Genomic DNA, 230,686 nt, shown 5'->3' on the forward strand with positions numbered 1-230,686 from the left:
ATTGGAAGCCTTGGTTGAGCGTTTAGAAGAATGCGAACTGGATGATTACACCGAAATCACCACCTTGATCGGGATTGAGTTCGATGACAATACGGTTTGGGGACAATTAACCCTGCTTGAATTGAAACTGTTGATCTATCTTGCTTTAGAGCAGTTTGAAGAAGCGAAAGAGTTGGTTGAGACTTTCTTGCAATACAATACCAACACGGTAGAACGTGGTTTGTTCTATCAATGCATGAATGTGGTGTTAGAAGTCTTACTCGATGATGAAATGGAGCTTGAAGACTACGAAACCAATTTCCGCCGTATGTTTGGCAATGAACGTATGGATGCTGTAGTTGGTTCTGTTGAAGGCACAGTCCGTTTCTATGGTCTTACACCAACCAATATGAAACTGGAAGGGCTTGATCGTCATTTACGTTTAATTGACAGCTATAAAAAATTGCATAAAGCACGTGCTAAGGCAGTTGGCTTAAATGGCTAAAACACAATAAATATTGTTTTAAAAAGTGCATGTTGATCATGCACTTTTTTTATTTAGAACCCATAAAATTTTGTTTTTGAGTCACTCAAAATTTTAATCAATTGATGGCTTGACCTTGCAATTATTGGAAGGACTACAGTGTCTTTCATAAAGGTCACTGTGCCACATAAGATAGAAACGCTGATCTATTGACGGTGTTACTGCCTTTATTTTCATCCATATAGCATGTCAATCACATTTGAAATGAATGTGGTGCTGCTGAATAGAAAGGAAACAATAATGAGTGAACAACAATCGGCAATAACACCTAACCCAAATGATTCAAGTGATATTTATAGTCTCTCTACGCGTGCTTATATGGAACTAAGGAGCCGTATGCAGGTTGATATGCAAATCAATTACACAGGCAATGCTGATATCGACTTTATGCGTGGAATGATTCCACATCATCAAGTGATCGTAGATATGGCCAAGCTTGCCTTGAAGTATTGCTATGATCCAGAAGTTCGCATGTTGGCAAAAAATATTATTTTGGCTCAGGATATTGAAATTAAAGTAATCAATGCTTGGTTACAACGGCATCTATTATAAAGCCTTCGATCTTATTCTTGATTTGATGGTTCCATCCATAATGGGCTGAATCAAAACAGCCTTTTATGGATTACAGCTTTTTCTAATTAGATAGAAAGGTAGTGATTATGCCGAAGATAACCGTGCTTCCACATGAAAAAATCTGTTCAGAGGGCAGCATTCTAGACATTAAAACGGGTGCAAACCTGTGTAGAACTTTACTCGATCATGGCATTGAAATTGAACATGCCTGTGACCTTTCAGGAGCTTGTACTACCTGTCATGTCATTATTCGAAAAGGCTTTGAAAGTTTGCAGGAAATGGATGATGTTGAAGCAGACCTGCTTGATCGCGCTTGGGGGTTAAGTCCAGAGTCTCGACTGTCTTGTCAGGTGGATATTCATGATCAGCCTTTGGAAATAGAAATCCCCAAATACACGATCAATTATGTTTCCGAAAAGAAGGAATGATCACATAAAATATTGTTGATTTTAATGTGTAAAAGACTTGACCTTACCATTATGGCAACCTTTATAGTGTGTTTATCTTCTTAAATAACTGAATGGAGTTTTACGATGGAATTTCATGTCGAAAATATGACCTGTGGTGGTTGTGCACGTGGCGTAACCCGTGCGATTCAAGCGGTAGATGCCAATGCAAAAGTGATTACTGATCCACCTAACCGCAGTGTTAAAGTTGAAACCACAGCCTCACAGCAACAAGTAGTCGAGGCTTTATCAGAAGCAGGTTTTCCACCACGTTAATCTGTTCATAAATGAAAAGCGGCTTAAATAGCCGCTTTTTTTGTATCAATGGAATGGATAAAAAATAAAAGGCGATCATAAGATCGTCTTTTATGCTGTTTTACTTGCGTCCAGTGAGTGGGGACAGCGAGAGCAAATCATTATGATGATGGATGTCTTTCATTTCATGACTTGGCTCTTTTAAGCCTTCCAGAATCGGACAGTCGGGGCGATTGTCACCGGCACAGCAATCAACTAGGTTTTGGAGTGTTTGCGCCATTTGCTGTAGGTCTTGGATGCGTTGTTCCAGCTTATGGATATGTGCCTGAGCCAATTGTTTGACATCGGCACTTTGTCGATTGCGATTATTCCATAAATCCAGTAAATCGGTGATTTCTAGGACGGAGAAACCCAACTCACGACTACGTTTGATAAATTTCAAACGTTCCACATCATTATCTGAATAAGAGCGGTAACCTGCATTACTGCGTCCTGCCGCAGGAATTAAACCAATTTGCTCGTAATAACGAATCATTTTGGCAGTCACACCTGAAGCTTGAGAAACTTTACCTATATTCATAAGATCCTCCATTAGCCTTTATGCACAGACGGCGGTTGGAAACGACGTAAACGTAGAGCATTACCAAGCACAAACACACTTGAAAGTGCCATCGCACCTGCAGCAAAAATCGGTGACATCAAGATGCCATAAGCAGGGTATAACACACCCGCAGCCACTGGAATCAATAGAGTGTTGTAGGCAAAGGCCCAGAATAAGTTTTGGTGAATATTGCCAATGGTTGCTTTGGATAAGGCAATTGCATTTGCAACGCCTTGTAAGTTCCCAGACATCAACACCACATCCGCAGATTCAATTGCCACATCAGTCCCTGTGCCAATTGCAAGGCCGACATCTGCTTGAGCCAATGCTGGTGCATCATTGATCCCATCACCCACAAAAGCAATATTGCCATATTTTGCTTTCAGCTCTTGCACGGCATTGACTTTACCTTCAGGTAGCACTTCTGCAATCACTTCATCAATCCCAAGTTGTTTGGCAATGGCATGTGCGGTACGGGCATTGTCACCGGTAATCATTGCCACTTTTAAACCCAGTTGATGTAAGGCTTGAATGGCAGCAGGTGTCGTATTTTTGATTGGATCAGCAACCGCAATAATCCCTGCCAAAGCACCATCAATTGCCACATAAAGTGGAGATTTTCCTTCATCGCCCAAACGCTGTGCTGTATGGGAAAATGGAGTGATATCCAGACCAAGTTGAATCATATAGCGATCTGCACCGATATAGATATTCTGGTGTTCATTTACAGTGGCATTGACACCCATGCCTGTGACTGAATCAAATTGATCAACTTTAGGCAGGGTCAGACCTTGATTTTTTGCGGCATCGACAATCGCTTTGGCAATTGGATGTTCAGAAAGCGACTCCACTGCGGCAACGAGGCTGAGTACATCATTAGGTTCAAAGGTGGATGTCACCTCAAAATCAGTCAGTACTGGATGACCTTCGGTCAAGGTCCCGGTTTTATCAACGGCAACCACTTGAGCATCTTTTAACAGCTGTAGTGCTTCACCTTTGCGGAACAGGACACCAAGTTCTGCACCACGCCCAGTACCAACCATAATCGAGGTGGGGGTTGCTAGGCCCATGGCACATGGACAGGCAATAATCAGTACCGCAACTGCATTGACCAATGCAAAAGTTAAAGCAGGTGATGGACCGAAAACTAACCATACGAGGAAAGTGAGCAGTGCTGCAAGCATGACCGCAGGCACAAACCATAGAGTCACTTTATCAACCACCGCTTGAATCGGCATTTTAGAGCCTTGCGCCTGCTCGACCAGACGGATGATCTGCGCCAGCATAGTGTCACCACCCACAGCGACGGCTTTAAAGCTCAACGTACCATTCTGGTTAATGGTTCCACCCACCACTTGGCTACCAATATTTTTCTCAACAGGAATCGGTTCACCCGTGATCATCGATTCATCGACAAAGCTTTGTCCTTCAAGGACTTCACCATCGACAGGGATTCTTTCACCTGGTTTTACAATGACAAAATCACCTGCAAGCACTTGGTCGATAGGAATATCAACGACATGGTTGTCTCGTGAAACATGTGCAACTTTTGCCTGTAAACTGACTAAGCGTTGAATGGCTTCAGAGGTACGGCCTTTGGCTTTCGCCTCAAGAAAACGACCAAGTAAAATCAAGGCCACAATCACAGCGGCTGCTTCGTAATAAACGTTCACTGTGCCAGCAGGCAGTAGCTTTGGTGCAAAGGTTGCAACCAGTGAAAATAGATAAGCCGCCAGTGTACCCACTGCAACCAAAGAGTTCATGTCGGGTGCTAAACGGAATAAAGCGGGAAGACCTTTGAGATAAAAACGACGACCCGGGATAATCAGCACTAGGGTGGTTAAAACAAATTGTAAGTACCAGCTATTTTGCATGCCAATGCTTTGTTCAATCAGATGATGCACGCCCGGAATCAAGTGTGAACCCATTTCCAAGATAAACACAGGTAAGGCTAGAATGGTTGCAATAATCAGGTCACGTTTGAGTTCAGCACGTTCATGATCTTTTTTCTCAAGTTGTTCACTTTGGTCTGGAATGGATGCCTGAATCTCTTTGGCATCGTAACCTGCCTTATCAATCGCTGCGATTAAGCTTTCGGCCTTAGCCGTACCCGTTACCGTGGCACGTTCAGTTGCCAAATTGACGTTGGCCGTTTTTACACCGTTAACCGCATTCAATGCTTTTTCAACACGACTAACACATGAAGCGCAGGTCATGCCTTCAATCGACAATTCGACCTTGCTGGCAGGGACGTCATAGCCTGTTTGTTCTATGGCTTGAATCAGCACTTGTTGGTCTACGGGCTTAGCAAGCGTGATATCTGCACGTTCTGTGGCTAGATTCACTGATGCAGACTGAACGCCGTCAACTTTTTTGAGTGCTGCTTCAACGCGTCCAACACAACTGGCGCAAGTCATGCCTTCGACCTGAAGGCTGACATTCATATTATTAGACGATGTTTTTGTTTGCGTTTCCATAAGTTATACCTATAGAGATAATCCGATTGCTTTCAGCATAGACCTTAACATTATGGGAAGGTCAAGCGGATTTATCAAATTTTAGGATTTTATGCAAACGGAGTTGGGGCAGGCTCATGGATTGTCCTTTATTTCATTCAAGGACAATCCAAATGCAGAATGGATTAATGAGGGAATTTAAACAGCTATTTTTTTGGCTTGATCGTCTATCTGAGCTTGTGACTGTGCCGACTTTTGTACTTGAGTGTAATTTTCCAGATCGAAGCGACGGGTGCGTTGACGATATTCCAATGTGAATCCTGGCCAATTATTGGTATTTTTCCCTGTCGCAGTTTGGTACCAGCTAGTGCAGCCTTGCGACCACATGGTTGACTTCATACGCTCCTGAATTTCTTGATTAAACTGTACTTGGATTTCAGCTTTCAGATCGGTGAAGGATAAATTGTTTTGGATATGGGTTTGAAGCGCATCCAGAATATAGTTCACCTGACTTTCAATCATATACACAATTGAGTTATGCCCAAGATTGGTATTTGGGCCATACAACATGAAGAAATTAGGGAAGCCGCTTACAGTTAAGCCTAAATACGCTTCTGCGCCATCGACCCATTGGTCTTTTAATCTTTTGCTATTGAGTCCTGTAATTTGCATGGGTGCCATAAACTCAGTTGCAGCAAAACCAGTTCCATAAATAATGGCATCGATTTCGCGGTGTTTGCCATCTTTATCGACAATACCATTTTCAGTAACTTCCTGAATTGCGGTATTGATGACCTCAACATTAGGACGAACCAAACTTCGATACCAATAGTTTGAAATCAAAATACGTTTGCAGCCAATCGGGTAGTCGGGCATCAGACGGTGGCGGAAATGAGGATCCTTGATTTCCTCACGAATATGGCGCTGAAAAATATATTCGGCTAAAGGAATTTCATTCAGTGTGGCGGTAAAACTCTTGAGGCGAATTTCGTTATAACTATATTGAAATACACGATCCAGACTTTGCAAAATTGGAAGTTTTTGAAATGCTTTTCGTTCCAATGTTGAATAAATACGATCTGGTTTTGGGATGACATAAGGTGCGGACCGTTGATAGATATCTAAATGGGCCACTTGCTTTGCGATCTCAGGGACAAATTGAATCGCACTGGCACCCGTACCAATCACAGCTACACGTTTATTATTTAAGTCGTAGTCATGCTCCCAACGTGCTGAATGAAAAGCTTTTCCTTTGAAACGATCCAAACCTTTAATTTTCGGGTATGCAGGGCGGTTGAGCTGACCCACCGCAGCAATCAGAAATTCTGCCTCAAATTTTTCCCCAGTTAAACTCTGAATCTGCCAAAGGCCTTTAGTGGCATCAAAATCAGCGCTGGCAATCTCAGTATTAAACTGGATATGCGGATAAAGCTGATGTTTCTCGGTGCAGTGCTTTAAGTACTGATGAATTTCCTGCGATGAACCATAGCGGTTTTTCCAGCCAAGATCTTGTTCAAAAGAAAATGAATATAAGTGAGACGGAACATCACAAGCAGCACCTGGATAGGTATTGTCACGCCAGACACCACCGACATCATTGGCTTTTTCAAATAAAGTAAATTGTTCAAATCCAGCACGTTTGAGCTGAATGGCTAGCCCTAATCCACCAAATCCAGTTCCAATAATGGCGATACGAATATTTTTATTTGAAGATAATTGTTGTTTAAACATAACGGACTCAAGTGAAAAGTATCATGTATTGCTTGCAGAATAATCGTTTCATGCATTGATTTAGAGGATGGATCAGGACAAAATATTGTGATTAGCGGACAGTGAGAAAATAGGTTTGAACTACTTATGGTCATATCAACGTAGTATCCATAGTATTCGTCTCATGGCAGATTTTGCGGCTGAACTGGGCGTGAGTCATACACAGATCCTCAAGGGAACAGGACTGGAGCAGCAACAGTTGCTTGATCCCAATATGCTGGTAACTGGGCAGCAGGAATTACAGCTGATTCGCAATTTAGTCGAGACATTTAGCCATAGACCTTTGCTTGGTTTAGAGGTGGGTCAGCGTTATCACTTTACCACCTTTGGTTCGCTCGGCTTAGGCTTGATCAGTAGTGCCAATATTCGTGAAGCTTTGAACTTTGCTTTGGCCTATTTTCCTTTATCTTTTGCCTTTAGTCAGTTTATGGTATCAGAACCACCCAAGACCAATAATATTCGAATTGATATAGAGGTAGATGAGGGAATCCCTCAAACATTATGGCAATTCATTATTGAGCGAGATATTGCCGCACTGATAAGCGTCCAACACGATTTGATTCCAGAGAATCTCTGCCAAAAAGTAGTATTTGGCTTTCAGTCCTGTGGAGAACAACAGCCTTATCATGAATTGTTTGGGGTGGCGCCTGAATTCGGTGGATCAAAAAATTACATTGTGCTCAATGCAGAAAAAATAGATCAAAAGTTGAGTATGGCAAATGAATTGATGTTACATTCAGCTGAGCAACAATGCCGAGAAATACTAGATAAGCGGCAATCTCAAAAAAAATATGCTGATCAAGTGCAACACATCCTTATGAATAGCAAGGGGAACATTCCAACAATGGAAGAGATTGCGGATCGTTTATATCTAAACTCCCGCACCTTACGTCGTTATTTGGCGCAAGAACAAAGCACATTTATTAAAATCAGGGAGGAAGCCCGAAAAATGATGGCAAACACCTATTTGTCATCAACACAAACTTCAATTGAGCAAATTTCTGAATGGTTAGGCTATGCCGAACCCGCCAGTTTTATTCATGCTTATAAGCGCTGGTATGGCAAAACGCCTCATGCAAGCCGATTAAAAAATAAAGTGTAGAAAATAACGATTCAGTGGCATATAAAAGAGAAACGAAAGGGAATAACTGTTCATCTTAATTCTAGTGTGTGTAGGTATCAGGAAGATAGAAAGGTAGCAGGCGATGCTTTTAGAACACGACTTAAGTCGATCCGAATTTAGTCTTTTGTCAGAAATACTATGGAAATTAGGTTCAGGAAAAGGACAAGAACGTTTACGTGAAACAGTGTTGGTAGATATTGCGACTTTATTAAGAGCTGATTTTGCTGCGTCTTATATTTGGGATGCAAAACAGCATCTATCCAAACAAGGCATTATGTGGCAAATCGATCCTAAAGCAATTCTTGAATATGACCGTATTTGGCAACACGATGATCCAATTACGTCTCGGCTGCGGGAACGGCAACAAGCAACTTTCGTGAATGAAATCATTTCGATATCAGAACTAAAAAAAACGGACTATTACAATGAATTTTTACGACCTTATGGTCTGTATCATGGTTTAAATATTTATTTTGTTCGGGATGGGATAGATATTGGTGATTTGCGTATTTGGCGTGCTCAGGATTCGGTGATGTTTAGTGAAAGAGAAAAAAGGATCTTAAATCTACTCGAACCTTATATGACCCAAGCCTTACCCATAGATTTATCGACCCAATACTTTTTAACCCAGCGGGAGCAAGAAGTGGTCATGTTGGTGAGTAAGGGATTGAGTGATAAATATGTTGCCAATTTACTGGATATCAGCTTCACCACGGTAAGAACGCATTTAAAAAGTGCCATGAAAAAAATGGGTTGCCATAACCGTACCGAAATGGCGGTACTGATCCATGCTTAAATGTATCCTCAATTTTGAGGATATCTAATTAACTAAAAACGGTACAAATTATAAACATTATTACTTAAATGGATTTTAAGTCACAATGTTAAAGATGAAAGAAAAAGTATTTTTAGATCAAGGTATTCATCTTGATAAAGCCACAATCAAGGAAATTACAGCACTAGTTACTGAGCGAAAAGTTTCTTGTGAACAATTGCTAGATCACTATTTCGAAAAGATTGATGCACAGCAGTCCCTGAATACTTTTATCAGTCTTGATTATGCTGCAGCGCTTCGACAGGCACAATTTTGGGATCAATCTATTGCGGATGGGAAACCGTGTCCTGCACTAATCGGGGTATTGCTGGCGGTTAAAGATAATATTCATGTTGCTGGTTTTAGCAATACGGCAGGAACACCTGCTTTAACCGGATTCAGACCCAAAGTAACGGCTCCAGTGATTCAAGCATTGATTGATCAAGGTGCGATTGTTGTGGGGAAAGCCAATATGCATGAGCTGGCATTTGGGGTTACAGGCTACAATACTGCAATGCATATTGAGGGTGTGATTGGCACTCGTAATGCGGTTAATCCCTTACATATTGCAGGCGGTTCTTCTTCGGGAAGTGCAGTCGCAGTTGCTGCCGGCATGGTGCCAATTGCAATGGGGACGGATACAGGTGCATCGGTCCGATTACCCAGTGCATTGAATGGCTGTGTTGGTTTTCGTCCCACGGTTGGACGCTATGCTCAACAGAGTATTACGCCAATCTCGCATACACGGGATACTGCAGGCCCAATGGCACATTCGGTATCCGATATCATATTGATTGATCAATTGATTACTCAACAACAAATCCCAGCTCGTATATCGGCTCAATCCATCAGGCTTGGGCTATGTGCATATTTTTGGGAAAATCTGGATGAAGAGGTGCAGCAGCAGGCTAATCAGGCACTACAACTTTTAAAAAATGCGGGGATTGAAATCATCAGTGTAGAAATGCCTGAGTTAGGGCAGCTGAATCATCGTATTTCATTTCCTGTAGTGATCTACGAAGGCAAATATGACTTGATTGAATATTTAAAGAATCATCAAGTTGGAGTAGATCTAGACGCTATCGTAGAGCAAATTTCAAGCCCAGATGTGCAGCAACTCTTTCAGCAGAATATTTTGCCTGAATTGATTGTAGATAAAACGGGTCAGTCTGTGGCGGTCGAAGCTTTATATCAGGATGCGATCACAACGGCTCGACCACAGTTGCTTTCACTCTATGAGAAAACTTTTAATGAACATCAACTCAATGCTTTAATTTTTCCAACCTCAGCCATTGTTGCGCCACTGGCAAATGAGCAAGTGAGTTCAATTGAAAATTTCCAAAGGCTGATTCGCAATACCGATCCGGGGAGTAATATTGGCTTACCAGGGCTGAGCTTACCGATTGGATGTGGCACAAAATCAAAATTACCTGTCGGATTAGAAATAGATGGTTTACCGAATATGGATCATGACATTCTTGCGATTGGGCAAGTACTAGAACAGATTTTTAGCAGTTTAAATCATCACTAAAATGACTTCAGTCTTAGAACAAAGTCCGGTTCATTGAGAATGGGCTTTGTCTGTCACTTGAAATAAGCACCGATATCTTTCTGATTAGATCGATAAGAACAGAGGATACAAATTGAAATGGCAAATCCGTATGTGCAAATCTAGTATTAGGCTTACTTTATAAAAACGGTTTAAGTTTATTTTATGTTTTTAAAGAAAATTTTAGGTATTTGTATTTTAACTAGCATGTTCGCAATCAGTGGTTGTCAAAAAAATGAGCAACATTCCAAAGAAAAAGTTGAAGATGTGAGTCAATCTGGTTTAAAACTCGATGCAGCACAGATGATGACGCATTTACATGTATTTGAACAAATTGCCAAACAGCATGGTGGCAATCGTGCTGTGGGTACGCAAGGCGGTTTGGCAAGTGCAGATTATATTTTAGATCAAGCCAAGAAAGCAGGTTTTAGTACAGAACTTCAGACTTTTGAAAATCGGGAAAAGACCAAAGGCAAGAATATTATTGTGGAGATTCCCGGAGAATCAACACACAGCATAATTTTGCTGGGAGCACATTATGATTCAGTCAAAATGGGACCTGGCATCAATGATAATGCTTCAGGTGTAGCCTTATTGCTCGATTTGATGACACAATTATCGAGCCAAAAAGTAAAACCGAAACACACCATTCATCTGGCATTTTGGGACTCGGAAGAAGTCGGGATTGCTGGTTCTCAAGCTTATGTGGAGAAACTGACTGCTGAACAGTTAAAAGCCATCAAGGCTTATATCAATGTGGATATGGTTGGCACCAAAGATCCTGAAATCCTGATTGCAGATGGTGATAAATCATCTATAGATGAAATGGAAAAAATGCTAAAAGAGCGTGGCATGCAAGAACAGGACTATAAACCTTTACTAGATGGTTTACGTAGTATTCCAAGCCATAGTGGTGATGTCGCATTAGAGAATATGCTTAAAGCATTTTTTAAAGCAAAAAATCTGGAAATTAAAGAAGATGTTGCAACCTTAACCGCAAGTGATACAGCACCGTTCTTAGGTAAAGTTCCGGTAACTTCTGTGATCTTGTTTAATGAGCAAATGAAAGGGGATGAGCTTGAGTTCGCGCCGTGCTATCACAAAGCCTGTGATACGATTGAGCAGGTCGATCCAAAGTCAATGCAATTGGCAGGTGATGCTGTGATTCATTTATTAACATCTTTAGATTGAGACTAATATCACATTGAGAGATCATCTATATTAGATCAACCGCTGTATTATTAAGCATTGATGGAAATGACAAAATTGTCATTTTCAGGTCATGCTGTTGTTGGGCTACCTGTTCTATCTTATAGAGAGTTAAGAGAGAACAGGTAAATAGAAATGAAAGCATTGGTTAAACTCATCTTCATCCTATCGTTTGCATCAACAGCGAGCTTAAGTTATGCAGATGGTGGTTTAATGTTCTTGGAAAAGAATCAAGAACGTAATGCAGCGGTACAAGGTAATGATGGTCAAACGCCATCAAAATAATTTTACGTTTCAAAAGGATCATATAACTTCTCCCAAGTTGTATGGTCCTTAATCATTCCGCTTTAAAAATTATTCTAAAGACAATATTTTCTCCTTCGATAAATACATCAATTTTTGCAGCGTGAATTTCGATAATTGACTTGGTAATGGCCAGTCCTAGCCCCGTACCATCTTCGGCCTTGTGTCGCGATGAGTCCAGACGATAAAAACGGTCAAAGAAACGAGACAGCTGTAACGGGCTTAAAGTTTGCATTTCAGCAGACACTTTATTTTTAATCTGAATGATCGAATGCTGAGGATCTTGGCTCAGCTTGATTTCTAAAATCGAGTCTGGCTCACCATATTTAATTGCATTCGAGATTAAATTATTAAAGGCTCGACGGATCATTGCTGGTTCGGCCTGAATAGATGCCTGACCTGTTTGCTTGAGTTGTATCTGTTTTTCTGATGCAAAGGCTTCAAAGTACTCAAACAGCACCCGCATTTCTTGCTTTAAATCGATTTCTTTTTTGTTTTTTAAGGCGAGGTTATGATCCGATTTTGCTAGAAACAACATATCTGAAATCATTTTTGCCAGATGTTCATATTCTTCTAAATTTGAAAAGAGTACATCTTGATATTGCTCAATGGTTCTTGGCTTGGTTAAGGAAACTTGGGTTTGCATCATCAAGTTATTGATCGGCGTTCTGATCTCATGGGCCAAATCACTTGAGAACGCAGAAAGTTTATCGACTGAAACCTCCAGTCGATTGAGCATGTCATTAAATGCCGTTGCCAAAGGGGTGAGTTCAATGGGTATATTACTGAGATCAAGGCGATTGGACAGATTATTTGCAGAAATGTTTTCTGACAGTTTTGCCATTTTCCGAATCGGGCCAAGACCTTGCCAAGTGGCCAACCAACCTAAAAACATCAGACCAATTACACCGAGTAGACCAATCATGAGCAACTGCTGTTTAAATGAATGCAGGAAGTAATAATTATCGGTGACTTCAATTGCAGCAATGATTTGCATGTTCTGATTGGTTTCGCCATAGCGAAGAACCTTATTGACCATGATGCCTTGATAACTCTGATCCTTATTTTTCCAATTAATCCATTGCCCATTTTGAGTTTGTATTAATTGGCTGAGATCGGTGTGATTATTCTTTTTGTTATAAATGGTCTGACCATTGGCCAGTTTGATCTGAATCACCAAATTATCATGCCCAATCAAGGCCTCATCTAAACCGTCCTTAAAATTGCTAGGTTTCTGTTGGAAAAGATTTTCAATCAGCTGAATTTTTCCTTCAATTTCTTTTTGATTTTGTTGATAAAAATAATTGACCACATGCTGATTGACGAATATTCCCATAACGATCAAGATCAGAATCGTGAATAGAGTGGAAATAAAACTGATTCGAAAGCCGATTGAACGAAATAATTTAGTTCTCATCTTCGATCTCTAGGACATAGCCCATGCCACGGATGTTTCTAATTAGTTTGGGGCTAAAGTCGGTATCAATTTTATTTCTGAGCCTGCGAATCGCGACCTCGACCACGTTAGTATCACTATCAAAATTAATATCCCAAACCAAAGCAGCGATCAGTGATTTTGGTAAAACTTCACCTTGTCTACGCATAAACAGTTCAAGTAAGGAAAACTCTTTGGCGGTCAGATCAATGCGTTGTCCAGAACGCACCACACGGCGTTTAATTAAGTCGAGATGTAAGTCTGCAACGGCATAGAAGGTTTGCTCTTCTTTAATTTGCCCACGTTTTAATAGGGTTTTAATACGTGCAAGTAGTTCTGCGAAGGCAAAGGGTTTAATCAGGAAATCATCTGCACCGAGTTCTAAGCCTTTGACACGATCTTCGATCTGATCTTTTGCAGTAAGAAACAGCACTGGAAGGAAGGTGTTTACTTTGCGAATTTCCGTGAGGATTTTCCAGCCATCCAGCTTCGGAAGCATGACATCTAAAATAATCAGGTCATATTGTTCTGTCACAGCATGATGCAGACCAGAAATGCCATCTTGACTCCAATCTGTCACATAGCCTGCTTCAGTTAAGCCTTTTTGGAGATAATCACCTGTTTTTTGTTCATCTTCAACAAGAAGTATTCGCATGCTTTCATCGAGCCCAAAGTTTTATCGTGTCATTTTAGCGTCAAAGATAATCAGATATTTATAAATGACAAAATTGTAATATTGCAGTCAGCTTCCTGACTTTATTCACCTTGAAACCATTTTGACAAAGCTACTTCGAAAATTTTCGCTTTATCCAATAATCTAAACTGAAATAGCGACCACCACCCAATACGATTAAAGCCAATAACATGATCAGATAAGTAACCGCAAACTCAATTCCATTATTTAAAATCACAAATGAGCCACTGGATGTTAGCCAGTCATAATGACCATAATTTTCTAGAATTCCCCGAGCTGCTTCCAGTTTTTCAGCAGAGGCGAGTACTTGTGCATTGGCAAAGGGTGCATTGGGATCGGCTATCGCTTGCCAGCCATTTGGCAGATGTACAGTGAAAATGGCGACGAGCATGGTAATGATCAATGGAATACTAATCCACCGTGTCAAAAGACCAAGCGTTAAAAGCACAGCCCCAGCAAGTTCTGTTGATGTTGCTAACGTTGCCATGAGGTAAGGAAAGGGTAAACCCAAGCCCCAATCGCTATTGCCGAACCATTCCACCGTATCTGGAAAATGCATCAGTTTATTTGTGCCCGCCATCCAAAAGATTGGAACGAGATAACAACGTAAGGCAAGTGCCGCGATGCCATCCGCATGTTTGAGTGCTGAGCAGATGTTTTGATAGTACTGAGTCAGCGCATACAAAAAGTTCTTCATGATAATTTCACACCGAATAGGATTGAATGATCATTAGTCGGGTGAGGATTCAATTTCTTACATAAATTTTTTTATTTGCACTGTAATAAATCGAGATTTACGCCGTCTAACTTTATGTACCTTTGTACAAACCGAGCATTTACCTTAAAAGGAATAGAAAAATGAGCAAACTTAATTCGATGACTTCAGTTGCAGCGTTATTAGCACTCTCTGTTGCTGGCGTAACCCAAGTGACTGTTGCAGCAACGACAACGACGACAGAGGCCCATGCCAGCAAAGCTGCTGACGGAAAATGTGGTGAAGCGAAATGTGGCGCCAATAAAGCCAAACAACAGCAAAAATCTGCTGAAGCTAAATGCGGTGCAGCAAAAAAAGCAGCAGACGCGAAGTGTGGCGCAGCCAAGAAAGCTGCTGATGCAAAATGTGGTGCAGATAAAAAAGTGGCTGACGGCAAGTGCGGGGCCAAATAATCCCTTCAATCATGGATGATGTCGGTCTAAAGCTTAGGTCGGCATCATTCTAATCATAGGAGTTTCACCATGGCTGAATTGGCTGGTGTAGGTCTGGGTTTAAGACGTGAGTTTATTGATGCGTTTTTAAATGCAGATACTCATCCAGATTTTATTGAAGTTGCTCCTGAAAACTGGATGGGCTTTGGTGGTCGGCACGCCAAGCTGCTTGGACAATGTGTTGAGAAAGCACCTTTAATTTGTCATGGATTATCTTTATCCATTGGTGGACCGCATCCACTCAATATTGAATTTATCCAGCAGGTTAAAAATTTTCTACAAAGCTATCAGGTGCCGATTTACTCAGAACATTTAAGTTATACCCATGATGGAGGCTATTTATATGATTTATTACCAATCCCGATGACAGAAGCTGCTGCGAATTATGTGGCTGAGCGTATTTTGCGGGTACAGGATATTTTAGGGCAGAGATTGGTGATTGAAAATGTGTCTACCTATTTAATGCCCAATGCAGAAATGCGTGAAGCAGAATTTGTACGTGAAGTGCTGCTCAAAGCAGACTGTGAATTGCTGCTTGATGTAAATAATGTCTATGTAAATAGTATTAATCATGGCAGTGATGCATATGGTTTTATTGATGCGATGCCCAAAGATCGGATTCGTTACTTACATGTTGCTGGCCATGAACAAGTTGAAAAGAATCTATTGATCGATACACATGGCGCAGCAATCAGTGATCCTGTTTGGCAACTCCTTCAATATACCTATCAAGTTTGTGGGGTTAAGCCGACGTTACTGGAACGTGACTTTAATATTCCATCTTGGCAACAGTTACAAAATGAATTGACCAGTATTAAAAAAATGCAACAGGAGGGTCGTGATGAAAGCAAGACAAATATCCTTTCATACCACGCAGCGACAGTTCTGTGACTGGATTCGTGATCCTGAATTAGAGCTACCACAAAACTTTTCAGCGCACCGTATGCAGGTCTATCGTGATTTGTTGTTTAATAATGTCTGTTCATTTATCAACTTGGTCTTTCCTGTAGCGCGTAGCATCTTACCTGAACAGCAGTGGCAGCAATTATTGGCAGAATTTTTTCAAAAATCACAGTGTCAGTCGCCGTTATATAACGATATCTCGCTGCAATTTCGGGAATATCTCACGGAACAACAACATCCGATATTACAACAATATCCTTGGTTGGCAGAGCTATTGCAGTATGAATGGTTAGAACTTTATTTGGACACAGTCGAAATAGAAAGTCCTACTCTGACAAAAGATAAAAATTGGCAATTGATTACCCAAGTTTGGATACTGGCCTATCAATATCCCGTTTATAACTGGACAACGACAATTACGCTTGAACAGGTAGAACCTGCGCCAAGTGCTATTATGGTATGGCGAGATGATCTAGATCAGGTCTGTGTTGAACCTTTGTCACCTTTATTCGCCATGTTGCTTGAACAACTGAACCAAGCGAAGTTAACCGATTCAGATCTTTATCAACTGATCAAGACTGTGCTTCCTGAGTTTTATGAACATGAAATTCAACAACAAATCTATGCGTTAAAAGCCTTATTAATTCGGTTAAGATTAATTCATATTCCTTATAATAATGAAGAGATACAGGGATGAGTTCAGCTTCAGCAAAAAATCATGATGATCTATTCAATCAATTGCACAATCCTGCTTTTTTACAAGATTTAAGACAACAGATGCTGAAATTTGCAATTTTACAACTGTCTTCAATACAGCAAGCTGAAGATGTTGTTCAGGAAGCACTGACCAGCGCGTTTCAACATCTAGACTCATTTAGCGGACGGGCGGCATTTAAAACGTGGGTGTTTGCAATTTTAAAAAATAAGATTATTGATTTGATTCGGCAGAAATCTCGTTTAGTCAGCATGAGTGAGTTGTTTAAGGATGAAGAAAGTGAGCTGAGTATAGATGAGCTATTTGATGCTTCTGGACATTGGCATAAATATGAAGCACCACAAGCATGGCAAAGCCCTGAAGAAATGATGGAGCAGCAAGATTTCTGGATTATTTTTGATGCCTGTCTTAATCACTTACCTGCCAAATATGCACAGGTATTTATGCTACGTGAGGTGATCGAGCTGAGTTCCAATGAAATTTGTGAGAAGCTGGAACTGACGGTTTCACATTTTAATGTACTAATGTATCGCAGCCGCACCCGACTACGTGAATGCTTAGAAAATAAATGGTTATTGCAGGAGGATTGCTCATGTTGACATGCCGCCAAGCCACTCAATTATTATCCGAGAAACAGGATAGAGCATTGCTGTTACGAGAGCAGAGTAATCTGCAATTGCACTTATTTGCTTGTCGTTCTTGCCGTCGTTATGGCAAACACATGAAAACTTTAAGTGTGTTATCAAAACAATTTAAAAATGTTGATCATTAAGCTTTTAAACTACTCAGTTTAGGCTATATTAATATGCTCTAGGGGATATAAGAGATTAATTTCTAAAATAATATTTTTTTAAGTTTTTTGCACAAAGATAAAGAATAAGCGCTAGGCCTGAATGCTATGGGCTTCACATAAATTTCATATCGAATTGACTAAGATTATAAGCATAAGAAGAGATGGGTTAGGAACAATCAATGTTAAAGTTTTTTCTGGGATGGATAGACAGTTGGTCGATTACGGATACTTCTGGATTAGCAGAATTCGAAGCATCTAAAACCAGCAAAGATACTCAGATCCAATGGTTGCGAATTATTCCGTTTATTTTATTGCATATCGCTTGCTTAGCTGTGTTTTGGGTGGGCGTTTCATGGTTCGCTGTCTGGTTTATGGTTCTCTTCTATATGATTAGAATGTTTGCAATTACAGCATTCTTCCATCGGTATTTATCACATAAAACATTTCAAACATCACGCTCAGTACAGTTTATTTTTCTTCTGATTGGGACCATGAGCGCACAACGTGGTCCACTCTGGTGGACGGCACATCATCGTTATCACCATCGTTTCACCGACACTGAACATGACCCACATTCATCTACACATGGGTTTTGGTATAGCCATGTTGGATGGTTCTTGAATCAGCAGAACTTTTCCACTCGCAAAGAAATTATTAAAGATTGGCTAAAATTCCCTGAGATTGTTTGGTTAGACCGTTTTAGTTTTGTCATTGTTTTAATAACCGCTTTTGCGATTTATTTGCTAGGCGATTGGTTAGCCTTTGCTTATCCCAATTTGGGTACTTCAGGACCACAGTTGCTGGTTTGGGGATTTGTGGTTTCAACGCTGTTATTGATTCATGCGACTTTATGTATTAATTCGCTGGCTCATCTGTATGGACGTCGAGATTTTGATACCCGAGACAACAGTCGTAATAATCTGTTTTTATCGATCATCACTCTAGGTGAAGGTTGGCATAACAATCATCATTATTATGCTGGCAGTACACGGCAAGGTTTTTTCTGGTGGCAAATTGATGTCACTTATTATGTTCTGAAAGCGATGTCTTTTTGTGGACTCATATGGGCAATCAAGCCTGTGCCTCAACGGATATATGATGCGCATAAAATCCATCTAGACAGTTTGAAAACTAAGATAGAAAAGAACAGTGACGGGGGTGTTTTATGAAAATTGCAATCGTCGGCTCTGGGATATCTGGATTATATGCGGCTTGGAAGTTATCAAAACAGCATCAAGTTACCATCTTTGAAAAAGAAAACTATTTTGGTGGACATACCGATACACATGAGTTTCGGATTGATCAAAAAAAAGTTGCCATAGACAGTGGTTTTATTGTTTTTAACGCACATAACTATCCATTATTTAGTGCGATGCTTGCCGAGCTTGGAGTCAAAGCACAGAACAGCGACATGAGTTTTTCAGTCAATAATCAGGTGACGGGGCTACAATATAATCCTTCAAAAAAATGGTCGTTATTAACGAGACCACAAAATTTTCTAAATAAAAACTTTCGCTTAATGTTATCGGATTTAGTTCGCTTTTATCGAGAAAATAAAGAGATTGCTGTTGATGAACTTGATACAAATTTAAGCATTGAAGAATATCTCAATAAACATGGTTATTCACAAGTCTTTAGAGATGAGCACTTATATCCAATGTGCGGAGCACTCTGGTCAAGCCCTGTGGAGCAGATTGGCAAGATTCCGTATAAGTTTGTCGTTAGTTTTTTTCAGCATCACCGGATGTTGCAATTAAAAGATCGCCCACAATGGCAAACGGTCAAAGGCGGATCAGCATCTTATATCTACGCGATTCAGCGTGAATGCCCAACGCTCATTTGGAAGAAAACTGAAGTACAACATGTAATAAGAAGTGAAAATCATATTTCAATTATAACTGCGCATGGGCAGGAGCAATTTGATTGGGTGATTTTTGCCAGTCATGCCGATGATACTTTAAAGTTGCTTAAAGAGCCTTCCGAGAAAGAGCATGACATATTAGGGTGCTTTGCTTATCAAGATAACGTGATGGTCGTCCATGCTGATAGATCAATCATGCCAAAATCCCAATCGCAGTGGGCCAGTTGGCACGTACATGTTACAGCTCAAAAAGAAGCTTCGGCGGATAGCGTTCATTACGGGTTTAGCTACTGGATGAACAGTTTGCAGAATCTGGACTGTAAGACGCAGGTTTTTTCTACGCTCAATCCAAATATGCCAATCGCCAAAGATCATATTTATGTTGAACGACATTATCGGCATCCTGTGTTCAATCAAACTGCGATTGCAGCACAATCTCGCTGGCATGAGATAAACGGCTACAAGCGTAGTTCATTTTGCGGTGCTTACTGGGGATGGGGATTTCATGAAGATGGTGCGAGAAGCGCTGACCGCGTCGTGAACCATCTGATGTCAATTGCTGATGAAGATATGGGGGGAGTCGATGTTAGAAGCTCAACTTGCAATTGCGAAAGCTAAAATCAGGCATCGCCGTTTTAGCCCCAAACCTCATCAGTTTGACGCGACATTGAGCTATTTATATTTTGATCCAGATCGAATAGCGGAAAATCTCAAACAATCAAGGTTATGCTCTACAAACCATTGGAATATTCTCAATATATCTGATCAGGATTTCCTTAAAGGCTATAGCGGTAATTTGCGAGAAAAAATAACAAAAATTTTATTGCAGCAAGCAGATACGATTTTGACCACGCAATCAGAAATCCGTGTCTTGGCCTTACCACGAAGCTTGGGTTTTAGTTTTAATTCGGTTGTGTTCTATTTCATTTTAAATCGTCAAAAACAGCCTGTCTTCATACTGAGCGAGATAACCAATACACCTTGGAATGAGCACAAGGTTTATGTACATGATTGCCAGCAGAAGTTGAAAAATCATAGTCCTTATGACAGTTATGAGTTTGATTTCGAGAAAAGTTTTCATGTCTCGCCATTTATGCCAATGGATATTCAATACAAATGGAAATTTAACTTCTCTAATAGTCAAAATGTGATTCATATGCAGCTTTATCAAAACCAGCAATTCATTTTTGATGCAACGATGCGGTTTGGATTAGCGCACATCACACTTCCTTCACAGCTTAGTCGTTATGCTATTCAACATATATTTGAACCTTTCAAAATGTTAGCTTCAATTTATGTACAAGCATTTCAACTATGGCTTAAAAAAGTTCCATTTTATCGACATCCCAAAAAGAATAAGGATTTAGAACGAGATGATAAAAACGCTAATTTTTGGTGAACAAGACACACTTCCATTGGTTTTACGCGGCTTGCTGAAACTTCGACATGGACAAATTCACTTTCGTGGTGAATGGAATGGAACTGTCGGTGAAGTTTCTGATCTGGAAGTAACTGTAGATATTCATCACGAAGATCTAATTGATCTCATTTTTAAAAATGGTGTGCTTGGTGCCGCGGAGGGCTATATTCGTGGCTATTGGAGTAGTGAAAATCTGGTCGAACTCATTCAGATATTGGCAAGAAATCGCGACGTTTTGGATAAGATCAATCAAAACCTTATATCACAAGCCAGCCAATTGTTATTAAAAGCATGGTATAGATCCCGCAAAAATTCGTTGGCAGGCAGCCGTAAAAATATTGCGGAACACTATGATTTAAGTAATGAATTTTTCAAATTATTTCTTGATTCTTCCATGATGTACTCTAGTGCAGTGTACAAGCACAAGGAGATGACGCTAGAGCAAGCTTCTGATTATAAAAAAGAGTTGATCTGTCAGAAGTTACAACTTAAACCCATGGATCATCTGGTTGAAATCGGTAGTGGCTGGGGAGGTTTTGCTGTCTATGCCGCTCAGCATTACGGCTGTAAAGTAACCACGATTACCATCTCACAAGCACAATATAATGAAGCAATCCAAAGAGTTGCCAATGCTGGTCTAAGCCATCGAGTTAATGTCCAACTTAAAGATTATCGGCTACTAGAAGGGAAATTTGATAAGTTAGTTTCGATCGAAATGATAGAAGCTGTTGGTGAGCAATATTTATCTAATTACTTTAATCAATGTAGAACCTTATTAAAACCAAATGGCCTAGGTCTGATTCAAGCCATTACGATCGAAGATGCGCGATATAAAAAAGCACTGCATAGCGTAGATTATATTAAGCGCTATATTTTTCCCGGGAGTTTCATCCCATCTATCAGTGTGTTAACACAAGCGGCTTCAGAGCAGAAGTTACGCTTGAAACATCTGGAGGATATTGGCCAAAGTTATGCTGAAACCATTCATCAATGGCGGGAACGTTTTTTAAATGCCAAAGCACAAGTTCTTGCTTTAGGTTTTGATGAAAACTTTATTCGAATGTGGGACTTTTATTTGTGTTATTGCGAGGGCGGCTTTAAAGAAGCGGTCATTAGCGATGCACAGCTTTTATTTGAAGCAAGCCCTTATTAATTATCCACTGATTTAAGGTATCAAGGAGACAGTGATGTTGTGGCAATTGTTTTTACTTGATGCTGTGTTAATGACAGGTTGTTGGTTATGGGCAACATACAATCACCGTGCTGGCATCGTTGATGTTGCTTGGAGTTTTTGCATTGCGCTGAATATTCTGATAACTGCATGGTTAGTGGATGATGCTTTGATGAATGTTAGATTGTTTATTGGCATATTCAGTTCAATCTGGTTTATACGTTTAAGTTGGCATTTATGGCGTCGGTATCAAGCGGAATCAGTAGAAGATCGCCGATATGCCAATATGCGTCGTGCGATGGGGAAATATCAACATATTGGTTTTTATTCCTTTTTTATGTTTCAGGCGGGTTTGGCAATCTTATTTACCATCCCAATGTGGACTTTACTACATGTACCGAGTGCTGTATGGAGTCCACAGACTCATGTTTACTTGATTATTGCTGGAGTGGTGATGCTGATTGCATTTCTAGGTGAAGTGGTCGCAGATCAGCAATTGTTTCATTTCAAGCAACAAAAACAAAATGATGGCAAAACCATGGATCAAGGTCTGTGGCGTTATTCGCGGCATCCCAATTATTTTTTTGAATGGATACACTGGTTTGCATATCCAATAATAGGACTTGCAGCAGGGTTATACAGTCTATGGATATATCCAGTCTTGATGTGGCTATTTTTGTATTACATCACCGGTATTCCATTTAGTGAACAACAAGCATTAAAAAATCGAGGTCAAAATTATCTCGATTATAAAAAACGAACTTCAATGTTTATTCCGTGGAAACCAAAAGAGTAGGTACGCACATGGACTTTATTATTAATCAATCATTAAAACTTGTTGAAAGTGGTTTAGTACCTGATCAGGCGATTCGTGCAGCAATTCGTGCTCTCAGTAAGAAGCGTTTGATTCAAGAAGGTCGCTATGACCCCGAACAAGGTGCTCAACGTTATATGGATGTGCTGAATATGTTGAAGCATAGCCAGATCGCAATTGAAACCGATAAAGCCAATGAGCAACACTATGAATTGCCCACGGCTTTTTTTGAGGCGGTTTTAGGAAAACGACTTAAATATAGTGCTTGTTTCTTTCCACATGATCGAACTGAATTAGATGAAGCTGAAGAGTTCGCATTGCAGATTTATAGCGATCGTGCCCAGTTAAACGATGGGCAACATATCTTGGAATTAGGGTGTGGCTGGGGTTCGTTTACGCTGTGGATGGCAGAGCGTTATCCAAATGCAAAAATTACGGCTGTTTCCAATTCAGCGACGCAACGTCAGCATATTTTGTCCAAAGCTGAGAAATATGGCTTGATGAATATTGATGTTATTACCTGTGATGTCAATGTCCTGGAATTGCAGCAAAACACATTTGATCGTGTTGTTTCAGTCGAAATGTTTGAACATGTAAGAAATTACCAAAAGCTTTTTGAAAAAATCCAATCGTGGCTCAAAGCGGATGGACTGTTATGGTGTCATATTTTCTGCCATCGTTTCTTACACTATCCTTTCGAAATCAAAAGTGAATATGACTGGATGTCGCGATACTTTTTTACAGGTGGATTGATGCCTGCAAGTTCGACATTTTTACACTTTCAACAGCATCTGGAATTATCGCAACATTGGCAATGGTCTGGAACTCATTATGAAAAAACAGCAAATGCATGGCTGGAAAACATGGATCGTAATGCTGAACAATTAAAACCACTTTTTGAAAAGGTGTATGGGCAAGATGCGGCAGCATGGTGGCAACGTTGGCGTATCTTTTTTATGGCTTGTGCTGAATTGTTTGGATTTGAGCAGGGGCAAGAATGGATCATTGGTCACTTCCTGTTCAAAAAGAAAGCCGTATAATTAAAACAAGCAGTTGTGTAAATAGGCAAGATTATGTTTAAAACCAATAAAAGCGATACCAATAACCGTCCACTGAGTCGGATGTTTAATCGTTATTATTGGTTGCAAATTGGACTGATCGCGCTTTCGATTATTATTGGGATTGCATGCAGTGCCTGGGTGATCAAAGGCTCATTGCTTAAAACCGCACTTGAACAAGAAATGGAGCATTACTGGATGCGTGTTGATCGTAATCCAAATGCTGATTTGCCCGATACTAAAAACTTATATGGCTATCGCTGGAAAAGTGAAAAACCACCTTTAGCATTTCAAAATCAATCGCTAAAACAAGGTGTTCACCGAATCTTTGTAGACGGAAAAGATCGTATGACCGTTTATGGTGAAAAAAACGGGCAGCATGTGCTGCTGGTTTTTGGTGAAAGCAATGTGAATAAAATCGTCTGGATGTTCGGTTTAGCACCCTTAATGTTCAGTTTGATTGTACTGTATAGTATTTTATGGTGGTCAAATCGGCGTGCTAAACGTTATTTCTCGCCAATTACCCGTTTAGCGAATGCCTTAGAACATATTGATTGGGCACATCAGTATAAGGAAGCATCTCCATTCCAAGGAATCAGTACCAATGGCAATCTGGAAGCTGAATATTTAAAACAAGCATTAGAAAAATACCATCAAGTATTGAGTGAGTTTATTAACCGAGAGCGCGAATTTACAGGCGATGTCAGTCATGAGTTACGGACACCATTGACGATTTTAAAAGGCAATGTGCAGCTGTGTCAGGTCAAGTACGGCGAAGATAAATCACTGCATCGTATTTCGAATACCATTGATGATATGCAATTACTGGTTGAAACTTTGCTGGCAATTGCACGTAATACAACCAATACATTGATTGCTGAGCAAGTGAAGTTATCCAAAATCATTGGTGATTTAGTCAGAGATTTGGAACCTGTCAGTCTAGGCAAGGGGGTGCAGATTTTTGTCCATGATGATGCTGATGAGTCAGCACGCTGGATTTATCCTTCGATGACAAAAATGGTGTTGAGCAATATTTTACGTAACGCATTGAATTATTCTCAAGGTTCTAATATTCATATCATTCAACGTAAAAATAGTATTCTAATTGCCGATAATGGGATTGGTATTGCAATGCCGAATGATTGTAAAGTTCAGGAGTTAAATAGTTCACAACTTCAACTTACCGCCAAAGGTCACGGCATTGGTTTACAGTTGGTTAAGAAATTATGTACCCAGTTGGGCTGGCGAGTTGAGTTATTCGACCGACAATATTATTTAAATACGCATCCTCATCTGCAATTAGAAAAGACAACAGGTTTGATTGTTGTGGTCTATATGAATTAATGCGCTGTGATATCTAAAGCAACTTTTATACCTACACCAGAAATGGTATGGATCAATTTTTCCTGAAAAGGTTTATCGATCATCTTTCTCAGATTGTAGATATGACTACGTAATGCATCGCTTTCAGGTTCTTCATCGCCCCATAGCTCGATAATAATTTCTTGTTTGGTAATCACTTTGGGGGAGTTTCGCATCAAAATTTTGAGTAATTTGAATTGAATCCGTGGCAATTCAATCGATTGACCTGCGCGTGTTATGGTTTGAGTCGCACTGTCTAAAATCAGATCATGGATTTGAATTTTACTGCTTGAGACTTCGCCGAGAGAACGTTTAATCAGTGCACGCACACGCATGACCAGTTCATTAAAATCAAAAGGTTTGACAAGATAGTCGTCTGTTCCTGCACTAAAACCTTTTAATTTATCATCCAGTGTATCTCTTGCAGTTAACATTAAAATGGGAATGTCTTTACCTTGATCGGTTCTGAGCCATTCGCATAAGTCATAACCTGAACCATCAGGTAAATTAATATCAAGCAACAGTAAATGGTAAGGATGCGTTTTTAAAAAGTTGCGGGCGGCATCAAGGTTACGTGCATGATCTACAACAAAGCCATGTTCTTCTAGAAACTCACAAACCGTGGCGGCAAGTTCATAATGATCTTCCACCATAAGAATAAATTGATTGTTCATAATAATTAGATCAAGTTATTGATTTAGTAATTGTTGCTTTAATTTAGCATTAAAAGGTGAGCTTCCAAACCATATTTTGAAATATTGATTCGCTTGCGGGTCTGTGATCGAACCTAACAATTTCTGATTAAGAGAGAGCTTTAATTGTTTGTTCATTTGACTATAGGCTAAAGAGTATAAATCCCCTTTTTTTACAGGTTTGTACAGTTCAGTAATTTGGTTTAATACCGAGTCGTTAGCAAAATTGCTAATATTTCTTTTAAGATAATAGTTGGCTGCTTTTTTAAATGCCCATTCTGGAATATTTTGGTCGTACGCAAAATCTAATTGGATATTTTGACTTTCCCAATTCTGATGACAATTGTCAGCATAGTAGCTGACAGTGCCAACTGTTTTTGTAGTAACGACTAAAGGTACTGTTTTGCATTTCTGTATATTTGCATGAGTCAGATTAGAATTTAATATAAGAAATAAAAAACCAAATCCCAATTGCATAAAATAATTATTCATTTTTTTCACCTAGATGCTACTGTTTAGTCAGTCTGTTTTATTTCTATATACTGAGTCATATTTAATAAGTGTAGAAGTTCAGACCACGTTCAATCCTTTGAATTTCATAGCTTGCATAGCCTAAATTGGTTTGAGTACGGTCTAAAATTGCATAGAGGAAAACACTATGGTTGGTTTCTAGTGGCGTAATAATGTGGTATTGATGATCCGTACTCATGAGCACACTTTCCAGAAAATCATGAGGACTAATTTCATCCATTAACTTTTTCTGGTAGTTGAATAGATTCACACCTTCAGACACCGCGAAATCAAAATTAAAAGACTCTTCATCTATAGATTCTAAAATAGAACCATCAAAAGCATCTACCAAGGCCAAGAAAATTAAACCTTCAATTTTATTTAATTGTTCTAATAACGAAATATTGTTCATAGTTTATTCTGCACTTATTTTCGTAAATCTTAGACTATTTCTTAAAGGGGAGAAGCAAAGAATAGCCTGTTCCGATATATGGAACAGAGCGATATAAACCATTCGCTGGGTCCCAATAGTCTTGTTGAAATATGATGAGATGTTCAGCATTCACTTTGATTTGGCTAATGCCATAGGAAGACATTTTTTTTGTTCGGCCAAACATTTTAAAATCATAGATCATTTGCCAGTGAATATAAGCAGAGTCATTTTTATGGGTTGCACTAATTAATTTTACCGATACTTTACTGACATGTTTATTCATTCCCTCAAAATGCTTCATCAGCTCTTTTTTAGTTGAGAATTGAGAGAGCGTGTCATTAATGTACAAATTATCAGCATAGAGTTGGCTTGCATTTTTTACAAAATTTACTGTGCCCATACTATTAAATGCGGAAACAAAATCCTGACCAATCATTTGAGCTTGTGCATCACTTAAGGGGATTCCACTGATTTGTTGATTTGCTTTGTCATAATCAGCGGTATAACTCGATATGCTTTTACAAGCAACTAAGGAGAGTAAGCTCAGTGTTGAGATAGCCAGTGTTTTTATAACATTCATATTGATGATCTCACTCCTTTTAAAATTATAATAAAATTTGGAATGTGAACCCGATGTGAAATCACGCATTGATTTGGTATGAATAGTTTTTTTATTTTTAAAACAATAAGAAAGGAAATCATTAGATTTCCTTTCTTCAGTATCAATTTAAGAGCCTTATAGTTTGGCTTGACGTTGTGCGATGTATTTTTCGTTAAAGAAGCCACCAAATGGAATAAAGGCAAGCACAAATAATCGAAACAATTCTACGCCAGACCAAAGTGAAGCAGTACGGACTAAGTTCCAAAGATAGAATAAAAATGCCAGACCATGAATCGGCCCCATGATCTTTGTCGCTATCGGTAAATCAAATGCGTACTTGAGTGGAATCGCCACGAGGAATAGCAACAATAAAGTGACGGCTTCAAGCACAGAAGCAAACCGCATCTGTTGCAACTTCTTTGTCATTGCGCTCATAAAATAGCTCCAGGAGATTGATAAAAGAATAAAAATTAACGAAGCATACCATCTTTGAGAGCGAGCGCATTAATATTGTTGGTAACGATTCTTATTTAATCATGCTGATAGAAAGGGGAATCGTATGGCAGCGAAGTAAAAGAATTTTCTACTGATTTGAGGCATGACCATGAGAGGCAAGAATCATTACTGATTAAAATCAAGTTCGGTAAATATGTAATATATTGATATTTAATTAAATAATAGATTTTTCATTCAACTGCTTAGTCATTTTACTTACTAAGCAGTCGTGAATGTAAAGTTTATGCAACTTGTTGCATAAAAACTTTTATCTAGATATGATGAAGTGAATTTTAAAAAAGTGAAATGCTTCTTATTTCTAAAAAAGGCTTTATCTATTTGAAATAATGAGTATCTAAAGGATAAAAGTAATGTCAAAAATTCCAGAATTAATGAAAAACCTGAGACTCCCTGTAATTGGTTCACCGTTATTTATTATTAGCACGCCCAAGCTAGTGTTGGCGCAATGTAAAGCTGGGGTGATTGGTTCGATGCCGGCATTGAATGCACGACCTGCCGAAAAGCTAGAAGAATGGCTGAAAGAGATTACTGAAGGAATTGCTGAGCATAATGCCTTACATCCAGACCGACTAGCAGCGCCTTTTGCAATCAACCAGATCGTGCATAAAAGTAATAATCGTCTTGAACATGACATGGAATTGATTGTCAAATACAAAGTACCGATTGTGATTACATCACTTGGTGCAAGAACAGAAATCAATGATGCGACACATAGTTATGGTGGTGTCGTTTTACATGATGTTATTAACAATACCTTTGCCAAAAAAGCAATAGAAAAAGGTGCGGATGGTTTGATTGCAGTGGCTGCAGGTGCTGGTGGTCATGCAGGCGTCAAGAGTCCATTTCCATTAATTCAGGAAATTCGTGAATGGTTTGATGGACCTTTGGCTTTGTCGGGTGCGATTGCTACTGGTGATGCGGTTCTTGCGGCACAGGCAATGGGAGCAGACTTTGCTTATATTGGTTCAGCATTTATTGCCACACATGAAGCCAATGCAGAAGACGCTTATAAGCAGGCGATTGTCGATCATAATTCAGATGAAATTGTCTATTCCAACCTATTCACTGGTGTACATGGCAACTATCTGGCACCAAGTATTCGTGCGGCGGGGCTTGATCCAACCAATTTACCTGAAGGTAATCTGAAAGATATGGATTTCAGTACACCGAATGAAGATGGTACACAGCATAAGGTCAAACCATGGCGTGACATCTGGGGATGTGGTCAAGGCTTAAATGCAATCAAAGCCACTACTTCAGTCGAAGAACTGGTGACTCGACTTGAAAGAGAGTATCTCGCTGCAAGAAAACGTCTCATGCTTTAAGTTTTAAAATCAGGCCTTAATTTCTAAGGCCTGATAAGTTTTATGATGCTGTTTTTAACAATGAGTATTCACTTACTGACACGTTCCCCTATAACAGAGGAGTTAAAAACAGAAGATTTTAAACCTGCTCAAAAGTAAGCCCAGCATGTTTTGTTAAACGTTGAATAAATCGATCATCAAACATGGTCGCAGGTGTCCAAAAGCCACCTTGAGTAGTCGATTTTTCGCCATTTTTGGCATGGTCAATGGCAAGACTCAGCGCTGCTTGTCCCAACATCTTTCCTGTAGAGCCATAACCAGGATCACGGTCACCAGTTACTTTGATTTTTAGGCTTTGTCCTGCATCGGTTTTACCCACAAAACGTAAGTCAAATCGGCCTGCCAATTGTTGCTCCGGCGTAGGGCCTTCTCCTGGCTTTGGTAATAGATAACGTTCCATCACTTGGCTAATCGGTTTACTGACCGCAGCGAGCATAAATGCCCCCAGACCAGAGACCACAGCTAAGGCTTTTAAACGTCCTTTTAGCCCTTCACCTGTCAAAATCGCTTCGTTATAGCGAAAGTTGTTGCCATAGGCATTACCCGATAAAGCATTAGAACGTTGTACCACACGTTCATTTACAGCAGCCATGACAAAAGGCGCAATCCATGCATTAAAATCAGGATCGAATTTGGCACTTTTGATATAAATCTGTCTTTGGGTATTGCCATGATCTGCGGGGCAGAGAATGTATGGATTAAGTAGATCTTTACGCAATGCAGGATCAGCCGCAGCCTCTTGAATCACATTGATCAAACTCGCGACTGTACCGCCAGATGCACCACCTTTTAAGGTTTTAACCCGCATGGAAACTTGAGTGGCAGGCGCATTAAACTGCTGTTGTGCTTGTTGCTGCAGGTAATAAACGCCCATATCCGATGGAACTGAATCAAATCCACAGCAATGCACAATACGCGCACCTGAGAGTTGTGCTTGCGCTTCATACTTGGTGATCATGTGTTTAATCCACTGGGTTTCTCCAGTCAGATCACAATAATCTGTTCCGTTATTCACACAGGCTTGAATTAACGGTTCACCATACAAAGCATATGGGCCAACCGTTGAGACGACCACACGTGTTTGTGCGCAAAGTGCATCAAGCTCGGTTTGACTATTGGCATCAGCAACCAAGATTGGAACAGCCTGTCCAACAGCGCCAAGCCCATCTTTGACCTGTTGTAATTTCTGTTGGGAACGTCCAGCAATTGCCCAACGGATCTGTTCTTTTTGAGTGGCAAAATATTCGGCCAAATACTGGGTTAGAATCTGGCCGACGAAGCTAGTCGCACCAAAGACCACAAGATCATAATTTAATTTTGTCATTACTTGTTTTTCCTTAACGATTTGATGAGTTGAATATTAAAGTGCTTTGGGCAAATGGAGAATAACTTGTGTGTCTTGAACCACGTCTAAACGAAGAATCTTCGACGCACCAAGTTCATTTAATAATTGACTTAAAGGACCACCATGACGGACTAATTTGACTTTTCTAGGCAGAAGTTTTTGTCCAAAAGATAAGAGATTAGATTGAACCAAGGTTTGCTGCCATTTGCCATCAACCAGATGTAACATCGTTGCTTGACTCATACGTGATTCAGATTTTACCTGCTTTAAGTGAGGTGTCGGTGCAATCAGGCTTAAATCGATTTTGCCCGTTGTATCCTTTAGGCTCGCATTCATGTCTTTGGAGCTGATATCGACCTTAATTTCAGTGAGCCATTTAGGAAGTTGGTAAGCATAAACACCACGGACCCGCGCAATTTCTGTATCTACAGGTAGCGCTAAAACATGTGCGTAAAAATGGCGTTGACGAATCGAGCTGATGAGCTCTAAAGCATGAGAACCATGTGCATTAGGCTTACGGACCACAATTGCGACAGAGACTTCATTATATGGATCATTATCACAAACAGAGTATGTAAAGAAGGTAACAGCGACCAGCCCATAGCCGGGGAAGGCCTGTAAAGGCTCTAAAGGTGCGGGTAATTTTTTCTTGAGTTGTTTAAGTGGTGCTAACATCAGCACTTGTACATTGCCACTACGATAATAAAAATTGGGTGCCCAAACCAGACCAACTCTCGATTCAACCCATTGTTTAGGCGTTTTGCGAAAGAAATCAATATTGCCAGCGGCAGGATCCTGTGCAACTTGATCTAAATCGGGATTCATTCTAAACCGGTCATAATATCCACCTTTGGGAACATTGACTTTTTGTTGCCCAAACTCAACTTCAGTAAACTGTTTATTGCTTTGCATATTCGTAAACCTTTGATTGACCAAGTCATTCAAAATGCCTGCCAATGACAAGAACATTTCTTATATCTGAGTTCACTATAAGATTAAAGTGAACTTTAATGTCAAGCAGCAAAATTTGATATTTGATAAGTACAAAGCTGGTTCGTTGAAACAATGTAAAGAAAATAAGTGCTGAAAACATTTAACTTTGTGAAAAAAATCATTGATCTCAATGAGTAAGTCTATTGATCATTCGTTTATTTTTAATCATTAAATTACATTTTTATTATCAGAATAGGACTAAAAGCATTGACCTTAAAGCGAACTTTAATCTTAGTATAGAAACACTATCCACACGGATGGTACTTAAAAAATGTAGTTATAAGTAAATTAATTAGAACATAGATCATGAATCGACAGTGTAAATCTTACACAGGAGAAACAAAGATGGCATTCGTTACGACAAAAGATGGTGTAGATATTTTTTATAAAGATTGGGGACCTCGCGATGCACAGGTCTTATTTTTTCATCATGGTTGGCCACTCAGCTCAGATGATTGGGATGCCCAACTATTATTCTTTTTAAATGAAGGTTTCCGTGTTGTCGCACATGACCGTCGCGGGCATGGTCGTTCCAGTCAAGTCTGGGATGGGCACGATATGGACCATTATGCAGATGATGTTGCAGCTGTAGTGCAGCATCTTGGGATTAAGAATGCGATTCATATTGGCCACTCAACAGGTGGTGGTGAGGTAGCTCATTATATTGCACGTCATGGTGAAGCGAATGTTGCCAAGGCCGTTTTGGTGAGTGCGGTACCACCTATTATGGTCAAAACAGCCAATAATCCTGACGGTCTACCTAAAGAAGTCTTTGATGACTTGCAAAATCAGTTATTTAAAAACCGCTCGCAATTTTACTATGATTTACCAGCGGGGCCTTTCTACGGTTTTAACCGTCCAGATGCAAATCCATCTGAACCTGTGATCTGGAATTGGTGGCGTCAGGGCATGATGGGTGGCGCAAAAGCACATTATGATGGCATTGTGGCCTTTTCCCAGACTGATTTTACTGAGGACCTGAAAAAGATTTCAGTCCCTGTATTGGTAATGCATGGTGATGATGATCAAGTTGTACCTTATGAAAATTCTGGGGCATTGTCTGCCAAATTGGTACAAAACGGAACTTTAAAAACCTACAAAGGTTTTTCTCATGGCATGTTAACCGTGAATGCCGATGTCATTAATCCAGATCTATTGGCATTCATTCGTGCGTAGGCGGCATTGATTTGATTCAAAATCCCATTCAAGAATAGAGGCATATTTGCCTCTATTTTTTATTTTAAGCATTTTTTTGATATTGGTATCACTTGTTAAGTTTATGATTTTATTTCGATGATTTGAAAATATTAATAAAGTGCAATCAAACCTATTGACATTAAAGTTTACTTTAATCTTAAAGTGAAGCCATACTCAATGAGGTAATCAAAATGAAAGTCTTTGAACAATTAGTTTTCCCGAATGGTTCGAACATCCCCAATCGTATTGCAAAAGCAGCAATGGAAGAAAATATGGCAGACTTAAATCATGCGCCATCTGAAGAGCTGATGCGTTTATACCAAGCTTGGGCGGATGGAGGTGTAGGTTTGATTATCACAGGTAATGTCATGGTAGATCGTCGTGCCATGACAGGACCCGGTGGTGTCGTACTTGAAGATGAAAAATATTTGGATACATTCAAACGCTGGGCGCAAATCGGTCGTTCGAAGGGTGCACAAGTGTGGTTGCAAATCAATCATCCTGGCCGTCAAATGCAATCTAATTTAGGTCAAGAGACTTGGGCACCTTCTGCGGTTGCTTTAGATCTAGGCAAAATGTCAGATCGTTTTAATACCCCGATTGAAATGAACCAAGACATGATTAATGAAGTGATCCATCGTTTTGCCAACACCGCACGTCTAGGAGAAAAAGCAGGCTTTACTGGTGTTGAAATCCATGCGGCACATGGTTATTTACTCAGTCAGTTTCTTTCGCCACTCAGTAATAAGCGCCAAGATCAATGGGGTGGCTCTTTGGAAAATCGTGCACGTATTTTGATTGAGATTGTTAAAGCAGTGCGTGCTGTGGTTTCAGACAGATTTACAGTGGCGGTTAAGCTGAACTCGGCTGACTTCCAACGCGGTGGTTTTAGTGCTGAAGATGCACAGCAAGTGGTTATGATGCTCAACGAACTGGCTGTTGATCTGGTTGAGTTATCTGGCGGGAGCTATGAAGCACCTGCAATGCAAGGTCAGGCACGTGATGGTCGTACCTTGGCGCGAGAAGCTTACTTCTTAGAGTTTGCTCAAGAAATTGGTAAAGTGGCCAAGATGCCTGTGATGGTGACGGGAGGAATCCGTCGTAAACAAGTCGCTGAACAAGTCATTGAAAGTGGTGTCGATATGGTGGGGATTGCCACAGCTTTGGCAATCGATCCAAATCTCCCAAATGAGTGGAAGCGAGGGCAAAATACGGCACCAGAGTTGAAAGTAATTACATGGGAAAATAAAACCTTAGCATCGCTTGCCAATATGGCCACAGTGAAGTTTCAGTTGCGTAAACTCAGTCTTGGTAAATCAACCAATCCAAAAGTTTCTCCGCTTTGGGCGTTGATTTTGCAACAATCAGCAATGACATGTCGTACGCGCCAATATAAAAATCGAATGCGTACATATTCACTTCCATCTTAAGCTGAGCAACAACTTGCTAATACTTAGCTAATAGATTGAACAACAGCCAATTGCAGAACAATCTGTAATTGGCTTTTTTATGGGCAAGCGATTAAAAATATTGGAAAGGAAAAAGTGATTTCTGATCATAAAAAATCCGCTTTATTCAGAAAGCGGATTTTTTCTCATATATCTATTTTGTATTTTCTTTAGCTTGATCTAATGCAGGAAAAGGAACGGGCATATTAAGTGCCAATTGAGCATCTTTTACTACATCTAAACGTAATATCTTGTTTGCACCTAAATCATCAAGCAATTTGCTCAACGGACCATCACTGCGAACAAGTTGCACATTTTTAGGAAATAACTTCTGTCCAAATGCAAGCGTATTCGATTCCACAGAAGTGCTGTGCCATTTACCATCAACCAACTGATACATGGTTTTGGTTTCAATCCGTGATTGTGGTTTGACTGTTTTAATTTTAGGTAAAGGCGCTGTTAGACTTAAATCAGATGTGCCATCGGTATTAAAAATATGGGCTTGCAGATCGTGGCTACCAATTTTCATATCAATTGGTGTTAACCATTTAGGCAATTGATAACCATAAACCCCACGAACACGGGCAATCTCAGTATTTACAGGTAATGCCAGTACATAGCCATAATATTGATGCTTTCGCATAGAGCTAAGTAATTCAGTACTATTGAAGCGGTGTACGTTAGGTTGGCGCACCACAATGGCGACAGAAACTTCATCATAGGGATCTACATCACCAACGGCATAAGAGAAAAAGGTCAATGAAACCAAACCATAACCAGGGAGTGGCTGTAAAGGTTGAAGTGGAGTGGGGAGCTTAGCTTTTAATTTTGCAATAGGCGCTAACATCAATACTTGAACATTACTGGTTCGATAATAGAAATTCGGTGACCAGACTTTACCTACTCGGGTATCAACCAGCTTTTTAGGAATACTACGGAAGTAATCAATATTGCCTGCTGCAGGGTCTTTTGCAACGTCATCTAAGTTTGGATTCATGCGAAAGCGATCATAATAGCCACCTTTAGGCACAGCGACTTTATAAGGTCCAAATTCAACGATTGTGGACTGTGCAGTATGGGTGCTGCCACTGATTTGGGGTGAATTGGTTTCAGTTGCATAAGCTGCCGTAGCAAGTATCAAACTGAATGACATTACAGATATGCGATGTAAATGAAGCTTGTTGATCATGATTGTGTTCCTCCTATAGGTCTAACTTAAATGCTAAGATTAAAGTTAACTTCAAGGTCAAGCATTTTTGAATAAATGTAGGGAACAAATCATTTTCAAGTGAAATAAGATAAAGCTAAACTCCCGTAGATGTTAAAAAAAACCAGATAATCAAATCTGGTTTTTTTAGAAAAAAGTCTAATTTAAAGTATTTAAGCGCTTAACGACTGCCTCTGCAATTTCTTTACTTGATTGTGGATTTTGCCCAGTGATAATCCGATCATCAGCGATCACAAAAGAAGTAAATGGAAAGAAAGCATGCTTATATCTTGCTCCTCGTTGTACTAATCCATCTTGCAACGAGAACGGAACTTGGGACTTAATTCCTGATAAAGTCTCTTCAATATAGGCAAAGCCTGTAACAGTACGGCCTGCTATGAGTGGTTGACCCATTGGGGTTTGAAGCGACAATAATCCACCTACACCATGACATACTGCTGATATAACACCACCTTGCTGATAAATCTTTTCGCTGATCTGCTTTAGGCCTTGGTTGTTGGGAAAATCCCACATGGTGCCATGTCCACCCGTGTAATAAATCGCTTTATATCGGGAAGGATCAATGGCATTGGGTGCTAGTGTATTGCTTAGGCGTTGCATGAATTGGGGATCAGCCAAGTGTTTTTTTGCTGACTGATCAACATAAATCGGCTTAAGACTACGTTCATCTAGCGGTACAGCACCACCTTGTGGACTGACAAAATCCATGTCATAGCCAGCCGCTTGCGCTACATCATAAAAATGGGTGAGTTCAGTCAGCCACAATCCTGTCGTATCTGATCGAGTTGGATAAGCTGAGTGGTTGGTCATCACCACCAAAATTTTGCCTTTTGGCTTAGCTTGTACGCGTTGTTGAGCAGCTTCGGTTGCATAGGTCATATTAGTTATGAATATAAGCATAAAAATGCCAATCAACCACTTTGAAAAGTTCCAAACTTTAAACATGACAGGTTCCTCATTTGATCCCTGAGATTGATGCTATGCTTAAAGTGAGGTTTAAGGTCAAGTACTTTTGTGGATTTCTTTATGAGTAGTCGTTGTGATGACGGTGACGTATTAGACTTTGTCGTTGGTATAGTACAGATTGAGCAAACGCTGTGCATTTTCTTCGCAGGTAATTTCATCTGGTTTGCTATTGATCGCCACAATCATCATTTGCAGATTTTGCTTACTCACTGCCAGTTTTTGCTCTAGTTCTTCAATATCTTTGATCTTGCTTTCGAGCAAGCCAATGAGAATGTCATGATTCCATGAAGAGACATTCGATGGTAAAAACGCTTTAATTTCTGTCAGAGAAAAGCCAACTTGCTGTGCTTGTTGGATCAGGAATAGCTGTTTGAGATCATTTTCACTATATTCCCGATAGCCATTTGATTTGCGTTTAGCCTTCGGTAATAGCTTGATTTGCTCATAATAACGAATGGTTGGGGTGCTTAAACCACTTTGTTTAGATAATTCACTAATATTCATTACTGATTTTCTCTTGACATTAAAGCAAACTTTAAGCTTATAGTGATGCAAAAGCAAGATTAAAAATAAATCAAAAAGTAGAGGTGAAAGATGTCAAAACGTATTCTCCATGTGGTAACCAACGTCTCTAAATATGAGGGTATCGATCGTCCAACTGGATTATGGTTAGGGGAACTGACGCATGCCTATGATGAGTTTGAAAAGCAACATTATATTCAAGATATTGTTAGCCCAAACGGAGGTCATTCGCCGATAGAACCTAAATCATTAGAACGTTTTGTTGCCGATGCTTCTGTGCTTAAACGTAAAAATGACCCCGTTTTTATGCAGCTCTTGGAAACCACCAAAAAGCCCTCTGAGATTAACTGGCAAGATTATGACGCAATCTATTACACCGGTGGGCATGGGGTCATGTGGGACTTCCTAGACAATGCTGAATTGCAGAACATCACCAAAAATATTTATGAACATGGTGGCATTGTTGCCAGTGTCTGTCATGGTTATTGTGGATTGCTCAATGTTCAGTTATCAAATGGACAATATTTAATTCAAGGGAAAAAGCTGACAGGTTTTGCATGGTGTGAAGAAGTATTGGCTGGTGTGGCAAAGAAAGTACCTTATAACGCTGAAGAACTGTCAAAACAACGTGGCGCACTTTATCAAAGAAAATTCATTCCATTTCTACCCAATGTCGTGCGTGATGCGAACCTGATTACAGGACAGAATCCATTTTCTGCACGTGTTACCGCATTTGCGATGATTGATGCTTTAGAAGCTAAATCATGAATTTTCATCAGTAAAACAGTTAAACAGAAAATGGATAAAGTGATCTATAAGAATCACGCTATCCATTAATCTTCTACTTATTTTAGATGCCGAAATTATTCATATTCCATATGCAACGCGCTGTTTCGTTGCTGAGAAAGTGCTAATTCTGTTGCGAGTATTTCTGCTTGATTGAATGCCTTGTCTAAAGATTTTTGATGGCGAGTATCTGCAAATTCTTGGTATTCAGATGCAATTTCATCAATATGCTCAACCCCTAAATATTTGCTTAAAGTACGTAAATGCGGCACAAGATGGCTTTGATTGGCACGAATACCATCGGCATTAAAACCAAATTCTCCACTTGACGTGATAATCAACAAGCGTTTACCTGACAGTAAAGGTTGGAGTGGAAAGTCTCCGCGCGCAAGGTCAAAGTCAAAGGTTTTATTGATACGAATGATTTGATCAAACCACGCTTTTAGTTGTGCAGGCATACCATAGTTATACATCGGTGATGAAATCACAATGAGATTGGCTGCTGCAACTTCGGCAATCAATTGATCAGATAAGGCTAAGATTTCCTTTTGCGCGGTTGTTCTTTTTTCTTCAGGGCTAAACACCGCACCAATCCAGTCTTGATTAATAAAAGCGGGTGGATTCATGCCTACATCACGATAAATATACTCATCTATCACTTGTTGCTGTTGTAAGGTCTCAATAAAGCGTTTCGCGATATTTTTGGAAATGGAGTTATGACTTGGATTTGGATTGAAAGCTGCTCGAACACTGGCATCAATATGTAATAGGGTTGTCATGATCGCTCACTTGAGGAATTAAAAGATAAACTCATCTTAAGAGGTCATTAGAGGCTAGACAAACCAGTAAATTACAGCTATGAATGAGTTAAATTCATCTATAAAACTTATTTATGGAGTGTTGAAAATGCAGGTTTCTTTACAAGCATTGAAAGCATTTGAATCTGCTGCTCGTTTAGGCAGTTTTAAATTGGCTGCGGAGGAGTTGTCTTTGACACCAACTGCTATTTCTCATCACGTCAGCAATTTGGAAAGCCGTTTAAATGTGGACTTGTTTTATCGACAGGTTCGAAAAATCAGCTTAACAGAGACTGGCGAAAAATTAGCGATCGCAATATCTAAAGGATTTCGGACTATTGAAGATGCTTTAGAAGAGGTGAGTACCGCCAGCCGAGTGATTAAGATCACCACAACGTCATCCTTGGCAGCAATGATTTTGATCCCAGCCATGCAGACTTTTTCACAACTCCATCCAGAGATCGAGATTGAGATCTCTACAGGTGAAAGTTTGGAAAATCATCTATATGCACTGCCAATTCGCTATGGGGCTGTTGCATCTGTTTCCTCTACAGACATTATTAAACATGAGTCATTTAATGTATTTGCAGCCGCAGGGCTATATACAGAGAATTGGGCTGAACAGTCGATTACGCTGTTTAACACCGAATGGAAAAATAAGAATTTGCCTAAACCGCCATTGCAAACATGGCTTGAGAAAAATATTTTTGAGGAAAAAAATATAACTGTGCAGCACTTTGACCAAGAAATTTTTGGTATTCAAGAAGCGCTGATGGCGAATGGATTGGTATTTTGCTCAAACACATTGGTCAGTCGATTAATACAGGCAAAATTGATGCAATCATTAGCAACTGAAAGTGTGCAATCCGAATTATGTTATTACATTCAGGACAAAGAACAATTAAAGCGTAGAAATCGGCATATGAATGAACTGATTTTGTGGGTAGAAGCACTTTTAAATCAATAGATTATTGCTTATTACTACATTCTTGCAGCGATGCCATATGCAACTTGTGCTTATAAAAATAACAGTCAACTAAAGTTTGTGCGATTCTTTCTTGATTTTATAAATGATAATAATTATCATTTAAGCACACTTTGTTTTGAGTCAAATGATTGTGAACAAAACCCCTATGCTTGTAGATCAGTTATACAGAAACCATAGAGGCTGGCTTCATCAATGGTTGAGACAAAAAATAGGCAACACTGAGCAAGCCGCTGATCTGGTGCAAGACACCTTTATCAAATTACTGCAAACACGCGATGAGCTGCTGGGCATTAAAGAACCTCGCGCTTATCTTACTTCAATAGCAAAAAACTTACTCATCGACCAAGTCCGTCGCAAACGCATAGAACAGGCTTATTTAGATGGCTTGAGCCAGATGGAATACATGCTGGATACAGTTGCTTCGCCAGAAGATCAAATGCAGATTATTCAGGCGCTGGATCAGCTTTGTAAAGCATTAGAAGATGTCTCTGCTAAAGCACAACAAGCATTTATATTGCATTACCTTGAAGGTTATACACATAAGGAAACGGCAGAACGATTGGGTGTTTCAACCAAAATGATTCAGAAATATCTAGCAAACTGTCTGGCTCGCTGCTATCTGATTCGTTTAGAAATGGATGTCAGCATTTAAATGGCAATCGATAAACAAGACCATCATCAACTGGTTGAAGAGGCTGCATTATGGATTGTGCAGTTAAGCTCAGATGATGAGCCAACCCGAAAAAAAGCTCAATTGCAGTTTAATCAATGGAAACAGAACAGCCAGCAACATCAAAAAATTGCAGCTGATATCGAGCAGTGTATTCGCTCAATCCAAAAAGTATCTCAAACAGCACAGCATAAAAAAGTGGTTCAATCAGCACTTAAAGCAGGTTTAGGGTCTGCAAAAGCGTATAAGCATGTTCGTGCGGGGAGCGCATTTGTCATTGCATTCGTTATCCTCAGTGGCAGTTTCCTTTATGTGTCTGATACCTCTATTGCCTATATCGGTGCTGATATTCAAAGCGATTCGGCGCAGTGGACAACACAAACCTTACAAGATGGTTCGCGCTTAATTCTACGGGGCAAGAGTGCAGTCAATATTGATTTCCAAGCAAAGCAAAGAGTGGTCGAATTGGTGCAAGGGCAGGTTTATGTTGATGTTGCCAAAGATCCAAATCGCCCATTTTTAGTCAAAACCAAACATGGGCAGATTCAAGCGCTTGGAACGGCATTTAGTGTGGCATTTACACCTTCAGCAACAGAATTAAAAATGTTGCATTCGCGAGTTCGTGTACAAGCCGCAGCAAATGGTTATTCAGCTCAACAAGTGATTGTAAGTGCGGGACAAGCCGTCAGTATGAATCAGAACGGAGTGCAGCCAATTTCGGCACTCAATATTTATAATGAACAACAAAAGTGGAATAAACATCAATTGATGGTAGAGGATTTACCGCTCGATCAGGTGTTAAAAGAATTAGATCAAAACTACAAAGGCAAAATCTTGTTTAATGCTGAAGCATTACAAGATATCCAAGTAAATGCAGTGTTGCCCTTAGACCAAACTCAAGATGCACTTAAATTATTAGCAACAGTATTTCCTAACTTAAAAGTTTATCAAATAACACCTTATCTCATTGTAATTTCATTAAAAAAATAGTCAGTATATGCATAGTCAAATGAATGCATATTAAAAAGTTTTTAATTTTTTTAAAATTTAGGTTCCACTTTTTTCAAAGCTGCTCGTCATAGTAAGTAGAAGCAATAAATTTGGGATCATTTTATCTCAATAGATTTAATGATTCTTATTTACATTTACTGGGGTGGGCAAGAATGAAGAAAGTCGGAGATGGTCAAATGCGAAGTCGGAACTTATTTCGATTTTCAACACTCGCATTTGCTGTACATACAGTGTGTATTGCGAGTTTAGCTTTACCGATGCAACATGCTTATGCAGAAACCGTTGCGGCAAAATCTTATAATATTCCTGCAGGGACTTTAGCCAATGTATTGAATCAGTTTGCTGAACAATCGGGGACTTCAATTGCCATTGATGCACAGCAATTAAAAGGGCAATACAGTTCAGGATTAAAAGGTAACTTTGCATTAGAGCAAGGTTTTCAGCATATTTTAGCGTCTTCGGCATTCTATGCAGTCAAAGTCGGACAGGGTTATACACTGGCAAAAAAGACAGCTAAAAATAGTAATGCACCTTCAAGTGCCTCAGTAACTGCGATGAATCATACATCTTCGATTCAAGCTCAAGATGACGAAATCTCTGTTCGTTTGACGCCAATGGTAGTCTATGGTCAAGAAGATCGTGATACTCAGGGCAGCAATCGAGTCTATGATGCCAATCGATCTTCTGTTTATGCAGGCAAAGACTATATTGAGCGTTTTAAAGGCACCAATCCTGCCGATGTTTTACAAGGGATGGTTGGGGTTTATAGTGGTGATGCCCGGAATAGTGGCGCTTTAGATCCGAGTGTACGTGGTGTGCAAGGCGTAGGTCGAGTGCCATTAACTATTGACGGTACTGAGCAGTCGATTGCGGTGTGGCGTGGCTACAATGGCGTGAATAACCGAAATTATATCGATCCCAATCTAATTGCAGGCATCGAAGTGATTAAAGGACCATCACTAGAGCGTAACACCTCAACCTCAGTCGGTGGTGGTGTTGTGGTTAAGACCTTAGAAGCGGATGATATTGTTCGTCCGGGTAAAACCTTTGGCGCAGAACTAAAAGTAGAAGGTTCTACCAACGCCATTGATCCCTCATTGCCCGACATGAGTAAAATCGGCAAAAACTATAATGATACGACGCCGTGGGAGGATATTAATGGTCAAAAATACGATCCAGATATTTATAAAAAGAACCGAACTCGCAATGATAATTCTAACTTCTCGGGAGATGATTTAGCGGGCCGACTCGCATTGGCAATGAAACAGGATAAATTTGATTTATTGGCTGTTTATGCCGTTCGTGAACGTGGCAATTATTTTTCAGGTACACATGGCGCTGGCTATTACAAACGTGCTGAGCCAAGTAATAGTCTTGATTTTATTCCTTATTTTGCGCATTCCTATAAACCTGGTAATGAAGTCCCCAATACCTCAAGTCAGATGGAGTCTTGGTTATTTAAGGCAGGTTATCGACCAAGCGATGATCAAGCGCTGAAATTCACTTATCGAGATACCAAAAATAGATTTGGTGAGATCATGCCCTCACGAATTGAATGGGGGTTAACCCCTGAAATTGGTGTACCGCAATGGCCACTCAGTGATATTCGTTCTAAGGCCTATAGCTTAGAATACAAATATAAACCTGAGAATAATCAGTGGATTGATTTCTATACCAATATTTGGCAAACCGACACCGAAAGCCAGACCTATACACGGGGTGGATGGCCAACGATTATTGATTTTAGAGATAATCGTCTGATCAATACGGCAATCAGTCATTCAGACAATCGACGCCAAGGTATTAGTATCAGTAATAAAGCACAATTAACGAATCAGCTCGATTTAACTTTGGGGGGAAGCTTCTTAAAAGAAAAGCTCACTTCTGATGATATTTATGGTGAACACGGTCCAAGTTATTCCTTATATCAAGCTTTACCTCGTGCGGGACGTCGTGAAGAAAAGACCTTTGATTTTAATTTCAACTATCGACCAGCTTCTTGGCTAAGCTTTGATGCGGGTATGCGTTATCGCTCTTATTGGGCCTTTGATGACTTCTTAAATAAATCGATCAGAGATGGTATTGATCCTTCGTTAAATCCGTTATTTACCAAGAAAAGTAAAGTCAAAGAATACAACTTTGAATATCGAACCATGCCTGAGAGTTATGATGCTCAGCAACAACGTATGCTAAACCTTTTAACGCAACGTTATGCAGCCAACAATCCTGATTGGGATGGCCGTTTAGAAACGGTGCCTGCATCAGAAACAGCTTTGTACAGCCGGATTTGGTCACAGAAAAATACACTCACTTGGAAAGCTGATGAAAATGGTCATTTGGCTCTAGCCGATAATATATTAAACCAACTGAATGCCTTAGGGCAGAAATATGTGGTGATCGGTAGTGGTTTCCAGCCTGTTGTAATTGAGCAAACGCCGATTGAATCGGCTCAGAAAGTAAAAGACAGTGGTTGGGCACCTCAACTTGGCGCATCCATTCATTTGACTGAAAATAATCGGCTTTATGTACGCTATGCAGAGGAATATCGCTTACCAAGCTTATTTGAAAGTACGGTTGGCTTCTCTGCGATGATGCCATCTCAAGCAATTAAACCCGAACATGCGTTTAACTATGAAGTGGGTTATGTGTATGACATGCGGAATTGGCTCAGCTCAGCTCACAATGCCGATATTAAGTTGGCCTATTACTACAACAAAACCAAAAACGTAATTGAGCGTAATCAAAATCTGATTTTTACCAATATGGATGAGCAAAAGCTTTCTGGTATTGAGTTGCAAAGCCGTTTTGATAATGGTGCTTTCTTCACTGATTTAAGCATGGCTTATAACCTCAAAAATGAAGTCTGTGACAGTAATAGTGCCATTAATAAAATGATTAATAGCGGTACCGTACAAACAGATCAAGGTATTCAATTCCGCGATGCTTATCAACGTTGCGTCGATGATGGTTTTCCAAACGGTTATCTGGTGACGATGTCGACACCTGAGCTTAGCGCACATGCTTTATTGGGCGCGCGCTTTCTAGATGAAAGATTGGAGCTTGGTGCGCGAGCAACTTTCTACAAAGGCTATGAAAGCCCATTACGTAAAAATAACGATGCAGGTATCAATAAAGGCTATTACCTCAATGTGCCTCTCGCTTGGGATGATACGTGGATTTTTGATGCCTATGCACGCTATCAAGTTGATACCTATAACACAGTTGAATTTGTTGGAAATAACCTTTCGAACCAGTTCTATATTGATCCTTTAACTCGAAGCGCAATGGCTGCACCAGGCCGTACCTTGAAAGTCAGCTGGACCACCAAGTTTTAATACAGAATTTAATTTCGACTTTCTAATGAGTCGAGATTAGATAAAGGTAAATAATGATATTGAATGATTATTATTTACAAAATCAGGGCAGTTATAGATCTTACTGTTCCTATAACTAAATAGATAACGATAGCGTTATCTTCATTGAAACAATAACTTAGCTTTAGAAAAATGGAGTAACAATAAATGAAAATCTCTCAACTGTTTATCGGTCTTGTTGCATGTTCTGCTGTGTTTGCACATGCAGGTATTGATGGTGCTTCAAGTAATGAAAACAATATCATTATTGGCGCTGCTGCAAATGCTAGCCACCCAGGTGGTGCAGCAGCCGTTTCTGTACAAGCGGCTGGTGCACCCTACAATGCATTTACAGGTTTTAGCTCGTTAAAAGGTTTAGCACAAGCGTTCACTGCACGCGGTGCAAGCAATACTGATGTGACTGTCGGTAGCAAAACTTTTAATATCTCCCATATTCCTGTTTCGGCAATGCCACCTTCACATAGTGCCTTAGGTAATTTCAATTTTGGTCAGGTGGGCACACAGGAAGTCTATTTTGGTGAATGGTGGAAAGCGGGTGATACAACAGCAAGTGCAAGTCATACTGTTTATTACGCAGGTGACAATACCAATACTACAGTACCAACCTCTGGTACGGCGACTTATACCGTTGCAGGGATTAATGGTTCAGCAACCAATCTGCTAAGTGGTAATTTAACTGCTAACTTTGGTGCAGGTACTTTAGAAGGATCATTAACTGGAACAGGGACTGCAGTTTCAAGCTTAAGCTTAAATGGTGTGACATTTAATCCACGTACTGCGGCATTCAGTGGCGGCGCTAGTGCAAATGGTACGGCTGGGCTAAATAATTCAGGTATTGTTCAAGGACACTTCTTTGGTGCAAATGCTGCAGCTTTAGCGGGTATTGCCGAGTTTAATAATGCTGCTTATAACACTGCCTTTGGTGGTGCGAAAAACTAATCACGGTGAAAGGAATCTACAGCAGTAGATTCCTTTTTCTTGTTTATGGCTTGATGACTTTTATTTGTGTTTTACGGTTTTTATGAAAAGAACATTGCTGTGCTGTCTGATTTTATTGGCGAGTTCATCACTTTATGCAGATGATGAGACACAACTTCGCCTGAATCAAAACTTGGATCAGAATTTATTACAACAACAGCATCAATTACAACAACAAGGGGTAATTCGGAGCACAGACGAATTACCGAATATTGTGATTAATGGTCAAGTATTTGAGGTTGAGAAGAACCAAGATGATCTGGCAAAAGCTTTATATTTGGCTGTTATGCAAAAGCAATGGGGCAATGCTGTCGTTTATCTAAAGCATTATCAACAATATGATGGCTATGACCAAGCTTTAACTGATTTTGCCGAGGGTGCATTGGCACGTACTCAAGGAAAGCTCAAATTAGCAGAGCAAAAATTCCAAAGCAGTCTCAATAAACAACCCAATAATCTGATTTGTGAACTTGAGTTAGCGCGCGTGCTGTTTGAACAGCAGAAGAACAAACAAGCAGCACGCCTTTTTACATCGATTCAGAACAAATTGGGGCAGAGTGATCGTGGTGTGATTCCACCTGCGGTTGAGCAAACGGTTAATCTGTTTGTTAAGGCCCTTGATCAACGTGACGCATGGCAAGGCAGTGTTGCGATTGGACCAACGTATGCCACGAATCTGAATAGTTCTTCTGAACAAAGCAAAGCATGGACGCTATATGGCTTTGACAAAAATGGTAAGGTCATTCCTGTTCAAATTACCCGTGGAAGTCCTAAAGCCGAGTCGGCAACAGGTATGGACTATGAAGCCAGTTTGATGAAACGCTTTTCTCTTTCTGGAAATCATGGTCTCTCCTTGCGTGGTTTGGCTTATGGACAGTCTTATGATGGCCACGCTGACTTTAATGAGTCAACCTTCAATATCAATGCAGGCTATAGTTTTTTTGATTTAAAAAATCAGATCACAATTGCACCATTATTTGAGCATAAGCGTTATGCCAATGATGGCCTGTACAATGCTTGGGGTGCGCGCGCAGAATGGATGAGATTTATCTCCGCCGATAAAGCACTCAAGCTTGAAGCTGAAATCAAAGATTTAAATTATCAAAAATATAAGACCTTAGATGGTAAAGAAAGTTCAGCCATGCTGACATTTTGGAAAATTCTACCTGAACAATGGACACTGTTTGGTGGCTTGGATGTCTTAGATCATGATACCCAAGAAAAATATATGGCAGCCTACCAACAACAAGGTGTTCGTTTAGGCTTGAGTAAACCGTGGAGTGCTGGATTAACTACCACTATATTGGGTTCATATCGCTGGCGTCAGTTTGATCGATATACGGCAACATTTGGAACTCGTCGTCAAGATTTTGAACAGAACTATACCTTTGTACTGCAAATGCCTCGTTTCCAGTTTTATGGCATGACGCCGAATCTGACCTATCGCTATAACCGGAATAACAGCAATGTAGATTGGTTGTATTCCTATGACAAACACAATGTCAGCTTAAAGCTTGAGCATCGTTTTTAGGAAGATGATGATGAAATCAAAATTCTTCGATCAGCACGATGTTCTTGCTAACAAAGCACCAATGGTTTGGTTTTTCACGCGCGCTCACCAAAAGTGGATCACAGTCATTCTGGTTTTTGTTTTGCATCTATTGGGACTGTGGTCATTGAGCCGTCTTATTGAGCCTTATACTTTGGCAGCTTCACCCCAAGTGAATGCGTTGAAAATTCATTTTATCTCTTTATCAGCATCGGAATATGAATCTCCTCAAGCAACAGCAAAAGTTGAAGTGGCCCAAACATCAACAATCCCCGCATTAGAAAAACAAACAAGCAATCGCGCTGCTCCGACCAATACTGAAAACACAGAACAAAAAGTGATAAGCAGTCAGAGTGCTATGCATGAAGTGCCAAAGCAACAGAGCAGCCACAAAGTTGAAACTTTAGCCGTGAAGTCCACAGCAGAAATAGCGGCTCAACTTTCAGAAAGCAAAGCAACACAAGAGACCCAATCGGATCAATCATCACAAATGTTGACAGACAATCCACTAAATTCGAAACAACAAATAGGACAGGCTCAATCCCAATCCGGTGGTGTAAATATAGCAGCAACGCAACAGGAATTGGCTCGTGCACCTGAAAGCCAAGTTGATCGTGATGAGCCCGTTCAGGTCAGCAGTGTTGATGTGTTGAGCTTTGGCAAGCTTGCTTACGATGATCGGGAACTTAAACAACAAAACCGTGTGGTGGAATTACGGCTACGTATCAATGAAAACGGTCAGCCCATCGAGATTCAATTAAAACAAAGTTCAGGGATTAGCAGTCTAGATCAGCGTGTACTACAAGCTGCTCTTCAGTCCAAATTCAAACCTTACAAGATCAACGGTCGCGCAGTGGCGATTGTTGTGGATTTCCCAGTGCAACTCAAACTCAGTCGGAGTCGTTAACCGATGAGTCCTATTCTTTTTCTAGGAGAATAATCATGAACGCAGCAACAGAGCAAATGATTGCCAATCGCCTTTCTCAGCGTCTAAAGCAAGAAACAGCGGCAGAACATGAACGTATGCACCAGTTAATGGCACAAGCAGATGTATTTTCAAGCAAGGAGAAATACGCCCAATTTACCTTGTCGCAATATTATTTCCAGCAGGAAATTGAGCATCTTTTTGAACAGGAGGGGGTTGCTGGACTGATTCCAGATCTGGGCATTCGTGGCCGCTCACAACAAGCCTTTGATGATTTGCAAGATTTGGGTATTCAGCCCGCAGGTCAGACATTACAAAGTGCTGAAGTCAAATTGCCTGAAGCATTAGGTTGGATCTATGTATCAGAAGGCTCAACTTTAGGTGCCGCATTTCTGTTTAAACAAGCGCAGAAGCAGTTAGGTTTCTCCGAAACATTTGCAGCGCGCAATCTAGCGGCTTATCCAGAAGGTCGAGCAAAGGTGTGGAAACGTTTTGTTGAGGCACTTGATGAGGCTGATTTTGACCAAGTGTTACAAGATCGTGTGGTGCAAGGCGCTTTAGATGCATTTGGCTATTTTGGAAAGGCATTAATCCAGCTCGATGAGTTGAAATAAGTGATCAGGCAGTAACAGCTTTTCAGTATGGGGAACGTTAATCGCATGGATAATCAAATGAAAACAGAGACCTTATCGCCAACACCACAGCCAGCAAGCAAGTTAGCGCGTTCAGTGTGGTGGCGATTATTGTTTATCTGTCTGGCTTGGCTATGCATCGGTTTAGGGATTCTTGGCATTTTTATTCCAGGGCTACCAACGGTTGATTTTATCCTGTTAGCAGTGTTCTTTGCAGCCAGAGGCTCTGAAAAGCTCCATCAATGGTTTCTCAACCATCGTTTTATCGGACCGATTATTCAAGAATGGCAAGAAAACAGACGTATTCCCAAGAAAGCAAAATATATCTCTACTGTGAGTATGAGTATTGCTGCGGGTATTATGATATGGACTATTCCACATCCGTGGGTGGTCTATCCACTGATTGCCTGCATGGCAGCAGTGTTGATCTGGATGTGGGTGCGAGATAAAGACTGAGCGCATAGTCAGACGAGAATATCGAGTATTGAGCAGGCCACATCGGCTTGCTCTTTTATCACTCGGTATAATAAAATTATCTCAATATTTGCTTCGGTTGTAAGATTGCTCTGATGTACAAGGCTATATTCTTTGATATTGATGATACTTTGTTGAATTTTAGCGTTGCTAACCGCGCTGCATTTATTCAATCTTTTGCTGAATTTAATTTAGATCATGATGATGCTACTTATTCAACCTATAAAGCCATTAATCATCATTTATGGGAAAAGCAGAAGTTAGGTCAAATTACGGTACAAGATGTCATTAATAATCGATTTAAACAATTATTTCGGGCATTAAACCTTGAACTTAACCATGACCATTTCCGTGATACCTTTCAAGGCAATTTAGCCAAACAGCATACGCTTGAGGCTGGTGCAGTTGAAGCCATTGATTATTTGAGTCAAAAATATAAGCTATTCGCTGCATCCAATAGCATTCTTATTCAACAAAAAGCTCGTTTAGACTTGGCTGGCTTATTGCCACATTTCTCTGATTTATATATTTCAGATGACATTGGCTATGAAAAACCGGATCAGCGTTTTTTTGAAACCTGTTTGCATAGAAGCCAGATTGCGAAAGAAGAAGTTCTGTTCATTGGGGATAGTCTTGAAGCGGATATGAAAGGTGCTGCTTCTTGTCAGATCTCGACCTGTTGGTATAACCCAAATAATTTACCCAATCAGTTGCAATTAAATATCACACATACCATTCAGCATTTATCTGATTTAGTAAAGATTTTATAAATCGATGCGATCTGGTTGATGGGATTTAAGATGAATCAAAATCAGCCAGTAACAAATCGCTGGAATGAGAGCGATAAACAAGGAAAAAATATCCGCATAGACCAGCCACCATTGCTTTGAGAGTTGGCCTGTATGAGCCCAAGCTAAAAGAGTAAAAAAGGGTGCCGCAACGACGAATGAGCTTAAGCAGATTGTGAAAAAATTCAGATATTGATAACAATTTAAGACAAGCGAGAACAAGAATGAAAATGGAACGGTCAAAAGGCAATAAGCCAAATAAACCAGAAGATGCCCGACAATAACTGCAAATATTGAACCGAATTTAAACGCATTGTTCATGAGAATAAACAGCATAGCCATCAAGCAGAGTAAGGGAACTGGAGCTAATAATAGCGATTTAAAAATGATCTTTTTCTTATATTTCAAATGAGACGCCTCAAGTTATTCGAATTACATATTGCATAATTCTAATACATATTGCGTAACTATATTCGCTCTGCTAGTCTTTTTAGCGGCTTAAAGGATATTTAAATCGATATTTGGAATTTTAGATCGATAAACTGGAAGAATCAAAAAGGGAAGATAACAATGTTAAAAGAGACCAATATAGAGGCAGGCGCTTCAAAACAAGCAATCGTGATTACACTCATCCTCTGTTTCATTTTTGCCATTATTGAAGGATTTGATCTGCAATCTATGGGGGTTGCTGCACCACGGATGAAAGCAGAAATGCTGTTAAACAGTACCGAGATGGGCTGGGTGTTTAGTGCCGCCGTTTTAGGCACATTACCTGGCGCACTGATTGCAGGTCGAATTGCTGACTCGATTGGGCGCAAAAAAGTATTTATCACTTCGATTGCAATTTTTGGCTTGATGTCTTTAATGACGCCCTTTAGCAAGGATTTGAATTCCTTACTTTTAGTTCGATTTTTGACTGGACTCGGCATGGGTGGGGCTTTGCCCATCGTGATTACCATGGTTTCAGAAGCGGTACCTGAAAAGTATAAAGCGACGGCTGTCAGTGCGATGTATTGCGGTATGCCGATTGGAGGTGTTTTGACTTCCGTGGTAGCTTTATCTCTGACAGCAGATCATGAATGGCGACATATCTTTTATATAGGCGGGATTGCCCCTTTAATTTTAGTTCCTATTCTTATTTTATTTTTACCTGAATCAAAAGCATATCTGAACAAAATCCCTCAGGTCACTACACAAAAACCAAGTGTGTTGAATGTCCTTTTTGCCAAACCACGTGTCGTGGTGACGTCTAGTCTATGGCTCAGCTTTTTTGGTACCTTGTTGGTTTTAGCATTGTTTCAGAACTGGTTACCAACGTTAATCTCAGGACTAGGACTCGATAAGCAACAAGCCAGTTATATTCAGATTGGTTTTAATTTAGGTGGTTCGATTGGCGTGTTGATCTTGGGCTTAATGTTAGACCGACTCAACAAATTCTTTATTGTCGCCAGTGTTTATGCCGGTATTCTCGCGTCATTGATTGGTTTGGCATATTCCAATAGCGCATCGAGTTTTATCTTGTTTGCTACAAGCTGCGGGATGTTCGTGATTGGCTGTCAGTCAATTTTATACACCTTGGCTGCCAAGTATTATCCGACTGAAATGAGAGGCACAGGAGTGGGGGCTGCGGTTGCTGTAGGACGCTTAGGTGCTTTTGCAGGGCCTTTAGTTGCAGGTTATCTACTCGGAACCGGGCAAAGTGAGATTGTTGTAATTGCCTCTAGTATTCCTATGATCTTATTGGCCGCAATCTCAGCATTAATTTTACTACGTAAGCCAGAGCATTCAATTACTCGGAAAGAACCTCTAGGCACAGTGACATCTTCACTTTAAGCATAGCGTAAACCTTGACGGTAAGAACGAAACCGTCAAGGAGCAATACCTAAACAACATTAAAATTTTAGTTTTTTCAGACCACGGTTGATACCGTTTTGTAATGCAGCCTTAATAATTGGGCCAATCAAAGGAACACGGCCTTTAAAGCTAATGGTGTAATCCAAGCGAGTGCGATCACCGCCTAAATCGGTAAACCTCATAACGCCACGATGTGCTTTAATTGGACTAATACCACTGGTGATTGCATATTCGATCAATTCATTTTCTTGGTAAACCAAGTTAGTTTCAACAAATGAAGGCGCTAAAGGAATCGAAAGTTTACGTGCAGAACCCACGCCATTTCGCGCTTCTTTGCCATTACTAATACGCGTGATTTTTGCTGGTGCAAAAATCTTGTTGAGATTTTCATGTTCACTGAGAACTGCAAACACCTTGTCTATGGGCGCATTGAATTCTTGTATTATTTTGACCTGTTGTGTTTTTAACATATTGGAACCCTTCCAAATAATTTGACATGATGGATTGTCAGTATATTGATGTTAGCATGCTTTATATACATTCTGAATTTACCTTTATCGGAAATTCACTTGCTTTTTTATACAGCTTAGTCATGCCGATTTTCAGATTGAGCATGGTCGCAAGATTTTATTGGAATTGACTTGGCACGATAGCTGCCCAACGTTTATAACCCTATGAAAAAGTAGATAAATCAGAAAAGCCAAGGTGTTCTGCAACCTGCGTGAGGCTTAAATTCCCTGATACCAATAAAAAGACTATACCTCGGTATAGTCTTTTTATTGGAAGGAATAATGTCAGCTTAATAAGCGAGTTTTAACAATACTCTAAAGAACATTGCAATCGCCAGTAAACCTAGAAACCCAGCGAGCCAAAGTACGATAAACCATTGTGTTTTAGAGAGTTTCATTACACTGCCTCCTAGTGATAACCTGTATCACCAACCCGTACTTTATCTCTAAACACCCAGTAGGATAGGATGGTATAGCCGATAATGATAGGAATCAGTATCACAGCACCAATTAAAGCAAACTTCTGACTGGAATATGGTGCAGCAGCTTGCCAAATGGTGACCGAAGGCGGAATGATATTCGGCCAGAGACTGATCACAAAACCCGTAAACGCCAAGAACACTAAGGCCAAAGTAAAGATAAACGGTTTTAACTCTTGGCGTTGTTTACATGCTTTTAAAATCAGGAATGTAAAGAGTAAGACCAAGATGGGTACTGGGCTAAAATACAGTAGATTTGGTAGGGCAAACCAACGGGCTGCAATTTCAGGATGAGTCAGTGGGGTATATAAACTGACCCCAGCAAAGACCACAAATAGTAAGATGATCAATTTAGGCATCAGCGCATACATCTGGTCTTGTAATTCATGGTCGGTTTTCATAATCAGCCAACCACAACCTAATGCCGCGTACATGGCAACCACGCCCAGTCCGGTAAATAAGGCGAAAGGAGTTAACCAGTCCAGACCTGAACCAGAAAAAATACCATTAGTGGTCTGGATACCCTGAATATAAGCGCCTAAAATCACGCCCTGCAAGAAGCTAGATAGAATTGAACCCCAGATAAAAGCTTGATCCCATAAATGCTTGGTACGATTCGCCTTAAAACGGAATTCAAAGGCAACACCACGGAAAATCAGTGCAATCACCATCAAGGTAATCGGCATATATAAAGCTGATAACACTGTTGAATATACCAATGGAAAGGCGGCAAATAAGCCTGCACCACCGAGTACCATCCAAGTTTCATTGCCATCCCAGACCGGTGCGACAGTATTCATCATCACATCACGTTCTTCGCTATTTTTAATGAAGGGGAACAGAATTCCGATCCCGAGGTCGAAGCCGTCGAGAATGACATAGATCAATACACCCAGCCCGATAATGCCGACCCAAATCAAAGATAAATCAATCATGGTGCTTCTCCTCTTTGGTTGGGTCTTGTTGATCAATGCTTTCATCGACCGCACTTAAAGGACGCATAGGTGTTTTGAAGTGTCCATGACCTGCTGGCTCAAGATCCACAGCCTCAACAAATTGTGGACCTTTATGCATCAGTTTCAGCATGTAATAGATCCCAATACCAAACACAACACAGTACACCACCACAAAAATAATCAGGGTCAGACCAACTTGTTCGGCGGAAACAGGTGAAAGTGCATCTTTGGTACGCATCACGCCATAAACCACCCAAGGCTGGCGACCAACTTCAGTGGTAAACCAACCTGCGAGTACCGCGATAAATCCTGATGGCCCCATGACTAAAGCAAAGCGGTGAAACCATTTACTTTCAAACAACTTTCCAGTTTTTCTGAGCCAAGCACCAGCGACGGCAAGCAAAAGCATGAGCATACCTAAGCCCACCATGACACGGAAACTCCAGAATACAATGGTTGAGTTTGGTCGATCTTCTGGGGCAAAGTCTTTTAAACCTTTGACCGTGCCATCCATAGAGTGAGTTAAGATCAGGCTGCCTAGATTTGGAATTGCAATGGCATATTTGGTGCGTTCTTCTTGCATATCTGGTACACCAAATAGGTAGAGTGGCATCCCTTCATCATAATTGGTCTCCCAATGGCCCTCCATCGCTGCAAGTTTGGCAGGTTGATGTTCTAAAGTATTCAAACCATGTGCATCCCCAACAAAAACTTGCAAGGGTGCTAAGACCAAAATGAGCCACATTGCCATCGAAAACGAGGTTTTGACCAAGGCATCACGGCGACCTTTGAGCAAATGCCAAGCCGCTGTTGCCGCAACGAGTAACGCTGCAACCATGAAGGCCGCAATTGCCATATGCACCAGTCGATAAGGGAAAGAGGGATTGAAGACGATTGCCCACCAATCGGTTGGCACAATAATGCCATTCTCGATCGCAAAACCTTGAGGCGTTTGCATCCAACTGTTGGAGGAGAGAATCCAGAACATGGAGATACAGGTACCAATCGCGACCATTAAGGTGGCAAAGAAATGGGCTTTGGGACTGACACGACCCCAACCGAACAACATGATGCCAAGGAAGCCAGCCTCCAAGAAGAAAGCACTCAAGACTTCATAGGTGAGAAGTGGGCCTGTGACACTTCCAGCAATGCGGGAAAACTCACTCCAGTTAGTACCAAACTGGTAACTCATCACCACACCAGAAACAACCCCCATACCAAAGGCAACCGCAAAGATTTTGACCCAATACTTAAACAGGTCTTTATAAATCGGGTCTTTGGTCCGTAGCCAACGCCATTCTAAAACCGCTAAGAAGCTGGCAAGTCCGATAGAGATTGCAGGGAAAATAATATGAAAAGAAACGGTAAAAGCAAATTGTATTCGCGCCAGTTCGAGTGCAGTAAAACCTAAAGTCATGACAGCACCTCATCTTGTTGCTGATGAGATAAACTTGAGGTTGAATAAAGCTCTACCCAATTATGCGTATGATTAAAAAAAGAAAACATGACAATAATCTCTTGAATAAAAGTTTTTCAAAACTAAAAAGTTTTGAGCTTCAAGTCAGAATGAGATTAAGAGAGGAGGTGCTCGACCTTGAGGAGTGAGAAAGAGTTGTTGAAGCTGAAAGAAAACATGGAAATAGTTTTCAATAAAAGCCAGAAATCGAACCTGAATTCGGACTAGAATTTGCTTTAGATCGACATCTGGTAAAGGCAATACATGGCTATACACCACACAGTATTGACACTGATGGTTTGCATCATGGTGGTGATGGTGACTTGCCGACGTTTTAACTTCAGCTGAAAAAGCTTGATGCTCATGTACAGTATTATGCTGAGCAGCAATATGATGATGGCTATGGAGCGGAGAGGTAGAATGATGGTCTTGTAATAAAATTTGGGTAATAGTCTCGCATACTGGAGAAACTTGATATTTCTCTGGCAGCAATGGCTGTAAGAACACAGCGATTTGTAAAAAGATTGCATAGAACCCAAGCAATCTTCCAAGCATCAACACCCGATTGATCTCTTTATGGAAACCATTGGAGAAATACTATAACAAAGAAATCTTTTTTTAAAAGAGGACACTTAATTATTTTTAATGAATAATGATAAGTTTTTTACATGAATAATTATTAAATTTCATCATTATAGCCATATTTTTGTGCATTTTACCGTTAAATTTTGCTTAATAATTTTAAGGATTTTTTTATATTAGGCCTCAAATGTTTAGCTTAAGCGTTTATTTATTAGCAAAGCAAAAATAGCTAATATGTTATCAATTTAAAAATATAGATGATGAGAATGAAAAAAGGCTTAAAGCTAGATCATGATGCGCTTTTTATGCGGTTATTCTTCAAATCTTCGCCTGAAGTTACGGATGAGGAGGTGGAATATTACCGTGAATATCCTGATCAAATTGATGAAATAACAGCTCCAATCAATATCCATAAATTTTTTCTCTGGGCTGGTGCATTTTTAGGCATTGTGATTGTTGCGATTGCAAAATTTCTTAAATATTCAGGTGCATTGAGCTTTTTATCAGAGGGCATCTTTGAATTTGTCATTGATATCATTTATGAAAGTGGGATCGCACTCATTGGTGCTGCGGTAACCGCTTATATGCTTGGTGTCGTGTTGAATAAGCAACAAGATAATGCTGCAAAGTGGCGTGAAGAAATTCGTCGAAGAATAAAAGGAGATCAGGCTCAGCTCTAAGCATCTAAGAGTTATTTGTTTAATGTTTGAGCTTGCACCATCAATTGTTATGTTATAACATAACAATTGATGGTGCTAAAATTGCCATCTGTACTTTGATGACTGGGTGGTGGTGTATCGACATGAGGAATATTTATCTTTTAGGTTTTATTTTTTGTGTTTCAGCATGTCAATACAATACCCAAAACCCTAAACAAACGGTTCATCCTATTATTAAAAGCTCATCTTTTACGAATAAGATCAATAGTATTTCCAATTTTTCACAACAAAATACGGCTCCATCTTCATATTTAAAATGGTCAGGCCAAATTGAACATCAGCTACAGATAAAGGCCTATAAAACTTTTTTAAAAAATAAGGGGCTGGTTTTTTATATTCCTGACTATGAATTTCTACAGACTGCTAAGGATTGGCAAAAGTGCCATGCCAATGAATATGAAGTTCCTCATCAAGAACTTTGGAACAACATTATTCCAACATTGAATATTTTGAATCAGTTGGTTGAGCAGCAAGTGATTCAAAATTTCACAGTGACCTCCGTTTATCGAAATAATTTATTAAATCAGTGTGCTGGTGGAGCTGGAAGTTCAAGACATGTTTTTAATGCAGCTTTAGATTTCCGAATTGGCGATCAGAACCCAGATGCTAAACAGCAAATATTCATCCAAGAAACGAAACTGAAACTTTGCCAATTTTGGTTAGATCACGGTGAAGCGCTGAATATGGGATTGGGTGTCTATGAATCAGGCCAAATTCATATTGATGCTGCTGGTTATCGTACATGGGGTATGGATCATCGTTATAGATCATCACCGTGTATGAAAGATTTTTCTAATTCTGTTCTCTCACATCTCAACACGATGGGTAAAACCGAATGAAAGCAAAACATGCCAATTCTCAATCCTAATCATTAAAGAATATTAGGTCTAAATCTTCCGTGCTTTTGAGTATGGATTCTAAAAAACTTAAACAGTGAGAACGCCAATGAATCATTCTTTAGCCACTCCATCAAAACTTCCTGTAACAGTATTATCAGGTTTTTTGGGTGCAGGAAAAACGACACTACTAAATCATATTTTAAACAATCGAGAAGGTAGGAAAGTTGCTGTAATTGTTAATGATATGTCTGAAATTAATATTGATGCTGCTTTAGTTCGAGAAGGTGGAGCAGAGCTATCACGAACAGATGAGAAATTGGTTGAGATGAGTAATGGCTGTATTTGCTGTACTTTGAGAGAAGATCTATTACTTGAGGTACGCCGTTTAGCCGAAGATCAACGTTTTGACCAATTGGTGATTGAGTCAACAGGTATTTCTGAGCCTTTACCTGTTGCTGAAACTTTTACTTTTGAAGATGAAAATGGTATCTCATTAAATGAATTTGCCCGACTAGATACAATGGTGACCGTGGTTGATGCTTATAATTTTCTAAAAGACTATAGTTCGCTAGACAGTTTACAATCTCGAGGAGAATCATTAGGTGAAGAAGATCAACGGAATGTCGTCGATCTCTTAATTGATCAAATTGAATTTTGTGATGTAATCGTATTGAATAAAGTCGATTTAGTCGACGAACAAGAAAAAGCCAGACTATTTGGAATTCTCCAATCGCTTAACCCAAGAGCAAAAATCGAAACATCAGAATTCGGACGGGTTGATCTTAATTCTGTATTGAATACGCATTTATTTGATTTTCACGAAGCAGCTCAAGCACCAGGATGGCTAAAAGAGCTTAGAGGGGAACATCAACCAGAAACTGAAGAGTATGGTATAAGCAGCTTTGTCTATAGTGCTCGACGACCATTTCATCCGCAACGCTTCTTTGATTTTGTCCAATCTGAATGGCCAGGGGTGATTCGTTCAAAGGGCTTTTTTTGGCTAGCGTCTCACCCAGAGTTTGCAGGTTCTTGGTCTCAAGCCGGCGCTATGGCGAGACACGGGGTTGCAGGTTATTGGTGGGCAGCTGTACCTGATGAACATTGGCCAGAAGATCAACACAGTCGCGAAGCTATTGAAAAGAAATGGGATGATCTAACAGGAGATGCCAGACAAGAAATTGTTTTGATTGGAATGGAAATGAATCAGTCTGAACTGATTCAAAGTTTCAATGCTTGCTTATTAAATGATGAAGAAATGGCACTAGGGGCAAATGCGTGGAAAAGCTTTGACAATCCATTTCTAGAATGGGATGAAATGACTCAAAACAACTAAATTTAGTACTGATAAGTATCGATAAAAAAACAAGAGAGTTTTAAAACTCTCTTGTTAAATCTCTAACGTTTTTATACAGGCATATCTAAATCATCAAATGTTTCTAGTGTTTTTCCTGCTTCCAAATGCTTTTGATAATATTCCAACCGAACTTCATCTAAAATCGTACTTGAAAGACCAACATTCCAATAACCTGTCACTTGTACATCTTTTTTAGGTAGTGACTTTTCCTCTAAAAAGAATTTGCGAATTGCTCTGGCTTCATTCCGTTCGCATGCAGCCCAAACAACTAGATCATTTGTTTCTTTAAATTGGTAGGCAGTTTTTAGCAACAGCCCCATTTTTCCTGCTTGATCTTGGCGTTCTCTTTGCAGTAAATGTATTTGGACATTTTCTTGATTTGGGAGGTATTCGCAAATATTAGCGTCATGACTTTCAACAAAAATATCTGCAGTTATATTGTTTTGCCAATGTTGCAAGATTGAATAAAGGGCAGGAAGGGCGGTGTCATCAGCAAACATCACGATATGCTTTTCTGCCTCAAAATCTGGAACAAAATGTGGTCTTGGTCCAATCAGCTGCGTTTTTGTTCCTACCTTGGCTTGATGTATCCATTGCATTGCAGGGCTCTCATCTTCATGTTCAATCAGATCAATTTCTACTTCGTGGTGATCACGATTAAATGAGCGAATAGTATAAACACGGGTTAAATTTTCAGAAACTTCAATACGGACAGCTAAATTTGGCTTATCCCACATATCTGGTTGATTTGTATTAATTTTACTATGAACTCTTAAAATGCTTGGGAATGGCCTTGAAATTGCAGTGATTGTCATCTCGGTCTGTTCGAGATTTCTCATATGATCGTTTTGTTTGAGTATATTGTTATCGTTTGAAGTCACTTTTTGCTTAATCATTGTCAATTTACCTATCATAATTAAGTGAAATTTCATTAATTATGCATAGTAATGATAATTATTTGCAATAACTTTAGCATAAAATAAGAGCGAGAGAATGCATTAGACATTTTCTCGCTCAGCTTAAAATAACTTTTTGTTAGAACTTTTCTCTTATCCAACCATATGCAGCTGCAAAGGGTAAAGCCGTTCGCGCCAAGTAAGGTACATGCCACAAGCCACCATGATTGGCATTTTCCATAATCAAATCTAAAGGATGATTTAACTGTTTGGTTGGATTGGTCGCACTTTCTGGATTATTTAAATCATGTACCCAAAGTGCTGCCATGATGGCATTGGTCGTCTCTGGACTGAATGTTTCTACTTTAAATAAATCTGCACCAGCAAAGGCAGCTTTGAGAATTGGATTTTTAACCACGGAGTGTGTTGTTGTAGAGGGTGCAATATTGATGACCGTTTTTTGGCCACGTGCACGGCTGCGTATTGCAAACCATTGTTGTAGGCGTTTAGCAAGGGCGTAGTTCGGCCCTTGTTCAATGACCATACAATCGGAGATACCGTACTGTTGACCATTATCAGATTGGATTAACTGCTTTGCATTTGGTTTAAAGAAGTTAGTCAAGGAAATATTGTGAATAGATCGAGTGAGTAACTTTTCTATCATTGGACGCTGTTGAGTTTTTTCTTGTATGGAGTTCACTACAGCTTTTGGAATCGCATAAATATCAGTTGGCGTCAGCATAAACATGATACTGCTGTCCGCTTTTTGTTTGCTCACTTGCTCCATAATGCTAATCATGGCGATTGAAACACGGACATGTTTTTCACCATCTAAATATGCAATACCTGCAAGGTCTAAGGTTTCTGCAAAGGTATTCAGCCAATTCGCAATTTCTGGAGTTTGGGTTAATAGGTTGGCACCGAGCTGTTTCTCTTTATTGGCTAAGCTGATCTGTGGAGCGATCAATGTCGCGTTACCTTGCTCAACTGTTTGAGTAATTTTTTCCCATATTTGAGGATTTGGTAAATCAATCGCAATAATATTGGCACGCCATTTTGCCAACCAACTGAGAGGACCCGCTTCAGAAGCTGCACCGAACAACACCATCGTCCGTGAAGATAGATCAAACCATTCAGGATGGGCTTGGAGTAGGCGTAGTGCTTTTGCATGACTAGGTTCGATAACTTTTTGATTTTCCCAGCGATCTATTTGTTTGAGTAACGATTGACCCTGTAATTTTTCTCCATTGAAAGGAATATACCAAGGTTCAATCGCAGAATTACCTACGCCCTTTAAAACATAGTTATCAAAAGGTTGGTCTTTAATATCAGACATAGCTTGTTCTAACGTCGATTGTTGACCAGCTCTATTAAATGTGAAGAGATTTTTAGCTGCATCTAGACCATTTTGGGCAATAAGTAATGGATAATGTACTGAGCTAATTCCAGTTTTTACAAGTTCTTGAAAGTAAGTTGGATATTTTTTTCTCCAATTTTTTTCTGCTTTAAGTTGTGATGCAAGTGGAGAATCAACGCTACTCAATGCGGCATATAGAATTTTCTTTGCTGTATTTGTCGTACTGGGAGCCTGTTTGCCGGATTGAATTGGAAATTGTATCCCATCATTTTTAGACTGTAATATATTACTCAACTTACTGCTCCCATCTATTGAATCCAGAAATCCCAGGTCAGGACATCTCTATGCTTTTTCCATTCTATCTTTCAGAATAAAGCCAAATCCTGAAATACAAAATAGCGAAAATAGCGCAATTGATTGACTTTTTTGAATAGAGAAAATGTCGCAATAAATTTGTTGATTGGTTGAAAAATCTTTTTTATACAATTTGTTATGATGAAATATGTGCTTTTATATTGATTACATTGATAGGTAAAATATTACTTTATACATACTTAAGTTCCTTTAATGAATAAGCTATTGCAGTCAGATGAGCATTTTAAATCAAGGGCTAATAGTATGCGGAATTATCGGCGCTCATTTCAAAGAGGATGAGGCTGATACAGCCATTGTATTGGTACAATTATTTTTCGCATACTCAACAAATTCCTCTAATCCCATTGTCTCAGCTTTCACTTTACAGCGATATATTACCCCATACATTGGATGTTTTTGCTCATTGGTCATATAGTAATTTTTAACATGAACAAAAGAATAATAATGGAACAGGGTAGAGTTTTCATCGCCGTCATAGACATATTGCGTACCTGTAAAATGGATCTGTAAGGCTTTGGTTTGGGTCATTAATTCATCTAAACTATCCATAACTTCATGAGTACAGATGTCGAATGCTTTTGTTTCTTTTTTATCAAGATTTTTTAAGTAATCACCTGCGCATTGTCTGATATACGCTTCATAAATCATTCCGTTTTCTTTCTTAACCGAAAAATATTGATAGCTTTTATTGGCAAGTGTCTTTATTTGGTTCTTTTCAATAAATTCTTTTCCATTGATTGTAATTAATGATTCTTGTAAATCTTTATCTAACAAAAGCGATAAGTTTTTTGCTAAACAAATTGATGAACTAAGACCCATACACATCAATAAGGGGAGGATTCGAAAAGACAATTGATACAGGTTCATGGGTACACCATACAAGATATTGCTTAATTTTTAGTAAGCTATTTCTTTCATTCAGTTGCATCTAAATTTTTATGCTAGCGAACTAGCATAAAAATTAGGCTTAAATCTTACTTATTGAAGTTTGTCTTGCGTATAGGTATCAAAGTCACTTGCCTCATGGCGTTCATGCAGTTGGGTTTCCAAGTCCCCGAAAGTACGGTTAACCATTCGTCCTCGTTGTACAGCGGGACGCGCCAGAATGGCATCTGCCCAGCGCTGTACATGTTTATATTGATTTACAGCTAGAAATTCATCTGCATTATAGACCCAACCTTTCACCAGACTACCGTACCAAGGAAAAGCTGCAATATCCGCAATGGTATATTCTGTACCAGCCAAATATTCATTTTTCGCTAAATGTTGATCTAAAACATCCAATAAGCGCTTGGTTTCCATAGCAAAGCGATTAATGGCATATTCAATTTTCACAGGTGCATAAGCATAAAAATGTCCTAAACCACCACCAAGGTAGGGTGCACTTCCCATTTGCCAAAATAACCAATTTAGGCATTCAGTACGTGCAGCGATATCAGTTGGAATAAAGGCTTTAAATTTTTCGGCTAGGTAAAGCAAAATTGAACCTGATTCAAAAATACGTAATGGTGGATTTTGGCTATGATCAACTAATGCTGGGATTTTAGAGTTAGGGTTAATTTCAACGAAGCCACTGCTGAATTGTTGACCTTCTCCAATTTTAATCAACCATGCATCATATTCGGCATCTTGATATCCCAAGGCTAATAGTTCCTCAAGCAGGATCGTCACTTTCTGGCCATTTGGCGTTGCCAATGAATACAATTGAAGCGGATGTTTACCAATAGGTAATATATGTTCATAGCGGCTGCCTGACGTCGGCTGATTTAAATCAGATTTTTCTCCAGTCCATTGCCAAACTTGCGGGGGGATATAGTTTGAATCACTCATTGTTATTTGCCATATGATCAACAGATCATTCTAGTCTAGGCGAGCTGACCCAAGATTGGGTAGCTTTTTTGTGGCAAAGCTTTATCCATTTTTCTGAGAATGTTATTCCTCTTTTTCACTGCTCTAACTTGGGCCTAATTTTTTGAAAATGTTGATGAATCACACTGAGCCATGCTTGTACTGCAGGAGAGACAGGAAGGTTTTTTTTCCATGCCATGGCCAAATGCCATTGAATGTTGGGCTTTTCCAGCGGGATTGCTGCGAATAATTGGGGATCAAGCATATCGGTATAATATTGTGGCAGTAGGGCAATACCCATACGTTGTAGTACCATATCAGCCAATAAATTCCATTGACTGGTACGGCAAGCAATCGTTGGATAAAAGCCGTGCTGTTGGCAGGCATCAAGAATGATGCTGTTGAGCGAAAAATTTTCAGGAAACATCAGAAAGGATTGCTGTTGCAGTTCTTCCAAATTTATTTTCTTCCGGTTTGCCCAAGTTGCATCTCGTCGCAATAGCACCATCAGTGGGTAATCACACAGTTCGATACTGTTGAAAATTTGATGGTCAAAGGGCTGTAATAACACACCGACATCGAGTTCATTATTCAACAAGGCTTGCTCGATCCCTCGAGAACCGACTTCAAGAAAAGCAAGTTCGATATCTGGCCATTGCTGATGATAATCAAACAGGGCGGTGGTGAGTAGTTGCGAACCTAGTGGAGGCACACCGAGTTTTAAGGTGCCTGTTTTTAATTGTTGGTAATTTTCGATTTCCAGAAAGATATTTTGTTCTGCTTGCAATAATCCTACTGCATGTTGATAAACACGCTGTCCAATTTCAGTCAGTTCAACCTGTCTTTTTCGACCATATTCAGGTTTTACAAATAATGCGACCTGAAGCTGTTCTTCTAGCTGTTGCAGTATTTTACTGATGGTCGGCTGTGTCAGGGAAAGCTCTTCAGCAGTACGAGTAAAGCTTTTACTGTTTACCAAACTGACAAAGCATTGTAATGATTTTAGTGAAAGCATAACAAACCTAAAATTATTCCATTTAGGCATAATTTTAACATGAATAATTCATATTATATCGATGTACAGTGGATAAGATCATCCTGTTGTTCACCATCTGATGTCGTTAAATGAGTACCGAAGCTGTTTCTAGATCTCTCCCACAAAATTCGCTCTTGGCCTTAGTGAAACAAATTTTGATTCTTACTGGATTCTGGTTGGCAGGTTATGTCTTAAACCAGAAACTCGGTATCCCAATTTCAGCAGGTATATTGGGTATGTTTCTATTGGTTTTCTGCCTGTTTTTTAAAGTCATCAAGATGGATCAAGTGGCAATGGGCGCGACCTTTGTCTTAGGTGAGCTATTACTGTTTTTTGTACCTGTGGTGGTCGCTGTCGTACAATATAAAAGCCTGTTTATGACCGAAGGCTGGCAAATTGTATTGAGTATTGCCATTGGTACTATTTTGGTCATGTTAAGCACTTGTTTAACCATCCATTATTACAACCGCTTAAAAAGCTACCTACAGACACGTAAACGTTTTCAGCATAAGCACATCTAAGGTCATCAATATGAATATTTGGTCAATTGTTTGCTTGATCTGGACGCTGCTTGCATACATCGTGGCAAAGCGTGTCTATCAAAAGCATCCTCAACTCTGGTTATCTCCTGCGATTAGTGTGCCCGTACTCACGATTCTGTTGATGGCGATCTTTGGAATTTCATATCAAACCTATGCACAAGATACGCAGTGGATCGTAAATTTACTTGGGCCAGCAACTGTTGCTTTCGCCGTACCAATTTATCGTTATCGGGACACGATTCGTAAAAACTTGGGGGTCTTGTCGATTGCGATTGTGGTGGGGATGAGTGTGGGTGTGATGTCTGCCTATGAGATGGCAAAGTTATTTCACTTTAGTCCTGAAGTAACCAATAGTCTGATGGCACGCTCTATCTCAACACCTTTTGCCATGATTTTGGCAGAGGATATTCATGGTTCAGCCGCTTTGGTTTCTTTATTTACAGTGATTACAGGCTTGGTTGGGATGATTTGTGGCGATGCCATTTTAGCCTTTACCAAAATCCGTTCTAATGTGGCAAATGGTGCAGCATTTGGTAATGCAGCACATGGTTTTGGTACGGTAAGAGCACAGCAACGTAATAGTGAAGAAGGTGTGATCGCAAGTTTAACTATGGTGATTGCGGGTATTTTGATGGTATTGGTTGGGCCATTTGCGATTCATTTATGGATTTGATGCAGCCAATTAATTAAGTATTAAAGCTGAAGAAATTCAAAAAGGTAAAGATAGCCGCTTTTGAGCGGCTATAACTTTTTAAATTACCACTTATGGCTATAAGACACTTTGAGTGTTATGCCGTTCGCTAATAAGTGACTGGTATTATTACTATTTCTCATCAGTTGACTATAGAGCGGGTAATACTGATTATTAAATATATTTTCTAAGCCAATAGTCATTGTGTCTTTTTTATTTAGTGCGAAGCTGCTGAGTAAGTCTGCAGTTGTATATGACTTCACATCATAACGACCAAAACTATTCACACCATTTAAGCGGTAATCTTCTGCACCGAAATAAGTGGCTTGTAGACGGTTGGTCCACGTATCGGTCGGACTATAAGAAATATAGCCTGTGACTTTTAGCGGTGGGATACGATAGCCTGTCATATCTTGCTCGGTATTACTATTCTGCGGTGTTTCACGACCTTTCATCCAAGTGATACTACCACCAGTTCCCCATACTTTAGCATCGTCAAGATAGTCAAGCGTTGCTTCAACACCCGTCACTTTTTCTTTGGTTCTGGCCAGCACTAAACCATTGTTAAAAGACTGAACCCCGCCTAGATCTGATTTGGAATGGAACACCGCTAAACTAGAACTAAAATTCTTAAAATGACCATTCCAACCAAGTTCATAACTATCCACTTTTACTGGCTCTAAAAATGAAGAAGCTAAGTTAAAGCCTACGTTAGCATTTCGAATGACAATACCAACATCGGGTAATTGGAAACCTTGGTTAAAGGAGGCGTAAATCGAGTGTTCATCGTTTGGTGCAAAGCTGACATTCGCGTTGTACAGCCAAGCATCTGCTTTAACTTTTCCACCTTGCACCGTATATGGATTGGCTTTGCCAAGTTGGGACAATGGAATAAAGCTGTCAATTTTGGCATAGCTGTCTTCATAGCGTGTACCTACTTCCGCTGACCATTGGTCACTGAAACGGTGCTTTAATTGCGCAAATCCACCGATACTTTGAGTGGTGAGTTCTGGTAAATAAATCAGTTTTCCATTTTTGACAAATTCCAGACCACCAGACTGATCATAAATTTTAGGGTCAAAAGTATCTAATGGCATTTCACTTTTTTCACGGCTAAAGTCACCGCCCCAAGCAATTGAGGTGTCACCTAAGAACTCAAGTGGTGTATTGACCGTTAAACGGCTACCCAGCACATTATTTTCTTGGTATACCTGATCCACTTGTCCACCGCGTGTTGCCACTTTACGGGCATCAAATGGAGCAAAACGAGTAAAGAAATCTCGGTAATAGACTTGAGCATCTACTTTGTTGCCAAAAAAATCTTTATTGGAATAGGTCAAATTGTAGATTTGATTTTCGTTCTTATTCTGGTCGTTTAGTTTAAGCCCCTTGATTGCTTTAGCAGGAACGCTTCCCGCAGGGAGTTGGGCTACGCTCGGATCAGATGCATAGTCTGAGTCTTGTTCAGCATTATAATAATTTGCAGCAAACTGAAGATATTGATTGTCATCGATGTGGTAACCAAGCTTGGTACCGATGCTATAGGCATCTGCATCAAATAGATCCCCTTGGCTTGGTTCAGGCGCAACACGTCTTCCACGTGCATCGTATGGACTGCCAATACGTTGATAACCAAAGTCTAGTGCATAATCGAAGTTATTTAGGCTGCCTGAAAAATATTGATGGATGTCACCACTCAAGGCATCGGAGCGAAGATTAGTTAAGCCACTTTGCAGTCCAATCACTGTTTTTGCTGTAGGTTCACCACCTGCAGCTTTTGTGGTAATGGAAATTGTACCTCCAGCTGCACCGCCACCATATATGGCATTACTGCCACGGATGACTTCTATACTGCTAATACTTTCAGGATCAATTGCAGAAAGGCCTCTGGAGGTATCTCGGGTTAAATTCATGGGTACACCATCGACTAAGATCAGTGCATTACGACCACGTAAAGTTTGCCCATAATCGGTAATGGTACGACTTGAATCAGATAAACCTGGGACTATTTTTGCTAGTACGGTGGCAATATTTCCTGAAGAGGAATTTTTCAGAAGTTCAATTTGTTTTTCATCTAATTTGGTGACTTGCTTGGCCGAGGAAGACAGTTCATCTGCACGTGAAGCTGTAATGGTAATGGTTGGTAGTATTTCTGAGGCTTTCTCAGAATTCGCAGTTTCTGTAGGTTAGGCCGCAAAAGATGAGTTGGATAAAAAGATAAATCCACCGATTGATAAAAGTGGAATGAGGTGTTTGACTTCATTTTTTCGGTTGAACAGTTTATCTTTTATCATCTTATTTCCTTTGATCCTACCCTGAAATTACTTTTAAATTGACGGAATTGTAATTGAGAATTATTCTATATTAAAAATATGAAAGCTTATACTAATCTCAAGCAACACTTATCTCTTTCATTGATTTTGTATCGAAAAATTTTATAAAAAATTAAGATATGTTGCATAACATGCTTGTTCAATTTGGGAAAATTGTGAATACTCAAGCCCGTAAAATTCATGCTGTAAGATTATCTTTTGGGGTTAGACAACGACTGTGAAAACGTATCCATTTTCTCGTTTACAAAAAGCATTATTGGCGGTTGGTTCTTTTTCATGTCTTGGGCTAAGTTCCATATCAGCCTATGCTGAAACTGAAGGTGATACACCGCGATTAGCACCCATTACAGTAAAAGCCCAAACAGCAGGGGCTTCTTATTATCAACCGACTGTTAATTTATCGGGTTTTACGCAACAACAGCTTGCTGAAATTCCAGCATCAATCAGTACAGTAACTGCGGCACGGATTGCAGATCAACATGCTAAAACATTAACGGACATTATCAAGAATGATGCAGCGGCAGGTGATGGCTATGCACCAATTGGTTATTACCCAAATATTGTCATGCGTGGTTTTGCCTTAAATTTGGGCTCTAGTTATTTACTGAATGGTAACTTGCTGCGCGGTGAGCAAAATGTTGCACTTGAGAATAAAGAACAGGTTGAAATTTTAAAAGGTATTAGTGCCATTCAAAGTGGAATGTCAACGCCTGCTGGTGTGGTTAACTATGTGACCAAACGTCCCAAAGAGATTCGTTCTATCACCGTGGAAACAGACAGTCATGGCGGTAATCGTGTAGCCGCAGACTTAGGTGGTTTGCTTGGTGTAGATCAGCAATTTGGCTATCGAGTCAATCTTGCCAAAGAAGAAATTCATCCCTATGTCGAGCATGTTAATGGACAACGTTGGTTTGGTTCCGTTGCTTTGGACTGGAAAATTTCAGATCGTTCAAAACTCGAATTTGATCTCGAGTCACAACGTCAACGCCAGCGATCAGTTCCGGGTTACCAATTACTTGATGGAAAAACAGTACCTACAGATGTTGAGTGGGATCGTTTATTGGGACATCAAAGCTGGGGTAAACCAGTCATTAACGAAAGCATAAATACTGGTTTAAAGTATAGCTACCAAGTAAATGATGACTGGACAGCAAATCTTTCAGCGTCACAAAGTCGAGTGGTGGTTGATGATTATTCGGCATTTGCTTGGGGGTGTTATAGTGAAATATGCCAAACAACGGGTCTAGGAAATAGCTTTGATCAAAATGGTAACTATGATATTTATGAGTTTCGCAGCCCTGATGACAGCTATCTAACCAATCAATTTAAAGCTGGATTAAACGGTAAGTTCGATACAGGGTCATGGCAACACAAACTCAACTTAGAGTTATCACAAAGCTATAAGCGCCATGCACAATATGATGCGATTAATGAGTTAGTGGGTACGGGAAATATCTATACTGATCCTATTCAATATACACCGAGTGATAAGAAGCTAGGCCAACATTACAAATCATTAAACAGTCAGCAAACAGCCTTGAATGTATTAGATCAGATTGATTTGAATAGTAATTGGTCTGTTTTGGCAGGTGGAAAGCTTTTGCATTTAAATGAAGATGCTTATGATGCAGAAGGCAACAAAATCAGAGACACTAATTTTAATCGCTTTTTACCGCAGTTTGCAGTGATGTATCAGCCTTGGCAAAGTACTCATGTATATGCTTCCTATGCCAAAGGTCTGAGTGATGGTGGACAAGCACCATGGTATGCCAACAATGCATTTGCCACATTGGCACCAAAACATTCAACTCAGTATGAATTAGGTGTTAAGCAGCAGTGGCAAGATTTACTCTTTACAGCAGCCTTATTTAATTTAAAACAGGACAATCAGTATACCGATACAGCGAGTAACTATGTTGCCGAAGGTAAACAACACAATCTTGGTTTGGAGTTCGGTGCGCAAGGACGCTTAAGTCAAAATTTAGATATCACCTCTACTTTGGCTTTGACACGTTCACGTTTAAAAGATATTCATTCGGCTGCATATCAAGGGCATCAAACTCAAAACATACCTGCTGTGCGTTTTGCCAGTTATCTATCTTTTCAACTACCACAAGTGGAAGGCTTACGCTTATTGGCTGGTATGCAATACAGCAGCAGTAAATATGCAGAGAAAACAGGTACTGTAAAAGTGTCAGGCTATACAGTGTTTAATGCAGGTACAGCTTATAACTTCCGTGCTTATGGTTATGACAATAACTTGAGATTAAATGTAGATAACCTATTTAATAAAAAATACTGGCGAGATGCAGGGAGTTTCTTCGGGGATGATTACTTATTCCTTGGCGCACCTCGCACGGCACAGTTGTCATGGAGTGTAAATTTCTAACTTATTATAAAAATATAGACATTCTCTTTATCTATAAAAAATAAACCGAATATTTTGAAAAGACCAGTTAAGCTATTAGCTGGTCTTTTTCTTTAATGCTATACAGAAATAATCTTTATCAGTGTTTCAATAAGTAGGGAATATCACGTAAATTCAATATTTTTGTTTTATAAATAGAACAATTCGTCTTAATAATACTGCTGTGTTCTTTTTCTTAATTTGCAATATTAATCCTGTGTTCAGAAAACATCGATAAACAAGGAAATTCAATATGAGCCATTCAAATTTAGAACTATTGACTGCACAAAACTGCCAAATTATTTTTATCGACCATCAGCCACAAATGGCATTCGGCGTACAGTCGATTGATCGTCAAGTATTAAAAAACAATACAGTCGGTTTAGCAAAAGCTGCTAAAGTTTTTAATATTCCAAGCATCATTACGACCGTTGAAACAGAAAGCTTTTCAGGTCATACCTATCCCGAACTCTTAGATGTATTTCCTCAAGCACCATTATTAGAACGTACTTCAATGAACTCTTGGGATGATCAGAAAGTACGTGATGCCTTAGCTCATAATAAACGCAAAAAAGTAATTGTTTCAGGCTTATGGACAGAGGTATGTAATAACTCATTTGCTTTAAGTGCGATGCTCGAAGGCGGTTATGAAATTTATATGGTTGCAGATGCTTCGGGTGGTACCAGCAAAGAAGCACATGACTATGCAATGCAACGAATGATCCAAGCGGGTGTCATTCCAGTGACATGGCAACAAGTTTTACTTGAATGGCAACGTGATTGGGCAAAACGTGATACTTACAATGCAGTAATGGATATTGTTCGGGAACATTCAGGTGCTTATGGCATGGGTGTCGACTATGCATATACCATGGTACATAAAGTAGTAGAACGTACCACTTCACCACACGAAGTATTGGCGCCGATTGCAGCGAAATAATTAAAAATGGTGGAGGCATGATATGCCTCCACGACCTAAAACTGAAAATAATAAGGCTAGGCTCGGAGGAAATGACGGATGTCAGACGTTCAATTGATTTTAAGAAATGCCAAAATAACCACCCTTGATGAACAGAGTTCAGAGGCGCAAGCAATTGCAATTGCTGATGGAAAAGTTGTAAAAACGGGCAGTGATGATGACATCATGCGCTTATCAAACAGTACAACCAAAGTGATTGATTTAAATGGTCGTCGAGTCATTCCAGGTTTAAATGATAGCCACTTGCATATTATTAGAGGTGGTCTGAACTATAATATGGAGTTGCGTTGGGAAGGTGTTCCTTCACTTTCAGATGCATTAAGACTGTTAAAAGAGCAAGCAGAGAATACCCCAGCACCACAATGGGTTAGAGTCGTGGGCGGGTGGACTGAGTTTCAGTTTGTGGAAAAAAGAATGCCCACTTTGGACGAGCTAAATCAAGCCGCACCAGATACCCCCGTATTTGTCTTACATCTTTATGCCAGCGCGATGTTGAATCGCGCAGCACTTGATGTACTGGGCTTTAATAAAGATACACCAGACCCACCAGGTGGAAAGATTGAGAGAAATGAGCGAGGTGAGCCGACTGGGCTACTTCTCGCGACACCATCCGCAATGATTCTCTATTCTACTTTAGGAAAGGCACCAAAACTGCCGCTTGAAGATCAGGTCAATTCTACACGTCATTTTATGCGTGAACTCAATCGTTTAGGCATTACCTCCGCAATTGATGCGGGAGGTGGTGGCCAAAATTATCCTGATGATTATGAGGTGATTCAGTCTCTGCATAATAATGATCAAATGACAGTTCGGATTGCTTATAACCTATTTGCACAAAAAGCAGGAGAAGAACTTGATGATTATAAAAAATGGACAGAGATGACATTCCCTGATGATGGCGATGAATTATTGAAGGTAAATGGTGCAGGGGAAAATCTGACATGGTCAGCAGGAGACTTCGAAAATTTCTATGAACCACGACCAGATTTACCAGAAAATATGGAAGCTGAGCTAGAAAGCATTGTTGAGTTGTTGGCTGAAAAGAAATGGCCATTCCGCATTCACGCCACCTATGATGAAAGTATTAATCGTTTATTGAATGTCTTCGAACGCGTCAACGGTAGACAGCCTTTTGCGACGCGTTTCATTATCGACCATGCTGAAACGGTTTCAGATCGAAATATTGAGCGGATTGGTGCTTTGGGTGGGGGTATTGCGATTCAACATCGCATGGCCTATCAAGGAGAAATCTTTGTTCAGCGTTATGGTTTGGATGCAGCAAAATCGACTCCGCCTGTGAAAAGAATGCTGGAATTAGGCGTACCCGTTGGTGCGGGTACCGATGCGACACGTGTTGCTTCATATAACCCATGGGTCTGCTTAAGTTGGTTAAGTACAGGCAAAACAGTCGGTGGTTTACCACTTTATGATGAACAAAATCTATTAGACAGAAAAACAGCGTTAAAGCTCTGGACCAAAGGTTCTGCTTGGTTCTCAGGAGAACATCAGCACAAAGGTGCATTAAGTTCAGGTGAGCTTGCCGACCTGATTGTGCTTTCAGATGACTACTTTGCTGTGGACGATGATGAAATTCAGTGGATTGAGTCTGTTATGACAGTGATGAATGGCAAAATTGTCTATGCAGGCGCAGAGTTTAAGGATCAAGATCCATCGATTCCACCAGCATCACCAGATTGGTCACCAGTCAAACGTTTTGGTGGGCAATGGCGACGGTCAGAAAATCGCAATGCACCTTCGTTATCACCGTTACAAAGTAGCTCGGCAGCGTGTGCGTGTTCTAGCAGCTGTGGTATGCATGGGCATAGCCATGCATGGATGCTGGATGTGCCCATTAATGACAAAAACAAAAAGTCTTTTTGGGGTGCATTAGGCTGTTCTTGTTTCGCTTTTTAACTTGGATCCGCAGATAGATTTCACTTTATTTTAAGTGAAATCTAGGGAAAAGCACGATGAAAATGTATTTGATCTCTTTAGCTGCTGGGCTTTTGGTCGGTGTCATATATTACTTATTGAATGTTAAATCACCAGCACCACCGTTAGTGTTGTGTGGCCTGTTAGGAATGGTCATCGGTGAACAATTACTTCCTGCGCTAAGAAATTTGATCAGTTGAAATTTAGCCGAATATAGGCTTGTTTTTTAGGAATTAGAAGATGGATGAGATTATAAAAAAACAGCCCTTGAGCTTATGGGACAGTTGTCGAGATCCTGTACTACTCACTGTCGTAGGCGGTGCAATCGATACCATTGGTTTTATCGCACTGTTCGGCTTTTTCACTGCACATGTGACAGGAAACTTGGTACTGGCTGGGGCAGCATGGGTGAGTGGTGGGTCTGGTATCTGGATCAAACTTGCTGCAATTCCATTGTTCATTGTGACAGTGGCGATCACCAAATATTGTATCGATCGTAGTGCTCAAAAAAGTAAGATGCTGAGTTACCTATTTCTTGGTGAAGCCATTTTTTTAACGGGCTTTATGCTCTCTGGGCTTTATTTCGAGCCGTTCAACAATGCAAATAGTCTTACTGTCGCACTTACAGGTGGTTTGGGTTTAATTGCCTTGGCAATTCGAAACACATCAAGTAAAACTCTAATTAAACACATTAGTCCAAGTACAATGATGACAGGAAATACCACCCAGCTAGGGATCGATATTTCGAATTATATGAGACAGACCAATCCTGAAAATAAACGGAAATTATTGCAAAGCGTTAGCATCGTTGTCGGTTTTATTGTGGGTGCGTTTTTGGGGGCGATTCTTTATGTTTACCTCGATTTTTGGAGTGTTGCTTTCTTTATCATTCCTGTGCTTTATTTGGCTTATCTTGCAGCTCATCATCGTTTTGTTCAACCTGAAACATAAACGGACAGAGTTAGTGCTTTGTTGTTGAATCGTGATGAATGAGGTTGTATCGCATGATAATCAATAGAAGAACGCTAATAAAGGGCATTGTTTTACTTTGTCTCTTTTACAGCTTATCTGCCTGTCAGCTCGTCAAACTTCAACAACGAAGTTTGAGTGCATCCTTGACCGATAAAACTCAAAGTATTTTAACGAGACCTCAATTAAGCGATGCTTCACAAAATACCTTGCTTCTGGCTGGTATTCCAGCCAATGAATGTATCAATCAGCCCGATAGATGTATACAGACTTTAGAAAAAAAACTAACTGATAATAATGAACAGCGTTATGCTGCAGCCAGTGAAGTGTATTTGGCTCAGGCTTTACGGTTAAGTGAAGAAAAAAGATGTCATGTATCGTTGTTGGAAAGACAGCATTCAACGAAACAAAATCAGTGTTTAGATCAAGTACTGACTTTACTTGATCGAAGTATCCGTTTTAGCTATGCCTATTTATTCGAAACGCAACACACACCTCAACAGCGTATTTTTGATCAGAGGCAAACGCAGGTTCGGCTTTTTTATAACGTGGCACTTTCACGACTGATCACGACGGCTTATTTACGCTATCAATTCACTCAGTTTCCAAAACAATTACTCATTAATCAGCATCGTTATTCTTTTAATTTCGATGATTATCCAGAATTAGCAACGACAGATATTCAATTACTGCAGTCGAGCTACAATATGCGTTTTTCTGGATTTTACAGTGTCAATCGTCGAGATGGCTTTGGTTCTGAATTTGTGTTGGTTGCAAAGAATAAGCAGCCATTCAACTCAGATTATGTTTATGATCCAGAAACCTTTTATGCCGCTCAGGAAAATCCATATATTCACACAGCAAGATATTTATCTGTTACTGCTGTAGCACAACCATTGAAACAGACCCAAGTTGAAGATTTACTTCGAGATGCCGCATTAGAAATCAAGCTGATTGATCCTTTTCGCCATGATGAGGTTCAGGTCGCGGGTGGGAATTATTTATTAACAGCCAATTATTCAGCACCATATGGTCTTTGGTTAGCAGAAAATAACTTAGGTGGTACAGGCTACAAGAGCTTGATCGATCGTAAAGAACAGTTGAGCATGCCACATTTATTCATGTTGGAGCCTTATCAACCGAATAAAAAAATTATTATCTTTATCCATGGTTTAGCAAGCAGTCCCGAAGCGTGGATTACTCTGACGAATGATATTTTAGGGGATGATAACTTACGTAAGCAATATCAGGTTTGGCAGGTTTTCTACTCTACCAACATGCCGATTTTAGAAAGCCGTGCCCAGATTTATGCTTTGTTGAAACAGGCATTTTCAATGCATGATCCTAAAGATGCTGCAATGTCTGACGCTGTTCTGATTGGACATAGTATGGGTGGTATTATTAGTCGTCTGATCATGGGGCAGGGTGATATCCGTCAGCAGGCTGTTGAAGCCATCAATAATGATAAAGCACATGATTTTATTTTCTCACCTGCCGTCAGTAAGCGCTTTATCTTCCGTCCAATTGATCAAATTAACCGTGTGATTTTTATTGCAACACCGCATAAAGGTACTGCCTATGCAGATCGCTGGTTTACACTCGCGTTACGCAAAGTTATTCATTTACCCAGCAAGTTTTTAACTGCAGCCGAGGTTGCGGTCAAAGAAAAGAAGATTGATTTACATCAGATGAAAAATAATCTTTCCTCAGGCATCATTGAAAATGGACCAAGTGATTTAAGCTATCAGTCCAAATTTATGAAAATGAGTCAGGATGTTCAACCAATAAAGGGTTTAGCGTACCATTCAATCATTGGTAATATCACTCAAAGCCAAGACCCCAAAAAAATGACAGATGGGATTGTGCCATATACCAGCTCACATTTAGAGGGTGCATTATCTGAAAAAATTATCCAAGGTGGACATTCGATTCAGGAAAAACCAGAAGCGATTTTGGAGTTAAGACGAGTTTTAAAATTACATGCGAAACAGCATCCTTTGCCACAATGATGATTTAGAGTCCAACAATTTGATGATGGGAACTGTAGTCTCTAAATTTTAGTTATCTCTTAAGATTGCTTCCCCTGTGCGCGGATTGGTGAGGGTCACATTTTCTAAAGCACGAATCAACCAAGATCCGTTCTGTTTGCATAGGACAGCAAGAATTAAAGTATCTACCTGATGTACACCAGCAGGGTGAGCTAGACCTGCTGTTAATCTGCTCCAAAAATGGATAATCACCACTTCATCGGTGATTGGACTCAACTCTATGATTTCATTCTGAAGCGTTGAATCTCGATAGATAGTTTCATGAATAGGAAGATGTAAGGCAACAATTTCTTTTATACCTTTTACATAGTGCCCAAAGCGATTTACAAAACTTGCATCCTCACAAAATAGCGAGGCAAACCCAGCTATATCATGCTCATTCCACGCAGTTTGGAATAAATATGGGATTTGTTCTGAGACAGTTGCTTTAGCCATGATCTTTTCCTTAGCTCAATCCCTTGATCAACGCACTGATCGTCATTTCTTTTAAGGTATTCGGATTTCCCCAAGGATATTCTGGAATACCAATTAGACTTAAGGTAATCCCTAACATACTACAGAGTAAAACGTTCTTGATTTCGTTCGCATCACCTGCACGTATTTCACCACGGGCTTGTGCTTCCATAACTGCACGCGTGTAAATTTCTAATTGCGGAACTGCTTGTGAAGCATCGACAAAATAATGTTCCTCAGCATTTTGTGGATGATCTTCAATGAGGAAAATTGCTCTGCAATCATTTGGTCGATTTAACCAAAAATCAACTTGAGCAGTACACAGCTTTTCGAGTCGTTCTGATTCAGGACTGTTGTTATAGCATTCTTCCAGCTCAAGCATTAAATCTAAAAAAATCACTTCCCAAATATGGTGCAGTAACTGTCTTTTACTCGGAAATAAGGTGTAGAGCGTTGCAGGTAAACAGTCTGCTTGGGCTGCAATTTTACGCATAGATACACCTTCGTATCCATGTGCTGCAAATAGGTCTCTGGCCGCCTGAATAATTACATTTCGATTGGCTTCGATTTGTTCCTGACTGCGCGGAGGACGTCCACGGCGGGGGGCTTTTGTTTGATTATTTTCCATAGCTATTGATTTTAGTGAACACGTTCCATAAAATCAAATTTAATTTTAATGAACGCGTTCATTAAAATATGGATGATAATTTTAATAGCAGGAAATAATGATGGATACTCAAACAACTGAAAAAACGTGGGATGTAATCGTGGTCGGTGCTGGTTTGGCAGGTTTAAAAGCAGCACTGGAATTGAAGAAAGCGGGTAAAGATGTATTGCTTTTAGAAGCGCGTGATCGTGTCGGTGGGCGCTCAAAAGCAGGTGAAATCTATGGAGAAACCATTGATCTAGGTGGGCAGTGGGTTGGTCCGCAACAAAAACTGTTATTGGCACAGGCTCAAGAACTGGGTGTCAAAACCTATCCACAATTTATCAAAGGCGCGAGCTTGGTTAGTCGTAACGGTTTAGTCAAATCATATCGCTCCAATATCCCCAAGCTTCCAATTGCTTCACTGCTTGAAATCGCACTACTTGAACGCCGTTGGAATAAAGAAGCTCAAACATTACCGAATGGAGAACCTTGGTTAGCAGCACAAGCAAAGCAATGGGATGCGGAATCGGTTGAAAGTTGGCTGTTAAAGCATGTGCGTACAGACGGTGCGCGAGACTTTATGCGAACCATCGTAGGGGCACTCTTCTGTTGTAACACCTCTCAATTGTCCTATCTGTTTTTCCTCGAATATTTTAGACAAGGGCATGGGCTTGAAGTTCTTATTTCAACTGAAGGTGGGGCACAGCAAGATAAATTCATCGGTGGTGCATGGCAAATTTCCAGACTGATTGCAGATCAATTACAAGACCATTTAATCTTAAATTCACCTGTTTTAGCTGTTGAGCAGCATGCCGATCATGTCAAAGTTGTGTGTAAAACCCAAAGCTATAAGGCTAAAAATATCATCATTGCCACACCGCCTGTACTCGCATCCAAAATTCATTACACACCACCGTTACCTACAAAGCGTGAACGCTTATTACAAAGTATGACCATGGGTGCTGTGATTAAAGTTCATTTGGCCTATAGCAACGCTTTTTGGAGGCAACAAAACTTAAATGGTGCTGTGGTTGCGACAGATCGAGCTGTCAGCGTTGTGTTTGATCAATCTCCAGAAGGAGCAAATCATGGTGTCTTACTGGGCTTGATCGAAGGTGATTATGCAATTGAGTTAAGTTCGCTGGATGTTGAAGCACGTCGTCAACGGGTCATTGCAGATTTTGTTTATTACTTTGGTCAACAAGCAGCACATCCTTTGGAGTATATAGAACAAGACTGGCTCACCGAAGAGTGGTCTCAAGGGGGATATGTTGCACATATGCCACCAGGGGTGATGACCACTTATGGCGATTGTATCAGACAGCCTGTCGATCGAATTCATTGGGCGGGTACAGAAACGGCGACCGAATGGAGTGGCTATCTAGATGGTGCTTTACAGTCAGGTATACGCGCTGCCAAAGAAATTATTCACAAACAGACCTTAAGTCTGTGATTATTCAGTAAACACCTTGAATTACATGATCTTCATTCTGATGAGTAAGGAATAAATATGCGGTCTCAACAGTTTCTAAATGGAATTCACTATGAATTGCAAAATCGTGCTTTTGCGCTTAGCGCAATTGTACGTATCGCCAATCGCGTACAGGGAACACAAGAATATATTTTCTGGAGTGCCTATGAAAGTTTAGAACGATTCAATACGCCACATTATTTTGCATATGCAGAGAGGTTAGGCCTCGATGCAACACCATCTTTTTTGACCAAGGCAAAAGCATCAATGATTAGTTCAACGCCATCATTCTTATTAGATGAATTACTTAAGCTGGTTTATGCAAAAACCAAAGTTTATATGGAGGATTTAAAACAAGTCCATGCTTTAGGAGCAGATGCAGATCGTGAGTTTCTAGACTATATGCTTGCACAAGAGCAAGTCCAAATTGAATTGATGGAACTGGCGATCAAGAAGCAATATCCTGAAATTCCGCCTAAAATTGAGCAGTTTATCCAGCATTATCGAGACAAGAAATTGGTTTAGAGCGTGTTTTATTCTTATGAGTTGAAAGTAAATCGTCCTATAGCTGCATCGATATAGGACGATTAAACAAATAAAATGGCTAAGTCATTAAACACACACCATTATTTAGATTCGAACTTTGTCATATATTCCTTTCGCAGCAGATGTGACCGCCAACATATGAATAGCCCCATGAATCATGCCTTCTAACAAATGGAAGTTCACATTAACGCCAGCAGCTTGCAATCTCTCTGCATACTTTTCACCATCATGTCGAAGTGGATCATATTCACAAACAAAAATTGTGGCATCAGGCAAGTCTTGTAATGAATGCGCAAGCAAAGGGCTGACAAGCTCATTTACTTTGTCTGCCTCAGCATTAACATATTGATCCCAACAATAAGCCATCGTCGTCGTCGTTAAGCCATAGCCCTGTGCATATGTTTGATAAGAAGCGTTACTCATGCTGGCATCTAATGCTGGGTAGAACAGCAGTTGATGACTGATTTTAATATCAGGATGTTGTTTTGCCAGTAGGCAGGCCGCTGCTGCAATATTTGCTCCAGCACTGTCTCCACCCACTGCAATACGATTTTTATCAAGACCAAATACCGAAGCATTTTCCTGAATATAAGACAGTGCCGTAAAAAAATCGGTTAATGGTATTGGGAATTTAACTTCTGGCGCTAAACGATAGTCGACGGAGAATATCACTTGCACCATTGATTCAGCCAATAAACGACAAGCACGGTCCCATGCATCTAGGCTGCCAAGACACCATCCACCACCATGAGCAAACACCATCGCTGGGCGTTGTTGCACATGTTCTAAAACATAAGGAACATAAACACGAACTTCAATTTCTGCTTGATCCTCAGTCATCACCCTAAAGCTGTGTTGATAAGATGAGTCTTGTTCAACGCCTTGTTGTAGGATAATCGATTGATTTACCTGTGCTCTCAGTTCATCCAATGTGTTTGCAGCGGGTAATGCAGACTGAGACTTAAGCCAATTTTCGATTTCAATATCTAAAGTCATCTTGCTTTTTCCTGTTGTAAAAAATTAAGAATCAATGAACAAAATACTTCTGGTTGTTCTTCCATAATGAAATGACCACAATCTTTGACAATCGCACTGGATAACTGAGTACTCACTTTTTTCATGGTTTCATAAGGTGCATCATTTGTTGCATGCTCTGCACCGATCGCGAATACGGGCATGTTTAAAGTTTTGGTTTCCCTAATTTTATTCTGACGAATAGTTTCAGGGATGGCGCGATAGTAATTAAAACCTGCTGTTAAACGCCCTGAAACCTTATAAGCCTCTATATAGGTTTCAGCAGCAACTTTATCTCGATGCCATGACCATTTATCAAAAATATAATTGAGATAGGTTTCTTCACGGCCCATCACTAAAGCTTCAGGCAAATCGCTAATCTGATTAAACATAAAATGCCAGAGAAAAATATTCTGTTCAGGTGGAACAAAAATTGGGGGCGGAGGAGCCAACCCCGGAATTACAGCTTCTGTGACAGCAAGACGAGTGACTGATTCAGGAAAATCGCAGGCGAGTGCATAACCAACCCACATTCCGATATCATGCCCAATAACGGCATAGCGATGATGTCCAAGTTTAGACATCAGACTCGATAGAATGGCTGCAATATGTCCAGTATCATAATGACCATCAAGTGGAGCTGAATATCCCGTCCCAGGTGGATCAACCGCAATCGCTTGATAACCATGCTGAGCCAACTCAGCCATGACGTGTCGCCATGCATACCATGTTTGTGGCCACCCCGAAATCAGTAAAACAGCGGGCCCATTGCCTACAGATACGTAATGTAATTTTTTAGCTTCAATATGGATGTAGTGATGATTAAATTGATTTGATAATTTTTCAGTGTGCGTCGTCATCATTATTTCTCAAGGTATGCCTTAAATGCCCAATAATTGGTTGATTTGTGATTGGTTTACGGGTGCAGCTGCAAAGTCATCAAATATTTTATCGGTCACATGGATAATATTTTGTTTAATGAATTCAGCACCTTCACGTGCGCCATCATCTTTATTTTTTAGACAACATTCCCATTCCAAAGTTGCCCAACCCTGATAGTTGTTATGTGCTAATTTTGAGAAAATCGATTTAAAATCAACTTGTCCATCACCTGTAGAACGGAAGCGGCCAGCTCGATCGCCCCAATTTTGATAGCCACCGTACATGCCTTGACGACCTGTCGGTGTGAACTCGGCATCTTTTACATGGAACATACGAATGAAGTCTTTGTAGATATCTAAGTATTCTAAGTAGTTCAGTTGTTGAAGAATAAAATGACTAGGGTCGAACAAGATCTGACAACGCGGGTGATGATTGGTGCGTTCTAAAAACATTTCAAAGCTAATACCATCATGCAGATCTTCACCAGGATGAATTTCATAGCATAGATTGACATCGTATTCATCACAGGCATTTAAGATCGGAGTCCAACGGCGAGCAAGTTCATCAAAAGCTGTTTCGATCAGCCCTTCAGGGCGTTGTGGGAAGGGAAAGATATAAGGCCATGCTAAAGAACCAGAGAAAGTTCCCATATCTTGTAGCCCTAAACGTGCAGACGCTTGAACCGAAGCTAACATCTGTTGTTCAGCCCATCGGGTTCTTTCTGTTGGTTTGCCATGCAAATATGAGGGTGCAAAACCATCACATAAAGCGTCATAAGCAGGATGAACCGCCATTAACTGACCAAATATATGCGTACTTAACTCACTAATTTGTAAACCGTTTTGATCTAAAATACCTTTGATCTCATCACAATAATTCTGACTTTCCGCTGCTAAATTGACATCAAATAATCGTTTATCCCAAGCTGGAAGTTGAACAGCCTTGAAGCCATTGTCCGCAACCCATGCTGCAATACTTGCTAAATTGTTGAATGGAAAAACATTATCACTGAACTGCGCGAGATGAATACTTGGCCCTTTGATTGTTTGCATCTTTGAAACTCAATTAGTTGTCGATCGACAAACAATAGGCTGAATATTATTTAAAAACAACTTATTTTTTCAAATGAATGTCGATAATTGGGTTTTGATACAACAAATCATATTGATTTATTTGCGAAAAATATTTTTCCGATTAATAATAAAAAACACTAAATTTGAAAAAAGAAGCACTATGGCGGGTCGACCAAGAGAGTTTGATAGAGAAAAAGCGTTGGTCAAAGCACGGGATTTTTTCTGGCAGCATGGCTATGAAGGAACATCCATGTCAGATTTAGTTGAGGTTTTGGGTATTGCTTCAGCGCGTATATACAAAGCATTTGGTTCAAAAGAAGCGCTTTTCAGAGAGGCGGTTAAACATTACGAAGAACATGAAGGTGGCTTTGCAGTCAAAGCATTGCAGCAGCAAAATATCAAAGCGGTAATGACCCAATTATTTCAAGAAGCGATCAAGTTATACACTCAAACAAATCACGCTTATGGTTGTATGGTTGTCTCTTCGGCAAGTATATTAAGTGAAGAAAATCAAGACCTTCTCGTCTGGATGAAACAGCAGCGTATTCAGCGTGTTGAAGGTCTGATTCAACGTTTTGAGCAAGCTAAACGGGATGGTCAATTGCGGGAGGATGCCGATCCTGAACAATTAGGGCAATATTATGGGCTGATTTTACATGGCTTATCTGTACAGGCAAGAGATGGTTATTCAGAACAAGTGCTATTATCAAACATCAGCTTTGCGCTTAAAAATCTAGATCAATATCTGGTAAAACCTTAGCAAATCAATAGCAGTCGATACTCGCCGTCTTTCTCAGCAGGCGCTCGGTGCACACATGGTGGGACTTGTTGCGTTGGATGATCAACTGCTAAACGCCAAAGATGTCCTACGCCTAGATTCACTGGGTTTACATCTGGCTTAGGTTGGTAATGCAAATCAAAGAAATACTCTGAGAGGAACGTTTCAAACTCAGCATCTGGACCATTATATAATTTCTTGAGTTGGTCTCTTATTTCTGGGATCAAAATCTTTTGCTCAACTTGATCATGAGCCAGAATATCACTTGCAGGACCATAATACGTACATAAAAAAGTATCAGTTTCGATGGGTGATCGATCCACATGATAGGAATATACATCGGTTGAAATGAAATCGAGGTCGTCGTCACGCTCATAACTTTTAAGTAAATTCAGGCACGGCGATGCGCCTAAATCAGTCAGTAGCTGTATATCAGTTAATATCCTTTCTCTTGCAAAATCGCCTTTTTCTGAAAGTTGTAATGCCAAAAGATTCTCAACAGAAACCTCTGTAATATTCTCTTTTAATTCAAGTTTATTCACAACTTCTTCAAAATCACCAACCAAATTTCTATACCAGCAAAGGGCATTCATATCACCTTGAAAATGGCTATTGATAAGCTCAGAAAAACTAGAAACCGTTTTAATTTGGGTATTGTCAGAAAAGGGATTTTTCATATCAGAATTAAAAATAGATCATAACTCATTATACAAGTAACTTTAGAGAAATGTCGTATGTACATTTATATTCAGTAAGCTTAACTCTTATTTAATGGTTTTGATTTATACTATTGATTTGTTTAACAATTTATTTTGGTAAGTGATTTTATATATATTCTAGATAATTGAATAAACAAATGGGATTTTCATTAATCTGCAATGTAATCGGCACAAAATAAACAATGGAAAAATTTACGTCTAATCGCGTATTAGAAAAATCACTTTTTATAAAATATAGAGTAACTCATGACTTCTATGCATGCACTAACAAATGGTCAGGAACACTGTTTGGAAACTTATATAAATCGAGAGTTATCATTATTAGAGTTTCATAAACGAGTGCTTGCACAGGCAAAAGATGATGGGCATCCACTACTAGAACGCCTTAATTTCTTAATTATTTTTTCTCGCAATCTGGATGAGTTTTTTGAAATCCGTGTTGCAAGCCTAATACAACAAATGAATTTGTCGACTCAGACGGTAGGGCCCGAAGGAACCGCTCTCACGGACGTATTACAACAAATTTCTAAAGTCGTTCATGAGGCAGTTGAACAACAATACAAAATATTGAACCATTCCATTCTCCCTCAATTGCAAGGTCATGGAGTTCATTACATCCAATATGCTGACATCCTAGAAAAGCATAAGGCATGGATTAAAGATTATTTTTTTAATGAAGTACAACCTGTTGTCACACCGATTAGTTTAGATCCTGCACACCCATTCCCTCGATTGGTTAATAAAAGTCTGAATTTTATAGTGACTTTAGAAGGAAAAGATGCATTTGGACGAGAAATTGATTTAGCCATCGTACCGGCACCGAGATCATTACCCAGACTGGTCAAATTACCACATCAAATTTCAGGTAATTCAGAACATTACATCTTACTCTCTGCAATTATTCAGGAACATATAGCAGATTTGTTCCCTGGCATGAAAGCAACGGGATGCTATCAATTTCGTGTGACACGTAATGCCGATTTAACCGTATCAGAAGATGTTGAAGATTTAGCGATTGCGCTCAAAGGAGAATTATCAGCACGACGTTTTGGGCGCGCCGTTCGATTGGAAGTCAATAAAAACTGTCCTGAGCATATCGCTGATTATTTGTTGGAACAATTTGAGCTAGAAAAAGAACATTTATATTTTGTTGATGGTCCTGTCAATTTGGCTCGTTTCATTTCCAATTTTGATTTACCAGAATTACGATTCCAACCTTATCAACAAAAAATCCCAAAAGCACTCTATACCAAAAAGCCAATTTTTGATGTGCTGCAAGCAGGCGATGTGTTGTTACACCATCCATTTGATAGCTTTGCTCCTGTGATCAAGCTGCTCAGAGATGCAGCCTATGATCCCAAAGTACTTGCGATTAAACAAACGTTGTATCGGAGCGGTGCAGACTCTGAGATCGTCAAAATTCTTGCAGAAGCAGCAAGAAATGGCAAAGAAGTAACAGCCGTTATTGAATTAAGAGCGCGTTTTGATGAGGAATCAAATATTGAAGTAGCCAATGTACTTCAAGAAGCTGGGGCCGTTGTTGTGTACGGAATTGTTGGTTATAAAACCCATGCCAAAATGATTCTGGTGGTACGCAGAGAACAAGATAGAATCAAACGATATGTGCATTTAGGTACTGGAAACTATCACGCGACCAATGCAAAAATTTATACCGATTATGGCCTATTAACCAGTGATGATGAAATTTGTGAGGATGTACATAAAGTCTTTCAGGAGTTAACAGGAATGGGGAAAATGGCAAAATTAAAAAAACTTTTCCATGCTCCATTCACTTTACATTCCCAACTTATCGAATTAATACAACAGGAAATTGAAAATAGTAAAGCGGGTAAAAAAGCGCAGATCATAATCAAAGTAAATGCATTGACTGAACCTCAACTGATTAATGCACTTTATAAAGCATCGCAGGCAGGTGTTCAGATTGATTTGATTATCCGTTCAATTTGTTGTTTAAGACCGCAAGTGAAAGGGCTTTCAGAAAATATTAGAGTCCGCTCAATCGTAGGACGTTATTTAGAACATACCCGTGTTTATTATTTTTACAACGATGGTGAAGTTAAGTTGTACTGTGCCAGCGCGGACTGGATGGGGCGGAATCTGTTCTCTCGAATTGAATGTTGTTTCCCAATTGAAGATAAAAAGCTAAAAAAACTCATTATTGAAGATGGCTTAAAGAATTATTTGAAAGACAATTGCAGAGCATGGGAGCTTCAAGCAGATGGAACGTGGTTACAATGCCAGCCGAAACAAGATCAATCGGTGCATATTGCGCAAAGATATTTGATGGATAGAGAGGTTGGGTGAGTATTACTGAGTCACTGAATTGTGATGAAGCTAATTTAAAAACAACTGGCAAGAGCATATAAGCACCTATATCTGATCGATTCAAATTTTAGTCAGATAATGATATATCGATTGGATAATGGCGTTTCTTAGCTCTTGTGGCTTCACATTGACTGGGGGTTCAAGCATTGCTGCATGAATGAGTGACTCTAATAATTGTAAGATCATCCAAACAATGAGCGGTTTATTTTTTTCTACGATCTCCTCTTGATGTAATTCAACTAAACGGAAGATTTCTTGTCGAATCCCAGTTTCATCTTCAACTCTATTGATATCAAAGAAAGGGAGTTTCTTTTCAAGCAATTTGTGCAACTCAGGTTCAAATGAATGGGCAGCAATAACACCATCAACCAAAGACTCGATTCGCTGTTTTAAAGTTTGGGCATTTTGGCTATCAATCACAGTCCGCAGAATATCTCCAATGTGCTGTGTATGCTTTTTATGCAACGCTACAATGAGTGAGTCTTTATTGGGGAAGTATTGATATAACGACCCGATACTAATACCGGCGCGCTCTGCAACTAAATTCGTATTAAATTTTGCATAATCCGTTTCTTTCAAAATTTCTGCCGCACTTTGTAAGATTGCATCGACAGTCACTCTTGATCGACCTTGGCTCGGTGCTTTTCTCGGTTTGAGTGCTGATTTCATGATAATAAGTAGACAGCCTAAATGTGAGCATTAACTCACTTTTATCAGCAACGATCAATATAATTGCTATCTAAAAATATGAGTAATATCTAAATCATCTACAAACACACAATAAAGATAATTTTTAATTAATTGATTTTATTTAACTTATCTTCAGATCTTCGACCATAGCTAAATGCGAGTATCTAATGTGAGCTTTTACTCATATTATGAATTCATCCTATGACTTCTTCAAATTATTGAGAAAACTGAAACAATGAAGATCAAACAATTTCTCACTTTTTCCCTCATTGCATTAAGCGGTTTTAATGCTTATGCAAATAGCAATCAGATTCCAGAGAGTCGTACTCAATACCAGCTCACGGCTGCACCAATTGTCCAAGTAAAAAAGAAACATCAAATTGCCTCTGGGATATGGCTTATCCCAGACCCATATATTAATTATGTGCCTAACATTGGAATCATTGAAGGAAAGGATGCCATCCTCGTCATTGATACAGGTATGGGCCAAAGCAATGGTCAAAATGTTTATCAAGTGGCGAAAGACATTGCTAAAAACCGAAAGATTTATCTTGCAACCACCCATTTTCATCCAGAGCATCAGTTTGGAGCTTCTGAATTCAAAGACGCGACTTATATCATTAACAAGAAACAAAATGATGAGTTAATCGATAAAGGGGAAGACTACCTAAAAATGTTTCGAGCTTTTGGGAAGATCGAAAAAAATGCACTTGAAAATGTAAAGCTCCGTTATGCAGATCAAACTTACACAAATCGGCAAGTCCTAGATTTGGGAGGACGACTGGTTACACTACAAGAGATGCCTGCACACACCCGTGGTGATCAAATCATTTATGATCAGCGTTCTGGTGTCATTTTTATGGGGGATCTATACGAGAGAGAGTTCTATCCGATCATGCCAGATGAGGACTCGAAAGGGAGTCAATGGATTAAGGTGATTCAGCAAACAATTGATATGAAGCCAAAGATTGTTGTACCTGGCCACGGCAAGCTTTCAACAGTTAAAGATTTACAAGAATTTAAGCAACATATGCTTCGAGTAAAGAGCTTGGTCAATCAGCAAATTGATTTAGGGCTTAACCAAAATCAGAATATGCTTCGAGTAAAGAGCTTGGTCAATCAGCAAATTGATTTAGGGCTTAACCAAAATCAGATTATTAAAAAGATATCACCTACGATTTATAGAGAATATCCTCAGTGGAATAATAGGGTGTTTCTCCCATTCCAGATTGCAAATTTTTATGCCGAGCTTACAAAACAATCAATCGTGTTACCTAGCTTAGTTAACGAACTTCAGTCTGATCCTGCTAAATAATTTTGGGAGTATGGCATGGAATTAAATTTAGAAAACTTCCCGATAGTGGAAGTGAGTCATCTTCATCAAGGTAGTTTAGCTGAATTTATACAGCAGTTAGATCAGTTACTGCAGCGCAATCAACCTTTCGTATTAATCCGAGATCTAAAAACCAAATTCAATGAACCATCGCCATCACAAGTGCAATGGAAACAGACCATTCAGTGGATCAAAGCAAATGCACAAGCATTATCCTTAGTAAAAGGGTGGATTGAGATTACGGAAGAAAAAGTTGATCCCATGTTTTTAGATCGGGATCAAAAAATCTGGAAAATATCGTTCTACCAAGTCCAAACGAAAGAAGAATCAATCCTGCTGAGTCAAAAGTTATTGTCTTCATCGTTTTAAAATGATTTCTAGAAAAAGACCAAGAAAGATAACTAAATTCTTCTCTTGGTCTAAATGTCTCATTTAGTTTTCAATAATATTCTTTAACCATTCACGAACGCCACTTTCAATGTCTGGTGGCATTTGGTCTTTAATCTCTACTTCTAGATCTTCAATAATGACATTACATTTATGAAAACATTCGACTCCACTTTCAGTCAGTTCTAATTGCTGAACTTTTTTATTCGTCGGGTGTTTCTTCTTTATTAATAAATTTTGCGACTCTAACTTTGAAATAATTTGATTGACCGTCTGTGGCGTAAGTAAAGATAGACGAGCAATTTCTGCATTTGATAAGCCAGGACAATTATAAATAATTGAAAGTATAGCGAATTGAGCTGAAGTAACTTTCAATTCTAATAAAACACGTTCCATTTTTAAGCGATACGCACCAGCCGCTTTCCGCAATAGATATCCCAAATAGCCATCATCATAGCCAAACATTTCGTTACTTTTAGTTACATTCATAGATAAAGGAATCCTTTGCCGAGAAGAAATATTATCAGTATACTGACAATATTATCAGTGCACTGATAATCCAGATTGGAGCTGCATCTGAGCAGAACAATCATATCTTATTGTATAGAGGAGTTTCAAACGATGAGACGAGGTGGTTGGACAGCGGCTTTTCCCGCAGTTGGGAGTACGAACGATAAAAATATCTTTAATGCTATTGAGATCAAATTCATCCGTTTGAAAATCAGCATTATTCAAATCAACGCATTAATTGTTAATAGAAAATTAAAGGCAATTAATACAAATTTTAATGGCGTTGTTCAGAATTCTGGTCGTTAAAGTTTGTATTAATTGAATATCTCATTCAAATTTCTATCGTGAGTTAAATATGAAATTATCTAAATTTAAATTATCTGTTTGCACGCTGTTTACACTATCAATAACAGCGACCCATGCTTATGAATTATCAGATATCGTTGATACGTCAAATGGGCAGATTCAAGGTGTTGCAGAAAGCAGTTTAATACGATTTCAAGGTATCCCTTATGCTGAAGCCCCAATTGGTGTAAGACGATGGGAAGCACCTGTCGAAAAAAGAAAATTAGACGCTGTTTATTATGCAGGCAATCTTGCAAATACTTGTGCAACAACAACGAATTTGGGTGGATTCAGTAAAATAAGTGATTCTGAAGATTGCTTATACTTAAATGTCTATGTCCCTAAAAATGTAAGTCTGGATAAAAACCAAAAAGCACCTGTATTATTTTGGATTCCTGGAGGTGGATTACAAACGGGTTCTGCCAATGAGTATGATCCTCAGTATTTTATTGATAAGGGGATTATTGTTGTCACAATTAATTATCGTTTAGGGCCATTTGGATTTTTCTACAATCCCAACGTTGCCAACAAAGATGCACCATTTATTAATTTAGGATTAATGGATCAACAAGCCGCACTAAAATGGGTGAATAAAAATATTGAATCCTTTGGTGGTGATGCAAAAAATATTACGATCTTTGGCGAATCCGCAGGTGGACAAAGTGTCCTAGCCAATATCTTCTCGCCATTGTCTAAAAATCTTTTTCAAAAGGCCATCGCTGCCAGTGGTTCTTATCATGCGGATTTAAAGAATGTCGCTGATGCAAAACAAGTGACCCATACCATCGCTCAAAAACTAAATTGTGTAGGTGATGCTGCTGCGGTCAGTGCATGTTTAAAGAGCAAACCAACAGAACAGTTCTTAACGCCAGACATTAGCTCATTATTCAATGATGGTTTTTTCATCGACAATACAACCTTGAACAAATCTTTCTATCAATCGATAGAAAGTAATGAGTTTAATGTTTCAAGCATGATCAATGGCTTTAATACGGATGAAGGTAGTTTCTTTGCTGGCGTGATTGAAAACTCGCTCGGTCGGAAAATGAATTATGACGACTATGTTGGTGCATTAACCGGACTGTACGGTAAGAATACCCAAAAACATATCATCAAGAATAAAAAGCCGAATGCATCAACTGATTATACGCAAGCATTCAGTGAGGATCTCGGTAAATACAAGTTCGTATGTCCTACGATAAAGTTTAATGACGTGTTCTCTAAAAAAGTTGCTTTATACAGCTATGAATTTGCCGACAAATCTGCGCCTCAATATATCAAACCTATTTCTATTGCTTATGGGGCATACCATACAGGGGAGTTGGCTTATCTTTTTAAAAACTTCCGTGGTGCCAATGGAAGCCTGACCAAATTGAATCCATCTCAAGCAGAGCTGTCTAAAACGATGGTGAATTATTGGGCCAACTTTATCAAAACAGGTAATCCAAACGGCGATGCATTGGTGAATTGGGCTCAATATCAAAATAACGCCAATACGCTCTTGTTTAAGACTGATGGAGCCAAGCTGATTCAAGAACACAGTTCAAATAGATCATGCCCGAAATAGTCATTCATTTTAATCATTCTAAAATCTCAATACAGGAGACAGATCAATGTCTGTAACAACTGAAAACCAAGTTAAGAAAATTGATTTATGGATCAATGGTGAACGTGTAGCTCCCGCATCTCAGCAGTATTTTTTTGACCATAACCCTGAAGATGACTCTGTCTTTGCAGAAGTTGCGGATGGCGATGAAAGTGATGTAGATCGTGCAGTGCAAAGTGCCCATATTGCATTTCAAAGCTATCGTAAAACCCTTGCCAAGGAACGAGAAGTTTATTTAATCAAAGCAGCGTCTTTGGTGGAAAAATATGAAGATAAATTCATAGAGTTATTGGTCAAAGAGGTGGGTTCTCCGATTGGTAAAGCACGCTACGAAGTTGCCTATGCAGCCAATTGTTTACGTGCAGCGGCAGGTGTGGCACGTCGTATCTCTGGCCAAACACTTCCATCTGACAGTTTAGGTCGTTTTGCGATGACGACTCGCCAACCTATTGGCGTGGTGGCAGCAATTACTCCATTTAATGTACCGCTATTAAAAAGTGCGAAACTGAGCTCGTCTCCATTAGCGACAGGGAATACCGTTGTATTACTGCCATCGGAACAAGCACCGATGATCAGTAACTTGCTTGCAGATATTTACCATGAAGCTGGATTCCCGCCAGGAACCGTCAATGTTGTTACTGGGAATGGTGCTGTCATTGGTGATGCATTAACAACGCATGATTTGGTCAAGGCAGTCATGTTTACGGGCTCAAGTCGAGTCGGGAAGCACATTGGTGGGCTATGTGGTTCTAGAATGAAACGCGCACTTTTAGAATTAGGCGGCAAAAGTCCTCTGGTTATTCTAGATGATGCAGACCTTGATGCTGCTGTAGAAGCTGCGGCAATGAGTCAGTTCTTCTTTCAGGGTCAAGCCTGTATGGCGTCAAGCCGTATCTATGTTGACCAGAAAGTTGAGCAAGAGTTTCTTCGCCGTTTTGTCAAAAAAGCTGAAAGCTTAGGTTTAGGTGATTTATATGATGAAAGTACTTCTGTTGGGCCAATTATCTCGGCACGTCAACGTGAACGTGTGCGCCATCATATTGAAGATGCACGAGCTAAAGGTGCAAAAGTATTAACAGGCGGAGAGTGGATTGGTCATCGTTGCAAACCGACCATCTTATCCGGAGTAAATGAATCGATGGTGGTGTACCGCGAAGAAACCTTTGGACCTGTAACATCTGTTTATTCATTTTCTGACTTGGATGAAGCGATCGCACAGGCCAATGATAGTAATTATGGTCTCTCTTCTGCGATTTTCACACAAGATATCAATAAAGCCTTCCGCTTTGTTCAAGAGATTGAATCTGGAATGGTTCATGTCAATGCACCAACGATTCTGGATGAACCGCATGTCCCATTTGGCGGCGTAAAAGACAGTGGCTTTGGTCGTGAAGGCACAGATATCGATGTTGAGACCCTAACCGAGTGGAAATGGGTCACCATTAATCTGAATTAAGATTTGATTTTGACCGAGTCTTAATAAAGAAACTCGGTCAACTCCGCTGCACGGTATGAATGTTGATGATCCTATTTCTTAACGCTCATACCATGCCGGCATAGCATATGGTCTGGTAAATAAATATGAACTCTAATCCTCCAATTCTAAATAAAGAGCGCTCCATCTTTCTGCTAATCGCTTTGCTATTGGTTGCATCGAGTTTACGTGCACCAATCACGGGAATTGGGCCAATACTTGAGCAATTACGTTTGGTGTTTGGTCTTTCACCCAGTGCAGCAGGCTTATTAACAACTTTACCGCTGATTGCTTTTGCTGTTATTTCTCCATTTACCGCACGTTTTTCAATTAAATTTGGTTTTGAGCGAATTCTTTTCGCCTCCTTAATTGTTGTGATTGCGGGTGCTGTTGTACGCTCCATTGGCTCAGCCACGATGCTTTTTATTGGAACAAGTATTATTGGTATTGGTATCGCTATTGGAAATGTATTGGTACCCAGTCTGGTCAAACGTGATTTTCCAAATAGCGTACCCGTTGTCACAGGATTATGTTCTATTGCGATGGCTGTAGCTGGTGCTTTTGCATCAAGCAGTGTTGTGCCTCTTGCCCAAATTTTAGGTTGGCAACCAACTTTAATGGTTATTGCCATATTTTCCTTTATTGCTTGTTTGTTTTGGATTCCACTTATTCTCCAAAATAAAACTCAAGAACAAGTACAGATCCCATTAGCAGAAACCCATACTCATAATATTTGGAAATCCAAACTTGCTTGGCAGGTTACATTTTTTATGGGCTGTAATGCGGCTTTATTCTATGCAATGGTAAGCTGGTTGCCTGCAATTTTGACCGAAGCAGGTTATAGCAATAAAGCATCTGGATCTTTACATGGCTTGATGCAGTTAGCAGGTATTGTGCCTGGTTTAATTTTAGGTCCATTGGTAAACCGTCTGAAAGACCAACGCTTTGTTGCCATCAGTATGGGACTATTAATGTGTATCGGAATGCTCGGACTGTTATTTGTCCCACATTGGGCAACACTTTGGGTACTCAGTTTCGGTATTGGATCTGGTGGCGGAATATTACTGGCACTGATGTTTTTAAGTCTACGTTCTCGTTCGGTACATCAAGCAGCTGCACTTTCCGGTATGGCTCAAGGTGGAGGCTATCTAATGGCGGCAGCGTGTCCAACTTTAGTCGGTGCATTACGAGGCGTCAGTCAGAATTGGAATTCTGTATTAATCATGGCTGTTCTACTCTCAATACTGATCGGTATTCTTGGCTACCTATCTGGTCGGAATCGTTATATTTAAATCCTAAGTATATATCTCGTTAAAAAATATCATTTTTAAAACCATCGTTTTCGATTTATTCGAATTCGATGCTGGATTCAATTTATCTAAATTTACTGCTCAAGCCATAACAGGAGTATTTCATGTGTGTGTTTCCTAATCGTCCGTCATTCATTCAGCATAGTTTAGCACTGTCTATAAGCTTGCTCATGATGACATCTGCCAATGCAGCGACTGATCAAGAGGAGATTCAAAAACTCATGGAAGAGATAAAAGAATTGAGAGCTTTAATTCAGCAACAGCATAAGTCCATTGAAACAGATCAAACGACTGTATCAACGCCTGTTTTTAATTTTTCGCCAACTCAACCAGAGACTCATGTCAATCTATATGGTTTTTTGCGGGCTGATGCTAATTATATTATTGAAGGCGCTGATAACGACTTTAATGCCGCAGCTAAAAGTACAGCCGAAGCCAAAGATAAACTCAGAACAACCGTTAAAACCACGCGTATTGGCTTGGATTTTTCGACGCTTGCTCAAGAGGCAAAAATTGGCGCTAAAGTCGAGGTAGATTTTGCAGGAAGTAATGATAATCTTCGCATTCGTCATGCTTATTTGACGTATAACAATTGGTTGATTGGTCAAACAACGTCAAATTTCCTATCCAATCATGCACCTGAAATGATGGATTTTTCAACCAATATTGGTGGTGGCACCAAGCAATATCCTCAAGTTCGTTACAATTACAAAGTGACACCCGCAAACCAACTCTTCTTAGCAACTGAGAAAGGAAATAATTCCGCGACAAACAGTGCAATTAAATATCGAGTGCCTGTGTTAACAGCAAAAATAATGCATGAGTTTACTGACAATAAAGGCTCTACATCGCTAAGAGCAATGCTTGAGCAATATCAAGCTGAAACGCTAAAGTCAGATAAAATAGGTTGGGGGATTGCCGTTGGTGTGAACTATAAGCCGATTGAGTTTTTAAAGCTATCAGCTGACATCAGCCATGTAAAAGGGAATAGTCATTATATTTATGGGAGCAATACCGCTTTTACTATTGCGAATGGGAATGTCGAACAGAATGAATTTAATGCCGTACAGATCGGTGGAACCTACTATATTCGCCCCAATTTACGAACAACTCTCGCTTATGGTGCAATTTTAGCTGATGATACAAATGATTATGCTCAAAGTAGCAGGACAGATATATCAGCCAATGAAAAAGTACAGCAGACATGGATCAATTTTATATATTCTCCTGTAGCACCAATTGATCTGGGGCTAGAATATATCAATGCTCAGCGCGAAACCTTTGCTGGTGAAAAGTATCGCGATAACCGTATTGGAATTATGGCTAAGTATACGTTTTAATTTTAATTCGTCGTTCTTAGCTATCTTTAAATTAAAATAGCCCCTCAGATCTGAGAGGCTATTTCTATCTTCTTTAATCAATGAATGAATGCAATTAAGCAACTAGATAAATCAAAGTGATAAAAGTAATGAATAGTAAAATAAATCAGTGCACTGATTTATCCTCTATATGAACAGCACCTCAATATAAGAATCTTAAAGCACTGATAATCATAAATTATTTATTATTTGGGTCTGGTTCTTGTGAATCCTCTGGTTTTGAGGAGTCTTCTGGTTTTGTAGGTTGAGGGGTGTTTACCTGAGTATGTTCATTTGCTTGTAGTAGTGGTGATTGATCATGGGTCGCTTTTTTAGAAAACTCTTTAAAATCAGACATTTTTATCTTCTTTGTTTCGTTATGGAAACCTCATACTACGCTGTTATTTTACTTACACTACAGCAGCTTTAAGAGCGATTTGTAGGGATATGTAGATGAATCAAAGAATATATCTATGAAATATTTCTTAAATAAAATCAAATAAATATTACTTATTGATTGCTATCGCTTAAAAACCATTACCAGACCTCAAGAATTTCAAGTGCAAGTACACAAAGATCACAAATCTTATTTTTTAAATAAATCCAATAACTCAGGTGTGATATTTATTGAAAAGTATTTCTAGCAAAAGCAAAAAAGCTATCTTGTCTGATGATTGTCGTAATTCGCTCACAGTTTGAGTAGCTCTCAAAAAGGCTGAGTGGATGTCGCAGATCGAGCTGGATAAAATGCATGGGTGAAAACCAGCCAAATATTACCTATTGAAGCTAAGCTAAGACCTAGCCGAAGCTCTACATGATCAGCCCGATAAAGCAGATGTATATATGATAAGGTGAGCATTCAATCTGAGTGGTGATGATATTGAAATTATGTATTGGTGGTGATTTAGATGGAATGACGGTAGATTTGAATAAAAAAAACTTTAAAGCTGGAGAGATCGACAGTAAAAAGTCTTCAGAGTACTTTAAGCAGATTTATGTAAAAAACGATAGAGTCTACAGCTTTTGGATCTGTCAGGATTTGAGTGCCGATGAAGTGACAAGTCGCGTTGCGGATATTCTTGGTAAGTTAAAATAGTTAATTAATTGCTGAACTTGTTCAGGAATTTCATTAATTACTGCCGTTGATAATTTAACGTTTGTATATATGCACAGCAGGGCATACTATGATTGATTAAATTGGAGCATATTGATGCTAAAAGACATTACAATTATTGATTTCCAAGGTAAAGAAAGAAGAGCACAAGCAAGCTACACCGAAGTAAAGACAACTAATACGATTCAATCTACTCGTGCTCAGAGCCCAAAAGTTGAATATATTTTGATAAAGGGTGAAATTATTTACCCTACATTGAATTTGGTTTTTAATAGTTCCGATGGTAATAGCTATTATATCGAGTAAAACATGACCCGCTTTGGCGGGTTTTTTAATGGGTAAATTTTATGAATGAAATCAGTTTTGTGACTCAGCCCGCATATCCACAAAATAGATTTTTGCTTCAAATCCTCTAAGCTGTGATCACTAAGCGTTAACCTTAAAAAATAGAAGTTAACTGATCGTACCTTCTATCTATTAGAATATTCGCTGAGTTGGATCAGAGTATCCATCTGGGGTATGTGATGTTAAAGCTTTACTATTTATTACAATAAATAGCCCGAATTCCATCAATAACATGCTCATATCGCAACAGCGTATACTGAGAATTATTCTCAAAAAATTTCCAAAACTCCATAATTGGGTTAGAAAATTCTTGATGTGTGAAGTCCTTTTGAAGTTCAGGTTGTTTTTTTATTATCTTAAACCCGATGAACATGTCATATCCTTACGTTGTTAGGAATCTATACTAACTTAAACTCAAGTAAAAGTATGTTTAATCTCTCAAATATCGATAACTAGAGTGTAACCTAAGCTGATACCGCTATTAGACAAGCTCTAAATGCGGTGAGGCAGAGAGAAAACACACCTAGAATCTGGTCCATAGACTAATTTTAATCTGGTGATGGTCTACTTGCTCATTTCAGCAAAATTTCAAGCCATGGTTTTCAAGTTTCGAATGAAGACCAATGTGTTTCTTATATTCTTAACCAAGGTAAAAGACCACAAGTCGCTTTTATCACACTGTCATTTAATTAGTTCGGATCAGTGAAAAAGCTCACGTTATGTGAGCTTTTTTTGTTCTCTTATAAAATTTAAATCTTTTGATTTATTAGATTAGAAAATTAATACAGGCTTTTTTCACCTTTGGGCCGAGTTTTGAACCTACGATGGAACCACATATATTGCGTAGGATACATTTTTATTTGGTTCTCAATCACAAGATTGACTCGTGTTGCATCTTCAACTTCACAGTCACTTGGAAAATTTTGCAAAGCAGGCTCTAGCAAAATATGGTATTGGGGGTTACGAATGTCACCAGTGCGATAAAAAAATAAAGGAATTGCCGCGGCTTTGGTAATTTTAATTAGCCGTCTATGTGCTGTTACTGTTGCTGCTTGTATATTGAAGAAAGGAGCCATCACCCCTTGTTTAAGTCCAAAGTCCTGATCTGGACTATACCAAATAGCATGTCCATGCTTTAAACTTGAGATCAATCCTTTCATATCATCTTTAGAAATCTGATTCTGATAAATTGTAGCTCTACATCGACTAATAAGCATATCTAAGAGAGGATTATTTTGAGGACGATAGACAACATCAAGTTCAAAAAAACGACCACAAATATAGCCACCTGCATCTAATAAAGTAGTGTGTGTTCCTAAGAGTAGAACGCCATTTTCTTTAGCATTTTTAAGATGTTCTAAACCATGAATATGCATCCTTTTTTGGAACCAACGAGGGCTGTACCAAGCATTCAATGCTTCAAAGAGTCCCAACATCATATTGAAAAAGACTTGTTTTGCATCTGCTTGTATTTCTTGTTCGCTTTTCTCAGGAAAACACAGTTCAAGATTCCTAATCGTTGTTTTGCGTCTAGATTTCAGCGCTTTCCAGGCCAGTGTCGAGAGGATATTTGCAAGTCGCCACTGTATCGCCCATGGAAGAATTGCAAACATCATTAAAAGAATTAAAGCCATCCATATTCCCCAATATTTAGGCAATAGAAATGACCAGTGAAACTTTCCTGCCCTAAATTTCCGTGTATACGTCATAGCAGCTGTTTCTTAAGAAAAACTGATCAGCCTAACATAAATGAATTACTTTCATTGATTTATTTAAATAGGGATCACTACGCTAAATCACGTATCGTACTTTCATCGTTGCGTTGTCAACAAAAGAAAGATCGGTTGCCATACTGACCTAGGCAGAAAATTCATGTGATGTCTTGTAATTGGCAGGATAGGCTATACTTCTTGTAAGACCTTTACAGTTACTTGGCACAGATGCCAGCAATGTTGTATATCCCCAAAAGATCAATTTTTTATTGAAATTAAATGAGTGAGAGTAATGAGTAGTAATTTCTCTTTAGAGTATGAAGTGGCAGATGAATTAACTGATAGTGATTTGGACAAAATAAACCAGATGATCGTTTCTACTTGGGATTATAACTCATGGGTCCCTGAAAAGAATGTAAGACCTATGGCAGAATTTTTTTTGGGTGAGGTGATCATAAGTTCCTCGCGCATTTTTGTAGTTCGTGATAAAGACGAAATTGTTGGAGTAATTGCTGCATCAATCATAAATAACATTAGACAGAAGGCTAATGCGAAAATAAGAAAATATAGAGCTCTACAGGAAATAATTTCAGACAAAAGAGTAGAAGTTTTTGAACATTATCTGGATACATTGATATTAAATGAAAAATTACTTCTTGAAAGTGGTAAAACCTTTGCTGCGTCCTTGAATTTTTTTATCTTAGATGAACGATATCAAGGTTTAGGAATAGGCAATAAATTGTATTCTCTTTTTATTAATTATCTGCAAGATATGAAAATTAAAGACTTTTTTCTTTTCACTGATAACAGTTCAAACTTTCAGTTCTATGAAAGAAAAGGATTATTAAAGATCGCAGAAGAGAAATATAGCTGGGGTGGAGATGTTGAAGATACAGAATTGTATTACCTATACGAAGGGCAAGTAAAATGACGAATGGAAAGGTTTATATACAATTGATAAAAGCTTTTCAAGTAGGGTGTAAATCATTCCTTACATTCAAACATCGGCTATCCGTCTTGAGACTGGCATTCGTATGTATGTTCGTAGAGCACATGAAGAGTCTGATTGGGGACGATTTATATGCCGCTTTGCTTTGGGCGTAGATCGTGATGAAGCCTATGAGATTGCAAGAAGGGAATTACCACCTTTATTAGAACTATAACCATTGCGCTAAAAATCAAAAGTCTATCATCAGATAACATTTTAGATAACAGCTTAAGTTCGTAAGAAATATTAATGATGTGGGGCATCCTAAAAGGAATTAAAAACGCTCTTATTTATTAAAAATAATCTAATGGCTTGTATCCAATTCACAAAAAAATTAGAGTGTAGAAAAACTACTTGCTTATGTGTTTATGGTATCACGTAGAAAACTTCCATCTTTAAATGCTTTACGTGCATTTGAAACAGCGGGCCGAAAGTTAAGTTTTCGCGCTGCTGCTGATGAGTTGGGAGTGACTCAAGGTGCAATCGCTCAGCAGGTTCGAGCATTAGAAGATCATCTAAAGGTTATTTTATTTCAACGGCTTCCTCGAGGACTATCCTTGACGCCTGAAGGAACAAAGTATTTGGTCGATATAACTCGTGCCTTTGATATTCTGACTGAGTCAACAGAATCACTATTAGAGCAGCCAGATCGTGTAACTATAAGTGTGACACCAACGATTGCGACCAAAATGTTAATCCCTCGATTAGGTGATTTACATGCAGTACTACCTGATATCAATTTATGCACGCTTGCAACTGAAGTTTTTTCAGACTTTGATCGTGATCAGGTTGATATCGCGATAAGGCTTACTCAAAAATCATTTCCAGAAAATCTAGAAACACGATTATTGTTTCATCAAGAGCTTATTGCTGTAGCAAGTCCTGATTTTATTCAGGATTTAACGCTGCCTTTGCAATTTGAACAGTTAATGAGTATGCCATTGCTACATGATGCCCATAATCATTGGCCAAATTTTCTGAACACGAATACGAAATTATCTGGAGCTGTATTTAATCAAACCACGCTGGCATTAGATGCTGCTTTATCTGGGCAAGGGGTTGCTTTAGCATGCCGAGCATTTGTGGATGCTGATATTCAATCAGGAAAACTCATACAAGTCACTTTGGATACAAAAACTGTTGAACCAAGTTATTATCTTGTCAGAAAAAAAACCTCACATTGCAATAGCATAGTCGATAAAATTTGGCAGTGGTGTATCGAATATTTAGGTGCTGAGCAAAAATAAAAAAATATACTTATCAGAATGATGAAATCAGGTTTAATTTTAAAGGGATAATATGTAGATAATTTATCCCTTTAAAATTTTTATTAAAAATCATTATACAGAGCGAGTTAAGCCGCCATCTACTCGGATATTTTGTCCTGTGATATAAGCCGCACCCTCAGATGCAAGGAAAGCAACTGTCGCTGCAATCTCTTCTGTTGAACCATACCGTTTCATTGGAACACTGTGAGAGCGTTCATCTGTTTTTGGCAGGCTATCAATCCACCCAGGTAAGACATTATTAATACGAATATTATCAACAGCATATGTGTCTGCACAAATCTTAGTAAAAGCTGCTAATCCAGAACGAGCAACGGCTGACGTTGGAAATAACGAACTAGGCTCAAATGTCCATGCACTGGAAATATTAACAATCACGCCGTGTTTTTGTTGTTGCATGATCGGAATCACTAAGCGAATAGGGCGTACAGCATTGAGAAAATAAGTATCTATACCATCATGCCAATCTTGATCTGTTAATTCTAAAATTCCTTTGCGCGGGCCATGTCCAGCACTGTTAACTAAAACATCTATACGTCCCCAACGAGCAAGCGTTTCATCAATAAGGCGTTGTATATCATCTATTGATTGATTAGATCCTGTAACACCTAAGCCATTCAGTTGATTCGCAAGGATTTCACCTTTGCCTGATGAAGATAGAATTGCAACTTTGTATCCATCTGCTGCTAGTTTTTTAGCGACAGCTGCACCCATACCACTTCCTGCAGCCGTAACAATAGCGACTTTCTCAGTCATGATTTTTACCTCTTAATGTCATTCGGAATATGAAAGAGTTAACTAATTTTAAAATAATATTAAAGTTCAAAAGTGTGCTGAGCAAACGATAAATTTTCGTTAAAGCCAGTAGAAAATCTACAGGCTTGATCCGTAATCAAATCAAGTTTAAAAAAGATATAGAAAGATTTTTACTTATTATTCTTTATGCTAAATCGACAGGATTGTATTTCATTTAAACAAGCTCAAGCCACACAGATGAGGACTATGTGTAATCCTGAATATGTGCTGTTACAACATGTATAAATTGCTAGATTCTCTTATGAGATTGTTCCAGTATAGATTTAGACACTCGAATTTTCAGGACAATGATCATGGCATTAAAACATCATATGTTATTAAAATATCTTTCTATTTTAGGTTTTATGGCAGGTTCTGCCGTGATGAGCAGCGTAACTTTCGCAAGTTCTGAGCAGGCATGGAACAAACATGATCAGGAAATAAAAGCGGCTTGTATAAAAGTGAGTCAACTTAAAAATGCCAAGACAGCGAGCAATGTCATGCTGTTTGATGATCGTGTTGGATATTCGGCACTCCTGATTGAAGGAAAATATCCTCAAGCACATATGAAAAACAAAACAGGGCAAGAGCTTTGTTTATGGAACAAAACCTCGAAGAAAGCTTATTTAGCAGAAGCAAACATGAAAGTACATTGAACATAGCTTTGATAACTACGATTTCTGTTTGGCTTTTTGGCGTAAGACATACAAATATAAGCTTTCTACTTTTTCACGTGCCCATGGTGTGGTACGTAAGAATCGCAAAGATGACTTAACACTTGGATCTATGCAAAAACATCTAATTTCAATTTTACGACTTAGGCCTTCAAAGCCACCGTAATAATCCAATAACTCATCCAAAATGTCAGCAAGTTTTTTGCCGTGTAGAGGGTCATTGGAGGTGTTCATAATAGATCAACCATATTTTGGGAGGCCATTATTATAGCCTGAGCTAGTTAGAAAATGAGAGAGTGTTGGAATTTAAACGTAATTAACATAGAAAATTACAGCTTATCTTCCGATTGATGTGTGCTGAAATAGCAGGAGACATTCACTTGGGAGATTATAGGCAGCCGACTTGTAAAAATTTTCTGGCATTTATGGAATGAGAACTCGAAGTCATCAACATGAATTATGATCGTTGGGATTCACGTTACTGAGCTGTAGCTACAAACAGTATTGTGCAGCGGTGCTGCTCAGGCAACAGTCCTAGATATCCTATTTAACATAATATACATTATGCGAAATATTTTAATTATCAATAATATGATGCTAAGCAACTACTGTAATTACCATTTTCCTGCTATCCCAATGTCAGTTGACATACATTAGAAAGTTACACACAATGCTATTCACTATATAAATATGCATATATCAATAACAATGCCTTCGATTTATCAGTTAAAACCAGCATTTCAGAATTTACTTCGCCCATTTGTACAATGGCTTTACTCTAAAAAGATTACAGCGAATCAAGTTACGCTTTTAGCAATGTTAATCTCTGTCGCGTTAGCAATCGCACTTTACAGCCTGCATCTTTACCAACAGCCTTTAATCCTATTTTTATTCTTTCCTGTATGGATGTTGGTTCGTATGGGCTTTAATGCAATTGATGGCATGCTCGCACGTGAGTTTAACCAACAATCAAAACTTGGTGCATATTTAAATGAAATCTGTGATGTCATCTCCGATTCAGCGCTTTATCTATGTTTTTTAGGCTTAGCTTTTATCAACCCATTCCTGTTGGGTTTAGTTGTCTTTCTAGCGATTCTGAGTGAATATGCTGGTGTTATGGCGCCATTAATTGGTCAGGAACGCCGTTATGATGGTCCTATGGGTAAAAGTGATCGTGCATTTTGGTTTAGTTTAATTGCGTTATGTGTCAGTTTTAGCCCGTATTTAATAGAAAATAATTACATAAATTCAATAACCTACTTTTGCAATGGACTGCTTATTTTCATTACAGCACTATTGGTTTTGACAATTTATAACCGTATTAAAAACAGTATTCAACTTTAAGGAAAATTAGATGCAAAGCTCACAAAAACATGTATTTACCAGTCATGATGATACCCAATTAGCCTATCAACATTGTCCAGCAGCTACAGAAAAAGAGACAAAAAAAGCAATTATCTTATTCCATCGTGGTCATGAACACTCTGGACGTATGGCACATTTGGTCAATGAGCTTAACTTGCCAGAATTTGATTTCTTTGCATGGGATGCTCGTGGGCATGGAAACTCACCAGGTTTACGTGGTGACGCGCCAAGTTTCTCTGCATGTGTAAAAGATATTCAATATTTTGTACAACATATTGAATCGACGTATAACATTGTATCAACCAATATCGCCGTCATTGGTCAAAGTGTCGGTGCAGTTTTGGCAGCCACATGGGTACATGATTATGCACCAAAAATCAGAGCTTTATGCTTAGCTTCACCCGCATTTGATATCAAACTGTATGTACCATTTGCAAAAGCAGGTTTAACTGTTTTAAGTAAACTCAAAGGTAATTTCTTTATTACCAGCTATGTCAAAGCCAATATGCTGACGCATGATGTTGATCGTGCGAAAACTTATGATACAGATCCACAAATTGCCAAAGCTATTTCTGTACGAATGCTTTTGGGCTTATATGCAGCATCAGAACGTATCGTTAATGATGCACAAAATATCTTTGTTCCCACACAAGTTTTATGCTCTGGATCAGATTTCGTGGTATTCCGTAAACCACAACAAAAATTTTATGAAAAGCTTCCTCATCCACGAAAAGAGTTCCATGTACTAGATGGTTTTTATCACGATACTTTAGGTGAAAAAGACCGCCATATTGCAGTAGAGAAAATTCGTCGCTTTATCTTACAAAGCTTTGCTGAACATTATCAGGCACCAGATGTACTCAATGCCGATAAAATTGGTACAAGTTGCGCGACGGCTGAACAACTGAGTAGCCCACTTCCCGCCTCTTCCATTAAAAATCTATTCTGGAATTTAACCAAACGTAATTTAAAGCTCGGTAGTAAATTCTCACATGGCTTAAAAATTGGTGAAGATACGGGTTATGACTCAGGCAGCACTTTAGATTTTGTTTATCGAAATCAGGGCGAAAGTAAAAATATTCTTGGCAATATTATCGATCAGCAATATTTAAATGCGATTGGTTGGCGTGGCATCCGCGTACGTAAACAACATATTGAGCAGTTATTGGCAAAATATGCGAAAGCACTGACCAAGCAACGTAAAGATGTTCGCATCCTTGATATTGCAGCGGGTCATGGCCGTTATATTCTAGATGCCGTGAATGAACTTGCAACACCACCTAAATCAGTGCTCTTAAGAGATTATAGTCAATTAAATGTTGATTCTGGTTCCGCATTGATTCAGCAAAGAAATCTTGAAAACATTGCTCAGTTTGAATTAGGTGATGCCTTTGATACAGCATCACTAGCCAAAGTTAAACCAAAACCAAATTTAGTCATTGTTTCCGGACTTTATGAGCTGTTTAGTGATAACGATTTATTAAGACAATCACTCTCTGGTATTCATCAAGCAATGCTACAAGGTGGCTTCCTGATTTACACAGGACAAATTTGGCATCCACAACAAGAGTTTATTGCACGTGCGCTTACCTCACATCGTCAAGGTGATGCTTGGGTGATGCGTTTACGCTCGCAAGCCGAAATGGATGCACTTGTTGAACAAGCAGGCTTTAAAAAAGTGGATCAATGTATTGATGAATTTGGGATTTTTACAGTTTCAGTTGCTCAAAAAATTTAAATAAAGACTTTGTATGCAAAATAATATTCTAGATCGTCAACCCAGTACTTGGAAATGGGGGTTACTCTGCTTAGTCTTTTTAGCCCCATTTTTCTTCCTAACCTATGGTTTTGCAAATCAATATGCATCCAGCCTCAGCAATGTTCCGAGTATTGTGTTTGCTTGGGAACATCATATCCCACTTTGGCCATGGACTATTGTGCCGTATTGGTCGATTGACCTTTTTTATGGCTTGTCTTTATTGTTATGTTGGAATAGATTTGAATTAAAACAACATTCGCTTAGGCTATTTGCAGCCCAGATTATTTCGATCAGTTGTTTTTTAATCTTTCCGTTAAAATTCAGTTTTGAACGTGCTGAATTACATGGTTTCTTTGGATTATGGTTTGATGTATTGATGGGTTTTGATAAACCCTTTAATCAAGCACCTTCATTACACATTGTTTTATTAGTCATTCTTTGGGATTTTTACCGTCGGCATATCAAAGTAAACTACCGTTGGCTGGTACATCTGTGGTCTTTTCTGATCGGACTCTCTGTCTTAACCACCTGGCAACATCACTTTATTGATATTCCTTTGGGGCTATTGGTTGGTGCATTCTGTTTATGGCTATTTCCACTCACGGTTAAAGCACCTTATCAAAAAAATGGCTTGCAGCAATTGACGAGCAAACATTTAAAATTAGGGTGTTTTTATTTAATTGGAGCCTTAGTTTGTATAACCCCTGCATTTTTATTTAAAGGTGTATGGCTTTGGATGTTATATCCAGCAATCAGTCTGTTCTTAGTGGCTTTAGCATACTTTTTGGTTAGACCTCATTTTTTCCAAAAGCAAGAAAATGGTCAAATGACTGTCGCTGCATGGTTATTGTTCTCACCTTATTCTCTAGTTGCATGCATAAATAGTCGTATTTGGACCTATCGACATCCTGAAGACTCATTGATTTTGCAATTAAACGGCGTTGATCTGTATCTAGGCCGTATCCCAACAACCGAACATAGTAAGCAATATCATGGTGTATTTGATTGTTGCGCTGAATTGCCAGCAAACAACGTTCATCATTATGAAAAATACAGTACGCTTGATTTAATTCCGATCCAAAGCGCACAATTATTAGAAGCAACAAAAAAGTTTGATCACTTTATTCAACCTTTAATACAGGCAAATGAACCACAACAAGTATTGATTTTTTGTGCGCTTGGCTATTCACGCAGTTGTAGTGTATTGATTGCATGGCTATTACAACACGGCTATGTGAATACCTCAGAGGAAGCTGTTGGCTTGATTCAAAAGTCACGACCTTGGATCGTTTTGAGTGAGACACATATTGCTGAAATTAAACATTTCCAACAGCTGCTCACTCAGGAGAAGCAGCTATGAAAATGAATTTTGTCGTAGTGAGCCAATTGCTCAAGCAAAGTCAGAGTATTTTAAAGTCAGGATATTTAGCCTTTGTTTTATCAATTGTAAGCTTATTTTTATTTTCAAGTATCCCGATCTTGATCCCTCTTTCACTGGTAACTGCTTTATTGGCGATTCACCATTACCTATTTATTCGGATTGAATTTGATCATGGCCTGTTACAGCATATGGCTGATCAACCTGAGGACATAGAAAGTCTTACCCAGCAATTGGATCAATCATTGTTAAATTTAAAGTTGATTCCATCTAGTAAAACGGGTCGTGATTGGTCGGAACGCTTTAAGGGCTGTTTAAGGCTATTCAAAATACAGGTGATGATTGCATTGATACAATATTCTGTATTTATTGTACTTTTTTATAAATTAGCGCATAGATGAAGGTTGAATGAAAAGAAATATAATCTCACAGACTGTTGCCCGTTTTATTGCGTTCTTAACCCGTCGTGGTGCAAGGTTGTTAACAGGTGCACGAAGCTTATGGGTGGGCTGTGAACCTGAACTTAAGCAACGGATCTATTATGCCAACCATAATAGCCATATTGATTTCATTTTATTATGGTCTTCTTTACCCACTCACATCCGTCGCAAAACACGACCAATTGCAGCATCAGATTATTGGCTTAAAGATGGACTTAGACGCTTTTTGATTCAAGATACTTTTTCAGGTGTTACCATTCAACGGAACCGTAGTGATCAACAAGATCCATTACAGCCAGTAAAAGACGTCTTGGCAGAAGGCTATTCCATTATTTTCTTCCCTGAGGGAACACGTAATTTAAATGATGATGTCGAGATGCTGCAGTTTAAAAGCGGTCTTTATCATCTCAGTCAGCAGTTCCCTGACGTTGAAGTTGTGCCTGTTTGGATTTCTAATTTAAAACGAGTCATGCCTAAAGGTGCATTTATCCCCTTGCCTCTACTCTCAACAGTCATCTTTGGTGAACCCTTAGCACTTGATCAACTCACGGGCAAAGATCAATTCTTGCAGCATGCTCAGCAGCAATTATTGAAATTAAAAGAGGCCGAGAACCAATGAGTTTAGACAACCTACAACAAACTTATCTATTGTTTGGCATCTTTGCAGTCATTTTAATTATTGCCTCAAGTATTGGCTTTATCCTCAAACAAAAGGCAGGTGCAGCCCCTTCTCCTGTTATTGATAACCTGAATGCGCGTATCAATGCGTGGTGGATCATGCTAATAGTCTTGGCAGCCGCCATTCTATTAGGAAAAACTGCTTTTATTGTCCTGTTTGGCCTTATTTCATTTTTTGCATTACGGGAATTTATTAGTTTATTGCCAACACGGCGTGGCGACTATCTGCCATTGCTGATTGCGTTCTACTTTGTTATTCCCTATCAATACTATTTGGTCTATACCAATTGGTATGGCTTATTTTCGATATTCATTCCACTGTATGTGTTCTTGCTCATCCCCATCGCCAGTTTAAAGCTGGAAGATACCACACACTTCTTGGAAAGAAGTGCAAAAATCCAATGGGGTTTAATGGTCAGCGTATTCTGTATCTCGCATGTTCCAGCCCTGTTAAATCTGGATTTACCCCAATTTAAAGGGGAAAAAATTTGGTTGGCGATTTGGCTAATTATGGTGGTGCAAGCCTCGGATGTGCTGCAATATGTATGCGGCAAACTTTTTGGAAAGCATAAAGTAGCCCCTACGCTTTCCCCATCAAAAACCGTAGAAGGACTGATTGGCGGTATTGTTCTCGCAACCGCACTCGGTGTATTAATGTCATCCCTCACTCCATTTAATTACTGGCAAGCGGCTCTGATTGGCTTGATTGTTTGTATTTTTGGTTTCTTTGGTGGACTGGTCATGTCTGCGATCAAACGCGATCGTGGCGTGAAAGATTGGGGACAACTTATTCAAGGTCACGGCGGTATGTTAGATCGTATCGACTCTATCTGTTTCTCTGCACCAATCTTCTTCCATATCCTTCGATATTGGTGGAGCTAATCTCTATGAAGAAAGTCGACCAATGCTGACTTCACGGAAAAACTTAGGCGTTACATTGGTCCACTTTTTAAATGCTCGTGAAAAATGGGAAATATCGGCATAGCCTAAACGCTCTGCAATTTGCTCAATCGAAAGTTTAGACTGTTTTAATAATTGCTCCGCCTGGTTCCTGCGTACTTCGGCCACAAGACTTTGAAAAGACGTTTGTTGAGTGCTTAGCTGTCGCTGCAGAGTTCGTTCTGAGAGATGAAGTTTTTCAGCAACCTGTTTCAGCGATAAGAAGCCAACATCTTCATCATATAGCAAGGCTTTGACTTGTGAGTCCACGCGATTTTTTTGATCTCTTTTCAGTGCAAGCTTATCAGCATCTTGTTCGCATTGTTGTTTGCTAAGGCGAGCCAATAAGGCATCTGCTGTCTTTAAAGGGAGCGAAAGTGATGCTTTATTGAAGCTTAAACAATCTTTTTCACACTCAAAACTGATATTTGAATAATTGAATTTATGAGTATTTTTATAAAAATCTGGTTTGTCTTGTTGAAACTTAAAGTGGATTCCAAGTTTATTTTGGGCTAAGTTTTCCAAAATTTGTGAAAACCCCAAGATCAAAAACATCATTCCATGTCGATTCAACTTAAATTTTTGAGAAGGTTGGTTGAAATACAAATAAGCCAAGTCACCTTCTATCTTTAATTTAGGTTTAAACACAGAACAATGTAAGCCAATAAATTGCTCTAGAATTTTGATTGCATCGCCTAATGTTTCAGAGGCAGTTGCAGCAATGCCGACATGACCATAGCAAGAGACTCGCATTTCCTCTGCAAGATAAAGACTAATCGCAGGTTCATGCGTCAGTAGGGCTGCTTTATCCAATAAATGATTGAAAATATCGAAATCTACATACCAAAACGGCGCAGTTAGAGTGTGTGCAGAAATCCCAGTTCCAGACAAAAGTTGTTCTGGCGATACATTCCATTTTTGTATGACATCTACTAATAGATTGACATAAGTACCGGGTAATTTTGGATTCATGCACTCTCCATGAAACAGCGAAAATTTGGCGTAAAATGGTAAATATTGGCGGTTAATGAACTATGACATCTTTCTCGGTTTAAGCATAGTAGCTCTATCTAAAAAACTCAGCTTTTAAACTGGTGAAATCATGCATATTTTGATCGTTCATGCGCATCCTGAACAGCAGTCATTTACCTCTGCGCTTAAGAATACAGCACAGCAAACCTTTGAACAGCAAGGTCATACTGTCGAGGTTTCCGATCTCTATGAAATGAACTTTAACCCTGTTGCTTCTAAAGATGATTTTGGCAGCCTGAACCAACCTGATTATTTTAATTATGCTTTAGAACAACGTCATGCATTTAAACAACACCAATTTGCACCAGATATCCAAGCTGAAATTGAAAAAGTTCAACGTGCTGATCTGGTTATTTTTAGCTTTCCTTTGTATTGGACCTCTGTACCTGCCATTTTAAAGGGCTGGATTGACCGTGTGTTTGTCTCTGGTCTCTTTTACGGCGGTAAACGCTTTTATAACCATGGTGGCATGTCAGGGAAAAAAGCCATGCTATGTTTAACACTCGGTGGCCGTGAACATATGTTTGGTGAAGGTTCTGTACATGGGCCGATAGAACATTATTTATCATCGTTGCAACGTGGCACACTTGCCTATGTTGGCTTTGAGGTACTGCCTCCATTTATTGCCTATCATGTGCCTTATATCAGCCAACAAGATAGACAAAAGATTGTGAGTGATTTCGAACAATACTTGCAAAACATAGATGATTTACAAGCCTTAGCATACCCGTTACTGGAAAATTTTGACGATAGAATGAATCCATTGTGATAAAACAACGATAAGGCTCTAGGCTAAGAACCTTATCGTTTTATCTCTTAGAACTTCATTTCAATACCTGCTTTGATGGTACGTCCTGGAATCGGCATACCAATTACCGTACCAGGATCAAAGTTATAGCGATTTGTTAAGTTATCGACATTAAATGACAATGCAACATTTGGATTCCACTTATAGCTTGCAAACAGATCAATTAAAGTTTCAGAAGAAATTTCAGTCACAGCCCGTCCACTTACACCTGTACCTGCCAACCAACCTTTAGGGTTTGTCTTTTCCGAGTGGTACTTAGCACGAGCCCCGACCACAAGTTTATTTTCAAATAGGTTTTTGCCTACCGTAATATTAAAAATCTTACGCGGGGGCAGACGAGTTGAAATCAGACTCCAAGAATCACCCACTTCATTACATTCCGCTTTACTTGCAGGACAGACTTTAGGTGCTTGATACAAAGTTCCATTCAAACTGGTAAAGAAACTCGGATGATTATAGGAAAGATCAAACTCCAAGCCCTTCATTACAACTTGATTATAATTGACGAATGTATAAGAGCTTGTATAGGGAAGAATAAAGTCAGGCGTAATTTGGTTCGGAATTTCTTTTCTTTGCACGCCCTGTGTCAGAAAATCTTTCGTCTGATTACGGAAATAATTCAGATTGAATTTCAAATGGTCATCTTGAGCAAACACGTTTTCACGCTCACCGATAAATCCTAACTCAATAAGACGTGAATTCTCAGGTTTAATCGGCAGGTCTGGATCGTAACTAAAGGTTTGACCTGAAACAGTTGATTCAAACAGACTTGGGCTACGGTGTGTATTGGAGAGTTTTCCATAAAGATCAATACCGTCCCATAACTTATAGTTGAGTTGAGACATCCAATCGATGTTCCCTCCAAAGTCACGTACAGCATAACCCTTATTATTTAAATCTGAATGCGCTACAGGTGTCATTGGTCGATACTGATCACCATAGTCTTTCACTTTTGCTTTATGCCATTTACTCCCTAAACTTAAACTAAAGTCATTAAAAACATAGTCGCCATTGAGGAAAACTGAGGACTCTTTGCGTAATCCATCCCGTGCAATTTCATGATCAACCAGATTACGCGGCTTCATACGCTGTTCATCGTAGGTTAAACCATAATTCAATGTGACCTGATCAAATTTACTGGTATTTTCAAGGTTTAAACCACTACGATAATCTTGGAAACTCCCCCAATATTGATCTCCATAACTAGAATTTTTCATCCCAATCATGCCATTGTGCTGGCGATATTTAGCGTTTGTATGCCACCCCCCTAATTCGAGATCTACCAAAGAGTTATGTTTCGGCTTATAAGTATAACTGGTACTGAATGCATTAACGGCTGCTGAACCTAGAGACCACTGTGGCATGGTATAGGCATTTTCTATGTATTTTGGCTCAACATACTCGTCATCGATATATCCATATGGTGGTGAGTTAGGGTCAATCACTTTAGATCGACTCCAATAAAAGGCCATGACTTCACCCGCTTTTTGGACATGACGTCGCAAATTTACTTCGACACGATGTTCATCAGTGATATTCATTCCAGCTTTAATAATGCCTGAATCACTTTGATAACTGGTATTCACTACCTCTTGGCCTGGACCAACATCGACAATATCCCGCTTTTCGTAATACTCAATGCCATGTTTTCCAGCATAGTAATTACCAACTTCTCGCTTACTATAAGCAGCGACTAAGTCAAACATATCGTTCCGATAAGCCAGTGCCAATGTGCCAGCACCATTTTGAAAATTGTTAGATGAAATTTTATTGTGCAGCAAATAAGACATTTGCTCCTTTTCATTATCTGAGGTTTGAGGCGTTCTGTTATTGTTATAAAAACCTCCTTTGAGCATGACACCTGCATTTTGATTCGGCAATAAAATATCATTGGCACTTAGGGTTCGCATTTTTACAATCCCCCCTATTCCGCCTACGCTAAACTTAGCCCGAGATGCACCTTTTTCAACCTCAATTTGGCTGATCAAATCCATATCGATATAAGTACGGTCACTCTCGCCCTGATAACCTCGGAAGGTATGACTGGATTGTAAACTACCATCAATAATCACGGGGACACGCCCTTCGCCCTGCATGCCACGAATGCCGATATCTATCGCACCAGCTTCATTACGTAAACTGTTGACCTGTACCCCTGCAATATCGGAAAAGACATCCCCATTACCCGTTCCTCTAAATCGGCTAATCTGTTCTCGATCAAGATGAGTGGTATTCACCTTGTGCTTTTGTGGTTCGGCATTCACTTTTATTTCTGGCATGACCACAATAGCTTTGGCATCTTGCTCTAAGTGTAAATGCGTATTTGCATGTGAAGTTAGTTTTTCTGCATGACCGAGCATAGAACTGTTTTTGGGAACTAGGAGATAGGTTTGCCCTTGTTTGATGACTTGGTAAGGTTGATCTGCCAAGAGATAGTCAAAACCGTGCTGAACTGAATACTTTCCTGATATTCCCTTACTTTTCAGACCTTTTAGCTGCTCAGAATCATAACTTAAGATGATACCAGACTGCGCTGCAAAACTTGACAGCACGTAGCCCAATGGGTTCTCTGCAATTTGGTAGGTTCTCTCTACAGCTGGCTTGTCTAATACCTGAATAGATGTATGTATTTCTGCATAAACCCCACTGATACAAAAACAGTGTATGAGTATTGCTAATGTTTGCTTTTTAAATTTCATTGGAAGATCCACACTGAGTAATGATTTTCATTTTCAATAATCATTACCCAGTGATTTCCAAAAATATGACATTAAATTTCAACTTTTTCTGCTTTGTTTCATCTCAGCGGAAAAAAACACTTTCTAAATATACGGCCAAACTGTAGTGCAAAGGTCATTACGATAAGGTTTTGTCAGTTTATTTGGTTTAACTGTATTACTCGTCAAAAGCCCCAAAGCTGACCGAAATTCTCAATTATTTTCTCTTTTAGCCCGAATTGTGATAACACGATTACCTAAATGCCGCTCCATTTTAAGCGGATAACTTAATTCCAAAGCAGACTGTAAATGGGCTAAGTTATTTGCTGGATAAGAACCAGAGACTTTTAATCCTCTTAATTGAGGATCGAGATCAACATATTGATGCTGATAACGCCCAATCTCTTGAAATAGCTGCTCTAAAGGCATTTCAAATGCCATAATCATTTGATTTTTCCAAACCAATACATTCGGATCAAGCTGTCCCAACGCTTTAAAGTCAGTATCATCAAAGCATAATTGCTCACCTGCTCGCACAACTGTCATTTTTTTAGATTGATTCAGCGTGACCTTGACCGCACTTTCAATCACAGCTAAACAGGTTTGCTGTTGTTTATTTTTGAGATACTGCACATTAAAGATTGTTCCTAATGCTTGTAAATGCGCGTTTTCTGTCTCGACAAAGAATGGACGATAGCTTTGAAGCTCTTTAGCAGTATGAATCTGTATTTCTCCATAGTGTAATCGTAGCATTCGTTGATGCGGTGTATAGTGAATATCTAGCGCCGTATTGGTATTTAATTGGAGCTGTGTGCCATCTTTAAGTATTACATTCTTCTGTTGACCAATGGCCGTACTGTAATCAGACAACCACAAATATTTATACTCAGAATTCCATGCAATGATACTGCCCAAGCATGCAATCCAAGCCACAACAAGGTGTTTGGTCCACTGAAACCCTGCAGCTTGATTACCCTTTTTAATGATTTCATGGCCATTTTCCGGAAAATGTTCAAAACTGTTCAGTAAATACTCTGCTTTAAGCCATGCGGTTTGATGTGCTTCACTTTGATTTTTCCACACTTCAAATTCGATCTGTTGAGCATCGGTTAATGCTGATGCCTGAATCAGCACAATCCATTCAGCTGCCTCTTTTAAAATTTGTGTTTGAGACATTTAAGTATCAATCCATGATCGCTAAACATTGAGTCAGTACAGCAACCAAATCTCGCATAACCGTTCGTGTAGAAATATTCAAACGATTCGCAATCTCTTGCTGGGTAAGCCCCTCAAGTTGAGACCAGATAAACACCTGCTGTTGACGTTCAGGCATTTGATTTAAAAGTTGGTTAATCAAATAAAGTGATTCAATTGCTGATATTTTTTGCTCAGGACTAATCTCATCATATTCAGGTCGACCACTCAGTGCTTCCAAATAGGCTTTTTCTATTGACTTACGCTGGTACCAATTAATTAATATGCCTTTGGCAACTGTGGTTAAGAGCGCACGAGGCTGATCAAAATACAATTGATCTTTACGCTTTAAAATACGAATAAAGGTATCGTGAGCTAAATCTGCTGCATCTTCACTATGATTGAGGCGTCGTTTAAGCCATTGGTACAGCCAAGAATGATGTTGACGATAGAGCGTATTGATTGGATCAGACATTTAAAAAGATAATGAGAATCATTAATAATATCTTAGCAAAAAATAAGCGAATGATCACCTCTGTTTTCTGCCTGAATCGAAATCCACTTGATAGTTAATTGAATTTTTTAAACTAATTTTTACAGTAATCAATTTGCGCGCTTTACACCCACTTTCATATGAAACGTCAATGAATGGTCATAAAGATGACACTGAGCTGTCACACGGTCTGTCTAGTGTGTTGACATCTTTGTTATGGATGAAGCAAATGTTGAAAAAAACCAAACGATGGTTGGCATGTCTTTATGTTTTCCCCTTTTTATTCGCACTCACAGCGTGTAATGACTCAAACGACGATCAGGTCGCAGCGAAACCTGATGACAGCAAAAAACCAGTCATGCGCTGTGCACCATAAGCATAAGAACAACTAGATAGGGAAAAATATCGTGATTAATCGTCGTCAATTTTTAGCAAATACACTTAAAACGGGCTTTGGCGCTGCCGCTTTGACCACCTTTCCAGCCAGCATTCAAAAAGCTTTAGCCATTCCTGCCAATAATAAAACAGGCACCATTCAAGATGTTGAGCATGTCGTGATTCTCATGCAGGAAAACCGCTCATTTGACCATTATTTTGGAACTTTAAAAGGCGTTCGTGGTTTTGCTGATCGTTTCACCATTCCTTTACAAAATGGACGCAGCGTTTGGCAGCAACAACGTGGTAATGGAGCTTTACTCACACCATTTCATCTAGATGGCTCAAGTAATAATGCCCAACGTGCACCTGGTACCAATCACACTTGGGTAGATAGCCAAAAAGCATGGGACAATGGCCGTATGTCAAACTGGCCTACCTATAAAACAGATTATGCGATGGGGTATTTCAAGGAACAGGAAATCCCTTATCAATTTGCATTGGCCAATGCATTTACCATTTGTGATGCTTATCACTGCGCTATGCATACTGGTACAGATGCCAATCGTTCATTCCACTTAACCGGAACCAATGGTGCAGTGCCGACCAGTACCGCATTTGTGAATAATGAATGGGACTGGATTGATGGAGATCCCAAAACGGTAGATGTTGGTTATACATGGAAAACCTATGCTGAACGCCTAGAAGAAGCAGGAATCAATTGGATTTGTTATCAAAATATGCCCGATGAATGGGGCGATAACATGCTAGGTGCCTTCCGCACTTTTAGAAAAGCCAATATCGATTCAGGTTATCCTGTCTCAAGTGGTGGAGCACCAAACAGTCCCTATAACGCAGCCGCACAAAAGCTGCCTTACAAAGCCTATGATGCAACCACGGACAATGCCAAAAATCCGCTTTATAAAGGCATTGCCAATACCTTACCCGGTAATAAACCGGAAGAATTCCTAGATGCATTTAAAAATGATATCAAAACTGGCAAATTGCCACAGGTGTCTTGGATCAATGCACCTTCCATTTACTGTGAACATCCTGGCCCATCAAGTCCCGTACAAGGCTCATGGTTTATTCAAGAAATCTTAGATGCATTAACAGCCGTGCCAGAAGTTTGGAGTAAAACTGTTTTCCTGATTAATTTTGATGAAAATGATGGTTATTTTGACCATGTTCCTTCTCCATCAGCACCAACATTACAACCAGATAATACGTATGCAGGCAAATCAACCCTCAGCCCAGCGGATATGCGTCATGAATACTATGTACATGATGCACCTCTAGGCAGTACCAGCCAACCGAACAAGGACAATGGTGTTTATGGTCCTGGTCCCCGCGTTCCCTTATTTGTGATTTCACCTTGGAGTCGTGGGGGGATTGTCAACTCTCAAGTCTTTGACCACACCTCAGTATTGATGTTCCTCGAAAAACGTTTTGGCGTTAAAGAAAGCAATATCAGCCCTTATCGCCGTACTGTATGTGGAGATCTGACTTCTGCATTTAACTTTAAAACACCGAATGAAGATGTACTGCCAACACTAAACGGTAAACAAAGCCGTGAGCAAGCAGATCAATTGCGTAGCTCCCAGCAGAAGTTACCCAATGTTCCCATTCCAAGTAATTTACAATTGCCAATCCAAGCCAGTGGTATTCGTCGTTCAAAAGCTCTGCCTTATGAATTGCATACCAGTGCGCGCTGCCTAAATAATGATGGAACAGTCAAACTGCTGTTTTCAAATACAGGGGCACAAGGTGCAGTGTTTCATGTCTACGACAAATTAAATTTAAGTCGAGTTCCACGCCGTTACATTGTAGAGGCAGGAAAAACACTCGATGATGTATGGAATGTGCAAAAAGACAATCAAGGCTTATACGATCTTTGGGTGATGGGACCGAATGGCTTTCATCGACATTTCAAGGGTGATCTGAACCGTAATCAAGATCTGCAAATCAATCCTGAGATTCGTGTTTGCTATGATATTGCCAATGGTAATGTTTATGCCGATCTGAACAATACGGGTGCTAAAGATATTGAGTTGGTGATCACCCCAGTGGTTTATCGTACTGACGCTCCGCTGAAACTAACCGTAAAAGCAGGACAAAGCGCCACTCAGCATTGGGAGTTGAAAGATGCTTGGCAATGGTATGATTTTGCTGTGACGTGTACTCAAGATGCTAAGTTTTATCGTCGCTTTGCAGGTCGTGTAGAAACAGGTGAAGACTCTGTGAGTGACCCTGCGATGGTTTAAGATTTAAACAGAATAAGCACTTAAGTCTCCTTGGTTCCAAAACCAAGGAGACTTTTATCACATACATAGATCAGATCTAATTCAGACTGAATAGCGAATCCTTAATTTTTATGCTGTAGCTTATAGCACTCATCTAAGGCGAGTTCATAATATTCAAGCCCTTCCTTTGCCGCTAGGAAAGCTTTTCTTTGCTGCTCAGGGTCTTTATCACATAGGCGCTTAATCAGCTCCATCGCTTCATAGGGATGTAGATCATCATAATGTGCATGTGCTCTTAACCATGCTAAAGAACGCTTGTTGATGTTTACTTCAGGATGTTGAGTATAAGTTTGAATCCCTTTATAGACCTGAATGGTCCAATCACCTGTGGCCCATTCAATCGCAAGATTGGTTGCTGCAATACTTTCAGCCAAACTCCCACGAAAATTAACATCCCATAGAAAGTGATTGACCGCATTCATGGCGACAGGTGGTTTCACGTTATTCAACATTTCAACGGTCAGACCAAAGCCCCCCGCCCAGTCCTGATACCAGTTGAGATGTCGCTCTTCAACTTTGATGTTCTGAATCAACCAATCTCTGGTTTCGGTCACACCATCGAGTGAAAATGCCGTTGCTTTGGCCAAAGACCCCGCCATATAGGAAGGAAAATGTGCGACCAGTGGATAAAAATTCAGTAAGGCTGAACGAAAGCATTCAAGGCTTAAACAGCCATTGGCCATATCTAAGAATAACGGATGTTTACTCACTCGTTCTTTTGAGGGTAATAATTCATCCCAGAATCGTTGCGCCCAACCCGAATGGGGTGTAATTTCTAATTTTGTTCCATATTGATTCATAGCAGTCATTGCGATGCATCCTATTTCGTATGACTTAATCCAATCATCTTCGATGATTGCTGCTTTTTTATAAATTGTATCCTAATACCGTAAAGATACAATCGTTTGTGATTTAGTTTGTAACAGTTTTTATTTCTTGAATCTAATTTAAACTTGAATCATTATATTAGGCAATGACCCTTATATAAAAATTAATATTTTTTTATAATCTAATACACATTCTATTTAAATCAGTGTAACGTAGTAAAAAAATAATCCCTATTTTGACATTTATAACAACATTTGGGAGTGGTGAGAGATAAGATGAAGTTGAAAGCTTCCAATATTTTGGGACAAGAACAAATCGACTTGTTAATTTCTCGCGGGCTAAATTTAGTTTGGTTTCCTAAAGAATTAGAAGTGATCTATCGAGATCAGTACAGAAATGAGGCTGCGCATGAGTTCCGCTATCGCGCCCCTATTATTTTAGGTTTATATCTATTTCTAAGCTTCGGTATTTATCAGGTTTTACCTACAGACCTACGTATTACTTGGATGGCAACCTACGGTTGGGTGGGTATCATCATTACATTGGCATGGTTACTTTCGTTCCTGCCAAGCATGAATAAGTGGTTCGATTACTATGTTTGTATCGGCTCAACAGGTGCCGTTGCAATCTCTTTCACCATCATTAACGTATTGGAGCAAGGGCAAAATAATGTCCTGTTCCATGCTGCGATGATGTATGCAGTTGTCATCATCTATGCTTTTGTAGGAATGCGTTTCTATACAGCCATTATTGCAGGTTGGGTCGGCGGATTGATTGGTATTGCAGCGAGTACATGGTTTAGTGGTGCAATTGATTGGACCTTCCTCAACCGTACTTATACCTTCAGTAGTTTTCTGGGTATGGCTCTTGCTTATGCAACTGACCGCCAGCACCGTGAGAACTATTTGCAGAACTGTATGATTGAACTTAACCGTTTAGAATTAATGCGCCAAGCACAGCAGTTGTCTATTTTATCTCAGCAAGATGCTTTAACTGGTCTTGCCAATCGACGCTATCTAGACGAAGTATTGGAAAATGAGTGGAAAAGAGCAACACGCCATGAGATGCCGATTACCATCATGATGATTGATATCGACTTCTTTAAGCTCTACAACGATACTTTAGGACACATTCAAGGTGATCAATGCCTGAGACGTATTGCGATTATGTTGGGTTCTATCGCCTCGCGTAGTGGTGATCTAGCAGCACGCTACGGCGGTGAGGAGTTTCTACTACTCTTCTCAATGACTGACCGTGACCAAGCCATTACTCAGGTACAAAGACTGATGGAGTTAGTACGTAATATTGGAATTTTGCACCCACGTAGCAATGTTTCAAAACATGTGACCATTAGCGTAGGCGTTGCAACAATGGTTCCCTGTGTAGGTGACAGTCTTTCTGAGTTTGTTGCACAAGCAGATCATGCATTATATATCGCAAAAAGTAATGGTCGAAATCAATATCATATTGCAACATCAGATAATATGATTTCTGAAGCATTATAATTCATTAATGGTTATTAAATGAATATTAAACTAATTTAATCTAAGTATTTTAAAATGTGACACAAGCCGCAGATATAATAAATTATATGTGCGGCTTAATATTTTTATTATGGTTCGATTGGTTTAAATGGAGCAACAACATCTGCATTTTGTGCACGATGTCTTAAAAAATGATCCATTAACACGATCGCAAGCATTGCTTCAGCAATTGGTGTTGCGCGTACACCGACACAAGGATCATGACGACCTTTAGTCAATACATCGGTATTTTCTCGCTCAATCGTAATCGTTTTACCCGGCGTAGTAATACTTGCGGTTGGTTTCAATGCAATCGCCACACGAATGCTTTGACCACTTGAAATCCCACCCAAGATGCCACCTGCATGATTGGCAAGGAAACCGTCTGTTGTCAGCTCATCACGAGTCTCATGACCAAACTGCCCAGCAACCGCAAAACCATCACCAATCTCAACGCCTTTAACCGCATTAATACTCATCATGGCATGGGCAATATCTGCATCTAAACGATCAAATACAGGCTCGCCCCAACCCACAGGTACTTTTTCAGCAACAATTTCAAGTTTTGCGCCACAACTAGTCCCTTGCTCACGTAAAGCAGTGACCAACTGTTCAAAACGCGGAACCGCATCAACATCACCACAGAAGAATGGATTGTTTGGCACTTCTGTCCAATCCAGTTTTTCTGCAACTTCATTGCCAATTTGTGTGACATGTCCACGAATATCAATACCAAATTTTTCAGCAAGATATTTCTTGGCAATTGCACCTGCCGCAACACGCATCGCCGTTTCACGGGCGCTGGAACGACCGCCACCACGATAGTCACGGAAACCATATTTTTGCGTATAAGTGTAATCCGCATGGCCTGGACGGAAAGTTTGAGCGATATTGCCGTAGTCTTTTGATTTCTGATCCGTATTACGGATCAATAAACCAATCGATGTTCCTGTGGTTTTACCTTCGAAAACACCCGAGATAATCTCAACTTGATCTGGTTCTTTACGTTGCGTTGCAAACTTCGATGTTCCCGGTTTACGGCGGTCTAAATCTTTTTGCAAATCTGCTTCACAAAGCTCAAGACCAGGCGGCACGCCATCGACAATCGCCATCAAGCCCGCACCATGTGACTCGCCACAGGTTGTTACTCGAAACAGTTGCCCAATACTATTCCCTGCCATGCTTTAACCCCTTAGTTTTGAACTGATTGCTGAAAGACTTCTTTATAACGGCGGCATTGTTCAGCAGTTAAAGCAAAAATACCAGAACCGCCTTTTTGGAAAGTGAGCCAATGGAAGTCAACTGTATTGAAGTTCTGACGCATTGCCCATTCAGAGTTACCAACTTCAATCACAATCAGGCCATCTTCTGTTAAATAATCAGCAGCTTGGGCTAACATTTTACGGACTAAATCTAAGCCATCTTGCCCCGCAGCCAGTGCAAGCTCAGGCTCATGTAAGAATTCTTCTGGTAAATCCGCCATATCTTCTGCATCCACATACGGTGGATTGCTGACGATCAGGTCATATTGGTTTTCAGCAGGAATTTTTGAGAACAAGTCTGATTCAAGTAATGCAACTTGGTATTGCTTATCGTGGTGCTCAGTGTTGATTGAAGCCACTTCCAGTGCTTCTTTTGAAATATCAGTCGCATCGACTTCTGATTCTGGAAAAGCATAAGCTAACGCAATCGCAATACAACCTGAACCCGTACACATATCTAAAATACGTTGTGGTGTTTTCGGATTGTTGTTTTCAGGCAAGTTGTTTAATGCTTCCAGCATACGGCCATTTTCATCTAGGCAGTACGGCGCAAAACGTTGTTCAATCAACTCAGCAATCGGTGAACGTGGAATCAAGACACGCTCATCTACATAGAATGGCTTATTGAAGAAATAGGCCAAGTTCAATAAATATGACGTTGGAATACGATCATTGATACGACGTTCTAACAAGCTCAAAAATTCTGCTTTTTCGCTTGGTAAAAGTTTAGCATCCAGAATTTCAGCATCTGCTTTCCATTCCAGCGATAGCGTTTGTAGTACCAATGCAGAACTCTCTGCAAAATAATCTTGAGTACCTTGACCTAAGTGCGCGTCATATTGACGCATTGCGGTTACCCCAAAACGAACAAAATCTCGAATGGTTACTAGGTTTTCAGCCGCTTCTTGTAAATGTTCAGGGCTGATTGTAGGTCGCTCCACTTAGGCGTCTCCAAAAGTGCTAATTGCAAAACGCTTTATTCTAACGGGATTAAGGTTGATTTAACAATAAAAAAACCGCCTCTCTACAAGAAGCGGTCTATTCACAATGAGATATTCAGTCAGAACTTATAAGCCTAGCTTTTCTGCCACATAATCTGAGTCTTTATCGCCACGTCCAGAAAGATTGACCACGATATTAATGTGCTTATCCAACTTAGACGCTTCACGTAAAGCCCAAGCCACCGCATGCGAACTTTCCAAGGCTGGAACAATACCTTCAACACGTGAAAGTGTCATAAATGCGTCCAAACATTCCTGATCCGTCGCTGTTTCGTATTGCACACGGCCAAGCTCTTTCAGGAAACTATGTTGTGGGCCGACACCCGGATAATCCAAGCCTGATGCAATCGAATGTACTGGCAATGGTTCGCCGTTGTCATCTTCCAGTACATAGCACGCCATACCATGAATCTGCCCCGGCTTGCCCAAGGTCAAAGTGGCTGAGTGTTTGTCGGTATCTAGGCCATGACCCGCAGGTTCTACACCGACTAATTGAACTTCTGGCGTATTTAAAAATGCGGTGAATGCGCCAATCGCATTAGAACCACCACCAACACAGGCAACCACATAATCTGGATTGTGACCATAACGCTCATTCGACTGGGTTTTGATTTCATTGCCAATAATCGATTGAAAATCACGAACCATTTTGGGGAATGGATGTGGACCCACCACCGAACCAATGGCATAGATATAGTTTTTAGGATCTTTTAAATATTCCTCAAAAGCACTATCCACCGCATCTTTTAAGGTCGCTGTACCTTGGGTCACAGCAACCAGCTTCGCACCCAAGATTTTCATCTTCACGACATTCGGATGTTCTTTTTCGATATCAACCTGTCCCATATGGATTTCACATGGAATACCAACCAATGCACAAGCCGTTGCCAAAGCCACGCCGTGTTGCCCCGCACCCGTCTCAGCAATCACTTTGCTCTTGCCCATATATTTGGCAAGCAACGCTTCACCCAAACAATGGTTAATCTTATGCGCACCGGTATGGTTTAAATCTTCACGTTTCAGATAAATCTGTGCACCGCCTAATTGATCAGACAAACGCTTGGCATGGAATAATGGACTTGGACGGCCAACATAGTTTTTGAATAAGTCATTCAGCTCATCCTGAAACTCAGCGGTATGACGAATCTCTTCATAGGCTGCATTAATTTCGTCCATGGCTTCTTTTAAATGCGGTGGAATGAACTGACCACCAAAGTTGCCAAAGAAACCTGCTTCATTGGGCAAAACAACGCCATTAATTTGATGTTCCATGTCATTTCCTGTTCTTATAAAGTCTTAATATAAAGTTTTAACGCGATAGATAGCGTGTCATGTCCTCAAGCCCCTTCAAGGTCATTGGAAACATGTGATTCTCAAAAATTTCTTTAATCCAGTTAATGGTCTGGGTGTAATGCCAGTAACCTTCCATTTCAGGGTTCAACCAAGCGGTTTTGTCGAAATGCTGACGTAAACGTCTAAGCCACACTTCACCCGACTCTTCATTCATATATTCAACAGAGCCACCCGCAGATTTTAATTCATACGGCGCCATACTGGCATCACCGACCACGATGACCCGATAATCACGTCCATAAGTATGGAACAGATCCCAAGTATTCATACGGGTTGAACTACGGCGATGGTTATCCTTCCACACATGATCATATAGACAGTTATGGAAATAGAAATATTCTAAGGTTTTAAACTCTGATTTGGCTGCACTGAATAGCTTTTCACACTCAGCAATATAAGCATCCATCGAACCACCAACATCAAACAGCATTAACACTTTAATGCGGTTACGACGTTCTGGAACCAGCTGTACATCCAAAATGCCTTGTTTTGCTGTCTCACGAATGGTGCCATCAACATCGAGCTCTTCAGCTGCACCTTGACGTGCAAATTTACGCAAACGACGTAAGGCAATTTGCATTTGACGGGTTCCCAAAACCTGATCGTCATCCAGATTTTGGTATTTACGTTGTTCCCAAACCTTCACCGCCGAACGTTTACGCCCTGGCCCACCAATACGAACACCTTCAGGATGATCACCAAACGCACCAAAAGGTGAAGTTCCCCCAGTGCCAATCATACGATTGCCACCCTGATGCTTTTTATGCTGTTCACGTAAGCGCTCTTCCAGCATTTTCATCAATTCTTCGAGAGAACCTGCCTTTTGCAACGCTTCACGTTGCTCTGGGGTCAGGTGTTTCTCTAATAGTTCAAGATCAAACCAGTCTTTAGGTAACTGATGAACTTGTTTCAGCAATTCATCTAAATCAAAAGTTTCGATGCCGTCAAAATAATCTTTCATGGCACGATCGAACTTATCAAAAAAGCGCTCATCTTTGACTAAAACCGTTTTAGCCAATTGATAGAACTGTTCCTGATCTGCAAACACAAGACCTGACGCTACCGCCTGATTAAGATCAATGAGCTCACGTGTTGTTACAGGTACGCCATATTTGCGTAAGGTGTAAAACAGTCGCACAAACATTTTTAAACACTCTTAGCGGCGTGACATAAAGGCTAAACGTTCAAGCAATTGCACATCTTGTTCATTCTTAATCAATGCACCATACAATGGTGGAATCGCTTTGGATTTATCGTGATTACGCAACACTTCTTCTGGCATATCATCTGCCATCAGCAGGCTTAACCAGTCAATGAGTTCTGATGTTGACGGTGGTTTCTTCAAATTCGGAACTTCACGTAATTTAAAGAACACCTGCAAGGCTTCACTGACCAAGGTATTTGAAATATTCGGGAAATGGACCGCAATGATGTCACGCATGGTTGCATCATCAGGGAATTCGATATAATGGAAGAAACAGCGACGCAAGAACGCATCTGGCAGTTCCTTCTCATTATTCGAGGTAATGATCACGATCGGGCGTTGTGTTGCAGTAATGGTCTCACCTGTCTCATAAACATAAAACGACATTTTGTCGAGTTCATGCAATAAGTCATTTGGAAATTCAATATCCGCCTTGTCGATTTCATCAATCAACAATACACAACGCTCTTCGCTGGTAAATGCTTCCCACAATTTACCGGGTTTAATATAGTTTTTAATGTCGTAGACACGATCATCACCTAACTGGCTATCACGCAAACGTGAAACAGCATCATATTCATACAGACCTTGCTGGGCTTTGGTGGTTGATTTGATATGCCAAGTAATCAGCTTCAAACCCAAGCTTTCAGCCACTTGCTCTGCAAGTAGTGTTTTACCAGTACCTGGCTCACCTTTCACCAACAATGGTTTTTGTAAGGCACGAGCAGCTTTCACTGCAAGTTTCAGGCTATCGGTCGCAATATATTGATCTGTACCAGTGAAGTGTTGTGTATCAGCAGACATTTTAAAACCTTATTTTTCTATATTTAACATCGTATCTAAACTGAACGTGCAGTTTTATTTGCAGTGTATTTTGACCAGCAGAAGCCGATCAGTAACCCCGTACCAATGACAAATAAAATCAATGATAAGTTAGACCAGACTAAGACATGTTCTTTGGTGAGGACACCAAAAAGCAAACCAAAAATTGCTGGTGCTAAGGCCGAGTTTGGACCTTCTGAAATTGTTGGAGTCGCAAGAACGGCAAAAGCGACAATCCAGAGGATGCCACCAATTGGATTGGGTAGGCGTGACATCAAACGATACCAACACCACAATGCAATGAGCGTCCCTGTAACATAAACAATGATCGCAACATTTTCTTCTGGAAATTGATCCAGAACCGAAAGAATGTTAGACCATATCGCTGTTAAAGTCTCAAGCACCACGTAAGCCCTCTGGTTCTACCGCGTTTGGATTGATTAATCCCTCTGGCGGCATCTGAATAAAAAAGCCTTTGGTATTTAATGAATCTAACACATGTAAAACGTTAGCACGTGCAAGTTTACGCTCATTATGAAGTTCTAAATGCATGACAAAAGTGGCTTTGCCGAATGCTTGTAAAACTGTTTCTGGAACACCTTCAAATCGGTTTTCATGTTCCTTGTCATCAGGATAATTTGGACGAGCAATATACATATACATTTCATCTTTCTTGCTCGATCTATAAATATCGCAGTGCATGTTTACTCACATCTATTAACAATCAAAGACAGCATACATGAAAATAAAAATGGATACATTAATGATTGTTAACGCTAGAGTCGTCTTTTTTCCAGATTCACAATACAACCTATTTCCGAGTATTCGCGCAGAGTGTCATAATCAAGCCATGATTTTTCAATGGCACAGCTATGCAACAAAACAAATATGATGATCCACACTTCTTTACCGAATACTCAAAAATGCCTCGCTCAGTGCATGGCCTAAATGCTGCTGGTGAGTGGTCCACATTTAAAACACATATACCCGAGTTAAAGAACAAAAAGGTTTTAGACTTAGGTTGTGGCTATGGCTGGCATTGTCAGTTTGCAGCTGAACAAGGTGCTCGTTCAGTGATCGGAATTGATTTATCCATTAAAATGCTTGAAAAAGCACGTCTCTTAACATCAGCCCAAAACGTGGATTATCAACATACCGCAATTGAGGACTTTGCAGCAGATACAGCGAGCTTTGACGTCATAATCAGTTCTCTTGCTTTGCATTACATCGAAGATATTGAGCCTGTGTTTGCCAAGGCTGCATCCTTATTAACGTCTCAAGGCGAACTGTACTATTCGGTTGAGCATCCTATTTTCACAGCCTGTGAGCAACAAGATTGGTACTATGATGCAGAGCAACAGCCGATGCACTGGCCTGTTGACCACTATTTTGAACAAGGCAAAAGAGAAACCCATTTTTTAGATGCAAAAGTTGTGAAATATCACAGAACGCTTGAAACCCATATTACAGCCTTATTAACTGCAGGTTTTGAAATTACAGCAGTGATTGAACCAACACCACCTAAAGAAATGGTAGAAAGGCTAAGTTGGCAGAATGAATTAAGACGCCCCATGATGCTCATCATTAAAGCCAAAAAAAAGAGCTAATAAATTAGCTCTTTGATTTTCTAACGTGCTATTTTCATTTGCATCGCTAAATATTCAATATCTTCTTTTAACAACGCAATCAATGGTTGCGTCAGAATGTCATAGCGCCAACCCATTAAATAACTCGGTAAGGACTGCTCATCTAAATGAAATACCACATGTTCATAGATCGCATTCATCCATTTCTTACGTAGTAATACTTCTTTCGGTATCCCAGTTTTTAAGACTACACTTTCAATCAACGCATCAATTTTGGGTGCAACTTCTTTAGAATTACTCTTGATCGGTTTAGCCATGCGCAATGGCCATTCATCCTCTGGCGGTAAGAACTTGAGTAAATCAAGAATCATTTTGCCATGCTCACGTACAATGTGCGGACGAATATCTTTAATTCGTGCCAACTGAAAATTATTGCGAGGATTCTTTTCCACCAAATCAATCATGGTGGAGTTTCTAAGAATAAAGCTACGCGGCTGATTCAGCGCCTTGGTAATCTGCTCTCGCCAAATGCTGAGTTGTTGCAATTGCATCAACTCACGGCGCGAATGGCGATAATTACCGATATCGGTATACAATTCCGCCAGCGGTGTTTCCATCGCAATCTCTTTGGTGAGATTTTGACAATCTTCCAATACGTATTGATACAGCCCTTTTGCTTTCAGATCTGTTTTCAGTGCATCTGCAAGTCTGCTTAAATAGATCACATCATTTGCCGCATAACACATCTGCTCTTGCGTTAATGGTCTAGCAAGCCAGTCCGAACGAGTCTGATCTTTTTCAATCTCAATATTCAAACAGGTTTTAAGCGCATTTTGATAACTGACTTGAAGCCCATGTCCTAGAAATGCCAACGCAACTTGCGTATCGAATACATTATTTAATGGTTTTTGGTCAGCATAATGATAGATCAGATCAATATCTTCGCCACAGGCATGAAAAATATTCTGTTGTGCAGCAAAAATTTTCGGCCAAAAATTGCTGAGATCCAATGCGGTGCCATCAAGCAACAGAATTTGACCATTCAAATTAATTTGGCAAACACCAAGTTTAGGATATAAGGTATCGACCTTAATAAACTCGGTATCAAGGGCGTAGACAGAACACTGTTCCATCTGCTTGAGGAGAACAGCTAAATCTTGTTGCTGTTGGATAAACTGAAACATGTGTGCTCAAGTAAAATAATAAAGAACCATGTGCAATAAAACTGCCCAATGTCAGTCATTGCTCAACTGAAAAATACAAAAAAATTAATTGGTATTCCACATGCAAGACATGAAATTACTCCTCTTCCATTCATCAAAAAACGAAAATCCTTTTCGCCCGTCAATAGTGCCACAAATCACAATAAATAGATCTACGATAATGTTAGACAATATGTAAAATTTAATTATTTGTTTAAATTAACAGCATGAATTTAATATAAATATATAAAAATGCGAATGAAACCCGTTATTTCATTCGCATACGGTTATGTACAGCTTGACTTAAGGTATGACTATCTACATATTCCAGTTCACCACCTTGTGGCACACCTTGCGCAATTCGAGTCATGTGAATCGGTAAATGCTTGGTTGCTTCAACTAAATAATGTGCAGTCGCTTGTCCTTCTACCGTCGCATTAGTAGCTAAAATCACCTCTTGAATCTGCCCCGCACTGAGCCGCTGAATCAAGTATGGAATTCCGATTTCTTCAGGGCCAATACCATCTAAAGGTGACAAATGTCCGCCTAGAACATGATATTTACCGCGGAAACTGCCACTTTGCTCAATCGCCATCACATCTGCTGGTGATTCAACTACACACAGCAATTGTTCATCTCGCTCTACTGAAGCACAAATATCACAGATTTCATTTTCTGTTAATGAATGACAAATATGACACTCATGAATATGGCTAGATGCTTCATGTAAAGCATGAGAAAGCGCAAATGCACCTTCACGGTTTTTCATTAACAAATGTAATGCCATACGCTGTGCTGATTTGGGACCAACACTTGGCAATATACGTAATGCTTGAACTAATTGTTCAAATCGTTCACTAAACACAAATCAACTCTCATAATCTCCCCTAACCCCTCCTTAATAAAGAGGGGTACTCCTCCCTTTTTTAAAGGGAGACTGGGAGGGATTTAAAATAAACCAGATAAGCCAGGTGGTAAGCCCATACCGGTGTTCGCACCTTTTAATTTCTCTTCAGAAATGGCTTCTGCTTGACGTGCGGCATCATTCATCGCAGCAGCAATCAAATCTTCAATCATATCTGCTTCGTCTTGTAATAAATCAGGACTAATCTCGATACGCTTAACCACATTACGGCAAGTCATGGTTACTTTAACTAAACCACCGCCAGCTTCCGCATGAACTTCAGTTTTTGCAAGCTCTTCTTTGGCTTTTTTAAGATTTGATTCCATATCTTTTTGCATGCGCTGAGCTTGCTGCATGAGCATATTAATGTTCATAAGTTTCTCTCGTTAAATTAAATCTAAACCGCGTGATATGTCGCGAATAATATCATCAATGTCTTCTAAACCAACAGACACACGAATCAAACCTTCTTCAATTCCTGCAGCTTGTTTAGCTTCGGCCGACATTCTACCATGCGAGGTCGTTGCTGGATGTGTAATTGTTGACTTAACATCACCTAGATTACTGGTAATGGACAAGAAACGGGTGTTATCGATCACGGTCCAAGCGCCTTCACGTTGGCCTTTCACCACAAAAGATACAACACCACCAAAACCTTTTTGTTGTTTTTTCGCCAACTCATGTCCAGGATGATCGACCAAACCTGCGTAGTAGACCTTTTCAACTTTTTCATGTTGATGCAGCCATTCCGCTAATTTTTGTGCGCTCTCGCAATGGGCTTTCATACGAATGCTCAGTGTTTCCAAGCCTTTCAAGAAAATCCATGCATTGAATGGACTCATTGAATTACCCAAAGTACGAATCACACCATTTACTTCTTCAAGCAAGTCATTTTTACCAACAACTGCACCACCAAGCGCACGACCTTGGCCATCGATATATTTCGTTGCTGAATAAAGTACTAAATCCGCACCAAACTTAATCGGTTGCTGTAATACTGGCGTACAGAAACAGTTATCGACGGCAAATAAAGCACCATTAGCATGTGCGATATCAGCAATAGCCTGCATATCTCCCACTTGTGCTAAAGGATTAGACGGCGTTTCGATAAATAGAATACGCGTGTTTGGACGAATCGCCTGTTTCCAGCCTTCGAGATCATCTAAATCGACAAAAGTCACTTCAACGGCAAATTTCGCGACATATTTTTCAAATAAAGCAATGATTGAACCGAATACCGCACGTGAACAAATGACATGGTCGCCTGCTTTTAAATAAGCCATACACATTGCATGTACCGCAGCCATACCAGAACTGGTCGCAACTGCACGCTCTGCGCCATCCAGTACCGCTAAACGCTTTTCAAAAGCCTGTACGGTTGGATTGGTATAACGTGAATAAGTATTGCCTGCAATTTGCCCCGAAAATTTTGCTGCAGCATCAGCCGCACTTTCGCACACAAATGATGAGGTCAGAAAGATTGGCTCACTATGCTCACCTTCAGAGGTACGATCATGCCCTGTGCGAATTGCCAGTGTTTCTAATTGGTATTCTAAATCATCGCTTGGATTCATCGTTCTGTATGCCTTATGATCATAATGAAGAAATATGCCAATATTTTGAGCGCCTAAGGTATTTAAGGTCAAGGCGTAAGATGAAATTATCGCTTAGACTTCGTGCAATCTTGACTCATGATGAGACTTTCTAAGATGAAATCGCTTGTGGAACAGCAAAAAATAAATTTTAAACATCTGGCTATGCGTGTCTTCGATGCCGACAAACTGGTTTTGTCTCAATCGACGCCGTATCAAGTGATTGCGCAATTTAAACAAACCCGTGTCCGTTTCTATGCTTCAGAGAACAAACGCTATAAAGAACCACTGGTGTTCGTTGCACCTTTAGCAATCAATATGGATATCTATGACCTTTATCCTTACCGTTCATTGGTAAAACACTTTCAGGAAAGCGGTTTTGATGTTTATCTGATTGATTGGGGTAAGCTTACATATAAAAATTATCAGATTAACTTTCTATCTTTTATTGATAACTTTATTCCTAAATGTATTGAAGCCATTCAACAACATTCTAAATCTGAAAAAATTTCACTACATGGTTGGAGTATGGCGGGAATTTTCGTCACGCTTTATACGGCACGCCATCAACCGAGTGTAGTGAAAAATCTTGTGGTCTTAGGTAGTCCGATCGACAGCTATGCTTCGGGTTATATTGGCAAGTTATATAAAACTTTGGCTTATCTAACTAACCGCAATCCCACCATTAAAGATTACATCTATAACCGTCTACCGAAGTTAATGATTCATTCACCTGGCTTTCTAAACTCGCTTGGATTCAAGCTGTTAGACCCTAAAGGCTGGATTGATGGCAATGTTCAATTATTGAAGAATTTGGATAATCTAAAGTTGGTACAAGAAGATGCGACGCTTAGCCACTTCTTAAATAACATGATTGATTATCCGGGTGGTGTGAACCAAGATATGCTATTTAATGTCTGGTTGCAGAACCCTTTAAAAAATGGCGCAATTCAGCTGAAAAACAAAACTATTGAACTCAAAAACATCAATTGTTCTCTATTCGTGGGTGCAGGTAAAGGCGATCAACTGGTGACTTCTGAGTCCGCATTCCCGCTGACCCAGTTGACAAGCAGCCAAGATGTCACGTTTACTCTTATCCCTGGCGGGCATTTAGGTTTGATGTCCAGTCATAATAGTTCCATAGAGTTTTGGCCAACACTGGCGACATGGTTAGCCGAACGATCAACACAAATAAAAAGGTAAAGTATGACTCAATCTGTTGCATTCATTGGTTTAGGCGCTATGGGCTATCGTATGGCGGCGCATCTTCCTAAATATTTCGAAAACGTTTATGTCTGGAATCGAAATTTTAGTAAAGCAGAACAGCATGCAACAGAATATGGAACTCAAGCCGTTGAACTTGCTCAAGCGATACAGGCCGATATCATCTTTTCTTGTTTGCCGACTAGCGATGATGTTGAAGCATTAATCGAAGGTATTGAAATTAAGTCGGGCTCGATCTGGATTGACTGCACCAGTGGAGTGCCCGAAGCAGCACGCCGTCTGGATGAGAAATTAAAAGCACAAAATGTGGACTTTTTGGATGCACCCGTCAGTGGGCAAACGGTTGGCGCTGAAAATGCAACCTTAACCTTCATGGTGGGCGGCGATGTCAATGCTTTTGAACGTGCTTACCCGGCAATGGCAGCCGTCGGAAAATTAATTCAACATGTCGGTGAATCTGGTGCTGGCTTTGCGGTAAAAGCCATTAACAATATGTTGCTCGCTGTGAATTTATGGTCTGTTGCCGAAGGATTTAGTACCTTAAAAGCACATGGTGTCAATCTGGATGCCGCACTGAACTGTATTAATGCTTCTAGCGGCAAAAGTCTAGTTACCGAAACCATTTTCCCGCAGCGTGTATTAAGTCGTGAGTTTCCTGTGACGTTTGGACTTCCATTACTGGCGAAAGATACCGGGATTGCGCTTGATCTCGTCAAGGATGCCAAGCTCCCTGCTCCGATTTTGTCGTTAACGCAAAGTTTGATTCAAGCAGCGAATTTAACTGCTGAGCCCAATAGTGACTTCTCTGCAGCCGTTAAATTGTATGAGTCGTGGAGTAAAATTACCCTGAAATAAGAGAATTTTAGTGTAAAAGTCTTTTTAAAACATCAAAACCGCTCTATTGAGCGGTTTTTTAAAACATATAAAAAATTGTTATTTATAAAATTTATATATCAGACTCTCTTGAAAACCACCTCATCCACCGATGCACAAATCCTAATTTCATCACCAAGCGACCACTCTGCTGCTCTCGCCGCCATCGCAGCAGGTACACCATGCGATCCCGGCCCTGCTGGCACATCATATGTTGCATGGGCGTCATGTGGTAACAATACGTCATAACCAAGCTCTAATGCAGCACGTGCAGTTGCTGCAACACACATCTCGGATAGAACACCACATATTGCGAAAGACTTAATCTCGTGATCGTTCAATATCTGTTGAAGTAGGGTTCCATTAAAACCATTATCTTGATTTTTTCTTATGATAAATTCATGAGATTGTGGCGGAAAAAATAGCTCCCAACCAGCTTGGTATTGTTCATCTAAAGCCCCTATATCTCCATCATTTTGTAGGAAAATCACAGGGGCATTAGCTGACCTTGCTTTAGCAATCAAAATACGGATTGATGCAACCAGCTGCTCGGATTTAGGGACAGCTTCTACACCTGATACAAAAGCATTCTGCATATCTACAATAACCAATGCATCGACGATATTTTCTAGAATCAAAATAGTTATCTCCTATTGATCCATGAACAAGTTATTTATGGCTTTTATTTATTATTTACATCAATTTTGAAAACCTTGCCATTACATACTGAAACTGTATATATCTGCATATCTATTTCATATACATATTCAGTCGCTTCACATAAGCGACGACCTTCTTTATGTATAAAGTATCTTGGAGAGGTTTTACCCATTTTTTAGACAAATCGCTTTCACCCACGTGAATAAATTCGTAGGATGAATGCGTTGAATAAATCCAGCCGTGCTAGAAATTCTATAACTTAAAATAAGAAAACCCTCATATAAAATGAGGGCTTTCTTGATAATTCTGATCTAAATTATCCGTATTTTTTTGCAAACTCTTCATCACTTGAGCATAGATAAATGATGAATTCAATAAATGCGATAAGTGAAGGAATAAAAGTCCAACAAAAGATTAGATATAAAAATCCTTGCCCACACGCACAGAAAAATTTCCGTTTGACTCATTAATTTATTCCAATCTTTTATTTATTGCGTCGAGGTTCTCTCTACTATTAGGGGATACAAAAAACCCACGTCTAAACGTGGGTCAATGTCTTCAAGCAATAGCGAATAAATCTACACAGCCCCAACATATCGATAAATACTGCCGTCTTTGGGATTTTCAAAGAGTAAATCCATATTGGGTAGAAGAATCTCCCCTTCAACTTCAATGTGCTCAATTCGTTTAAAGAAGGGAATTTCTTGATCATTGACAGCTTTTACTTTGGCTGTCGCGATCTTCTCGGCCTCAAATTGATCCTTTACCTTAATTTTTATAGTGTTCATTAAAAACTCCAATTTTTTAAATTTTAAATACAACAGCGAAACGAAAATTTAGAACGATGAAATAGCTGAGTAAGCCAACGGCATCGCAAAGAAAGTTAAAACAAATGCTGCTGAACGTTGTAAGTTGCGTTGATTCAGCCAAGAGATTTTGTTGGAAATTAAAATAGATCCAAATGCAATCCATAAAAAAGCAATTGGAGTGATCAGTGCTAAGAACGTTCCCATATGAACAACATATTCATGTAGGTTGAGCCAAGCAGTGTGTGGAAAAATAGCTGAAGCAAATAATAAAGCTTTAGGATTAAGTAAGGTTGCTACAAACAAAGCCTTAGAGGTAATCAAAGGTTGATCCAAATCAAACTGTTTTGTTGAAGTAATCCATAACTTAATTGCCAAATAGATAATAAAAGTCGCACTCAGTAACTTAATGAGCGGTGGTAGCCAAGGCACAACGTGTGAAACAGACTCAAGTAAAAAGCCCCATGTCGTAATGGCAATAAAATAACCAATAACCTCTGCGGGGATCAATTTCAGTGAACCTTTAATACCCGTTTGGATTCCAGACGAAGCCAATAATGTATTCGTTGGACCTGGTGTTAGTAAGATCGTAATGATCAAACCAATAAATAGAAATGACACCATAGACAAATACCTTTGCTAAGTTTCGCAAACGCAATATGGCAAACTAAATCTAGTCTTGTCGACAAATTGGTTGTAACCAAAAATATTGTTTTCATTTTTTTACATTATAAATCAGTGTCTTATTTTATTAAAAATTAAATTCAGAACTTAATCAACTTCGCATAAAAACGAGATTAAAATCACATTTTCTTAATAATTCCATGTAGATAGCCCAGCTCTAGTTCACATAATATTTCAATTCTCAATAAAAGTTCATAGATAAAATAAAAGTATGAAGTCTGCGTACTTGGTTACAGACTAAAGTATACAAAGTATTGTTTTTTCTATATAACATGAGTTCAACCTTCAAAATGAGCGTACCCATGATGAAGTCTGTAAGGCTTTTATACGTAAGTAAAATTAAGAATATTGACTCGAACTTAAAAAAAGATTTGATTAAAATCCTCGATGAAGCTGTAGACTTTAATTATCGTAATGATATTAGAGGTGTTTTATATTATGGTCATGGCTATTTTGTACAATGCTTAGAAGGTCAAAAGAGCATCGTTGATGATTTATTTTATAACAAAATTGTGAAAGATAAACGCCATATCAATTGTGAAATTCTTTATTACACTGAGTGTGAGAATCAATTTTTTTCACAATGGTCTATGAAGTTTTCACCAGTCAACCAGAACATTTCAGACTTTTTCATGAAGTACCATTTAGAAGAATTCAACCCTTACCTGCTAACGGCTGAAACCGTTGAGAAATTTGTTTCTGTTTTAGCTGGTGAACCTGAATATGATGTACAAGCATATGTTTCGTGAGTGAATAAATTATTCATTGAAATTAAATGTCTAAAAGTACCCTTACCAGATAAATTTTACCAATCGGAATAAAATTTAACAAAAAAAAAATTGAATGAATTGCCCATTAGTGCTTATATATGTTGTGAAGAGGACGACCTCTTTGTTCAATTTTTCAAGCTTTGGGACGACCTAAAAATATTATTAATGAGGTGTCGAAATGGCTTGGGCTTATTTAATTTTAGCTGGTATTTTTGAAATCGTATGGGCATATTCTATGAAAATGTCTGATGGTTTTACCAAGCTCACCCCTAGCATCATTACCATTGTATTCATGATTTTGAGTTTCGGTTTACTGGCTGTCGCTATGAAGACCTTGCCTTTAGGCACTGCTTATACTATTTGGGTCGGAATCGGAGCTGTTGGTGCCTTCCTGATTGGAATATTCTTCTTACATGAACCTATGGGTTTTTTACGCCTATTAGCAGCAGCATCTATTGTATTCGGTGTGGTATTGATGAAAGTGACAACACCTTAGTTTTCAATTGTATAAGGCCCTCAATTGAGGGCTTTATACTACAGAATTCAATGCTAATTTTTATTTATTTTAATAGATATAAAATAAGCAATATCCAAATTAGAAAACCAACTGTAAGAATGTAAAGTGCTGTTGTATCAAATTTAGGATTCCTATCTGCGGGCATACATAGATTTGAGGTAGTAATGAATTCGGATGCACAATTAGAACACGCCCTTAATCCAATGGAACGCCAAACTTCGTAAACCCTAACTGGTATTTCGAACCCAGAACATTCTTCAAATATCTATTATTGCTTTATATGGCCTTAACCTCTTTTTAGAAACAGCTTTCTCTCAGCCTCCCGACGGCGAACTAATCCTTTTAAAACCTTACCACCACCCTTATTCCAAACCAAAAACTGGTCTGCCGCATCTTGGTACGCTAGTGCATTCAAATACTTTAGCAATGTCGAATTCTTAAAAGCATTGCTGCCAATGTTATATGCTAATGAAACCAGAGCATCAAATTGATTCTGAGAAAGTGGAACAGTGACAGCTTCATTTATAGCCTTTTGAAAGTACTTTAAATCATGTTGAAAAAAAGACTTTGCTTGCTCTAATGTACAATAATCCCCTTGCTTAACTCGAACACCTGTTGGATAAACTGTGGTACCAAATCCAATAGACCACACACCAACCCCATCATCATAGGCATGTAGCTTTAAATCCTCAAAGCTTGTGATAAGATTGATGCCATGAGCACTTATAGATATTTCAAAATCAAAGGCTGCACCTAACATATCGCCAGTATCATAAGCCGTTGCAACATTCATTTGCTTATCTTTAGCATCATTCCGTTTTTGAGGGTGCCTAACATCAATGAGCTTGCGGAAGTAATCCAAGATAGTCTTCATGATTCCTCACTTACCATTTTTTCACATCATTCCATCTAACCAAATAAATCCACAATATCATTCATAAAGATTGAAAACCGTATATTAACGCTAAATACATCAAAGCACTGACAATCCTTAACGTTCAACATTTGCATTAATCATCTCTAACCAACCGATCAAAACCTATTGAATGTAACAATATGCTGAATAATCACAATGTCTCTTTAATCGACATTTATCAAAGCCTACCAATTAATCTTCATTCAATTGCCTTCAGCCAACATACTAGCTAAAATTACGCTTGCAGGAGCGAGGACTTCCCGATGGATGTATTCATACTTCACAGGGTTCCTGCCGTTGGGCCAATTTTAACCGGGTCTGCTTCCGCAAAGGTAACGCCTTGGGAAGCCTAAAGAACGAAGGACGCCGCCCCTAACAGTTTCCTTTGAAACTGAGTAGGATAAAAGAATCATGGTCACAGTGAAGTCTTTATTAAGAGCCCAAACTATGGGCTTTTATTTTGTAATCCTTAATAATTTTGTTTTATCATTCAATTTGAGGCAACAGACTCTCCCTTCTAGCTCCACTTTCCATACTTTAAACTGCATAGTAAATTCAGGGTTATATACAATTAAAAAGCCCACTCAATGAGTGGGCTTCCCCTTAATTCTTTTTGCGCTGAATGAAGGTTATTGTTGTTTAGTTATTATCAAACAACAAGGCAAATATAGATAAAAGTGTGACGCAAATCAACAAATTTATGCTTATTTTAAGAAAATTTTAAAGCTGAGCTACATAATGAGCTATTGTAGCTCAGTTTAGGCAAAACTCATTTCTTCTTGTTGAACTTGGCTATCAGCACAAGAGAAGCATTAGCTAATCATAAGCACTAGAGCTAAAAAGCCTACCTTTCGATGAGCATTTAAACGAACTGAATTTATTCTCCAACTGGAACTGATAATTTAAGCTGATTATTTTTTTTGCTCTAAAGGCATATGATTTTGCTGGGTAATTTTTTGTTGATAATCTCGGTCTGATATGACGCCTCTATTTCGAGCCTTCTGCAGTGAATTTAATTGTTGCTCATATTCATACGCATTTAAAGCACGAGTATCATTGTTTTTTAGAAGATATTGAGATCGTTCAAATGGGCTCATATTAGATGTATTTGACCGAGTTTCATACATCTTCGCCGCATTTACATCACGCTGATTTAGACGATCTTGTTCTTGTTGCTTTGCTGACTCAAAGAAATCAACATGCTCACGACTTTTGATCTCATATTCAGGTATGTCATTTTTTAAGATTAAAAGTGATGGAGGCTTATTAAACAAATCATCAGCACTATACACAGAAACAGTCACAACTGAATTTATTAGAAATATTAATATTTTTTTCATTAAGTATACTCAATATAAAATAAATAAAGACAAGGATATATTTTATAATTTCTACACAATTCTTTCAAATTTAAACACTAAAGACCAACACATCAAGAATCTTGTCGGTAAGTAATTTTATCCATTCTATTGGTACAATACTTGTATTTCTCCTCTTTATTTTCAATACCGACCGTATGAACACATGAACAAAAAAGTAGTACTTTGTTATGCTCAATGTTGCTTGGTACATCTACCCCATAACATTTACTGTCAATTTCGCTTAGTCGGGGCGCCATAATCCATTTACCTGAGTAAAAGGGATAGCCGAGTCCCCCTATAACAATAATGATCAAGATAAGGATAGCAAGGTTAGTTTTAATATATTTCAGCATTTTTCATATTCTTGTTAAAAAACTTAGCTTTCAATGGCGTTTAGATAATAAATCAAAAAATTAATTTAAAAAACCACATAAATATCAATCAATTATATTTAAATCTAAGACGCTACGCAATCAAAAGATTAGAATTACTTCCAATGCAAGTCCTGTATTCACTATAATAGCCGTGCAGGAGCAAGGACTTCCCGATGGTTGTATTGATACTTCACAGGGTTCCTGCCGTTGGGTCAGTAATTTTACTCCCATTGACACAAGCGGTAATTAACAATTATTTAAATTGATTAAGATAAGCCCGTAGTCAATCGAAAGAACGAAGGACGCCACCGCAAAGGCTCACTATTTAGTGAGCCTTTATTTTTTTAATCCGCGTTGACTCTTATTCATTCTAAATATTTTGAATAAAGCATTCACGATCCAATTTTTATGATTTCAAATCCATTTACAATCTTCATTGTTTATTCTGCAATTGAACAAAATACAACCCAGAATATCATTTACATTTTATTTTGTTAAAACTCATATAGCAGTAATCAATATATAAATAAACCTTTAAAAAGAGTGAAATACTATAAAACAAGCAATTTAATGCACAATAAAAATCATCTTAATCAGTTGTTTTATATAGAATTATAATAAAGCTCTTGATATATAAGGCTTTTCCATATTATAAGGATAAATTATGGAGTAAACTTACACTCGTACCATACAGTTTCATTGAAATTTCATTAATAAACCTTATATTGGTATATACGTAGCGATCAAGCGCCATATGGATCTACTTCATACAGCATTGATTTATACTTTTTTGATTAGAGGAACACCTCATGAATAAGTTAATGGTTGCGGTTTTTGCTGGCTTAATAACCCTTACAGGTTTTAGTGTACAAGCTGCAACACCAGAACAAGAATGTAAAAAGTTACAGGATGACTCGAACCTGATCTATGCATCTAAAGGATTCTGTTTTAAAGACGCTGATGCTAAAGCGAAGTTTGGTAACGAAAATTGCCATACGACTAAGCCAAAGTTTTCTGATAAAGAACAACAACGTCTTGATGAAATCAAAGCTCGTCAAAAAGAGCTTAACTGCAAATAAGCAGCCAAATATCGTGTTTTAAACGCTCCAATTCACTCTCTGATCACGGAGAGTGAATGCTATTATTGAAAAAATAAGCCTATCTAAAGGATGAATCATGGCATACGATGACCAAAATATTTTTGCACGAATCCTTCGTGGTGAATTACCTGCAATCAAAATCTATGAAGATGATCAGGTTCTCGCGTTTATGGATATCATGCCCCAAGCAGATGGTCATGCTTTAGTGATTCCAAAGACACCAGCAGTTACCTTATTGGACCTCCCTGCCGATGCGGCTGCATATACCATCCAGATCGTGCAGAAAATTGCCAAAGCAATGGAAACTGCCTTAGATGCCAAAGGTATCGTACTTATGCAGCTTTCTGGTGCAGCAGCGGGACAAACCGTCCCTCATGTGCATTTCCATCTGATCCCTAGTTCAGTGCATGAACTTGGTCGCCATGCGGCAAAAATGGGTGATCAAGAAAAAATTACAGCACTCGCTGAAAAAATCAAAGCTGCACTTTAAGTTCTTATTTTTATAAAGACGGAGTTTTTACTCCGTTTTTTTTGTTTGCTAATTACATAAAAAACAATAAGAAATATAATTATTACTAAATATGAATCGTCATCAAACTGTCATTTTTCTTTCACTTCTCTGTCACAAAGTTTACCGATACTGCATACAAGTCAGTGAGCTATGTAACTTTATGTACATAAGCAAGCTCATAACAGTAACTAAGGCATCAGCCATTTACAAAAAGTGTTTTGGAGAAATCTCAATGAAAAAATTGCTTCTTGCTGCTACTGTAGCAACTTTAGCCATGAATGCAGCGCAAGCAGCACCAACATTGTATGGTAAGCTCAATGTGACTTTAGACCAAATTGATAATAATGGCTTTAAAGACGAAAGCGTAACTAAAGTAAACTCAAACGCTTCTCGTATCGGGGTGAAAGGCGAAGAAAAACTGACTGATAATCTTTCTGCAGTTTACTTGATTGAATGGCAATTTAATGCGGATGGTGATGGCGATCAATCATTCAGCAACCGTAACCGTTATGTCGGTATTAAATCTGAAGGTATTGGTACTTTAAAAGTCGGTCAGTTCGATTCTTACTTTAAGAATGCAGCAGGTAACAACCAAGATATTTTTAACGATCACAATGAGTTAGATATGACAGCTATCTTAGCTGGTGAAGATCGCTTAAAGAACGTAATTGGTTTTGAAACTGATAAGAAATTACTAGGTGGTTTAGCATTTAACATCATGTTCCAACAAGGTGAAGAATCTTCATCCGCTAACAGTGCCGCTAAAGGTAAAAAAGGCAGCCGCGATGGTTTCGGTGATGGTGTATCAACCTCTATCACTTATGAAAACAAAAACATTGGTTTAGCTGCAGCTGTTGCTGGTAACTTTGGCGTAGCGTCAAAATATAGCGCATATAGCTTAACTGATATTTATACTGATGCAATTCGTGTAACAGGTTCTTTAGACTTAGCACCTGCAGGTGTTGATGGCCTAGTGTTTGGTGCATTATGGCAAACTGCGCAACCAACTGATGATACTGTAACTACAAGTGCTGGCACACCTGCTGTTGTAACGTCTTATAAAGGCTTGCAAGAAGATGCTTATGGCTTAACAGCTGCGTATACAATTCCATCAACACCAATCAAGTTAAAAGCAGAATATATCTCTGCAACAACTGAATCTAATGGTCGTGATGATCGTAAACAAGACCTTTATGGTGTAGGTGCTGACTACCAAATCAACAAACAAACACGTTTCTACGGCATTGTAGGTCAACAAAAACGTGATTGGTTAGTGAAAGATGATAAGAAAACAACCATCGGTTTTGGTATGGAATATAACTTCTAATTTGAAGCTACCTCCTATCTTATAAGAAAAAGGGCGATCTTGATCAGCCCTTTTTCTTTTGTATTACACTGACAATACTTTGATATTTCCTAACTCGGGAGCTCCCATCAAAAAAAGCCTTTGATAATTTTACGGAAACTCTGAATAACAGGATCTTTAGTTCTGCCTCGTCTAAAAATAAGTGAAAATGGTGCTGTATAACCAAATGTTGCTGGAAGTAGTACTTTTAAGCGTTGTTGCTCCACCCAATATTGAGCAAAATGCTCTGGCAAATAACCAATATATTGCCCTGATAAAATAAGCACCAATTGCGCTTCCATCGAATCAACTGTAGCAAAAGAATGCTTAAATCCTTGTTTGGCCAATTCGGTATGACTCCAATAACCACGGCTGACCATTTTTTCACGCCGAATGATTTCTGCCGTTAGACCTTGCTGCTTATATAAGGGATGTGTGTCACTACAAAACAACCATTGCTGTTCTTTGTGCAAAGCTTGATACATCACGCCATTCATTTTAAGAAAAAAAGATCCAATCGCAACATCAAAACGATTTTCCAAAATCCCCATCTGTAACTCATAGGGAGATTGCACCTGCAATTTAATATAAATATTTGGATTCTGTTCTGAAAACTGTTGGATGATTTGATCTAAAGGAATATTTCGATCTGTCACCATCGAATCCAGCATTCCTATTTTAATGGTACCCGTCAGTTCGCCTTTGATCTGTGCAGTGTGTCTAGAAAAATTTTCTAACTCATTGAGTATGCGCTTGGCTTCCTGAAAAAACATTTCACCTTTTTGAGTTATTGCAAAACCACCACGTCCACGTTCACATAACTTGAAGCCGACCATATGTTCCAATTGATTCATATAGGTACTAATTGCCGAGGTTGATAGGTTGAGCTCTTGTTGGGCATTTGCAAACCCTTGATTCTTTACAATACTGACAAAAATTCGAACTAACTTGATATCCATATGCGTCATGGCTTTTATCCCAATTTTCCCTCTGCCTCACTTCATCTTAAAACATTCTTGTAAAACTTAGTTTAGAAAAATCAAAACTAAGTTTTTAAAAAATAGGATTTAACCCTATTCCGAGCTGATCAATAAATAAGAAAAAGGAGAAGCAAATGAACAAGCGCTTAAATCAACCGCTCGGTGGTAATGAAATGCCGCGTTTTGGTGGCATTGCCTCAATGTTACGCCTACCAGTTGTCGATAATGATGCAGGTTTGGCCGAACTGGATGCGGCTTTTATCGGGATTCCTCTAGATATAGGTACATCTTTACGCTCTGGTACGCGTTTTGGCCCTCGGCAAATTCGTGCTGAATCGGTCATGATTCGCCCATATAACATGGCAACTGGCGCAGCACCATTTGATTCACTCAATGTGGCTGATATTGGTGATGTCCCGATCAACACCTTTAATTTGACAGAAGCAGTGCGCATTATCGAAGAACATTACGATCGCGTACTGGCCCATCCGATTATTCCGCTCACGATTGGTGGTGATCACACGCTGACCCTTCCAATCCTGCGTGCGATTCATAAAAAACATGGGCCTGTTGGTTTGGTTCATATCGATGCGCATGCAGACGTCAATGATGAGATGTTTGGTGAAAAAGTTGCACATGGCACCACTTTTCGACGGGCTGCCGAAGAAGGACTACTTGATTGTCAGCGCGTTGTGCAAATTGGTTTACGGGCTCAAGGCTATAGTGCAGATGACTTCAATTGGAGTCGACGACAAGGCTTTCGCGTGGTTCAAGCAGAAGAATGCTGGCATAAATCACTCGCACCCTTAATGGAGGAAGTAAGAGCACAAGTTGCTGGAGGTCCTGTCTATTTATCTTTTGATATTGATGGGATTGATCCTGCTTGGGCACCAGGTACAGGAACCCCTGAAATTGGTGGCTTGACCACGATTCAAGCCATGGAAATTATTCGTGGCTGTCAAGGATTGGATCTAATCGGCTGTGATTTGGTCGAAGTCTCTCCACCTTACGACACGACAGGCAATACCTCATTACTTGGTGCGAATCTGCTGTATGAAATGCTATGCGTACTCCCTGGAGTGAAGATACGCAAATAATTTCCCGCGATAAAACAAGAAAAACATATGGATAAATATAGGTCGATAAGGAATGAAAAAAGATCAATCAAAACGGGCTGCTGCCGCAGCCTTCGTGGGTACAACTATTGAGTTTTATGACTTTTATGTTTATGCCACAGCTGCAGCTCTCGTGCTCGGCTTGGTATTTTTCCCTGAAACCGATCCAGTCACTGGAACTTTAGCGGCTTTTGCAACCTTTGCTGTCGGTTTTATTGCCAGACCGATTGCTGCTGTTATTTTCGGACATTTAGGCGATAAATTAGGCCGCAAAAAAATGTTGTTATTTACCATGCTGCTGATGGGGATTGCCACCACTGGAATCGGCTTGATTCCTAGTTATGCGCATATCGGAATTTGGGCACCTGTTCTACTGATTGTGCTGCGCTTTCTGCAAGGATTATCGGTCGGTGGTGAATGGGGTGGCGCAGTGCTCATGGCCAGTGAACATGCTCCTGCCCATAAAAAAACTTTTTTCGCCTCTTTTGCGCAAATGGGCAGCCCAGCAGGTTTAATTCTGTGCCTTTTGGTCTTTAAGGGTATTACGTCTTTGGATGAACAAGCCTTACTGAGCTGGGGCTGGCGTGTGCCCTTTTTACTCAGCTTTGTATTTATGCTCATTGGTCTAGCCATCCGTCTAGGTGTAGAAGAATCCCCTGAATTTAAACAGATGCAAGCCAAACAAGAAATAGCCAAATATCCAGTAAAAGAGTTGCTTAAAAACTATTGGCCTCAAGTGGTTTTTGCTGGACTGGCGATTACCATTGGGACAGCGGGTTTCTTTTTCACCAATACCTTCATGATTAGCTATGTCACCCAATATATGGGGATCAGCCGCCCCACGATTTTAGATGCTTTGTTTTGGGTCACCCTATTTGAATTTTTAGCCATGCCAATTGCAGCTTGGTATGCCAGTAAAGTGGGGACACATCGTTTTCTGTTCTGGGCTGCAATCCTCTGCATCGCCATTCCATATCCAATGTTTATGCTGGTGAGTACCCAAAATATCTATTACATCGTGTTGGGGATTACGCTTGCGGTCATTGCGCTGTCTTCTTTATATGCCGTTGTCGCTGGCTTTATGGCGGAAGCTTTTCCTGCACATGTCCGTTATTCAGGGATTTCCATTTCCTATCAAATGATTGCGGCAATCACCAGTGGAACCACACCCATCATTGGCACTTTGTTGGCTCAACATTATGCAGGCCAATGGCTACCTTTGGCGTTCTTATTTAGTTTTCTCTCGCTGCTGTCCCTCATTGGCATTTGTGGCATTACCCGATTAAGACAAAAGCAACTTTCTCAGGAACAGGCTGAACAAAAGCACATCAGCCCCCAACAAGCCGCTTAATGGATGAGCAAACAAGCAAACCTGAACCTGATAAATGGATATTAAGAGTAGCGCATTATGCATAGAGATCGTTCTAAACAGATTACAACAATCGAAAGTTATGGTATCGAAGAAATACCTGCACATGCCCGTACAGCAAGCCCTTTTGATCTATTTCGTTTAAGTTTTGGTGGCGCCAATACCTTTTCGACCTGTGTCTTAGGCAGCTTCCCGATTGTATTTGGCCTTTCTTTTCAAGCTGGATTCTGGGCAATCTTGTGTGGGGTTATCTTGGGGGCCTGCATCTTAGCGCCAATGGGAATTTTTGGTGCACGTACAGGAACCAATAACGCCGTGGCTTCTGCTGCCCATTTTGGTGTGCGTGGCAGAGTTGTCGGCTCATTTTTATCCTTACTCACTGCCATCGCATTTTTTTCGCTCTCCGTGTGGAGTTCTGGCGATGCACTGATTGGTGCAACCCAACGCCTATTTGACAGTTCTTATCAAAGTAACTGGCTATATGGATTGGTCTATAGTGGCTTTGCCTTATTGGTGCTTACGATTTGTATCTATGGCTTTCGCTTTATGCTACTGGTGAACCGAGTGGCCGTGATTGCATCAAGTCTATTATTCTTTTTAGGTCTGTTTGCTTTTTCCAAGCAATTTGATTCAACTTACGCAGGACAAATTCAACTCGGACAAGCTGGATTTTGGGCAGCTTTCACAGGTGCAGTCTTGATTGCATTCAGTAACCCAATTTCCTTTGGTACTTTCTTAGGGGGCTGGTCGCGCTATATTCCGAAAGAAACAGCCTCCCATAAAATCATGGCAGCCGTATTTGCTTCACAGCTTGCAACCTTAATTCCCTTTCTGTTTGGTCTAGTCACCGCCAGCATTGTTGCTCGTAGTGCTCCCATGTTTATTGAACAAAATAATTACATCGCAGGACTGATTCAAATTGCGCCAGCTTGGTACTTTATTCCATTGTGTTTAATTGCACTGATTGGTGGTTTATCTACTGGAACTACAGCCTTGTACGGTACGGGTTTGGACATGTCGAGTCTTTTTCCAAAATCACTCACACGTGTTAAAGCCACGATCTGGGTTGGCCTATTGTCCATCCTGTTTATTTTTCTAGGTCGTTTTGCAGCGAATCTAACCCAAAGCGTCATGACTTTTGCCACTCTAATTGTGGTGTGTACCAGTCCATGGATCATCATTATGATTATCGGATTTATCACACGGAAAGGTTACTATAAAAATGATGATTTACAGGTGTTTGCAAATGGCCTAAAGGGTGGCATTTACTGGTTTCACCATGGCTGGAATTGGCGTGGCATCATCGCATGGATACCCAGTGCGGTTATCGGTTTATGCTTTGTGCATTTACCAGATCAGTTCATTGGTATTTGGGGACATTTATTCAACGGTCTTGATTTGAGTTTACCGATCAGTATTACACTTGCAGCACTGCTTTATATTTCACTGCTCAAACTGTTCCCTGAGCCAAGTAATGTATACAAAGCAACATCTAGCGCGAAAAAGGCCAAGCAGCAATGTAATCGATCATTGCTGTCAGAATAGCAATGATGTAGATATATAACTTAGAAAAAAGCCTGCTCAAGAGAACAGGCTTTTTCCGCATCGATTTTTTTACTTTTTAAGGAAACCACTCACCAAATTCAACACTTGCTGAATATCTTGGTTGGCTTCTTGTGGATTGGTACTGCTACCTTGTGGTGTTAAAGAATCAATCACTTGCGGTAATACTGAAGCAATTGCACCATAGATGGCTTGTTTCGGTGCTTGAGTTTGTTGTGCAACTTGTTCTACATCTTGGTCATCAAATAAACTTTGAATATTTTGCTCTGGCACATCTTGTGCATTTTGTTGCTGTGGATCTACCCAACTTTGCACTTGATTCGATAAACCAGCATTTTTTAGTTTATCCAATGCACCTTGTAAACCGCCTTGTTTTTGAATCCAAGCTAACACCAATGGTAAAACTGCAATCAATAAAGTTTGTGCGGTATTACCGCCAGCTGCATTACTTTGGGTTGAAGTATTTCCACCACCCAATTGCCCTAAAACTGAACCCAAGATACCGCCCAAACCACCTTGCTGGCTTTGGGTATTTTGCTGTTGCCCACCAAGTTGACCTAAAACAGAACCTAAAATTCCACCTAAACCACCTGCTTGGCCTGATTGTTGCTGACCGCCTAAAGCTTGCTTTGCTAAAATTTCAACAATGTTGGTTAAATCAGTCATGACTTAAACTTTCCTTTGGAATTATTTATCCAAAAAGCATACGCTGCTTTGAAAGCACAAAACAAAGTTAAATTGTTAAATTTTGCAAGAACTTGCAACTCTTTCCAGCCTGATTATTTTACCAGCGGAATTTATTCCAATTCTCAGGATTCGCCCAGAACTTGGAGTTAAACCAGTCAGGTACATGCTTATAAGTCAAAATATTAAATTGCCATAAAGCAAAATCACTGCCGTGTGTGGTTTTATCAATCAATTGAGTAAAGCCAAGCGAACGCAATAACTTTTCATCGCCCAGTTTACTGACCACGACAATTCGTTTGGCCATCAGGTCACGTAACTTCACCAACAGCTGTGATTTTTGCGTTTCGGTGATATTTTGCATTTCTTCTGTATCAAATAATACAAAACCTAAATCATAACGCTGCGTAAATGGCAGACTTAAAAAGTCAGTTACGCTAAAATAATGCCATTGAATTGAAGCATTTTGGTCAATCTGCTGACCTATACAAAGTGCAGTATGAATGGGCTGTTCTTGAGATAAATCGTCTAGCATAGAAGTGATGACATTTTGTTCAGCCATAACTGCAACCCTTGATTGAAAAGATGAGAGTTTATTAATGGAACTACAAGGCATTTGTCATAAAATGCATGCAGCGCTCAAAACGCATAGTGTAACTGATCAATCAACAAGCAAGGCAAATGTTGAATATAAATTTATATTAGATCGTTCAGAAACTGACCTTCCTTTTGTTTTAGGTCAAGAAATTGAGATCGAATGGACTGGCAATATCTTTTGTACCTCTTGTGGCGCAAAAACACCGAAGTCTTATTCGCAGGGTCATTGTTTTAAATGTTTTAAAACCAAGGCCGAATGTGACCTGTGTATCATGAAACCTGAAACCTGCCATTATCACTTGGGAACCTGTCGTGAAGACCAGTTCGCACATGATGTTTGTTTCCAGCCACATATTGTGTATTTGGCCAATTCAAGTGCCTTAAAGATCGGGATTACCCGTATCGTCAATATGCCAACCCGTTGGTTAGATCAAGGGGCAACCCAAGCTTTACCCATTATGAAAGTCGGTTCACGTCGTTTGTCTGGGCATTTGGAAACGTTAATTGGGACACAAATCGCAGATAAAACCGACTGGCGCAAATTGCTGAAAGGTGAAGCTGAACCTTTAAATCTGCTCGAGCAACGTGATCAAATTCTTGAAGAATTCGCTCCGAAAATTCAAAGCATACGTGAAGAATTCAATCAGAACCTTGAATTTAACGAAAGCTTGGAATTCTTGGAAGATGAAACGCCACGTGAATTTATCTATCCCGTTGAGCATTATCCTGAAAAGATTAAATCGCTGAATTTGGATAAAACGCCTAAAATTCGTGGTGTATTACAAGGGATCAAAGGCCAATACTTATTATTTGATATTGGTGTAATCAATATCCGTAAATATACTGGTTACGAATTGATTCTTCGTGCTTAAACAATTCCAGAAAAAAGGTGGCTTAATTGCCACCTTTTTATTTAGCCTGCATTCAGACAATTGAGAATCGCCTGTACTGGATCTTCGGTATTACCCGAGATCAACTGTTTATGCATGCTCAAATGTTGCATCATTTGGATATGCGCCGTTTCATGATCCATTAATTTTTCAATTTCAGTGGCTAAATGTTGAGGCGTTGCATCGGCCTGAATCAATTCCTCAATCACTTTTTTACCAGCAATAATATTTGGTAATGAATAGTACGGAATTTTGACCATGAACTTCGCAATCAGATAGGTCAACCAATTCAACTTATAAAAAGTCACCATTGGACGATGCAATAACATTGCTTCAAGAGTCGCCGTACCAGAAGCCAAAGCCACAATATCACTGGCATTCATCACCATACGGCCAATTTTTGACTCGGCATCGCTATTTTCCAGAACATGAATTTTAGATTCCAGGCTGGTATCTAGATTTTGAATGCCCTGTTCAATCTGATGCTTGCGCGCATCATTAATTGCGGGGATTAAAAACTCCAGATCAGGATGCTTCCGATGAAGAATTTCAGCAGCACCCGTGAGCAGTGGCAGCAATCGTTCAATTTCACCACGGCGACTTCCTGGTAATAAAGCAATATGGGTTTTATGTGCTGACAAGCCCAATTGATGCTTGGCTTCAGTAATCGGATTTTTTAAAGGTAATTGTTTTGCCAATGGATGCCCAACAAAGGCCGCGGCAACCTCATAATTTTCATAAAAGGTTTTTTCAAATGGAAATAAACACAGAACCAAATCGATACTGCGTTTAATACCATGAACGCGACCTTGACGCCATGCCCACACCGATGGGCTGACATATTGCACGGTTTTTATCGGTAACTGTTTTTCTTTAATGGTTTTAGAGAGACGTAAATTAAAATCGGGTGCATCAATACCAATGAAGATATCAACGGGATGCTCTGTCCAGCGTTCAACTAAACCGTCACGCACAGCAAACAGTTTTTTTAAATCTTTAAGGACTTCAACAATTCCCATCACTGAAAGAATTTCCATCGGATAATAACTGTGAAATCCTTCAGCAATCATTTGTGGACCACCAATACCCTCAAATTCAGCATCGATGCCTTGTTCGCGAAAACTGCGCATGAGTTTCACTCCTAGAGTATCTCCAGAAACTTCCCCCACCACGATACCAATTTTTAGTTTTTGCTTTAACAAGACCCACGCCCCACAGAAATGTTTAAATGATTCTAACAGAATGATTTTACATCGAATCACCCTGAACCGTGCAAATTGTTCATGATTGGTGAACATTAGTTCTGATCTAAGATGACATTTATTATTTAAAATACAATCTAGATTTACGATGAATGAAGAATTGATTGAGATTCCGCTAAGATTTAATATAAACAAGAATCATTTCCATATGTGATTTATTTCTCCCTTCTTTTGCTTCAAGACCCTTTATGGCTAAATCTGCATCTATTTCGCTTGTCTACCGACTGAGCATTTTTTATCGCTTTGTGCTGAGCTTTGTTCTTGGCTATGTGTGCATGATGTATTTGAGCCTTGGACTCGGTTCATTGTTTAGCCATCTATTAGACAAGGCAGAGGCAATCTATCTTGCGGCATTTATTTCAATTCTATTTTATCTAGCCTTTATCATTTTGAGTTTTTGCGCACATTCACTGTGGAAACTCAGCTTGACTAGTCTGGTTTTGACAGGCGCTTTGTTTGGCTTATCTGTGGGTTTAAATTAAAAATGCAAAATAAAGGCGTTCGCCAATCAATGGCATGGTTGCATGCGTGGACAGGCTTAATTTTTGGCTGGCTTTTATTTGCCATTTTCCTAATGGGTACCAGTTCCTATTATCGCCATCAGATTAATCTATGGATGCAACCACAGCTGGCGCAATATCAAGTTAATCAAGATACTGCTATTCATACAGCAACGGATTATTTAGCTAAAAATGCGACTGATGCCAAATCTTGGTATCTCAATATTGCCAATCATGAAGAACCGGTCAATAAAATGTATTGGCAACAAGCCAGCGGTGGCTATGAAAGTCGTAGCTTAGATGCCAATACGGGGCAAGAGCTAAAACTCTCAGCGACTCAAGGCGGAGATTTCTTTTATAACTTTCATTTTCAGCTTTATGGTGTTCCCATCATGGTCGGACGGCTGATTGCCTGTCTCGCTGCCTTTATTATGCTGATTGCTTTGGTCTCTGGGATTATCACGCATAAGAAGATCTTTACCGATTTCTTTACCCTCAGAACCTTTAAATCGCAACGCTCATGGTTGGACTTCCATAATGTCTCCTCTGTACTGGCCTTGCCCTTTTTCCTGACCATTACTTTTACAGGATTGGCGATTTTCTTCTATCTGTACTTGCCTTGGGGCATGCAAAAGCTTTATCCAGAGAACCCTTTTCAATATTTTACTGAAATCAGAACTACTGAAAAAAGCACAACGCATCAAGCTGAACCTAAAAAAGCAGAAATGTTGCCGATTGGCAGCTTATTAGAAAAAGTAAAACAACAATGGGGAGATCAAGCCTTAGCATCGATTGAGGTCAAAAACCCAAATACAGACCACGCCATCATTACCTTTAAGCAATTAGAAGATCGTTCGATTACCTTAAATCAGGCACAAATCACCTTTGATGGACAGGGCAATATATTAGCTAATACCCGAAATGAAAGTGCTGTTGCGACCTTAAATGCGGGTGTTTATGGCCTACATATGGCGACTTTTGCTCAACCGATACTGCGCTTCGCTTTCTTTTGTTCGGGAATTCTAGGTTGCTTAATGATTGCGTCTGGCCTATTGCTCTGGAGCTTAAAACGTCAGATTCAAAACAAATCTGATCAATTCCACTTTGGCTATTATTTGGTGGATCGTTTAAATGTTGCAGCCTTTGTCGGCCTTCCTACGGCAATGCTCGGCTATCTATTCGCCAATCGATTGGTCCATATCACTGAAACTACACCCAACTATGAAATTTATACATTTTTCTGCGTGTGGGGACTGAGTTTTATCATCGCTTTATTGACGAAAAAACAATATTTATGGAAGTCACAGATCTGCATTTTCGGCTTGATTGCTTTGGTTCTACCTGTCTATAACTTGGTATATTTGATTCAACATCAGTTAATAACTGATTTACACAGCTATTGGATATTCTTGCGAATTGATTTGTTCCTGCTGGTCTGTGCCCTATTTGCTGCGTTTATTTTTAGAAATATCCAGCCGATTCAAGCGAAATCCGTTCAAAAAATTAAAACTAAGTTAGCGAAACAACTGGAGGTCAACGCATGATTCTGTTGAGCCTTGTATTGACCTTAATCGGGATGTTGTTGCTGTATAAATGTAGCGTCAAGCAAATCAGTAAAGCTAAGCAACAGGTTTTCATTCGCTATCAAACACACCTGAGGGTCTTAGCTTATCTCTGTTTTTTAATTTCAGGTAGTTTACTCTGCCTCACTTTTGGCAGTTCAATTGGCTTTATCAGTTGGTGGATCTTCGCCACACCCGTGACCTTTGTGTTGGTATTATCTGTGAATGAGCTGAAGCCTACAAAGAAATAAAGATGCAACGTCTCAAAGGCTAAATTTTATCTATGTCATTAATGCGAGTTAACGTCGAGATATAGACTCGTCAGCCAATACTTTTAATTCGGATGCGTCTATAAGTAACTTACGTAGCAAATCTAGAATTGGATCAGCTTCTATTATTTCGCCTTTAATTTGTGCAATCTGTACAGAATGCCACTCCGTTGAAAGTTCCTCATCTTCAAACTCACAAGAACATACGATGAGATAACTTCTACCAACGACGTTAAGCACAAAGTCCCATCCATGATCTTCAGCATAAATATCTTTGCAGGAAATTTGTTGTAGAATTAACCTTTCACGCAGCCAAACTGCGAATTCATCCCCTCCTATGAGTTCATTAATCGCATCAGGACGGGGTGCCACACCTTTAAAAATATCTGTTTCGATCTCAAATAGATGATGGAAATACATAAATTAACGCTCTTTATATACTTATTGTATGATTGCTTAACATCGGTGACCTAAGCTCTATTAAGGAATTATGAATAACTAAGCGACATTCCCTTTGTTCAATAATTTTAGTCTAGTCATGTATAAAAACAATTTTTATATTTTATTTAATTGATTCGCACCTTTTGAAAAAACGACTTATCTTTAAATATATTCATACAAAACAAAAACTTGATTAAACAATCCTAAATTAATCTACATTTTCCATTTTATTTTTTTGGCATCATCCGTTAACAATTAAGTTCTTATTTATTAGTTTTATTTTGATAGACCTGCATGATGAACACAGACTAAAAAGCTTAATCACTTTCTTTATATTTTTCGCAACAGCTATCCTCGACTCCTCAAGGATAGCTTTATTACTTAAAAATTAATGCCCGTGATGGCTATGGTCTTCCTGAGCAGCCGTTTTATCTTTGTCATCACAACATTTCATCTTTTTTTCACAGCACTCTTTTTTATTAGCAGCCTCTTTTTCCTTACAACAATCACTTGCAGCAAAAGCAGGTACAGTCGTGGCCAATAAGAGTGTTGAAAGCAATACGGTTTTAATATTAAACATCATCATGTCCTTGAAATAAAAATAAAAAATTTGAATTTATAAAAACAGGACATGATTTGGAGGACGATAAGGTAACTGATAAATGCCTAAAGTCAGTTGATCTAGATAAGCTGAATTTGCTGTTTTAATGGATTGTATGCTTCGTTCAATGGAATGATGGCTGTGTTCAAATGTTGCAGCAACACAGCACAGACTCTTTTGACAGTGTGATGTATCCATTTTGCCACTGTCCATACGGTCATGCTTCGTCATCGGAGACATTCCACAATCCGACATTGCAGCATGATTTGTCATGACGTGCTCTACGACAGGTTGATTTACTTCAGACACAGCCATTGCATAGCTATTGGTGATAAAACACATAGCAATCAGCAATGAAATGAGGCTTCGAATAAAGATAGACATAGAGCGAAATGATCAAACATACAATCCGTGTATGAATCTCAAAATAAACCAATCACAGTTCATAAAGCAAGCTGATCTGAATAAAGATGATGTAAAAAGCTAGAAATTTAGCTTTCTTTAGCTTTTTTTTGCATAAGCAAATCATTATTCATCACAACGAGTTATCTAAAAAAAGCATAAGATATGCTGATTTTTGCATAATTAGGCATATTGTCGATGTTTGGTCCTATAGAATTTATTATGGCTGGGGTATTGGTTGGCTTCTGTGTCGGTATCACAGGTGTCGGTGGTGGTTCATTGATGACCCCAATCCTGATTAGCCTATTTAAGATCGAACCGCATATTGCCATTGGTACTGATCTACTTTATGCCTCAATCTCAAAATTCTGTGGCTCAGTGGTTCATGCCAAAAAACTGAATATTGTCTGGCCAATTGTACTTTGGCTGTCTTTGGGAAGTATTCCTGCCTCTTTTGTAACCTCTTGGGTACTTGAACATTATCTCAGTCAGTCCACCCATTATAAAGCGGTATTGACCATGGTCTTGGGCTTTATGCTGACCTTGACCGGTATCTCAATTGTGTTCCGTGCGCAAATTGAAAAGTTCTTTGACAAATTCCGTAACCGTGAACAAGCGGATATGGAAAGTGAACAGCATGCATTGCAACACAAACGTCATTACATTGTGATTATGGGTATTGTGCTCGGTATCTTTGTAACCTTGTCTTCTGTGGGTGCAGGTGCCTTCGGTATCATGGCCTTAGTCCTAATGTTCCCGAATCTTCCTATGATTCGTATCATTGGTTCAGACGTAGTACATGCGGTATTACTGACAGCAGTTGCTGGCCTAAGCCATATGTCTTCCGGTAATGTCGACTTTACCCTGTTAATGTGGTTGTTGGTGGGTTCAATTCCAGCCATTATTGTCGGTACACTCATCAGCTCACGTATGCCAGAACGTCTGATCCGTAAAGTTCTAGGCATTACCCTATTTGCTTTGGGTGTGAACTTCATGGTGAACCCAATTAAGGCGAAACCAAAGCCAGTTGAAACACATCAAGCGATTGTGATTCAGCAAACAAAGCACGTAACAACAACTGTTTAAGCGTTACAATGCCGATTATTTCTACATAAATTATGCTTTTCGCTAGTTAATCAATCGGCATTTCATGCTATATTCGTAGACAAAATAACCTTTTCTTTCGATTGAATTTGTGACAGCAATGAATACTCTACAGTCAAATCCAGTTTCTCAGCCAGATATCGACGACGTTAATATTAAAAGCATTCAAACTTTGATTACCCCAGCAGAACTGAAAGCTGACCTCCCTTTATCTGATGCTGCTTCTCAAACTGTGTTACAAGGACGTGCAACTGTACGTAACATTTTAGATGGCAACGACAAACGCTTGTTTGTCGTGATTGGCCCTTGTTCGATTCACGATCCTAAAGCTGCACATGAATATGCTGATCGCCTCAAGGTTCTCAGCGAAAAAGTAAAAGACACCTTATATCTAGTCATGCGTGTTTATTTTGAAAAACCACGTACTACAGTTGGTTGGAAAGGTTTAATCAACGACCCTGATATGAATGACTCTTTCAATATTGAAAAAGGTTTGCATATCGGTCGTGGATTACTAATTGATTTGAATGAAAAAGGTTTGCCATGTGCCACTGAGGCACTTGATCCAAACTCACCACAATACTATCAAGATTTGATTTCATGGTCTGCAATTGGTGCACGTACTACGGAAAGCCAAACCCACCGTGAAATGTCATCAGGCTTATCTTCTCCTGTTGGCTTTAAAAACGGTACCGATGGTGGTTTAACCGTTGCGACCAATGCGATGCAATCTGTTAAACATGGTCACAGCTTCTTGGGCCTGAATGAAAGCGGTCAAGTTGCGATTATCAATACCAAAGGTAACCCATACGCACACGTGGTATTACGTGGTGGTAATGGCAAGCCTAACTATGATGCAACTTCAGTTGCAGAAGCGGAAGCAGCTTTGGCAAAAGCTAAAGTCAGCAACAAGATCATGATTGATACCAGTCATGCCAACTCAAACAAAGACCCGTACTTACAACCTTTGGTTTTGAAAAACATCACGGAACAAATCCTTGATGGTAACAAATCAATCGTTGGAATTATGGTTGAGAGTCACTTAAAAGGTGGTCGTCAGGATATTCCTGAAAACCTATGTGATCTTGAATACGGTAAATCAGTAACTGATGGCTGTATCGATTGGGAAACTACTGAAAAAGCATTGCTCGAAATGCATGAAGCATTGAAAGACGTCTTACCAACACGTTAATTCGATCTTTTAACTGCAATGAATACAGGCTCTTGTGAGCCTGTTTTTTTGTTCATCAATTCAGCTAGCTTGCACAAACGTACAATACAGCCCATAGCACTTTGCCCTATTTTGATCATCCTTTGTTATTGATTCATTTAGGTTGGTCATGGAAATTTTTCTTTATACCTTAAGTGTGATGTACAGCCCTGGTCCTGTGAACTTTATGGGATTAAATGCTGGGCTAACAGGACAGTTCTCCCGAACATTGGGCTTTTTTGCTGGTGTGGGTTGTTCCATGCTGATGCTATTTGTTGTATTTGGTTATGCCGGTGCAGCATTGATTCCCCATGCGTATTTGCATTTTATTGCCTTGATCGGGGCGCTTTATACCTTTTATATCGCCTATAAAATGATGACAGCGCATACCGAATTAAAAACAGATCAAACCCAACATAAAAGCCTCAACTTTTGGAATGGTTTCTGGATTCAAAGCCTGAATCCGAAAGCGATTTTGGTGATTTTACCTGTGACCACCATTATGTACCCTGCTGCACATATCACTGGCAGCTTGATTCTGATTGTTTCATTACTCATTTCTCTCGGTGCAGCGGGTGCTCCATTGCTTTATTCATTGGCTGGATCAGTAATTGGCAAAAAATTGAGTAATCCAATTTGGCTCAATCATCTAAATAAAATACTGGGTATCTTCTTAATTATTTCAGGTCTATTTATGTTGAGTGATTTCGTAAAAGCTATGCATCTTATTTAAAGCATTTTTAGTCGCAAGCACAGCTTATTGCTGATGTGTATAAATCTCTTTCCATCTTGCTGGGGTAATTCCAAAAGCTTTGCTAAAATGCCGAGTCATATGGCTTTGGTCAAAAAAACCAGCAATGATGGCGGCCTGCGTCAGCGACTCTCCATACATCAAACACCTTTTCACGATATCTAGCCGACGCATGGTCATATAACGATGCGGGCTAGTGCCAAATAGCAGTCTAAAATCACGAGAAAGACTCCAACGATCACGTTGGATATTCTGTTCTAAATCATCCAGACTGATGTTCTGATCCAGTGAAGCGTGAATAAACTCTCTGGCTCGCTCTGCCGCAATATAATCATAGCGTTGCCGCGAGCGTACAGGCTGACCTGCAACTTCATACAAGGTTGTCGCCAAATCATACAAAGCATCTTCTTCTTCTAAAAGATCCAATGGGTCCTGCATATTTTGCAAAAGTGTATGGGTAACACGATAAAGCCGTGGATCATCACTCAGTCCATGTTTGAAAAAAGGCAGCGGCTTGCCTTTCATGATCTTTTGAATCAATGCAGGTTCAACGTACATCATTCTGTAGTGAAAGCCGTCTTGAGTCCCCGCACTGCCATCATGTTTTTCATCTGGATGCAATACCATGGTCATGCCATGCTGACTATGTCGGACTTCACCACGATAATGAAAACTTTGTACACCAGACAGGGTTCGACCAATCGCAAAGGTATCATGTTGGTGTGGTTCATATGCATGATCAGAAAAGAAAGCTTCAATCCTTTCCAAGCGATCGCTCTCAGAAGCCCGAACAATCCAATCGGAATGATTTGCCATTTTTGACATGCCGATCTGCCTATAAATTATTGAATTCAGCAGTCTCAGAATACCTTAATTTTGCTTTGATCTATAAGTCATTTTTTGATTATACTGCTGCCACATTTCTCCTACGACGTATCGCTGATATGAAGTCCAGTTTTCGTCAACATTTGCTTAAGTGGCGTGCCTATTTTGGCGCGATTACTTTGCTATGTTTACTCTGGCATATCTTCCTACCAACGATGGTTCATACAGGCGTCGTACCTGCACTTTATGCAATGCCAAGCCATTGCCAAGTCACAGAAATTCAAAATGTCTCGTTGATGTCACAGACACATTCAGGTCATCATCAACATAGCATGCACGACATGCATCACGGACCGCAGCTACAGCATGCCAAACATGCCCAGCTCAGTGAATATGCACAACAAGTATATGCACTGGCGGGCCAAATCATGAAGCATTGTCCTTTATGCTCACATGGTTTAGATGCCGCTGCGATCGTCCCGCTGATTGCATTCATTATTATATTTCTACTGGCTTGGTTCAGTCGCGTTCGCTGCCTGTGCCATACGTGGACAGAAGATCTGCACATCGCCCGCATCTTCTATATTTTTCCAATCAAACAAGCCCCGCCACTGGCTTTATAAATCGCAAATTTTACTTCGTGCCCCGTAAATAACGGTGGTGCGTCCTTAGTTATTGCTTTTATAGAGTTCAAAATGAATACTCAATTCCGTTTGTCTGTATTAACGGCTGCGTGCCTGTCTGTTGGCTATAGTTCTGCTACTTTTGCTGAAACTGCACCGTCTGATACCACCAAAACCTTAGCCACCATTGTTGTCACCGCAAGTCGTGAAGGTGAATCGATTAATAATACCCCTGCTGCGATCAGTAAAATGAATAGCAAGGACATTGAAGATAAACATGCAACCTTTATTGGACAGGTGCTGAATCAAACCCCAGGTGTGTTGATGAATGACTTGGGCAATGAACAGCATATGATGTCTATTCGCCAGCCGATTACCACAGCAGCCGTTTATCAATATTTAGAAGATGGTGTTTCGATTCGTCCCGTGGGTGTGTTTAACCACAATGCCTTATATGAAGTGAATTTGGCGGGCATTGATAGCATCGAAATTTTACGCGGTCCTGCCAGTAGCTTATATGGCAGCAATGCGATTGGTGGAACCATTAATTTCCTCACCAAAGCACCGAGTACTACACCCACAGCCGACCTTGGCATCAGTGCCAGTTCTGAAGGATATCGCCGTGTCGATGTCGGTGCATCGAATAGCTTTGATAGCGCATGGGGCGAGCATGGGTTAAGGCTTTCAGCCTATGCCAGTGATCGTGGTGATAGCTGGCAAGACCATGCTGAAAGCAATAAACAGAGTGTGACACTCAGACATGACTGGCATATCTCTGATGCCACCCAAATCAAAAATGTCCTCAGCTATAACCATTTAAAAGCGGATATGACCGGTAGCTTAAATCTGGATGATTATCGCAAACGTCCTGGATACAGCTACCAAACTTTTACCTATCGTGAAGTTGATGCCACACGGCTTTCTTCTCAAATTAGCCATCAATGGAATGATCAGCAACAAAGCCAAGTCACCTTATATTATCGTGACAATACCACCGAGCAAAACCCAAGTTATAACATCCGTACTGATGTTAAAAATGGCAAGCCAACTGGCACTTATAGCGGACAAACCACCTATAATGCGTTTCAGTCCTATGGCTTAAATGCTCAGCATTCAGCGACATTTGATCAGGTCAAACTGATTGTTGGGGCGATGGCTGACCATTCTCCCAACCAAGCCAGAACCAATGATATTCAGGTGTTCCGAGACCCGAATACCTTGGTATATACCGGTTATCAACAACGCCAGCGCTTACGCGACTTTAATGTAGACGTCAATAACCAAGCCCTCTATGCGCAAGCCAATTGGCAAGTGTTACCAACTTTAAATTTAGTTGGTGGTGCACGCTATGACTGGATCAGTTATGACTATGAAAATAAATTAATTCCATCAAAAACCACAGGCGCACCGAATGAGAAACGTGATTTTCATAAAGCCAGCCCGCAAATCGGTTTTGTCTGGAACATCACGCCAGCAATTGATCTTTATAGCAATTGGTCACAGGGTTTTGTACCGCCAGAGGTGAGCAGTTTATACGGGGCGAATCTGGTGACACCAGACTTGAAAGAAGCCACATTTAATAATATCGATGCAGGTCTGCGCTTTAAATTATTCGATGATCGCTTAGATGGTGAAATCACCCTATATCGCTTAGAAGGCGAAGATGAAGTGATGAGCTATACCAAGCCAGATAACACCCGCGAGCCACGCAATGCAGGCAAAACCTTACATCAGGGAATTGAAATTGGGGGAACATGGAAACTCAGTGATTTATATGATCAGCGCTTAAAACTCTCAGGCAGTGTGGCCAAACATGAATATCAGCAGTTTCAACCGTCGAGTGTTTTAGATTATAGCGGCAACACCATGCCAAGTGCGCCTAAAACATTTGGTACGCTTGAATACCAGATCAAACCAATACCTGAGCTATTACTCTCTGCAGAAGCGGTTTATGTCGGTTCTTACTGGATTAATGATGCCAATACGGAAAAGTATGATGGCCATACTTTGCTGAATCTGCGCGCCAATTACCGTAAAAATGCTTATGAAATCTATGGGCAAATCCTGAATGCCACAGATCAACATTATGCGGAAAGTACTTCGTTTAGTAATAACCAAGTCAGTTATACCCCAGCTGCACCACGCACCTATTTATTAGGTTTACGTTATCATTTTGGGAAATAAGCAATGAATGCCAAACAACTGAAAAGACTATTGTCATTGCACCGTAGTTTTGGGATGGTGTTGGGCGTTCTCGTTTTACTTTGGTCTTTAACAGGTGTGTTGCATCCGATGATGAGTGCAACACAACCTCAGCCTGTGAAACGAATGCCACCAGCTCAACAATTGGATTTAACACAAGCCTTAGCAGCAACGGATGTTCTGAAGCAACATCAAATCGCGCAATTTTCAGCCTTACAGGTGATTGAATTAGAAAATCAGCAGATTGCTTATCGCATATTACAGCCCAACCAAAAGATTGCTGAATACTATGATAGTCAGACCAGTCAATTGCTGATTAATGCCGAACAACAAGATGCCGAGCGTTTAGCGCGCTGGTACACGGGTCTCTCCCAACAAGAAATCATATCCAGTCAAATCATCACCGCATTCAGCGATGATTATCCAAGCGTCAATCGTTTACTGCCTGTTTGGCGTGTTGATTTTCAGAATGGTTTGCGTGCCTATGTCGATCCTTCACAAGCACGGCTAGCCACGCTGTCTAATGATCAAAAGATGTGGATGGCAAGAATATTCCGCTTAGGTCATACCTGGACATGGGGTGATCAAGCTTGGACAGGTCAAACTATTCTCATGCAAATGGCTTTGATTGGCGTACTGTGCATGCTTTTTATGGGGATTGGCTTATTCTTTAAGATTCATAATCGGCGCAATCACCGTCTAGGGCAAAAACCGATCCGATTTCTACATCGCTATTTAGGTATCAGTTTAAGTGTCTTTATTCTGCTTTGGGTGTTCAGTGGTTTCTATCATATCTGGCAAAAAAAGCCCGATATTAAAAACATTCAACCTGTTTTCCATACGGCAGATCTAAGTACCAAAGCATGGCAGCAGGTCACTCAGCAGCCCATTCAACGTCTGGATCTGGTTCCAACTACCTTTATTAGCCAGACACATACTCGTGCTGCATGGATGATTCAAGCCGTCGGACAAGCTCCTTTACAAGGCAGCATGACGGCAGCAAGCAAAGCGCATGATCATCACTCGACCAAAACAGCAACCCCCGCGATTCAGTTTGTAGATGCAGGTAATGGTAAAGCGCTTGATATTCTCGAACAAAGCAAACAATTAGCTACTAGCTACTTAGATTTAAAGCCAGAGCAGATTAAACAATCCACATGGGTGACAAGTTTTGGAGGAGAATATGGGTTTATCAACAAACGCTTACCCGTGATCAAGGTTGAAACTCGGTTAGAGAATCAACTCAGACTGTATATTGAACCGAGCAGCGGTGTGATTGCAGCTCAGGTCACACAACAAGATGCCTTAGAAGGATTTAGTTTTGCTTATTTGCATAAATGGACATGGTTGCCGATAGATAAAACGCTTCGAGATATCATTCTAGCTACGATTGCAGCACTGGTTGCCTTACTCGCTGTGTTGGGTTTCTGGGTTCAACTGCATAAACGCTAACATCACTCAAAGTGATCCTTCTGTTTACAGGAGGATCACGCCAATCCAAGTGATCAATTTTTTTAAATAATATAGAACGAGGCAATCACAGCACTGAGGAGCACACCCGTTTCAGCCAGCTCAATTGCAGCGCCTACAGTATCTCCAGTCATCCCGCCGATTCGTTTAATGAATAATGATCGCATATAAAAAAGCAGCACTAAAAAAACCAGTAAAGCAATTAACCCAAGCCATTCAAACACACAAAGCAATGCTATTGTAATGACAAGAACTATCCAAAGTTGTTTTTTTGGCATAAAATCTGCCATAGAACGGCCTAAGCCTTGAGCACGTACATAAGGCGTAGTAAGGAATAAAAACAGTGGCACACTGCGCCCAAGCATAGGCAAGACGATTAAAAAAACAGCCATTTGTTGTTCAAGCAAAACGTATAAAGCTACAAATTTCAGCAAGCAGACGACAACTAAACTCAGCACCCCGATTGGACCACATGCAGGGTCCTTCATGATTTTCAAGGTTCGTTCAGGATCACCAAATCCACCGACCCATGCGTCGGCTGTATCTGCTAAACCATCCAGATGTATTCCACCTGTCAGCCAAATCCAGAGTACGAGAATCACTGCCGCACTCAAGATGATCGGAAGCTTTGCCAATAGCATTGCGGAAGCAAACAAAATCAACCCAAGCAATAAACCTACCAAAGGATAAAACAGCATGGCCTGGCCATTCTGTTTTGCGCTTGGCATCGTTTTGAGTTCAATTGGTAAAACAGTCAAAAACTGCAAGGCAATCCAAAAAGGTGTCATGCAACCTCTCAATGACAACAGGTTTATCATGCATGGATTATGAAGAAATAAAATTGGGAATAGCAAGCTATTCCCAAATGAAAAGGCTGAATATCTTAGTTTATTGAATTTGATAACATTGTTTGAGCTTTAAATAATCATAATAAAAACTGTTCGTATTATAACGTGCGTAGTTACAACTCGACTTAAATAAGGTTTCTTTCTCGTTATAGAACATTTTTACCAAGGTTGTGCCTTGCTTGTCTTGATAAATATCCCATTGTAGATTCGCTGCCATGGGTGACACCACCTCACCTCGCCAAGCGCTGCTGTTGTAGCTATAAGTTTGACGTAAAGGCAAAGGTTGCATCATGTTATGTAGCTCTAAACTGGTCGCCAATGGAATGATGATTTCGGCATGGGCAAAACGTAATACAGCACGATGTGCTTGCTGATGATCTACAATCGCATCGACTTGTTTAAATAAGTCCTGCTTTAGGCCTTGAGCAATTGCACTGGTGACGTTCTTCGATTCGGTAAAACTTGGCCCTTTGCTATAAAAATCATTGGCATCGTTAAATTCAGCATAAAATTTTGCTGCATCTACAGGCATATACTGATCAAAATCAACACCTTTCAATTCAGTTTTCATACCGCCTGATATTGAATATAACTCATAGACATAGGCCGCGGCATCCACAGCACTGGCAATGCTATTTTTACCCTTACCTTTTTCAGTGATGATCTCACCTTTAGGTGAAGTGACGCTATATGAACCTGTATTGCTAAATACATAGCCTGTGCTTCCCAACTTTTGAATAAACTCTGCTTTGAACAATGGATTCAATACACTCTTTGCCACTTGTTCAGCACGACTATTTTTCGCAAGTTCATTTAACTTATTGACCAGATCTACATCCTCTTCTTCAAAATGCTGATAGGCTTGGCTGGCATCGTAAATCGCCTGTTGTTGTGCTGATAAAGGCTGTGCTAAATCTTGCTCTTTATTCAAACTATGAAAATAAAGCTTAAAACGATCCACCCCACCATCTTCAATCGTTGGCACACTACTACTGGCTAAACTGGTGTATGAAATTGGGGTGATGTGTGCCTTTAATTGCGGTTGCTGTTGAATCAATTCAGCAGTAAAAAACTTGGCACTATCTACCGCACGGTCTACACCCGAACTTTGCACTAAAATTGATGCTGGTTGTGTTGATACGGTTTTAAACAGATTTGGTAAGCGTTGTAATAAACGATCAGCAATACCACGATGTTCCTGAATACCTTGCATGGTTTCATTGCCATAGCCAAACTGACGGATGCCATCCACACCATAGCCCAAAAGAATATTGGCTTTCATCATGCTTTCTAAATCTGCCCCCAGCTTTTCGCCTAAAGGTGTGAGTGCATTTTCAGCTTTGGCTTGTTTCCAAAGGTTATACAGCGCTAAATCATATTTAATACTGGATAAACCGCGTGAGCCATGACGTGCAACCAGTTCTGTAAATACAGGCTGAAAGCCTTGCGGAATGGCTTCATATTTTTTGAAATCTTGTTGTGGTTGGTATGGAGTTTTGGTCTGATAATATTTTGATGCAATGCTATTTTCTTGTGGTGTTTTCGATTCTGAGTGATTGTCGTTATTACATGCCGCCAATACAATGCTTGCGCATAACACACTGCTTTTCAATAATATATTCATGGATGATTTGCTTATAGATCAAGAAATGCCATGTATCATAGGCAGTCGCAATGACAATTCGATTACATGACCCAAGCAAAAACTGGAAATAGAATAAGATTTTATTAGTACTAAGTTGCTGCCATTTCAGAGAAATGAATTTGATTTGCAACTTGCGTTAGGTTTAAAGCATATAATTTTCCTAACTCCGCAGGCATGGTTAATAGGTCATCCAGCTTTTGCTGACGTGCCAAACAAGTCAGTAACTTAATCACCCCGCCATGCGTCACAATCAACACCCTATTCCAGCTGTGTTGCTGCATTTGAACATAAATTTCATTAAAACCATGCATGACACGTTGCTGAAATTGATGCAACGACTCCCCATTCGGTGCATGGTATCGAGTCGGATATTGCCAGAAATTAGCCAATAACTCGGGCTCATTTTCATAAATGGTTTGAGTAGACATGCCTTCCCAATCACCAAAATACATTTCCTTGATTTCAGCATCGAGTAGTAAGGGCAATTCGAGTTGTTTGGCTAATGCTGCCGCAAACTTTTGGCAGCGTTGCAAGGGCGAGCTGATAATCACATCCCACTGTACCTGAGTATCAAGATACTGCTGAATGGTGGATTGCATTTGCAACCAACCATGTTCAGTCAAGGCATCATCAAGATGCCCACGCAAAGTATGGCTGAGTGTCGTTTCACCATGCCGCAGTAAATCAAGGTGCAACTTTATCACCGGTCACAGCAGCTTCAGCAAAGGTCGCCATTTGATTATGCAACACGCAAGCCAGTTGCAGCATCGACAATGCAGCCCCTGCACCACTTCCTTCACCAAGACGCAAATTCATGTTTAAAATGGGCTGAGCCTCTAAGGCTTTTAGCACACGCTGATGGCCATACTCAGCCGATTGATGTCCAAACAGCATCCATTCGCGACTGTGGGGTTGAATACGTACCGCACATAAAGCGGCAACCGAACTAATAAAACCATCCACCACGACTGGCAAACCAAGTTGTGCACAACGTATGTATGCACCCGTCATTGCAGCAATTTCCAAACCACCAACAGCAGCCAAGATTTTTAAAGCATCGTCAGCAACAGCTGCTTGATGTCGTTTCACTGCTTGATCAATAACAGAGACCTTATGTTGCAGCTGTTGATTATTAATTCCTGTCCCCACACCCGTCATTTGTACGGCATCTTCATTCAACAATAAACAAGCCAGTGCTGAAGCTGAACAGGTATTACCAATCCCCATTTCACCTGCAATAAAAATATCGGCAGCTTGAGCTTTGGCGCGATCAACACTGTCTTTACCCAGTTGTAATGCCGCCAAGCATTCCTGTTCCGTCATTGCTGCTTGTTGAGCAAAATTGGCTGTACCTGCACGAATGCAATGACGCTCAACCCCTACATAATCATAGGCCTCACCCACTGTACCGCAATCAACAACCTGTAAATGTGCATAATGATGTTTGGCAATCACACTGATGGCTGCACCGCCTGAAGCAAAATTTTGCAGCATTTGACGGGTCACGGCTTGCGGATAAGCCGAAATATTTTCGGCCACAACACCGTGGTCACCCGCAAAAATGGTAATCCAAGGCTGTTGAATCTGTGGATGTACCGTGCCCTGTAAGCTCGCCAATTGAATGGCAAGCTGCTCAAGTTGACCCAAAGCCCCTGTAGGTTTGGTCAATTGCAGTTGACGCTGTTCAGCTTGTTGTTTGGCATCTAAATCTGTTTGCTGTACTACTGCTAAAAACCATTGCGCTTGTTCAGTCATGTTATTTCTCATCTTTTAAAATCATTGGAAAGCCTGCTACACAAAACATGACTTTATTGGCGAGTTGCCCCAAGGTCTGATGCAAACGCCCTGCTTCATCCACAAAACGACGGCTGATTTCCCCCATCGGCACCACTCCAAGCCCAGTTTCATTACTGACCAGAATAATTTGAGATTGTAGTTGTGGTAATACTTCGAATAGTTTTTGCATCTGTTGTTGCTGCAAGGCTAGGTCTTCAGCCAATAACAGATTAGTCAGCCACAAGGTTAAGCAATCGACCAAAATCAGCTGATTGGCTTGATCGCATTGCAAGAGTCGATCTGCCAGATAAATCGGTTCTTCAAGCACTTGCCAATGAGCTGGACGTTGCTGTTGATGATGTGCAATACGTTGCTGCATTTCTGCATCTAAGGCCTGCGCCGTTGCAATATAAATGACGGATAAGCCTGTATCTTTGGCGGTTTGTTCTGCCAAACGACTTTTACCTGAGCGCGCCCCACCTAAAATTAGTTGCAACATATCTAACCTAGTTCAATTTGCTGATAAGGATACAGTAATCCTTGTAAAATCTGTGCCTTATAATAGCCGAAAGTCAGTTTTTTGACCTGAATCTTCATGGTTTTTAACGACAGTTGTTGTATCCGCTGTAATACCCTATCACTTGACCAAGCTTCACCATACAAACCTAAAGTAATATGCGGACAATATTCAAGTGCTGCGATCTCTTCAGATACACGAGCAAATTGCTGACGAATTTGAGTTAGTACACCCTGCTGATCTTTAATCAGTAGAAACAAAGCACTACTAAAGCTATCGATCTGTGTGATTTCAAGCTCAAAAGGTTTGAGCTGTAATGCTTCAACTAGCTTGATCTGCTGCTGTAATTGTTGAATCTGAAAATCATCGTCGTATTGCTTAACGGCAGGCTGCAAGAAACCACACACAAATAAAGTAATGTGATATTGGCGCTGCTGTGCAGGAAGCAATAGATTTGAAAATTGTGCTTGGATTTCATCTAAATATTGAATCAACTCAGGTTGATCAATCTCTATATACCAAAGCCCATAATCTGAACGGCCCTTGTGCCATTCGGGATAATCACGCATTTCAGTTGCAATCAGTTGGGTCTCTGCTTGTAATAACACAACTTCAGCATCATAGATAAAGTTGCGTTATTCAAACATAAACCCAGATAGAAGTTAAGGTACTTTCACCGTGATCATTGCCGCTTATACAGTTAGCGGTTTCAATTCCTCCAACTGTGACATGAATGCATTATCATTGAGTTGCGCCTGAATTCCGTGATAGAGCTGGTTTAATAAGGCTTTCTTCTGATTTTCAGTGATGTCCATATGCTCAATATTGGTCTGGACATGTTTTACAATCTTAATCTCGTCCAGCTCAAGCATTTTCAGCGCATAGGCATAGCCATAAATTGCACCTTGCATTAACTTCTGGTAAGGAAGTTGTTGCTGCACATGAGATTCTAAACTGCCTAAAACACGCTCATTCAGATTGAGTTTTCTAAGCGGATCACGAGCTACACGCTCACATGGATCTTTATAGGCGGCTCGGCAAGAATGCAGAAAACTTTCCGCCATCCGATCCAGTTCTTTGGCTTGGTTGGGAATCATATTAGCCAAACCCAATTTAACTTCGTTGACCACCTGCTCTACATATTTCATGATTTTGGAATCGGCCATGGCGATACCAATGGTTTCATGTCCAAGTGCACTGGCATACCACGCTAACATGGCATGACATCCATTCCATAGTCGATTTTTAATGATTTGAATCTCAGAAATCTGATCCACCAAAATCATTTGGCGCATTTTGCTCAACAATGGACTGCGATTTTCCACGTAAATCGGCATATCCATTTCACTATGGAATAGGATCAAGTCCATATTTTGTAAGAATTGCCCTGTTTGAAACTGCCCACGCATGTCTTCTAAACAATGAGTAATCTGCTGTTCTTGCTTTTCAGTGAGGGCTGTTTCCTCTGTAAGTTCAATCGTTTCTGGATTGAGATCATTTTGATATTGTTTAAATAAATTGTGCTTGATATTGAGCTGACGATATAAGGCTTGATCCGTCAGTTTTGACACCATTCGATTGACCACGGTATCGCAAAAATAATGTTCACTTAAAATATGTTCTGCAATATCTTCATCCGTCATAGAAAGTAAGGCTTCACGGATATGTTTTAAGACCAAATACTTTGCGCACACTTTATTCAGAATAATCAAAAAGGTAATCGGCTCATTGTTGTCTGCATCAGCTGACATAAAACGGGCCAATAGTCCCTTCGCAATCGTTTTCGCCTCGGACTCAATTGCCTGTTCTGGCAAACACAGTGCGATCAGGCTAGATTGCATATACATCTCTAACATCTGCTGTTCATTGTCAGCATCAATCACAGTGAGATTATCAATACGCTCATCATAGGAAGACTGACCATATCGAATACTATAGCTGCCAAAACTGTTCACGGATTCCAAATAAAGACGATTTCGGGTTGATGCCAGAATCCGTTTTGGGCGTGTGTAACCATCCCAATAGGACAAGATCTGTGCTACATATCCCCCACCAATGGCACCAAAGCCATGGATACCAACAGTCAATTGATTACAACTTTGCGGAAATAATTCTTGTAATTGTGGCATACCCATTTCAGGAATATATTGATCCAAAGCATTCAGGCACTCATACATGTCCTGATAGTAAAAATTTGCTTTAGAAAGCATATGATCATTGGGTTCTTTAATATCTTTGAATAAAATCGTGATACCACCAGCATCATAGGCTGAACAAATCCCATTTTCCGAATCTTCAAACATTAGACATTGTTGCGGCTGTAGATTTAGCTTCTGTGCCGCTTTTAAAAAAATTTCTGGATGTGGTTTACCCTTTTCAACTTCATCCCCACAGACCAACAAATCAAAAAATTTATAAACATTAGCATTAATTAAATATTCTTCTGCAATTGCTCGACGACTTGAGGTCGCAACTGCCATTTTTAGACCAGACTTTCTTAAACGTTCTAAAACTTGAACCAAACCTTTTTTAATCGGTACACCATTTTTACGTACAGACTCCAATTCCACCTCATCTGCACGTTTGCGAATGGCAGTATAAGGAACATCTGTACCATAAAACTTTTGTGCCAGTTGCTCCGATGCTTTGGCACTTAAGCCGAGACACTGCATCAAATATTCATCTGAAAACTCCTGTCCAATCAGCTCTTTTGATGCCTGTTTCAATGTCTGGAAGCGCAGGCGCTCGGTATCAAACATTGTTCCATCCATGTCAAAAAGTGCGCCTTGAACAGGATAATCATGAAAAATAAGCATCTTTACTCCTTTATCTATCTTGTTATGACGTTTTATAGGGTACATAAAAAATCCCGTTAAAATCCAAAACGTCAATAAATGAAATAAATTTGATCAAAAAACAAACATAAAGGCACCTCATCATAGCAATATATGACTGAAACAGTCGGAATACTTGCATTATGAGGAAAAAGATGAGTCATTTTTAGCCAAAACCCCTTTTATTCATCAAGTAGCAATGCGGTTTCACCGTCTTTTCGAATCAACATCCAACTAAAATAAAGGCCAATCGATAGGGTTAAGAACAGTAATAAATAGAATGGGAAATGGGTATTAAAACGGTACAGGAATGTACTGAATAAGGGACCAACAATTAAACCTAATGCCTGTGTCGCCGTACAAAAACTTGCCATCTTAACCTGTGACTGTTGTGATACGGCTTGAGCAGCGCCTGTTGTAAATGCAGGTAATAAGCACGCCACAGAAATACCATAAAAAATATAACTGGCCTGAAATACAAAAATTGTAGGTGCGTAGAGTGAAAGTAATAGACCAAAACACATTGTGACTAAACCAATAATCACCAAACTATTTAATTTGAGTTTAAACACTTTCACAATTAAAAGTTGGGTCAGCACCAAACAGACCCCGACAACCAACATGCATTGAGAAAAATAAACTGCACTCTGTTGGCTACTGAGATAAAACTTATCCTGAATATAAAAACCTGCCGTCATATTTAAAGTCACAATTGCAACATAAGTGACAAAACCTAGAATTAACCAGATCAGACTTTGCTTCAGAATTGGCTCATTCGCTCGTGCATTATCTTTATCTTGTTGTGGATTGAATGACTCAGCCTGAACTTGCGGACTTTTACTAAACAGAATGCCGAGTGCAATACTGACTAAGCCAAGTAAAGCCACAGCAATCCACATCGGGAAAAGCAAACCACCAAACAATAAAACTGAGGTTGCAAACGGGCCGACAATCATCCCAAAACTATTCATCGCACCAAACATAGCCATTTGCTTGCTACGATCAGCGGCTTCACTCGCATGTGTCATTACATAGCTTTGCAGACCAATTTGTGGCAAAGCCATAAAAATACCTGTAGAAGCACGACTCAATACCAGTAAGATAAAAATCAATAACGTGGGTAAAATCACTTGTGTTCCAAAATACAGAATCAAGGTGAAAATAGCCCAAGTAAAGGTCATTCCCCAAAAGCCATAATTGACGAGTTGGTTTGGAGATAGCTGACTTTTCTTTTTTGCAATCCAGATCGATGCAATTGCCATACAAATTGCCCCTGCTGAAACAATCACACCACCTTGGAATTCAGATAAATGTAATTGTCGTGTCAATGGGGCAAGTAAAGGGAGAATCATGGAAAAACAAGTTCCATTGATCAAAGCAGCCAGCGCTAAAAACTTTAAATTATTGTTCATCATGAAATTCATCAAAAGAAAAGGCATCTAAACAGATGCCTTTTTGATTAGATTAGTATTTGAGGGTATAGCTCAAACCATAAGTACGGCCTTGTGCAGGCAAGCTAGAAATATCGCCATACACGGTCGAAACTGCTTGGCTATATACAGACTTATAATCTGTATTCCAAACGTTATATACACCAAACCCTAAAGTACCTGGCCCTGCTTTCGCATTAGCAATTACATCCATCACTGCAAAACCTTTAATTTCAGCAGGTGGACGACTGCCATTTTCAATGGCTTCTTTACGCGCTTTGTCTGTACCGCCAATTGCCAAGGTTTGAACACGTAAACCTAGACCATCGTTAAATTGCCAATCTGAATAGATAGTTCCTTTTAACGGTGCAACACGGATGGCATCTAACTCTTGCCATTTACCGCTGGTATTTTTAAATTGACCACGTGTATAAGCCAAAGTACCACCGACATTCCATGCATCAGTCACCGCATACTTCACATTACCTTCTAGGCCATAAACACGTTCATCGGTATCAATCACTTCGATTGCAAAGTTTGGTGGACCAAATTTCAAAGATTTATCCGACTTGTTATAGAACGCAGTAAGCCCTGTGGTTAGAGCATTGTCTTGTAGACGCCAACCTAGCTCAAAACTATTCACTTTAATTGGATCAATGGTTTGATTACTTACGACAAAGTTTGCTGGAACGTCTCTGAGCATACGTTGTACATCTGGCAAGTTTGCACTTTGAGAGAAATTGGCAAAGACTTGTTGAGCATCTGTTAAATGATAAACAGCACCTAAGTTAAATAAAGTCGCATCATGCTTGACCGACCCGCCTTTTAACGTCTTAGGGTTATATCCTGGGACGAAATCTGCAACCATCGCTTCAGAATAAGGAATAGAATCCTGCACTTGGCTATCAATTCGTTCATGGCGCACGCCTGCTTGTAGGTTTAAGCGTTCACTGACTTCAAATTGGCTCTGTAAGAAGAAACCGAGCTTCTCAGTATCCACATCTGGGCCAAAACCATAATTATTTAATGGTTTAAACTTCAAGCCATTGCTACCAATAAAAGTATTCAAATCATAAAGCTGTGCGGTTTGCTTGCCTTTTTCTTTGTCATAATCGACACCATAAGTGAGATGTAATGCACGATCTGCAAGATTTAATTTGCTTTGTAAAGCTAAACGCGCACCAAATACATCAATATCAGTCTCAGACTGGGTAACAATATAGTTTCCAGGTTTAAGCTCTGAGTGTGCTAAATAGTTTGCACTTGGATAAAACCGACCTTTTTCAGTACGATAGTAAGCTTCTGCATTTAAAGTCTGGCCAAAGAAATCTTGGTTTTCATATTGCGCATTTACAGCTGCACGTTTTGTTCTTGGCTGACTGTCTAGTTCTAAACCTTTAACTGCTTTCTGGCTTGGTTTTGCACCTCTAAGTAAAACAGCTAAGCCTGGTCCATAGTCTGCACCATAGTCACTGTCTTGTTCATCGTTATAATATTGTGCACCAACGCTAATGCTTTGCTTATCGGCAAACTGCCATCCCAAGCGACCATTGACATCGATGGTTTCCGTATCTTGACGGTCAGTCTGAGCAACTTCAGGTCCAATTCGATCACCATGACTGTCTTGAATCTCACCGCGTTTGGTATAGCTTGCCCCGAGGAAACCATTCCAGTCCCCTTGTTTAAATGCAGCAGATTGATATGCTTCATAAGCCAAGGCATCATTTTTAAAGTTATCGCCTGAAGTTACACCGAGTTTTGATTCAAAATGAACACCCTCGGTCGACCCTTTTTTAGTAATGATATTGATGATCCCACCCGTTGCGCCAGAACCATAAATACTACTTGCACCAGAGACCACTTCAACACGCTCAATCATATCTGGGCTAATACTATTTAATTGACGTGAACTATCACGTGAACCTGTTTGTGGTACACCATCAATCATATACTGGACTGTACGGCCACGCATGGTCATTCCATAGTTACTGGTTGTACCAGAACTTGGTGTTAGCGATGGAACAAGTAAACCTAAAATATCTGCTGTACTTTTACCCGCAGCGGCTTGTTTTGCAATATCTTCTTGTTCAATGCGATACACCGTACCTGCAATTTCAGCAATACTTTGTGCTGAACGCGAGGCTGTTACTACAATAGGTGCAAGTTGGGTTGGTTTCTGACTTGTTACAGCAGCAGTCGTTTGAACAGATGCATCTGTTTCAACTGTTTGAGCATATAGCTGAGTACTGATTGCTAAGCTTAACAGCGTTAATGATGTCGAAAGTGAACGTACTTTCATAAATTACCCCTAGGTGAGTTGTTCCGTTTGTTTTGCTTTGAGGATTAACACTTGGCTGAGCAAGACGCTCAACACAGATGCTGCTGCGAGAATGAGATAGAAATTTCCATAACCAAATGCTTTGGCCAAGAAACCAGACATTGCACCGCCAATGAAATAAACCAAGAGTTCAAAACAGACCAAAATAGTGAAGTCTGTTCCAGCTTGTTCCTTAGAGCTGGTATGCATGAAGTGCGCATATAAAGCAGTCATCGCGATATAACGAATCGCCAAAATAACCACAACAAATAGCCCCAATAACATGTGCCACTGATTAAACCAGCTGAGTAAGACCGCGATGCCCAGTAAGGCATAGACCAAACTGCGTGCCCAACCAGCCCAAATCAGTAATTGTGTTGCTGCAATTTTTTTTAACAGGAATGCGGCTGTTACTGCTGCCAATAAACCAATGCCCGCGCCAATCACAGACATCAGTACACCAATCTCTGCCAATGACCATTTTTGATCAATCAACATCGGATTCAGCATGGCCATTGCTGGCGCTTCGACTACGCGATAACAGACAATCAAAGCCAAGGCCCATAGCATCTCAGGGCGCTTAAAGGCTCGAATCAGGCTCGGCGCTTGTTTGGCAATTTTTTCAGTATTGGTTTTTTCTTTAATTTGAAACACTGCCAGCATGGTGAATGCTGTCATTGCAGCTAAACAAATCAGCGCTGTTTGCCAACCATACAATTGATAAAGCCACAAAGTTGCAGCACCACCAATCATACTGCCCAGTGCCACACCAATACTTTGTGCCATACTGCCTAATCGGTATTCAGATTCAGAAAAGGTTTCAACGGTATAACCATCAATCGCAATATCTTGGGTTGCGGCAAAGGTTGAAATCCATAAACCGACAATAACAAATACACTTAGACCATAATCGAATTGAGTCAAAGCCAAGGCAACAACACCTAATACCAAGGCTATTTGAGTGAATAAAAGCCAAGTTTTGCGTTTTCCAAGTGCCTTAAAATAAAAACGATCAATTAAGGGTGCCCAAAAAAACTTAAATGCCCATGGGATATACAGCAGCGACAACATGCCAATCCAGCGTAGATCAACCCCTTGATGACGCAAAATCGCAGGTAAGGCAACATTGTAAAAATACAGCGGTAATGCATGTGCAAGGTACAACACCACCACCACAGATAAGCTCAGTGCAGAGACTGTTTTGATTGGAAAATCTTGGTCAGGTTTTATTTGTTGATTCATAAGTACCTCTGCATCGCCCATTGCACGGCAGCGGTCTTTTGTAAACTGACAAAATAAGGAACATGCCAAGCTTTTTGCAAAGCTGGCGTGTCTAATCGAATACGATCTGCCTCATCTTGGGCAATTCGGGCAAGGCCTAAACAATACTGGTAAAAATCTTGTTTATATTGTTTGTACCATTGCCCCTGAATCACCCGATATTCTTCTGGAAATTCAGTGTTTGGCTCGGTTTGCATAATCAGCACAAAACTTCTTTTTTGTTCGAAATATTGTTGAATATGCATTAACCATTGCTCAAATTCTGCCACTGAGACATGCGCGGCAAAGCGCATGTCCAAGATGTGCATCTCATTGATATATAGGCTCATGTAACACTCAGGATTTTGGCTGGCTGATTGGCTAGCTGTTGTTGTGACGTTTGGTAATATTCACCAAACTTGTTATAAAAAGTTTCTCTAAAGCAGTAATACAACATTGCCGTTTTTTCTGGCATAGGAATTAAACGTTGAGTTTCGTAGCAGAGTTCTGCAACCACAGCGGCATAAGGTTTAACCGTATGATCAGGCTCACCCACAATTTTCTTGGCTTGTGAATGTTCAAAAATATAGAAGCTGAGCAAACGAATGGTTGGACGTAAAAAGCCCTTACCAAACACAGATTTATCACCAAATAGCAAATGCCAACCGAGATCATTGTCATCACCTTCGTAATAACGACCTAAACGATCACGCTTACCTTCATAGATCTCGGTATAGCCCACATCTTTGCCATCCACACCCACAATCAATAAACGTTGATGGTCATCCGCCAGCATCTTGTCGAAGTAAACCTGTAAATCCAGTTCTGACTTATTCAATTGCCACTGTGGAATGACATGTGGCTCATGCATCCATTGATGTAGCAAAGGAATATCTTGTGGGTATTGCACTTGGCGTAAGTAGTATTGTGTGCCATCTTCGTGGTATTCAAAATAATCTGGTAATTGCTGAGAAATAGTTTTCATATCGAACCTTTATAAATTTAGAAAAAGACTTAACCCGCTTTAGATTCAGCTTGTTGAACTGACCATTCAGCCAATGTTTCAGGGCTAACTGGATTTGCAATTGGATCAAGGAAAACAGGCACAGGACGCTCTGCTTCATCGTTATAACTGGTGGTAAATAAACGAACACGGTTTAAACAAATTTTGGTGTACGTTGGGCGCAGCATGGCAAATTTTTCAGCTCGTTCAGCCAGTTCTGGATGTTGTTGGTTAAACGCAACAATGGTGTTGGAAATGGTCTGCCAGAAATCGAGTTCTGAATATTCTGGATAATCTTGTAAGAACACATTACAGATATAACGGTAATGCACCATGAACAGCCCAGTGAAAATGAAATGACTTAAATCTGTTGCTTCATGACGTAATAACAAACCGCCTTCAGATGGCAATTGAGCCAATTCAGGGAAATCTTCATCCACTAAATTGATGTCATCAATGAAGTCTTTTAATACCAAGGCTTTTGGCACACCATTTTCATGTACCAACATGGTATTTTCGCCATGCGGTGAAAAAGCCAAGCCGTAGCGATACAGGCAAAGCAGTAACGGACTGAGGCAGACTTGAGCAAATTGTGCTAACCAAGCCAGAGGACTCAAACCAGACGCTTGAATCAGTACACTTAGGATCGATTGACCTGAAATATCTCGGTGTAATAGTGCTGCTTGAGAAAGCACTTGTTGTGATGGATCAACATAGCGATCGACACTTTCACGCCACAAGCAACCAAACAATTCTTTAAATTGATAAGGTGCACCTTCAATTCGGTCAAAACAAGGTTGGTGAATGGTTAAGCTCGCCACTTCACCCAAGAAAATCACGCCAGTTTTTTGTAAGTCTTGATCTTGCTGATGGATTTGCTTTAACCACGCGGTTACAGCTGGGGCTGCAAGATTACGTTTTGATGGGAGTCCACGATAAACAGCGGTATTGAAAATACTAACAGGCAGTTTAATGTAATGACGTTGTAGGTTTGATGTGTTGCATAATGTCCGAATAGACTGCATTGGCACATAGCTGTCTTGGCTAATGTTCAGCTCAATAATTTTTTGGTCAACAATTTCATTGGCATAAGTTGGAACCAGCCATTGATGCCATTGCCAAGCATGTACAGGAATCAAAAAGTAATTTTGCGGATCTAAATTCTTTTCTTTCAAAATTTGGATGAACTGTTGCAGCTCATTAGCATCAAATTCATGTTGATATAAACCACAAGCATCCCACTGCTTTGTACTACGGAACTCAGCCAAATCACGATGTACGGCCAACCATAATACTTTGACTTCTGGTGATAGCTCTGGTGCAGCACTTAAATAATCGTCATAACCAAAGCCCATGCGGCCTTTGCTCATAATCAACCAAGGGTGGCCACGTAGCATGCCTTCAACTTTATAGTGCGGTTCAGTCAGCACGGCTGTGCTTGGTAAACGCGCTTCATTAAATAAATGCGCTTCTGCCAACCAAGTATTATTCATTTCCTTAATCAAATACGCTTTGGTGAATGGCTTTACGTTTGCCTTGTCAGACATTGCGACAATAAACTCATGTAAATTCCAAGCAGGCTGATCACTGTGCTGACCGTTGCTTACATCACGTACTGAGCCTTCCTGAATATTCCAGTGTCCAAGCAAATATGGGTGGCCTTGGAATTCATAATGACGATTGCCTAAATCTAACTGATAACGTCCTGTTGATAAGGCTTTAACTTCAATAATTTCTTCATATAGAAACTCTGCAATCGCCATTTCAATGAGACGCTGTCCAGCGGCACGCCATTGCTGCTGATTAATTTTTAAAGTTGCAAAGTTCATATCAATTTCTCATAAGTTGAATGTACAGACACAGTTTGTGTACGTGTATTTGCACAACGACTACCTGCATGCGTTGTAATCGTGCTCTGTTCTGTTTTCTTTAAAATAGACTGGTTTTGGCTCACAGCTTTTTCAGAAACACCCTCGACTGAAAGTGCTTGGTCATCTGCCATTTGGATTTTAGGATTCTGATTGAGCTCAAAATGCTGGAAGGTCTGCGCCTGCTGATCGAGTTCATAAAGCGACTCACCAAGCAACTGGTTAATAATCGTCGCTGCACGATAAGCGCCAAGCCCTAAGTCTGGTGTACCAACCCCATGGCTATGCATTTCCTGATTCTGGACAAAAATATGACCATTTAGATGATGTACAACACGATAGTCTTCAGTGATTTGCCAACGCTGTTTATGATCAAATTCAATATAAGGTTTCAGCAACTGCATAAAACCAAAATCAGGGGTAAAGTAACCTGTTGCAGCAACCAGGAAATCACAATCTAAATGGAAAGCCTGTGTCGTGGCACGATGTTGGAAATGCAGTCGAATTTTTTGCGTATCTAAGACTTCTGCATCTTTCAAATCACATTGGCTATGTAAATGTGTCTGCAAACTTTGACCCGCAATGCTACGGTGATAAAGTTTTTGATAGATTTCACGGATGGTCTTTGCACTAATGCCCTTGTATAACAAAGACTGCTGCTGCAATTGTTGCTCTTTCTTTTCAGCTGGCAAAGCATAAAAATGCTGTGCATAGTCTGGGCTAAAATGTTCCAGCCCCAATGGTGCATATTCCATTGGAAAGAAGCCCTGAGAACGAGTAAACCAGTGTAGGTCGAACTGATGATTGGCTGTATCTTGCTGCTCATCAAACAGATCAATAAAGACTTCAGCCGCGGATTGCCCTGAACCAAGTACCACAACATCGCCGTGTAAATCTGTATCAGCATGCGTCATATATTGTGCAGAATGCAGACATTTTTGTGGTTGCTGTTGCTGCACTTTGGCCAAGCAGTCAGGCAAGTAAGGTACATTACCGCTTCCGATTACCAGATGACGGCATAAATAACTGTGCTGAACACCCTCCGATTCCACCACAACTTTAAAACCAATGGTTTGAGGCTCGATCTTCAAAACACGAGTTTGATATTCGATACAATCAAGTTGTTCTGCAACCCATTGACAGTAATGGTTATACTCACAACGTGGAATATGCGGCTGTTCTAAAAAGTAAAATTTATATAAACGTTGCTGATGACGCAGATAATTCAAAAAGCTAAATGGGCTGGTTGGATCAACCATTGAGACCAGATCCGCCATAAACGGCACTTGCAATACCGTATTGGGTAACTGCATTCCTGCATGCCAGTCAAACTGGGCTTTCTGCTCAAAAATTGCATAGTTCAGTGTGCTTTTATTATGCAGCAGGCTGGCCAGACTCAGATTGAATGGCCCTAGACCAATTCCAATAAAATCAAGCATAACTGACATCCTTCTGTGAAATACGCAGCGGATTTGGCAGTTCTACATAGACAGATTGGTTCTCAACAGGCGCAATCAACTCATCTAATTCATGTAAACGTGTGAGCAAATTACCTTTATAAGGCAAGGTTGCATTGAACAATAATCCCTGTAATAAAGTACTATCTGGATATTGCTGCAATTGTTCCTGCAAGAAACTTGTTAGATGCCCAAGTAATTCATCTTCAGTAATATAGCCTGTTGCACCAATCGCATTGATAATGCCGAACAAGGTATTGCCAAAGAAATAATAACTAAAACGTTCATCCACGAAATCTTTAGGCCCGACGGCAAACGCTTTTTCTTTCAGCTCAGGCAGCGCTTGCAGAATTTCAGTGGCGAACTCTTCGATATAATAAAAACCTTGGTTATCACGTAGCCATAAGCTTTTTGGGAAATGATTCTCTAGTTCCAACAGCACATTTTGCTGATGCGATTCAAATGCCATACCATGGCGATGATAGACATACATCAACGGTTGCAAACTGACTTCGAGAAAACGATTAAACCAATCCAAAGCAATTTCTGAGAAATCGGTTTCATGATGTGCTTTTGCAATTTTTGCGAATAAAGCATTAAAACGATTTAGAGGTTTATTTGGATGATCCTGACATAAGGATGCAATACAAGTGACTTGCTGTTGAGGATGGAATGGCTGATCGCGGAAAATACAGATACTTTCGTTCACCACCTCATCATCAATTTTCAAAGCAATCCATGCTGGATCATTCACTGCTTTTAAGCTTGGGCAATGCTTTAAAATATTCTGACCAAATTCACTGTGCCATAGACGATGAGTGAGTTCACCACGGTGGCATTCTTTCGCTAAATTGACTCGAATAGAGTTGGTAATCATCACCGAAAGCGATGGTTTTACCATCCACGGCGCATTAAAACTCGCAAGTGTTCGGATCGAAGTGGTTGGAGAAAATTGCCAGCCTCGTAAGCCAACATCAATTAACTGTCCCGTTTGTTTTAAACGTTCAAACCAAGGCTTACTTTGCAAATAGCGGGCTTGCCAAGGATGTAATGGGAGTAATTTATATGCTGTGTGGGTCTTGAGCAGATTGAGATCATTTTCAGACAAATACCACTGTAACGCTGTTTTTAATTGAGCTGAAATACTTTCATCCGTAGCGCTGCCTTCTGAGATATAGTCCTGATGAACCAGCCAATAATGTAGTTGCGTCTTGCCTTTATGTTCAGGTGAAAACTTTAACCAGTCTTCATGTACAAAACCTGTTCTACTTTTCGGCGCTGGATGCATGCTATGCCCTAGAATCAGTGCCTGTTCGGTTTCAATAAAATTCTGGCCTGCTTTTACCAAGTCGTCGAAATCAGCTTCACGCTGTGCTAAAAACTGTTGTAATGCATCACGGCTCTGAATCCACTTCTCCAGCAAAGAAGCTGCATCTAATGGAATAGAGGACTCAAAAACCAATTCCTCAAGCAATAGCCCGACGATTGCAACTGTACTAAATGATTTGATTTGTCCATGGATAATAATTTGTGGAAGATCTGCTAAACGATGTCGCCCGACTCGACTGACATAAGATAAAGGGAAATTACATTGCGCTTGAATAGAATGGATAGGGATTGATAACAGCGTCAAACCTTGGCTAAACGCTTGTTGTTGTGGACTTTGCTGACTGTTATCTAGCAAGTGACCTTTGCCAGTTTCTTGCGTATATGCATTGACGAAATGTTGCATCGCCAACCGATTGGCAAGTGATTGCATCTGACGGTATCCTCTTTCAAGAGAGTTAATTTGTTTTTCGAAATGTTTTAGGCCTGAAACACATCTTAAGCACAAGGGAGTTTGCGATTAAGATAGAACTAATGATAATTATTATCATTTACTATTTCAATTCCATAAAAGAACCTGAAAAATGCGATCTAATTTATTGAATTAATTTGTTTTAAATATTAATTTAGCTTAATAAAGATACAAAAAGATAATAATAATTCTCATTAAATAAAATGATAACTTTTTAATTGCTAATTGCTTTTGTAGATTCTTAAAAAATTAAATATAACAATAATTTATAAAAAACATTGTCTGTAAAAATTATTTTTCTAGTCTAAAACATCAAAAAAATCAGCACTCAGTAATTTTGCGAGGTCCTGTGGATTAAGACCAATATCCAATCCCCGTTTCCCACCACTGACATAAATTTTATTGAATGTTTTCGCCGTCGCATCAATGACCGTCTTTAGACGTTTTTTTTGTCCTAATGGACTAATCCCCCCGACAAGATAACCGGTCAAGCGCTCCGCATCTTTAGGATTGGCCATTTGTAGTTTCTTACAGCCTACTGCTGTCGCCACTTTTTTTAGATTAAGTTGATGGTGCACAGGTAAGATTGCAATGAAATAATTCTTTTCATCGGTCACCATTAAGGTTTTAAAAACTTCTTCCACCTTTAAGTTGAGTTTTTCTGCAGCTTCTAACCCGAAACTTTTTGTATTCACATCATGTTCATATTCATGAATAGAAAATTGTATTTTATTTTTTTCCAATAGTTTACAAGCAGGTGTCATAACAATTCTGTATTTTTGTCTAATGTTGGTCGTGTGATAAGTGTAGCATTTTTAAATAAACGTTTAAATTTGCTTAGGCTATTTTTGATATAAATCTATTCTTGATAAATACTCTAACAACCTCATATATTGGCTAACGGTGAAATAAACAGGCTCAATGGTTATATGAGTTATAAGCATAATAATTTGATGGCGATGCGTCAGAATTATTGGAATGATGAATCATCCAGCACAGTACAAGCTGAAAAACAATTTCTCAGAGAGATACTTGTTAAAGAAGGCGTTTTCAAAGATGCGACTTTAGACGACACCAAGTATTTTTTCTTTACGCTGCCAAGTATTATTATCGTTAAAGCGTATGCAGTTGGGTTTCACCACAGTCAAGTAAAACAGATGCTAGTGAAACATATTCACAGCAATCGTGCTGCGTTGATGAGGAAATCTTCACTTAAGATTCAGTTTAAAATTTAGAACATTTGTATTGTAAATAGCAAATTTCTACTTAGGCTATTTTTATGAAGATACCCTATTGCACAAATTTAGACTGATAATTCAAGAGATTGAACTATTTTAATACGTTCAAAAGCGGTAATATCCGCTACAATTCAAGTCTCGGCTTTCAACCCTCCGATTTCAGCATAGGACTTTTCTTTCATGTCAGATCAGAACGATAAGCTTAAGAATCTAAAAACCTCATCGGTGGATCGTCGCTTATCTATTGCAAAAGCTTCTCTACTTGCTGGAACACGCTGGGCGACAGCAAGTGCCACTTCTATATTCTCGAGCGAAGAAGAAAAAGAGAAGAAACGAAAAAAGGCCATGGCTGAGCAGGCACACTATTTAGTTTCTGAAATTGGTAAATTAAAAGGTTCAATTGTTAAGATTGGACAAATGATGGCTTTATACGGTGAACATTTTTTACCTGAAGAAATCACACAAGCATTAAATACCCTCAACAACCAAACCGTTGCCCTAGCTTGGCCTGCAATTAAAACGCACTTACAAGATCAATTGGGCTCTAAACTCGATGAACTTACGATTGATCATGAGCCAATTGGAACAGCATCACTTGCTCAAGTACATCGTGCTACACGTAAGTCAGATGGTTTAGAGCTGGTCCTAAAAATACAGTATCCTGGTGTTGCTGAAGCCATTGATTCTGACATGAATCTGTTTAAGAACATGCTGAAACTGACACGTATGGTGCCTCAAACCCGTGAGTTTGATCAGTGGTTCGATGAAGTTCGTGAGATGATGCATCGTGAAGTCGATTATGGCATTGAGGCGGCAACCACACGTCGTTTTGCTGAACGCTTGAAAGATGATCCGCGTTATGTAGTACCTGAAATTATTGAGGAATTTTGCGCTGAAAAAGTGTTGTGTATGACCTTTGAGCGTGGCGTACCAGTCAATAGTCCAGTGATGCTTTCCCTGCCCCAAGAGCGTCGCAACCAACTCGGTGAAGCGTCTTTAGAAATTGCGGTACGTGAGCTATTTGAATGGGGTGAAATGCAGACCGACCCGAATTTTGGTAATTACTTGGTTCGTTTAGGCAATGGTGATGACGTTAAAGATAAAATTGTGCTCCTCGATTTTGGTGCGATTCGACAATTCGACAATAACTTGCTCACCGTTGCACGCAATTTGATCCATGCGGGTTATGACCATGATAAGAATGCGATGGTCAATGCCATGACAGGTTATGAATTCTTTGATGCCATGCCTGAAAATGTTAAACCAGGTATGGCAGATGTTTTCCTGATTGCAACAGAAGCATTTAGCTGCCCGAGTAACAATCCTGATATGCCAGCTGGTATTATGGATGATCAGGACCGTTATGACTGGAAAAAGAGCCAATTGCATAATCGAGTGATGCAACAAGCTGGTCAATCAATGGCTTCACGCTATTTCTCGGTTCCACCTAAAGAGTTTATGTTCATTAGCCGTAAATTTATTGGTGCTTATACTTTTATGACCGTGATTGATGCGAAAACCAATGTAAGGAAAATGATTCCGCAGTTTGCTGAATAAATTACTCAATTAAGTATCTGGATAAGCTGTTCAATTTTTTGAACAGCTTTTTTATAAATTTAGATATTGACTGCTCGACGACAGCAAATTCTGAATCTTGAAGAATCTCTTCTGTAAAACTCAATCCCGTGCTGCAATCATAATCGCCTTAGCAAAACCGATCGGATCGGTAAATAAAGTCTCATGCCCTCCATCTGCCTCTACATAACGAAATAAACCTAAGCGCTCAGATAAGCGTGGATGCCAAGATAAGCTCTGTGGCAGTGCAGTATCTTGTCTGCAATTCAAATATGATTTTGCTACTTCCATCGCTGCAATTGGTTTAGACAATACGATAGGATCACAAAAGCAACCATAAGGTTGTGGCGTTAATAGTTCATACGCAGATTTAGCAAGTGCCTCATCAGCATCATTCATAAAGCATTCTCGCCAAACTGAAAATGGTAAAGACACAGCATTGTGATTTGCTTTAGCCATTGGATCGAACAAAGCTTTATATTGTGCTGGAGCCATATCATTCAGACATTCATTTGGAAATGGTACGAAGGCATTTGCATAGACCACTCGACGAATCCGCAGTGGAATACGATCAATAACAGCAGAGATCACCATACCCGCATAACTATGCCCCACCAAGCGAATATTATTTAAATCGTGCTGCTCTATATATTGAATCAATGAGTTAATGGCATCTTCTAAACCAATCTGACCGCAATCTTCATTGGGGCGATTTCCTGCCAAGGTTGGACAGTGAACAATATGGCCTTGAGAACGGATATATTCGGCTGTTGGTTCCATTAAGGGGCCGTTGTGCCATGCACCATGTACAATAATATAAGTATCAACCATGATAAATCTCTCTATTTCCTTATGTCAGTGGATCAACACATCTCAATCAACTGGTTTAAATTTTAAACATCGTTATCAATGCAATGTGCTAAAAATATTTGAATGATGATTTAGGCGTATATCGGCAAGCCAACATAATTTTCTGCCAAAGTCGTCTTACCCGCGGTAGAGCCAAGGATATAGCTGAGTTCGGCTTGTTTAATCTTATGTTCAAACTCACTTTCTGTTTCAAAGCGATGCAATAAGTGGGTCATCCACCAAGAAAAACGCTCCGCTTTCCAAACTCGTTGTAAACATTTTTCTGAATATTCCTGAATGCCCTGATCTGAACCTTCGACATAATATTCAATCAATGCACTGGATAGATAAGCAATATCTGAGGCTGCCAGATTCAACCCTTTTGCACCCGTTGGTGGAACAATATGTGCAGCATCACCTGCTAAAAATAGCTTGCCGAATCGCATGGGTTCAGTCACAAAACTGCGTAGCGGTGCAATACTTTTTTCGATTGATGAGCCTATTACCAGCTTTTCTCGGCTTTCAGCATCTAAACGCAATTTCAGCTCTTCCCAAAATCTCTCATCTGACCAATCTTCAACTCGATCATTGAGCGGCACTTGCAAGTAATAACGGCTACGTGTTTCTGAACGCATACTGCATAAAGCAAAACCACGTTCTGATTGGACGTAAATCAATTCATCAGCAACAGGTGGTACATCGGCTAACACGCCTAACCAGCCAAATGGATACACTTTTTCATAAGTCTTGATTTTATCCTGAGGCACACTGGCTCGGCATATTCCATGATAGCCATCACAACCTGCGATAAAGTCACAGTGAATTTGAAATACCTGCCCTTGATGTTCAAATTGCACTTTAGGTGTCTGATAAAAATCTTTGACCTGTACATTATGTGCTTCATAAAATGATTTAAGTTGTGCAGCCTCACGTGCCATCATCAAATCTTTGGTCACTTCTGTTTGACCATAAACTGTGACTTGCTTTCCACCTGTCAATGCAGATAAATCAACGCGGTGCTTCTGTCCATTAGTGAGTATCTCAATGCCTGAATGCGGCAATCCTTTCTCGTTTAGATGTTGATCTACACCGGCCTGCTTAAGTAAATCAACAGATACTTGTTCCAAGATGCCAGCACGTATTCGCGAAGCGACATAATCTGCACTACGTTGTTCAATAATAATATGCTCAATACCTGCTTGATATAAAAGCTGCCCAAGTAGCAATCCAGCTGGACCCGCACCAATAATCGCAACCTGCGTTGTTAAAATTTCCATGACATCTTCCTTGTGATCTCCTGTCATTTAACTTACTGCTTTTAAGTTTTGTGCACGATATAGCCAAGTCGAAAAGAACCGTTTATCATTTTATTTGTCCGGATAGCGGACAAAACATCACAATAACAGGAATGGAAGCATGGTTAAGGTTGATGCTGTGATAGAGCACCCCAATTCGCATGAACAGATTCGTCAGGAAGACTACATTGCAGGTTTGGCAAAAGGTTTAGCTTTACTGGAAGCTTTTGGGGTTGATCGACAACGTTTAAATGTCACTCAAGTGGCTGAACGGACTGGAATTAGCCGAACAGCAGCACGGCGTTATCTTAAAACTTTAAAATATTTAGGCTATTTAGACACAGATGAACATTATTACTGGCTCACGCATCGTGTATTACGTTTTTCTAGTTCTTATTTAAGTTCAGCACATCTACCTAAAATTGCCCAATCCTTCCTTAATCTTTTATCTGCCCAAACGTCATTGACCTTTTCATTGGTGGTCTTAGATGATAATGAAGTGGTACCGATCGCCCGTAGCTATCTGCCTCAACAAGATAATCTAAGGGTGAGTCCTTATGGCATGCATTTAGGCAATCGTCTACCTGCACACGCAACGTCAACAGGGAAAGTCTTATTGGCTGCCCAATCAGAGACAGCTCAACACGACTGGATTAAAAGGTTTGGTTTAAAACGTTTAACCCCTTTTACAATAACGGATGAAAATAAGTTCTTTGAGGTGCTGAAAGGTATTTCACAAGCAGATTATTGCCTTTCTAAAGAAGAACATGAACTCGGTGTCATCGCAATTGCAGTACCTGTGATCAATGCTCAAGGAAAAGCGATTGCCGCTGTAAACTGCATGTCACAGACCAATCGCGTACAAGAAGATTATTTAGTGCAACAGATTTTACCGCTACTACGCAACACCGCTAATGAACTGCGTAATGTGATTTAGAAGTATTTGTCCCTAGAGTTTTAGGGACAAATCACAAGGAATTTGTTAACCCTACTTAAAATGGATAATGTGGCGCTTGCGCTTGAATAGTCATCCACTGCCATTGAGTGAATTCATCCGCATTTGCAGGACCACCAATCCGTGTAGCATTGCCTGATGCACCAAAGCCGCCAAAAGGATTCACTGTTTCATCATTTACGGTTTGATCATTGATATGCAATAAACCTACATTCAATTGTTGGCCAAGCTGCATGCCGCGCCCAACATTTGCAGTAATAATCCCCGCTGAAAGCCCATAGTCACCATCATTTGCAAGTTCAATTGCCTGTTCATCGGTGCTAAAAGGAATCAGAATGGCAACAGGACCGAAAATCTCTTCTGTAAAAATCGGATTGTCCTGTGTTACATCAGCTAAGACCGTTGGCTCAAAGAAAACCCCTTTCGCCTGTCCACCGACTTCTAATTTTGCTCCATGCGCAATCGCATCCTTAACCAGCTGCTCAACCCGTTGCGATTGCTTGGTATTAATCAGTGGGCCAATCGTGACATCATTTTGCAAAGGATTACCCACTACAAATTTTTTGACCTTCTCAAGCACACATTGTTTGACTTGAGGATAAATCTTCTCCTGAATCAGGATTTTTCCAGAAGTCATACAAATTTGACCCGAATGCAAAAAAGCACCCCACGCGATATTCTCTGCTGCAAGCTCAATATCGGCATCGTCCAGAATAATCAGTGAGTTTTTGCCACCTAACTCAAGTGATACTTTTTTCAGTGTTTTAGCTGCATTGGCACCCACAATACGACCTACATGGGTTGAACCAGTAAACTGGATACTGGCAATATTTTTATCCAAGGTCAGGGCCTCACCCACTTCAGCACCACCAGGCAGTACATGTAATAATCCTTGTGGTAAACCAGCCAATTCAAAAATACGGGCAATTGCATAACCGCTACAGACTGCAGTGCGTTCATCAGGTTTTAGTACCACCGCATTTCCAAGCGCTAAGGCTGGTGCAACCGCACGCAACGCAAGATATAATGGAAAATTAAACGGCGAAATGACACCAACTACACCTAAAGGCACTCGCTTGGCTAAACTCAATTTACCTGCCGTAGTTGGCAATAATATGCCCTGATCAACGGCTGGTAATCCAATACAATGCTTTAATACCTGTATTGAGATATTAATCTCAAAACCTGCTTTTAATTGTAGCGAACCACTTTCTTTCACCAGCCACTCGATAATTTCAGCCTGATGCTCCGTTAGGATCTGAACTGCGCGCTCAAAAACCACCTGACGCTCTTGATAACTAAGCGCCCACCATTGCTTTTGTGCAATCTTGGCTTGCTGAGCTGCATCGACCACATCGGATGTATCTGCATATCCAATCTGCCCTAAGGACTCACCAGTCGCAACTTCAACCACTTGATAACCGTTTTTGGCAGATTGCCATGTACCACGAAATAATTTTTGATCCCAAATTTCTTTTGTTAAAATAGACATCATTAACCTCGTTGTATTTCCTTAAATAAAGTATTCACTTTTAGGCGGCTTTACATCCAAAAATGTACTGGCAAATACTTGCCTGTATTTTTCTGACGAAGAAGTAGAAAAACTTACACTCCATCATCAACTAATATTTAAAAACAAACTGTTGCTTTTTGATGTCTTGTTATCGCAAATGTTCAAAAGAAATTGATCAGCTCAAATGGTCTATTTAGGCCGTTGTTGGCTTGATTTGATGATCAGACTGAAAATCTTGATAGGTCTTACGATCATGTGAATTTTCAATCAAAGGCAGGACTTCTGTCATACTGTTTAAACAACGCTGTGCAAGCTCAATATATTCTTGAGTGCCCTTTATTTTCCATGCGCGTTCTTGTTCTGTTAAATCTCGCACAACTTTTGCTGGGCTCCCCATTGCCAGTACATTGGCAGGAATTTGATCTTTGGTTTTGACCAAACTATTTGCGCCAATTATGCTATTTTCATCAATCTCGGCATAATCCAAAATGACGCTATTCATACCAATCAACACATTTTTACCGATACGGCAACCATGTAAAGTCGCAGCATGACCAATATGTCCCATTTCTTCAACAAGGGTGACGCTTTGCGGAAAGCCATGAATGATGCAACTGTCCTGTACATTGGCATTTGCTTTGATATGAATACGGCCAAAGTCCGCACGCAATGAGGCAAATGGCCCAATATAAGCTCCAGCTTCAATAATCACATCACCAATTAAAACCGCAGTGGGATGAACAAATGCACTGGGGTGAACCACAGGAATCACCCCATCAATGCTATAGCAAGGCATGACTCAATCTCTCATTACTTTGGGTTAAGCCACCAAAACGACGCCAGAAATGTGCAGTTGCATTTGGCATTGGCCCTTCCGATGTTGCCGCAACCGATAAGAAATAGTCATCAGCCGCTTCAAAGACTTTTTTGTAAATGTTCATGGATAATGTACGGGCATTGACTGCAGGCCAATCCGCCGATAATAGTTCTAAGGGCAATGCAGGATCTTTCAGTAAAATACGACGATAGTAATGAATCAATAAGGTCCGAATCTGGAAGGCTTGAATCGGTTCAATACTTTCGTCATCCTGCATCAAAATCACGCCAATCTCCCGAAACATATCCAGAAATTGCAGATAACGTTGACGTAACTCATCAATCGGCCAATTGGTTTCTAACATACGGCCAATCGTTTCGGTTGAGTTATTAAACAGCTGTAAGGTCTCAGCCTTAAACACCACGACCTGTTCACTCATATTTAAGTCAACCAACAGCTTTTGTAGCTGTAAGCGGTTTGAACCTGGATAAGCCATTAGATTGGTGGAAATGTTAGCAAAGCCCAACCATTCCAGTTCTTTCTTTAAAAATGCCTTATTGTCTGTATCCAGACTCGACATCAAAATCAGATCCCAAGAATGATCCCACTCTTTCATCTGATCATTATAAATCCGTTGCTCAGCCTGCAAATATTTGGAACGACTGGCATCGGTAATACGGTAGAAACTGGTTCTGCCAATTTTATCTGAACCAAGCCAATCACTTTTAACCAAACGAAAAACAGAAGTTCGTACAGCACGATCATTAAAATCAAACAACTCCATTAACTGAATCAAGCTGGCAAGACTGATATTTCCACCTCGATGCAGCACTGAATCGCCAAAAATAGTCGAAATCAATGAGGTACCACTTAAGGGTTCATTCTGAATAATTGAATCAATAATTTGCTGTAACTTTACACTCATACTTTTATCTTGGCATTTAGATTCAGGATATAGGGAATACTATACCCTGAATGATTATAATGTTAAGCAATCTGACGCATATCAATGACGCGTTTTGCTTTACCTTCAGAACGTGGCAAGGTCAATTCATTGACTACTTCCACCGTAACAGAAATCCCAATCATGGTTTTAATCCGCTGTATCAACTGCTGAGCCAATTGCTGCGCCTGCTTGTCACAGTTATGGCACATTTCGGTACGGATATGCAAAGTATCCATATGCCCTTTCTTTGCCACCAGAATTTCATAATTCGGTACCAGACTCGGCACTTGTAAAATCTGTTCTTCGATCTGTGTCGGGAATACATTGACACCGCGAATAATCAACATGTCGTCACTACGCCCTACAATTTTATCCATACGACGCATCGCCATGTTCTGACCTGCCAATAAACGGGTTAAATCGCGGGTACGATAGCGGATAATCGGCAAACCTTCTTTGGTAATGGTGGTGAATACCAGCTCGCCCAATTCACCATCTTTACACACTTCACCTGTTTCAGGATTAATGATCTCAGGATAAAAATGATCTTCCCAAATGGTCAGTCCTTCACCTTCATTGAGGCACTGCATCGCAACCCCTGGCCCCATAATCTCCGATAAACCATAAATATCCAGCGCTTTGATATTCAAACGTTCTTCGATTTCACGGCGTAACTCGTTGGTCCAAGGCTCAGCACCAAAAATCCCAACTTTTAACGAGGTATTACGGGCACTGCCTAATTGCTGCTCCAGTTTTTCAATAATGCTGACACAATATGATGGCGTCACCATAATTGCCGTCGGTTTAAAATCCTGAATCAATTGCACCTGTTTCTCCGTCTGCCCACCTGACATTGGAATCACGGTTGCACCTAAGCGTTCAGCGCCATAATGTGCGCCTAATCCACCTGTGAACAGACCATAACCATAGGCGACCTGAATCATATCTTTGGCACTGAGACCTGCCATACGCAGGCAACGCGCTACGATATCCGACCAAGTATGGATATCTTTTTGGGTATAGCCAACGACGGTGGGTTTCCCTGTGGTACCTGAAGAGGCATGTAAACGAACAATCTGCTCCTGTGGCACTGCAAACATACCAAAGGGATAGTTATCTCTTAAATCCTGTTTAGTGGTAAATGGAAACTTGGCCAGATCATCCAAGTTGACGAAATCATCAGGATGTACACCTGCATCGTCAAACTTTTTCTTATAGACAGGGCTATTGGCATAAACATATGTCAAGGTGTCTTTTAAGCGTTTGGTTTGTAGCGCTCGTAACTCCGTAAGCGTCATTTTTTCTACATCTTCTGTCATCAGGCTATCCACTGCCGTCTCTCCTATGTCGTTATATTATTCGAACCGTTTCAATCAATTTAAATTTTCTAAAATCAGGGCTACACCTTGCCCAACACCCACACACATGGTGCATAGTGCATATTTCCCTTGGCGTCTTTTTAGTTCTCTGGTTGCAGTCATCACCAAACGCGTCCCACTCATCCCCAGTGGATGACCCAACGCAATTGCACCACCATTTGGGTTGACGCGTGCATCATCATCCTTAAGACCTAACTCACGCATACAGGCCAATGACTGTGCTGCAAAAGCTTCGTTCAGCTCAATCACATCCATTTGATCTAAACTAAGACCCGTTTGTTTTAATAGTTTTTGTACCGCAGGCACTGGGCCAATGCCCATATATTTCGGTTCTACCCCAGCACTGGCAATCGCTACTACACGGGCCAATGGGGTTAAACCATGGGTATCGGCAAACTGACGATTGGTCAGCAACACACAAGCCGAACCATCATTTACTCCCGAGGCATTACCCGCCGTCACCGAGCCACCTTCTTTACGGAACGGTGCTTTCAATTTTGCAAGGCTATCTAAACTAGTATCAGCACGTGGATGCTCATCCTGTGAAAAGACAGTGACATTCTTTTTACGATCAACTAGTTCGACAGGCAGAATTTCACCCTTAAAAAAACCTGCTTGTTGTGCCGCTGCCACTTTCTGTTGACTACGAATCGCGAATGCATCCTGATCCTGTCGGCTAATCTGGTATTTCTCAGCCACATTTTCAGCTGTTTCAGGCATGCTGTCCGTCCCATAGTCGGCTTTCATTTTTTTATTGATGAAACGCCAGCCAATGGTGGTATCAAAAATTTCAGGGCTACGACCAAAAGCCTCGGTTGGCTTGGCCTGAACAAAGGGTGCCCGACTCATTGACTCGACCCCGCCAGCCAATACAAATTGTGACTCGCCAGCCTTAATTGAACGTGCCGCCAATCCGACAGCATCTAAACCAGATGCACATAAACGGTTCACCGTCATTGCAGGAACTGCCTCAGGTAAACCCGCCAATAAGGTTGCCATACGTGCCACATTACGGTTATCTTCACCCGCTTGATTGGCACAGCCTAAATAGACTTCATCTAAATCTTGCCAAGGTAGATGCGCATGTTTTTCTTTTAAATGTTTGATTGGCAATGCTGCAAGATCATCAGTACGCACCGAACTCAATGACCCTGCATAACGTCCAATTGGGGTACGAATAAAATCACAAATTAAAACGTCTTCCATGATCGCTCCTGCTTATGCACATTCTGTTAAATTTTTTGAATCGTCAGCAATCACACTTTGCTGCTTTGCCACGTGTTGTTTAAGATAAAGACTTGCACGATATTTTTCTTCGCCATAGATGGCATATAAATTGTTTAACGTTGCCAAGACATATTCAGCGCCCAATTGCATCATCCATTGATACGGCCCTTTAGGATAATTGACACCATATCTCATGGCATTATCAATATCTTCCATACTCGCAACACCATGCAGACTGGCCTCACAGGCTTCATTGATCAACAAGACAATGGTACGTAAAGTTAACAGTGCGGGATGATCGCTGATCCAAAGTACCTTGATCTGTTGTTGAGCAAAAAATGCTTCGATTTTTGCCAGATCTTCAGCTTGGCAAAGATGGTTATGACTAAGAACCACCACTTGTGCCTGTTCAAAATGATGATGCCAATCCATCAATACCGTTTTACGATTTGGATAATTGATATTGACAGATTCTCCCTGACTTAAACGTAGATCAACATCATCAATTTGGATGATATTTTGATTGCTTGCTAAAGCACGACTTAAGCCCAGACGTTCTAATACATGCGGACATTGCGCCCATGTACCTTTGACTTGCACATCAGCATGAAAAGACGGTTTTGTAATAAGCTGAGGCTGAAAAGTCACATACTGATTTTTTTCATCATAGCGATAAAAGCCTTGCTTTGATTTACGTCCCCATGTACCCGCATCAACCAATTCTTTCTGAATCAAACTTGGGCGATAACGCGGCTCATAAAAGAAGGCTTCATAAACACTCTGGGTGACTGAGAAATTAATATCTTGCCCAATTAAATCGGTCAACTCACACGGTCCCATCGCAAAACCACCACACTGCTTTAAGGCATAATCCAGTTGCTCATAGGTTGTGACCTGTTCTTGCAAAGCGCGAAATGCTTCTGCATAAAATGGACGAGCAATACGATTGACGATAAAGCCTGGGGTAGATTTGGTCAGTACAGGGATTTTATTCCAAGCCAGCATCAAGGCTTTTAAGGCCTGACACAAATCAATTGGCGTTTTTAAGCCCTGTACAATCTCCACCAGTTTCATCACTGGTGCAGGATTAAAGAAATGCAATCCAACCACTCGCTCAGGATACGGAATAGCAGATGCAATTGCTGTCACTGAAATAGATGAGGTATTGGTGGCTAAAATAGTTTGGTCGTTACAAATCGTCGCCAACTGCTTAAACAAAGCCTGTTTCACTTCCAACTTTTCAACTACCGCTTCTATGACTAAATCAACATTTGCCAATGCCTCGATTTGATCAGCAATGCTCAAACGTGAAAGTGCTTGCTGTGCCTGCTCATAGGTCATCTTGCCTTTTTCTGTCAACTTCGCGAAGGTCTGATGCAATCCATCAACCGCCTGCTGGGTCTTTTCACGGTCAAGATCGTAGAGAACAGTCGAATGACCATTGATCATTGCCAATTGGGCAATCCCAATTCCCATGGTGCCCGAGCCAATCACGGCAATTTGGGCATGGGATAAATCGAAATTAATCATGCTTAACGCCCCTGAAAATTTGGCTCACGCTTATTCATAAAGGCTTGGACGCCTTCACGATAATCTTCCGAACGCCCAGCAATGCGCTGAAAATCTCGTTCCAAGTGCATCTGTTCGTCAAAACTATGGTTACTGGATTGATGCATGGCTTTTTTGATCAGCGACAGGCCAAAAGTCGGTTGCTTGGCGAGTCGTTCAGCCAGTTCTGTGACCTTGGTTTTTAATTCACTATCTTCAGCCACATCCCAGATCATGCCCCATTCTTTCGCTGTTTCCGCAGGCAATTTATCACCCAGCAACGCCAGCCCCATGGCACGTGCATGACCTACAGCACGTGGCAAGAACCAAGTTCCACCTGAGTCAGGTACTAAACCTAAACGACAGAAGGCCTGTACAAAGTTGGCAGATTTGGCTGCAATCACCAGATCACAGGCCAAGGCAATATTGGCACCTGCGCCTGCAGCTACTCCGTTCACCGCACAAATCACGGGCTTCGGCATATTCACAATGGTTCTAATCAACGGGTTATAGTAGGTTTCAATCGAGTAACCTAAATCAGGTGCTGCAGCATTTGGATCAACCACTCGATCGCCAAGATCTTGACCTGCACAGAAACCACGGCCTTCGCCACTGATCACGATACAACGAACCTCTTGTTTTTTAGCCCATAGATTCAGAACTTCAGCCACCTCACGGTGCATCTCGACGTTAAAGCTATTCAATGCTTGGGGACGATTAAAGGTTAAATAACCCACCGCATTTTTTTCTTCCACGATAATATTTTTATAGTCCATTACTCACCTCTAAAGATTGGCTTTCTTTTTTCAAAGAATGCATGAATGCCTTCGTTTCGATCTTTGGTTGCTGCCAACCAGACAAAATTTTGTCGTTCTGATTTCAGTCCCTGACTCAATGTGGTTTCATGAATACTTTTAATTGATTGCTTGATCACCCGAATTGCCAAAGGCGCTTGTTTGGCAATTTTGCTTGCCAATTGAATCGCATATTCCACGGTCAGTGCTGTTGGCACCACTTCACTACAAATCCCATGTTGCTGTGCTTGCTTGGCTGAAATCATTTCCCCGGTCATCGCCCAGCGCATGGTCAGTTGCTGCCCCACCAGACGTGCTAAACGTTGAGTTCCACCCGCACCAGGTAACATACCTAGACCAATCTCAGGCAAGGCAAATTTGGCATTATCACCACAAATCACCATATCCGAATGCAACACCAGCTCAAAGCCCGCACCCAAGGCATAACCATTCACAGCAGCGATGATGGGTTTAGTAAAACTGTCAATCCTCTGCCATAGCTTTGGACGGATATCGAGCTGTAAAGCGACGGCATCCATTTCTGCCAATTCGTTTAGGTCTGCACCCGCAGCAAAGCAATTGCGATTGCCCGTCAGCACAACCACTTTCACCTCATGATTCTGCTCTGCTTGTTCCAGCAGCTCACATAGACCCTGTAAAGTGGCATTATTCAAAGCATTGCGTTTTTCTGGACGGTTTAAGCTGAGCAGCATGACCCCATCTATTGGCGTTTCAACCTGAATCAAGGTTTGCATGACGATCTCACCTCTACTCATCAAAGCTCAAACGTACATTTGCGCCTTTCGGTAAAGTCTGGCAGCTCAGCACATAACCTTTTTCCACCTCATCATCTTCAAGGCTATAGTTCAGGAACATATCCACTTCACCTGAAAGCACCTTGCAGCGACAGGTGGCACAAACACCACCTTTACAGGCGTAAGGCAAATCCGCGCCTGCACGTAAAGCAGCATCCAGGATACTTTCGTCCTCTTGCCCTACAGCAACAATCAACTCTCGCCCATCAAGTACAATGTTGACTTTTTCTTCTTTACGGTTGGCATCAACTTCCGCTGAACGTTTGCGGACATGCCCTGTATTAAAACGTTCCGTGTGAATCTTCTCTTTAGTCACACCATACACAGGAAACAGGCGTTCAACCGTGTCCATCATTTCGTCGGGGCCGCAGGCAAATACATGATCAAAGTTGGGTTCTAATACCTCATATTCAAATAACTGCTTGAGCTTGTCCTCATCAATCCGGCCATTCAGCAACTCACTGTCATTGAATTCACGTGAGAAAATATTAATCAGCTGAAAGCGTTCTTTAAACTGGTCTTTTAAATCCATAATCTGCTCAGCAAACATGGTTTGTTTCCAAGAACGATTGCCATACAGCAAAGTAAAGTTTGCCGAGTTTTGCTCAAACAACACCTGTTTGATGATGGAAAGAATCGGGGTAATACCACTTCCAGCAGCAATCCCTAAATAAGCTTGCCCACCTGTTCTGGCTGCTTTCTGAAAAAAAACGCCTTGTGGTGGCATCACTTCCAATACATCACCCACTTTTAAATGTTCATTGGCCCAATGGGAAAACTGGCCCTGATCAATCTTTTTCACCGCAATACTGATATCTTCTTTTGGTGCATAGCTACAGATTGAGTAGCAACGGCGAATTTCCCCAGCTTCGGTTAAATGGCGAATCGTCAGATGCTGGCCTGGCTGAAATTGGAACTGTTGCTGTTGTTCTGGAACCAGATCAAAAGCAATACAGATCGCCTGATCAGTCTGAGGTGTAATTGTTTTTACTTTTAATGGAATAAATTGGCTCATGGCTGATTTCCTTATCCAAGGCTTTAAATACATTTAAAATAATCAAAGGGTTCAAGGCAGTCCCGACATTTGTACAGTGCTTTGCAGGCAGTCGAGCTAAACTCGGTCAATAATCGAGTGTCGCGGCTTTTACAGTGTGGGCAGACCACACCATCACTCAGATGCACATGCGTTCCGCATAGCTGTGCAGTCCCTTCTGGTGGTGCAATCCCATAGGCTTGCAGCTTCTGCTTACCTGCATCTGACATCCAGTCCGTGGTCCATGCTTCTGATAAATCAATCATGACTCTTGCAGGGATCAAATCCTCCGCTGCCAATGCTTCGACGATCTGTGCTTTTAATAAGTCAGTGGCTGGACAACCGCTATAGGTCGGGGTCAATCGAACAATAATTTCTTGTTGTTCATTCAACTCAACACCGCGAATCATGCCCAGATCCACAACGGACAATACTGGAATTTCTGGATCACTGACGTTTTGTAAAACATCCCAGCATTGGTCAATACAGTGGCGAATCATTTGCATGGCGATACTCCTTGTGTTACCAAGTCATCTCAGGATAACTGCGTTGAATGGATTGCATTTCAGCCAACAAATATCCTAAGTGTTCGGTATGCAAGCCTTGTTTTGCACCACGGCGGTAAGCACCATTCACAGGAATCGTTAATTCAAAACGCTTCAATTCCGCTACAACGATTTGCTCCCATTGCGCTTTTTCAGTGGAAAAATCAGCAATGATGCCTAGCTCAACCAATGTCTGTTCTTCGGCAGTGAGTTCGAACAGTTCAGCACTAAAACGCCACAAATTGTCTAATGCCTGTTGTACACGTTGATGTGCTTCTGCTGTACTGAGGCTTAAACGCTCCATCCAGCTAGTTGAGAAACGAATGTGATACTTGGCCTCTTTTAAAGATTTCACCGCCAATGCCGCGACTTCTGGCGTTGCGGATTGGGTTAAAGTGGTTAATAACAACACATGGTAATGATCCATCAACCACTGACGCACGATGGTCTGTGCAAAATCACCATTCGGTTGTTCACATAGCAATAAATTGAAAAACTCACGTTCGTTGCGGAAATAAGCCAGTTGATCTTCATCACGTTTTTCAGCTTCGTATTGTCCTGCCAAAGTCAGAAAATTTCGGGATTGCCCCAGTAAATCCAAACCAATATTGGCCAAGGCAATATCAATTTCCAGCTCTGGCGCATGACCGCACCATTCAGCCAAACGTTGCGCCAATACCAGTTGGCTATCACCGATATGTAATAAGAATTTAGACAAAGCGATATTATTCATTTGCATACTCCCTTACATGTGCTCAATGCCATCAGGAATATGATAGAAGGTCGGATGACGATAGACTTTGTCCAATGCGGGTTCAAAAAACTCCGATTTTTCATCAGGCTGTGATGATTTGATCAGTTCTGAACGCACCACCCAAATGCTGATGCCTTCATTACGGCGGGTATAGACATCACGTGCATGTTGCAATGCAATTTCGTCATCTGGAGCTCTTAAACTGCCGACATGGCGGTGACTTAAACCTTGTTTACTGCGCACAAATACTTCATAAAGCGACCAGTTGTTATTATTTTCCATTACGTTATCCTCAAATTTTTCCCTAAATTTTGCTTAAGCAACTTTGCCGACCTGGGCTTGCTGCTTTTTGGCATACACCACAGCGGCATCACGTACCCACTTGCCATTTTCCCAGGCCTTACGACGCGCTTCGATCCGCTCATGATTACAAGGCCCGCGACCTGCAATCACCTCATTGAATTCCTGCCAGTCAATCTCGCCATAGCTGTAATGGCCTGTTGCTTCATTCCACTGCAAGTCAGCATCCGGTACGGTTAAACCAAGCTGCAACACTTGAGGAACAGTGTTATCGACAAACTTCTGGCGCAATTCATCATTACTAAAGCGCTTGATTCCCCATGCCATGCTTTGTGCGCTATTAGGAGAATGATCATCACTTGGACCAAACATCATCAATGCAGGCCACCAGAAACGATTCACCGCATCCTGTGCCATTTGTTTTTGTTCGGGTGAACCAGCAGCCAATGCCATCATGGCTTCAAAACCTTGACGTTGATGGAAACTTTCTTCTTTACAAATCCGCACCATGGCACGCGCATAAGGACCATAAGAGGTACGGCATAAAGCCACTTGATTCACAATCGCAGCACCATCAACCAGCCAGCCAATCGCCGCGACATCGGCCCAACTCATGGTTGGATAATTGAAGATGGATGAATATTTCATTTTTCCATCAATCAATTTTTCCATCATCTCATCACGATCCGCACCCAAGGTTTCTGCGGCACTGTAAAGATAAAGACCATGCCCTGCTTCATCCTGAACTTTCGCCAATAACACGGCTTTACGTTTCAAGGTCGGTGCACGGGTAATCCAGTTACCTTCTGGTAGCATACCGACAATTTCTGAATGACCGTGTTGGCCAATCTGACGAATCAAGGTCTTGCGATACGCTTCTGGCATTTCATCTTTGGCTTCAATGGTGATGTCATTGGCGATATTGTGCTCAAATTTCTGATACTTATTTTCCATTTGTAGATTCCCTTGAGAATTCCATCCATGAATCTATTTTTCGATACACAAAAAATAAAGTCAATCAATATTTTTGTATCAAATTAAAATAAACCAGAAAATCCAGCTTAAATAATTGTTTTAATTACATTTAATAAAATTAATCAAAATTAATTTAGATATTTAAAACAAATTTAGATTGACTTTACGCTCAATCAGGATGAAATTATGAATCATATTTTAAATATTTTTATAATTGATGTATCACATAAAAATGGAGTTTGATCATGCTTGAACAAGCACAGCAAGAAGAAATCGCCAAGGACAATGAAGACCAAGGTTCGAGTCAGCAACTGCTACAGCTAGCGTCCTATGTCTATGCAACATGGCACTCAAGCCATCAAGATCGACGTACGGTTGTACATGCCATTACTGGCGAGCCAATCTATAGTGTCAGCAGTCACGGCATCGACATGCAGCAAGTGGTCAAATATGCCAAGCAGAATGGTACCGAGCTGGCAAACTGGACTTTTCATCAACGAGCCAATGCCTTAAAACAAATCGCCCAACACTTACTGGAACAAAAAGAACAGTTCTATGCGCTTGCCTATGCCACTGGTGCAACACGAAAAGATGCATGGATTGATATCGAAGGCGGTATTCAAACCTTATTTGCTTATTCAAGTCTGGTACGCCGTGAACTCAATGATGAAAAAATCATCACTGAGGATAACTGGATTCAGCTCTCTAAACATGGCACTTTTGGCGCCAAGCATATTTTAAGCCCTAAAGCGGGTGTGGCAGTTCATATCAATGCCTTTAACTTCCCGATTTGGGGCATGCTGGAAAAAATTGCACCGACGTTATTGGCGGGTGTGCCTTGTATCGTCAAGCCAGCCACTGATGGCGCTCAACTGACTCAAGCCGTGGTTGAAGCCATTATCTCGACTGGAATCCTACCCAAAGGTTCTCTACAACTGATTTGCGGACAAATTGACGATTTGTTTGATTACTTGGGCCCTCAAGACTGCGTGACCTTTACTGGCTCTGCCTATACTGGGCAAAAGCTTCGCAACCATCCCCATCTGAACAAATATTCAATTCCATTTAGTATGGAAGCTGATTCAGTGAATAGTGCGATCCTCAGCCCTGAAGCAGATGAAGCCACGGTTGATCTGTTTGTACGTGAAGTGTTTCGTGAAATGACCACCAAAGCAGGACAAAAATGTACTGCGATTCGTCGAGCCTTTGTACCGCAAGCACTTCTTGAGCAAGTTCAGCAAAAACTGAGTGCTAAGCTGGCAAAAGTCGTGGTTGGTGATCCACAAAAACAAGACACCAGCATGGGTGCACTCGCCAGTCCAAAACAAAAACTGGATGTAGCGGCTAAAGTTGCTGAACTAGCGAAAGAAGCCAAAATTGTATTTGGTGATGAGACAACTTTCAAAATCAATGCTGAGCATCCTGATAAAGGTGCATTCTTCCCACCGACCTTGTTACTGTGTGAGCAACCACTACAGGCAAGCTTGGTACATACCACTGAAGCTTTTGGCCCTGTGTGTACTTTGATGCCGTATCAATCAATCGACGAACTTACTGATCTTGTGGCTCGTGGTGAAGGTAGTCTGGTTGCCTCTGTGGTAAAGAATAGGGATGAGAATATCGAACTGATCATTCAAAAAATTGCGCCATGGCATGGTCGTGTTCATATTCTGGATGAAGAATCAGCCAAAGAAAGTACAGGTCATGGTTCACCACTGCCTCATCTCGTTCACGGCGGCCCAGGCCGTGCTGGTGGCGGTGAAGAACTGGGGGGCATTCGCGCAGTCAAACACTATATGCAACGGACTGCGATTCAAGGTTCGCCGAACAGCCTCACTCAAGTGACGCATTCATGGACCGCGGGTGCAAACATCGAGCAAGACCGCATCCATCCTTTTAAAAAGGATTTTGATGAACTGGTCATTGGTGAGCGTTTATTGACTGCACGTCGTACCGTGACTGAAGCTGATATTGTCAATTTTGCCTGTCTCAGTGGCGACTATTTTTATGCGCATACCGATAAAATTGCTGCAGCAGATTCTTTCTTCGGTGAGCGTGTGGCACATGGTTATTTCATCGTTTCAGCAGCAGCAGGTTTATTTGTCGATGCTGCTCAAGGCCCTGTGATTGCCAACTATGGCATGGATAATTTACGTTTTGTTGAGCCTGTGAAAATTGGTGATTCGATTCGTGTTGAACTCACCTGCAAACAGAAAACCCCTAAACCGCAAAAAGATCCATCTCAACCTGAACATGGTGTCGTAGTTTGGGATATCAAAGTCAAAAATCAGCGTGATGAACTGGTCGCAACCTATGATATTTTAACTTTGGTCGCTCGCGCAGCTTAAAGTAAGTACATTGATGGGTACGATCAGGTATCCATCAATGCCTTGGAAATTTGGCCAGTTAAAAATAAGCTCAATTCAGGAAAAGTCATGAGTGCCTATATTATTCTTATTCGTAAGCAATTAAAAAACCAAGACGAAATGAAAACCTACACCACTTTAGCACGCCAAGCGAGCCAAGGTTTTGCAGCTGAACCGATTGTGTTTTATGGTCAGTCGATTGCATTAGAAAATATCGAAAGCGACGGCGTTGCCATCATTAAATTCAGCAGTATGCAGGAAGCACAGAATTGGTATCACAGTGATGCCTATCAACAGGCCAAAAAACACCGAGATTTGGCAGGTGAATATATGGTGATTTTGACAGAAGGTTTAGACTAATCCTATAACTAAATAAATCACAGATTCAGCAGACTGAATGACAAAGCGATTTTAACGAAACCGAGCCTCTGTCATTTGGGTCAATTTTTTTTAAAATTATTTTTTTGATATTTTTTTTAAATCATAAAAAACAATAGAATACAAAATGAAAACCTGCTTATTTACTCTTTATCTTTCTCTAGTCAGCATGTCAAACAAGACATAGTCTTTTTCATTGGAGCATGTCAGCATAATTTTACAACCATCCTCTAGGATAAAACCATGTCGAATATGATGAATAAAGCTCAGGGATTTGGGCTATCTTTGATCACCAAACTCGCAGGAAGCGAAATGCTTGATCAACTCAAATTAAGAAAATTTGTAGAGAAATCATTATATCAAGGCTCAAAAACAGGCTTTAAAGTACTCAATAAAACACAAAAAGCATTTAAGCCACAGCCACTCGATAAACAGCGCCTCCCAAATCAGACCAACAAAAATCTGTTTGATCTCAGTCTGACTGAAGAACAGCAAATGACCGTTGATGCCATGTCTCAATTTGCTGAAGAAGTCCTGTACACATTGGCACATGATGCAGATCATCATGCACAATTCCCCGAACAACTGTGGCAACATTTGGTTGATTTGGGGCTCAACTATTATGCTTTGCCAGAGGCATTGGGTGGTGTGGCCGCAGAACAGAATATTGTGAGTAATATTCTGATTGCAGAAAGCTTGGCTAAAGGTGATTTCAGTCTGACCGCAGGTTTACTGAGTACCTTTAGTGTCATCAATGCAATAACCCGTTGGGGCTCAACCCAAGTTCAATCAATGTACTTACCAGTATTTGCAGAAGATACGGATGTTACAGCGACTTTTGCCTTTCAGGAAGCAACAGCGGCTTTTAACCCATACCAGTTAAAGACCACGGCAACTGAAGCCAATGGACAATTCTATATTACGGGCGAAAAGAGCTTAGTGCTTTTAGGTGATATTGCTGATGTGTTCTTAGTCAGTGCGGAGTTCAACGGTCAACCTGATATTTTCGTGGTGCAATCCAATGAAACGATTGCCATCAAAGCCAATCCAGCAATGGGTCTAAAAGCAGCTGAAACAGCGACCCTTCAATTTAATCAAACGCCAGCCTTACGCTTAGGGGATGCTGATTTTGATTACACGGCCTTTGTCGATCTAGGCAATTTGATGTGGTGTGCCATGGCGATTGGGACTTGTGAAGCAATCAAAGCCTACTGTATTAAATATGCCAATGAACGTACTGCCTTCGGTGAGCCAATCTCGCATCGTCAAAGCGTTGCTTTTATGATTGCGGATATGGCGATTGAAATCGATGCGATGCGTATGCTGGTGTTAAATGCTGCCAGTTTGGCAGAAGCTGGCAAACCGTTCCATCGTGAAGCCTATCTTGCTCGCCTGCTCTGCGCTGAAAAATCAATGAAAATGGGTACCGATGGCGTTCAGATTCTCGGCGGTCATGGCTTTACCAAAGAGCATCCAGTTGAGCGTTGGTATCGTGATCTTCGTGCGACGGCAATCTTGCATTCTGGCTTACATGCTTAATTTTGGAGAACAATAATGAATTTACAAAATCCGAAAAAATTCAAAATGCTGGTTGATCAAGCACATGAAACAGCGCTCAATGTGCTACGTCCAATTTCACGTAAATACGATAAAGCTGAACATGCCTATCCCAAAGAACTGGATATGCTAGCGGCTTTACTGGACGGTATGAATGAAAGTGGTGAAGGTGTGGGTGCAGCCAATGCCAGTAAACGTGGGACTGCCAATCTTGATGCCATTGTCAATGGCGGTAATATGTCTGCTGCGCTAGGTATCATTGAAATGTGTTATGGCGATACAGGCTTGCTCCTTAGCATGCCACGCCAAGGACTAGGTAACTCTGCGATTGCTGCAGTTGCCAATGACGAACAGCTAGAACGTTTCAAAGGCACTTGGGCTGCGATGGCGATTACCGAGCCAGGTTGTGGCTCGGATTCGGCCGCGATTCGTACCACGGCGACCAAAGATGGCGATGATTATATTCTGAATGGCGAGAAAATCTTTGTCACTTCGGGTGAACGTGCTGATTCGGTTGTGGTCTGGGCAACCTTGGATAAAAAATTAGGTCGCGCTGCAATCAAGTCTTTTGTAGTACCAAAAGGCACAGCCGGCATGAAAGTTGAACGTCTTGAACACAAACTGGGGATTAAAGCCTCAGATACAGCGGTCATCAGCTTTATCGACTGTCGTGTACCTGCTGCCAATTTATTGGGCAACCCAGAAATTGATGTGGCTAAAGGTTTCGCAGGTGTAATGGAAACCTTTGACAATACCCGTCCACTGGTCGCTGCAATGGCGATTGGTTGCGCCAAAGCATCACTAGAACGCATCAAGGAAATATTTAAAGATCAGCTTGATCCAGACTACTTAACACCCTACTTACAGACCTCAAACCTAGCTGCACAAATCTATCGTATGGAAGCTGAGTGGGAAGCTGCACGATTATTGATGATTAAAGCAACTTGGATGGCAGACAATAAAAAGCCGAACTCGAAAGAAGCGTCAATTGCCAAAGCCAAAGCAGGCCGTGTAGGGAATGAGATCACACTCAAATGTGTCGAGCTAGCGGCAAGTGTGGGCTATGGTGAAGATGAGTTATTGGAAAAATGGGCGCGTGATTCAAAAATTCTGGATATTTTTGAAGGTACGCAACAAATTCAGCAATTGATCATTGCCCGCCGTGAATTGGGTAAATCATCAAGTGAACTAAAATAATTCTGAATCGGTGACAACCTAAAAAGGACGTTTTCATAACGTCCTTTTTGTTTGATTCAACCCGATATGAATCCGCATTTCCATTCACAAGTTTCTATTCAAAAACACTTTTCAGATCCTTGGGTAAACCCTGTGCCGTTTCTAATCCGCCCTGAGCATTCTTCCAGACCAAAGCCGGTGTTGCATAAAAGCCATATTTATTCATCATCTCTTCATTAGCTTCCAGTTTTTCTGCTAGATGCGCCGGAATCGGTTTTAATTCTTTCAATTTTTGTTTCCCTTTGGCCGCATTAAATGCTTCAAAAACCTGTTGCGGATTTGAAGCAGCCAGCAATGTTGCGGCCTGTCCTCGACTTTCAGAACGAATCACACCGACTTGGATGTGACGTAATTGCACTTTACCTGCTTTCACATAAGGACGGGCCTTTTCCCAAAAAGCATGACAATACGGACAATTTGGATCGGAGAAGACATAAATAATTCGGGGTGCTTTGACATTGCCATCCGGAATCCAAGCCGATTTTTCCAGACTTTTCCAAACATCATCCAAAACAGATTGCTTCACATGCTTATTCAGCGCATCAACAGTTAAGTTATCACCTTTGGCATTATGCAGATCCCCAACAATATAATATTTATTGTCATTTGAAATAAAAACCGTCATTGGATTTTGCTGCATATGCCCAGCCCAACCTGTCATTTGCGCAGGTGCCTCAATTTGCTTTACAAAGCTAAAACCGTCTTTTTCCAGTTTTTGCTTAATGCTTGGAACTGCAGCAATAAGCGGAGTTGATGACATTGCAAATGCCGTCACAGCGAACAGTTTAAGATATGGATTCATTGAGAGACTCCCTCATTAAGTTGAGTGATTTTTTGTAGATATTGTTTCAGCATTGCAGGCGTAAGTTCGCCTAAATGACGTTCCACCAGCTGGCCTTGTGCATTGAAAAACAAAGTGCTTGGCAGTCCAAACATATTCATCTGCTCCGCCATTTCTCCATGCGGATCGGATAACACATGCTGAAACTGGAATTGATGCTGCCGCAAATAATTGTGAATCACATCGGGCGTTTCACCCTGATTCAGCATGACAAATTGAACATTGGGATGATCATGTTGAGCCTGATACAACACAGGCATTTCACGGTGACAAGGTGGACACCAACTGGCCCATAGATTAATAACCGTCGGTTGCCCTACAAATTGAGTTAAAGATCGGGTTTGCTGATTAAGATCAGAAAAAGTGAGTTCTGGATATTGTTGTTCAGTCTGAAATCTCTTGTGTATACCTAGACCACCCAATTGCACCGCAAAGAAGATGATCAAGCTCCCCGCAATGACGGCATAGTTTAAAAAACGATTTTTCCAAATAAACCATACACTCGCAGCTACCAAGCCGCTATAGAGATGAAAGCCTTTATCCTGAACCTTCAAAATATCAATCGGATGAGCGAAATAGACATCTGCATGTATCACGACAAAACCGAATCGTGCAGCAAGCAATCCGATCAGAATCGCCGTCCAGAGCGAATCCTTATAATCCTGCCAAAGCGCGGTTGACCAGAGAAAGCGACGGCTTAAATACAGGCCAAATAACTGTACGCTGCATAGTCCGGCCAGAATAATCACGAATGACCACGGCAAGATAAAGATCCAGAGGTGTAAGGCTTCTGAGGAAATAAACATTATTTCTCCCCAGACATCGACTGAATATTTTGAACTAGTTGCTTTGCTTTATAGGTTCCCGTTAAACGTAAATCCCGAATTTCCTGATGATTTGAGTCGAGAAATAAAACGGTGGGAGGTCCTAAAATTTGCCAGTTCTTCAGAAGAATGTCTTGAGAAGCCTCATAATGAGTTAAATCAAGCTTAATACGGACCATATGTTCAATCGCCGCTTGTACTTCTGGTGCAGGTAAGACATCTCGCTCAATCGGTTGGCAAGCCACACACCAATCGGCATAGACATCAATCAATACTGCTTGATTTGGATGTTGTGCCAGAGCCTGTTCAAATTCATGTTGATTTCGAACTACAGTCCATGCGTGTAAGGAGGATACCCGTTGCTGATGAAAAGAAGAGGCTGCCAACTGTATTTGCCATATACTACTCGCTGTGAGCCCCCCAACAAGACCAAGCAATATCAAGCGATAAGAAAGCTTTTGTACATAACGCAACACTACGATCAGATAACCTGCCATTGCAATCAAAACCAGTGCAAGAATGGAATAATACAAGGCACTTGCGAATAATGGTCGAGCAAAATATACCGCTAAGACCAACATAACAAAACCAAAGCTGAACTTGAGACGCTCCATCCATAATCCTGGTTTCGGTAGGTATTTCGCCCCAAAAACACTGGCAATAAAAATTGGAATGCCAATGCCCAAGCCCATCAGGAATAAGTAAAGCCCACCTAACATGCCATGTTCAAGCTGTGAAACATAGAGTAAAGCACCCGCAAGTGGTGCACTCATACAAGGACCTACGATTAAGGCGGATAATGCCCCCATGATCGCCGCACTGAATAGCGTACCGCCCTTTTGCCCTTGTTGGAGTCGATCTAAACGTTGCAATACCGACTGTGGCAGAGACAGCTGATACAAGCCGAATAAATTGAGTGCAAATGCAATAAACATCAGTACAAATAAGCCAATCACCATTGGGTTTTGAAACCAACGCTGAACATTAAAGCCAATATGTGATACCACAAATCCCATCACGGCATAGACCAAAGCCATACTGGTGACAAAAGTCAGCGCAATCAGTGCTGCCTTACGCCTCTTGTTCTGTTGTACCAAGATACTGGACAGGATTGGAATCAAGGGTAAAGAACAGGGTAAAAATGCCAATAAAACCCCAAACCCCAAGAATGCAATAAGATTAAGCCAAACCGTTTGACTGGAGAGAAGGCTAAGAAAAAATTGATCATTGTTCCAAGCTTGCTTGAATGTTTTACTGGCCACCTGCTGCTGGCCACCTGATTCAGCAGCTGCAGTTGTACTCTGCGTTACCGAATCTTGTTGAATATTCGCTGTGTCCGTAGAATCATTGATCTGTTGAGTAGGTTCATTGGGTTTAATAGCTTCAGCCTGTGTCGATCCACTCGGAGCCGTATTTAAGTCTTGGCGATTCAACGGTTCCGAAGTATCAGCCGTTTTTTGTGGCTCTTGAACTAAAAGTGTCAATTTCGTTTGTGCTGATACTAACTTTTGTTGGGGCAATAAACCTGTTGCATCGGTTTGAATCGTTGTTCTTTGTACGGGATAACAGAGTCCATCATCTGCACAACCCTGCCATTGCACACTGTATAACTGATTCGGCTGAACCTCGAATTGAGCTGTGACTTGATTATAATGCACATCGGTCTTACCAAAGGTTGGATCATCCTTTTCCTGCCCTTTCGGTAATTTTAAATCAATATTTTTACCGTTCACGCTCAGCTTAAACTGGTCGTGATATAAATAATAATTGGGGACGATGTCCCAATTGAGTTCAGCTTTTTCTTTGGAAATTGAACTGGCTTGGAACTTAAAAGCTTGATCGGGATGTAAAAAATCATTCCCAGCCCACGCTGCGGTATTTAATCCAAGGACCATACCGATTAAGAGTTGAAATCGCATACCATCTGATCTAAAGCATTAACATGATGGCATTATCAAACAAGCAAAATTAAGAGAACATTAAGGCGCTTTTTTATTTGTAGAATAGGGACTCTATTGAGGAAAAGCCATGTTTGTCGTACTCGTTGAAGATGATCCCTATATTGCTGAAAGTATTATCGCTGCCTTGGATTATCTCAGTATTTCAGTTGAGCATGTAAATACAGCCAAAGCTGCCGATTATTTTATCCGTAACAGCGCTGTGGATTTATGTTTGCTAGATCTCGGCTTACCTGATCAAGATGGATTAGAGTTGTTACAGACATGGCGCAACGATGAACTGCATGTGCCCGTACTGGTACTGACAGCACGTAACCAAACCCAGCAATGTGTCGAAGCGTTAAATGTGGGGGCCGACGATTACCTGACCAAACCCTTTGATTTAAGTATATTGATTGCCCGAATTCACGCCTTAACAAGACGAAATAGAGGTTATTCCTCCAATACGATTCAAATTGGTGAGCTACAAATCCACCCAGATACGCAGCAAGCCTATTATCAGGGACAGCTCTTAACGCTTTCACGTCGTGAATATAGCTTGCTTGAATCGTTTATGCTTTATCCGAATCAAATCCTTAAAAACGAAGACTTAATTGATAAAGTGTATGGTTTTCAGGAAAGTATCGAGAGTAATGCGATTAATGTGCATATCTATCATCTTCGACAAAAAATCCACCCAGATATTATTCAAACAATTCGTGGTGTGGGCTATATGCTAAAAGTAGCCGAGTAAAAGAGATGAAAAGTTATAGTTTAAAATGGCGCTTGGTGACCTCAATTTCCATTGTGTTTATCTTACTTTGGTCATTGGTCTTTTACTGGCTCTATGTCGATTTAGAAAAACGCTTACAATCTACCTTAGATCAACGCCTTTCCGCATCCGCTCAAATGGTTGCTCATTTGATTCAGCAACTTCCTGTGAATGAAATTATCGACACATTAAACTCGGCACAACAAAAGCATGACAGTCAAAATCTACTGGTTTGTGAAGTTTCCTTTTTGAATTCTGGTTCTGGAACTGAGCCACAAGTGATTGTCAGAACCCAAGGCTCACCCAAACTTTCAACACGACATGTTGGTTTTAGTACATGGCAAGAAAATAATATGGAGTGGCGCAGTTATGTATTGCAAAAAGGACATATACAAGTTGTTACTGCCGAGAAATTACAGCTTCGCTATTCCTTACTTAAACAGATTTTACAGTCGGTACTGATTCCTTTAATTCTGACCTTAATTTTATGTATCTTATTAATTCTATGGATAGTTCGTGTTGAATTTCAACCCCTTGATCAAATTGCACAGCGAGTCAAACAAAGGAAGCAGCATTTTTCCACTGCGACAACAGAGCTGCTTGAGCTAAAAGCTCAAAATATTCCTCAAGAAATCCAGCCATTTGTTGATAGCCTAGTCGAACTTGTGCAAAACCTGCACCAAAGTTTAGAAAATGAAAAGAGCTTTAGTGCGTTTGCAGCACATGAACTGCGTAGCCCACTAACTGCAATTAAAACCCATGTGCAATTAAGTAAACTGATGTTGGCACAGCCGCAAATAGAATCCGAAAAGTTACTCAATAATCTAGAAAAAGCAGAAATAAGCATTCAGCGTTACCAGCAACTACTTGAACAGCTTCTGTTACTCAGTAAAACTGAGATTCAATTGTCATCATTATCAGACCAAACAGATGTTGGTCTTTGTTTAAAACACGTCATCACTGAGCTTGAAAAAAAATATACGGATCTATCACAACAATTAGACGTTGATTGGACTAGTCTATCGGCTATGGCACTACCCGAAGCTACGCTCAGTATTGTTCTGAAAAACTTGATTGAGAATGCATACCTACATGCGCAGCCCTCCATACACATTTACATGGAACAGCACGATTTAATTGTGAGCGATCATGGCAAGGGATTAAGCGATGCGGAGTTAAATCTGCTGACCCAAAGATTCTGGCGTAAATCCGCACAGAATGATGGACACGGACTCGGTTTAACCTTGGTTAGTCAATTACTTGAGAAATATGGCTATCGCATTCGCTTTAGCCATCATCTCCCAAGTGGTCTTAAAGTGCTTATTTCATCTGTTCAAGGATAGAACCGATAAGATCGTGATCAGACCCTATCGCATGGTCACAAACTCTTCCGCAGAAGTTGGATGAATTGCAACCGTATTATCAAAGTCTTGCTTGGTTGCTCCCATTTTCAAGGCAACAGCAAAACCTTGCAAAATTTCATCCATCCCAAAACCAATCCCATGAATCCCAACAATTTTTTCATTCTCGCCAACACAAACCAATTTCATTTTGGTCGGTTGGCGATGTTGAGTAATGGCACTGTACATGGCAGTAAAGGATGAGTTATAGACCTTAACCTCTTTTTGACCATATTTTTCAATGGCTTCTTGCTCTGTAATCCCCACCGTTCCGATTGGAGGATGGCTAAACACCACAGTTGGAATATTGTCGTAATCTAAATGCTCATCAGATTTATGATTAAAAAGCCTTTCAGAGAGTCTGCGTCCAGCAGCTACAGCAACTGGTGTAAGCTCCATTTTCCCAATAATATCGCCAACGGCATAAATCCCCCGTTGTGAGGTATTCTGGAATTTATCGACCTGAATATAGCCCCGTTCATCTAGTTGGACATTAGCTTTCTCCAGATTCAAACTCCCAGTATTTGGTTCACGGCCCGTTGCCCAAATCAGACAATCAACCGTGTGGCGTTCACCATTCTCCAAATGGAGTACCACTGAACCATCCGCATTTTTTGTGACTTTTTGCGGTACGGCTTGGGTATGTACAGTAATACCATCGGTTTGCATGACCTCAACCAAGGCTTCACTTAAGAAAGAATCAAAACGTCTTACAGGCAAATCCTTACGAATGAACAATCCAACCTGAGAACCTAAAGCATTCAACACACCAGCCAATTCAACTGCAATATAGCCCGAACCAATCACAGCGGTAGTTTTTGGTAAAGCACTTAATTCAAAGAAGCCATTCGAATCTATGCCATATTCCACCCCATCTATCTTAGGTAGCGAGGGCTGTGTCCCTGTTGCAATCAGGATATGATCCGCTGTGAAGCGATCGCCATTAACCTCAATGGTATGTTTATCAATAAAATAAGCCGCACCCTGAATAAGATCAACATTATTTTTACTTAGGCTATTTTGATAGGATTGATGAATGCGATCAATATAAGCCTGCCGATTCTTGATTAAGATCTGCCAATCAAATGCTTCGACTTTAGTATTGAAACCATAATCAGGACCATATTTTTGAATCGATTCAGCAACATGTGCGGCATACCACATCACTTTTTTAGGAACACAACCAACATTAACGCAAGTCCCGCCTATTTCAGATTTTTCAATCAAAGCACATTTTTTTCCATACATCGCAGCACGATTGACTGATGCAATCCCGCCACTACCGCCACCAATCGCAATATAATCATAATGTTTTGTCATCATCGCCTCATAAAATCAATTGCAAGATTCTTGTTTGTTCTAACGTATAGATATACAGCAACAAAGTATAAAAGCCGTTGTTTTTTAAATTTTTTATACAAGAAAATAAAAAGGCACTGATGATGACTCATCAGTGCCCTGCTTTGGGAAAGCAGTTTGGATTATGCTGTAGTTGCTGTCTCGCTAGAAACTTCAGTCAGCGACTGATCAACAACACCAAATTTCTTAAACAGTTTTGCACGACGTTTTGGGAAAATATTGGCTTTATTTAAATCACCTTTGTAGTGATCAAACACACGTTTATCCATCATTTTTGACCATAGTGGTGGAATCAAAGCTGGCAATAACATACTTGCATAACCACTTGGCAATTCAGGTGCTTCATCAAAATGACGTAAAGCTTGGAATGGACGCGTCGGATAAGCATGATGATCTGAGTGACGTTGCAATTGATACAAGAATAAATTAGTCACAATATTATTATTGTTCCAGCTATGTTCTGGCATGGTACGCTCATACTTACCATTCTTGTCTTTTTGACGTTTTAAACCATAGTGCTCGATATAGTTAATAATCTCAAACAAGCTAATGCCATAGAATGCTTGAGTCGCTAAATATGGAATAACGCCTTTCCCAAACAAACCGACCATTGAACCATGGAAAGCCGCACTCATGCCCCAACCTTGCAACAATTCATTTTCAGTTGACCAGAATTCTTTACCTTTACGTTTTAGACGATTGGTTTCAATCTCTACTGCAGATTTAAACGAACCAATCACGGTACGTGGCCAGAACTCATAGAATGTTTCACCCATTTGTGAAGATGCTGGATCTTCAGGTGTAGCAGCACGTTTATGGTGGCCATAAGGATGTTCAATTCGGAAATGGTTATAACCTGTTGGTACAAGTGCTAAATGCGACAGAATGTGGTCAATACGATCATGTTTATGACTCAATTCATGTGCGGTATTGATCGCAATCCCGTTGATGGCACCCATTGAAATACCAAGAAAAATCTTATCAATGAATGATGTTTCTTTACGACTGGTTAAATAACACGCATACACATTGGCTGCATATTGTAGGGGAATAAAGCTTTTAACCAATCGAGAATAATAAGGGTCTTTTTCAAGCAGTTTAATATCTTCATCTGTTGGATTATTGGCATCTTTACCAATAATCGTATCAATCGTTGGAATGATGATATGTAAAACGATTGGTCCACCTAAAGCAAAAATTTTCTTCAATGGGCGTGGTGCAAATTGATAACCTGCTAAAATACCAATTCCGATTGCAGGTAAAGCCGGGCTAATTGCCCATAAATAACGTTTACGATCCAACTGAGTTTTTGACTTTGGAATGCTTACTGGCGTAAGTTCTTGCTTAACATTTACTGGCGCATTCATCATCGAATCCATGTCTTTGTATATATAAGTATATTTTGAGGAATTATGAAATTCATGACAGTTGCAAGCGTCCAAAAAACCTATGTCAAAGTCTTTGGCATCATCCACCCTGTTTTTGTCCTATAAACACATATTGAGTTATTGGCACAGCTCTCTATAATTTAAATGAATACATCGTTAAAAAATCATATGGATGCTTTAAGTAAAATATTTGCTGATATTCATTTAAATCACTCTGAATATATCTACTTGAAAACTCAAGGAGAATGGAGTTTTATCTGCCAAGATCAAACCGCCTTAATTGTTCATATTGTTTTAGTTGGTTCTGTCTTTATTCAAATTGACCCACAAAATAGTTTAACTGCGAATGCAGGTGAAATTGTGGTTATTCCATCAGGAAAAGCACATACAGGTGCAGATAATACGATTACTAAACTAGTTGATGCCGTTGATATATCAAAGTTGTTCGATGGTCATAAAGAAGAAGCCATCGAATTCGGTACTCAGTCATCTGAGAAAAACCTCATTCTAACCGTGCGTTGCCAGATTGATACCATTATGGCTCGTCCGTTTATTCAGGCTCTACCTTCAATCATCCACCTCCAACATGGAGATACCAATGCACCTGAATGGCTGCAAATCGGCTTACACTTTCTGGCCTTAGAGACGCAGAACATCCAAGCTGGCCGCGATATCATCATCGATCATTTGGTCAATATTTTATTAATCAAATGTATTCGAGATCATATTCAACAAATCTCAAGTCAACATGGTTGGCTCAGTGCTTTAAATCATCCTGAACTGAGCAATAGCTTAGCTGCAATTCACAATCATCCTGAAGATGCTTGGACCGTTGAATCATTGGCAGAACAATGCTGCATGTCACGCTCGAAATTTGCCAGTCTATTTCACGAAGTGATTGGCGAATCGCCCCTCGCTTATTTACAACAACATCGCATGCGCTTAGCAAGCCAATATCTGCGTAAAAGTAATTTTTCAGTCCAACAAATTGCTAATAAAGTTGGCTATTCTTCAGAAACAGCGTTTAGTCAGGCATTCAAGCGAACCTTTGAACACTCTCCAAAGCAATATCGTCAGCAGTTTGTTGAGCAAGAAAGTTAAAGTTATAAAAAAAGACACCGAGGTGTCTTTTTTCTTTTCTGCTCAGTGATTAACGCACAATACCGCGTGTTGATTGCTCTAACGAATCAATAAACAACTGTGCTTCAGGCGTTTTAACTAGAATTTCATTACGAATCTTTTCAATTGCCTGCTCTGTCGTTAAACCTGATTTATAGATCAGCTTATAGGCCTCTCTTAAACCTTGAATGGTATCTCTAGACCAGCCCTTACGACGCATCCCTTCGATATTCATACCAAAGGCACGTGCAGGATTACCAGAAGCCATGATATAAGCAGGTACATCTTTAAGAATTAAAGCAGCTCCGCCGATCATGCTATAAGAGTCAATCTTACAGAATTGATGAATGCCCGCATTACCGCCGACAATCACATGATCACCAACATGAACATGCCCAGCAATACCCACATTATTGGCAAAAATATTATGATTACCAATGACACAGTCATGCGCAATATGTGTATTCACCATTAATAGGTTATGGCTACCAATCTTGGTCAAACTATGATCCTGAACTGTACCTCTATGCAAAGTACAATGTTCACGAATCGAATTATGATCACCTATCTCTAACCATGTTTCTTCGCCTTGATATTTCAGATCTTGGCAAATTTCCCCAATGCTTGAGAATTGGAAAATATCGTTATTTTTACCAATTCTGGTAAAACCACCAATAACAACATGTGAATGTAATTTTGTACCAGAGTCAATACTTACATTTGGACCTACAATACAATATGGACCAATTTGTACATCAGAAGCGATTTCTGCAGACGGGTCAATAATTGCTGTAGGATGTATTAAATTTTGACTACTCATGTCTGCTCTATTTTCTGGTGGGAAATAATAATCTCTGCTGTCGCGGCAACCTTACCATCGACACTAGCGGTACAATTGTACTTGTAAATACCGCGTTTTTGCATCACAAGTTCAGATTTTAAGATAAGCTGGTCACCTGCAACAACTTGTTTTTTAAACCTGATTTTTTCAGCACCCGCAAACAGGAACAATGAACCTGCTTTCGGCTTTTGATTTGTAAGTACAAAACCTAATATACCAGAGACTTGTGCCAAGGCTTCAATAATCAGCACACCTGGCATAATTGGGTAAGTTGGGAAATGCCCTTGCAAAAACTCTTCGTTAATCGAGACGTTTTTATAACCGACAATGCTATTCTCAGTTACTTCAGTAACACGATCAACAAGTAAAAAAGGATAACGATGCGGTAAATATTCACGAATGGTAAGAATATCCATAGGTAATTCAGGCATTGTGAATGCTGGTAATGTAGACTCAGTCATAATAAATTATTTACGTAACTTAAGGGTTGATTCAAGGGACTCTAATTGAGCTTGCATATGATCAAGCCTTTTGGCGATTTGGGTCAATGGCACATCTGCTAATTGTCTTAAGCGCACAATCGTCTTTTTCCAGTGACTATTTTCAAAAAGTCCCATGCCAGAAGAATATGTTCCAGCTTCAGAAATATTTTTTGTGACCATTGACATTGCTGTAAGTGTCACGTTATCTGTAATTTCAAGGTGTCCAACCACACCTGAAGCACCGCCCATGATACAGTTTTTGCCAATTTTCGCGCTTCCTGCAATTCCGCAATTGGCCGCAATGGCAGTATTCTCTCCAATTTGAACATTGTGAGCAATTTGCACAAGGTTATCAATAATGACACCATCTTCTAAAATTGTGTCATCGAGTGCACCACGATCAATACTACAATTTGAACCAATACGAACATCATTTCCAATACGCACTGAACCAAGTTGAGCGATACGATGCCACTTCCCTTGATAAGGAGCAAAACCAAAACCTTCAGTGCCGATGACCGTATTGGCATGAATACGAACACGGTCTTTTAATTTTGCAGCACCTGTTATGGTAACATGCGCATCAATAAAGCAATCTTTACCAACTTCGACTTCATCATCAAGAAAAGCGTGAGCTTGAATAATGGTATTATTACCCACGACACAGTTTTCACCGATCACAACATAGTGCCCTATATAGGCATCATCAGCGATAATTGCAGATGGATGAATTCGAGCAGTACTCTCGATACCGCATTGTGTTATCTTTTTTTCAAATAAATGTGTAAGTGTGGCAAATGCCAAATAAGGATTATCAACAACAATAAAATTTTGTTTGTTTACAAGCTGCTGTTTAAGTGCTGCGGTAACAATATATACACCAGCGTGACTTGCTTCAGCTGCCGCCAAATATTTTTCACCATTTACAAAGCAAATATGCTGTTTTTCTGCGTGTTCTAAACTTGCCAAATTAGAAATTTGGAAATTCTTCTCACCAAAATGCTCACCTTTGACAAGGTGAGCAACTTCTTCTAAACGATAAGTACGTCTATTCATTGATTATTTAATAGCATTGACCTTTTGGATCATTTTATCAGTTAAATCATACTGTGCGTCAGAGGCAATCGTAGAATTTTTATTTAAAATAAAGTCTAAATTACTTTCTTTACGCAATTGTTCAGCAGCTTGCTTCACACGTGACTCAAAAGTTGTGTTCATCGCCTGTAAGCTTGACTGAACTTTAGTCTGTAAGCCCTGTTGAGTCGAATTAAATTCACTTAACTTTGCCTGATATTGAGCAGTAAGTTTCTGAATATCAGCCTGATTCATTTTTTGACCATCAGTCTGTGCTTTTTGCTGCAAAGATTCTAATTCTTTACCCAATTGCTCCAATCGAGTCGAAGTTGGTTTAACTGACTGGGTGAGGCTCGCATTTTGTTGTTTTAGATAAGTACTGCTTTCAACAACTTTCGCTAAATCAACCACACCAAGTCCTGCAGCATTTACAGACGCAGAAACCGTGAATCCCAAACCTAACATGAGCATTGTTAATGTTTTCATTATGACATCCTTTATATATATTACAGCGCTAAATAAGGTCGACCTTAGAAGGTACGACCGATTTCGAATTGGATTGATTTAGTATCATCGCCTTTTTTATCATTCAGCGGGAATGCATAGCTCAATGATAATGGACCAATCATGGTAATCCATGTGAAACCAACACCGACGCTATAACGCATATTACCAAAATCAAAATTGTAGTTGTCTTTACAATACTGCTTAATATCAATATTGCTATTATTCATTTTCATCGTGCCAGTTGGAACATCACATTTCGTATCGAAAACTTGAGCACCCTCGGCAAACAATACTGGACGTACTTGACGTGTCCAATCCCCTTTAAATGGTAAAGGAATCGCAAGTTCTGTACCGAATTGGACGAGTGCATTACCACCAACCTCTTCTGGGTCAAGGTCAGTTTGATCAGTTTTCTGGAAAATTACACTTGGATATCTTGGGCCTAGAGAGCTATTGTCATAACCACGAACAGAACCGTAACCACCCGCATAGAAGTTCTTATAGAATGGTAGATCATTACCATAGCCTAACTTACCGTAACCACGAAGGACAAAACCACCCCAAAGTGATTTAAACGCTTGCGCATCATATGTTACTTTTTGATAATCAACATCGCTACCTGGCAAGCCAATTTCTAAACCGACACGATGTGACATACCTGAAGTTGGGAAAATTGGTCGGTTTAATGTGTTATATGACCAACCCAAGTTCAAGTTATAGGTTAAGAAAGTACCTTCAAATGCATTATCGTAAGTTGTTAAAGGAACCTTACACTGCAAAGTCGTCTCGTCAATTTGTGAATTACCATTCTCATCTAAAGGACAGTAGCTTGAACTACCAGTCGCTTTACCACCATTCGCTAATAAGTAATCACGGATATAAGTCGAAACGCTCGGACCAGTACGTACTTTGGTTTGATCAACACCTAAAGAGGCACTTAAGCTTTGGTTTTCATCGATTGGATAACCGAAACTTACACTACCACCAATACTATCGGTGACGTAGTTGTTAACGTTATAGTCTTTATTCAGCTTGGTTTTACGGTAATAAACGTTATAACCACGGCTGACACCATCAATGGTGAAATACGGGTCAGTTACGCTTAAGTTATAGTAATCTTGTGTTTCAGAACGTGACAAATCGACCGCAACACGATTACCTGTACCCATAAAGTTGGTTTGACTTAAACCCGCTTGGAAAGTTACACCACCATTCTGAGAGTAACCTACTGCAAGCGTAGTCGTACCAGAATGTTGTTCTTCAACATTGACATTTAAGTCAACTTCGTCTGTAGAGTTTGGAACACGGACAGGTTTAACATCAACAGTTTTAAAGAAACCTGTACGCTCTAAACGCACTTTAGATAAGTCAATTTTCTCATTACTTGCCAATGCACCTTCCATTTGGCGCATTTCACGACGCAATACTTCATCCGCAGTTTTACTGTTACCTGTGAAGTTAATACGACGTACTGTTACTTGTTGACCAGGATTGATGTAGTAATTTAAACCAACAATACCAGTTTGGTTATTAATATCAGGTACAACATTCACTTCAGCATAGTAATAGCCAGCATTACCATATTTACGCAATAACAGCTGTTTAACCGCATTTACTCTTTCTTGTGAATATGTTTCGCCATCTTTATATAATTTTAGTGCTTGTAACTCTTCCGGTTTATAAAGTGCATCACCTAAGAATTTCGTTTCACCAAATTTAAACTGACTACCTTCATCTACTGAAACTTCAATGAAGATGTGCTTTTTATCTTCACTAATATTCAATTGCGAATTGATGATATTAAAGTTGATATAACCTTTGTTTAAATAGAGTGCACGTAAAGCTTCTAAACTAGCCGCCATTTTCTCACGTGCATAACGGTCGTTACGCGTAACAATTGATGCCCAACCACTTTCTTTGACTGCAAAAGCCTGCTTGATATCACTATCACTAAAGACTGTATTACCAATAATATTGATATCAAATACTTTAGCTGCCGTACCTTCATTAAAGTTAAGCTTTAATTCAACACGGTTATTTGGACGTGCGACTGTTTCAACGGTTACATCCGCATCATAACGACCTTGCTGGGTATATTGTTGTTCCAGTTCAGTTTCAATGGTCTGCAATGCAGACTTCTTAAACACTTCACCTTCAGCAATACCCATCTTCTTTAAGCCTTGTTCTAAGGCTTCTTTCGGAATAAGTTTATTGCCTTTAAATTCCAATTTAGAAATAACTGGACGTTCAACAACTTTGAAAACTAAAACATCATTTTCTTTATAAGTTTTAATATCGTCAAATAAACCTGAGGCATATAAAGTGCGGATTGACTCAGCAATCATTGGATCACTTACTCTATCGCCACTATTTATTGGTAACATAGAATAGATACTTGCAGGTGTTAAACGCACTAAGCCATCAATTCGTATATCTCGTGCAAGAAACTCATCTGCTGCGTATGCTTGTTGTACCACTGCCATCGCACTAACCAGTGCCAAAGGCATTAATAAATGTGTGTGACGCATGCCCATATATTTTCCAGTAAGTTAAATTCCATTTGCGTTGTTATAAACGCATGAAGTCGTTAAATAAAGCCAAAAGCATCATGCTACCGAGCAGTACCATACCAACTTTTAGACCAAACATCTGTATTTGTTCAGAAACAGGTTTACCACGAATTGCTTCGATAAAGTAATAAACTAAATGACCACCATCCAACATAGGAATCGGCAATAAGTTTAGAATCCCCAAACTTACACTCATCAAAGCCATGAATGAAATAAAGGTTTGCCACCCCATTTCCGCACTTTGACCAGCAACTTTGGCAATTGTGATTGGACCAGATAAATTATCTAAACCAATTAAGCCTCGCACCATTTTAATGATGGAGTTGAAAATCATGCCTGAAAGCTGTGTTGTCTTTTCAAAAGCTACCACAAGCGCCTCAACAGGCGAATATTGAATGGTCTGCTTGTAATCATTTGGAATCGTGATTTTGCCAGCATCACTTTTCACGCCGAGCATCCCAGTCGTATTACCCATATTATCGCGTTGCCCTTGAGGCATCACTTGTAGATGTACCAATTGACCTTGACGTAGCACATCAATATTCAAAAGCTTTTCTGGTGATTTTTGAACCACATCAACCACATCAAACCAATCTTTCATTGCAACATTATCAATTGCAACAATTTGATCTCCAACCTTCATTCCTTGACGGACTGCCGCGCCATCCGCACTCAGTTCTTTGACTGTTGCAGGAATGACAGGGCGATAAGGTAAGAAGCCAAGCACATCTAATGGCGATTGGCTCTGATCTTTCAAGAATTCTTTAATCGGTAAACTAAATTGCTTCTCGGTTCCAGCACGATCAACAATGATTGAAACCTGCCCAGTTTCACCTACACGGTTGACCAAAGCATAATTCAACTTTTCCCATGTCGATGTTATTTGGCCATCAACCATCAACACTTTATCACCTACATGTAGATCAACTTGTGCTGCTGGCGTATTCGGCATGACTTTACCAATACGGGTATTCAGTTGTTCTTGCGCTGGCAAGAATAAAATCCAAAACAGAAATACTGCAAAAATCAGATTAATTAACGGGCCAGCAGCAACAATCGCAATCCGTTTCCATGGAGATTGACGGTTAAACGCATAAGGTAAATCTTGTTCAGCAACATTCCCTTCGCGCTCATCCAGCATTTTGACATAACCACCGAGTGGTAATGCTGAAAGTTGATATTGGATGCCTGATTTTTTAGATTGCCATTTCAACAAAGTTGGGCCAAAACCAATGGAATAGACCAGAACCTTAACACCCAGTTTGCGCGCGACCCAATAATGACCAAATTCGTGAATTGCGATCAGAGGACCAAGCAATAAAATCGCTGCAACAATCATAAATAGTGCATTCATACGATTTAGCCTCCTATACCCACAATATACTTTTCTGCAATTCGTCTTGCGATCATATCAGTCTGTAAAATGATGTCTATGTTTTCTGCTTTAGCATTTTGTACAGTTTGCAAAGTATTTTCGACTACTTCAGCAATCTGAGTAAATCTAATTCTTTGTTGCAAAAATGCTGCAACTGCAATTTCATTTGCGGCATTTAAAATCGTTGGTGCTAAACCGCCTGCGCGCATCGCCTGACGTGCTAAATCCAATGCTGGAAATTTAACAAGATCAGGTGATTGGAAATTTAATTGAGCTGTCTCAAATAAATTTAATGCAGGAACGTGTGTTGCCAGACGTTTTGGCCACGCCAATGCATGTGCAATCGGTGTGCACATATCAGGATTACCCATTTGTGCCAAAGTTGATCCATCCACATATTGCACCATGGAGTGAATAATACTTTGTGGATGAACAACAACTGTAACAAAATGTTCTGATATTGAAAACAAATGGCAAGCTTCGATCAATTCTAAGCCTTTATTCATCAAAGTTGCAGAATCTACGGAGATTTTTTGCCCCATAGACCAGTTCGGATGCTTACATGCTTGTTGCGGGGTTACGTCTTTTAATTGCTCTAAGGTGTGATTCAGGAAAGGACCACCAGATGCAGTCAATAAAATTTGCGAGACACCTAATTGTGGCTGACCCGTTCTTTCTGCATTTAGATAATTATGTGGTAAAGACTGGAAGATTGCATTGTGCTCAGAGTCTACAGGCAATAATAGCGCATTATTCTCTTTTGCCGCCTGCATCATAATGTCGCCAGACATTACCAATGATTCTTTATTCGCGAGTAGAACACGCTTACCTGCTTTTACTGCAGCAAGTGTTGGCAGCAGACCAGCAGCACCGACAATCGCTGCCATCACTATATCAACATCAGCATGTTCAGCGATTGTGATCAAGCCTGTTTCATCAGTTAAAATTTCAATCTGTTTTAGATTTTCTTGATTGAAACGTTGTTGCAACTCCAATGCTTTCTCATTTGGCACAACAACAATTTTCGGATGATATTTTTTACAAATTTCTAAAAGTTCATCTAAACGACTATATGCAGAGACTGCAAATACAGTGTATTGATCTGGGTGTTGTTCCAATACTTTTAAAGTACTTTGGCCAATTGAACCCGTAACACCCAATATACAAACAGCTTGAGTCATTTAAAGATCTACACCAATAAGTTTTAATATATACATACCTGTCGCAAAAATCGGTGCGGCAGCAAGCAAAGAATCGATACGATCCAATACACCACCATGCCCTGGAAGAACACGACCTGAATCCTTGATTCCCGCACGACGCTTAATCATAGATTCAAATAAGTCACCCAACACCGAAGCAAACACGGTAATAATTGAAAGGACCAAGAATAAGATCAGTTGTATAACACTTAAATTTAGATAGAAATACTGTACAACCAACATAATGATAATAGTTGTTGCGATACCACCATACAAACCTTCCACAGATTTGTTTGGGCTCACAAAGGGTGCAAGTTTTTTCTTACCGAATTTACGCCCAACAAAGTAGGCACCACTATCCGCTCCCCATACCAAAAGGAACAAATACATCAGCCACCACGGTGAACTATGCCACACACCATAAAGGGCCGTCACTGCAGCAGAAATAAGAATAAATCCAACAATATGTAATGATACATTGTACCAACTATCAGATTGTGGGAAATTCTTAACCCAATAGATACTACCCAACCAAGTGAGAATGGATGCAGCCCAAAGTAAAAGTGCTACATCATCAAAAAATAATGCCAGTGTTGATATTAGTGCAACACATCCCCCATATACCCAAGCCTTAGGTTTTGACACAGGCGTTGTAGTTCTAGGCATAAGCTTAAACCACTCATAACCTGCAACCCCCGCGGCTAAAATCATAAGCACAAACATTGGATAATGTGATTGCGTTGCAAACATGCAACTTAAAACAACAGCAACTAACACCAATGCGGTAATAATCCGCTCTAACATTATTAATTCTCTATTTTCGCTTGTTGAATCTGTTCTGAGGTTTTACCAAAGCGTCTTTCACGTCCTGAAAAAACACGAAATGCGCGATCCAACTCTTCTATGGTAAATTCTGGCCACAAGGTATCAGTAAAATACAACTCCGCATACGCAGCTTGCCACAATAAGAAGTTAGATAAACGGTAATCTCCACCTGTACGAATTAACAAATCCACAGCAGGCAGATCATTTAGACTGACATATTTATCAAATAAATCAACATTTATCTGATCTGCTTGAAGTTTTCCAGCAAGTACTTCTTGCGCAATCACTTTTGCTGCATGTGCCATATCCCACATACCACCATAACTAATGGCAATGGTAAGCGTCATTGAATCAAAAGCTGCGGTTTTCTGCTCTGCATATTGCATTAAATCACGCAACTCATTTGACAACCGAGAACGGTCTCCAATGAAGCGTAGCGCGATATTGAACCTCTCCATACGCGGTAATTGCTCATGAATTGTTTCTTCTAACAACTTCATTAACAAATCAACTTCGTACTGTGGTCGATTCCAGTTTTCGCTTGAAAATGCAAAAACTGTTAATGCACGAACACCTTCTTTTTTGCAATGTTCAACAATAGGATCCAAGACATTTTTGCCTTCACGATGCCCATCACCTTTTTGCATTTGCTTTTTTTTGGCAAAACGATTGTTGCCATCCATAATGATGGCAACATGTTGAGGAAGAAGCGGTTCTTCTTGCAAGGTCATAATAATATTAGACCTTCATCAATTCTGCTTCTTTCGCTGCAAGACGCTTATCAACCTCTGCAACATATTTATCAGTCATTTTCTGAATCTCATCTGACGCACGGCGATCATCATCTTCAGAAATTTCTTTTTCTTTCAACAATGCTTTGATATCACCTAACACGTCACGACGAATATTACGAATCGCAACTTTGGCATTTTCAGCTTCACTACGCGCAACTTTTTGCATGTCACGACGAGTTTCTTCAGTTAACGCAGCCATTGGTACACGGATTGCGTCAGCAGTAATTGGGTTCAATCCTAAACCTGCTTCACGAATCGCTTTATCAATCGCAGCAACCATCGAACGTTCAAATGGTTGTACCAATAGTGTACGCGAATCCTCAAGCCCAACGTTTGCCACTTGATTCAATGGAACATCAGAGCCATAGTAAGAAACCATCACACCATTTAAAATAGATGGGTGCGCACGACCTGTACGAACTTTAGCAAAGCCTAACTCTAACGAGTCAAGCGACTTCTGCATACGCTGTTCGCCATCTTGTTTGAGATCGTTAATCATATGATCTTCCTTACTTATTCATAGGTATTACAAAATATTTAGACATTAGTATAAAGAGCTTTATGGCTCACGTACATTAGTTCGTTACGTGAGTACCCTCTTTTTCGCCCATTACAACAGAAAGCAATGCACCAGATTTATTCATATCAAAAACTTGCAATGGCACATTATGGTCACGGCATAAACAAATTGCCGTAAGATCCATTACACCGAGCTTCTCATCAAGAACCTGATCAAAAGTTAAATGATCATATTTAACCGCATCATCGTATTTACTTGGATCTTTGTTATAAACACCATCAACCTTCGTTGCTTTCAAGATCAAGTTTGCTTCAATCTCAATACCACGCAAGCAAGCAGCTGTATCCGTAGTAAAGAATGGATTACCTGTACCAGCAACAAATACGCATACTTCATTTTGGCTTAAATGACGAATCGCATCACGGCTTGAATATGGTTCCACCACCGTACCAATCGACAATGCAGACATAAGACGTGTTTTGATATTGCGGCGTACCAATGCATCGCGCAGTGCCAAACCGTTCATCACAGTTGCCAACATGCCCATCTGGTCACCAGTTACACGACCAACCAAGCCGTCTTTCTGTAATTGGCTACCACGGTATAAATTACCACCACCAACAACAATACCAACCTGAACACCTAAACCAACCAAGTGAGCGATTGAAAGTGACATTTGATCTAATACTTGGGCATCAATACCCATATCTTTATTACCAGCTAAAGCTTCACCCGAAAGCTTTAGCAAAATTCGTGCATAACGTGGATTTTTAGAAGCTGACATACCTATACTCCAAACCGACCAATCTCAAAACTTTCTTAAATTTAATTCAACATCAAGCAGATTTAATCTGAATTAACTTTGCATACAAATCATATTCATCTGCATCGGTAATCTCGACTTCTAGAAAATCGCCAGCTTTAATCACACTCTTATCAATATCTTCAACAAAAACATTGCCATCAATTTCTGGTGCATCCGCATATGAGCGTGCCACAGCAACTGGGAATTCGTCTTCTAGACCATCCACCAATACAGTCATAGTTTGACCAATACGTTTTTGCAGTTTTGCAGCAGAAATCTCTTGCTGGACTTCCATAAAACGCTCATAGCGATTTTGTTTAATTTCTTCTGGCACATGATCAGGTAGATCATTTGCTGTCGCACCTTCAACTGGTGAATAGGTAAAACAACCAACGCGATCGAGCTGAGCTTCTTTGAGCCACTCCAACAACATTTGGAAATCGTCTTCAGTTTCACCAGGGAAACCAACAACGAAAGTTGAACGAATCACCAATTCAGGGCATTTTTCACGCCACAATTTAAGACGTTCTAAAGTATTTTCACTATGGGCTGGTCGCTTCATCAATTTTAAGATGCGCGGACTGGCATGCTGAAAAGGAATATCTAAATAAGGCAGAATTTTACCTTGTGCCATCAAATCAATGGCAGCATCTACATGCGGATATGGGTAAACGTAATGCAAACGAACCCAAATCCCAAGCTGACCAAGCGCTTCACACATGTCATAGAATTTGGTTTTTACTGGCTGACCATTCCAAAAATCTAGCTTGTACTTGGTATCGACACCATATGCAGACGTATCTTGAGAAATCACAAGGACTTCTTTTACACCAGCGCGTTTAAGTGCAGCTGCTTCATCCAACACTTTCCCTACAGGACGAGACACGAGGTCGCCACGCATGCTTGGGATAATGCAGAATGTACAACGGTGATTACAACCTTCCGAGATTTTTAAATAAGCATAATGCTTCGGTGTTAAACGAACACCTTGCTCAGGAACCAAATCAATAAATGGATTGTGCTTTGGAGGAGCTGGCACATACTCATGCACTGCTTCCATTACATCTTGATAAGCTGCCGCACCTGTTACTTTAAGCACATTTGGGTGCATTTGGCGAATTTTGTCTTCGTCTTTACCTAAACAACCGGTGACAATCACTCGACCGTTTTCGCTCATGGCTTCGCCAATGGCATCTAAAGACTCTTGCACTGCAGATTCAATAAAACCACAGGTGTTAACAACAACCAAATCTGCACCGTCATAATCTGATGCAACCTGATAACCTTCAGTCTTTAACTGAGTTAAAATTCGTTCAGAATCTACCAATGCCTTAGGACAACCTAAAGATACAAAACCGACTTTGGGGGTCTTCATGAATCTGCGCTCCACTTGAATCGGCGTATTGTATGACTTTTCTTTGCTTCCGCATAGCTGCAAAGCCATCTCTTTGTGTAATGCACCAAAATACGACCAAATTTTTAAACAAAATTCAACAACGCACCAATTTGGAACATAATAAAATATTGAAATAAGCAGATGTATGTGAAAAATACCGTATAAATCGATTCTTTCAGATTTAAGTGATTGAAATTTAGTTAATACAAAGTTGGCTTGTATTTTGCATAAAGTACATTTTAGAAGTTAATGGCTATTCATTAAAATTTATATTTATTGCGCCATTTTAAAACAGGATGATTCACAAATGGATCAACAGAACACTATCGACTATCGACTCTTAGTAGATAATCTGAGCACTGCCATTTTATTGGTCGATAGTAAGCTTAATATTTTTTATTTAAATTCTGCTTGCGAAGCATTATTTGATATCAGCTTGCTCCGCGCCTCGGGTCAACCTGTATTAAATTTACTGCATGCGCATGATGATTCATTTAATACACATGAAGCATTATTAAACACTTTAGAAAGTGGGCAACACTATACCCGTCGTGAAGCCGTGATCAATGTGAATTTTAAACCGATTCATGTCGATTACACTGCATCACAACTCAATGCAGGCAAAAGCTATCATCCACTCCTGTTAATTGAACTCAATCCGATTGACCGTATGTTGAAAATTTCGAAAGAAGAAAACCTCGTTCAACAACATCAAGTGGCTCGACAGTTAGTTCGCGGGGTAGCACATGAAATTAAAAATCCACTAGCAGGTATTCGTGGCGCAACACAACTACTGGCACGTAGTTTGGGTGATGATAACTATCGTGAATTTACTGACATTATTATTAGTGAAGTCGATCGTTTGACCAATCTTGCGGACACCATGCTCGGCTCACGTCAATTACCAAGCTACGAGCATGTCAATGTGCATGAACCTTTAGAACGCGTTCGCTCACTCATTGCAAATCAAACCAAGAAAAAAATTAAGATCACACGCGACTATGACCTTTCTTTACCCGACGTTATGGCCGATCGAGACCAACTGATTCAGGTCATGCTCAATATCAGTGTCAATGCCGTACAGGCCATGACTGAGAATAAAGACTTTTTTACCGACTCAGAACCAGAGCTGGTTTTAAGAACCCGAATACAACGCCTTGTCACCATTAATGGTGTGCTGAATCGCTCAACGGTTCGCATTGACATTGAAGACAATGGCCCTGGTGTTCCTGAGAGCATCTTGGAGTCCGTTTTCTATCCGCTAGTCACTGGTCGTGCCAAAGGCACAGGACTGGGTCTCAGTATCGCTCAAAATATTATGCATCAACATAACGGAATGATTGAGTGTCAATCAGTTCCTGGAAAAACCGTATTTAGCCTATATCTACCTTGGGAGTTAAACCATGTCACGAAATAAAATTTGGGTAATAGATGACGATCGTGCCATGCGCTGGGTACTGGAAAAAACCTTTAAAGAAGAGGGTTTTGATGTCACCAACTTTGAAGAGGCACAAACTGCACTTGAGCGTCTACATGATGATGCGCCGGATGTGATTTTAACCGATATCCGTATGCCAGGGATTGATGGTTTAACTTTCTTATCTAAAGTGAAAAATACACATCCAGATCTGCCTGTCATCATCATGACCGCACACTCTGATTTAGAGTCAGCTGTTTCGAGTTATCAAACAGGTGCTTTTGAGTATTTACCAAAACCATTCGATATCGATGAAGCATTGGCTCTAGTTAATCGTGCGATTTTGCATATCAATAAACTGCAACAACAAGAAGCAACCAAAACCGCTTCACCTTTGCAATCGACCGAAATTATTGGTGAATCACCTGCAATGCAGGAAGTATTCCGTGCAATTGGTCGCTTATCACAATCACACATTACCGTACTGATTAATGGTGAGTCTGGTACTGGCAAAGAGTTGGTTGCCCATGCACTGCATAAACACTCACCTCGTCGCGCCAAACCTTTTATCGCACTAAACATGGCTGCCATTCCAAAAGACTTGATTGAAACCGAGTTATTTGGTCATGAAAAAGGCGCATTTACAGGTGCAAACACACAACATCAAGGCCGCTTTGAGCAAGCCAATGGTGGTACTTTATTTCTTGATGAAATCGGCGACATGCCGTTTGAAACGCAAACACGTTTGCTTCGAGTTTTAGCAGATGGTGAGTTCTACCGCGTCGGTGGTCATATCCCCGTTAAGGTGGATGTACGTATCGTGGCTGCAACCCACCAAGATTTAGAAAAACTGGTGAATGAAGGACGTTTCCGTGAAGACTTATATCATCGTCTAAACGTCATTCGTATTCATATTCCAAAGCTGTCTCATCGTAGCGAAGACATTCCAATGTTGGCACAACACTTCTTGGCACGTGCGGGCAAAGAGCTTGGAGTCAGCCCTAAAATTTTACGCACAGAAACTACAGATTATATGCAACAACTGCCTTGGCCAGGTAATGTGCGCCAGTTGGAAAATACTTGTCGCTGGTTAACGGTGATGATCACTGGACGTGAGGTCTATCCGGAAGATCTACCTGCTGAGCTTAAACAAGCGTCTATGCATAAAAACAATGATGCTCAAGCTGCGTCCAATACCAGCCCTGCTTTGGTTGAACGCATTGCCGTTCATCATTGGGATGAATTATTGGCACAATGGGCAATCCAAAAGCTTAAAAATGGTGAAATGAAACTCTTAGACATCGCCACACCGATGTTTGAACGGACGTTGATTAATGCCGCACTACAACAAACACGTGGCCGTAAACGCCATGCCGCTGAGCTTTTAGGTTGGGGACGTAATACCCTTACCCGTAAACTCAAAGAGTTAGGCATGGATTCCAGCGATGACGATGACGACGAAGAAATTCGTTCTGCATAATTAAAAGACGATGAAAAAGCGAGTACAGGTTACTCGCTTTTTCATTTGGATTGAGAAATTTTGAAACACTCATCAATTCCATAACCATACAATGGATATGGTTTTTGTTATACTAGAATCAACCCAACCACCCCAAAGTAGATAATGTCTGATATTTGCTATCCAAGCTGTGCTAAACCTCAAACTCGCCGCGGAGAAGAACGTCGTCTCGCACTATTATTGTGCGCAACCGATTTATTCCTAGAAAAAGGTTATGAGGCAGTCTCTTTGGATGATATCGTCAATCATGCTGGTGGCTCAAAAACATCTATCTATAAATACTTTGGCAATAAAGAAGGCCTATTTACTGCAATTTGTGATTATCGAAGAGAAGTTTTCTTTAAAGGTGTTTGTTTTCCTTATACACCCGAAAAACCTGATTTAAGAAGCTACCTCACACAAACCCTTCAACGTTTTTATCACCACATTATTCAACCTGAAAATATCGCTTTCATGCGGATGTTTACAGAGCAAACTCAAAAAGATGCACAGCTCGCTCATTATTTCTATGATCAATGTGCACTCAATATTCAAAATACTATTGCTTTTGCACTAGAGTATGCCCATAACAGCGGCGAGATTTATTGTACGAAACCAAAATTCTCTTCGACCATGTATTTTGGCATTTTACGCGATGTCGAGTGGCGCAACTTAATGGGTTTAGACGTACCAGCCGATGATGCAGAAACCAT

The 230,686-nt window shown here is 40.1% G+C and carries 225 protein-coding genes and 3 pseudogenes (2 of these 228 running past the window's edge); 108 read left to right on the forward strand and 120 right to left on the reverse strand.

The features are described from left to right. From A7P54_RS06015 to A7P54_RS06030, 4 genes are all read left to right on the forward strand, one after another. On the forward strand, nt 1–484 hold the final stretch of the coding sequence (locus A7P54_RS06015) for an OsmC domain/YcaO domain-containing protein (protein ID WP_171548977.1). 1,721 nt of this gene lie to the left of the window's left edge; 484 of the gene's 2,205 nt are visible here — the last part of the coding sequence; the start codon falls outside the window, past its left edge; it ends in the stop codon at nt 482–484. 279 nt (nt 485–763) lie between these two features. After that, nucleotides 764–1,075 carry a DUF305 domain-containing protein gene (locus tag A7P54_RS06020; RefSeq protein ID WP_171548978.1) on the forward strand — a complete coding sequence of 104 codons (312 nt, stop codon included), beginning with the start codon at nt 764–766 and terminating at the stop codon, nt 1,073–1,075. Nucleotides 1,076–1,182: 107 nt separating this feature from the next. Continuing rightward, complete coding sequence (fdx, locus tag A7P54_RS06025) at nt 1,183–1,524, forward strand: ISC system 2Fe-2S type ferredoxin (protein ID WP_171548979.1); 342 nt, start codon at nt 1,183–1,185, stop codon at nt 1,522–1,524. 105 nt (nt 1,525–1,629) lie between these two features. After that, a complete protein-coding gene (locus tag A7P54_RS06030; RefSeq protein WP_004653564.1) occupies nt 1,630–1,818 on the forward strand; it encodes a heavy-metal-associated domain-containing protein in 189 nt (62 codons plus the stop codon). 100 nt (nt 1,819–1,918) lie between these two features. On the opposite strand, the gene cueR is transcribed toward A7P54_RS06030, so the two are convergent. From cueR to A7P54_RS06045, 3 genes are all read right to left on the reverse strand, one after another. After that, nucleotides 1,919–2,377, reverse strand: a complete 459-nt coding sequence (cueR, locus tag A7P54_RS06035) for a Cu(I)-responsive transcriptional regulator (RefSeq protein WP_171548980.1) — start codon at nt 2,375–2,377, stop codon at nt 1,919–1,921. An 11-nt stretch (nt 2,378–2,388) separates the two neighbouring features. Further along, nucleotides 2,389–4,875, reverse strand: coding sequence for a heavy metal translocating P-type ATPase (locus A7P54_RS06040; protein WP_171548981.1), 2,487 nt, complete (start codon nt 4,873–4,875; stop codon nt 2,389–2,391). Between the two features lie 177 nt (nt 4,876–5,052). After that, a complete protein-coding gene (locus tag A7P54_RS06045) occupies nt 5,053–6,585 on the reverse strand; it encodes an NAD(P)/FAD-dependent oxidoreductase (RefSeq protein WP_171548982.1) in 1,533 nt (510 codons plus the stop codon). Nucleotides 6,586–6,700: 115 nt separating this feature from the next. On the opposite strand from A7P54_RS06045, the gene A7P54_RS06050 reads away from it, so the two are divergent. The 5 genes from A7P54_RS06050 to A7P54_RS06070 all read left to right on the forward strand — a co-directional run bounded on the left by A7P54_RS06050 (nt 6,701) and on the right by A7P54_RS06070 (nt 11,604). Next, nucleotides 6,701–7,726, forward strand: a complete 1,026-nt coding sequence (locus tag A7P54_RS06050; protein ID WP_171548983.1) for an AraC family transcriptional regulator — start codon at nt 6,701–6,703, stop codon at nt 7,724–7,726. A gap of 103 nt (nt 7,727–7,829) precedes the next feature. Beyond that, the gene (locus A7P54_RS06055; RefSeq protein ID WP_171548984.1) at nt 7,830–8,543 is read left to right on the forward strand and encodes a helix-turn-helix transcriptional regulator; all 714 of its coding nucleotides are present in this window, start codon (nt 7,830–7,832) and stop codon (nt 8,541–8,543) included. Nucleotides 8,544–8,628: 85 nt separating this feature from the next. After that, nucleotides 8,629–10,092, forward strand: coding sequence for an indoleacetamide hydrolase (iaaH, locus tag A7P54_RS06060; RefSeq protein ID WP_171548985.1), 1,464 nt, complete (start codon nt 8,629–8,631; stop codon nt 10,090–10,092). A 183-nt stretch (nt 10,093–10,275) separates the two neighbouring features. Continuing rightward, nucleotides 10,276–11,301, forward strand: coding sequence for a M20/M25/M40 family metallo-hydrolase (locus tag A7P54_RS06065; protein WP_171548986.1), 1,026 nt, complete (start codon nt 10,276–10,278; stop codon nt 11,299–11,301). A 153-nt stretch (nt 11,302–11,454) separates the two neighbouring features. After that, nucleotides 11,455–11,604, forward strand: coding sequence for a hypothetical protein (locus A7P54_RS06070; protein WP_171548987.1), 150 nt, complete (start codon nt 11,455–11,457; stop codon nt 11,602–11,604). 52 nt (nt 11,605–11,656) lie between these two features. Here the strand turns inward: A7P54_RS06070 and A7P54_RS06075 are convergent, their stop codons facing one another. The 3 genes from A7P54_RS06075 to A7P54_RS06085 form a co-directional block, all read right to left on the reverse strand. Then, on the reverse strand, nt 11,657–13,039 hold the full coding sequence (locus tag A7P54_RS06075) for a heavy metal sensor histidine kinase (protein WP_171548988.1): 1,383 nt from the start codon (nt 13,037–13,039) through the stop codon (nt 11,657–11,659). After that, nucleotides 13,029–13,712, reverse strand: a complete 684-nt coding sequence (locus A7P54_RS06080) for a heavy metal response regulator transcription factor (protein WP_005203769.1) — start codon at nt 13,710–13,712, stop codon at nt 13,029–13,031. Before A7P54_RS06080 ends, A7P54_RS06075 begins: the two co-directional genes overlap by 11 nt. 130 nt (nt 13,713–13,842) lie before the next feature. After that, nucleotides 13,843–14,448, reverse strand: a complete 606-nt coding sequence (locus tag A7P54_RS06085) for a DoxX family protein (RefSeq protein ID WP_171548989.1) — start codon at nt 14,446–14,448, stop codon at nt 13,843–13,845. A 161-nt stretch (nt 14,449–14,609) separates the two neighbouring features. Here A7P54_RS06085 and A7P54_RS06090 point away from each other — a divergent pair, with 161 nt between their 5' ends. From A7P54_RS06090 to A7P54_RS06145, 12 genes are all read left to right on the forward strand, one after another. Then, nucleotides 14,610–14,918, forward strand: coding sequence for a hypothetical protein (locus tag A7P54_RS06090; protein WP_005188347.1), 309 nt, complete (start codon nt 14,610–14,612; stop codon nt 14,916–14,918). Between the two features lie 69 nt (nt 14,919–14,987). Continuing rightward, nucleotides 14,988–15,848, forward strand: coding sequence for a DUF692 domain-containing protein (locus tag A7P54_RS06095; protein ID WP_171548990.1), 861 nt, complete (start codon nt 14,988–14,990; stop codon nt 15,846–15,848). Continuing rightward, a complete protein-coding gene (locus A7P54_RS06100) occupies nt 15,799–16,557 on the forward strand; it encodes a putative DNA-binding domain-containing protein (protein ID WP_005313729.1) in 759 nt (252 codons plus the stop codon). Before A7P54_RS06095 ends, A7P54_RS06100 begins: the two co-directional genes overlap by 50 nt. Further along, on the forward strand, nt 16,554–17,174 hold the full coding sequence (locus A7P54_RS06105) for an RNA polymerase factor sigma-70 (RefSeq protein WP_005188352.1): 621 nt from the start codon (nt 16,554–16,556) through the stop codon (nt 17,172–17,174). The genes A7P54_RS06100 and A7P54_RS06105 overlap by 4 nt, the downstream gene beginning before the upstream one ends. Beyond that, on the forward strand, nt 17,168–17,347 hold the full coding sequence (locus tag A7P54_RS06110; RefSeq protein WP_004653549.1) for a zf-HC2 domain-containing protein: 180 nt from the start codon (nt 17,168–17,170) through the stop codon (nt 17,345–17,347). The genes A7P54_RS06105 and A7P54_RS06110 overlap by 7 nt, the downstream gene beginning before the upstream one ends. 200 nt (nt 17,348–17,547) lie before the next feature. After that, the gene (locus A7P54_RS06115) at nt 17,548–18,537 is read left to right on the forward strand and encodes an acyl-CoA desaturase (RefSeq protein WP_005313755.1); all 990 of its coding nucleotides are present in this window, start codon (nt 17,548–17,550) and stop codon (nt 18,535–18,537) included. Continuing rightward, entirely contained in the window at nt 18,534–19,847 is a 1,314-nt protein-coding gene (locus A7P54_RS06120; protein ID WP_033132834.1) for an NAD(P)-binding protein, read from the forward strand. Before A7P54_RS06115 ends, A7P54_RS06120 begins: the two co-directional genes overlap by 4 nt. Then, a complete protein-coding gene (locus A7P54_RS06125) occupies nt 19,813–20,628 on the forward strand; it encodes a DUF1365 domain-containing protein (RefSeq protein ID WP_171548991.1) in 816 nt (271 codons plus the stop codon). The genes A7P54_RS06120 and A7P54_RS06125 overlap by 35 nt, the downstream gene beginning before the upstream one ends. After that, a complete protein-coding gene (locus tag A7P54_RS06130) occupies nt 20,603–21,802 on the forward strand; it encodes a cyclopropane-fatty-acyl-phospholipid synthase family protein (protein WP_171548992.1) in 1,200 nt (399 codons plus the stop codon). Before A7P54_RS06125 ends, A7P54_RS06130 begins: the two co-directional genes overlap by 26 nt. A 34-nt stretch (nt 21,803–21,836) precedes the next feature. Beyond that, nucleotides 21,837–22,616, forward strand: coding sequence for a DUF1295 domain-containing protein (locus tag A7P54_RS06135; RefSeq protein ID WP_171548993.1), 780 nt, complete (start codon nt 21,837–21,839; stop codon nt 22,614–22,616). Nucleotides 22,617–22,624: 8 nt separating this feature from the next. Beyond that, nucleotides 22,625–23,674: a cyclopropane-fatty-acyl-phospholipid synthase family protein gene (locus A7P54_RS06140; RefSeq protein ID WP_171548994.1), complete on the forward strand. Its 1,050-nt coding sequence runs from the start codon at nt 22,625–22,627 to the stop codon at nt 23,672–23,674. Nucleotides 23,675–23,707: 33 nt separating this feature from the next. Next, complete coding sequence (locus A7P54_RS06145) at nt 23,708–25,036, forward strand: HAMP domain-containing sensor histidine kinase (RefSeq protein WP_171548995.1); 1,329 nt, start codon at nt 23,708–23,710, stop codon at nt 25,034–25,036. Here A7P54_RS06145 and A7P54_RS06150 read toward each other — a convergent pair. The 5 genes from A7P54_RS06150 to A7P54_RS06170 all read right to left on the reverse strand — a co-directional run bounded on the left by A7P54_RS06150 (nt 25,033) and on the right by A7P54_RS06170 (nt 27,725). Further along, the gene (locus A7P54_RS06150; RefSeq protein WP_171548996.1) at nt 25,033–25,728 is read right to left on the reverse strand and encodes a response regulator transcription factor; all 696 of its coding nucleotides are present in this window, start codon (nt 25,726–25,728) and stop codon (nt 25,033–25,035) included. The genes A7P54_RS06145 and A7P54_RS06150 overlap by 4 nt on opposite strands. A gap of 15 nt (nt 25,729–25,743) precedes the next feature. Beyond that, nucleotides 25,744–26,238 carry a chalcone isomerase family protein gene (locus A7P54_RS06155; protein ID WP_171548997.1) on the reverse strand — a complete coding sequence of 165 codons (495 nt, stop codon included), beginning with the start codon at nt 26,236–26,238 and terminating at the stop codon, nt 25,744–25,746. 61 nt (nt 26,239–26,299) lie between these two features. Continuing rightward, the gene (locus A7P54_RS06160) at nt 26,300–26,668 is read right to left on the reverse strand and encodes a roadblock/LC7 domain-containing protein (RefSeq protein WP_171548998.1); all 369 of its coding nucleotides are present in this window, start codon (nt 26,666–26,668) and stop codon (nt 26,300–26,302) included. A gap of 34 nt (nt 26,669–26,702) precedes the next feature. Further along, a complete protein-coding gene (locus tag A7P54_RS06165; RefSeq protein WP_171548999.1) occupies nt 26,703–27,269 on the reverse strand; it encodes a nuclear transport factor 2 family protein in 567 nt (188 codons plus the stop codon). Nucleotides 27,270–27,425: 156 nt separating this feature from the next. Then, nucleotides 27,426–27,725: a DUF3817 domain-containing protein gene (locus A7P54_RS06170; RefSeq protein ID WP_151716332.1), complete on the reverse strand. Its 300-nt coding sequence runs from the start codon at nt 27,723–27,725 to the stop codon at nt 27,426–27,428. Between the two features lie 431 nt (nt 27,726–28,156). On the opposite strand from A7P54_RS06170, the gene A7P54_RS06175 reads away from it, so the two are divergent. After that, nucleotides 28,157–29,131 (forward strand): nitronate monooxygenase family protein, encoded by a 975-nt coding sequence (locus tag A7P54_RS06175; RefSeq protein ID WP_171549000.1) that lies wholly within the window; start codon nt 28,157–28,159, stop codon nt 29,129–29,131. Between the two features lie 118 nt (nt 29,132–29,249). Here the strand turns inward: A7P54_RS06175 and A7P54_RS06180 are convergent, their stop codons facing one another. Continuing rightward, on the reverse strand, nt 29,250–30,494 hold the full coding sequence (locus A7P54_RS06180; protein ID WP_171549001.1) for a saccharopine dehydrogenase NADP-binding domain-containing protein: 1,245 nt from the start codon (nt 30,492–30,494) through the stop codon (nt 29,250–29,252). A gap of 36 nt (nt 30,495–30,530) precedes the next feature. Next, complete coding sequence (locus tag A7P54_RS06185; RefSeq protein ID WP_171549002.1) at nt 30,531–31,427, reverse strand: acetoacetate decarboxylase family protein; 897 nt, start codon at nt 31,425–31,427, stop codon at nt 30,531–30,533. 426 nt (nt 31,428–31,853) lie between these two features. Between A7P54_RS06185 and A7P54_RS06190 the strand changes: the two genes are divergently transcribed. Beyond that, on the forward strand, nt 31,854–32,684 hold the full coding sequence (locus A7P54_RS06190; protein WP_005203741.1) for an alpha/beta hydrolase: 831 nt from the start codon (nt 31,854–31,856) through the stop codon (nt 32,682–32,684). A gap of 212 nt (nt 32,685–32,896) precedes the next feature. Next, nucleotides 32,897–34,135, forward strand: coding sequence for an NADH:flavin oxidoreductase/NADH oxidase family protein (locus A7P54_RS06195; RefSeq protein ID WP_171549003.1), 1,239 nt, complete (start codon nt 32,897–32,899; stop codon nt 34,133–34,135). A 172-nt stretch (nt 34,136–34,307) separates the two neighbouring features. On the opposite strand, the gene A7P54_RS06200 is transcribed toward A7P54_RS06195, so the two are convergent. From A7P54_RS06200 to A7P54_RS06210, 3 genes are all read right to left on the reverse strand, one after another. Then, entirely contained in the window at nt 34,308–35,342 is a 1,035-nt protein-coding gene (locus tag A7P54_RS06200) for an acetoacetate decarboxylase (RefSeq protein WP_171549004.1), read from the reverse strand. A gap of 177 nt (nt 35,343–35,519) precedes the next feature. Continuing rightward, nucleotides 35,520–36,326, reverse strand: coding sequence for a type 1 glutamine amidotransferase domain-containing protein (locus tag A7P54_RS06205; RefSeq protein ID WP_171549005.1), 807 nt, complete (start codon nt 36,324–36,326; stop codon nt 35,520–35,522). 111 nt (nt 36,327–36,437) lie between these two features. Continuing rightward, nucleotides 36,438–36,851, reverse strand: a complete 414-nt coding sequence (locus A7P54_RS06210; protein ID WP_005188404.1) for a MerR family transcriptional regulator — start codon at nt 36,849–36,851, stop codon at nt 36,438–36,440. Nucleotides 36,852–36,941: 90 nt separating this feature from the next. Between A7P54_RS06210 and A7P54_RS06215 the strand changes: the two genes are divergently transcribed. Further along, complete coding sequence (locus tag A7P54_RS06215; protein WP_171549006.1) at nt 36,942–37,637, forward strand: type 1 glutamine amidotransferase domain-containing protein; 696 nt, start codon at nt 36,942–36,944, stop codon at nt 37,635–37,637. A gap of 95 nt (nt 37,638–37,732) precedes the next feature. Here the strand turns inward: A7P54_RS06215 and A7P54_RS06220 are convergent, their stop codons facing one another. Further along, nucleotides 37,733–38,434: an NAD(P)H-dependent oxidoreductase gene (locus A7P54_RS06220; protein ID WP_171549007.1), complete on the reverse strand. Its 702-nt coding sequence runs from the start codon at nt 38,432–38,434 to the stop codon at nt 37,733–37,735. Between the two features lie 127 nt (nt 38,435–38,561). On the opposite strand from A7P54_RS06220, the gene A7P54_RS06225 reads away from it, so the two are divergent. From A7P54_RS06225 to A7P54_RS06270, 10 genes are all read left to right on the forward strand, one after another. Further along, complete coding sequence (locus tag A7P54_RS06225; RefSeq protein ID WP_171549008.1) at nt 38,562–39,419, forward strand: LysR family transcriptional regulator; 858 nt, start codon at nt 38,562–38,564, stop codon at nt 39,417–39,419. 151 nt (nt 39,420–39,570) lie between these two features. After that, the gene (locus tag A7P54_RS06230) at nt 39,571–40,092 is read left to right on the forward strand and encodes a sigma-70 family RNA polymerase sigma factor (protein WP_171494307.1); all 522 of its coding nucleotides are present in this window, start codon (nt 39,571–39,573) and stop codon (nt 40,090–40,092) included. Continuing rightward, the gene (locus A7P54_RS06235; RefSeq protein WP_171549009.1) at nt 40,093–41,100 is read left to right on the forward strand and encodes a FecR domain-containing protein; all 1,008 of its coding nucleotides are present in this window, start codon (nt 40,093–40,095) and stop codon (nt 41,098–41,100) included. It begins immediately after the preceding gene. A 173-nt stretch (nt 41,101–41,273) separates the two neighbouring features. After that, on the forward strand, nt 41,274–44,456 hold the full coding sequence (locus A7P54_RS06240) for a TonB-dependent receptor (RefSeq protein WP_289846857.1): 3,183 nt from the start codon (nt 41,274–41,276) through the stop codon (nt 44,454–44,456). Nucleotides 44,457–44,642: 186 nt separating this feature from the next. Then, nucleotides 44,643–45,434: a Slam-dependent surface lipoprotein gene (locus A7P54_RS06245; protein ID WP_171549010.1), complete on the forward strand. Its 792-nt coding sequence runs from the start codon at nt 44,643–44,645 to the stop codon at nt 45,432–45,434. Nucleotides 45,435–45,540: 106 nt separating this feature from the next. Continuing rightward, complete coding sequence (locus A7P54_RS06250; protein ID WP_171549210.1) at nt 45,541–47,004, forward strand: surface lipoprotein assembly modifier; 1,464 nt, start codon at nt 45,541–45,543, stop codon at nt 47,002–47,004. 10 nt (nt 47,005–47,014) lie between these two features. Next, a complete protein-coding gene (locus tag A7P54_RS06255) occupies nt 47,015–47,929 on the forward strand; it encodes an energy transducer TonB (RefSeq protein WP_171549011.1) in 915 nt (304 codons plus the stop codon). 32 nt (nt 47,930–47,961) lie between these two features. Next, entirely contained in the window at nt 47,962–48,561 is a 600-nt protein-coding gene (locus tag A7P54_RS06260) for a biliverdin-producing heme oxygenase (protein ID WP_085942818.1), read from the forward strand. Nucleotides 48,562–48,588: 27 nt separating this feature from the next. Continuing rightward, the gene (locus A7P54_RS06265) at nt 48,589–49,035 is read left to right on the forward strand and encodes a YbaN family protein (RefSeq protein ID WP_171549012.1); all 447 of its coding nucleotides are present in this window, start codon (nt 48,589–48,591) and stop codon (nt 49,033–49,035) included. A gap of 113 nt (nt 49,036–49,148) precedes the next feature. Beyond that, nucleotides 49,149–49,823 (forward strand): YjjG family noncanonical pyrimidine nucleotidase, encoded by a 675-nt coding sequence (locus A7P54_RS06270; RefSeq protein ID WP_033132814.1) that lies wholly within the window; start codon nt 49,149–49,151, stop codon nt 49,821–49,823. On the opposite strand, the gene A7P54_RS06275 is transcribed toward A7P54_RS06270, so the two are convergent. After that, entirely contained in the window at nt 49,818–50,249 is a 432-nt protein-coding gene (locus A7P54_RS06275) for a hypothetical protein (RefSeq protein ID WP_171549013.1), read from the reverse strand. The two genes, A7P54_RS06270 and A7P54_RS06275, sit on opposite strands and share 6 nt — an antisense overlap. A gap of 162 nt (nt 50,250–50,411) precedes the next feature. Here A7P54_RS06275 and mhpT point away from each other — a divergent pair, with 162 nt between their 5' ends. After that, nucleotides 50,412–51,674, forward strand: a complete 1,263-nt coding sequence (gene mhpT / locus A7P54_RS06280) for a 3-(3-hydroxy-phenyl)propionate transporter MhpT (protein ID WP_171549014.1) — start codon at nt 50,412–50,414, stop codon at nt 51,672–51,674. 59 nt (nt 51,675–51,733) lie between these two features. On the opposite strand, the gene A7P54_RS06285 is transcribed toward mhpT, so the two are convergent. The 4 genes from A7P54_RS06285 to A7P54_RS06300 form a co-directional block, all read right to left on the reverse strand. After that, entirely contained in the window at nt 51,734–52,165 is a 432-nt protein-coding gene (locus A7P54_RS06285) for an SRPBCC family protein (RefSeq protein ID WP_171549015.1), read from the reverse strand. Between the two features lie 448 nt (nt 52,166–52,613). After that, nucleotides 52,614–53,618, reverse strand: a complete 1,005-nt coding sequence (gene cydB / locus A7P54_RS06290; protein ID WP_005313870.1) for a cytochrome d ubiquinol oxidase subunit II — start codon at nt 53,616–53,618, stop codon at nt 52,614–52,616. After that, nucleotides 53,611–55,056 carry a cytochrome ubiquinol oxidase subunit I gene (locus A7P54_RS06295; RefSeq protein ID WP_171549016.1) on the reverse strand — a complete coding sequence of 482 codons (1,446 nt, stop codon included), beginning with the start codon at nt 55,054–55,056 and terminating at the stop codon, nt 53,611–53,613. The genes cydB and A7P54_RS06295 overlap by 8 nt, the downstream gene beginning before the upstream one ends. A gap of 144 nt (nt 55,057–55,200) precedes the next feature. After that, complete coding sequence (locus A7P54_RS06300; RefSeq protein ID WP_171549017.1) at nt 55,201–55,650, reverse strand: DUF2946 domain-containing protein; 450 nt, start codon at nt 55,648–55,650, stop codon at nt 55,201–55,203. Nucleotides 55,651–55,943: 293 nt separating this feature from the next. On the opposite strand from A7P54_RS06300, the gene A7P54_RS06305 reads away from it, so the two are divergent. The 3 genes from A7P54_RS06305 to zigA all read left to right on the forward strand — a co-directional run bounded on the left by A7P54_RS06305 (nt 55,944) and on the right by zigA (nt 58,568). Next, nucleotides 55,944–56,357 carry a hypothetical protein gene (locus A7P54_RS06305; RefSeq protein WP_171549018.1) on the forward strand — a complete coding sequence of 138 codons (414 nt, stop codon included), beginning with the start codon at nt 55,944–55,946 and terminating at the stop codon, nt 56,355–56,357. 122 nt (nt 56,358–56,479) lie between these two features. Beyond that, nucleotides 56,480–57,235, forward strand: a complete 756-nt coding sequence (locus tag A7P54_RS06310) for a D-Ala-D-Ala carboxypeptidase family metallohydrolase (RefSeq protein WP_171549019.1) — start codon at nt 56,480–56,482, stop codon at nt 57,233–57,235. A 106-nt stretch (nt 57,236–57,341) separates the two neighbouring features. Continuing rightward, nucleotides 57,342–58,568, forward strand: coding sequence for a zinc metallochaperone GTPase ZigA (zigA, locus tag A7P54_RS06315; protein WP_171549020.1), 1,227 nt, complete (start codon nt 57,342–57,344; stop codon nt 58,566–58,568). A 71-nt stretch (nt 58,569–58,639) separates the two neighbouring features. Here the strand turns inward: zigA and A7P54_RS06320 are convergent, their stop codons facing one another. From A7P54_RS06320 to A7P54_RS06340, 5 genes are all read right to left on the reverse strand, one after another. Beyond that, on the reverse strand, nt 58,640–59,485 hold the full coding sequence (locus A7P54_RS06320) for a siderophore-interacting protein (protein WP_171549021.1): 846 nt from the start codon (nt 59,483–59,485) through the stop codon (nt 58,640–58,642). 139 nt (nt 59,486–59,624) lie between these two features. Further along, nucleotides 59,625–61,136 carry a hypothetical protein gene (locus A7P54_RS06325; protein ID WP_171549022.1) on the reverse strand — a complete coding sequence of 504 codons (1,512 nt, stop codon included), beginning with the start codon at nt 61,134–61,136 and terminating at the stop codon, nt 59,625–59,627. Between the two features lie 342 nt (nt 61,137–61,478). Next, nucleotides 61,479–62,084 (reverse strand): hypothetical protein, encoded by a 606-nt coding sequence (locus tag A7P54_RS06330; RefSeq protein ID WP_171549023.1) that lies wholly within the window; start codon nt 62,082–62,084, stop codon nt 61,479–61,481. 111 nt (nt 62,085–62,195) lie between these two features. Beyond that, nucleotides 62,196–63,047, reverse strand: coding sequence for a glutathione-dependent disulfide-bond oxidoreductase (gene yghU, locus A7P54_RS06335; RefSeq protein WP_171549024.1), 852 nt, complete (start codon nt 63,045–63,047; stop codon nt 62,196–62,198). Between the two features lie 115 nt (nt 63,048–63,162). After that, on the reverse strand, nt 63,163–64,080 hold the full coding sequence (locus A7P54_RS06340) for a LysR family transcriptional regulator (protein WP_005203676.1): 918 nt from the start codon (nt 64,078–64,080) through the stop codon (nt 63,163–63,165). Between the two features lie 110 nt (nt 64,081–64,190). Between A7P54_RS06340 and A7P54_RS06345 the strand changes: the two genes are divergently transcribed. After that, nucleotides 64,191–64,622: a CidA/LrgA family protein gene (locus tag A7P54_RS06345; protein WP_171549025.1), complete on the forward strand. Its 432-nt coding sequence runs from the start codon at nt 64,191–64,193 to the stop codon at nt 64,620–64,622. A 10-nt stretch (nt 64,623–64,632) separates the two neighbouring features. Continuing rightward, nucleotides 64,633–65,316, forward strand: a complete 684-nt coding sequence (locus A7P54_RS06350; protein WP_171549026.1) for an LrgB family protein — start codon at nt 64,633–64,635, stop codon at nt 65,314–65,316. An 83-nt stretch (nt 65,317–65,399) separates the two neighbouring features. On the opposite strand, the pseudogene A7P54_RS06355 reads toward A7P54_RS06350, so the two are convergent. Then, nucleotides 65,400–67,628: pseudogene (locus A7P54_RS06355) on the reverse strand (TonB-dependent receptor). Between the two features lie 256 nt (nt 67,629–67,884). Between A7P54_RS06355 and A7P54_RS06360 the strand changes: the two are divergent. From A7P54_RS06360 to A7P54_RS06385, 6 genes are all read left to right on the forward strand, one after another. Continuing rightward, the gene (locus tag A7P54_RS06360; protein WP_171549027.1) at nt 67,885–70,056 is read left to right on the forward strand and encodes a TonB-dependent siderophore receptor; all 2,172 of its coding nucleotides are present in this window, start codon (nt 67,885–67,887) and stop codon (nt 70,054–70,056) included. A gap of 271 nt (nt 70,057–70,327) precedes the next feature. After that, a complete protein-coding gene (locus A7P54_RS06365) occupies nt 70,328–71,014 on the forward strand; it encodes a hydrolase (RefSeq protein WP_171549028.1) in 687 nt (228 codons plus the stop codon). 78 nt (nt 71,015–71,092) lie between these two features. Then, nucleotides 71,093–72,967: an amidohydrolase gene (locus tag A7P54_RS06370; RefSeq protein WP_171549029.1), complete on the forward strand. Its 1,875-nt coding sequence runs from the start codon at nt 71,093–71,095 to the stop codon at nt 72,965–72,967. A 56-nt stretch (nt 72,968–73,023) separates the two neighbouring features. Then, nucleotides 73,024–73,185, forward strand: a complete 162-nt coding sequence (locus tag A7P54_RS06375) for a DUF1427 family protein (protein WP_171549030.1) — start codon at nt 73,024–73,026, stop codon at nt 73,183–73,185. A 40-nt stretch (nt 73,186–73,225) separates the two neighbouring features. Beyond that, nucleotides 73,226–73,936, forward strand: a complete 711-nt coding sequence (locus A7P54_RS06380; RefSeq protein WP_171549031.1) for a YoaK family protein — start codon at nt 73,226–73,228, stop codon at nt 73,934–73,936. A 53-nt stretch (nt 73,937–73,989) separates the two neighbouring features. After that, nucleotides 73,990–75,963 (forward strand): alpha/beta hydrolase, encoded by a 1,974-nt coding sequence (locus tag A7P54_RS06385; RefSeq protein ID WP_171549032.1) that lies wholly within the window; start codon nt 73,990–73,992, stop codon nt 75,961–75,963. A gap of 48 nt (nt 75,964–76,011) precedes the next feature. Here the strand turns inward: A7P54_RS06385 and A7P54_RS06390 are convergent, their stop codons facing one another. Then, nucleotides 76,012–76,437: an SgcJ/EcaC family oxidoreductase gene (locus A7P54_RS06390; protein WP_171549033.1), complete on the reverse strand. Its 426-nt coding sequence runs from the start codon at nt 76,435–76,437 to the stop codon at nt 76,012–76,014. A gap of 10 nt (nt 76,438–76,447) precedes the next feature. Beyond that, nucleotides 76,448–77,083 (reverse strand): TetR/AcrR family transcriptional regulator, encoded by a 636-nt coding sequence (locus tag A7P54_RS06395; RefSeq protein WP_171549034.1) that lies wholly within the window; start codon nt 77,081–77,083, stop codon nt 76,448–76,450. A gap of 100 nt (nt 77,084–77,183) precedes the next feature. Between A7P54_RS06395 and A7P54_RS06400 the strand changes: the two genes are divergently transcribed. Both A7P54_RS06400 and A7P54_RS06405 read left to right on the forward strand, forming a co-directional pair. Continuing rightward, nucleotides 77,184–78,557 carry a flavin monoamine oxidase family protein gene (locus A7P54_RS06400; protein WP_171549035.1) on the forward strand — a complete coding sequence of 458 codons (1,374 nt, stop codon included), beginning with the start codon at nt 77,184–77,186 and terminating at the stop codon, nt 78,555–78,557. Nucleotides 78,558–78,614: 57 nt separating this feature from the next. Next, on the forward strand, nt 78,615–79,100 hold the full coding sequence (locus A7P54_RS06405) for a hypothetical protein (protein ID WP_171549036.1): 486 nt from the start codon (nt 78,615–78,617) through the stop codon (nt 79,098–79,100). Between the two features lie 105 nt (nt 79,101–79,205). On the opposite strand, the gene A7P54_RS06410 is transcribed toward A7P54_RS06405, so the two are convergent. The 3 genes from A7P54_RS06410 to A7P54_RS06420 are packed head-to-tail and all read right to left on the reverse strand — an operon-like array spanning nt 79,206 to nt 82,069. Further along, on the reverse strand, nt 79,206–80,117 hold the full coding sequence (locus A7P54_RS06410; protein WP_171549037.1) for an alpha/beta hydrolase: 912 nt from the start codon (nt 80,115–80,117) through the stop codon (nt 79,206–79,208). Further along, complete coding sequence (locus tag A7P54_RS06415) at nt 80,114–80,998, reverse strand: alpha/beta hydrolase (RefSeq protein ID WP_171549038.1); 885 nt, start codon at nt 80,996–80,998, stop codon at nt 80,114–80,116. Before A7P54_RS06415 ends, A7P54_RS06410 begins: the two co-directional genes overlap by 4 nt. 18 nt (nt 80,999–81,016) lie before the next feature. After that, nucleotides 81,017–82,069, reverse strand: coding sequence for a sugar phosphate isomerase/epimerase family protein (locus tag A7P54_RS06420; protein ID WP_171549039.1), 1,053 nt, complete (start codon nt 82,067–82,069; stop codon nt 81,017–81,019). Between the two features lie 181 nt (nt 82,070–82,250). On the opposite strand from A7P54_RS06420, the gene A7P54_RS06425 reads away from it, so the two are divergent. Next, nucleotides 82,251–82,850, forward strand: coding sequence for a TetR/AcrR family transcriptional regulator (locus tag A7P54_RS06425; protein ID WP_171549040.1), 600 nt, complete (start codon nt 82,251–82,253; stop codon nt 82,848–82,850). Here A7P54_RS06425 and A7P54_RS06430 read toward each other — a convergent pair. Next, on the reverse strand, nt 82,847–83,545 hold the full coding sequence (locus A7P54_RS06430; RefSeq protein ID WP_171549041.1) for a DUF1826 domain-containing protein: 699 nt from the start codon (nt 83,543–83,545) through the stop codon (nt 82,847–82,849). The two genes, A7P54_RS06425 and A7P54_RS06430, sit on opposite strands and share 4 nt — an antisense overlap. A gap of 288 nt (nt 83,546–83,833) precedes the next feature. Here A7P54_RS06430 and ppk1 point away from each other — a divergent pair, with 288 nt between their 5' ends. Further along, complete coding sequence (gene ppk1 / locus A7P54_RS06435; protein ID WP_159883732.1) at nt 83,834–85,912, forward strand: polyphosphate kinase 1; 2,079 nt, start codon at nt 83,834–83,836, stop codon at nt 85,910–85,912. Nucleotides 85,913–85,993: 81 nt separating this feature from the next. Here the strand turns inward: ppk1 and A7P54_RS06440 are convergent, their stop codons facing one another. Continuing rightward, nucleotides 85,994–86,602: a TetR/AcrR family transcriptional regulator gene (locus A7P54_RS06440; protein ID WP_171549042.1), complete on the reverse strand. Its 609-nt coding sequence runs from the start codon at nt 86,600–86,602 to the stop codon at nt 85,994–85,996. 256 nt (nt 86,603–86,858) lie between these two features. Between A7P54_RS06440 and A7P54_RS06445 the strand changes: the two genes are divergently transcribed. Both A7P54_RS06445 and A7P54_RS06450 read left to right on the forward strand, forming a co-directional pair. Continuing rightward, nucleotides 86,859–87,938: an MBL fold metallo-hydrolase gene (locus A7P54_RS06445; RefSeq protein ID WP_171549043.1), complete on the forward strand. Its 1,080-nt coding sequence runs from the start codon at nt 86,859–86,861 to the stop codon at nt 87,936–87,938. Nucleotides 87,939–87,953: 15 nt separating this feature from the next. Beyond that, nucleotides 87,954–88,325, forward strand: coding sequence for a hypothetical protein (locus A7P54_RS06450; protein WP_004807085.1), 372 nt, complete (start codon nt 87,954–87,956; stop codon nt 88,323–88,325). Nucleotides 88,326–88,388: 63 nt separating this feature from the next. Here A7P54_RS06450 and A7P54_RS06455 read toward each other — a convergent pair whose 3' ends face one another. Further along, nucleotides 88,389–88,832 carry a MarR family transcriptional regulator gene (locus A7P54_RS06455; RefSeq protein WP_004807086.1) on the reverse strand — a complete coding sequence of 148 codons (444 nt, stop codon included), beginning with the start codon at nt 88,830–88,832 and terminating at the stop codon, nt 88,389–88,391. A 132-nt stretch (nt 88,833–88,964) separates the two neighbouring features. On the opposite strand from A7P54_RS06455, the gene A7P54_RS06460 reads away from it, so the two are divergent. The 5 genes from A7P54_RS06460 to A7P54_RS06480 all read left to right on the forward strand — a co-directional run bounded on the left by A7P54_RS06460 (nt 88,965) and on the right by A7P54_RS06480 (nt 94,928). Then, nucleotides 88,965–89,159 (forward strand): hypothetical protein, encoded by a 195-nt coding sequence (locus tag A7P54_RS06460; protein ID WP_171549044.1) that lies wholly within the window; start codon nt 88,965–88,967, stop codon nt 89,157–89,159. A 49-nt stretch (nt 89,160–89,208) separates the two neighbouring features. Further along, nucleotides 89,209–90,765, forward strand: coding sequence for a carboxylesterase family protein (locus tag A7P54_RS06465; RefSeq protein ID WP_171549045.1), 1,557 nt, complete (start codon nt 89,209–89,211; stop codon nt 90,763–90,765). Between the two features lie 46 nt (nt 90,766–90,811). Continuing rightward, nucleotides 90,812–92,260 (forward strand): aldehyde dehydrogenase family protein, encoded by a 1,449-nt coding sequence (locus A7P54_RS06470; RefSeq protein WP_171549046.1) that lies wholly within the window; start codon nt 90,812–90,814, stop codon nt 92,258–92,260. 125 nt (nt 92,261–92,385) lie between these two features. Continuing rightward, the gene (locus A7P54_RS06475) at nt 92,386–93,570 is read left to right on the forward strand and encodes an MFS transporter (RefSeq protein WP_216077035.1); all 1,185 of its coding nucleotides are present in this window, start codon (nt 92,386–92,388) and stop codon (nt 93,568–93,570) included. Between the two features lie 122 nt (nt 93,571–93,692). Then, nucleotides 93,693–94,928 (forward strand): DcaP family trimeric outer membrane transporter, encoded by a 1,236-nt coding sequence (locus tag A7P54_RS06480; protein ID WP_171549047.1) that lies wholly within the window; start codon nt 93,693–93,695, stop codon nt 94,926–94,928. A gap of 217 nt (nt 94,929–95,145) precedes the next feature. Here the strand turns inward: A7P54_RS06480 and A7P54_RS06485 are convergent, their stop codons facing one another. Continuing rightward, nucleotides 95,146–95,304, reverse strand: coding sequence for a hypothetical protein (locus A7P54_RS06485; RefSeq protein WP_171549048.1), 159 nt, complete (start codon nt 95,302–95,304; stop codon nt 95,146–95,148). 516 nt (nt 95,305–95,820) lie between these two features. Here A7P54_RS06485 and A7P54_RS06490 point away from each other — a divergent pair. Together A7P54_RS06490 and A7P54_RS06495 are read left to right on the forward strand one after the other, a co-directional pair. Further along, nucleotides 95,821–96,042, forward strand: a complete 222-nt coding sequence (locus A7P54_RS06490) for a hypothetical protein (RefSeq protein WP_171549049.1) — start codon at nt 95,821–95,823, stop codon at nt 96,040–96,042. 114 nt (nt 96,043–96,156) lie between these two features. Next, nucleotides 96,157–96,366, forward strand: coding sequence for a hypothetical protein (locus tag A7P54_RS06495; RefSeq protein WP_005188552.1), 210 nt, complete (start codon nt 96,157–96,159; stop codon nt 96,364–96,366). 232 nt (nt 96,367–96,598) lie between these two features. Here the strand turns inward: A7P54_RS06495 and A7P54_RS18945 are convergent, their stop codons facing one another. Then, nucleotides 96,599–96,778 (reverse strand): hypothetical protein, encoded by a 180-nt coding sequence (locus A7P54_RS18945; protein ID WP_004807103.1) that lies wholly within the window; start codon nt 96,776–96,778, stop codon nt 96,599–96,601. A 406-nt stretch (nt 96,779–97,184) separates the two neighbouring features. After that, nucleotides 97,185–98,114: a lauroyl acyltransferase gene (locus A7P54_RS06500; protein WP_171549050.1), complete on the reverse strand. Its 930-nt coding sequence runs from the start codon at nt 98,112–98,114 to the stop codon at nt 97,185–97,187. A gap of 295 nt (nt 98,115–98,409) precedes the next feature. Here A7P54_RS06500 and A7P54_RS06505 point away from each other — a divergent pair, with 295 nt between their 5' ends. From A7P54_RS06505 to A7P54_RS06510, 3 genes are all read left to right on the forward strand, one after another. Next, a complete protein-coding gene (locus A7P54_RS06505) occupies nt 98,410–99,048 on the forward strand; it encodes a GNAT family N-acetyltransferase (protein ID WP_171549051.1) in 639 nt (212 codons plus the stop codon). Nucleotides 99,049–99,151: 103 nt separating this feature from the next. Further along, nucleotides 99,152–99,280: a hypothetical protein gene (locus A7P54_RS19030; RefSeq protein ID WP_278187026.1), complete on the forward strand. Its 129-nt coding sequence runs from the start codon at nt 99,152–99,154 to the stop codon at nt 99,278–99,280. A 193-nt stretch (nt 99,281–99,473) separates the two neighbouring features. After that, entirely contained in the window at nt 99,474–100,352 is an 879-nt protein-coding gene (locus tag A7P54_RS06510) for a LysR substrate-binding domain-containing protein (protein WP_171549052.1), read from the forward strand. A gap of 93 nt (nt 100,353–100,445) precedes the next feature. Here A7P54_RS06510 and A7P54_RS06515 read toward each other — a convergent pair whose 3' ends face one another. Further along, nucleotides 100,446–101,147, reverse strand: a complete 702-nt coding sequence (locus A7P54_RS06515) for an SDR family oxidoreductase (RefSeq protein WP_004807122.1) — start codon at nt 101,145–101,147, stop codon at nt 100,446–100,448. 353 nt (nt 101,148–101,500) lie between these two features. Between A7P54_RS06515 and A7P54_RS06520 the strand changes: the two genes are divergently transcribed. Beyond that, a complete protein-coding gene (locus tag A7P54_RS06520) occupies nt 101,501–101,842 on the forward strand; it encodes a hypothetical protein (RefSeq protein ID WP_171549053.1) in 342 nt (113 codons plus the stop codon). 15 nt (nt 101,843–101,857) lie between these two features. Here A7P54_RS06520 and A7P54_RS06525 read toward each other — a convergent pair whose 3' ends face one another. Next, nucleotides 101,858–102,094, reverse strand: a complete 237-nt coding sequence (locus A7P54_RS06525; RefSeq protein ID WP_074947644.1) for a VF530 family protein — start codon at nt 102,092–102,094, stop codon at nt 101,858–101,860. A 474-nt stretch (nt 102,095–102,568) separates the two neighbouring features. On the opposite strand from A7P54_RS06525, the gene A7P54_RS06530 reads away from it, so the two are divergent. From A7P54_RS06530 to A7P54_RS06555, 6 genes are read left to right on the forward strand one after another with little or no spacing between them, the layout of a single operon-like run. Next, complete coding sequence (locus tag A7P54_RS06530; RefSeq protein ID WP_171549054.1) at nt 102,569–103,204, forward strand: CDP-alcohol phosphatidyltransferase family protein; 636 nt, start codon at nt 102,569–102,571, stop codon at nt 103,202–103,204. Nucleotides 103,205–103,214: 10 nt separating this feature from the next. Further along, nucleotides 103,215–104,963: a bifunctional alpha/beta hydrolase/class I SAM-dependent methyltransferase gene (locus A7P54_RS06535; RefSeq protein ID WP_171549055.1), complete on the forward strand. Its 1,749-nt coding sequence runs from the start codon at nt 103,215–103,217 to the stop codon at nt 104,961–104,963. Nucleotides 104,964–104,976: 13 nt separating this feature from the next. Continuing rightward, entirely contained in the window at nt 104,977–106,344 is a 1,368-nt protein-coding gene (locus A7P54_RS06540; RefSeq protein ID WP_171549056.1) for a phosphatase PAP2/dual specificity phosphatase family protein, read from the forward strand. Beyond that, the gene (locus A7P54_RS06545; RefSeq protein ID WP_171549057.1) at nt 106,341–106,763 is read left to right on the forward strand and encodes a hypothetical protein; all 423 of its coding nucleotides are present in this window, start codon (nt 106,341–106,343) and stop codon (nt 106,761–106,763) included. Before A7P54_RS06540 ends, A7P54_RS06545 begins: the two co-directional genes overlap by 4 nt. Before the next feature lie 7 nt (nt 106,764–106,770). After that, nucleotides 106,771–107,421 (forward strand): lysophospholipid acyltransferase family protein, encoded by a 651-nt coding sequence (locus tag A7P54_RS06550; RefSeq protein ID WP_005188581.1) that lies wholly within the window; start codon nt 106,771–106,773, stop codon nt 107,419–107,421. Next, nucleotides 107,418–108,362: a phosphatidate cytidylyltransferase gene (locus A7P54_RS06555; RefSeq protein WP_151716710.1), complete on the forward strand. Its 945-nt coding sequence runs from the start codon at nt 107,418–107,420 to the stop codon at nt 108,360–108,362. The genes A7P54_RS06550 and A7P54_RS06555 overlap by 4 nt, the downstream gene beginning before the upstream one ends. Nucleotides 108,363–108,365: 3 nt before the next feature. Here the strand turns inward: A7P54_RS06555 and A7P54_RS06560 are convergent, their stop codons facing one another. Beyond that, complete coding sequence (locus A7P54_RS06560) at nt 108,366–109,391, reverse strand: AraC family transcriptional regulator (protein ID WP_171549058.1); 1,026 nt, start codon at nt 109,389–109,391, stop codon at nt 108,366–108,368. Between the two features lie 130 nt (nt 109,392–109,521). Here A7P54_RS06560 and A7P54_RS06565 point away from each other — a divergent pair, with 130 nt between their 5' ends. Then, the gene (locus A7P54_RS06565) at nt 109,522–110,220 is read left to right on the forward strand and encodes an NAD(P)H-dependent oxidoreductase (protein WP_171549059.1); all 699 of its coding nucleotides are present in this window, start codon (nt 109,522–109,524) and stop codon (nt 110,218–110,220) included. Between the two features lie 47 nt (nt 110,221–110,267). On the opposite strand, the gene A7P54_RS06570 is transcribed toward A7P54_RS06565, so the two are convergent. The 3 genes from A7P54_RS06570 to A7P54_RS06580 form a co-directional block, all read right to left on the reverse strand. After that, nucleotides 110,268–112,958 (reverse strand): TonB-dependent receptor, encoded by a 2,691-nt coding sequence (locus tag A7P54_RS06570; RefSeq protein WP_171549060.1) that lies wholly within the window; start codon nt 112,956–112,958, stop codon nt 110,268–110,270. A 231-nt stretch (nt 112,959–113,189) separates the two neighbouring features. Beyond that, complete coding sequence (locus A7P54_RS06575; RefSeq protein ID WP_171549061.1) at nt 113,190–114,152, reverse strand: FecR domain-containing protein; 963 nt, start codon at nt 114,150–114,152, stop codon at nt 113,190–113,192. A gap of 7 nt (nt 114,153–114,159) precedes the next feature. Then, a complete protein-coding gene (locus A7P54_RS06580; RefSeq protein ID WP_005315538.1) occupies nt 114,160–114,645 on the reverse strand; it encodes a sigma-70 family RNA polymerase sigma factor in 486 nt (161 codons plus the stop codon). Between the two features lie 169 nt (nt 114,646–114,814). Here A7P54_RS06580 and A7P54_RS06585 point away from each other — a divergent pair, with 169 nt between their 5' ends. Next, entirely contained in the window at nt 114,815–115,039 is a 225-nt protein-coding gene (locus A7P54_RS06585) for a hypothetical protein (protein ID WP_005315539.1), read from the forward strand. A 31-nt stretch (nt 115,040–115,070) separates the two neighbouring features. After that, on the forward strand, nt 115,071–117,302 hold the full coding sequence (locus A7P54_RS06590; protein ID WP_171549062.1) for a phosphocholine-specific phospholipase C: 2,232 nt from the start codon (nt 115,071–115,073) through the stop codon (nt 117,300–117,302). 101 nt (nt 117,303–117,403) lie between these two features. Here A7P54_RS06590 and A7P54_RS06595 read toward each other — a convergent pair whose 3' ends face one another. Continuing rightward, entirely contained in the window at nt 117,404–118,150 is a 747-nt protein-coding gene (locus A7P54_RS06595; protein WP_005315543.1) for an iron-containing redox enzyme family protein, read from the reverse strand. 294 nt (nt 118,151–118,444) lie between these two features. Between A7P54_RS06595 and A7P54_RS06600 the strand changes: the two genes are divergently transcribed. Continuing rightward, on the forward strand, nt 118,445–119,674 hold the full coding sequence (locus A7P54_RS06600; protein WP_005315547.1) for a GGDEF domain-containing protein: 1,230 nt from the start codon (nt 118,445–118,447) through the stop codon (nt 119,672–119,674). A gap of 107 nt (nt 119,675–119,781) precedes the next feature. On the opposite strand, the gene aroC is transcribed toward A7P54_RS06600, so the two are convergent. From aroC to A7P54_RS06635, 7 genes are all read right to left on the reverse strand, one after another. Beyond that, nucleotides 119,782–120,873 (reverse strand): chorismate synthase, encoded by a 1,092-nt coding sequence (gene aroC / locus A7P54_RS06605; protein ID WP_171549063.1) that lies wholly within the window; start codon nt 120,871–120,873, stop codon nt 119,782–119,784. A gap of 11 nt (nt 120,874–120,884) precedes the next feature. Next, nucleotides 120,885–121,895, reverse strand: coding sequence for a 50S ribosomal protein L3 N(5)-glutamine methyltransferase (gene prmB / locus A7P54_RS06610; RefSeq protein ID WP_004807205.1), 1,011 nt, complete (start codon nt 121,893–121,895; stop codon nt 120,885–120,887). Nucleotides 121,896–122,021: 126 nt separating this feature from the next. Continuing rightward, a complete protein-coding gene (gene trpB, locus A7P54_RS06615; protein ID WP_171549064.1) occupies nt 122,022–123,227 on the reverse strand; it encodes a tryptophan synthase subunit beta in 1,206 nt (401 codons plus the stop codon). 37 nt (nt 123,228–123,264) lie between these two features. Then, nucleotides 123,265–124,452 carry a VWA domain-containing protein gene (locus tag A7P54_RS06620; protein ID WP_171549065.1) on the reverse strand — a complete coding sequence of 396 codons (1,188 nt, stop codon included), beginning with the start codon at nt 124,450–124,452 and terminating at the stop codon, nt 123,265–123,267. Nucleotides 124,453–124,464: 12 nt separating this feature from the next. Further along, the gene (locus A7P54_RS06625) at nt 124,465–125,316 is read right to left on the reverse strand and encodes a MoxR family ATPase (RefSeq protein WP_004653417.1); all 852 of its coding nucleotides are present in this window, start codon (nt 125,314–125,316) and stop codon (nt 124,465–124,467) included. Between the two features lie 35 nt (nt 125,317–125,351). Continuing rightward, the gene (locus A7P54_RS06630; protein ID WP_032859243.1) at nt 125,352–125,738 is read right to left on the reverse strand and encodes a hypothetical protein; all 387 of its coding nucleotides are present in this window, start codon (nt 125,736–125,738) and stop codon (nt 125,352–125,354) included. Then, nucleotides 125,731–126,036 carry a YcgL domain-containing protein gene (locus A7P54_RS06635; RefSeq protein ID WP_171549066.1) on the reverse strand — a complete coding sequence of 102 codons (306 nt, stop codon included), beginning with the start codon at nt 126,034–126,036 and terminating at the stop codon, nt 125,731–125,733. Before A7P54_RS06635 ends, A7P54_RS06630 begins: the two co-directional genes overlap by 8 nt. A 170-nt stretch (nt 126,037–126,206) precedes the next feature. On the opposite strand from A7P54_RS06635, the gene A7P54_RS06640 reads away from it, so the two are divergent. Beyond that, nucleotides 126,207–126,941, forward strand: coding sequence for a class I SAM-dependent methyltransferase (locus tag A7P54_RS06640; RefSeq protein ID WP_171549067.1), 735 nt, complete (start codon nt 126,207–126,209; stop codon nt 126,939–126,941). A 20-nt stretch (nt 126,942–126,961) separates the two neighbouring features. On the opposite strand, the gene A7P54_RS06645 is transcribed toward A7P54_RS06640, so the two are convergent. From A7P54_RS06645 to A7P54_RS06660, 4 genes are all read right to left on the reverse strand, one after another. After that, nucleotides 126,962–128,104 (reverse strand): HRDC domain-containing protein, encoded by a 1,143-nt coding sequence (locus tag A7P54_RS06645; RefSeq protein WP_171549068.1) that lies wholly within the window; start codon nt 128,102–128,104, stop codon nt 126,962–126,964. Between the two features lie 286 nt (nt 128,105–128,390). Beyond that, the gene (recR, locus tag A7P54_RS06650; RefSeq protein ID WP_004653413.1) at nt 128,391–128,987 is read right to left on the reverse strand and encodes a recombination mediator RecR; all 597 of its coding nucleotides are present in this window, start codon (nt 128,985–128,987) and stop codon (nt 128,391–128,393) included. An 83-nt stretch (nt 128,988–129,070) separates the two neighbouring features. Continuing rightward, nucleotides 129,071–129,400, reverse strand: a complete 330-nt coding sequence (locus tag A7P54_RS06655; protein WP_004653412.1) for a YbaB/EbfC family nucleoid-associated protein — start codon at nt 129,398–129,400, stop codon at nt 129,071–129,073. Between the two features lie 12 nt (nt 129,401–129,412). Then, nucleotides 129,413–130,600 (reverse strand): O-succinylhomoserine sulfhydrylase, encoded by a 1,188-nt coding sequence (locus A7P54_RS06660; protein ID WP_004807218.1) that lies wholly within the window; start codon nt 130,598–130,600, stop codon nt 129,413–129,415. A 135-nt stretch (nt 130,601–130,735) separates the two neighbouring features. Here A7P54_RS06660 and A7P54_RS06665 point away from each other — a divergent pair, with 135 nt between their 5' ends. Together A7P54_RS06665 and A7P54_RS06670 are read left to right on the forward strand one after the other, a co-directional pair. Then, nucleotides 130,736–131,821, forward strand: coding sequence for an alpha/beta fold hydrolase (locus A7P54_RS06665; protein ID WP_171549069.1), 1,086 nt, complete (start codon nt 130,736–130,738; stop codon nt 131,819–131,821). 3 nt (nt 131,822–131,824) lie between these two features. After that, a complete protein-coding gene (locus tag A7P54_RS06670) occupies nt 131,825–132,697 on the forward strand; it encodes an NAD(P)-dependent oxidoreductase (protein WP_171549070.1) in 873 nt (290 codons plus the stop codon). 98 nt (nt 132,698–132,795) lie between these two features. On the opposite strand, the gene A7P54_RS06675 is transcribed toward A7P54_RS06670, so the two are convergent. The 4 genes and pseudogenes from A7P54_RS06675 to A7P54_RS06685 form a co-directional block, all read right to left on the reverse strand. Further along, nucleotides 132,796–133,353 carry an isochorismatase family protein gene (locus A7P54_RS06675; protein WP_171549071.1) on the reverse strand — a complete coding sequence of 186 codons (558 nt, stop codon included), beginning with the start codon at nt 133,351–133,353 and terminating at the stop codon, nt 132,796–132,798. Between the two features lie 44 nt (nt 133,354–133,397). Next, nucleotides 133,398–133,594 (reverse strand): annotated as a pseudogene (locus tag A7P54_RS19060) (hypothetical protein); the annotation flags it as partial. A 359-nt stretch (nt 133,595–133,953) separates the two neighbouring features. Then, nucleotides 133,954–134,163 (reverse strand): hypothetical protein, encoded by a 210-nt coding sequence (locus tag A7P54_RS06680; RefSeq protein ID WP_004807234.1) that lies wholly within the window; start codon nt 134,161–134,163, stop codon nt 133,954–133,956. A 48-nt stretch (nt 134,164–134,211) separates the two neighbouring features. Further along, the gene (locus A7P54_RS06685; protein ID WP_005203518.1) at nt 134,212–134,805 is read right to left on the reverse strand and encodes a LysE family transporter; all 594 of its coding nucleotides are present in this window, start codon (nt 134,803–134,805) and stop codon (nt 134,212–134,214) included. A 365-nt stretch (nt 134,806–135,170) separates the two neighbouring features. Between A7P54_RS06685 and A7P54_RS06690 the strand changes: the two genes are divergently transcribed. Both A7P54_RS06690 and A7P54_RS06695 read left to right on the forward strand, forming a co-directional pair. Continuing rightward, nucleotides 135,171–135,614 (forward strand): BLUF domain-containing protein, encoded by a 444-nt coding sequence (locus A7P54_RS06690; RefSeq protein WP_026057554.1) that lies wholly within the window; start codon nt 135,171–135,173, stop codon nt 135,612–135,614. Between the two features lie 199 nt (nt 135,615–135,813). After that, complete coding sequence (locus tag A7P54_RS06695; protein ID WP_004807239.1) at nt 135,814–136,131, forward strand: multidrug efflux SMR transporter; 318 nt, start codon at nt 135,814–135,816, stop codon at nt 136,129–136,131. A gap of 307 nt (nt 136,132–136,438) precedes the next feature. Here the strand turns inward: A7P54_RS06695 and A7P54_RS06700 are convergent, their stop codons facing one another. The 3 genes and pseudogenes from A7P54_RS06700 to A7P54_RS18950 all read right to left on the reverse strand — a co-directional run bounded on the left by A7P54_RS06700 (nt 136,439) and on the right by A7P54_RS18950 (nt 138,782). Then, nucleotides 136,439–137,026, reverse strand: a complete 588-nt coding sequence (locus A7P54_RS06700) for a lysozyme (protein WP_171549072.1) — start codon at nt 137,024–137,026, stop codon at nt 136,439–136,441. 919 nt (nt 137,027–137,945) lie between these two features. Continuing rightward, nucleotides 137,946–138,408 (reverse strand): annotated as a pseudogene (locus A7P54_RS06705) (hypothetical protein). A gap of 92 nt (nt 138,409–138,500) precedes the next feature. After that, nucleotides 138,501–138,782 carry a hypothetical protein gene (locus tag A7P54_RS18950; RefSeq protein ID WP_005315605.1) on the reverse strand — a complete coding sequence of 94 codons (282 nt, stop codon included), beginning with the start codon at nt 138,780–138,782 and terminating at the stop codon, nt 138,501–138,503. Nucleotides 138,783–139,612: 830 nt separating this feature from the next. Between A7P54_RS18950 and A7P54_RS06710 the strand changes: the two genes are divergently transcribed. The 3 genes from A7P54_RS06710 to A7P54_RS06720 all read left to right on the forward strand — a co-directional run bounded on the left by A7P54_RS06710 (nt 139,613) and on the right by A7P54_RS06720 (nt 141,741). Beyond that, nucleotides 139,613–139,882 (forward strand): YARHG domain-containing protein, encoded by a 270-nt coding sequence (locus A7P54_RS06710; protein WP_004807247.1) that lies wholly within the window; start codon nt 139,613–139,615, stop codon nt 139,880–139,882. Nucleotides 139,883–139,979: 97 nt separating this feature from the next. Beyond that, entirely contained in the window at nt 139,980–140,393 is a 414-nt protein-coding gene (locus tag A7P54_RS06715) for an HIT family protein (RefSeq protein ID WP_005315619.1), read from the forward strand. Nucleotides 140,394–140,646: 253 nt separating this feature from the next. Further along, nucleotides 140,647–141,741: a porin gene (locus A7P54_RS06720; RefSeq protein WP_171549074.1), complete on the forward strand. Its 1,095-nt coding sequence runs from the start codon at nt 140,647–140,649 to the stop codon at nt 141,739–141,741. A 107-nt stretch (nt 141,742–141,848) separates the two neighbouring features. On the opposite strand, the gene A7P54_RS06725 is transcribed toward A7P54_RS06720, so the two are convergent. After that, nucleotides 141,849–142,727 carry a LysR family transcriptional regulator gene (locus A7P54_RS06725; RefSeq protein WP_171549075.1) on the reverse strand — a complete coding sequence of 293 codons (879 nt, stop codon included), beginning with the start codon at nt 142,725–142,727 and terminating at the stop codon, nt 141,849–141,851. A gap of 146 nt (nt 142,728–142,873) precedes the next feature. Here A7P54_RS06725 and speB point away from each other — a divergent pair, with 146 nt between their 5' ends. The 3 genes from speB to A7P54_RS06740 are packed head-to-tail and all read left to right on the forward strand — an operon-like array spanning nt 142,874 to nt 146,768. Beyond that, entirely contained in the window at nt 142,874–143,836 is a 963-nt protein-coding gene (speB, locus tag A7P54_RS06730) for an agmatinase (protein ID WP_005315626.1), read from the forward strand. A gap of 52 nt (nt 143,837–143,888) precedes the next feature. Beyond that, nucleotides 143,889–145,205, forward strand: coding sequence for an MFS transporter (locus A7P54_RS06735; RefSeq protein ID WP_171549076.1), 1,317 nt, complete (start codon nt 143,889–143,891; stop codon nt 145,203–145,205). 57 nt (nt 145,206–145,262) lie between these two features. Then, a complete protein-coding gene (locus A7P54_RS06740) occupies nt 145,263–146,768 on the forward strand; it encodes a cytosine permease (protein ID WP_171549077.1) in 1,506 nt (501 codons plus the stop codon). Between the two features lie 69 nt (nt 146,769–146,837). Here A7P54_RS06740 and A7P54_RS06745 read toward each other — a convergent pair whose 3' ends face one another. Next, the gene (locus A7P54_RS06745) at nt 146,838–147,452 is read right to left on the reverse strand and encodes a YidB family protein (protein WP_171549078.1); all 615 of its coding nucleotides are present in this window, start codon (nt 147,450–147,452) and stop codon (nt 146,838–146,840) included. Between the two features lie 118 nt (nt 147,453–147,570). Next, a complete protein-coding gene (locus A7P54_RS06750; protein WP_016540206.1) occupies nt 147,571–148,032 on the reverse strand; it encodes a DUF6231 family protein in 462 nt (153 codons plus the stop codon). Between the two features lie 37 nt (nt 148,033–148,069). On the opposite strand from A7P54_RS06750, the gene A7P54_RS06755 reads away from it, so the two are divergent. After that, the gene (locus A7P54_RS06755) at nt 148,070–148,939 is read left to right on the forward strand and encodes a DUF2797 domain-containing protein (RefSeq protein ID WP_004653389.1); all 870 of its coding nucleotides are present in this window, start codon (nt 148,070–148,072) and stop codon (nt 148,937–148,939) included. Between the two features lie 41 nt (nt 148,940–148,980). Here A7P54_RS06755 and lpxB read toward each other — a convergent pair whose 3' ends face one another. Beyond that, on the reverse strand, nt 148,981–150,159 hold the full coding sequence (gene lpxB, locus A7P54_RS06760) for a lipid-A-disaccharide synthase (RefSeq protein ID WP_171549079.1): 1,179 nt from the start codon (nt 150,157–150,159) through the stop codon (nt 148,981–148,983). A 248-nt stretch (nt 150,160–150,407) separates the two neighbouring features. On the opposite strand from lpxB, the gene A7P54_RS06765 reads away from it, so the two are divergent. From A7P54_RS06765 to A7P54_RS06775, 3 genes are read left to right on the forward strand one after another with little or no spacing between them, the layout of a single operon-like run. Next, the gene (locus A7P54_RS06765) at nt 150,408–150,701 is read left to right on the forward strand and encodes a hypothetical protein (protein ID WP_171549080.1); all 294 of its coding nucleotides are present in this window, start codon (nt 150,408–150,410) and stop codon (nt 150,699–150,701) included. A 2-nt stretch (nt 150,702–150,703) separates the two neighbouring features. Next, complete coding sequence (locus A7P54_RS06770; RefSeq protein WP_171549081.1) at nt 150,704–152,263, forward strand: PepSY-associated TM helix domain-containing protein; 1,560 nt, start codon at nt 150,704–150,706, stop codon at nt 152,261–152,263. After that, on the forward strand, nt 152,260–152,532 hold the full coding sequence (locus tag A7P54_RS06775; protein WP_004807276.1) for a hypothetical protein: 273 nt from the start codon (nt 152,260–152,262) through the stop codon (nt 152,530–152,532). The genes A7P54_RS06770 and A7P54_RS06775 overlap by 4 nt, the downstream gene beginning before the upstream one ends. A 48-nt stretch (nt 152,533–152,580) precedes the next feature. Here the strand turns inward: A7P54_RS06775 and A7P54_RS06780 are convergent, their stop codons facing one another. From A7P54_RS06780 to A7P54_RS06790, 3 genes are all read right to left on the reverse strand, one after another. Then, a complete protein-coding gene (locus A7P54_RS06780) occupies nt 152,581–152,970 on the reverse strand; it encodes a hypothetical protein (RefSeq protein WP_004807279.1) in 390 nt (129 codons plus the stop codon). Nucleotides 152,971–153,379: 409 nt separating this feature from the next. Further along, complete coding sequence (locus A7P54_RS06785) at nt 153,380–153,571, reverse strand: hypothetical protein (RefSeq protein WP_005188714.1); 192 nt, start codon at nt 153,569–153,571, stop codon at nt 153,380–153,382. 36 nt (nt 153,572–153,607) lie between these two features. Next, nucleotides 153,608–153,976, reverse strand: coding sequence for a hypothetical protein (locus A7P54_RS06790; RefSeq protein WP_171549082.1), 369 nt, complete (start codon nt 153,974–153,976; stop codon nt 153,608–153,610). A gap of 216 nt (nt 153,977–154,192) precedes the next feature. Between A7P54_RS06790 and A7P54_RS06795 the strand changes: the two genes are divergently transcribed. From A7P54_RS06795 to A7P54_RS06805, 3 genes are all read left to right on the forward strand, one after another. Further along, the gene (locus A7P54_RS06795; protein WP_171549083.1) at nt 154,193–155,080 is read left to right on the forward strand and encodes a sulfite exporter TauE/SafE family protein; all 888 of its coding nucleotides are present in this window, start codon (nt 154,193–154,195) and stop codon (nt 155,078–155,080) included. A gap of 118 nt (nt 155,081–155,198) precedes the next feature. Next, nucleotides 155,199–156,290: a 3-deoxy-7-phosphoheptulonate synthase gene (locus tag A7P54_RS06800; protein ID WP_004807288.1), complete on the forward strand. Its 1,092-nt coding sequence runs from the start codon at nt 155,199–155,201 to the stop codon at nt 156,288–156,290. A 148-nt stretch (nt 156,291–156,438) separates the two neighbouring features. After that, on the forward strand, nt 156,439–157,041 hold the full coding sequence (locus A7P54_RS06805) for a LysE family transporter (protein ID WP_171549084.1): 603 nt from the start codon (nt 156,439–156,441) through the stop codon (nt 157,039–157,041). 24 nt (nt 157,042–157,065) lie between these two features. On the opposite strand, the gene A7P54_RS06810 is transcribed toward A7P54_RS06805, so the two are convergent. After that, on the reverse strand, nt 157,066–157,884 hold the full coding sequence (locus A7P54_RS06810) for an AraC family transcriptional regulator (protein ID WP_171549085.1): 819 nt from the start codon (nt 157,882–157,884) through the stop codon (nt 157,066–157,068). Between the two features lie 119 nt (nt 157,885–158,003). Between A7P54_RS06810 and A7P54_RS06815 the strand changes: the two genes are divergently transcribed. From A7P54_RS06815 to A7P54_RS06825, 3 genes are all read left to right on the forward strand, one after another. Next, nucleotides 158,004–158,507, forward strand: coding sequence for a hypothetical protein (locus A7P54_RS06815; protein WP_171549086.1), 504 nt, complete (start codon nt 158,004–158,006; stop codon nt 158,505–158,507). A gap of 72 nt (nt 158,508–158,579) precedes the next feature. Beyond that, nucleotides 158,580–160,691, forward strand: a complete 2,112-nt coding sequence (locus A7P54_RS06820) for a TonB-dependent receptor (protein ID WP_171549087.1) — start codon at nt 158,580–158,582, stop codon at nt 160,689–160,691. A 3-nt stretch (nt 160,692–160,694) separates the two neighbouring features. Next, nucleotides 160,695–162,161 carry a PepSY domain-containing protein gene (locus A7P54_RS06825; protein WP_171549088.1) on the forward strand — a complete coding sequence of 489 codons (1,467 nt, stop codon included), beginning with the start codon at nt 160,695–160,697 and terminating at the stop codon, nt 162,159–162,161. Nucleotides 162,162–162,223: 62 nt separating this feature from the next. On the opposite strand, the gene A7P54_RS06830 is transcribed toward A7P54_RS06825, so the two are convergent. From A7P54_RS06830 to ybaK, 16 genes are all read right to left on the reverse strand, one after another. Further along, nucleotides 162,224–162,967, reverse strand: coding sequence for an adenosylcobinamide-GDP ribazoletransferase (locus tag A7P54_RS06830; protein WP_171549089.1), 744 nt, complete (start codon nt 162,965–162,967; stop codon nt 162,224–162,226). A 100-nt stretch (nt 162,968–163,067) separates the two neighbouring features. Continuing rightward, a complete protein-coding gene (locus A7P54_RS06835) occupies nt 163,068–164,651 on the reverse strand; it encodes a histidine-type phosphatase (RefSeq protein WP_171549090.1) in 1,584 nt (527 codons plus the stop codon). 110 nt (nt 164,652–164,761) lie between these two features. After that, a complete protein-coding gene (locus A7P54_RS06840) occupies nt 164,762–165,367 on the reverse strand; it encodes a histidine phosphatase family protein (RefSeq protein ID WP_171549212.1) in 606 nt (201 codons plus the stop codon). After that, complete coding sequence (cobT, locus tag A7P54_RS06845) at nt 165,357–166,427, reverse strand: nicotinate-nucleotide--dimethylbenzimidazole phosphoribosyltransferase (RefSeq protein WP_171549091.1); 1,071 nt, start codon at nt 166,425–166,427, stop codon at nt 165,357–165,359. The genes A7P54_RS06840 and cobT overlap by 11 nt, the downstream gene beginning before the upstream one ends. Before the next feature lies 1 nt (nt 166,428). Continuing rightward, the gene (gene cobU / locus A7P54_RS06850; RefSeq protein WP_004807306.1) at nt 166,429–166,947 is read right to left on the reverse strand and encodes a bifunctional adenosylcobinamide kinase/adenosylcobinamide-phosphate guanylyltransferase; all 519 of its coding nucleotides are present in this window, start codon (nt 166,945–166,947) and stop codon (nt 166,429–166,431) included. A gap of 2 nt (nt 166,948–166,949) precedes the next feature. Continuing rightward, nucleotides 166,950–167,573, reverse strand: a complete 624-nt coding sequence (locus A7P54_RS06855; protein WP_171549092.1) for a 2'-5' RNA ligase family protein — start codon at nt 167,571–167,573, stop codon at nt 166,950–166,952. 84 nt (nt 167,574–167,657) lie between these two features. After that, nucleotides 167,658–169,781: a bifunctional mannitol-1-phosphate dehydrogenase/phosphatase gene (gene mtlD, locus A7P54_RS06860; RefSeq protein ID WP_171549093.1), complete on the reverse strand. Its 2,124-nt coding sequence runs from the start codon at nt 169,779–169,781 to the stop codon at nt 167,658–167,660. Between the two features lie 200 nt (nt 169,782–169,981). Then, complete coding sequence (locus A7P54_RS06865) at nt 169,982–171,238, reverse strand: MFS transporter (RefSeq protein WP_289846858.1); 1,257 nt, start codon at nt 171,236–171,238, stop codon at nt 169,982–169,984. Between the two features lie 25 nt (nt 171,239–171,263). Next, nucleotides 171,264–173,528, reverse strand: coding sequence for a TonB-dependent receptor (locus A7P54_RS06870; protein ID WP_171549095.1), 2,265 nt, complete (start codon nt 173,526–173,528; stop codon nt 171,264–171,266). Between the two features lie 9 nt (nt 173,529–173,537). Continuing rightward, a complete protein-coding gene (locus A7P54_RS06875; RefSeq protein WP_171549096.1) occupies nt 173,538–174,788 on the reverse strand; it encodes an MFS transporter in 1,251 nt (416 codons plus the stop codon). Beyond that, a complete protein-coding gene (locus tag A7P54_RS06880) occupies nt 174,785–175,156 on the reverse strand; it encodes a hypothetical protein (protein WP_171549097.1) in 372 nt (123 codons plus the stop codon). The genes A7P54_RS06875 and A7P54_RS06880 overlap by 4 nt, the downstream gene beginning before the upstream one ends. After that, nucleotides 175,153–175,791 carry an acinetoferrin biosynthesis acetyltransferase AcbD gene (acbD, locus tag A7P54_RS06885; RefSeq protein ID WP_004807319.1) on the reverse strand — a complete coding sequence of 213 codons (639 nt, stop codon included), beginning with the start codon at nt 175,789–175,791 and terminating at the stop codon, nt 175,153–175,155. The genes A7P54_RS06880 and acbD overlap by 4 nt, the downstream gene beginning before the upstream one ends. A gap of 29 nt (nt 175,792–175,820) precedes the next feature. Then, on the reverse strand, nt 175,821–177,638 hold the full coding sequence (locus tag A7P54_RS06890) for an IucA/IucC family protein (protein ID WP_171549098.1): 1,818 nt from the start codon (nt 177,636–177,638) through the stop codon (nt 175,821–175,823). Next, nucleotides 177,635–179,116, reverse strand: coding sequence for a SidA/IucD/PvdA family monooxygenase (locus A7P54_RS06895; RefSeq protein ID WP_171549099.1), 1,482 nt, complete (start codon nt 179,114–179,116; stop codon nt 177,635–177,637). The genes A7P54_RS06890 and A7P54_RS06895 overlap by 4 nt, the downstream gene beginning before the upstream one ends. Next, nucleotides 179,109–180,893: an IucA/IucC family protein gene (locus A7P54_RS06900; protein WP_171549100.1), complete on the reverse strand. Its 1,785-nt coding sequence runs from the start codon at nt 180,891–180,893 to the stop codon at nt 179,109–179,111. The genes A7P54_RS06895 and A7P54_RS06900 overlap by 8 nt, the downstream gene beginning before the upstream one ends. A gap of 338 nt (nt 180,894–181,231) precedes the next feature. Further along, on the reverse strand, nt 181,232–181,696 hold the full coding sequence (gene ybaK, locus A7P54_RS06905) for a Cys-tRNA(Pro) deacylase (protein WP_171549101.1): 465 nt from the start codon (nt 181,694–181,696) through the stop codon (nt 181,232–181,234). 165 nt (nt 181,697–181,861) lie between these two features. On the opposite strand from ybaK, the gene A7P54_RS06910 reads away from it, so the two are divergent. Beyond that, a complete protein-coding gene (locus tag A7P54_RS06910) occupies nt 181,862–182,167 on the forward strand; it encodes a hypothetical protein (RefSeq protein ID WP_171549102.1) in 306 nt (101 codons plus the stop codon). A gap of 183 nt (nt 182,168–182,350) precedes the next feature. Beyond that, nucleotides 182,351–183,727 (forward strand): AarF/ABC1/UbiB kinase family protein, encoded by a 1,377-nt coding sequence (locus tag A7P54_RS06915; protein ID WP_171549103.1) that lies wholly within the window; start codon nt 182,351–182,353, stop codon nt 183,725–183,727. Nucleotides 183,728–183,847: 120 nt separating this feature from the next. On the opposite strand, the gene A7P54_RS06920 is transcribed toward A7P54_RS06915, so the two are convergent. Continuing rightward, complete coding sequence (locus A7P54_RS06920) at nt 183,848–184,576, reverse strand: alpha/beta hydrolase (protein WP_171549104.1); 729 nt, start codon at nt 184,574–184,576, stop codon at nt 183,848–183,850. A gap of 110 nt (nt 184,577–184,686) precedes the next feature. Continuing rightward, the gene (pobA, locus tag A7P54_RS06925) at nt 184,687–185,871 is read right to left on the reverse strand and encodes a 4-hydroxybenzoate 3-monooxygenase (RefSeq protein WP_171549105.1); all 1,185 of its coding nucleotides are present in this window, start codon (nt 185,869–185,871) and stop codon (nt 184,687–184,689) included. A gap of 139 nt (nt 185,872–186,010) precedes the next feature. Here pobA and pobR point away from each other — a divergent pair, with 139 nt between their 5' ends. Then, nucleotides 186,011–186,826 carry an IclR family transcriptional regulator PobR gene (gene pobR / locus A7P54_RS06930; protein WP_171549106.1) on the forward strand — a complete coding sequence of 272 codons (816 nt, stop codon included), beginning with the start codon at nt 186,011–186,013 and terminating at the stop codon, nt 186,824–186,826. 55 nt (nt 186,827–186,881) lie between these two features. Here the strand turns inward: pobR and A7P54_RS06935 are convergent, their stop codons facing one another. The 13 genes from A7P54_RS06935 to paaA form a co-directional block, all read right to left on the reverse strand. Further along, nucleotides 186,882–188,336: a benzaldehyde dehydrogenase gene (locus tag A7P54_RS06935; RefSeq protein ID WP_171549107.1), complete on the reverse strand. Its 1,455-nt coding sequence runs from the start codon at nt 188,334–188,336 to the stop codon at nt 186,882–186,884. Between the two features lie 214 nt (nt 188,337–188,550). Then, complete coding sequence (locus A7P54_RS06940) at nt 188,551–189,153, reverse strand: gamma carbonic anhydrase family protein (protein WP_171549108.1); 603 nt, start codon at nt 189,151–189,153, stop codon at nt 188,551–188,553. Beyond that, nucleotides 189,140–190,099, reverse strand: coding sequence for a PaaX family transcriptional regulator C-terminal domain-containing protein (locus A7P54_RS06945; RefSeq protein ID WP_171549109.1), 960 nt, complete (start codon nt 190,097–190,099; stop codon nt 189,140–189,142). Before A7P54_RS06945 ends, A7P54_RS06940 begins: the two co-directional genes overlap by 14 nt. 62 nt (nt 190,100–190,161) lie before the next feature. After that, a complete protein-coding gene (gene paaK / locus A7P54_RS06950; RefSeq protein ID WP_171549110.1) occupies nt 190,162–191,451 on the reverse strand; it encodes a phenylacetate--CoA ligase PaaK in 1,290 nt (429 codons plus the stop codon). A 42-nt stretch (nt 191,452–191,493) separates the two neighbouring features. Beyond that, nucleotides 191,494–192,705 carry a 3-oxoadipyl-CoA thiolase gene (gene pcaF, locus A7P54_RS06955; protein ID WP_171549111.1) on the reverse strand — a complete coding sequence of 404 codons (1,212 nt, stop codon included), beginning with the start codon at nt 192,703–192,705 and terminating at the stop codon, nt 191,494–191,496. A 12-nt stretch (nt 192,706–192,717) separates the two neighbouring features. Further along, nucleotides 192,718–194,256: a 3-hydroxyacyl-CoA dehydrogenase gene (locus A7P54_RS06960; RefSeq protein ID WP_171549112.1), complete on the reverse strand. Its 1,539-nt coding sequence runs from the start codon at nt 194,254–194,256 to the stop codon at nt 192,718–192,720. A gap of 2 nt (nt 194,257–194,258) precedes the next feature. Beyond that, the gene (gene paaG, locus A7P54_RS06965; RefSeq protein ID WP_005203438.1) at nt 194,259–195,050 is read right to left on the reverse strand and encodes a 2-(1,2-epoxy-1,2-dihydrophenyl)acetyl-CoA isomerase PaaG; all 792 of its coding nucleotides are present in this window, start codon (nt 195,048–195,050) and stop codon (nt 194,259–194,261) included. Next, nucleotides 195,050–195,823, reverse strand: coding sequence for an enoyl-CoA hydratase-related protein (locus tag A7P54_RS06970; RefSeq protein ID WP_171549213.1), 774 nt, complete (start codon nt 195,821–195,823; stop codon nt 195,050–195,052). The genes paaG and A7P54_RS06970 overlap by 1 nt, the downstream gene beginning before the upstream one ends. A 13-nt stretch (nt 195,824–195,836) precedes the next feature. After that, nucleotides 195,837–196,898 carry a 2Fe-2S iron-sulfur cluster-binding protein gene (locus A7P54_RS06975; RefSeq protein ID WP_171549113.1) on the reverse strand — a complete coding sequence of 354 codons (1,062 nt, stop codon included), beginning with the start codon at nt 196,896–196,898 and terminating at the stop codon, nt 195,837–195,839. Between the two features lie 23 nt (nt 196,899–196,921). Then, nucleotides 196,922–197,422, reverse strand: coding sequence for a 1,2-phenylacetyl-CoA epoxidase subunit PaaD (gene paaD, locus A7P54_RS06980; RefSeq protein WP_171549114.1), 501 nt, complete (start codon nt 197,420–197,422; stop codon nt 196,922–196,924). 16 nt (nt 197,423–197,438) lie between these two features. Next, the gene (gene paaC / locus A7P54_RS06985; protein WP_171549115.1) at nt 197,439–198,194 is read right to left on the reverse strand and encodes a 1,2-phenylacetyl-CoA epoxidase subunit PaaC; all 756 of its coding nucleotides are present in this window, start codon (nt 198,192–198,194) and stop codon (nt 197,439–197,441) included. A gap of 12 nt (nt 198,195–198,206) precedes the next feature. Continuing rightward, nucleotides 198,207–198,497 (reverse strand): 1,2-phenylacetyl-CoA epoxidase subunit PaaB, encoded by a 291-nt coding sequence (gene paaB, locus A7P54_RS06990; RefSeq protein ID WP_005203429.1) that lies wholly within the window; start codon nt 198,495–198,497, stop codon nt 198,207–198,209. A 33-nt stretch (nt 198,498–198,530) separates the two neighbouring features. Continuing rightward, nucleotides 198,531–199,469, reverse strand: coding sequence for a 1,2-phenylacetyl-CoA epoxidase subunit PaaA (gene paaA / locus A7P54_RS06995; RefSeq protein WP_005203427.1), 939 nt, complete (start codon nt 199,467–199,469; stop codon nt 198,531–198,533). 266 nt (nt 199,470–199,735) lie between these two features. On the opposite strand from paaA, the gene paaZ reads away from it, so the two are divergent. The 4 genes from paaZ to A7P54_RS07015 all read left to right on the forward strand — a co-directional run bounded on the left by paaZ (nt 199,736) and on the right by A7P54_RS07015 (nt 204,988). Next, complete coding sequence (gene paaZ, locus A7P54_RS07000) at nt 199,736–201,838, forward strand: phenylacetic acid degradation bifunctional protein PaaZ (RefSeq protein WP_171549116.1); 2,103 nt, start codon at nt 199,736–199,738, stop codon at nt 201,836–201,838. Nucleotides 201,839–201,925: 87 nt separating this feature from the next. Continuing rightward, nucleotides 201,926–202,216, forward strand: coding sequence for a DUF1330 domain-containing protein (locus tag A7P54_RS07005; RefSeq protein WP_171549117.1), 291 nt, complete (start codon nt 201,926–201,928; stop codon nt 202,214–202,216). Between the two features lie 270 nt (nt 202,217–202,486). Beyond that, entirely contained in the window at nt 202,487–203,773 is a 1,287-nt protein-coding gene (locus A7P54_RS07010; RefSeq protein WP_171066486.1) for an acyl-CoA dehydrogenase family protein, read from the forward strand. 15 nt (nt 203,774–203,788) lie between these two features. Continuing rightward, nucleotides 203,789–204,988, forward strand: coding sequence for an acyl-CoA dehydrogenase family protein (locus A7P54_RS07015; protein WP_171549118.1), 1,200 nt, complete (start codon nt 203,789–203,791; stop codon nt 204,986–204,988). Nucleotides 204,989–205,082: 94 nt separating this feature from the next. Here A7P54_RS07015 and dsbG read toward each other — a convergent pair whose 3' ends face one another. Genes dsbG through dsbD form a run of 3 tightly spaced genes read right to left on the reverse strand, consistent with a single transcriptional unit; the run spans nt 205,083 to nt 208,611 of the window. Next, nucleotides 205,083–205,829, reverse strand: coding sequence for a thiol:disulfide interchange protein DsbG (dsbG, locus tag A7P54_RS07020; RefSeq protein ID WP_171549119.1), 747 nt, complete (start codon nt 205,827–205,829; stop codon nt 205,083–205,085). Then, nucleotides 205,826–206,674 carry a TlpA disulfide reductase family protein gene (locus A7P54_RS07025; protein ID WP_171549120.1) on the reverse strand — a complete coding sequence of 283 codons (849 nt, stop codon included), beginning with the start codon at nt 206,672–206,674 and terminating at the stop codon, nt 205,826–205,828. Before A7P54_RS07025 ends, dsbG begins: the two co-directional genes overlap by 4 nt. Next, nucleotides 206,674–208,611, reverse strand: a complete 1,938-nt coding sequence (dsbD, locus tag A7P54_RS07030; RefSeq protein WP_171549121.1) for a protein-disulfide reductase DsbD — start codon at nt 208,609–208,611, stop codon at nt 206,674–206,676. Before dsbD ends, A7P54_RS07025 begins: the two co-directional genes overlap by 1 nt. Nucleotides 208,612–208,720: 109 nt before the next feature. On the opposite strand from dsbD, the gene A7P54_RS07035 reads away from it, so the two are divergent. After that, the gene (locus A7P54_RS07035; protein ID WP_070075564.1) at nt 208,721–209,383 is read left to right on the forward strand and encodes a response regulator transcription factor; all 663 of its coding nucleotides are present in this window, start codon (nt 208,721–208,723) and stop codon (nt 209,381–209,383) included. 5 nt (nt 209,384–209,388) lie between these two features. Continuing rightward, a complete protein-coding gene (locus A7P54_RS07040; protein ID WP_171549122.1) occupies nt 209,389–210,744 on the forward strand; it encodes an ATP-binding protein in 1,356 nt (451 codons plus the stop codon). A 24-nt stretch (nt 210,745–210,768) separates the two neighbouring features. Here the strand turns inward: A7P54_RS07040 and gorA are convergent, their stop codons facing one another. Continuing rightward, complete coding sequence (gorA, locus tag A7P54_RS07045; protein WP_171549123.1) at nt 210,769–212,121, reverse strand: glutathione-disulfide reductase; 1,353 nt, start codon at nt 212,119–212,121, stop codon at nt 210,769–210,771. A 161-nt stretch (nt 212,122–212,282) separates the two neighbouring features. Next, on the reverse strand, nt 212,283–213,527 hold the full coding sequence (locus A7P54_RS07050) for an alkane 1-monooxygenase (protein ID WP_171549124.1): 1,245 nt from the start codon (nt 213,525–213,527) through the stop codon (nt 212,283–212,285). Between the two features lie 189 nt (nt 213,528–213,716). On the opposite strand from A7P54_RS07050, the gene A7P54_RS07055 reads away from it, so the two are divergent. Next, nucleotides 213,717–214,649: an AraC family transcriptional regulator gene (locus A7P54_RS07055; protein ID WP_171549214.1), complete on the forward strand. Its 933-nt coding sequence runs from the start codon at nt 213,717–213,719 to the stop codon at nt 214,647–214,649. 49 nt (nt 214,650–214,698) lie between these two features. Here the strand turns inward: A7P54_RS07055 and lpxA are convergent, their stop codons facing one another. From lpxA to rimO, 12 genes are all read right to left on the reverse strand, one after another. Next, nucleotides 214,699–215,487, reverse strand: a complete 789-nt coding sequence (lpxA, locus tag A7P54_RS07060; RefSeq protein WP_004807397.1) for an acyl-ACP--UDP-N-acetylglucosamine O-acyltransferase — start codon at nt 215,485–215,487, stop codon at nt 214,699–214,701. Then, nucleotides 215,484–215,969 carry a 3-hydroxyacyl-ACP dehydratase FabZ gene (gene fabZ / locus A7P54_RS07065; RefSeq protein ID WP_004807401.1) on the reverse strand — a complete coding sequence of 162 codons (486 nt, stop codon included), beginning with the start codon at nt 215,967–215,969 and terminating at the stop codon, nt 215,484–215,486. Before fabZ ends, lpxA begins: the two co-directional genes overlap by 4 nt. A 6-nt stretch (nt 215,970–215,975) precedes the next feature. Continuing rightward, complete coding sequence (lpxD, locus tag A7P54_RS07070) at nt 215,976–217,046, reverse strand: UDP-3-O-(3-hydroxymyristoyl)glucosamine N-acyltransferase (RefSeq protein WP_005203392.1); 1,071 nt, start codon at nt 217,044–217,046, stop codon at nt 215,976–215,978. 3 nt (nt 217,047–217,049) lie between these two features. Then, on the reverse strand, nt 217,050–217,550 hold the full coding sequence (locus A7P54_RS07075) for an OmpH family outer membrane protein (protein ID WP_004807405.1): 501 nt from the start codon (nt 217,548–217,550) through the stop codon (nt 217,050–217,052). A gap of 44 nt (nt 217,551–217,594) precedes the next feature. Continuing rightward, nucleotides 217,595–220,105 carry an outer membrane protein assembly factor BamA gene (gene bamA, locus A7P54_RS07080; RefSeq protein ID WP_216077037.1) on the reverse strand — a complete coding sequence of 837 codons (2,511 nt, stop codon included), beginning with the start codon at nt 220,103–220,105 and terminating at the stop codon, nt 217,595–217,597. A 34-nt stretch (nt 220,106–220,139) separates the two neighbouring features. Beyond that, the gene (rseP, locus tag A7P54_RS07085) at nt 220,140–221,495 is read right to left on the reverse strand and encodes an RIP metalloprotease RseP (protein ID WP_171549125.1); all 1,356 of its coding nucleotides are present in this window, start codon (nt 221,493–221,495) and stop codon (nt 220,140–220,142) included. A 5-nt stretch (nt 221,496–221,500) separates the two neighbouring features. Then, on the reverse strand, nt 221,501–222,697 hold the full coding sequence (ispC, locus tag A7P54_RS07090) for a 1-deoxy-D-xylulose-5-phosphate reductoisomerase (protein WP_005315764.1): 1,197 nt from the start codon (nt 222,695–222,697) through the stop codon (nt 221,501–221,503). Beyond that, nucleotides 222,698–223,522 carry a CDP-archaeol synthase gene (locus A7P54_RS07095; protein ID WP_004807412.1) on the reverse strand — a complete coding sequence of 275 codons (825 nt, stop codon included), beginning with the start codon at nt 223,520–223,522 and terminating at the stop codon, nt 222,698–222,700. A 2-nt stretch (nt 223,523–223,524) separates the two neighbouring features. Further along, nucleotides 223,525–224,274, reverse strand: a complete 750-nt coding sequence (uppS, locus tag A7P54_RS07100; protein ID WP_004807414.1) for a polyprenyl diphosphate synthase — start codon at nt 224,272–224,274, stop codon at nt 223,525–223,527. A 7-nt stretch (nt 224,275–224,281) separates the two neighbouring features. Then, on the reverse strand, nt 224,282–224,836 hold the full coding sequence (gene frr / locus A7P54_RS07105) for a ribosome recycling factor (protein ID WP_004807417.1): 555 nt from the start codon (nt 224,834–224,836) through the stop codon (nt 224,282–224,284). 76 nt (nt 224,837–224,912) lie between these two features. Continuing rightward, nucleotides 224,913–225,641: a UMP kinase gene (gene pyrH / locus A7P54_RS07110; protein WP_004807419.1), complete on the reverse strand. Its 729-nt coding sequence runs from the start codon at nt 225,639–225,641 to the stop codon at nt 224,913–224,915. Nucleotides 225,642–225,693: 52 nt separating this feature from the next. Further along, complete coding sequence (gene rimO / locus A7P54_RS07115) at nt 225,694–227,037, reverse strand: 30S ribosomal protein S12 methylthiotransferase RimO (RefSeq protein ID WP_171549126.1); 1,344 nt, start codon at nt 227,035–227,037, stop codon at nt 225,694–225,696. Nucleotides 227,038–227,365: 328 nt separating this feature from the next. Here rimO and glnL point away from each other — a divergent pair, with 328 nt between their 5' ends. From glnL to A7P54_RS07130, 3 genes are all read left to right on the forward strand, one after another. Next, entirely contained in the window at nt 227,366–228,475 is a 1,110-nt protein-coding gene (gene glnL / locus A7P54_RS07120) for a nitrogen regulation protein NR(II) (protein ID WP_004807423.1), read from the forward strand. Continuing rightward, nucleotides 228,462–229,955, forward strand: a complete 1,494-nt coding sequence (gene glnG / locus A7P54_RS07125; RefSeq protein WP_004807425.1) for a nitrogen regulation protein NR(I) — start codon at nt 228,462–228,464, stop codon at nt 229,953–229,955. The genes glnL and glnG overlap by 14 nt, the downstream gene beginning before the upstream one ends. Nucleotides 229,956–230,099: 144 nt before the next feature. Beyond that, on the forward strand, nt 230,100–230,686 hold the 5' portion of the coding sequence (locus A7P54_RS07130; RefSeq protein ID WP_004807428.1) for a TetR/AcrR family transcriptional regulator. 55 nt of this gene lie beyond the right edge of the window; 587 of the gene's 642 nt are visible here — the first part of the coding sequence; its start codon is at nt 230,100–230,102; its stop codon lies beyond the right edge, outside the window.

The organism is Acinetobacter sp. Ac_3412 (genome assembly GCF_013072675.1).
Taxonomy (GTDB): Bacteria; Pseudomonadota; Gammaproteobacteria; order Pseudomonadales; family Moraxellaceae; genus Acinetobacter; species Acinetobacter higginsii.

Bases quoted from the DNA above. Each gene is read 5' to 3' on its own strand.
- A7P54_RS06455 (WP_004807086.1), bottom strand. From the start codon at position 88,832: ATGAATGTAACTAAAAGTAACGAAATGTTTGGCTATGATGATGGCTAT.
- A7P54_RS06180 (WP_171549001.1), bottom strand. From the start codon at position 30,494: ATGACAAAATTAAATTATGATCTTGTGGTCTTTGGTGCGACTAGCTTC.
- A7P54_RS06640 (WP_171549067.1), top strand. From the start codon at position 126,207: ATGCAACAAAACAAATATGATGATCCACACTTCTTTACCGAATACTCA.
- A7P54_RS06595 (WP_005315543.1), bottom strand. From the start codon at position 118,150: ATGACTGCTATGAATCAATATGGAACAAAATTAGAAATTACACCCCAT.
- A7P54_RS06960 (WP_171549112.1), bottom strand. From the start codon at position 194,256: ATGATTAATTTCGATTTATCCCATGCCCAAATTGCCGTGATTGGCTCG.
- ybaK (WP_171549101.1), bottom strand. From the start codon at position 181,696: ATGACACCTGCTTGTAAACTATTGGAAAAAAATAAAATACAATTTTCT.
- A7P54_RS06530 (WP_171549054.1), top strand. From the start codon at position 102,569: ATGCCTTCGATTTATCAGTTAAAACCAGCATTTCAGAATTTACTTCGC.
- A7P54_RS18945 (WP_004807103.1), bottom strand. From the start codon at position 96,778: ATGTTCATCGGGTTTAAGATAATAAAAAAACAACCTGAACTTCAAAAG.
- A7P54_RS06755 (WP_004653389.1), top strand. From the start codon at position 148,070: ATGGAACTACAAGGCATTTGTCATAAAATGCATGCAGCGCTCAAAACG.
- A7P54_RS06320 (WP_171549021.1), bottom strand. From the start codon at position 59,485: ATGATTAAGCAAAAAGTGACTTCAAACGATAACAATATACTCAAACAA.
- A7P54_RS18950 (WP_005315605.1), bottom strand. From the start codon at position 138,782: ATGCTGAAATATATTAAAACTAACCTTGCTATCCTTATCTTGATCATT.
- A7P54_RS06400 (WP_171549035.1), top strand. From the start codon at position 77,184: ATGGATACTCAAACAACTGAAAAAACGTGGGATGTAATCGTGGTCGGT.
- trpB (WP_171549064.1), bottom strand. From the start codon at position 123,227: ATGGAACATCAAATTAATGGCGTTGTTTTGCCCAATGAAGCAGGTTTC.
- A7P54_RS06445 (WP_171549043.1), top strand. From the start codon at position 86,859: ATGAAGATCAAACAATTTCTCACTTTTTCCCTCATTGCATTAAGCGGT.
- A7P54_RS06390 (WP_171549033.1), bottom strand. From the start codon at position 76,437: ATGGCTAAAGCAACTGTCTCAGAACAAATCCCATATTTATTCCAAACT.
- A7P54_RS06485 (WP_171549048.1), bottom strand. From the start codon at position 95,304: ATGTCTGATTTTAAAGAGTTTTCTAAAAAAGCGACCCATGATCAATCA.
- A7P54_RS06825 (WP_171549088.1), top strand. From the start codon at position 160,695: ATGAATGCCAAACAACTGAAAAGACTATTGTCATTGCACCGTAGTTTT.
- zigA (WP_171549020.1), top strand. From the start codon at position 57,342: ATGAATCATTCTTTAGCCACTCCATCAAAACTTCCTGTAACAGTATTA.
- A7P54_RS06600 (WP_005315547.1), top strand. From the start codon at position 118,445: ATGAAGTTGAAAGCTTCCAATATTTTGGGACAAGAACAAATCGACTTG.
- ispC (WP_005315764.1), bottom strand. From the start codon at position 222,697: ATGACTCAAGCTGTTTGTATATTGGGTGTTACGGGTTCAATTGGCCAA.
- A7P54_RS06660 (WP_004807218.1), bottom strand. From the start codon at position 130,600: ATGAATCCAAGCGATGATTTAGAATACCAATTAGAAACACTGGCAATT.
- A7P54_RS06900 (WP_171549100.1), bottom strand. From the start codon at position 180,893: ATGCAATCACTTGCCAATCGGTTGGCGATGCAACATTTCGTCAATGCA.
- fabZ (WP_004807401.1), bottom strand. From the start codon at position 215,969: ATGACTGAGTCTACATTACCAGCATTCACAATGCCTGAATTACCTATG.
- A7P54_RS06495 (WP_005188552.1), top strand. From the start codon at position 96,157: ATGCTAAAAGACATTACAATTATTGATTTCCAAGGTAAAGAAAGAAGA.
- A7P54_RS06770 (WP_171549081.1), top strand. From the start codon at position 150,704: ATGCAAAATAAAGGCGTTCGCCAATCAATGGCATGGTTGCATGCGTGG.
- A7P54_RS06915 (WP_171549103.1), top strand. From the start codon at position 182,351: ATGTCAGATCAGAACGATAAGCTTAAGAATCTAAAAACCTCATCGGTG.
- paaD (WP_171549114.1), bottom strand. From the start codon at position 197,422: ATGCAAATGATTCGCCACTGTATTGACCAATGCTGGGATGTTTTACAA.
- fdx (WP_171548979.1), top strand. From the start codon at position 1,183: ATGCCGAAGATAACCGTGCTTCCACATGAAAAAATCTGTTCAGAGGGC.
- A7P54_RS06340 (WP_005203676.1), bottom strand. From the start codon at position 64,080: ATGCTTTCACTAAAATCATTACAATGCTTTGTCAGTTTGGTAAACAGT.
- A7P54_RS06780 (WP_004807279.1), bottom strand. From the start codon at position 152,970: ATGTATTTCCATCATCTATTTGAGATCGAAACAGATATTTTTAAAGGT.
- A7P54_RS06820 (WP_171549087.1), top strand. From the start codon at position 158,580: ATGAATACTCAATTCCGTTTGTCTGTATTAACGGCTGCGTGCCTGTCT.
- A7P54_RS06790 (WP_171549082.1), bottom strand. From the start codon at position 153,976: ATGTCTATCTTTATTCGAAGCCTCATTTCATTGCTGATTGCTATGTGT.
- A7P54_RS06720 (WP_171549074.1), top strand. From the start codon at position 140,647: ATGAAAAAATTGCTTCTTGCTGCTACTGTAGCAACTTTAGCCATGAAT.
- gorA (WP_171549123.1), bottom strand. From the start codon at position 212,121: ATGACAAAACATTATGATTATATTGCGATTGGTGGCGGTAGTGGCGGG.
- A7P54_RS06425 (WP_171549040.1), top strand. From the start codon at position 82,251: ATGGCGGGTCGACCAAGAGAGTTTGATAGAGAAAAAGCGTTGGTCAAA.
- A7P54_RS06945 (WP_171549109.1), bottom strand. From the start codon at position 190,099: ATGAGTGTAAAGTTACAGCAAATTATTGATTCAATTATTCAGAATGAA.
- A7P54_RS06125 (WP_171548991.1), top strand. From the start codon at position 19,813: ATGTTAGAAGCTCAACTTGCAATTGCGAAAGCTAAAATCAGGCATCGC.
- A7P54_RS07040 (WP_171549122.1), top strand. From the start codon at position 209,389: ATGAAAAGTTATAGTTTAAAATGGCGCTTGGTGACCTCAATTTCCATT.
- A7P54_RS06030 (WP_004653564.1), top strand. From the start codon at position 1,630: ATGGAATTTCATGTCGAAAATATGACCTGTGGTGGTTGTGCACGTGGC.
- A7P54_RS06285 (WP_171549015.1), bottom strand. From the start codon at position 52,165: ATGTTAAAAACACAACAGGTCAAAATAATACAAGAATTCAATGCGCCC.
- A7P54_RS06160 (WP_171548998.1), bottom strand. From the start codon at position 26,668: ATGAACAATATTTCGTTATTAGAACAATTAAATAAAATTGAAGGTTTA.
- A7P54_RS06120 (WP_033132834.1), top strand. From the start codon at position 18,534: ATGAAAATTGCAATCGTCGGCTCTGGGATATCTGGATTATATGCGGCT.
- A7P54_RS06295 (WP_171549016.1), bottom strand. From the start codon at position 55,056: ATGACTTTAGGTTTTACTGCACTCGAACTGGCGCGAATACAATTTGCT.
- A7P54_RS06870 (WP_171549095.1), bottom strand. From the start codon at position 173,528: ATGAAAGTACGTTCACTTTCGACATCATTAACGCTGTTAAGCTTAGCA.
- paaA (WP_005203427.1), bottom strand. From the start codon at position 199,469: ATGGAAAATAAGTATCAGAAATTTGAGCACAATATCGCCAATGACATC.
- paaB (WP_005203429.1), bottom strand. From the start codon at position 198,497: ATGGAAAATAATAACAACTGGTCGCTTTATGAAGTATTTGTGCGCAGT.
- A7P54_RS06020 (WP_171548978.1), top strand. From the start codon at position 764: ATGAGTGAACAACAATCGGCAATAACACCTAACCCAAATGATTCAAGT.
- A7P54_RS06070 (WP_171548987.1), top strand. From the start codon at position 11,455: ATGAAAGCATTGGTTAAACTCATCTTCATCCTATCGTTTGCATCAACA.
- mhpT (WP_171549014.1), top strand. From the start codon at position 50,412: ATGTTAAAAGAGACCAATATAGAGGCAGGCGCTTCAAAACAAGCAATC.
- A7P54_RS06385 (WP_171549032.1), top strand. From the start codon at position 73,990: ATGATAATCAATAGAAGAACGCTAATAAAGGGCATTGTTTTACTTTGT.
- A7P54_RS06175 (WP_171549000.1), top strand. From the start codon at position 28,157: ATGTCAAAAATTCCAGAATTAATGAAAAACCTGAGACTCCCTGTAATT.
- paaZ (WP_171549116.1), top strand. From the start codon at position 199,736: ATGCTTGAACAAGCACAGCAAGAAGAAATCGCCAAGGACAATGAAGAC.
- A7P54_RS06430 (WP_171549041.1), bottom strand. From the start codon at position 83,545: ATGAAAAATCCCTTTTCTGACAATACCCAAATTAAAACGGTTTCTAGT.
- A7P54_RS06300 (WP_171549017.1), bottom strand. From the start codon at position 55,650: ATGCTTGGAAGATTGCTTGGGTTCTATGCAATCTTTTTACAAATCGCT.
- A7P54_RS06745 (WP_171549078.1), bottom strand. From the start codon at position 147,452: ATGACTGATTTAACCAACATTGTTGAAATTTTAGCAAAGCAAGCTTTA.
- A7P54_RS06535 (WP_171549055.1), top strand. From the start codon at position 103,215: ATGCAAAGCTCACAAAAACATGTATTTACCAGTCATGATGATACCCAA.
- A7P54_RS06645 (WP_171549068.1), bottom strand. From the start codon at position 128,104: ATGTTTCAGTTTATCCAACAGCAACAAGATTTAGCTGTTCTCCTCAAG.
- A7P54_RS06560 (WP_171549058.1), bottom strand. From the start codon at position 109,391: ATGAATCCAAAATTACCCGGTACTTATGTCAATCTATTAGTAGATGTC.
- A7P54_RS06310 (WP_171549019.1), top strand. From the start codon at position 56,480: ATGAGGAATATTTATCTTTTAGGTTTTATTTTTTGTGTTTCAGCATGT.
- mtlD (WP_171549093.1), bottom strand. From the start codon at position 169,781: ATGCTTATTTTTCATGATTATCCTGTTCAAGGCGCACTTTTTGACATG.
- A7P54_RS06795 (WP_171549083.1), top strand. From the start codon at position 154,193: ATGTTTGGTCCTATAGAATTTATTATGGCTGGGGTATTGGTTGGCTTC.
- ppk1 (WP_159883732.1), top strand. From the start codon at position 83,834: ATGACTTCTATGCATGCACTAACAAATGGTCAGGAACACTGTTTGGAA.
- A7P54_RS06775 (WP_004807276.1), top strand. From the start codon at position 152,260: ATGATTCTGTTGAGCCTTGTATTGACCTTAATCGGGATGTTGTTGCTG.
- A7P54_RS06800 (WP_004807288.1), top strand. From the start codon at position 155,199: ATGAATACTCTACAGTCAAATCCAGTTTCTCAGCCAGATATCGACGAC.
- cydB (WP_005313870.1), bottom strand. From the start codon at position 53,618: ATGATTGATTTATCTTTGATTTGGGTCGGCATTATCGGGCTGGGTGTA.
- A7P54_RS06835 (WP_171549090.1), bottom strand. From the start codon at position 164,651: ATGAATATATTATTGAAAAGCAGTGTGTTATGCGCAAGCATTGTATTG.
- A7P54_RS06765 (WP_171549080.1), top strand. From the start codon at position 150,408: ATGGCTAAATCTGCATCTATTTCGCTTGTCTACCGACTGAGCATTTTT.
- A7P54_RS06075 (WP_171548988.1), bottom strand. From the start codon at position 13,039: ATGAGAACTAAATTATTTCGTTCAATCGGCTTTCGAATCAGTTTTATT.
- A7P54_RS06935 (WP_171549107.1), bottom strand. From the start codon at position 188,336: ATGTCTATTTTAACAAAAGAAATTTGGGATCAAAAATTATTTCGTGGT.
- A7P54_RS06375 (WP_171549030.1), top strand. From the start codon at position 73,024: ATGAAAATGTATTTGATCTCTTTAGCTGCTGGGCTTTTGGTCGGTGTC.
- A7P54_RS06195 (WP_171549003.1), top strand. From the start codon at position 32,897: ATGAAAGTCTTTGAACAATTAGTTTTCCCGAATGGTTCGAACATCCCC.
- A7P54_RS06695 (WP_004807239.1), top strand. From the start codon at position 135,814: ATGGCTTGGGCTTATTTAATTTTAGCTGGTATTTTTGAAATCGTATGG.
- pobA (WP_171549105.1), bottom strand. From the start codon at position 185,871: ATGGAAATTTTAACAACGCAGGTTGCGATTATTGGTGCGGGTCCAGCT.
- A7P54_RS06490 (WP_171549049.1), top strand. From the start codon at position 95,821: ATGATATTGAAATTATGTATTGGTGGTGATTTAGATGGAATGACGGTA.
- A7P54_RS06500 (WP_171549050.1), bottom strand. From the start codon at position 98,114: ATGACGTATACACGGAAATTTAGGGCAGGAAAGTTTCACTGGTCATTT.
- A7P54_RS06255 (WP_171549011.1), top strand. From the start codon at position 47,015: ATGAAATCAAAATTCTTCGATCAGCACGATGTTCTTGCTAACAAAGCA.
- cobU (WP_004807306.1), bottom strand. From the start codon at position 166,947: ATGTTGCAACTAATTTTAGGTGGGGCGCGCTCAGGTAAAAGTCGTTTG.
- A7P54_RS06750 (WP_016540206.1), bottom strand. From the start codon at position 148,032: ATGGCTGAACAAAATGTCATCACTTCTATGCTAGACGATTTATCTCAA.
- A7P54_RS06665 (WP_171549069.1), top strand. From the start codon at position 130,736: ATGAAATCGCTTGTGGAACAGCAAAAAATAAATTTTAAACATCTGGCT.
- A7P54_RS06575 (WP_171549061.1), bottom strand. From the start codon at position 114,152: ATGTCTCAAACACAAATTTTAAAAGAGGCAGCTGAATGGATTGTGCTG.
- A7P54_RS06890 (WP_171549098.1), bottom strand. From the start codon at position 177,638: ATGAACTTTGCAACTTTAAAAATTAATCAGCAGCAATGGCGTGCCGCT.
- A7P54_RS07050 (WP_171549124.1), bottom strand. From the start codon at position 213,527: ATGAATGCGCCAGTAAATGTTAAGCAAGAACTTACGCCAGTAAGCATT.
- A7P54_RS06585 (WP_005315539.1), top strand. From the start codon at position 114,815: ATGAATGGTCATAAAGATGACACTGAGCTGTCACACGGTCTGTCTAGT.
- A7P54_RS06145 (WP_171548995.1), top strand. From the start codon at position 23,708: ATGTTTAAAACCAATAAAAGCGATACCAATAACCGTCCACTGAGTCGG.
- bamA (WP_216077037.1), bottom strand. From the start codon at position 220,105: ATGGGCATGCGTCACACACATTTATTAATGCCTTTGGCACTGGTTAGT.
- speB (WP_005315626.1), top strand. From the start codon at position 142,874: ATGAACAAGCGCTTAAATCAACCGCTCGGTGGTAATGAAATGCCGCGT.
- A7P54_RS06510 (WP_171549052.1), top strand. From the start codon at position 99,474: ATGGTATCACGTAGAAAACTTCCATCTTTAAATGCTTTACGTGCATTT.
- A7P54_RS07055 (WP_171549214.1), top strand. From the start codon at position 213,717: ATGGATGCTTTAAGTAAAATATTTGCTGATATTCATTTAAATCACTCT.
- A7P54_RS06635 (WP_171549066.1), bottom strand. From the start codon at position 126,036: ATGCACTGCGATATTTATAGATCGAGCAAGAAAGATGAAATGTATATG.
- A7P54_RS06810 (WP_171549085.1), bottom strand. From the start codon at position 157,884: ATGTCAAAAATGGCAAATCATTCCGATTGGATTGTTCGGGCTTCTGAG.
- A7P54_RS07005 (WP_171549117.1), top strand. From the start codon at position 201,926: ATGAGTGCCTATATTATTCTTATTCGTAAGCAATTAAAAAACCAAGAC.
- A7P54_RS06100 (WP_005313729.1), top strand. From the start codon at position 15,799: ATGAAAGCAAGACAAATATCCTTTCATACCACGCAGCGACAGTTCTGT.
- frr (WP_004807417.1), bottom strand. From the start codon at position 224,836: ATGATTAACGATCTCAAACAAGATGGCGAACAGCGTATGCAGAAGTCG.
- A7P54_RS06410 (WP_171549037.1), bottom strand. From the start codon at position 80,117: ATGACTTTAGATATTGAAATCGAAAATTGGCTTAAGTCTCAGTCTGCA.
- A7P54_RS06580 (WP_005315538.1), bottom strand. From the start codon at position 114,645: ATGTCTGATCCAATCAATACGCTCTATCGTCAACATCATTCTTGGCTG.
- lpxD (WP_005203392.1), bottom strand. From the start codon at position 217,046: ATGAATAGACGTACTTATCGTTTAGAAGAAGTTGCTCACCTTGTCAAA.
- A7P54_RS06150 (WP_171548996.1), bottom strand. From the start codon at position 25,728: ATGAACAATCAATTTATTCTTATGGTGGAAGATCATTATGAACTTGCC.
- A7P54_RS06880 (WP_171549097.1), bottom strand. From the start codon at position 175,156: ATGAGCCTATATATCAATGAGATGCACATCTTGGACATGCGCTTTGCC.
- A7P54_RS06350 (WP_171549026.1), top strand. From the start codon at position 64,633: ATGAATATTTGGTCAATTGTTTGCTTGATCTGGACGCTGCTTGCATAC.
- A7P54_RS06910 (WP_171549102.1), top strand. From the start codon at position 181,862: ATGAGTTATAAGCATAATAATTTGATGGCGATGCGTCAGAATTATTGG.
- A7P54_RS06225 (WP_171549008.1), top strand. From the start codon at position 38,562: ATGCAGGTTTCTTTACAAGCATTGAAAGCATTTGAATCTGCTGCTCGT.
- A7P54_RS06830 (WP_171549089.1), bottom strand. From the start codon at position 162,967: ATGACACCTTTTTGGATTGCCTTGCAGTTTTTGACTGTTTTACCAATT.
- A7P54_RS06095 (WP_171548990.1), top strand. From the start codon at position 14,988: ATGGCTGAATTGGCTGGTGTAGGTCTGGGTTTAAGACGTGAGTTTATT.
- pcaF (WP_171549111.1), bottom strand. From the start codon at position 192,705: ATGGAAGACGTTTTAATTTGTGATTTTATTCGTACCCCAATTGGACGT.
- A7P54_RS06135 (WP_171548993.1), top strand. From the start codon at position 21,837: ATGTTGTGGCAATTGTTTTTACTTGATGCTGTGTTAATGACAGGTTGT.
- A7P54_RS06055 (WP_171548984.1), top strand. From the start codon at position 7,830: ATGCTTTTAGAACACGACTTAAGTCGATCCGAATTTAGTCTTTTGTCA.
- aroC (WP_171549063.1), bottom strand. From the start codon at position 120,873: ATGGCAGGGAATAGTATTGGGCAACTGTTTCGAGTAACAACCTGTGGC.
- A7P54_RS06970 (WP_171549213.1), bottom strand. From the start codon at position 195,823: ATGCAAACCTTGATTCAGGTTGAAACGCCAATAGATGGGGTCATGCTG.
- A7P54_RS06045 (WP_171548982.1), bottom strand. From the start codon at position 6,585: ATGTTTAAACAACAATTATCTTCAAATAAAAATATTCGTATCGCCATT.
- A7P54_RS06365 (WP_171549028.1), top strand. From the start codon at position 70,328: ATGAGCCATTCAAATTTAGAACTATTGACTGCACAAAACTGCCAAATT.
- A7P54_RS06080 (WP_005203769.1), bottom strand. From the start codon at position 13,712: ATGCGAATACTTCTTGTTGAAGATGAACAAAAAACAGGTGATTATCTC.
- A7P54_RS06105 (WP_005188352.1), top strand. From the start codon at position 16,554: ATGAGTTCAGCTTCAGCAAAAAATCATGATGATCTATTCAATCAATTG.
- A7P54_RS06245 (WP_171549010.1), top strand. From the start codon at position 44,643: ATGAAAATCTCTCAACTGTTTATCGGTCTTGTTGCATGTTCTGCTGTG.
- A7P54_RS06470 (WP_171549046.1), top strand. From the start codon at position 90,812: ATGTCTGTAACAACTGAAAACCAAGTTAAGAAAATTGATTTATGGATC.
- A7P54_RS06550 (WP_005188581.1), top strand. From the start codon at position 106,771: ATGAAAAGAAATATAATCTCACAGACTGTTGCCCGTTTTATTGCGTTC.
- A7P54_RS06715 (WP_005315619.1), top strand. From the start codon at position 139,980: ATGGCATACGATGACCAAAATATTTTTGCACGAATCCTTCGTGGTGAA.
- A7P54_RS06465 (WP_171549045.1), top strand. From the start codon at position 89,209: ATGAAATTATCTAAATTTAAATTATCTGTTTGCACGCTGTTTACACTA.
- A7P54_RS06210 (WP_005188404.1), bottom strand. From the start codon at position 36,851: ATGAATATTAGTGAATTATCTAAACAAAGTGGTTTAAGCACCCCAACC.
- A7P54_RS06475 (WP_216077035.1), top strand. From the start codon at position 92,386: ATGAACTCTAATCCTCCAATTCTAAATAAAGAGCGCTCCATCTTTCTG.
- paaG (WP_005203438.1), bottom strand. From the start codon at position 195,050: ATGGACTATAAAAATATTATCGTGGAAGAAAAAAATGCGGTGGGTTAT.
- A7P54_RS06505 (WP_171549051.1), top strand. From the start codon at position 98,410: ATGAGTAGTAATTTCTCTTTAGAGTATGAAGTGGCAGATGAATTAACT.
- pyrH (WP_004807419.1), bottom strand. From the start codon at position 225,641: ATGTCAGCTTCTAAAAATCCACGTTATGCACGAATTTTGCTAAAGCTT.
- A7P54_RS06085 (WP_171548989.1), bottom strand. From the start codon at position 14,448: ATGAAGAACTTTTTGTATGCGCTGACTCAGTACTATCAAAACATCTGC.
- A7P54_RS06330 (WP_171549023.1), bottom strand. From the start codon at position 62,084: ATGAACCTGTATCAATTGTCTTTTCGAATCCTCCCCTTATTGATGTGT.
- A7P54_RS06525 (WP_074947644.1), bottom strand. From the start codon at position 102,094: ATGAACACCTCCAATGACCCTCTACACGGCAAAAAACTTGCTGACATT.
- A7P54_RS06090 (WP_005188347.1), top strand. From the start codon at position 14,610: ATGAGCAAACTTAATTCGATGACTTCAGTTGCAGCGTTATTAGCACTC.
- pobR (WP_171549106.1), top strand. From the start codon at position 186,011: ATGGTTAAGGTTGATGCTGTGATAGAGCACCCCAATTCGCATGAACAG.
- dsbG (WP_171549119.1), bottom strand. From the start codon at position 205,829: ATGAATCCATATCTTAAACTGTTCGCTGTGACGGCATTTGCAATGTCA.
- A7P54_RS06405 (WP_171549036.1), top strand. From the start codon at position 78,615: ATGCGGTCTCAACAGTTTCTAAATGGAATTCACTATGAATTGCAAAAT.
- A7P54_RS06190 (WP_005203741.1), top strand. From the start codon at position 31,854: ATGGCATTCGTTACGACAAAAGATGGTGTAGATATTTTTTATAAAGAT.
- A7P54_RS06240 (WP_289846857.1), top strand. From the start codon at position 41,274: ATGAAGAAAGTCGGAGATGGTCAAATGCGAAGTCGGAACTTATTTCGA.
- A7P54_RS06480 (WP_171549047.1), top strand. From the start codon at position 93,693: ATGTGTGTGTTTCCTAATCGTCCGTCATTCATTCAGCATAGTTTAGCA.
- A7P54_RS06655 (WP_004653412.1), bottom strand. From the start codon at position 129,400: ATGAACATTAATATGCTCATGCAGCAAGCTCAGCGCATGCAAAAAGAT.
- A7P54_RS06670 (WP_171549070.1), top strand. From the start codon at position 131,825: ATGACTCAATCTGTTGCATTCATTGGTTTAGGCGCTATGGGCTATCGT.
- A7P54_RS06920 (WP_171549104.1), bottom strand. From the start codon at position 184,576: ATGGTTGATACTTATATTATTGTACATGGTGCATGGCACAACGGCCCC.
- A7P54_RS06735 (WP_171549076.1), top strand. From the start codon at position 143,889: ATGAAAAAAGATCAATCAAAACGGGCTGCTGCCGCAGCCTTCGTGGGT.
- yghU (WP_171549024.1), bottom strand. From the start codon at position 63,047: ATGAGTGATTCAAACTATATCCCCCCGCAAGTTTGGCAATGGACTGGA.
- A7P54_RS06220 (WP_171549007.1), bottom strand. From the start codon at position 38,434: ATGACAACCCTATTACATATTGATGCCAGTGTTCGAGCAGCTTTCAAT.
- A7P54_RS06305 (WP_171549018.1), top strand. From the start codon at position 55,944: ATGAAAAAAGGCTTAAAGCTAGATCATGATGCGCTTTTTATGCGGTTA.
- cueR (WP_171548980.1), bottom strand. From the start codon at position 2,377: ATGAATATAGGTAAAGTTTCTCAAGCTTCAGGTGTGACTGCCAAAATG.
- A7P54_RS07010 (WP_171066486.1), top strand. From the start codon at position 202,487: ATGATGAATAAAGCTCAGGGATTTGGGCTATCTTTGATCACCAAACTC.
- A7P54_RS06110 (WP_004653549.1), top strand. From the start codon at position 17,168: ATGTTGACATGCCGCCAAGCCACTCAATTATTATCCGAGAAACAGGAT.
- A7P54_RS06215 (WP_171549006.1), top strand. From the start codon at position 36,942: ATGTCAAAACGTATTCTCCATGTGGTAACCAACGTCTCTAAATATGAG.
- A7P54_RS06805 (WP_171549084.1), top strand. From the start codon at position 156,439: ATGGAAATTTTTCTTTATACCTTAAGTGTGATGTACAGCCCTGGTCCT.
- A7P54_RS06815 (WP_171549086.1), top strand. From the start codon at position 158,004: ATGAAGTCCAGTTTTCGTCAACATTTGCTTAAGTGGCGTGCCTATTTT.
- A7P54_RS06165 (WP_171548999.1), bottom strand. From the start codon at position 27,269: ATGAATGTTATAAAAACACTGGCTATCTCAACACTGAGCTTACTCTCC.
- A7P54_RS06515 (WP_004807122.1), bottom strand. From the start codon at position 101,147: ATGACTGAGAAAGTCGCTATTGTTACGGCTGCAGGAAGTGGTATGGGT.
- rimO (WP_171549126.1), bottom strand. From the start codon at position 227,037: ATGAAGACCCCCAAAGTCGGTTTTGTATCTTTAGGTTGTCCTAAGGCA.
- A7P54_RS06155 (WP_171548997.1), bottom strand. From the start codon at position 26,238: ATGAATAATTATTTTATGCAATTGGGATTTGGTTTTTTATTTCTTATA.
- A7P54_RS06785 (WP_005188714.1), bottom strand. From the start codon at position 153,571: ATGTTTAATATTAAAACCGTATTGCTTTCAACACTCTTATTGGCCACG.
- A7P54_RS06895 (WP_171549099.1), bottom strand. From the start codon at position 179,116: ATGCTTGATTTTATTGGAATTGGTCTAGGGCCATTCAATCTGAGTCTG.
- A7P54_RS06865 (WP_289846858.1), bottom strand. From the start codon at position 171,238: ATGCCTTTTCTTTTGATGAATTTCATGATGAACAATAATTTAAAGTTT.
- A7P54_RS06540 (WP_171549056.1), top strand. From the start codon at position 104,977: ATGCAAAATAATATTCTAGATCGTCAACCCAGTACTTGGAAATGGGGG.
- A7P54_RS06140 (WP_171548994.1), top strand. From the start codon at position 22,625: ATGGACTTTATTATTAATCAATCATTAAAACTTGTTGAAAGTGGTTTA.
- A7P54_RS06625 (WP_004653417.1), bottom strand. From the start codon at position 125,316: ATGTCTGCTGATACACAACACTTCACTGGTACAGATCAATATATTGCG.
- A7P54_RS06875 (WP_171549096.1), bottom strand. From the start codon at position 174,788: ATGAATCAACAAATAAAACCTGACCAAGATTTTCCAATCAAAACAGTC.
- A7P54_RS07015 (WP_171549118.1), top strand. From the start codon at position 203,789: ATGAATTTACAAAATCCGAAAAAATTCAAAATGCTGGTTGATCAAGCA.
- lpxA (WP_004807397.1), bottom strand. From the start codon at position 215,487: ATGAGTAGTCAAAATTTAATACATCCTACAGCAATTATTGACCCGTCT.
- A7P54_RS06570 (WP_171549060.1), bottom strand. From the start codon at position 112,958: ATGAAATTTAAAAAGCAAACATTAGCAATACTCATACACTGTTTTTGT.
- A7P54_RS06565 (WP_171549059.1), top strand. From the start codon at position 109,522: ATGCATATTTTGATCGTTCATGCGCATCCTGAACAGCAGTCATTTACC.
- A7P54_RS07075 (WP_004807405.1), bottom strand. From the start codon at position 217,550: ATGAAAACATTAACAATGCTCATGTTAGGTTTGGGATTCACGGTTTCT.
- A7P54_RS06975 (WP_171549113.1), bottom strand. From the start codon at position 196,898: ATGAGCCAATTTATTCCATTAAAAGTAAAAACAATTACACCTCAGACT.
- glnG (WP_004807425.1), top strand. From the start codon at position 228,462: ATGTCACGAAATAAAATTTGGGTAATAGATGACGATCGTGCCATGCGC.
- A7P54_RS06555 (WP_151716710.1), top strand. From the start codon at position 107,418: ATGAGTTTAGACAACCTACAACAAACTTATCTATTGTTTGGCATCTTT.
- A7P54_RS06040 (WP_171548981.1), bottom strand. From the start codon at position 4,875: ATGGAAACGCAAACAAAAACATCGTCTAATAATATGAATGTCAGCCTT.
- A7P54_RS06235 (WP_171549009.1), top strand. From the start codon at position 40,093: ATGGCAATCGATAAACAAGACCATCATCAACTGGTTGAAGAGGCTGCA.
- rseP (WP_171549125.1), bottom strand. From the start codon at position 221,495: ATGAATGCACTATTTATGATTGTTGCAGCGATTTTATTGCTTGGTCCT.
- A7P54_RS06370 (WP_171549029.1), top strand. From the start codon at position 71,093: ATGTCAGACGTTCAATTGATTTTAAGAAATGCCAAAATAACCACCCTT.
- A7P54_RS06940 (WP_171549108.1), bottom strand. From the start codon at position 189,153: ATGCCTTGCTATAGCATTGATGGGGTGATTCCTGTGGTTCACCCCAGT.
- A7P54_RS06065 (WP_171548986.1), top strand. From the start codon at position 10,276: ATGTTTTTAAAGAAAATTTTAGGTATTTGTATTTTAACTAGCATGTTC.
- iaaH (WP_171548985.1), top strand. From the start codon at position 8,629: ATGTTAAAGATGAAAGAAAAAGTATTTTTAGATCAAGGTATTCATCTT.
- A7P54_RS06740 (WP_171549077.1), top strand. From the start codon at position 145,263: ATGCATAGAGATCGTTCTAAACAGATTACAACAATCGAAAGTTATGGT.
- uppS (WP_004807414.1), bottom strand. From the start codon at position 224,274: ATGACCTTGCAAGAAGAACCGCTTCTTCCTCAACATGTTGCCATCATT.
- A7P54_RS06420 (WP_171549039.1), bottom strand. From the start codon at position 82,069: ATGCAAACAATCAAAGGGCCAAGTATTCATCTCGCGCAGTTCAGTGAT.
- dsbD (WP_171549121.1), bottom strand. From the start codon at position 208,611: ATGCGATTTCAACTCTTAATCGGTATGGTCCTTGGATTAAATACCGCA.
- A7P54_RS06725 (WP_171549075.1), bottom strand. From the start codon at position 142,727: ATGACGCATATGGATATCAAGTTAGTTCGAATTTTTGTCAGTATTGTA.
- A7P54_RS06700 (WP_171549072.1), bottom strand. From the start codon at position 137,026: ATGAAGACTATCTTGGATTACTTCCGCAAGCTCATTGATGTTAGGCAC.
- paaC (WP_171549115.1), bottom strand. From the start codon at position 198,194: ATGAATAATATCGCTTTGTCTAAATTCTTATTACATATCGGTGATAGC.
- A7P54_RS06545 (WP_171549057.1), top strand. From the start codon at position 106,341: ATGAAAATGAATTTTGTCGTAGTGAGCCAATTGCTCAAGCAAAGTCAG.
- A7P54_RS06345 (WP_171549025.1), top strand. From the start codon at position 64,191: ATGAGTACCGAAGCTGTTTCTAGATCTCTCCCACAAAATTCGCTCTTG.
- A7P54_RS06395 (WP_171549034.1), bottom strand. From the start codon at position 77,083: ATGGAAAATAATCAAACAAAAGCCCCCCGCCGTGGACGTCCTCCGCGC.
- A7P54_RS06460 (WP_171549044.1), top strand. From the start codon at position 88,965: ATGAGACGAGGTGGTTGGACAGCGGCTTTTCCCGCAGTTGGGAGTACG.
- A7P54_RS06680 (WP_004807234.1), bottom strand. From the start codon at position 134,163: ATGAACACTATAAAAATTAAGGTAAAGGATCAATTTGAGGCCGAGAAG.
- A7P54_RS06620 (WP_171549065.1), bottom strand. From the start codon at position 124,452: ATGTTTGTGCGACTGTTTTACACCTTACGCAAATATGGCGTACCTGTA.
- A7P54_RS06450 (WP_004807085.1), top strand. From the start codon at position 87,954: ATGGAATTAAATTTAGAAAACTTCCCGATAGTGGAAGTGAGTCATCTT.
- A7P54_RS07095 (WP_004807412.1), bottom strand. From the start codon at position 223,522: ATGTTAGAGCGGATTATTACCGCATTGGTGTTAGTTGCTGTTGTTTTA.
- A7P54_RS06130 (WP_171548992.1), top strand. From the start codon at position 20,603: ATGATAAAAACGCTAATTTTTGGTGAACAAGACACACTTCCATTGGTT.
- A7P54_RS07035 (WP_070075564.1), top strand. From the start codon at position 208,721: ATGTTTGTCGTACTCGTTGAAGATGATCCCTATATTGCTGAAAGTATT.
- A7P54_RS06440 (WP_171549042.1), bottom strand. From the start codon at position 86,602: ATGAAATCAGCACTCAAACCGAGAAAAGCACCGAGCCAAGGTCGATCA.
- A7P54_RS06710 (WP_004807247.1), top strand. From the start codon at position 139,613: ATGAATAAGTTAATGGTTGCGGTTTTTGCTGGCTTAATAACCCTTACA.
- A7P54_RS06170 (WP_151716332.1), bottom strand. From the start codon at position 27,725: ATGAGCGCAATGACAAAGAAGTTGCAACAGATGCGGTTTGCTTCTGTG.
- A7P54_RS06265 (WP_171549012.1), top strand. From the start codon at position 48,589: ATGGGGAACGTTAATCGCATGGATAATCAAATGAAAACAGAGACCTTA.
- A7P54_RS06690 (WP_026057554.1), top strand. From the start codon at position 135,171: ATGAAGTCTGTAAGGCTTTTATACGTAAGTAAAATTAAGAATATTGAC.
- glnL (WP_004807423.1), top strand. From the start codon at position 227,366: ATGGATCAACAGAACACTATCGACTATCGACTCTTAGTAGATAATCTG.
- A7P54_RS06685 (WP_005203518.1), bottom strand. From the start codon at position 134,805: ATGGTGTCATTTCTATTTATTGGTTTGATCATTACGATCTTACTAACA.
- A7P54_RS19030 (WP_278187026.1), top strand. From the start codon at position 99,152: ATGTATGTTCGTAGAGCACATGAAGAGTCTGATTGGGGACGATTTATA.
- A7P54_RS06185 (WP_171549002.1), bottom strand. From the start codon at position 31,427: ATGCAAAGCAATAAACAGTTTACTGAAGTTGAGTTTGGGCAACAAAAA.
- A7P54_RS06270 (WP_033132814.1), top strand. From the start codon at position 49,149: ATGTACAAGGCTATATTCTTTGATATTGATGATACTTTGTTGAATTTT.
- A7P54_RS06415 (WP_171549038.1), bottom strand. From the start codon at position 80,998: ATGATGACGACGCACACTGAAAAATTATCAAATCAATTTAATCATCAC.
- A7P54_RS07025 (WP_171549120.1), bottom strand. From the start codon at position 206,674: ATGTTTATTTCCTCAGAAGCCTTACACCTCTGGATCTTTATCTTGCCG.
- cobT (WP_171549091.1), bottom strand. From the start codon at position 166,427: ATGACTGAACAAGCGCAATGGTTTTTAGCAGTAGTACAGCAAACAGAT.
- A7P54_RS06205 (WP_171549005.1), bottom strand. From the start codon at position 36,326: ATGTTTAAAGTTTGGAACTTTTCAAAGTGGTTGATTGGCATTTTTATG.
- A7P54_RS06520 (WP_171549053.1), top strand. From the start codon at position 101,501: ATGGCATTAAAACATCATATGTTATTAAAATATCTTTCTATTTTAGGT.
- A7P54_RS06380 (WP_171549031.1), top strand. From the start codon at position 73,226: ATGGATGAGATTATAAAAAAACAGCCCTTGAGCTTATGGGACAGTTGT.
- acbD (WP_004807319.1), bottom strand. From the start codon at position 175,791: ATGAAAACTATTTCTCAGCAATTACCAGATTATTTTGAATACCACGAA.
- A7P54_RS06115 (WP_005313755.1), top strand. From the start codon at position 17,548: ATGTTAAAGTTTTTTCTGGGATGGATAGACAGTTGGTCGATTACGGAT.
- A7P54_RS06200 (WP_171549004.1), bottom strand. From the start codon at position 35,342: ATGATCAACAAGCTTCATTTACATCGCATATCTGTAATGTCATTCAGT.